Origin of the sequence: Kangiella profundi, assembly GCF_002838765.1 — a bacterium.
GTDB lineage: Bacteria > Pseudomonadota > Gammaproteobacteria > Enterobacterales > Kangiellaceae > Kangiella > Kangiella profundi.
In genome coordinates this window covers 230,686-461,371 of record NZ_CP025120.1, presented here as the reverse complement: position 1 = coordinate 461,371, position 230,686 = coordinate 230,686, and the positions used below count along the sequence as shown (strand labels likewise).

At 44.7% G+C, this 230,686-nt stretch carries 224 protein-coding genes, 8 tRNA genes, 3 rRNA genes and 2 pseudogenes (2 of these 237 running past the window's edge); 65 read left to right on the top strand and 172 right to left on the bottom strand.

Going from position 1 to position 230,686, the window contains the following annotated elements; all coding sequences use genetic code 11:
* Both CW740_RS02285 and CW740_RS02280 read left to right on the top strand, forming a co-directional pair.
* Window positions 1-643 carry the final stretch of a sigma-54 interaction domain-containing protein gene (locus CW740_RS02285; protein ID WP_106646007.1) on the top strand. It extends 704 nt beyond the left edge of the window, so only the last 643 of its 1,347 coding nucleotides appear in the window; its start codon lies beyond the left edge, outside the window; its stop codon occupies window positions 641-643.
* 165 nt (window positions 644-808) lie between these two features.
* Complete coding sequence (locus CW740_RS02280; protein WP_106646006.1) at window positions 809-2,815, top strand: Ig-like domain-containing protein; 2,007 nt, start codon at window positions 809-811, stop codon at window positions 2,813-2,815.
* Window positions 2,816-2,887: 72 nt separating this feature from the next.
* Here CW740_RS02280 and CW740_RS02275 read toward each other — a convergent pair whose 3' ends face one another.
* Both CW740_RS02275 and CW740_RS02270 read right to left on the bottom strand, forming a co-directional pair.
* Entirely contained in the window at window positions 2,888-4,615 is a 1,728-nt protein-coding gene (locus CW740_RS02275; protein ID WP_106646005.1) for a hypothetical protein, read from the bottom strand.
* A gap of 385 nt (window positions 4,616-5,000) precedes the next feature.
* Window positions 5,001-5,546, bottom strand: a complete 546-nt coding sequence (locus CW740_RS02270; protein WP_106647991.1) for a DUF937 domain-containing protein — start codon at window positions 5,544-5,546, stop codon at window positions 5,001-5,003.
* Between the two features lie 127 nt (window positions 5,547-5,673).
* Between CW740_RS02270 and CW740_RS02265 the strand changes: the two genes are divergently transcribed.
* Window positions 5,674-6,081, top strand: coding sequence for an MGMT family protein (locus CW740_RS02265; RefSeq protein ID WP_106646004.1), 408 nt, complete (start codon window positions 5,674-5,676; stop codon window positions 6,079-6,081).
* Window positions 6,082-6,105: 24 nt separating this feature from the next.
* On the opposite strand, the gene CW740_RS02260 is transcribed toward CW740_RS02265, so the two are convergent.
* From CW740_RS02260 to CW740_RS02235, 6 genes are all read right to left on the bottom strand, one after another.
* Window positions 6,106-6,477, bottom strand: a complete 372-nt coding sequence (locus CW740_RS02260; RefSeq protein ID WP_106646003.1) for a TraR/DksA family transcriptional regulator — start codon at window positions 6,475-6,477, stop codon at window positions 6,106-6,108.
* 13 nt (window positions 6,478-6,490) lie between these two features.
* Window positions 6,491-6,829, bottom strand: coding sequence for a YqcC family protein (locus CW740_RS02255; protein WP_106646002.1), 339 nt, complete (start codon window positions 6,827-6,829; stop codon window positions 6,491-6,493).
* Complete coding sequence (locus tag CW740_RS02250; RefSeq protein WP_106646001.1) at window positions 6,822-7,397, bottom strand: DUF2889 domain-containing protein; 576 nt, start codon at window positions 7,395-7,397, stop codon at window positions 6,822-6,824. Before CW740_RS02250 ends, CW740_RS02255 begins: the two co-directional genes overlap by 8 nt.
* A gap of 235 nt (window positions 7,398-7,632) precedes the next feature.
* The gene (locus CW740_RS02245; RefSeq protein WP_106646000.1) at window positions 7,633-9,855 is read right to left on the bottom strand and encodes a TonB-dependent receptor family protein; all 2,223 of its coding nucleotides are present in this window, start codon (window positions 9,853-9,855) and stop codon (window positions 7,633-7,635) included.
* Between the two features lie 79 nt (window positions 9,856-9,934).
* Complete coding sequence (locus tag CW740_RS02240; RefSeq protein ID WP_106645999.1) at window positions 9,935-10,531, bottom strand: response regulator transcription factor; 597 nt, start codon at window positions 10,529-10,531, stop codon at window positions 9,935-9,937.
* On the bottom strand, window positions 10,528-11,778 hold the full coding sequence (locus tag CW740_RS02235; RefSeq protein WP_106645998.1) for an ATP-binding protein: 1,251 nt from the start codon (window positions 11,776-11,778) through the stop codon (window positions 10,528-10,530). The genes CW740_RS02240 and CW740_RS02235 overlap by 4 nt, the downstream gene beginning before the upstream one ends.
* A gap of 143 nt (window positions 11,779-11,921) precedes the next feature.
* On the opposite strand from CW740_RS02235, the gene CW740_RS02230 reads away from it, so the two are divergent.
* Window positions 11,922-12,134 (top strand): hypothetical protein, encoded by a 213-nt coding sequence (locus CW740_RS02230; RefSeq protein WP_106645997.1) that lies wholly within the window; start codon window positions 11,922-11,924, stop codon window positions 12,132-12,134.
* A gap of 34 nt (window positions 12,135-12,168) precedes the next feature.
* The gene (gene greB, locus CW740_RS02225; RefSeq protein WP_106645996.1) at window positions 12,169-12,657 is read left to right on the top strand and encodes a transcription elongation factor GreB; all 489 of its coding nucleotides are present in this window, start codon (window positions 12,169-12,171) and stop codon (window positions 12,655-12,657) included.
* Between the two features lie 30 nt (window positions 12,658-12,687).
* On the opposite strand, the gene CW740_RS02220 is transcribed toward greB, so the two are convergent.
* From CW740_RS02220 to uup, 4 genes are read right to left on the bottom strand one after another with little or no spacing between them, the layout of a single operon-like run.
* Window positions 12,688-13,722 carry a lipid A deacylase LpxR family protein gene (locus CW740_RS02220; RefSeq protein ID WP_106645995.1) on the bottom strand — a complete coding sequence of 345 codons (1,035 nt, stop codon included), beginning with the start codon at window positions 13,720-13,722 and terminating at the stop codon, window positions 12,688-12,690.
* Between the two features lie 29 nt (window positions 13,723-13,751).
* Window positions 13,752-14,183 (bottom strand): hypothetical protein, encoded by a 432-nt coding sequence (locus CW740_RS02215; protein ID WP_106645994.1) that lies wholly within the window; start codon window positions 14,181-14,183, stop codon window positions 13,752-13,754.
* A gap of 33 nt (window positions 14,184-14,216) precedes the next feature.
* A complete protein-coding gene (gene smrA, locus CW740_RS02210; RefSeq protein WP_106645993.1) occupies window positions 14,217-14,810 on the bottom strand; it encodes a DNA endonuclease SmrA in 594 nt (197 codons plus the stop codon).
* A gap of 33 nt (window positions 14,811-14,843) precedes the next feature.
* Complete coding sequence (gene uup, locus CW740_RS02205; RefSeq protein WP_106645992.1) at window positions 14,844-16,754, bottom strand: ATP-binding cassette ATPase Uup; 1,911 nt, start codon at window positions 16,752-16,754, stop codon at window positions 14,844-14,846.
* A 49-nt stretch (window positions 16,755-16,803) separates the two neighbouring features.
* On the opposite strand from uup, the gene CW740_RS02200 reads away from it, so the two are divergent.
* Window positions 16,804-17,442, top strand: a complete 639-nt coding sequence (locus CW740_RS02200; protein WP_106645991.1) for a class I SAM-dependent methyltransferase — start codon at window positions 16,804-16,806, stop codon at window positions 17,440-17,442.
* 88 nt (window positions 17,443-17,530) lie between these two features.
* On the opposite strand, the gene CW740_RS02195 is transcribed toward CW740_RS02200, so the two are convergent.
* The 3 genes from CW740_RS02195 to CW740_RS02185 form a co-directional block, all read right to left on the bottom strand.
* A complete protein-coding gene (locus CW740_RS02195) occupies window positions 17,531-18,289 on the bottom strand; it encodes a DUF4097 family beta strand repeat-containing protein (protein WP_106645990.1) in 759 nt (252 codons plus the stop codon).
* Window positions 18,290-18,402: 113 nt separating this feature from the next.
* Window positions 18,403-20,250, bottom strand: coding sequence for an AsmA family protein (locus CW740_RS02190; protein WP_106645989.1), 1,848 nt, complete (start codon window positions 20,248-20,250; stop codon window positions 18,403-18,405).
* Between the two features lie 285 nt (window positions 20,251-20,535).
* Window positions 20,536-22,248, bottom strand: coding sequence for a glutamine--tRNA ligase/YqeY domain fusion protein (locus CW740_RS02185; RefSeq protein WP_106645988.1), 1,713 nt, complete (start codon window positions 22,246-22,248; stop codon window positions 20,536-20,538).
* A gap of 250 nt (window positions 22,249-22,498) precedes the next feature.
* On the opposite strand from CW740_RS02185, the gene CW740_RS02180 reads away from it, so the two are divergent.
* From CW740_RS02180 to dxs, 3 genes are read left to right on the top strand one after another with little or no spacing between them, the layout of a single operon-like run.
* A complete protein-coding gene (locus tag CW740_RS02180; RefSeq protein WP_106645987.1) occupies window positions 22,499-22,744 on the top strand; it encodes an exodeoxyribonuclease VII small subunit in 246 nt (81 codons plus the stop codon).
* Window positions 22,745-22,756: 12 nt separating this feature from the next.
* Window positions 22,757-23,647 (top strand): (2E,6E)-farnesyl diphosphate synthase, encoded by an 891-nt coding sequence (gene ispA / locus CW740_RS02175; protein WP_106645986.1) that lies wholly within the window; start codon window positions 22,757-22,759, stop codon window positions 23,645-23,647.
* Window positions 23,648-23,662: 15 nt separating this feature from the next.
* Window positions 23,663-25,501 (top strand): 1-deoxy-D-xylulose-5-phosphate synthase, encoded by a 1,839-nt coding sequence (dxs, locus tag CW740_RS02170; RefSeq protein WP_106645985.1) that lies wholly within the window; start codon window positions 23,663-23,665, stop codon window positions 25,499-25,501.
* Window positions 25,502-25,579: 78 nt separating this feature from the next.
* Here dxs and CW740_RS02165 read toward each other — a convergent pair whose 3' ends face one another.
* From CW740_RS02165 to ribH, 4 genes are read right to left on the bottom strand one after another with little or no spacing between them, the layout of a single operon-like run.
* On the bottom strand, window positions 25,580-26,053 hold the full coding sequence (locus CW740_RS02165; RefSeq protein ID WP_106645984.1) for a phosphatidylglycerophosphatase A family protein: 474 nt from the start codon (window positions 26,051-26,053) through the stop codon (window positions 25,580-25,582).
* Window positions 26,054-26,073: 20 nt separating this feature from the next.
* Complete coding sequence (gene thiL / locus CW740_RS02160; RefSeq protein WP_106645983.1) at window positions 26,074-27,045, bottom strand: thiamine-phosphate kinase; 972 nt, start codon at window positions 27,043-27,045, stop codon at window positions 26,074-26,076.
* Between the two features lie 20 nt (window positions 27,046-27,065).
* Window positions 27,066-27,494, bottom strand: coding sequence for a transcription antitermination factor NusB (nusB, locus tag CW740_RS02155; RefSeq protein WP_106645982.1), 429 nt, complete (start codon window positions 27,492-27,494; stop codon window positions 27,066-27,068).
* On the bottom strand, window positions 27,491-27,976 hold the full coding sequence (gene ribH, locus CW740_RS02150) for a 6,7-dimethyl-8-ribityllumazine synthase (protein ID WP_106645981.1): 486 nt from the start codon (window positions 27,974-27,976) through the stop codon (window positions 27,491-27,493). Before ribH ends, nusB begins: the two co-directional genes overlap by 4 nt.
* A 164-nt stretch (window positions 27,977-28,140) precedes the next feature.
* On the opposite strand from ribH, the gene CW740_RS02145 reads away from it, so the two are divergent.
* Window positions 28,141-29,505 (top strand): SPFH domain-containing protein, encoded by a 1,365-nt coding sequence (locus CW740_RS02145; protein ID WP_018625147.1) that lies wholly within the window; start codon window positions 28,141-28,143, stop codon window positions 29,503-29,505.
* 70 nt (window positions 29,506-29,575) lie between these two features.
* Here CW740_RS02145 and ribBA read toward each other — a convergent pair whose 3' ends face one another.
* The 6 genes from ribBA to CW740_RS02115 form a co-directional block, all read right to left on the bottom strand.
* Window positions 29,576-30,694 (bottom strand): bifunctional 3,4-dihydroxy-2-butanone-4-phosphate synthase/GTP cyclohydrolase II, encoded by a 1,119-nt coding sequence (gene ribBA / locus CW740_RS02140; protein ID WP_106645980.1) that lies wholly within the window; start codon window positions 30,692-30,694, stop codon window positions 29,576-29,578.
* Window positions 30,695-30,707: 13 nt separating this feature from the next.
* Window positions 30,708-31,316 carry a riboflavin synthase gene (locus tag CW740_RS02135; protein ID WP_106645979.1) on the bottom strand — a complete coding sequence of 203 codons (609 nt, stop codon included), beginning with the start codon at window positions 31,314-31,316 and terminating at the stop codon, window positions 30,708-30,710.
* A gap of 2 nt (window positions 31,317-31,318) precedes the next feature.
* Window positions 31,319-32,437 (bottom strand): bifunctional diaminohydroxyphosphoribosylaminopyrimidine deaminase/5-amino-6-(5-phosphoribosylamino)uracil reductase RibD, encoded by a 1,119-nt coding sequence (gene ribD / locus CW740_RS02130; protein ID WP_188459732.1) that lies wholly within the window; start codon window positions 32,435-32,437, stop codon window positions 31,319-31,321.
* A 43-nt stretch (window positions 32,438-32,480) separates the two neighbouring features.
* Window positions 32,481-32,939, bottom strand: coding sequence for a transcriptional regulator NrdR (gene nrdR / locus CW740_RS02125; protein WP_018625143.1), 459 nt, complete (start codon window positions 32,937-32,939; stop codon window positions 32,481-32,483).
* Between the two features lie 36 nt (window positions 32,940-32,975).
* Window positions 32,976-34,229, bottom strand: coding sequence for a serine hydroxymethyltransferase (gene glyA, locus CW740_RS02120; RefSeq protein WP_106645978.1), 1,254 nt, complete (start codon window positions 34,227-34,229; stop codon window positions 32,976-32,978).
* Window positions 34,230-34,355: 126 nt separating this feature from the next.
* Entirely contained in the window at window positions 34,356-34,964 is a 609-nt protein-coding gene (locus CW740_RS02115) for a transglycosylase SLT domain-containing protein (RefSeq protein WP_106645977.1), read from the bottom strand.
* 118 nt (window positions 34,965-35,082) lie between these two features.
* Between CW740_RS02115 and CW740_RS02110 the strand changes: the two genes are divergently transcribed.
* A complete protein-coding gene (locus tag CW740_RS02110) occupies window positions 35,083-35,640 on the top strand; it encodes a response regulator (protein WP_106645976.1) in 558 nt (185 codons plus the stop codon).
* A 14-nt stretch (window positions 35,641-35,654) separates the two neighbouring features.
* Here CW740_RS02110 and CW740_RS02105 read toward each other — a convergent pair whose 3' ends face one another.
* On the bottom strand, window positions 35,655-36,581 hold the full coding sequence (locus tag CW740_RS02105) for a cation diffusion facilitator family transporter (RefSeq protein WP_106645975.1): 927 nt from the start codon (window positions 36,579-36,581) through the stop codon (window positions 35,655-35,657).
* Between the two features lie 154 nt (window positions 36,582-36,735).
* Here CW740_RS02105 and CW740_RS02100 point away from each other — a divergent pair, with 154 nt between their 5' ends.
* Together CW740_RS02100 and CW740_RS02095 are read left to right on the top strand one after the other, a co-directional pair.
* Window positions 36,736-37,365, top strand: a complete 630-nt coding sequence (locus tag CW740_RS02100; RefSeq protein WP_106645974.1) for a class I SAM-dependent methyltransferase — start codon at window positions 36,736-36,738, stop codon at window positions 37,363-37,365.
* 67 nt (window positions 37,366-37,432) lie between these two features.
* On the top strand, window positions 37,433-37,822 hold the full coding sequence (locus tag CW740_RS02095) for a DUF1761 domain-containing protein (protein ID WP_106645973.1): 390 nt from the start codon (window positions 37,433-37,435) through the stop codon (window positions 37,820-37,822).
* A 75-nt stretch (window positions 37,823-37,897) separates the two neighbouring features.
* Here CW740_RS02095 and rplQ read toward each other — a convergent pair whose 3' ends face one another.
* From rplQ to murB, 50 genes and pseudogenes are all read right to left on the bottom strand, one after another.
* The gene (gene rplQ, locus CW740_RS02090) at window positions 37,898-38,302 is read right to left on the bottom strand and encodes a 50S ribosomal protein L17 (RefSeq protein WP_018625136.1); all 405 of its coding nucleotides are present in this window, start codon (window positions 38,300-38,302) and stop codon (window positions 37,898-37,900) included.
* A 251-nt stretch (window positions 38,303-38,553) separates the two neighbouring features.
* Window positions 38,554-39,534, bottom strand: a complete 981-nt coding sequence (locus tag CW740_RS02085; RefSeq protein ID WP_018625135.1) for a DNA-directed RNA polymerase subunit alpha — start codon at window positions 39,532-39,534, stop codon at window positions 38,554-38,556.
* Between the two features lie 23 nt (window positions 39,535-39,557).
* Complete coding sequence (gene rpsD, locus CW740_RS02080) at window positions 39,558-40,178, bottom strand: 30S ribosomal protein S4 (protein ID WP_106645972.1); 621 nt, start codon at window positions 40,176-40,178, stop codon at window positions 39,558-39,560.
* A gap of 20 nt (window positions 40,179-40,198) precedes the next feature.
* Entirely contained in the window at window positions 40,199-40,588 is a 390-nt protein-coding gene (gene rpsK, locus CW740_RS02075; RefSeq protein ID WP_106645971.1) for a 30S ribosomal protein S11, read from the bottom strand.
* Between the two features lie 21 nt (window positions 40,589-40,609).
* Entirely contained in the window at window positions 40,610-40,966 is a 357-nt protein-coding gene (gene rpsM / locus CW740_RS02070; RefSeq protein ID WP_018625133.1) for a 30S ribosomal protein S13, read from the bottom strand.
* An 87-nt stretch (window positions 40,967-41,053) separates the two neighbouring features.
* Window positions 41,054-41,167: a 50S ribosomal protein L36 gene (gene rpmJ, locus CW740_RS02065; protein ID WP_012800392.1), complete on the bottom strand. Its 114-nt coding sequence runs from the start codon at window positions 41,165-41,167 to the stop codon at window positions 41,054-41,056.
* Between the two features lie 18 nt (window positions 41,168-41,185).
* On the bottom strand, window positions 41,186-42,526 hold the full coding sequence (gene secY, locus CW740_RS02060; RefSeq protein WP_018625132.1) for a preprotein translocase subunit SecY: 1,341 nt from the start codon (window positions 42,524-42,526) through the stop codon (window positions 41,186-41,188).
* Entirely contained in the window at window positions 42,526-42,963 is a 438-nt protein-coding gene (gene rplO, locus CW740_RS02055; protein ID WP_106645970.1) for a 50S ribosomal protein L15, read from the bottom strand. The genes secY and rplO overlap by 1 nt, the downstream gene beginning before the upstream one ends.
* 4 nt (window positions 42,964-42,967) lie before the next feature.
* On the bottom strand, window positions 42,968-43,150 hold the full coding sequence (rpmD, locus tag CW740_RS02050; protein WP_018625130.1) for a 50S ribosomal protein L30: 183 nt from the start codon (window positions 43,148-43,150) through the stop codon (window positions 42,968-42,970).
* 4 nt (window positions 43,151-43,154) lie between these two features.
* Window positions 43,155-43,658 carry a 30S ribosomal protein S5 gene (gene rpsE / locus CW740_RS02045; RefSeq protein WP_018625129.1) on the bottom strand — a complete coding sequence of 168 codons (504 nt, stop codon included), beginning with the start codon at window positions 43,656-43,658 and terminating at the stop codon, window positions 43,155-43,157.
* A 10-nt stretch (window positions 43,659-43,668) separates the two neighbouring features.
* The gene (rplR, locus tag CW740_RS02040) at window positions 43,669-44,022 is read right to left on the bottom strand and encodes a 50S ribosomal protein L18 (RefSeq protein WP_018625128.1); all 354 of its coding nucleotides are present in this window, start codon (window positions 44,020-44,022) and stop codon (window positions 43,669-43,671) included.
* Window positions 44,023-44,034: 12 nt separating this feature from the next.
* Complete coding sequence (gene rplF, locus CW740_RS02035; RefSeq protein WP_018625127.1) at window positions 44,035-44,565, bottom strand: 50S ribosomal protein L6; 531 nt, start codon at window positions 44,563-44,565, stop codon at window positions 44,035-44,037.
* A 13-nt stretch (window positions 44,566-44,578) separates the two neighbouring features.
* Window positions 44,579-44,971: a 30S ribosomal protein S8 gene (gene rpsH, locus CW740_RS02030; protein ID WP_106645969.1), complete on the bottom strand. Its 393-nt coding sequence runs from the start codon at window positions 44,969-44,971 to the stop codon at window positions 44,579-44,581.
* A gap of 17 nt (window positions 44,972-44,988) precedes the next feature.
* Window positions 44,989-45,294 (bottom strand): 30S ribosomal protein S14, encoded by a 306-nt coding sequence (rpsN, locus tag CW740_RS02025; RefSeq protein ID WP_018625125.1) that lies wholly within the window; start codon window positions 45,292-45,294, stop codon window positions 44,989-44,991.
* Between the two features lie 10 nt (window positions 45,295-45,304).
* Window positions 45,305-45,844, bottom strand: a complete 540-nt coding sequence (gene rplE, locus CW740_RS02020) for a 50S ribosomal protein L5 (protein WP_026309343.1) — start codon at window positions 45,842-45,844, stop codon at window positions 45,305-45,307.
* Window positions 45,845-45,869: 25 nt separating this feature from the next.
* A complete protein-coding gene (gene rplX / locus CW740_RS02015; protein WP_018625123.1) occupies window positions 45,870-46,187 on the bottom strand; it encodes a 50S ribosomal protein L24 in 318 nt (105 codons plus the stop codon).
* Window positions 46,188-46,200: 13 nt separating this feature from the next.
* Window positions 46,201-46,569 (bottom strand): 50S ribosomal protein L14, encoded by a 369-nt coding sequence (gene rplN, locus CW740_RS02010; protein WP_012800381.1) that lies wholly within the window; start codon window positions 46,567-46,569, stop codon window positions 46,201-46,203.
* A 109-nt stretch (window positions 46,570-46,678) separates the two neighbouring features.
* Complete coding sequence (gene rpsQ, locus CW740_RS02005) at window positions 46,679-46,936, bottom strand: 30S ribosomal protein S17 (RefSeq protein WP_018625122.1); 258 nt, start codon at window positions 46,934-46,936, stop codon at window positions 46,679-46,681.
* A complete protein-coding gene (gene rpmC, locus CW740_RS02000) occupies window positions 46,936-47,127 on the bottom strand; it encodes a 50S ribosomal protein L29 (protein WP_106645967.1) in 192 nt (63 codons plus the stop codon). Before rpmC ends, rpsQ begins: the two co-directional genes overlap by 1 nt.
* Entirely contained in the window at window positions 47,127-47,534 is a 408-nt protein-coding gene (gene rplP / locus CW740_RS01995) for a 50S ribosomal protein L16 (protein ID WP_018625120.1), read from the bottom strand. Before rplP ends, rpmC begins: the two co-directional genes overlap by 1 nt.
* A gap of 12 nt (window positions 47,535-47,546) precedes the next feature.
* Window positions 47,547-48,248, bottom strand: a complete 702-nt coding sequence (gene rpsC / locus CW740_RS01990) for a 30S ribosomal protein S3 (RefSeq protein ID WP_018625119.1) — start codon at window positions 48,246-48,248, stop codon at window positions 47,547-47,549.
* A 9-nt stretch (window positions 48,249-48,257) separates the two neighbouring features.
* Window positions 48,258-48,590 carry a 50S ribosomal protein L22 gene (gene rplV, locus CW740_RS01985; protein WP_012800376.1) on the bottom strand — a complete coding sequence of 111 codons (333 nt, stop codon included), beginning with the start codon at window positions 48,588-48,590 and terminating at the stop codon, window positions 48,258-48,260.
* 15 nt (window positions 48,591-48,605) lie between these two features.
* Entirely contained in the window at window positions 48,606-48,887 is a 282-nt protein-coding gene (gene rpsS / locus CW740_RS01980) for a 30S ribosomal protein S19 (RefSeq protein ID WP_018625118.1), read from the bottom strand.
* A gap of 11 nt (window positions 48,888-48,898) precedes the next feature.
* Window positions 48,899-49,726 carry a 50S ribosomal protein L2 gene (rplB, locus tag CW740_RS01975; protein ID WP_106645966.1) on the bottom strand — a complete coding sequence of 276 codons (828 nt, stop codon included), beginning with the start codon at window positions 49,724-49,726 and terminating at the stop codon, window positions 48,899-48,901.
* A gap of 15 nt (window positions 49,727-49,741) precedes the next feature.
* Window positions 49,742-50,038 carry a 50S ribosomal protein L23 gene (gene rplW, locus CW740_RS01970; protein ID WP_012800373.1) on the bottom strand — a complete coding sequence of 99 codons (297 nt, stop codon included), beginning with the start codon at window positions 50,036-50,038 and terminating at the stop codon, window positions 49,742-49,744.
* Window positions 50,035-50,637, bottom strand: coding sequence for a 50S ribosomal protein L4 (gene rplD, locus CW740_RS01965; RefSeq protein ID WP_106645965.1), 603 nt, complete (start codon window positions 50,635-50,637; stop codon window positions 50,035-50,037). The genes rplW and rplD overlap by 4 nt, the downstream gene beginning before the upstream one ends.
* 17 nt (window positions 50,638-50,654) lie before the next feature.
* Window positions 50,655-51,287, bottom strand: a complete 633-nt coding sequence (gene rplC, locus CW740_RS01960) for a 50S ribosomal protein L3 (protein ID WP_106645964.1) — start codon at window positions 51,285-51,287, stop codon at window positions 50,655-50,657.
* Window positions 51,288-51,336: 49 nt separating this feature from the next.
* Window positions 51,337-51,648, bottom strand: coding sequence for a 30S ribosomal protein S10 (gene rpsJ, locus CW740_RS01955; protein ID WP_018625114.1), 312 nt, complete (start codon window positions 51,646-51,648; stop codon window positions 51,337-51,339).
* 342 nt (window positions 51,649-51,990) lie between these two features.
* Window positions 51,991-54,477, bottom strand: coding sequence for an outer membrane beta-barrel protein (locus CW740_RS01950; RefSeq protein ID WP_106645963.1), 2,487 nt, complete (start codon window positions 54,475-54,477; stop codon window positions 51,991-51,993).
* Between the two features lie 161 nt (window positions 54,478-54,638).
* Window positions 54,639-55,867: pseudogene (gene tuf, locus CW740_RS01945) on the bottom strand (elongation factor Tu).
* Between the two features lie 46 nt (window positions 55,868-55,913).
* Window positions 55,914-58,013, bottom strand: coding sequence for an elongation factor G (gene fusA, locus CW740_RS01940; RefSeq protein ID WP_106645962.1), 2,100 nt, complete (start codon window positions 58,011-58,013; stop codon window positions 55,914-55,916).
* A 15-nt stretch (window positions 58,014-58,028) separates the two neighbouring features.
* A complete protein-coding gene (rpsG, locus tag CW740_RS01935; protein ID WP_106645961.1) occupies window positions 58,029-58,502 on the bottom strand; it encodes a 30S ribosomal protein S7 in 474 nt (157 codons plus the stop codon).
* A 288-nt stretch (window positions 58,503-58,790) separates the two neighbouring features.
* Window positions 58,791-59,165: a 30S ribosomal protein S12 gene (gene rpsL, locus CW740_RS01930; RefSeq protein ID WP_018625110.1), complete on the bottom strand. Its 375-nt coding sequence runs from the start codon at window positions 59,163-59,165 to the stop codon at window positions 58,791-58,793.
* 133 nt (window positions 59,166-59,298) lie between these two features.
* Window positions 59,299-63,519 carry a DNA-directed RNA polymerase subunit beta' gene (gene rpoC, locus CW740_RS01925; RefSeq protein WP_106645960.1) on the bottom strand — a complete coding sequence of 1,407 codons (4,221 nt, stop codon included), beginning with the start codon at window positions 63,517-63,519 and terminating at the stop codon, window positions 59,299-59,301.
* Between the two features lie 78 nt (window positions 63,520-63,597).
* Complete coding sequence (gene rpoB, locus CW740_RS01920; protein WP_106645959.1) at window positions 63,598-67,665, bottom strand: DNA-directed RNA polymerase subunit beta; 4,068 nt, start codon at window positions 67,663-67,665, stop codon at window positions 63,598-63,600.
* Between the two features lie 168 nt (window positions 67,666-67,833).
* On the bottom strand, window positions 67,834-68,211 hold the full coding sequence (rplL, locus tag CW740_RS01915; RefSeq protein WP_018625107.1) for a 50S ribosomal protein L7/L12: 378 nt from the start codon (window positions 68,209-68,211) through the stop codon (window positions 67,834-67,836).
* A gap of 78 nt (window positions 68,212-68,289) precedes the next feature.
* Complete coding sequence (gene rplJ / locus CW740_RS01910; RefSeq protein WP_106645958.1) at window positions 68,290-68,817, bottom strand: 50S ribosomal protein L10; 528 nt, start codon at window positions 68,815-68,817, stop codon at window positions 68,290-68,292.
* Between the two features lie 253 nt (window positions 68,818-69,070).
* Complete coding sequence (rplA, locus tag CW740_RS01905) at window positions 69,071-69,766, bottom strand: 50S ribosomal protein L1 (protein WP_106645957.1); 696 nt, start codon at window positions 69,764-69,766, stop codon at window positions 69,071-69,073.
* 4 nt (window positions 69,767-69,770) lie between these two features.
* Window positions 69,771-70,199, bottom strand: coding sequence for a 50S ribosomal protein L11 (gene rplK / locus CW740_RS01900; RefSeq protein WP_018625104.1), 429 nt, complete (start codon window positions 70,197-70,199; stop codon window positions 69,771-69,773).
* A 137-nt stretch (window positions 70,200-70,336) separates the two neighbouring features.
* On the bottom strand, window positions 70,337-70,870 hold the full coding sequence (gene nusG / locus CW740_RS01895; protein ID WP_018625103.1) for a transcription termination/antitermination protein NusG: 534 nt from the start codon (window positions 70,868-70,870) through the stop codon (window positions 70,337-70,339).
* Between the two features lie 10 nt (window positions 70,871-70,880).
* Window positions 70,881-71,252, bottom strand: coding sequence for a preprotein translocase subunit SecE (gene secE, locus CW740_RS01890; RefSeq protein WP_018625102.1), 372 nt, complete (start codon window positions 71,250-71,252; stop codon window positions 70,881-70,883).
* A gap of 49 nt (window positions 71,253-71,301) precedes the next feature.
* A tRNA-Trp gene (locus CW740_RS01885) sits at window positions 71,302-71,377 on the bottom strand.
* A 62-nt stretch (window positions 71,378-71,439) separates the two neighbouring features.
* Window positions 71,440-72,630: an elongation factor Tu gene (gene tuf, locus CW740_RS01880; RefSeq protein WP_106645956.1), complete on the bottom strand. Its 1,191-nt coding sequence runs from the start codon at window positions 72,628-72,630 to the stop codon at window positions 71,440-71,442.
* Window positions 72,631-72,757: 127 nt separating this feature from the next.
* Window positions 72,758-72,833: transfer RNA gene (locus CW740_RS01875), tRNA-Thr, on the bottom strand.
* A 19-nt stretch (window positions 72,834-72,852) separates the two neighbouring features.
* Window positions 72,853-72,926: transfer RNA gene (locus CW740_RS01870), tRNA-Gly, on the bottom strand.
* A 98-nt stretch (window positions 72,927-73,024) separates the two neighbouring features.
* Window positions 73,025-73,108, bottom strand: a tRNA-Tyr gene (locus tag CW740_RS01865).
* Window positions 73,109-73,233: 125 nt separating this feature from the next.
* A tRNA-Thr gene (locus tag CW740_RS01860) sits at window positions 73,234-73,309 on the bottom strand.
* Between the two features lie 96 nt (window positions 73,310-73,405).
* Entirely contained in the window at window positions 73,406-74,254 is an 849-nt protein-coding gene (locus CW740_RS01855) for a type III pantothenate kinase (RefSeq protein ID WP_106645955.1), read from the bottom strand.
* 18 nt (window positions 74,255-74,272) lie between these two features.
* Window positions 74,273-75,250, bottom strand: a complete 978-nt coding sequence (gene birA, locus CW740_RS01850) for a bifunctional biotin--[acetyl-CoA-carboxylase] ligase/biotin operon repressor BirA (protein ID WP_106645954.1) — start codon at window positions 75,248-75,250, stop codon at window positions 74,273-74,275.
* A complete protein-coding gene (gene murB / locus CW740_RS01845) occupies window positions 75,251-76,282 on the bottom strand; it encodes a UDP-N-acetylmuramate dehydrogenase (protein ID WP_106645953.1) in 1,032 nt (343 codons plus the stop codon).
* Window positions 76,283-76,470: 188 nt separating this feature from the next.
* On the opposite strand from murB, the gene CW740_RS01840 reads away from it, so the two are divergent.
* Window positions 76,471-77,769 (top strand): metal-dependent hydrolase family protein, encoded by a 1,299-nt coding sequence (locus CW740_RS01840; protein ID WP_106645952.1) that lies wholly within the window; start codon window positions 76,471-76,473, stop codon window positions 77,767-77,769.
* A 61-nt stretch (window positions 77,770-77,830) separates the two neighbouring features.
* Here the strand turns inward: CW740_RS01840 and CW740_RS01835 are convergent, their stop codons facing one another.
* A complete protein-coding gene (locus tag CW740_RS01835) occupies window positions 77,831-78,322 on the bottom strand; it encodes a hypothetical protein (protein ID WP_106645951.1) in 492 nt (163 codons plus the stop codon).
* Between the two features lie 264 nt (window positions 78,323-78,586).
* Between CW740_RS01835 and CW740_RS01830 the strand changes: the two genes are divergently transcribed.
* The gene (locus CW740_RS01830; protein WP_106645950.1) at window positions 78,587-80,386 is read left to right on the top strand and encodes a DEAD/DEAH box helicase; all 1,800 of its coding nucleotides are present in this window, start codon (window positions 78,587-78,589) and stop codon (window positions 80,384-80,386) included.
* A gap of 68 nt (window positions 80,387-80,454) precedes the next feature.
* Here CW740_RS01830 and CW740_RS01825 read toward each other — a convergent pair whose 3' ends face one another.
* From CW740_RS01825 to tyrS, 8 genes are all read right to left on the bottom strand, one after another.
* Window positions 80,455-82,062, bottom strand: a complete 1,608-nt coding sequence (locus CW740_RS01825) for a tetratricopeptide repeat-containing sulfotransferase family protein (RefSeq protein ID WP_106645949.1) — start codon at window positions 82,060-82,062, stop codon at window positions 80,455-80,457.
* 332 nt (window positions 82,063-82,394) lie between these two features.
* A 5S ribosomal RNA gene (gene rrf / locus CW740_RS01820) occupies window positions 82,395-82,510 on the bottom strand.
* Between the two features lie 131 nt (window positions 82,511-82,641).
* Window positions 82,642-85,531 (bottom strand): 23S ribosomal RNA (locus CW740_RS01815).
* A 214-nt stretch (window positions 85,532-85,745) separates the two neighbouring features.
* Window positions 85,746-85,821, bottom strand: a tRNA-Ala gene (locus CW740_RS01810).
* Between the two features lie 36 nt (window positions 85,822-85,857).
* Window positions 85,858-85,934: transfer RNA gene (locus tag CW740_RS01805), tRNA-Ile, on the bottom strand.
* A gap of 110 nt (window positions 85,935-86,044) precedes the next feature.
* A 16S ribosomal RNA gene (locus tag CW740_RS01800) occupies window positions 86,045-87,583 on the bottom strand.
* Together the 16S, 23S and 5S rRNA genes with 2 tRNA genes alongside form the textbook arrangement of a ribosomal RNA operon.
* A 634-nt stretch (window positions 87,584-88,217) precedes the next feature.
* Window positions 88,218-89,591: a S8 family peptidase gene (locus CW740_RS01795; RefSeq protein ID WP_106645948.1), complete on the bottom strand. Its 1,374-nt coding sequence runs from the start codon at window positions 89,589-89,591 to the stop codon at window positions 88,218-88,220.
* A gap of 183 nt (window positions 89,592-89,774) precedes the next feature.
* Window positions 89,775-90,971 carry a tyrosine--tRNA ligase gene (tyrS, locus tag CW740_RS01790; protein WP_106645947.1) on the bottom strand — a complete coding sequence of 399 codons (1,197 nt, stop codon included), beginning with the start codon at window positions 90,969-90,971 and terminating at the stop codon, window positions 89,775-89,777.
* A 367-nt stretch (window positions 90,972-91,338) separates the two neighbouring features.
* Here tyrS and CW740_RS01785 point away from each other — a divergent pair, with 367 nt between their 5' ends.
* The 3 genes from CW740_RS01785 to CW740_RS01775 all read left to right on the top strand — a co-directional run bounded on the left by CW740_RS01785 (window position 91,339) and on the right by CW740_RS01775 (window position 95,037).
* Window positions 91,339-92,715, top strand: a complete 1,377-nt coding sequence (locus tag CW740_RS01785; protein WP_227523881.1) for a peptidoglycan DD-metalloendopeptidase family protein — start codon at window positions 91,339-91,341, stop codon at window positions 92,713-92,715.
* Window positions 92,716-92,721: 6 nt separating this feature from the next.
* Entirely contained in the window at window positions 92,722-93,828 is a 1,107-nt protein-coding gene (locus CW740_RS01780) for an anhydro-N-acetylmuramic acid kinase (RefSeq protein WP_106645946.1), read from the top strand.
* 81 nt (window positions 93,829-93,909) lie between these two features.
* Window positions 93,910-95,037 carry a GGDEF domain-containing protein gene (locus CW740_RS01775; RefSeq protein ID WP_106645945.1) on the top strand — a complete coding sequence of 376 codons (1,128 nt, stop codon included), beginning with the start codon at window positions 93,910-93,912 and terminating at the stop codon, window positions 95,035-95,037.
* Window positions 95,038-95,073: 36 nt separating this feature from the next.
* On the opposite strand, the gene erpA is transcribed toward CW740_RS01775, so the two are convergent.
* The 3 genes from erpA to CW740_RS01760 all read right to left on the bottom strand — a co-directional run bounded on the left by erpA (window position 95,074) and on the right by CW740_RS01760 (window position 96,770).
* Window positions 95,074-95,400, bottom strand: a complete 327-nt coding sequence (gene erpA / locus CW740_RS01770; RefSeq protein ID WP_018623264.1) for an iron-sulfur cluster insertion protein ErpA — start codon at window positions 95,398-95,400, stop codon at window positions 95,074-95,076.
* Window positions 95,401-95,542: 142 nt separating this feature from the next.
* On the bottom strand, window positions 95,543-96,028 hold the full coding sequence (locus CW740_RS01765; protein WP_106645944.1) for a bactofilin family protein: 486 nt from the start codon (window positions 96,026-96,028) through the stop codon (window positions 95,543-95,545).
* Entirely contained in the window at window positions 96,018-96,770 is a 753-nt protein-coding gene (locus CW740_RS01760; RefSeq protein WP_106645943.1) for a DUF6776 family protein, read from the bottom strand. The genes CW740_RS01765 and CW740_RS01760 overlap by 11 nt, the downstream gene beginning before the upstream one ends.
* A 163-nt stretch (window positions 96,771-96,933) precedes the next feature.
* Here CW740_RS01760 and CW740_RS01755 point away from each other — a divergent pair, with 163 nt between their 5' ends.
* Window positions 96,934-98,709 carry a chloride channel protein gene (locus CW740_RS01755; protein ID WP_106645942.1) on the top strand — a complete coding sequence of 592 codons (1,776 nt, stop codon included), beginning with the start codon at window positions 96,934-96,936 and terminating at the stop codon, window positions 98,707-98,709.
* Between the two features lie 10 nt (window positions 98,710-98,719).
* Window positions 98,720-99,139 (top strand): CopD family protein, encoded by a 420-nt coding sequence (locus CW740_RS01750; protein WP_106645941.1) that lies wholly within the window; start codon window positions 98,720-98,722, stop codon window positions 99,137-99,139.
* On the opposite strand, the gene CW740_RS01745 is transcribed toward CW740_RS01750, so the two are convergent.
* The 5 genes from CW740_RS01745 to CW740_RS01725 form a co-directional block, all read right to left on the bottom strand.
* On the bottom strand, window positions 99,075-99,920 hold the full coding sequence (locus CW740_RS01745; RefSeq protein WP_106645940.1) for a DUF817 domain-containing protein: 846 nt from the start codon (window positions 99,918-99,920) through the stop codon (window positions 99,075-99,077). The two genes, CW740_RS01750 and CW740_RS01745, sit on opposite strands and share 65 nt — an antisense overlap.
* 91 nt (window positions 99,921-100,011) lie before the next feature.
* Window positions 100,012-101,343, bottom strand: a complete 1,332-nt coding sequence (gene msrA, locus CW740_RS01740; RefSeq protein WP_106645939.1) for a peptide-methionine (S)-S-oxide reductase MsrA — start codon at window positions 101,341-101,343, stop codon at window positions 100,012-100,014.
* 161 nt (window positions 101,344-101,504) lie between these two features.
* Window positions 101,505-101,834 carry a YbjQ family protein gene (locus CW740_RS01735; RefSeq protein WP_106645938.1) on the bottom strand — a complete coding sequence of 110 codons (330 nt, stop codon included), beginning with the start codon at window positions 101,832-101,834 and terminating at the stop codon, window positions 101,505-101,507.
* Window positions 101,835-101,849: 15 nt separating this feature from the next.
* The gene (locus CW740_RS01730) at window positions 101,850-102,287 is read right to left on the bottom strand and encodes an anti-sigma factor family protein (protein ID WP_106645937.1); all 438 of its coding nucleotides are present in this window, start codon (window positions 102,285-102,287) and stop codon (window positions 101,850-101,852) included.
* Complete coding sequence (locus CW740_RS01725) at window positions 102,274-102,774, bottom strand: RNA polymerase sigma factor (RefSeq protein ID WP_106645936.1); 501 nt, start codon at window positions 102,772-102,774, stop codon at window positions 102,274-102,276. The genes CW740_RS01730 and CW740_RS01725 overlap by 14 nt, the downstream gene beginning before the upstream one ends.
* Window positions 102,775-102,966: 192 nt before the next feature.
* Here CW740_RS01725 and yghU point away from each other — a divergent pair, with 192 nt between their 5' ends.
* The 4 genes from yghU to CW740_RS01705 are packed head-to-tail and all read left to right on the top strand — an operon-like array spanning window position 102,967 to window position 106,084.
* A complete protein-coding gene (yghU, locus tag CW740_RS01720; protein WP_106645935.1) occupies window positions 102,967-103,836 on the top strand; it encodes a glutathione-dependent disulfide-bond oxidoreductase in 870 nt (289 codons plus the stop codon).
* A 14-nt stretch (window positions 103,837-103,850) separates the two neighbouring features.
* Window positions 103,851-104,474: a DUF2238 domain-containing protein gene (locus CW740_RS01715; RefSeq protein ID WP_106645934.1), complete on the top strand. Its 624-nt coding sequence runs from the start codon at window positions 103,851-103,853 to the stop codon at window positions 104,472-104,474.
* Window positions 104,475-104,525: 51 nt separating this feature from the next.
* Window positions 104,526-105,248: a HipA family kinase gene (locus CW740_RS01710; RefSeq protein ID WP_106645933.1), complete on the top strand. Its 723-nt coding sequence runs from the start codon at window positions 104,526-104,528 to the stop codon at window positions 105,246-105,248.
* Window positions 105,245-106,084 carry a DUF3037 domain-containing protein gene (locus CW740_RS01705; RefSeq protein ID WP_106645932.1) on the top strand — a complete coding sequence of 280 codons (840 nt, stop codon included), beginning with the start codon at window positions 105,245-105,247 and terminating at the stop codon, window positions 106,082-106,084. Before CW740_RS01710 ends, CW740_RS01705 begins: the two co-directional genes overlap by 4 nt.
* Before the next feature lie 68 nt (window positions 106,085-106,152).
* On the opposite strand, the gene CW740_RS01700 is transcribed toward CW740_RS01705, so the two are convergent.
* A complete protein-coding gene (locus tag CW740_RS01700; RefSeq protein ID WP_012800329.1) occupies window positions 106,153-106,341 on the bottom strand; it encodes a rubredoxin in 189 nt (62 codons plus the stop codon).
* Between the two features lie 124 nt (window positions 106,342-106,465).
* On the opposite strand from CW740_RS01700, the gene CW740_RS01695 reads away from it, so the two are divergent.
* A complete protein-coding gene (locus CW740_RS01695) occupies window positions 106,466-107,527 on the top strand; it encodes an aspartate carbamoyltransferase (RefSeq protein WP_106645931.1) in 1,062 nt (353 codons plus the stop codon).
* A gap of 36 nt (window positions 107,528-107,563) precedes the next feature.
* On the top strand, window positions 107,564-108,838 hold the full coding sequence (gene hemL / locus CW740_RS01690) for a glutamate-1-semialdehyde 2,1-aminomutase (protein WP_106645930.1): 1,275 nt from the start codon (window positions 107,564-107,566) through the stop codon (window positions 108,836-108,838).
* 112 nt (window positions 108,839-108,950) lie between these two features.
* Here hemL and CW740_RS01685 read toward each other — a convergent pair whose 3' ends face one another.
* The gene (locus CW740_RS01685; RefSeq protein WP_227523880.1) at window positions 108,951-109,838 is read right to left on the bottom strand and encodes a zinc ribbon domain-containing protein; all 888 of its coding nucleotides are present in this window, start codon (window positions 109,836-109,838) and stop codon (window positions 108,951-108,953) included.
* A gap of 247 nt (window positions 109,839-110,085) precedes the next feature.
* Here CW740_RS01685 and CW740_RS01680 point away from each other — a divergent pair, with 247 nt between their 5' ends.
* Together CW740_RS01680 and CW740_RS01675 are read left to right on the top strand one after the other, a co-directional pair.
* Window positions 110,086-110,877, top strand: a complete 792-nt coding sequence (locus CW740_RS01680) for an SDR family oxidoreductase (RefSeq protein ID WP_106645928.1) — start codon at window positions 110,086-110,088, stop codon at window positions 110,875-110,877.
* A 19-nt stretch (window positions 110,878-110,896) separates the two neighbouring features.
* Window positions 110,897-112,342: an aldehyde dehydrogenase gene (locus tag CW740_RS01675; RefSeq protein ID WP_106645927.1), complete on the top strand. Its 1,446-nt coding sequence runs from the start codon at window positions 110,897-110,899 to the stop codon at window positions 112,340-112,342.
* Between the two features lie 407 nt (window positions 112,343-112,749).
* Here the strand turns inward: CW740_RS01675 and CW740_RS01665 are convergent, their stop codons facing one another.
* The 3 genes from CW740_RS01665 to CW740_RS01655 all read right to left on the bottom strand — a co-directional run bounded on the left by CW740_RS01665 (window position 112,750) and on the right by CW740_RS01655 (window position 116,852).
* Window positions 112,750-113,859 (bottom strand): CARDB domain-containing protein, encoded by a 1,110-nt coding sequence (locus CW740_RS01665; RefSeq protein ID WP_106645925.1) that lies wholly within the window; start codon window positions 113,857-113,859, stop codon window positions 112,750-112,752.
* 24 nt (window positions 113,860-113,883) lie between these two features.
* Window positions 113,884-114,648 carry a hypothetical protein gene (locus tag CW740_RS01660; RefSeq protein ID WP_106645924.1) on the bottom strand — a complete coding sequence of 255 codons (765 nt, stop codon included), beginning with the start codon at window positions 114,646-114,648 and terminating at the stop codon, window positions 113,884-113,886.
* Window positions 114,649-114,935: 287 nt separating this feature from the next.
* Entirely contained in the window at window positions 114,936-116,852 is a 1,917-nt protein-coding gene (locus tag CW740_RS01655; RefSeq protein ID WP_106645923.1) for a DUF885 domain-containing protein, read from the bottom strand.
* 223 nt (window positions 116,853-117,075) lie between these two features.
* Between CW740_RS01655 and CW740_RS01650 the strand changes: the two genes are divergently transcribed.
* The 8 genes from CW740_RS01650 (at window position 117,076) to CW740_RS01615 (ending at window position 124,453) form a co-directional block, all read left to right on the top strand.
* On the top strand, window positions 117,076-117,561 hold the full coding sequence (locus CW740_RS01650) for a YajQ family cyclic di-GMP-binding protein (RefSeq protein ID WP_018623289.1): 486 nt from the start codon (window positions 117,076-117,078) through the stop codon (window positions 117,559-117,561).
* A gap of 311 nt (window positions 117,562-117,872) precedes the next feature.
* Complete coding sequence (locus tag CW740_RS01645; protein ID WP_106645922.1) at window positions 117,873-118,295, top strand: RidA family protein; 423 nt, start codon at window positions 117,873-117,875, stop codon at window positions 118,293-118,295.
* 11 nt (window positions 118,296-118,306) lie between these two features.
* Window positions 118,307-118,849, top strand: a complete 543-nt coding sequence (locus tag CW740_RS01640; protein ID WP_106645921.1) for a 3-hydroxyanthranilate 3,4-dioxygenase — start codon at window positions 118,307-118,309, stop codon at window positions 118,847-118,849.
* Window positions 118,850-118,852: 3 nt separating this feature from the next.
* Entirely contained in the window at window positions 118,853-119,872 is a 1,020-nt protein-coding gene (locus tag CW740_RS01635; RefSeq protein WP_106645920.1) for an amidohydrolase family protein, read from the top strand.
* Complete coding sequence (locus CW740_RS01630; RefSeq protein ID WP_106645919.1) at window positions 119,869-120,708, top strand: cyclase family protein; 840 nt, start codon at window positions 119,869-119,871, stop codon at window positions 120,706-120,708. Before CW740_RS01635 ends, CW740_RS01630 begins: the two co-directional genes overlap by 4 nt.
* 39 nt (window positions 120,709-120,747) lie before the next feature.
* Window positions 120,748-122,022: a kynureninase gene (kynU, locus tag CW740_RS01625; protein WP_188459667.1), complete on the top strand. Its 1,275-nt coding sequence runs from the start codon at window positions 120,748-120,750 to the stop codon at window positions 122,020-122,022.
* Between the two features lie 8 nt (window positions 122,023-122,030).
* Window positions 122,031-123,410, top strand: a complete 1,380-nt coding sequence (locus CW740_RS01620) for an FAD-dependent oxidoreductase (protein ID WP_106645917.1) — start codon at window positions 122,031-122,033, stop codon at window positions 123,408-123,410.
* Window positions 123,407-124,453 carry a M20/M25/M40 family metallo-hydrolase gene (locus CW740_RS01615; protein WP_106645916.1) on the top strand — a complete coding sequence of 349 codons (1,047 nt, stop codon included), beginning with the start codon at window positions 123,407-123,409 and terminating at the stop codon, window positions 124,451-124,453. Before CW740_RS01620 ends, CW740_RS01615 begins: the two co-directional genes overlap by 4 nt.
* 80 nt (window positions 124,454-124,533) lie before the next feature.
* Here the strand turns inward: CW740_RS01615 and CW740_RS01610 are convergent, their stop codons facing one another.
* Entirely contained in the window at window positions 124,534-124,962 is a 429-nt protein-coding gene (locus CW740_RS01610) for an HIT domain-containing protein (RefSeq protein ID WP_106645915.1), read from the bottom strand.
* Between the two features lie 9 nt (window positions 124,963-124,971).
* Entirely contained in the window at window positions 124,972-127,293 is a 2,322-nt protein-coding gene (gene mrcB, locus CW740_RS01605) for a penicillin-binding protein 1B (RefSeq protein WP_106645914.1), read from the bottom strand.
* Between the two features lie 61 nt (window positions 127,294-127,354).
* Between mrcB and thpR the strand changes: the two genes are divergently transcribed.
* A complete protein-coding gene (gene thpR / locus CW740_RS01600; protein ID WP_106645913.1) occupies window positions 127,355-127,936 on the top strand; it encodes an RNA 2',3'-cyclic phosphodiesterase in 582 nt (193 codons plus the stop codon).
* A 28-nt stretch (window positions 127,937-127,964) separates the two neighbouring features.
* Here the strand turns inward: thpR and CW740_RS01595 are convergent, their stop codons facing one another.
* Genes CW740_RS01595 through CW740_RS01580 form a run of 4 tightly spaced genes read right to left on the bottom strand, consistent with a single transcriptional unit; the run spans window position 127,965 to window position 131,242 of the window.
* Window positions 127,965-129,773: a GGDEF domain-containing protein gene (locus CW740_RS01595; RefSeq protein ID WP_106645912.1), complete on the bottom strand. Its 1,809-nt coding sequence runs from the start codon at window positions 129,771-129,773 to the stop codon at window positions 127,965-127,967.
* Entirely contained in the window at window positions 129,739-129,987 is a 249-nt protein-coding gene (locus tag CW740_RS01590; protein WP_106645911.1) for a hypothetical protein, read from the bottom strand. Before CW740_RS01590 ends, CW740_RS01595 begins: the two co-directional genes overlap by 35 nt.
* A 40-nt stretch (window positions 129,988-130,027) precedes the next feature.
* Window positions 130,028-130,765 carry an SAM-dependent methyltransferase gene (locus CW740_RS01585; protein ID WP_106645910.1) on the bottom strand — a complete coding sequence of 246 codons (738 nt, stop codon included), beginning with the start codon at window positions 130,763-130,765 and terminating at the stop codon, window positions 130,028-130,030.
* Window positions 130,766-130,768: 3 nt separating this feature from the next.
* On the bottom strand, window positions 130,769-131,242 hold the full coding sequence (locus CW740_RS01580) for a GNAT family N-acetyltransferase (RefSeq protein WP_227523905.1): 474 nt from the start codon (window positions 131,240-131,242) through the stop codon (window positions 130,769-130,771).
* Between the two features lie 269 nt (window positions 131,243-131,511).
* Here CW740_RS01580 and CW740_RS01575 point away from each other — a divergent pair, with 269 nt between their 5' ends.
* Complete coding sequence (locus CW740_RS01575) at window positions 131,512-132,075, top strand: GNAT family N-acetyltransferase (protein WP_106645908.1); 564 nt, start codon at window positions 131,512-131,514, stop codon at window positions 132,073-132,075.
* 17 nt (window positions 132,076-132,092) lie between these two features.
* Here CW740_RS01575 and CW740_RS01570 read toward each other — a convergent pair whose 3' ends face one another.
* From CW740_RS01570 to ribA, 4 genes are all read right to left on the bottom strand, one after another.
* A complete protein-coding gene (locus CW740_RS01570) occupies window positions 132,093-132,296 on the bottom strand; it encodes a hypothetical protein (protein WP_106647983.1) in 204 nt (67 codons plus the stop codon).
* A 60-nt stretch (window positions 132,297-132,356) separates the two neighbouring features.
* Complete coding sequence (locus CW740_RS01565; protein WP_106645907.1) at window positions 132,357-133,166, bottom strand: SAM-dependent methyltransferase; 810 nt, start codon at window positions 133,164-133,166, stop codon at window positions 132,357-132,359.
* A gap of 153 nt (window positions 133,167-133,319) precedes the next feature.
* On the bottom strand, window positions 133,320-134,588 hold the full coding sequence (gene pepB / locus CW740_RS01560) for an aminopeptidase PepB (RefSeq protein ID WP_106645906.1): 1,269 nt from the start codon (window positions 134,586-134,588) through the stop codon (window positions 133,320-133,322).
* Window positions 134,589-134,639: 51 nt separating this feature from the next.
* Complete coding sequence (gene ribA, locus CW740_RS01555; protein WP_106645905.1) at window positions 134,640-135,221, bottom strand: GTP cyclohydrolase II; 582 nt, start codon at window positions 135,219-135,221, stop codon at window positions 134,640-134,642.
* Window positions 135,222-135,330: 109 nt separating this feature from the next.
* On the opposite strand from ribA, the gene CW740_RS01550 reads away from it, so the two are divergent.
* Together CW740_RS01550 and CW740_RS01545 are read left to right on the top strand one after the other, a co-directional pair.
* Window positions 135,331-135,900: a DUF2059 domain-containing protein gene (locus CW740_RS01550; RefSeq protein WP_157826389.1), complete on the top strand. Its 570-nt coding sequence runs from the start codon at window positions 135,331-135,333 to the stop codon at window positions 135,898-135,900.
* Between the two features lie 44 nt (window positions 135,901-135,944).
* Complete coding sequence (locus CW740_RS01545; RefSeq protein ID WP_106645903.1) at window positions 135,945-136,478, top strand: DUF2059 domain-containing protein; 534 nt, start codon at window positions 135,945-135,947, stop codon at window positions 136,476-136,478.
* Between the two features lie 51 nt (window positions 136,479-136,529).
* Here the strand turns inward: CW740_RS01545 and CW740_RS01540 are convergent, their stop codons facing one another.
* The gene (locus CW740_RS01540) at window positions 136,530-137,342 is read right to left on the bottom strand and encodes an alpha/beta hydrolase (RefSeq protein ID WP_106645902.1); all 813 of its coding nucleotides are present in this window, start codon (window positions 137,340-137,342) and stop codon (window positions 136,530-136,532) included.
* 102 nt (window positions 137,343-137,444) lie between these two features.
* On the opposite strand from CW740_RS01540, the gene CW740_RS01535 reads away from it, so the two are divergent.
* The 11 genes from CW740_RS01535 to acs all read left to right on the top strand — a co-directional run bounded on the left by CW740_RS01535 (window position 137,445) and on the right by acs (window position 149,313).
* Window positions 137,445-137,762 (top strand): Rieske (2Fe-2S) protein, encoded by a 318-nt coding sequence (locus tag CW740_RS01535; RefSeq protein ID WP_018623314.1) that lies wholly within the window; start codon window positions 137,445-137,447, stop codon window positions 137,760-137,762.
* Between the two features lie 136 nt (window positions 137,763-137,898).
* Window positions 137,899-140,580 (top strand): sensor domain-containing phosphodiesterase, encoded by a 2,682-nt coding sequence (locus tag CW740_RS01530; protein ID WP_227523879.1) that lies wholly within the window; start codon window positions 137,899-137,901, stop codon window positions 140,578-140,580.
* Between the two features lie 10 nt (window positions 140,581-140,590).
* Window positions 140,591-141,316, top strand: a complete 726-nt coding sequence (sfsA, locus tag CW740_RS01525) for a DNA/RNA nuclease SfsA (protein ID WP_106645900.1) — start codon at window positions 140,591-140,593, stop codon at window positions 141,314-141,316.
* A 213-nt stretch (window positions 141,317-141,529) separates the two neighbouring features.
* Window positions 141,530-141,976: an RNA polymerase-binding protein DksA gene (dksA, locus tag CW740_RS01520; RefSeq protein ID WP_018623317.1), complete on the top strand. Its 447-nt coding sequence runs from the start codon at window positions 141,530-141,532 to the stop codon at window positions 141,974-141,976.
* 60 nt (window positions 141,977-142,036) lie between these two features.
* The gene (gluQRS, locus tag CW740_RS01515; RefSeq protein ID WP_106645899.1) at window positions 142,037-142,912 is read left to right on the top strand and encodes a tRNA glutamyl-Q(34) synthetase GluQRS; all 876 of its coding nucleotides are present in this window, start codon (window positions 142,037-142,039) and stop codon (window positions 142,910-142,912) included.
* 51 nt (window positions 142,913-142,963) lie between these two features.
* Complete coding sequence (gene pcnB, locus CW740_RS01510) at window positions 142,964-144,325, top strand: polynucleotide adenylyltransferase PcnB (protein WP_106645898.1); 1,362 nt, start codon at window positions 142,964-142,966, stop codon at window positions 144,323-144,325.
* An 11-nt stretch (window positions 144,326-144,336) separates the two neighbouring features.
* On the top strand, window positions 144,337-144,867 hold the full coding sequence (folK, locus tag CW740_RS01505) for a 2-amino-4-hydroxy-6-hydroxymethyldihydropteridine diphosphokinase (protein WP_106645897.1): 531 nt from the start codon (window positions 144,337-144,339) through the stop codon (window positions 144,865-144,867).
* A gap of 45 nt (window positions 144,868-144,912) precedes the next feature.
* Window positions 144,913-145,566: a deoxynucleoside kinase gene (locus tag CW740_RS01500; protein WP_106645896.1), complete on the top strand. Its 654-nt coding sequence runs from the start codon at window positions 144,913-144,915 to the stop codon at window positions 145,564-145,566.
* A gap of 13 nt (window positions 145,567-145,579) precedes the next feature.
* Window positions 145,580-146,374, top strand: a complete 795-nt coding sequence (gene panB / locus CW740_RS01495) for a 3-methyl-2-oxobutanoate hydroxymethyltransferase (RefSeq protein ID WP_106645895.1) — start codon at window positions 145,580-145,582, stop codon at window positions 146,372-146,374.
* A gap of 15 nt (window positions 146,375-146,389) precedes the next feature.
* Window positions 146,390-147,235 carry a pantoate--beta-alanine ligase gene (panC, locus tag CW740_RS01490; protein WP_106645894.1) on the top strand — a complete coding sequence of 282 codons (846 nt, stop codon included), beginning with the start codon at window positions 146,390-146,392 and terminating at the stop codon, window positions 147,233-147,235.
* Between the two features lie 143 nt (window positions 147,236-147,378).
* On the top strand, window positions 147,379-149,313 hold the full coding sequence (gene acs, locus CW740_RS01485) for an acetate--CoA ligase (protein WP_106645893.1): 1,935 nt from the start codon (window positions 147,379-147,381) through the stop codon (window positions 149,311-149,313).
* Between the two features lie 67 nt (window positions 149,314-149,380).
* On the opposite strand, the gene CW740_RS01480 is transcribed toward acs, so the two are convergent.
* Window positions 149,381-150,253: a DUF1853 family protein gene (locus CW740_RS01480; RefSeq protein ID WP_106645892.1), complete on the bottom strand. Its 873-nt coding sequence runs from the start codon at window positions 150,251-150,253 to the stop codon at window positions 149,381-149,383.
* 163 nt (window positions 150,254-150,416) lie between these two features.
* Entirely contained in the window at window positions 150,417-150,911 is a 495-nt protein-coding gene (locus CW740_RS01475; protein ID WP_106645891.1) for a Spy/CpxP family protein refolding chaperone, read from the bottom strand.
* A 222-nt stretch (window positions 150,912-151,133) separates the two neighbouring features.
* Between CW740_RS01475 and CW740_RS01470 the strand changes: the two genes are divergently transcribed.
* Window positions 151,134-151,832, top strand: coding sequence for a response regulator transcription factor (locus CW740_RS01470; RefSeq protein WP_018623327.1), 699 nt, complete (start codon window positions 151,134-151,136; stop codon window positions 151,830-151,832).
* Window positions 151,813-153,216 (top strand): ATP-binding protein, encoded by a 1,404-nt coding sequence (locus CW740_RS01465; protein WP_106645890.1) that lies wholly within the window; start codon window positions 151,813-151,815, stop codon window positions 153,214-153,216. Before CW740_RS01470 ends, CW740_RS01465 begins: the two co-directional genes overlap by 20 nt.
* On the opposite strand, the gene CW740_RS01460 is transcribed toward CW740_RS01465, so the two are convergent.
* Window positions 153,213-153,815, bottom strand: a complete 603-nt coding sequence (locus tag CW740_RS01460) for a LysE family translocator (protein ID WP_227523878.1) — start codon at window positions 153,813-153,815, stop codon at window positions 153,213-153,215. The two genes, CW740_RS01465 and CW740_RS01460, sit on opposite strands and share 4 nt — an antisense overlap.
* Window positions 153,816-153,875: 60 nt before the next feature.
* Entirely contained in the window at window positions 153,876-154,637 is a 762-nt protein-coding gene (locus tag CW740_RS01455) for a DedA family protein (protein ID WP_106645888.1), read from the bottom strand.
* A gap of 129 nt (window positions 154,638-154,766) precedes the next feature.
* Here CW740_RS01455 and CW740_RS01450 point away from each other — a divergent pair, with 129 nt between their 5' ends.
* Window positions 154,767-155,213, top strand: coding sequence for a hypothetical protein (locus CW740_RS01450; protein ID WP_106645887.1), 447 nt, complete (start codon window positions 154,767-154,769; stop codon window positions 155,211-155,213).
* A gap of 59 nt (window positions 155,214-155,272) precedes the next feature.
* Here CW740_RS01450 and CW740_RS01445 read toward each other — a convergent pair whose 3' ends face one another.
* Window positions 155,273-155,842, bottom strand: coding sequence for an ACT domain-containing protein (locus tag CW740_RS01445; RefSeq protein ID WP_106645886.1), 570 nt, complete (start codon window positions 155,840-155,842; stop codon window positions 155,273-155,275).
* A gap of 186 nt (window positions 155,843-156,028) precedes the next feature.
* Here CW740_RS01445 and CW740_RS01440 point away from each other — a divergent pair, with 186 nt between their 5' ends.
* The gene (locus CW740_RS01440) at window positions 156,029-156,829 is read left to right on the top strand and encodes a M48 family metallopeptidase (RefSeq protein WP_106645885.1); all 801 of its coding nucleotides are present in this window, start codon (window positions 156,029-156,031) and stop codon (window positions 156,827-156,829) included.
* A gap of 33 nt (window positions 156,830-156,862) precedes the next feature.
* Here CW740_RS01440 and CW740_RS01435 read toward each other — a convergent pair whose 3' ends face one another.
* The 23 genes from CW740_RS01435 to CW740_RS01320 all read right to left on the bottom strand — a co-directional run bounded on the left by CW740_RS01435 (window position 156,863) and on the right by CW740_RS01320 (window position 181,101).
* The gene (locus CW740_RS01435; protein ID WP_106645884.1) at window positions 156,863-157,525 is read right to left on the bottom strand and encodes a glutathione S-transferase family protein; all 663 of its coding nucleotides are present in this window, start codon (window positions 157,523-157,525) and stop codon (window positions 156,863-156,865) included.
* A 133-nt stretch (window positions 157,526-157,658) separates the two neighbouring features.
* Window positions 157,659-158,141 (bottom strand): FKBP-type peptidyl-prolyl cis-trans isomerase, encoded by a 483-nt coding sequence (locus tag CW740_RS01430; protein ID WP_106645883.1) that lies wholly within the window; start codon window positions 158,139-158,141, stop codon window positions 157,659-157,661.
* A gap of 335 nt (window positions 158,142-158,476) precedes the next feature.
* Complete coding sequence (lipA, locus tag CW740_RS01425) at window positions 158,477-159,397, bottom strand: lipoyl synthase (RefSeq protein WP_051082503.1); 921 nt, start codon at window positions 159,395-159,397, stop codon at window positions 158,477-158,479.
* A gap of 111 nt (window positions 159,398-159,508) precedes the next feature.
* Window positions 159,509-160,183, bottom strand: a complete 675-nt coding sequence (gene lipB / locus CW740_RS01420; protein WP_106645881.1) for a lipoyl(octanoyl) transferase LipB — start codon at window positions 160,181-160,183, stop codon at window positions 159,509-159,511.
* A gap of 15 nt (window positions 160,184-160,198) precedes the next feature.
* Complete coding sequence (locus tag CW740_RS01415) at window positions 160,199-160,468, bottom strand: YbeD family protein (RefSeq protein ID WP_106645880.1); 270 nt, start codon at window positions 160,466-160,468, stop codon at window positions 160,199-160,201.
* The gene (locus CW740_RS01410) at window positions 160,465-161,364 is read right to left on the bottom strand and encodes a D-amino acid aminotransferase (RefSeq protein WP_106645879.1); all 900 of its coding nucleotides are present in this window, start codon (window positions 161,362-161,364) and stop codon (window positions 160,465-160,467) included. Before CW740_RS01410 ends, CW740_RS01415 begins: the two co-directional genes overlap by 4 nt.
* A 35-nt stretch (window positions 161,365-161,399) precedes the next feature.
* A complete protein-coding gene (locus CW740_RS01405; RefSeq protein WP_106647979.1) occupies window positions 161,400-162,566 on the bottom strand; it encodes a D-alanyl-D-alanine carboxypeptidase family protein in 1,167 nt (388 codons plus the stop codon).
* 28 nt (window positions 162,567-162,594) lie between these two features.
* Window positions 162,595-163,509 carry a septal ring lytic transglycosylase RlpA family protein gene (locus CW740_RS01400; RefSeq protein ID WP_227523877.1) on the bottom strand — a complete coding sequence of 305 codons (915 nt, stop codon included), beginning with the start codon at window positions 163,507-163,509 and terminating at the stop codon, window positions 162,595-162,597.
* Window positions 163,510-163,540: 31 nt separating this feature from the next.
* Window positions 163,541-164,575, bottom strand: coding sequence for a lytic murein transglycosylase B (gene mltB / locus CW740_RS01395; RefSeq protein ID WP_227523876.1), 1,035 nt, complete (start codon window positions 164,573-164,575; stop codon window positions 163,541-163,543).
* 34 nt (window positions 164,576-164,609) lie between these two features.
* Window positions 164,610-165,734, bottom strand: coding sequence for a rod shape-determining protein RodA (gene rodA, locus CW740_RS01390; protein ID WP_106645877.1), 1,125 nt, complete (start codon window positions 165,732-165,734; stop codon window positions 164,610-164,612).
* Window positions 165,718-167,646, bottom strand: a complete 1,929-nt coding sequence (mrdA, locus tag CW740_RS01385; RefSeq protein ID WP_106645876.1) for a penicillin-binding protein 2 — start codon at window positions 167,644-167,646, stop codon at window positions 165,718-165,720. Before mrdA ends, rodA begins: the two co-directional genes overlap by 17 nt.
* A 167-nt stretch (window positions 167,647-167,813) precedes the next feature.
* Window positions 167,814-168,284, bottom strand: coding sequence for a 23S rRNA (pseudouridine(1915)-N(3))-methyltransferase RlmH (gene rlmH / locus CW740_RS01380; RefSeq protein WP_106645875.1), 471 nt, complete (start codon window positions 168,282-168,284; stop codon window positions 167,814-167,816).
* A 7-nt stretch (window positions 168,285-168,291) separates the two neighbouring features.
* Window positions 168,292-168,645, bottom strand: a complete 354-nt coding sequence (rsfS, locus tag CW740_RS01375; RefSeq protein WP_018623347.1) for a ribosome silencing factor — start codon at window positions 168,643-168,645, stop codon at window positions 168,292-168,294.
* Window positions 168,645-169,319 carry a nicotinate-nucleotide adenylyltransferase gene (gene nadD / locus CW740_RS01370; RefSeq protein WP_106645874.1) on the bottom strand — a complete coding sequence of 225 codons (675 nt, stop codon included), beginning with the start codon at window positions 169,317-169,319 and terminating at the stop codon, window positions 168,645-168,647. The genes rsfS and nadD overlap by 1 nt, the downstream gene beginning before the upstream one ends.
* A gap of 2 nt (window positions 169,320-169,321) precedes the next feature.
* Window positions 169,322-170,401, bottom strand: coding sequence for a DNA polymerase III subunit delta (holA, locus tag CW740_RS01365; protein ID WP_106645873.1), 1,080 nt, complete (start codon window positions 170,399-170,401; stop codon window positions 169,322-169,324).
* Between the two features lie 15 nt (window positions 170,402-170,416).
* Window positions 170,417-170,920: an LPS-assembly lipoprotein LptE gene (locus CW740_RS01360; RefSeq protein ID WP_106645872.1), complete on the bottom strand. Its 504-nt coding sequence runs from the start codon at window positions 170,918-170,920 to the stop codon at window positions 170,417-170,419.
* Between the two features lie 55 nt (window positions 170,921-170,975).
* A complete protein-coding gene (gene leuS, locus CW740_RS01355) occupies window positions 170,976-173,609 on the bottom strand; it encodes a leucine--tRNA ligase (RefSeq protein ID WP_106645871.1) in 2,634 nt (877 codons plus the stop codon).
* A gap of 481 nt (window positions 173,610-174,090) precedes the next feature.
* Window positions 174,091-175,608 carry an apolipoprotein N-acyltransferase gene (lnt, locus tag CW740_RS01345; RefSeq protein ID WP_106645869.1) on the bottom strand — a complete coding sequence of 506 codons (1,518 nt, stop codon included), beginning with the start codon at window positions 175,606-175,608 and terminating at the stop codon, window positions 174,091-174,093.
* Window positions 175,609-175,690: 82 nt separating this feature from the next.
* On the bottom strand, window positions 175,691-176,548 hold the full coding sequence (locus CW740_RS01340; protein ID WP_106645868.1) for an HlyC/CorC family transporter: 858 nt from the start codon (window positions 176,546-176,548) through the stop codon (window positions 175,691-175,693).
* Between the two features lie 53 nt (window positions 176,549-176,601).
* On the bottom strand, window positions 176,602-177,108 hold the full coding sequence (gene ybeY / locus CW740_RS01335; RefSeq protein WP_106645867.1) for an rRNA maturation RNase YbeY: 507 nt from the start codon (window positions 177,106-177,108) through the stop codon (window positions 176,602-176,604).
* A gap of 8 nt (window positions 177,109-177,116) precedes the next feature.
* Window positions 177,117-178,157 carry a PhoH family protein gene (locus CW740_RS01330; protein ID WP_106645866.1) on the bottom strand — a complete coding sequence of 347 codons (1,041 nt, stop codon included), beginning with the start codon at window positions 178,155-178,157 and terminating at the stop codon, window positions 177,117-177,119.
* A gap of 54 nt (window positions 178,158-178,211) precedes the next feature.
* Complete coding sequence (gene miaB, locus CW740_RS01325; protein WP_106645865.1) at window positions 178,212-179,552, bottom strand: tRNA (N6-isopentenyl adenosine(37)-C2)-methylthiotransferase MiaB; 1,341 nt, start codon at window positions 179,550-179,552, stop codon at window positions 178,212-178,214.
* Window positions 179,553-179,700: 148 nt separating this feature from the next.
* Window positions 179,701-181,101 (bottom strand): sodium:solute symporter family protein, encoded by a 1,401-nt coding sequence (locus CW740_RS01320; RefSeq protein ID WP_106645864.1) that lies wholly within the window; start codon window positions 181,099-181,101, stop codon window positions 179,701-179,703.
* Between the two features lie 194 nt (window positions 181,102-181,295).
* Between CW740_RS01320 and CW740_RS01315 the strand changes: the two genes are divergently transcribed.
* The 3 genes from CW740_RS01315 (at window position 181,296) to CW740_RS01305 (ending at window position 185,563) form a co-directional block, all read left to right on the top strand.
* Entirely contained in the window at window positions 181,296-181,910 is a 615-nt protein-coding gene (locus CW740_RS01315; RefSeq protein WP_106645863.1) for a YceI family protein, read from the top strand.
* Window positions 181,911-182,433: 523 nt separating this feature from the next.
* Entirely contained in the window at window positions 182,434-182,919 is a 486-nt protein-coding gene (locus CW740_RS01310) for a hypothetical protein (RefSeq protein ID WP_106645862.1), read from the top strand.
* 439 nt (window positions 182,920-183,358) lie between these two features.
* Complete coding sequence (locus tag CW740_RS01305) at window positions 183,359-185,563, top strand: M4 family metallopeptidase (protein WP_106645861.1); 2,205 nt, start codon at window positions 183,359-183,361, stop codon at window positions 185,561-185,563.
* A gap of 72 nt (window positions 185,564-185,635) precedes the next feature.
* On the opposite strand, the gene pnp is transcribed toward CW740_RS01305, so the two are convergent.
* The 23 genes and pseudogenes from pnp to ndhC all read right to left on the bottom strand — a co-directional run bounded on the left by pnp (window position 185,636) and on the right by ndhC (window position 210,184).
* The gene (pnp, locus tag CW740_RS01300; RefSeq protein ID WP_106645860.1) at window positions 185,636-187,756 is read right to left on the bottom strand and encodes a polyribonucleotide nucleotidyltransferase; all 2,121 of its coding nucleotides are present in this window, start codon (window positions 187,754-187,756) and stop codon (window positions 185,636-185,638) included.
* Between the two features lie 84 nt (window positions 187,757-187,840).
* Window positions 187,841-188,110, bottom strand: coding sequence for a 30S ribosomal protein S15 (gene rpsO, locus CW740_RS01295; RefSeq protein ID WP_018623365.1), 270 nt, complete (start codon window positions 188,108-188,110; stop codon window positions 187,841-187,843).
* A 154-nt stretch (window positions 188,111-188,264) separates the two neighbouring features.
* Complete coding sequence (locus CW740_RS01290) at window positions 188,265-188,819, bottom strand: alpha/beta hydrolase (RefSeq protein WP_106645859.1); 555 nt, start codon at window positions 188,817-188,819, stop codon at window positions 188,265-188,267.
* Between the two features lie 25 nt (window positions 188,820-188,844).
* Complete coding sequence (gene truB, locus CW740_RS01285) at window positions 188,845-189,771, bottom strand: tRNA pseudouridine(55) synthase TruB (RefSeq protein ID WP_106645858.1); 927 nt, start codon at window positions 189,769-189,771, stop codon at window positions 188,845-188,847.
* Window positions 189,772-189,793: 22 nt separating this feature from the next.
* Window positions 189,794-190,162 (bottom strand): 30S ribosome-binding factor RbfA, encoded by a 369-nt coding sequence (rbfA, locus tag CW740_RS01280; protein WP_018623368.1) that lies wholly within the window; start codon window positions 190,160-190,162, stop codon window positions 189,794-189,796.
* A 21-nt stretch (window positions 190,163-190,183) separates the two neighbouring features.
* The gene (gene infB, locus CW740_RS01275) at window positions 190,184-192,817 is read right to left on the bottom strand and encodes a translation initiation factor IF-2 (RefSeq protein WP_106645857.1); all 2,634 of its coding nucleotides are present in this window, start codon (window positions 192,815-192,817) and stop codon (window positions 190,184-190,186) included.
* 18 nt (window positions 192,818-192,835) lie between these two features.
* Window positions 192,836-194,329 carry a transcription termination factor NusA gene (gene nusA, locus CW740_RS01270; RefSeq protein WP_106645856.1) on the bottom strand — a complete coding sequence of 498 codons (1,494 nt, stop codon included), beginning with the start codon at window positions 194,327-194,329 and terminating at the stop codon, window positions 192,836-192,838.
* 43 nt (window positions 194,330-194,372) lie between these two features.
* Entirely contained in the window at window positions 194,373-194,825 is a 453-nt protein-coding gene (gene rimP, locus CW740_RS01265) for a ribosome maturation factor RimP (RefSeq protein ID WP_106645855.1), read from the bottom strand.
* A gap of 357 nt (window positions 194,826-195,182) precedes the next feature.
* Window positions 195,183-195,259: transfer RNA gene (locus CW740_RS01260), tRNA-Met, on the bottom strand.
* 325 nt (window positions 195,260-195,584) lie between these two features.
* The gene (nuoN, locus tag CW740_RS01255; RefSeq protein ID WP_106645854.1) at window positions 195,585-197,015 is read right to left on the bottom strand and encodes an NADH-quinone oxidoreductase subunit NuoN; all 1,431 of its coding nucleotides are present in this window, start codon (window positions 197,013-197,015) and stop codon (window positions 195,585-195,587) included.
* Window positions 197,012-198,529 (bottom strand): NADH-quinone oxidoreductase subunit M, encoded by a 1,518-nt coding sequence (locus CW740_RS01250; RefSeq protein WP_106645853.1) that lies wholly within the window; start codon window positions 198,527-198,529, stop codon window positions 197,012-197,014. Before CW740_RS01250 ends, nuoN begins: the two co-directional genes overlap by 4 nt.
* A 67-nt stretch (window positions 198,530-198,596) precedes the next feature.
* Window positions 198,597-200,615 (bottom strand): NADH-quinone oxidoreductase subunit L, encoded by a 2,019-nt coding sequence (gene nuoL / locus CW740_RS01245; RefSeq protein ID WP_106645852.1) that lies wholly within the window; start codon window positions 200,613-200,615, stop codon window positions 198,597-198,599.
* Window positions 200,615-200,917, bottom strand: coding sequence for an NADH-quinone oxidoreductase subunit NuoK (gene nuoK, locus CW740_RS01240; RefSeq protein WP_018623376.1), 303 nt, complete (start codon window positions 200,915-200,917; stop codon window positions 200,615-200,617). Before nuoK ends, nuoL begins: the two co-directional genes overlap by 1 nt.
* Window positions 200,914-201,594: an NADH-quinone oxidoreductase subunit J gene (locus CW740_RS01235; RefSeq protein ID WP_106645851.1), complete on the bottom strand. Its 681-nt coding sequence runs from the start codon at window positions 201,592-201,594 to the stop codon at window positions 200,914-200,916. The genes nuoK and CW740_RS01235 overlap by 4 nt, the downstream gene beginning before the upstream one ends.
* A gap of 42 nt (window positions 201,595-201,636) precedes the next feature.
* Window positions 201,637-202,128, bottom strand: coding sequence for an NADH-quinone oxidoreductase subunit NuoI (gene nuoI / locus CW740_RS01230; protein WP_106645850.1), 492 nt, complete (start codon window positions 202,126-202,128; stop codon window positions 201,637-201,639).
* Window positions 202,125-203,165, bottom strand: a complete 1,041-nt coding sequence (gene nuoH / locus CW740_RS01225; protein ID WP_106645849.1) for an NADH-quinone oxidoreductase subunit NuoH — start codon at window positions 203,163-203,165, stop codon at window positions 202,125-202,127. Before nuoH ends, nuoI begins: the two co-directional genes overlap by 4 nt.
* Window positions 203,165-205,408 (bottom strand): NADH-quinone oxidoreductase subunit NuoG, encoded by a 2,244-nt coding sequence (nuoG, locus tag CW740_RS01220; RefSeq protein ID WP_106645848.1) that lies wholly within the window; start codon window positions 205,406-205,408, stop codon window positions 203,165-203,167. Before nuoG ends, nuoH begins: the two co-directional genes overlap by 1 nt.
* 17 nt (window positions 205,409-205,425) lie before the next feature.
* The gene (nuoF, locus tag CW740_RS01215; RefSeq protein WP_106645847.1) at window positions 205,426-206,721 is read right to left on the bottom strand and encodes an NADH-quinone oxidoreductase subunit NuoF; all 1,296 of its coding nucleotides are present in this window, start codon (window positions 206,719-206,721) and stop codon (window positions 205,426-205,428) included.
* Between the two features lie 14 nt (window positions 206,722-206,735).
* Complete coding sequence (nuoE, locus tag CW740_RS01210; RefSeq protein ID WP_106645846.1) at window positions 206,736-207,230, bottom strand: NADH-quinone oxidoreductase subunit NuoE; 495 nt, start codon at window positions 207,228-207,230, stop codon at window positions 206,736-206,738.
* Between the two features lie 2 nt (window positions 207,231-207,232).
* Window positions 207,233-208,486: an NADH-quinone oxidoreductase subunit D gene (locus CW740_RS01205; RefSeq protein ID WP_106645845.1), complete on the bottom strand. Its 1,254-nt coding sequence runs from the start codon at window positions 208,484-208,486 to the stop codon at window positions 207,233-207,235.
* The gene (locus CW740_RS01200; RefSeq protein WP_227523904.1) at window positions 208,479-209,159 is read right to left on the bottom strand and encodes an NADH-quinone oxidoreductase subunit C; all 681 of its coding nucleotides are present in this window, start codon (window positions 209,157-209,159) and stop codon (window positions 208,479-208,481) included. Before CW740_RS01200 ends, CW740_RS01205 begins: the two co-directional genes overlap by 8 nt.
* A 97-nt stretch (window positions 209,160-209,256) precedes the next feature.
* Window positions 209,257-209,733: pseudogene (locus tag CW740_RS01195) on the bottom strand (NuoB/complex I 20 kDa subunit family protein); the annotation flags it as partial.
* Window positions 209,734-209,827: 94 nt separating this feature from the next.
* Window positions 209,828-210,184, bottom strand: a complete 357-nt coding sequence (ndhC, locus tag CW740_RS01190; RefSeq protein WP_106645842.1) for an NADH-quinone oxidoreductase subunit A — start codon at window positions 210,182-210,184, stop codon at window positions 209,828-209,830.
* A gap of 230 nt (window positions 210,185-210,414) precedes the next feature.
* On the opposite strand from ndhC, the gene CW740_RS01185 reads away from it, so the two are divergent.
* From CW740_RS01185 to CW740_RS01170, 4 genes are all read left to right on the top strand, one after another.
* Window positions 210,415-211,704 carry an HD-GYP domain-containing protein gene (locus CW740_RS01185; RefSeq protein WP_106645841.1) on the top strand — a complete coding sequence of 430 codons (1,290 nt, stop codon included), beginning with the start codon at window positions 210,415-210,417 and terminating at the stop codon, window positions 211,702-211,704.
* A gap of 93 nt (window positions 211,705-211,797) precedes the next feature.
* Window positions 211,798-213,156, top strand: a complete 1,359-nt coding sequence (locus CW740_RS01180; protein ID WP_106645840.1) for an HD-GYP domain-containing protein — start codon at window positions 211,798-211,800, stop codon at window positions 213,154-213,156.
* Between the two features lie 173 nt (window positions 213,157-213,329).
* Entirely contained in the window at window positions 213,330-214,643 is a 1,314-nt protein-coding gene (locus tag CW740_RS01175) for an HD-GYP domain-containing protein (RefSeq protein WP_106645839.1), read from the top strand.
* 82 nt (window positions 214,644-214,725) lie between these two features.
* Window positions 214,726-215,733, top strand: a complete 1,008-nt coding sequence (locus CW740_RS01170) for a YheT family hydrolase (protein ID WP_106645838.1) — start codon at window positions 214,726-214,728, stop codon at window positions 215,731-215,733.
* Window positions 215,734-215,795: 62 nt separating this feature from the next.
* Here the strand turns inward: CW740_RS01170 and CW740_RS01165 are convergent, their stop codons facing one another.
* The gene (locus tag CW740_RS01165) at window positions 215,796-216,635 is read right to left on the bottom strand and encodes a hypothetical protein (protein ID WP_106645837.1); all 840 of its coding nucleotides are present in this window, start codon (window positions 216,633-216,635) and stop codon (window positions 215,796-215,798) included.
* Between the two features lie 89 nt (window positions 216,636-216,724).
* Between CW740_RS01165 and CW740_RS01160 the strand changes: the two genes are divergently transcribed.
* A complete protein-coding gene (locus CW740_RS01160) occupies window positions 216,725-217,381 on the top strand; it encodes a Fe2+-dependent dioxygenase (protein WP_188459668.1) in 657 nt (218 codons plus the stop codon).
* Window positions 217,382-217,451: 70 nt separating this feature from the next.
* Here the strand turns inward: CW740_RS01160 and CW740_RS01155 are convergent, their stop codons facing one another.
* The 7 genes from CW740_RS01155 to CW740_RS01125 all read right to left on the bottom strand — a co-directional run bounded on the left by CW740_RS01155 (window position 217,452) and on the right by CW740_RS01125 (window position 225,085).
* Window positions 217,452-218,324, bottom strand: a complete 873-nt coding sequence (locus CW740_RS01155) for a cytochrome c oxidase subunit 3 (protein ID WP_106645835.1) — start codon at window positions 218,322-218,324, stop codon at window positions 217,452-217,454.
* 35 nt (window positions 218,325-218,359) lie between these two features.
* Window positions 218,360-218,929: a cytochrome c oxidase assembly protein gene (locus CW740_RS01150; protein ID WP_106645834.1), complete on the bottom strand. Its 570-nt coding sequence runs from the start codon at window positions 218,927-218,929 to the stop codon at window positions 218,360-218,362.
* Window positions 218,930-218,956: 27 nt separating this feature from the next.
* Entirely contained in the window at window positions 218,957-220,516 is a 1,560-nt protein-coding gene (gene ctaD, locus CW740_RS01145; RefSeq protein WP_106645833.1) for a cytochrome c oxidase subunit I, read from the bottom strand.
* A gap of 2 nt (window positions 220,517-220,518) precedes the next feature.
* Window positions 220,519-221,688 (bottom strand): cytochrome c oxidase subunit II, encoded by a 1,170-nt coding sequence (gene coxB, locus CW740_RS01140; protein WP_106645832.1) that lies wholly within the window; start codon window positions 221,686-221,688, stop codon window positions 220,519-220,521.
* Between the two features lie 185 nt (window positions 221,689-221,873).
* Window positions 221,874-222,623, bottom strand: coding sequence for a hypothetical protein (locus CW740_RS01135; protein ID WP_106645831.1), 750 nt, complete (start codon window positions 222,621-222,623; stop codon window positions 221,874-221,876).
* Window positions 222,620-223,243, bottom strand: coding sequence for an RNA polymerase sigma factor (locus CW740_RS01130; RefSeq protein WP_227523875.1), 624 nt, complete (start codon window positions 223,241-223,243; stop codon window positions 222,620-222,622). Before CW740_RS01130 ends, CW740_RS01135 begins: the two co-directional genes overlap by 4 nt.
* A 93-nt stretch (window positions 223,244-223,336) precedes the next feature.
* On the bottom strand, window positions 223,337-225,085 hold the full coding sequence (locus CW740_RS01125) for a vWA domain-containing protein (protein ID WP_106645829.1): 1,749 nt from the start codon (window positions 225,083-225,085) through the stop codon (window positions 223,337-223,339).
* A 146-nt stretch (window positions 225,086-225,231) separates the two neighbouring features.
* Here CW740_RS01125 and CW740_RS01120 point away from each other — a divergent pair, with 146 nt between their 5' ends.
* On the top strand, window positions 225,232-225,681 hold the full coding sequence (locus CW740_RS01120; protein ID WP_106645828.1) for a YiiD C-terminal domain-containing protein: 450 nt from the start codon (window positions 225,232-225,234) through the stop codon (window positions 225,679-225,681).
* A gap of 126 nt (window positions 225,682-225,807) precedes the next feature.
* Window positions 225,808-227,187 (top strand): substrate-binding domain-containing protein, encoded by a 1,380-nt coding sequence (locus CW740_RS01115; RefSeq protein WP_106645827.1) that lies wholly within the window; start codon window positions 225,808-225,810, stop codon window positions 227,185-227,187.
* Here the strand turns inward: CW740_RS01115 and CW740_RS01110 are convergent, their stop codons facing one another.
* The 4 genes from CW740_RS01110 to groL form a co-directional block, all read right to left on the bottom strand.
* Entirely contained in the window at window positions 227,188-228,000 is an 813-nt protein-coding gene (locus CW740_RS01110) for a hypothetical protein (RefSeq protein ID WP_106645826.1), read from the bottom strand.
* Between the two features lie 73 nt (window positions 228,001-228,073).
* Complete coding sequence (gene can / locus CW740_RS01105) at window positions 228,074-228,706, bottom strand: carbonate dehydratase (protein WP_106645825.1); 633 nt, start codon at window positions 228,704-228,706, stop codon at window positions 228,074-228,076.
* 53 nt (window positions 228,707-228,759) lie between these two features.
* Window positions 228,760-229,521, bottom strand: coding sequence for a hypothetical protein (locus CW740_RS01100; RefSeq protein WP_106645824.1), 762 nt, complete (start codon window positions 229,519-229,521; stop codon window positions 228,760-228,762).
* Between the two features lie 426 nt (window positions 229,522-229,947).
* Window positions 229,948-230,686 carry the final stretch of a chaperonin GroEL gene (gene groL, locus CW740_RS01095; protein WP_106645823.1) on the bottom strand. It continues 905 nt past the right edge of the window, so 739 of the gene's 1,644 nt are visible here — the last part of the coding sequence; its start codon lies off the right edge, out of view — the gene reads right to left on this strand; its stop codon occupies window positions 229,948-229,950.

Genomic DNA, 230,686 nt, shown 5'->3' with positions numbered 1-230,686 from the left:
GATAGAAGCAGCTGATGGCGGCACTGTGTTTCTAGATGAAATTGGTGATCTCCCGCTTAATCTTCAAGTTAATTTATTACGCTTTCTTGAGTTAAACCAAATTGAACGGTTAGGCAGCGTCACAAGCATTACCGTTGATTGCCGTATTATCGTTGCAACCAATGTTAACCTTGAGAAAGCTGTTGAAGATGGATTGTTTCGTGAGGATTTATTTCACCGTATCAATGTGCTGACTTTGCATATGCCAGCTCTTCGTCATCGTCGCCAGGATATTCCAGAACTTGCCAATCATTTCTTAAGCCAATTCTGCGAAGGCCATATGCATAAAACTTTCACACAGCGCTGTTTGAATGCCATGAATCAATACCGCTGGCCTGGCAATGTGCGGGAGTTAATGAACCGAATTCGACGGGCCGTCATTTTATCAGAAGGAAACTTGATTACCGAAAAGCACATGGATCTGTCTTTCAGCAACCATCAGAATATTGTCAGTCTGAAAGAGGCAAAAGACAAAGCAGAGAAAGAAACTCTGATTCTTTCTATTGAGAAATCTGGCTACAATCATACTTTAGCCGCTAAAAATCTAGGCATCTCAAGAACCAGCCTCTATCGGCTGTTAAATAAACACAACATCCCTATGTAACAAAATTGGGAAAAGTGTATTAACCATCACACGGCTATCTCTGGCCACCTCTCATTTTGTATAAAATTTAATCAATTGTTCGATTCTGTCATTTATTTTTACAAATGACTTTTCTATGATTGGCTCCGTGTTACACCCTTTCAAATTTTCATAAGAGGTCAAATCATGAATTATCTTTTAAAAGGCGCGTTAGCGTCTGCGGGCATCTTTGTGTCTTTATTTAGTGCAGGGAGCTTTGCAAAGGATAATGTCGTGGAAGGAACCATTACAATCAACATTGAAGATGACTTCGTGAATAAGCGAAGTGAACTGTCTTATCGACTGGTCAACAGTCAGGGAAAAGCTACCGAAGTGTTATTCGATAAAGTTCCACATTGGTTAGCCTCCAATCAAAAAGTCAGAATCTACGGTCAGTTTGACAAGGGTAAGCTAAAAGCTTCTCCTGACTCAGTAAGTCTATTACTTGATGAGTCTTCAAGCTCAACAACACAGGCTACCACTCAGGCGAGTACAGTTTCAGGTACCCATCAATTACTGGTGGCCGAAATCAACTTTGCCATAAACCCTATTGTGCGTTTTTCTTCCGCACAGCTTTATGACACTCTGTTTAATACAGCTCACCAGTATTTTCTGGAAAGTTCCTATCAGCAGTTTGGTTTAACAGGCCACGCTTTGGAACCCATTACTGTCGATGTCGATGTCAGCACCTGTGATACCTATGCGATCAGTAATGCAGCTGATGCCATCATTCGTCAAAGAGGTTATGAGCCAACAAACTATGATCACGTGATGTATGTGATCCCAACGCATCCAAACTGCACCTGGTCTGGTAAAGCCAATGTGCAAGGACCTCTGTCATGGATTAAACGTTTTGAATCTGATGTTGTTCACCATGAGCTAGGACATAACCTTGGCCTTTACCATGCACATAGCAAAGACTGCGATACCCAAGTTACCGCAGACTCTGGTTGTGTAGTTGGTGATTATGGTGACTTTATCAGTGGTATGGGTAACGCTCGTGAAACCAATCATTTTAATGCCTTTCAGAAAGAACAATTAGGCTGGATGAATGACAAAGTTGCAACCATCACGCAAAGCACTGAAGTGGTTTTATCGCCACTAGAAATCAATGATAGCAATACCAAGGTTGCTAAAATTTTTAAGCAAACAAAAGCCAGCGGTCAGAACGAATGGTATTACCTGGAGTATCGTCAGGCGATTGGCTTTAATGCGCATCTTGCTGACAGTTACCCGCAATTTTTAACCGGCGTTCGTTTGCGTGAAGGAACTGACAATGCTCCTAACGATAGTTACCTTTTAGATACTACACCAGAAACCTTGAGCTGGACTGATATCACTCTGCAGCCTGGGCAGACTTATCATGACTCTGCCAATGATGTCAGCATCACTCTGGCATCAAGCAATGCTGGCGGTGCTGTAATTCAGGTTAATTATGGCCAGGCACCCGCAATTTGTCAGAATCAGGCTCCTACTATTGAACCAATCAGCAATACATCTGTAGTAACCACTGCAGGCAGCAATCTGGAACTGGCGTACAAGGTTACAAACCGTGATAGTACTGAGTGTAGCTCTTCAACCTTTAATCTATCTTCGAGCACAGATAGCTATATCAACGGTAGTTTTAATTATTCGAATATCAGTCTGGCACCGGGTGCGAGCCAGGAAGTCAACCTATCGCTTGCGGTTGATGCTAATGCCCCATCAGGCGTATATGCTGTAACCAGCAAAGTCTCACATGGTCAGACATTACAAAGCGACCAAGATAATGCTGCAGTTACTGTCGAAGAACAGACGGTTGTCAGTAATACAGCACCGGTTGCGCTAAACGATATGGTGATATTGCCCAGCAAAACCAGCATTACCTTTTCGCCATTAACTAATGACTATGACCCTGATGGCGATAAGATTACTATCATTGGTGTTGAGCAAGGTTCAAAAGGCGATGTTATTTTAAACTCTGATAACAGCTTAACTTACATCCCCGGTAAACCGTTTAAAGACACAGATAGTTTCAGCTATACCATCAGTGATGGAAAGCTAACCACTAGTGCACTTGTTCAAATCAGTCTTGATAGCGGAACAAGTGACAATTCAGACTCCACAACTGGAGGGGGTAAAGGCGGAAATAAAGGTGGCGGTAGAAATAAATAAAGCTAACCTTTATAGAAAGGAATGTAGCAAGGAAACGGGGGCCGAAGCCCCCGTTGTGCTGCGCCTGGAATCTTACTCCTCTGGTTGAGGTAGAGGGCACAAGTCACAGGTTGCTGAATCAGAATCCTGAATCGGATTCGATGCAGAGCCGATATCACCAGGGGCCGCAACAGGTGATGTTGCAGTTACCGAAGCCTGGTTAGTAAGGTTACCATCACTACCGACAGGTAATTCTGATGGTAGGTAGGTTCCTGTTCGTGTTTCACAAACGTTACCTCCGAAGTTACCTTCAAGGAAACCGCTTGCGTCTTCACAGAAGCCACCAGCATTACAGGTATATCCTGCACCACAATCAACATCAATCAGACAGGTTTTAGGGAAATCGAGCGAGAAGCTTTCATTCAAAGCTAAATCCTTATTATCAGTTAATAACACATCAAGTGGTGTATCACCGGTGTTACAGACATCAACTGAATAGTCTTTTTGGACAGCTACCAGATTTCCAGTTTGAGTTAATGACAGATCACACTGTTTGACGATTGAGATCGCAGGAGAGAGTGATAGCGAATCACAACCTATAGTGTATTGATCTGCAGTAATACTCGAACTGCCGAAAGTTACTGAAGCGTCAACGGTATTCATGCCACCGTTAACATCAGAGACATATTGTCCTGAAACTTGCAGTACTTCATTTGGTGCCCAACCATCAGCACCACCGGTTAAGCTGCTAACTGCAGGAGTTAATTGGAATGCCGCGCCGTCACTTGGCTGGTCATCAATAGTGATGACTTCACCAGCACCAATACTACCAACGCCTGTATTGGTCAGGCTAATGGTGTAGTCAATGGTGAACTTGTTGTCGGCGGTTAAGGCAGAAGCGCTACAGGTTTTCGCCACCTCAATACTACACAATGGGAACTGACCTCCAAGGAAGTCTTTCAACTGTGCAGTCTCAGAACGAGAAGAACGTGTTTCGATCAGGAAACTACTGAAGCAAGGAACTTCACTTATCCCTGCGTTCAGCAATGTCTGAGTCACATTTAACCGTCCTTCAAAAAGAGATTCATGAGGATAGGCATCAGGGATTCCCGATTTGTTCTCATATGGCCACAAACCGTTCGCCACTCCCGCCAACTCTTGGTTGTCATTGGTAATCGCACAGGCTACACCAGCATCCGTAGCCGTATTACATTTGGAACCTGCGTCGCCTGAAGAATATAACAGTTGTAAATTATCATCGACGTCGCCTCCACTATTGACCCAGCGCATAACTTGTACAAATGGCTGAGAATTAGAGCCCTGTGGGTATTCCATCACAATAAATAAATCATTCTCTTTGTGCTCTCCGGTGAAGCGGTTGTTTCCATCAGGGCCAACTACGTCCTGGAAGAACCAGAAGCCCATAATCGCATCACCATTATTTGCGTAACGTTCCGCACCGAAGTAAAAGACCAAGTCATTGCCTCCACCCATTTTTGGAAGAAAATAAGCAGCTGCATAACCATTTCTTAAATCATCCTTATCAGGGACGGCACCATCTTTGTACCACCACTGAGTGACGTCTTCCGTATCTTTCGAGCCACCTTTCCAGAATATGGTTGCTGGTGGTAAATCGCTAACCACACCAGTGGCCACTGCGGCAGAACTTACTCCTAAATTTATGTTTTGCCAGTCATCCAGAGCTGTGTCTTTTATCGCATTACCATCCAATTCCACGCTATCAGCCGGATCCAATGCTAGAGCACTGGTTGCAGTAAATAACGCCATCGAACAGGCAAGCGTCCATCGTTTAATGTTCATAGTTAATCCTCCTTTTTGATTCTATGAATACCGACCTTCCAGTAGTCGACACTGTCGATTCCAGGTCAGACACTAGTAATACAAGCAAGGAGCGTGCCAGCACGGATAACTGCTTATAAGTAATGGAAAAGTTTGGTTATAGCGGACGAGTTGAACGGAACTATTGATGCCTATCGTTTCAAATATAGAACAGCATATTGTAAGAATTATGAAAGCTTATAAATAACAGGGAGTTAAAAGAATCTGCACTGTATCATTTTTGATGCAGTTTATATTGAAAGAAATACGTAAGTGTCACTTTATTGCAAAAAAACTAAATAAGACAAGAGGTTGCAAATTCCCAAATTTGGGAATAAATCCGTAATGAGTTTTCTACCAAAATTGACTAGTGCCCGGCTTCGTACAATTCTTTTTGCTTTTGCAGAATCATTTCTCGCAAGCTGGTGCCTTCCTCAATTTGCAAAATGTCGAGCAAAGTATCGTGCTGCTGACTACTTTCGACGTCATCAATATACAAGCCTAAACGTCCCATCAATAAAGTTGCGGTAATCGGCAAAACAATTTCTAAAGTGTCCTGTTCAATACCAGTCCTTCTGGAAACACTGGTAGCAAGATCTCGGCTCACATCTTTTTCTTTAAGAATATGCCCTAGAATATAGTTGCCGTTATCGATTGCTTTTGACTCTATGATTTGATGCGGGTACTTCAAGAACTCTGCACTTTTATTGCGTGCCAGAGCATCCATCAAAGCATCGAGACCACCATAGCGAACATTTTCCTGTAAGCCTTTGAGCATGGCGTCCAAGTATAACTCCATTACCCGATGCAACTGCTCCTGGTGCAGACTATATTGCACACCGATTTCCTGCAATGGCCTTTGGTCCATAGGCATTTCATCATTACCAAATATTAAATCCATCAATGTAACCATTGCCGCCTCCATCATTTACTTTGAGCCATCTGTACCCAATAATTTCCACTATATTCCGGTAAATCGATATAATCAAACCACTTTTAGCGGATTACACACATCTCCTGACCAGGATCAAGGTATTGAAATGTCTGACAATTCCAACGGTAACAGCAACCAGAGCAAAGCTTCTGCTTCTTCCGACAGAATGCAGCACTTTAGAAAACAGGTGTACTACTGGGTAAAGCAGATTCCTTATGGCAAAGTCAGCAGCTATGGTCGAATTGCCAAACTAGCTGGCTTTCCTCGCCATGCTCGCCATGTCAGTAAAGCCTTGGGCCTAGCTCATAGCGATCTAAAGCTGCCTTGGCATAGAGTAATTGGTTCTGATGGTCAAATCGCATTTAATGCTGATAATCCTTACTACGCAGAACAGCGACAGCGATTAAAAAAAGAAGGGGTTAGATTTATTAAGGGTAAAGTAGATGCGGGCTTCTTCTGGTCGCCCCACTCTTCAGCTGCTGGAGACATATCTGCTGAAGAGTTTTTCCGCTAGCGGGATGGCAATGAGTTAATAAATTTATGTTTCAGAGTGACGCAGTCGCTCTTCTCTGAATGACTGGCAATCAAGGCAAAGTTCTGTTTCAGGAGCTACCTCAAGCCGTTTTTCGCTAATAGGCTCATCACACTCCAGACAAAATCCATATTGCTGGTCTTCGATTCTCTTCAGTGCTTTTCTCACCGAGACCAGTCGTTGTTTATCACGCTCCACACCAGCTTCAGACATAGCCTGATCCATCATGGCTGAGCCACGCGAAACTCGGCCAAAACGCGCCTGATCGAGTTCAACTTTTTCATTGACCTCTTCGGCCAATCCTAGAACATCAACCAGTTCTTGTTCGATCTTTAATAGCTCACCTTTAAAGTGAGCAATTTTTTTGTCGCTGATCATGATATACCTTCTGTTAATGAAGATGGCTCAAGTGGGAAATTTCGTCAAACTTTCTGAGTAATTCAATCAGTGATTTGAGCTCAGGTTGGTTTTTATAAACTTCCTCAGCCATGGGAGTGATTTGAGCTGGTCCCGGCGGCAGCCGTTCTTCCTCTACATACTCACGCATTTTTGGTAGAAACACAAACTGTATCCACTCTTCCAGCTGTAAGGTGTCAACACAAAATGGCATGCTACTCTGTAGCTTATGGTGGCCAGGGTGCGACTCTGACCATAATTCCAACTCAACCATATGCTCTTCGATTCGATCAAAGATTTCGATGTACTTTGTTAGCCAGTCAGTGCTACTCATCTGCTACCTCATTTATTTCAACTGTTTTTCCAAGATATTTCTCTGGCCAGAACTGCTGGATGATTTCATTTTCATCAGAAAAACTATGACAGGAATTCAATACGTTATTACTGATTGGAAAGCGACCATCTTCTGAAAAGTTAAGATATGGATAAATCGTCTGAATTGCGGTAGTCGCCATAGGTCTTAATAATTCTATCAGGTGCGAGCAACCTTCAACACCTCCCACCAGCTCCTTAGCTTTCTGCATCCAGCCACGTCCAATCTGCAAACCTATTAGACGCTTATAGTTATCTTCAATCTGTGAGCAGATACTGAATGGCGTTATCGGCATAGCTGCTTCAACATCCTGAATGACCAGCTGATTATCAAGCGTTAAACGCAGCCATAACTCATGCACCAACTCGCCAGGCTGGAGAACACCTCGTTGCAAGGTTGGAAATGGATAACCTTTATCATCAGTCAGGTGGGCTTCAATATCCCATAAACCATCTTCTCTAAGATAGCCATTACATTGAATATGCCGATAATGGATAGGTTTGCGTTTGTTTGGTTTCGATAGAGCCATATTAGATGCCATTTAATGTTTTCATCTACAAACTATCATAACCCAGTTTATTCCTTTCATAAAAAAACCTGGTCATAAAAAGCTTAGACAAAAGTAGCCATGACATAAAAAAAGCCCGCCGAAGCGGGCCTGTATCATTTGGCTCAATTTAACCACTCTCAAGTCGTTCGAGCCCAGGGAGAGACTAACATCGTTATTATTATCATTAACTTCCAATGACTAAGACAGTAAGCGCCTAGAAGTTAAATTTCACACCAACTCGTGCCGTTCTTGGTTTATCAGGACGGGCACCATATGGCTCGCGAGCAACAATTGAATCGTCATCAAACAGGTTATCAATTGTTGCATAAATGCTAGTACTTTCATTGATATCAAACTCAGATGCTAAATCCACAATAAAGCGATCTTCTGTTTGTTGGAAAGCGCCACATGCCGGTTTTGTACAGGTTCCATCAACATAATTCAGGTTAGTGAAAATATTCCAGTCCGCATTGTCATAACCAACAGACAATTGCATCTGATTTTCAGGGATGTATGGAATTGGCTGACCAGTTTCGACGGGCCCCCAGACATTACTGTCAAAGGTTGAAGCAAACTCTGTGTCAGTGTAGGTGTAGCTGAAGCTACCCAACCAGTTTTCTGCAAACTCACCGACAACACGAAGTTCAATACCTTTAACTTCAGCAGCACCACCGTTAAATCGATCACCAATTTCATCAATGCTACAGCCACTATTTGATAAAGTACATTCGCCCAACAGGTTGTCATAATCACTATAGAAAGCAATTAATTCACTGTTATAGCTTTCACCAGCAAAACGTACACCCATTTCATAATTCCAGCTTTCTTCTGGCTTGTCAGTTGGGCTGTTTCCTGGAGGAGCAAAACCTTTATTCACACCAAATAGTAAGCTGGTGTTATCACTAAGTAACCACAAGGCACCAAAGCCAGGTAGAACCTCTGAAGCACTGTTTGTGCGAACATTTGGCGCAGCGCTGCGATCCGTTGCATTTGCCCAGTCTTCACGCTTCAGCTCAACGTCTTCATAACGTACACCCGGGGTAAATATCCAGTCGCCATATGTAATGGTGTCAACCAGGTAGTAAGAGTTTGCTTCTGCTGAAGAAACACGGTTACCAGCAGTTCCCCAGGCATCAGCTTGATCTAATACCAGTGTACCGCCCTGCTGAATGAAATAGCTGTTACGTTGGAAGCGATCTTCTTCATCTTCGTGAACACGCAAACCTAACTGTAGATCATGTTGTGCTTCGCCGACGGTGAAGTCCCACTCGAAACTGGCCTGAATGCCTTCACTCAAGTAGTTACGATTGTTGTCAGTAATTTCAATTCGATCATTAGGCGCATCAGCTCCATCCAAAATAGACTGGAAGTAAACTGCGTTAGTACCACCAGAGTTAATGGTATTGATAATGCTTGACCAGCTGTAACGAGTTGTTGTGCCCGGATTTAATGGATCTTCTATAATGAAAGCACCAGTCTTGTACCAGTTACGAGCTGTTTCATTACGATAAGCAGTCACACGCAAGTCGAAACTATTGGTTAAATCTGCATAATAACTTAGTACATATTGGTCATGCTCACCTGCGAAAGTATCCAGTGCCGAAACGCCATACATGCGGTAAGGGTCAGCGGCAAAGTCAGCATCAGTCAGGCCAAGGTATGACTGATCTGAATCTTCAGTTGAATGTTGAATTTTGATATCCAGTTGCTGGTAAACATCAGCTGAGTAATCGGAGTTGAAGCGGAATTTAGCCACATAATCATCTTTATCGAAGCCAGTCTCATCGCCATGACGGTCAATCGTTTTAAAGCCGTCGGTTACATGCTTGTTGGCTTCAATCAAATATCCAAAGTTATCGCTACTATCGCCATAATATGCGTAAGCACGACGCTCATTATTTTCACCAAGCTCAAGTTTTAGCTGCCCCTGAGCATCGACTGGAATCTGACGAGAAATCAAGTTTACTGCACCACCCACAGTAAATGGTCCGTATTTAATAGCTGCAGGACCTTTCAAAACTTCTATGCCAGTGATGCGATCAAATGTTGGGAAATAATACGCTGAAGAAGCTGAATATGGCGCTGGGGCAATCAAAACACCATCTTCCATAAGAGTAATGCGGCCTGAGCGACCTGTACCTGTACCTCGGATACCGATGTTTGGACGTAAACCTAAGCCATCTTCCAGTTGAATGTAAACACCTGGGATCTGCTGTAGTGCACGATTAACGTCAGTGTATTTGAACTCTTCCAATTCGGTTTCGGAAACAACATGTGCGGAGCCCGGTACTTTCTGAGCTGCATTGCTATCTCCAATAATTTGGATTGTTTGAACTTCCCCGCCTTTCTTAACGTCATCGGCCACGACAGATTGAGGAGCGGAAAGTGCTACAGTCATTGCGACTGTTAGTACACAAATTTTGAAACGAGGTTGCATTGTCATACCCTGTATTGTGTTTGCAAGTGAACAACTTGGGCATTATAAAACTAAATGAGAATGGTTATCAACAGCATTCCTATTTGTTTTTGGGTTTTTTTGACAATTTCCTCTGTAGTGTCCTTCTGTGCATACCTAATGCTCTAGCGGTTGCTGAAATATTACCCTGATGGTGAGCGAGAACTGACTGAATGTGTTCCCACTGTAATCGATCAACGGATAACACATCGGGCTCACTGGGTTGCTCTCTGGGTTGACCTGCGAGTTCAGCACCTGACTGTTCTATCATCTCCTGGCCAAGGTCATGAGTGGAGTTTGTCATTGGGGCTTGAGTCAGGGCAGCCATAATCTGGCTGGCATTGGCTGGCTTGGGCAGATAGTTGTCGGCACCCAACTTAATTGATTGCACGGTGGTGGCAATACTGGCATAACCGGTCAACACTAAAATACTTGCCCTTGGATAGTTTTGTCTTATCTGTGGTAACACGGTCAACCCAGAGTCACCATCAAAATACAGATCCAGCACCACATAATCAAAAGCATCCTTTTCATTAAGCTGCTCTAGCTGTTGCAAGGAGTTAAGATGCTTGCACTCCAACCCCCTCTTCTGAAGTGAGTTTTGCAGCACCTGAGCAAACACTGCATCATCCTCAATCAGTAGCAATTTCTTCTTCATTGTCTACCTCTGGGCGCTGACTGGGGTTTACTGATAAGAGGCAAACTTATAGTCACCACCGCCCCCTGTGCATGATTGTCAATATTTATGTTGCCGCCCATCAGTTCGATACTCGCATTTGAGATCAGACTGCCGGTGCCCATACCCTGCTGAGACTGTTGGCTGGGAATTAATCCATAGGATTGCATCTGCTGTTGACCCACGCCATCCCCATAATCCAATACTCTTAACAGTAACAACGGCTGCTCGCTATCAGATTTAATAATTTCGGACATTAGTTGAATACGTTGTTGAGAATTCTGTATTGAAGCTCTGGCCGCATTATCCATCAGATTCAGAATGGCGCTAATAAAGCCAAGGTGACTATCAAGACAATATTCTGCAAATTTCAAGCTGGAGTTGTCAGTATCAACCCGCTCCAGCCTAATATCAGGGTGTATCAATCGGAAACTGGAAGCAATCTGACTGAGTAACTCCTTGACGGTCAGAGTTTGATATTGACGTTGCTTGAGTTGTTCAAACTGCTGCTGAATATTTCGGGTAATATCCTTACAACGACTAACCTGCTGCTCCATTAATCTTTTATCATATGAATCAGGCATATCATCAAGCAAAACTGCCAGACTTGATAATGGGGTATTCAGCTGATGTGCAGCATCTGCTGCAGACACCCCCAGTGCCAATAAGTAATCGTCCCTGAGCTGCCTTTGTTTCTGTTGCTCCAATTGCTGTTGTTGAGCACGAGTAGCCGCTACCAGCCGCACAACCAGGTAGTAAAGCAATACAGCGCTGGCTATGAACACCAACCACATGCCAACCAGGTGTGAGTTAAAGCTTTGGTGCGCCTGATGTTCGGAAACCGGGCTCATGAGTAAGGTATATCCGGCAATTGCAATCAGTAATAGGCTCAACGCATAGCGGGGTCTTAGCATTAAAGAAGCTGTCGCCACCGGTAACAACAGTAGTGAAATCAGTGGATTAGCTATGCCTCCCGTAAGATAGACATAAGTAATCAGTAACAAAGCATCGAGTAATAGAGCAATAAATATTGCCTGCTCACTAACACTTGTGCGATAGACTACCAGAGTATGCAAGAGTATTGCTGCCTGGGCGGATAGAATGACCCAGATAACAGGTGAAGGCAGCTGTTGTAGCCAAAATAGATAAAGCACCTGTAGAAATAGAGCAGCCCCTCTTGCCCAACTAAGCGGTATCAGGATCGGCTGGTTAAAACTTGAAGTGGCCATGAGGTTTTCTGAATTTATATATTAGCAAATTATAATATAATTTAACGGAAAAACCTAATCAACAATAATTGCACCCTGTCTCAAGACTTCGACTCAGTAACTGCGCTATCATAAAGCTCATCTGATTTCTTAGGAGTTCTATTATGCAAAAGTGGCTACTATTAATTATAATCGCGCTGTCATTAAGTGCTTGCTCAAATGAAGAAAAAGAATCTGATAAACTGCTGTCAGACTATAAGCAGCAACAGCTTGATAAAGCCAAACAGGTCGAGCAGCAAATGCAGAAGCGAGTGGACAATCTTGATCAAGAATTAAAAGAAGCTACAGAAAATAAAGAAGACGACCAACCATTTTAAGATTCACTAATCATTAGGCTACTCTACACAAATTATGCAACGCTCTAATTTAATTACTGCAGCTGGCGCGGTACGCCTTCGTAATGAACTTGCCTACTTATGGAAAACACTTCGTCCTGAAGTAACTCGCGCTATCAATGCAGCGGCAGCCGAAGGCGATAGAAGTGAAAATGCGGAATATATTTATCGAAAGAAGCAGTTACGCGAGATCGATCGTAGAGTTCGATATTTACAAAAACGCACAGCTGAAATTCGAGTGATTGAACATACACCACATGAAAAAGATAAAATTTTTTTTGGTGCTCAGGTTACCCTGGAAGATGAACAAGGCAACAAAGTAACTTATCGCCTGGTGGGTTCTGACGAATTTGATCATAAACCTCATTACATCAGCATTGACTCACCCATGGCTCGAGCCCTGTTAAAAAAACAAATCGATGATGAGGTTCAACTAAAATTGCCTGACGGACAAAAACTATTCTGGATAATCAGCATCGACTATCCTTCTCCACATGAAGATTAAGAAAGGCTCAATTGAGCCTTTTTATATAGTTTAAAGACGATAACTGATACTCAAGGAACCAAAACGAGCATTACCATTTCGCTCTTCAAAGGTCGCGGTAGTTTCCGCTAATGAAAACAGCAAGCCCCAGTCTTTCCAATTCCAGACAAAGCCTGTCGAGTAAATTAATTGCTCATTTTTGAGCGTTACTGATGGACTATCACGGAAAGTATTGCCATTTACAAATATATCATTGAAAACGTAACGTGGTTGCACACCAAAAAAGATGTAATACTCTTCAGAATTTGTGCCAGCGAGCGGATTTACTCCACGTCCGGGTAACACACTAATTGCAGCATGACTACGCTCAAGGTTTAATCCCCAGCGGATCATATAGGTTCCCGCCACGTAAGAGGTATAGTTGCCGCCACTGGCCTCGAGTATGCCAATAAAATCAACGCCATGCCCATCACCATTTTCGATTTCATAACGCCAGCTGCGACGAGCCTGTAGTGCAAACACTGGTTCATTATGCAACTGATAATCCCAGCCCATTGGCTTGTCTGAACCAGTAATTTTATGCACTGTTTTTTGTGACTGTTCCGCTAACGAAGCTGGACCAACGATACCTAACACCAGGTTAAACTGATCAGCTCGCGTTTTAGTCCAGGAGTGGATGGTTCCACGCCAGCCAAGTACGCCAGCATAGGGTAAGTCGTCAGGTTCGAAGTCTGGATTGGTAATATCGGCAGGTGTTTGAATACCCTGAAAAATACTGTAGGTTGCGGCATTAAAATGCTGAGGGTCATCGTGAACACCAAAAGCATGCGCCATTGTCTGTAGCCACTCTGGACTATCGGTCTCGGCCATGGTTTGGTAAGGACCTCGCCCCCAACTATAGCCAATACCATTGGTGTAGCCTCCGTCTCGACCAGCAAACAGATCATTTTCTACGGTAATGGTGACAAAAGTATCTGGGTCTTCCAGTTCCTGTTCTGCAAAAGGGAGATCACTTGCTGCAATCGTCAGTTGACTAAAACAAAGCGCTAGACAGCCTATAACTGCTTGTCGCTTTTTAACAAACATACCATGTCCTTCTGTTGGGATTACGAATTTTAGTGGTTACCGCGGTTCTTGAACCTATCTTTAACCTTGTTAACCACCTGCTCTGAATACTCCCCATTTTTCACTTCCTTGCGTATCGTTTCTTCGACGATGTTTACAGCATCATCAATAGTCATGTAACCCTTTTTGTATGACCGTCTATGTTTAAATAGATTAATATGATGATCGCTACGTCGCCCCCAGGCCATTAGTCGATCCCAATAAGAAGGCTTAGATTTATCGCGCTCACCAAAGTCTAGAATATAACAGAAGAGAGCTACAGGGATTAACATGAAATCGCGAATAGCGTCTATACCTAATTTGACTTGCAATAGGATTAACTCTCTGGTTCTGTCCCAAGTGTCCGTTTGTTCGCCTGACTGTTCTGTTTCCTGCTCGTCATCAAGCTTTATCAATTCCTGTTTATCTTTTTGATTTTCCATCGTTTACTCCTAACCATGCTGTATGATTAAAGTTTACAGCTTCTTACCAAACCCTTTATTAAACAACTCTCGATTTATCTGCTTTTCTTCATCATTTTTCTTCAACAAAACATATACCGAGCCAAGACCTCCATGCTGCTTCTGAGCAGAATGAAATGCTAAAACCGCTTCATGTTGTTTCAACCAATGATTCACATGACTTTTTAAAACAGCCTGAGGATGGCTTCGTTCACCTTTACCATGAGTGATCAAAACCGTTCGCTTGCCTCGCTTTAAACTTCCATTAATAAAATAAAACACATCATCCCTTGCTTCGTTAACACTCCTACGGTGTAAATCGATATGGGCATCAATGGGATACTTGCCTAAACGCAGTTTTTTATAAACACCTTCCTGAACACCATCTTTCTTATATTCTAGCCAGTCATTAGGCTGAACTGGCTCAACAAAGTCAGTGCTTAAATAATTGGGATCAACATTGGGCTTACGACCTAAAGCGGCCTCGCGTCTTGCCTGCTGGGCAATATTTGGTCCCTCTTTGGATTGATGCAAGTTGACGCGATCATTTTTGAGGCGCTTAACATCAGATAACTCTTTTTTAAACAAATCAAAATCATCTTGTGACATAAAACACCTCAATACACCTTAGCAAATGTTGCTCTAAATACCGCTCTTCATCTCTTCCAACGCTTCCCAGCGCTCAAACTTCCTTTCCAGATCGGCTTCCAGCTGCTCTAAATCTTGCTTGGTTTGCGCAATCTTATCGCCATCCTGCTGATAAAATTCAGGGGCACTCATTTGAGCATGAATCACTTCAATTTTTTGTTCAAGCTCAGCAAGTAGCTCTGGTAGCTTATCCAATTCCAGTTGATCTTTATAACTTAACTTCTTCGTTTTTTTCTGACTCTTGGAGCTTACTTTAGTTGCAGGTTCTGAATCTTTCTGTTTTTCCTGAGCAAGCTTATTATTACTGGTCTGTTTTTCTGACTCAGGTTTTTGTCTTAACCAATCGTCATAACCACCAACATACTCTTTGACGATACCATTGCCTTCGAATGCAATGGTGCTGGTCACCACATTATTCAGGAAGTCTCGATCATGCGATACCAGCATTAAGGTTCCTGGATAGTTATCCAGCATCTCCTCCAGTAACTCCAGAGTCTCGATATCAAGGTCATTGGTTGGCTCATCAAGAATGAGCAAGTTTGATGGCTTTGCTAATATTTTCGCCAACAGCAATCTGTTGCGTTCACCACCCGACAAAGCTGTAATAGGAGCTCTTGCTCGCTCAGGTGTAAACAAAAAATCCTGCATGTAGCTGATTACATGTCGCGGCTGTCCATTGATGGTCATCATATCCTTTCCGCCGGAAACATTATCCATTGCCGATTGCTTTTCATCGAGCTGAGCCCGGTGCTGATCGAAATAGGCAATTTCTAATTTAGTACCAAGCTTAACTTCACCGCGGTCGGGTTTTAGTTCTCCCAGCAAAATATTGATCAGAGTGGTCTTGCCGACCCCATTAGGACCGATAATACCGATTCGGTCGCCACGCATAATAAAGGTTGAAAAGTCATCAACCAGCGTTCGGCCTTCAAAACCGTGATGAATGTTTTTTGCCTCAATGACCTTCTTTCCGGATAGCTCGACATCCTGAGCCTGCATTTTCACATTACCGATGAGATTGCGTCTTTCTGCTCTTTCTTTACGAGCTGCTTCGAGTCGTCTCACTCGCCCTTCGTTACGAGTACGGCGCGCTTTAATTCCCTGGCGGATCCAAACTTCTTCCTGAGCCAACTTTTTATCAAAATCCTGATTCTGCTTCTCTTCGGCAGCTAATTGCTCAGCTTTTCTACGAAGATAATTTTCATAATCACCAGGCCAGGACGTCAGTCGTCCACGATCAACTTCAACAATTCGAGTCGCCAGATTTTTCAGGAAGCGACGATCGTGCGTAATAAATAACAAACTGCCTTCATATGCCTTAAGAAAGTTTTCCAACCACTCAATAGACTCTACATCCAGGTGGTTTGTTGGCTCATCCAGCAACAGAATATCAGGTTGCTCAACCAGTGCCTTAGCCAGCAGGACTCTTCTTTTCATACCACCTGACAATTCATCAAATGCTTTATCCGCATCCAAACTCAATCGGTTAATGACGGTTTCGACTTTCTGATCCATCGCCCAGCCATCAATTTCCTCGATTTTTTCCTGCACTCTAGCCAGCTTCTGCATTGATGCTTCATCAGCAGATTGGGTTAAATGGTGGAATTCACGGATTAATGCACCAGCCTCACCAAGCCCTTCGGCGACTACATCAAATACACTGCCACTGGTACCTGATGGTACTTCCTGAGTCAGCTTCGCGATCTTGATTCCTTGATTGAATCGAATTTCACCATCATCCGGCACAATTTCACGGTTGATGACTTTCAAGAGAGTTGATTTGCCGACACCATTACGGCCAATAAGACAGACTCTTTCGCCTGGTTCGATAGTAAAATCGACTTTGTTGAGCAGGGCAGGACCGCCATAACTTACTTCAACTTGTTGTAGTGCTACTAATGCCATTAAAATGATACTTTTCGTGTTTTCGCTATTTTAACGTAAAAGATTGCCAATGACCTGCCCTCTTTGTCTCAACCATCAAACTTTGCACTTTCATACGGATAAGCAAAGGGATTACTTACAGTGTCAGGTCTGCGATCTGGTGTTTGTTCCCAAACAGCAACTATTAAGTCCTGAACAGGAAAAGTCGCAATATGACTTACACCAAAACTCTCCAGCAGACATTGGTTACCGTCAATTTCTAAGTCGCTTGGTAGAACCTCTTAAAGGACGGCTTTCAGCCACAGCGAAGGGACTTGATTTCGGCTGTGGTCCAGGTCCGACAATATCCATAATGATGTCAGAAGCCGGCTTTTCAATGGACAACTATGATCCTTTTTACGCTAACCATCCTGATCTACTGGAGCGTTCTTATGACTTTATTACCAGCACCGAAGTCTTTGAACATCTTCACCACCCTTCTGAAGTTATTCCTTTGTTAATTAATATGCTCAAACCTGGTGGTATTCTTGGCATCATGACCAAACGCTGGGTTGATAAAGAGGCATTCAGTCGATGGCACTATAAAAACGACCCTACCCATGTCTGTTTTTATTCGGAGCGAACCTTTGAGTGGCTTGCGGCACAATGGGACTTAAGCGTTGAAATAATTTCTGCCGATACATTATTTCTTATCAAGCACGAAGCCTAATATAAAAAAGGCGGATCCATTAATTGAATCCGCCAAGTTAGTCTTCAAGTGAGGACTAAGGGGTGTCCGACTCTTTGTAACCTACCGATTAATTCTTGCGAAGCTCGATGTCACCATTGACCGTGTCAAACGACAAGTTAGCACCACCACCGTTATATGTACCATTCATATCGGCTCCAACATACTCACCTTCATCCACTTCTATACCAAACTCATTGCTCAAGTCGCCGTTTAGAGTTTCTGAAGATAGTTTGAAAGAAGAATCGGCAGGTGCGTATAACGTAATGTCACCATTGACGCTATCGGCCTTAACTCTTTGTGAAGAACCTAAGCGGTCCATCTTAATGACTATTTGGCCATTAACCGTATCGGCAGACACATCACCAGAAGAGCCTTCAATGGTAATCTGGCCATTAACGGCATCAGCCTGAACGTCACTACGCATATTCTTAATGGTAATGGCACCATTGACTGAATCAATTGAGTTCAACTTTGCCTTGTTTGGTACTCTTAAGACAAAATCAACTTCACCGGAGCCACTACCCCAGCTGAACATACCTCTGCTTTTAAAGTCGACTTCGACATCAAAATCTTTGTCGCTATGATCAATGACGACCTCAATACGCTCCAGGTCTTTCTCATTATCAGCAGTAATTACGTACTCAAGAGCAATTTCATCTTTATCCCAACCAGAAACATCAATGCTGCCATTAATGTTTTCCACAGAAACCGAGCCTGTTGCACTAAAGTCGTAAATTTGCGAAAAGCTCTTGGTTTCTTCCGCATGGGAAACGGTCCCCATTACCGAAAAAGCCACTAAAGCACTCGTATATATTAATGTCTTCATTGTTAACCCTCATTATTTGTTAATACACCTATTGGATGCCAATAACTGGCAAAGGGTTTAGTCTCTTATTGAATGTTTGAAAAAAGCCCTCATAAGAGGGCTTTTTTTGATGACTAGTTATCCTTCTTTTTCTTTTTGAGAAAATCTCCAAGCTTATCCTCAAGCTCATCTTTCACCTTATCTTCCAGTTCCTCTTTCTTCTCATCTATTTTGCCCTGGTACTCCGCTTTGATAATTGCCTCATAATCAATATTAGCTTTTGGCTCAGCCCAGGTTCCTTTTAATTCAAAAGGTAGCTTTTTGCCAGCAAGCTTAGGATACTTGGCTTCTACCTGTTCCTTTAAAGCACCTTTTAAGACTAATTGGAAATTACCGCCGATACTTTCTTTATTGGCATCCGTTGTAGCTTTACCAACCAGATCAAATACCGGTGAATTTATCGCAAAGTTAGACAGATCAATAACACCATTATTAGCTTTCAGATCCCCTTTCATTCCTGCAAATACCGTCTTACCACTGTATGTTTCTTTATTAAGGCTCTGCAGACTCAAGCCAGAAGCAATCAGCTTTTCTATATCAATGCCCATTAAGGCACCATCGGATAAATTGATATGTCCAGTACCATTAAGGTTTTGCAGCATCTGTTTAGCATCTGAACCTTTGGTTTTCATATCAAGATCAAGTGCTCCCAAACCGGATAGGCGCTCGAAATCAAAGAAAGCAGCAAGCAGGTCACCAATTTGAATATTATTCAGATCAGGCTGTACAGCCAGTGCCAACGGTTTGCTGGCAAAATCGACACTGGCAGTGGTTGCCAGATCTCCCTGGAAAGCTTTTGCCTTGAAGGGGTCAAGATGTAAGGTTGCACCTTTATTGAACAGCTTGGCAGTAACATCAGTAAATTTGCTGTTTTTCAGGTTCAGGCTACCGATAGCCAGGTCGCCTTGAATGCGGGACTGCTTCAAGAAATCAGCGATGGGAGACAAATCAGCGGCAGGTTTAGCCTCTATCTCCTTCTTGCTACTGGTAGCCATAAACTGATCGAGAGTCAGGCTGTCAGCGGACAAACTGACTTTAATATCGTTAACCTTACCTAACCCAGCAGAAGCATTTAATTGTATTTTCTGACCATCCAGAGCCACAGTACCTTTATGCTCAATCAAAGTTGATTCACCCTGAGCTATGGAAAGCACACCCGTTAAACCGATTGACTGTATGGAAGAAGAAACATTATCGACACTGGCGTCCATCTTTTGTAAATCAATCTGTTTAAAGTCCTGACTTACTTTTAGGTCACCAGCCAGAGACCACTTCATAACCGGTTGATTAACTTCCCCGGCTATTTTACCGCTAGCGCTAACAGGTCTGAATTCACCCGGATGGAAATCTTCTATAACCAACTGCTCCAAAGTAATGCTTTGGCCCAACTTGTTATTAGAATCAAACTGATTAACAGTAAAATTTGTCAGCTCCAGCTTCTGCAAGCTCAGCTCTAAAGCTTCTTTAGTCGTAGAGGGATCTTGGGCTGTATCTGCTTCACCTTTTTTCTGCAGCGCTTCAGTAAAAGCCTGCAGGTTCGATTTACCCTGTGGCCCCTGGGTTATATTTAAAGTAGCGTCGGTTAGCGATACGGCACCCACTTCAATATCACCACTTATGAGCGGCAACAATTTGATGCTAGCCGAAACAGCACCAATTTCCAGAGCAGATTTATCCTGAGTAAAACCAGGGGGTTGGCTTAAAGCGATACCACCGGTTTCTATCGCCAGCCACGGGAAAAATGACAAGCTTAAATCTTGTTCAATTACCAGTTCTGCACCGGTTTTTTCTTTCACTTGCTTGGTGAGAGTTGTTTTTAGTTGGTCGCTATTAAAGAAAATAATCAAGGCAACGGCCGCTACTATGAACAGTGCGACGATGGCAATAATTAGTCTGAGGCTCCATTTAAATAAGGTTTTCATCACTAAATCCTGTAGAAATCAAACGGTTATCATTAGATTAACAGTTATTTATGATAGTTCCATGGATCTTTTGGCAAAAACTTTGAACTTTTTTGAAATATGAGTGACAAAACTAACAGATAAGTTGTCATTGTTAGTTCATGGAAATGTTACTTTTTTAGATAAGCTTTTAGACCTAGCTCTCAGACTTCAGAACCCTCAGAACTAGTCCCCCTAAAAGAGTTAAGGCCAATCGCAAGATTGGCCTTTTTATTTTGTGCACTGTAAGTGTCTATTTGTAAGGAATTAAGAGTTAGCTTCTTTATCCGACCAGGAATCGCGCAAGGTTACTGTTCGATTAAAGACCAGATTATCTGCTGAGAACTCATAACGATCCGCAGTGAAGTAACCTTCACGTTCAAACTGGAAACGATCTTCTGGATTAGCCTGCGCCAGACTTGGCTCAACCATAGCAGTAATCACTTCAAGAGACTCTGGATTCAATGCTTCAAGGAAGTTATCCATAGCGCCAGGGTTTGGCACATTGAACAATCGATCATACAAACGAATTGTTGCTTTTTTCGCATGCTTCGCAGAAACCCAATGAATCACACCGCGAACTTTACGACCTTCCGGGTTTTTACCCAGGGTATCAGGGTCATAAGTACAATGAAGTTCCTTAACCTCACCATTCTCATCAAGAATCGCTTCATTGGCTTTAATCACATAGGCATTACGTAGGCGAACTTCACCGTCCTTAACCAGACGCTTGTACTTTTTGTTAGCAGACTCGCGATAGTCAGAACGGTCAATGTAAACTTCTCGACTGAAAGGTAGCTCACGGGTGCCCATTTCTTCAAACTTTGGATGATTGTTTCCCGTTAGAATCTCTTCTTTGTCTTCTGGGTAGTTGGTGATGATAACCTTGATTGGATCAAGCACTGCCATACGGCGTTTGGTGGTCTTATCCAAATCATCGCGCACATTATCTTCCAGTAAAGTCATGTCAGTGACACTATTAACTTTACTGATCCCAATCGCATCGCAGAAATTACGGATCGAAGCAGGCGTGTAACCACGACGACGCATACCTGAAATAGTTGGCATACGTGGATCGTCCCAGCCATCTACACGCTTTTCAGTCACTAACTGAGTTAATTTGCGCTTCGAAGTAATGGTGTAGGCCAGATTAAGTCGTGAGAACTCGATTTGCTGTGGATGACAATCAATCGTGATGTTATCCAATACCCAGTCATACAATGGGCGGTTCACTTCAAACTCAAGCGTACACAGGGAATGAGTAATACCTTCCAACGCATCAGAAATACAGTGGGTAAAATCATACATCGGATAAATGCACCACTTATCGCCGGTGCGAATATGATGGAATCGCTTAATTCGATAGAGCACAGGATCACGCATCAGCATGTTCGGATGTGACATATCGATTTTTGCACGCAATACCATTTGTCCATCTGCAAACTCACCCGCTTTCATGCGATGAAATTTATCCAAACTCTCTTCAGCTGGACGGTCGCGATAAGGGCTTTCTTTGCCTGGAGTTTGGAAGTTGCCACGGTTTTCGGCGATCTTCTCTGCGGGCTGCTCATCAACATAAGCTTTACCATTACGAATCAACTCTTCAGCAAAAGCATACAGCTGGTCAAAATAATCCGAAGCATGGCGCACATCACCTTCCCACTCAAAGCCCAGCCAGCGCACATCTTCCTGAATTGCCTTGGCAAACTCTTCGCTTTCTTTTTCGGGGTTGGTATCATCAAAACGCAAATTACAGGGCGCGTCATAATCACGAGCAATGCCAAAATTCAAACAAATGGACTTTGCATGACCAACATGCAAGTAACCATTAGGCTCAGGCGGGAAACGGGTATGAACACGTCCGTCGTTTTTATTGTTGGCGATATCTTCGTTAATCTTGTTACGAATGAAGTTTGTCGGAGTCACTTTTTCTCCACTGTTCGTAACATTATCGGTAGTTTTATCAGTTGCTGAACTCATGAATCTGCCATTAGGCGCAAGAATGCGCAAATTTAGTAAATGTCTAGGATAGGTGGGGATTTTAGCGATATTTACAAGCTAATGCGACAATTGAACCCTAGATGCTTCAACTTTTTCGCGTAATTTCGTTAGCTTGGACAGCTTTGCCAACCAACAAGGTCTCATGCATTCCTTTGCAGCATCCTTTTCTTTTCAAGACCAATATAGGACAATAAGCCGAATTAACACATCCAAACTTCGATCACTTGCTATGCCAGAAAAGAAAGCGTCCACCAAAAAAGCCGCTAATGTCAATTTTGAGAGTCAGCTCCAGGAGCTGGAAACTATTGTTGAGCAGCTTGAAAGTGGCGAACTGCCACTGGATGAAGCCCTAAAAGTGTTTGAAAAAGGGGTTAAATTGTCCCGTCAGTGCCAACAGCTACTCGCTGATGCCGAGCAGAAAGTTACTGTACTGATGGATAATCAAGAACAGGCCTTCGAAGTCGACGAACCATAAGCTCTACCCTTCATGACGATTCAGCAGCAACTAGAACACTGGCAGGACCGGATCAGCAAGCTATTAACTAAGAGCCTGCCCAGTGACGACACTAGCCCACAAAACTTACATCAGGCCATGCGCTACGGTGCGCTTAATGGTGGCAAACGCATCCGTCCGACCCTGGTTTATATAACCGGTCAGGCGCTAGGGGCCGAACTTTCCGATCTGGACAGCCCGGCATTGGCCGTAGAATTGATTCATTGCTACTCACTGGTTCATGACGACCTGCCAGCGATGGATGATGATGATTTACGCCGCGGCAAACCTACCTGCCACATTAAATTTGATGAAGCAACAGCGATTCTGGCTGGCGATGCGCTGCATACACAGGCTTTTGAAGAACTGGCAAGCCATCCGTTTTCCGCAAAAGCCCAGCCCCAACAACTTCAAATGATCCAGCTGCTTGCGCAGGCCAGTGGCTCTCTTGGTATGGGCGGCGGTCAGGCCATTGACCTGGAATCGACATCAAAAATGATAGACTTGGCAACACTTGAACAAATGCACCGCATGAAAACCGGTGCCTTGATCAAAGCCAGTGTACTTTTGGGCGCCTTATGTGCTGGTAAGCTTAACCAGCAGGAACAGGGTGCTCTGGAGCTGTATGCAGACGCCATTGGACTTGCTTTCCAGGTCAAAGACGACATTCTGGATATCGAGTCAGACACCACCACACTTGGTAAGCCGCAGGGCTCTGATCTGGCCAAGGATAAAAACACTTATCCCGCCTTGCTGGGCCTTGATGGTTCTAAGCAAAAATTACAGGATTTATTGGATTTATCCCTACAAGCACTGGCTAAGTTGCCGTACAATACCGAGTCCCTCGCCGAGTTGGCGAATTATATAGTCAATCGTAAAGCTTAATTGCCGCAAAACCCTATGAGTTCTGAAAAATACCCATTATTAATGCACATTGACTCGCCTGTTGACCTCAGGCAGTTGGAAAAGTCGCAACTGAATGAAGTTGCCGACGAGCTACGTCAGTACCTCATAGATACCATCAGTCAGTGTGGTGGTCATTTTGCGGCAGGTTTAGGCACGGTTGAGCTCACTGTTGCCTTGCACTATATGTTTAACACCCCGGATGATCGCATTGTCTGGGATGTGGGCCATCAGGCCTATCCTCATAAAGTTCTGACCGGGCGCAGAGATCAACTGCAGACCATTCGACAAACTGACGGCCTACACCCGTTCCCGGTTCGCTCCGAATCCGAATACGATACCTTCGCCGTAGGTCATTCCAGCACCTCAATCAGTGCGGCATTAGGTATGGCTTTGGCGGCAAAACAACAGGGCGAAGATCGCCACTGTGTAGCGGTTATTGGTGATGGCGCTTTAACGGGCGGCATGGCTTTTGAAGCCATGAACCATGCTGCTGATACCGATGCCAACATTCTGGTTATTCTGAATGACAACGAGATGTCAATTTCAGAAAACGTTGGTGGCTTAAACAAGTATTTAGCTAAATTGCTGGCAGGCCGCTTTTATCAGCGCGTTCGCGAAACCGGCAAAAAAGCGCTGCACAACATCAAGCCACTATCAGATTTTGTCAGTCGCGCTGAAGAGCACATGAAGGGAATGGTTCTTCCGGGCACCTTATTCGAAGAGTTAGGCTTTAATTATAACGGCCCGATTGATGGCCATGATTTGCCAACTTTATTGAATACCCTGAATAACATTAAAGAACTGAAAGGTCCTCAGTTCCTGCACATTGTTACTCGCAAAGGCAAAGGTTACGAGCCAGCAGAAAATGATCCGATTGCCTACCACGGCGTACCAATTTTTGATCCTAAAGATACTAGCTTGCCTAAGGGTAAAAAACCTAAAACCTATTCCAACATTTTCGGTGATTTTCTATGTGATATTGCCGCCAAAGATGAGCGCGTTGTGGGCATCACACCTGCTATGCGAGAAGGTTCTGACCTGATTCGTTTCTCGCGCGAATTCCCCGAGCGTTATTATGATGTAGGTATAGCCGAGCAGCACGCGGTAACTGTATCAGCGGGCTTAGCATGCGAAGGTTTAAAACCAGTGTGCGCTATCTACTCGACCTTCTTACAACGCGGTTACGATCAACTCATCCACGACGTTGCGCTACAAAATCTTGATGTGTTATTCGCCATTGATCGCGGTGGTTTAGTAGGAGGCGATGGAGCAACACACAATGGTGCCTTTGATCTAAGCTACCTACGCTGTGTTCCAAACATGGTTATCATGACGCCAAGTGATGAAAACGAGTGTCGTCAATGCTTATATACAGGCTATTTGTATGAAGGCCCTGCAGCCGTACGTTATCCACGCGGTATGGGTAGCGGCTTAGAGCCTGAGCAAACTTTCACCCCATTCCCAATCGGTAAAGGCAGCATTAAGCGTCGTGGTGAAAAAGTTGCTATCCTTGCCTTTGGTTCAATGGTTCAAACTGCCATGGAAGCTGCTGAACAAATCCACGCAACTGTTGCCGATATGCGCTTCGTAAAACCACTCGATGAAGAGCTAATCCGACAGTTAGCCGAAACACACGAACAATTCATTACCATCGAAGAAAACGCCATCATGGGCGGCGCAGGCTCTGCTATCAACGAATTCCTACTCAACAATGGGATTAGCATCAAGGTTAAAAACTTAGGCATCCCCGATAGATTCGTAGAGCATGGCGACACTAAAGAATTGTTTAAAAGAATTGGGTTGACTGCGGACGATATTATTAAAAGTTTGTAGGTTCTTTGTCTATTGCGTACGGTACCCAAAGGGCAAGATCTGCGTCACTACACACCCTACAGCTACCTCAACCCATTATCACAATAGAATTAACGCTAACACCTGCAAAACCATCCAGGCAAATACACCCGCCAGCAAATCGTCAATCATGATTCCGAAGCCACCATGCACTTTTTTATCGAGCCACTTGATTGGCCAGGGTTTGATGATGTCGAAGATACGGAACAGGATGAAGCCAATGATAGGCCAGACCCAGCCTGTTGGTGTAGCAATCATGGTAACGAAGTAGCCGCAAAATTCATCCCAGACGATACCGGGGTGATCATGAACACCAAGCTTCTTGGCGCTGTAATGGCAAATACCTATGCCGAGCACGCTAAGCAATACCGTTGCTGCGATATACCAGGGCAAACTTAACATGGATAATCCATACCAAAGTGGAACGGCAACCAGGGTTCCCCAGGTACCGGGTGCTTTGGGTAGCAATCCTGAGCCAAAACCAAAGGCAAGAAAGTGAATAGGGTTCTTAAATACGGTTTGGCTTAATGACATGTTTGAATCACTTAGATAATTTAATTAGAAAAATGTTGCCAGCCCTGACGTTTCGGCTGATAGGGTTTACCATCTAGCACTAACTGGAGATTGCCTTTATCCCCAGTCTCAATAGTGCCAATACGATGCACGTTGACCTTAAAGTCTTCAGCGAGATTCAGAATTTTGTTGCGCATGCTGGATTTGGCGGTAAAGCATAATTCATAATCGTCGCCACCATTGAGCGCATAGTCACGAGCCATTTCCAGGCCAACACAATCAATCAACTGCTCTGAGAGTGGTAACGATGATACTTTAATTTTTGCCGAACAATGGCTCTGCTCAAGAATATGCCCCAGATCGGCTGACAGGCCATCTGAGATATCAATGGCGGCGTGTGCCAGTTTGGCTAACTTTTTGGCAAATCTAATAGGGGGAGTTGGGCGCAACAGACGCTCCCATAAATAGCCTTCTGATTCAGAGAGTGCTTGAGTCTGTGCTTTGTCATGCAGCTTTAAAGCAGCTGCCGCATCGCCCAGATAACCGGTGACCCAGATATCGTCGTCTTGTTGAGCAGCTTTTCGTAACAGGGCTTTGTCTGTTTTAACTGTTCCAAGTACATTAACCGTAATCGTCAATGGGCCCTGAGTGGTATCACCACCAATTAGCGGAATATCAAAGGCTTCGCTAGCCTGCTTTAAACCACGACTAAAAATTTCCAGCCACTTTGTATCAGCTTTTGGTAAGGAAATGGCCAAGGTAAAGCCTAGTGGCTTAGCACCCATTGCGGCCAAATCACTGACATTAACGGCTAGTGATTTATAGGCAATATCGGCAGGATCAATATCTGAAAAAAAATGAACGCCATCCACCAGGGTATCAACTGAAGTGACTAGTTGGCGATTATCAGGCACGGCAAGCACAGCACAGTCATCACCTACTCCTTCGATCACTGTGTCTGAATGAGATTGGCTAAAACTGAAATACTCCTTGATCAGTTCAAACTCTTTCATGATATGAATTTGTCAGTTAATTATTCGTGGGGGCGTAAATCTTTGCTGATCTTATCAAGCACACCATTAACGAATTTATGCCCATCAGTAGCGCCAAAGGTTTTGGCCAGCTCAATACCTTCATTGATGACAACTTTCTTGGGTACATCAATGCGCTTTTTTAATTCGAACGCTGATAAGCGAATAATCGCACGCTCAATCGGATCGATATCATCGATGTCTCTTTCCAATGCAGGAGCAAGGGCCGCATCAATTTCATCAAGGTTGGTCAGCACGCCAGAAAAAAGCTCCTGAAAATAAACCGTATCCACTTTTTTAGCATTCATGGTGGTCAGGTATTGCGCCTCAATCTCATTCAATGGATTAGAAGACATTTGCCACTGATAAATTGCCTGGATAGCGTATTCCCTTGCACGACGGCGCGCAGCGGGTTTGAAGGTTGTACTCATGAGCGTTTCTCTTTTAGTGCGCGAGTTAAATTAATCATTTCAACAGCAGTCGCTGCAGCTTCCCCACCTTTATTCATTTTTGCTGGGTTTGCGCGTTCTTCAGCCTGTTCCTTGGTATTGACAGTTAAAATGCCAAAGATGACAGGGATATCATTGTCCAGCGAGGCTCGCATCAAACCAGAACTTGACTCAGCACAGACATAATCAAAATGTGGAGTATCGCCTCGAATGACCACACCAATGGCAATCACAGCGTCAAACTGACCTGTTTTGGCAACCTGCTGTACTGCATAGGGTAATTCATAAGCACCTGCCACATCAAACAGCTCAACATTGTCACTCGGAACCTTAAGTTCATCTAAGCGCTGCTTGGCACCAGAAATCATTTGATTAATGATAGGTAGATTGAAGCGGGCATGGACTATGGCGATACGACCGCCTGTGTATTCAGTTGCAGAAAAGTCTAACTTGAAGTCGCTCATAACACTGTAAATTACAAAAAATTATCGCGTATTGTAATATGAATAGGCTCCTTTGAGTATGATTATCTTGAAGAATCCTATATATTACGGTTCGTTCTAAGCTTTATATAGCAACAAGGACACAATAAAAAATACAGCATTTAGTAATAAAAGGAATACTAATAATGAAACTTCCAAAACCAAACTTTTCCTTCGCCAGTCTTTATAAAAACAGCAAATTGCTGATTGGTGCAGGTGTCGTTTTTGTTCTTTATATTATCTTGCGTAATTCTGTGTTTTACGCAGAACCGGGGTACGTCTATCACGTCCGAACCATACTCGGCAATGAGCACGCTGTCAGTGACGTCGGGTACCAGTTCTTCTTTTTCGGTCGCTGGAATTCATGGAAGCGCGCGACGACTGTGCAGGCGGTACTTGGTGGTCATGCTAATAATGTCAGTGCAGAAAATGAGTCAAAACAGGGCGGTAGTGCCAGCCTTCCACCGCTGAATATTATGTTCCTGGATCAGGTTGATGCGGATGCACAGGCGACCGTGCGATTTTCGATACCTACCGATCAAGAAGGCTTCTTGAACCTTGCACATGAATACAGAACGCCAGACAATTTCTTGCGTACAGCATTAATACCTGCATTCAAAGAAACCCTGCAGGCTACCGCGTCATTGATGAGTGCCGAAGACTATTATTCTGGCGGACGAACAGAGTTTAATACTGAGTTCGAAAACCAGATGGCCAATGGTATCTATATCGTTCGTCGCGAAGAGCGCCGTGAAAGCGTACAAAGAGAACGTCTATCTTCTGCTAATGCTACATTGGGCAAAGAGCAAAAAGAATACGATGATGAAATCAAAATCTCGTTTGAAGTAAAAAAACGTCTTGATGAGAATGGTGTTCCATTACGCAAAAAGCAAAAATTCACTGGCTTTGGAGTGCAGGTAGTTGATGCCCGTGTCACTGATATGCGCCCTAACTCTCGTTTTATAGATCGTATGCAGTTAAAGCAAAAAGCCTCTGCCGATCGTGCAATAGCACGAGAACAACGCATTCAGGAAGAAGAGCAACGCTTGTTAGCTATTGCCCGCGGTGAGCGTGAAGTTGCCGAACGTCAGGCCGAAGCCAAGGTAAATCAGATCCAGAAAACTACAGATGCTGAAACTGAAAAGCAATTGGCTCTGACCGAAGCTCAAAAATTCAAGGAACAGGCTGAAATTCAAAAAGTCACTGCCGAAATCCAACTGGAAAAAGCTCGTATTGAAGCAGAAACTAAACGGACTCTTGCTGATGCGGAAGCCTATCAGAAAAAAGTGATTCTAGAAGCGGATAATGCTTTGGCACAAAAGCTTGAGGCCGAGATTGAAATTCAAAAGCTTTGGGCGGATGCCTTTGCAAAACGTCAGGTTCCAACCAATGTTTTCGGTAGTAATGGCAACACTCCAACTGGTTCTGACTCAGAAACCAAGGCTTTCATGCAAATGTTAACTCTGGATGCAGCGAAAAGACTAAGTTATGACAGAGATATAAAGAAATAATCCTCATTGGGTAACCTTCAAACAAAAATCCCGCCATCTGGCGGGATTTTTTTTAGTCCTAACTCTAGAATTACTGCTCTGGCGTTATGTTCTCAACTATCTCAAGGCCATAACCAGCCAGGCCGGTATATTGACTACCCGAACTGAGTAAGCGCATCTTATGAACGCCTAAATCAGCCAGAATTTGCGAGCCGATTCCGACGGTGCGTTTTTTCTGACGCTTTTGCTCCTGAGTTAAAGGTTCCCCTTTATCTTCCTGCTCAAAGCGGCGAATGCGGTTAAGCACTTCCTCGCTGGATTCTTTATTGGCAAGCACAACCACTACGCCCTCACCTTCTTTGGCAATACGCTCAATAGCTTTACTTAAACCCCAGCCAGGTTTTCTACCACGTTGAGCTTCCAACAAGTCGCCAAGGCTATCAGTTAAGTGAACACGTACTAACGTAGAAGTGTCGTTTTTTGGATTACCTTTAACTAGAGCGAAATGCACCTGGCCATCAATCGTATCGCGATAGGTGTGAAGACGAAACTCTCCATGCTCAGTTGGCCAATGACACTCACTCACCTTTTCTACCGTTTTCTCTTTGGTGGAACGGTATTCAATAAGATCCGCAATGGTTCCAATTTTCAGGTTGTGTTCCTGAGCGAATTTTTCCAGATCAGGGCGACGAGCCATGGTGCCATCTTCATTCAAGATCTCAACGATGACAGCAGCTGGTTCAAAACCTGCCAATCGAGCTAAATCACAACTGGCCTCAGTATGGCCCGCTCGATTAAGCACACCACCAGGTTTAGCCATGATTGGGAAGATGTGTCCGGGCTGAACAATATCGGTTGGCTTGGCATTCGGAGCCACCGCCATCTGCACGGTTCGCGCACGGTCAGCTGCAGAAATACCGGTAGAAACACCTTCTGCCGCTTCAATGGACACCGTAAAGTTGGTACTGAAACGCGCACCATTCTGTTGTGACATCAGCGGCAGATTCAACTGCTCACAACGCTCCCGCGTCATGGGCAAACAAATCAACCCACGGCCAAAACGCGCCATAAAATTGATATCTTCTGGACGAACCTGACTGGCCGCCATGACCAGATCACCCTCGTTTTCACGGTCTTCATCATCCATCAAAATGACCATCTTGCCCTGACGGATATCTTCAATAATTTCTTCGATGCTATTTAATTGCATATCTCTCACACATTTATTGAGGTTTAACAGCTCCGGTCTGCATCAAGCGCTCTAAATAACGAGCAATGAGGTCAATTTCCAAATTGACCTTGGTTCCCACCTGATAGCTATCTGCAATGGTTTCTTGCAGTGTATGTGGGACCAAATTGAGGAAAAAACAATCCTCATCAAGTTCATTGACGGTCAAACTAGTGCCGTCAACCGTAATTGAGCCTTTAATGGCGATATAGTGTAACACGTCTTTTGGAGCACGAATGGTGTACTGGATGGAGCGTCCGGCATCTTTAATCGCCATTACTTCGCCAATACCATCCACATGGCCGCTGACCATATGACCACCAAAACGTGTCGTTGGCAGCATGGCCTTTTCAAAATTCATCGGTTGGTGTTTTTTGTATTGTTTGAAGCAAGTGACCTTGATGGTTTCAACGGAGACATCCGCTGCAAAACCATCTTCGAACTTTTCTATAACAGTCAAGCAAACACCATTACAGGCGATGCTATCGCCTAACTCTACATCCGACAAATCCAGTTTTCCTGTTTGAAAACGATAGCGAGCATCATCTCCTTTTGGCTCTATTGCAGCGATGTAGCCTGTAGCTTCAATAATTCCAGTAAACATAACTAAGCCTTTTTAAAATAGTAATTCAAACGCAGATCATTACCTATCTGCCGAATATCGCCGAGCTTTAATTCTAAATTCTGTTGCATGGTCTCCAGCGGTAGCAGAGCCATAGGCCTTGCCGCACTGCCCATCAGTTTCGGAGCTATATAAACAACCAATTCATCCACTAGCTCCTGCTCGATAAAAGAACCCACCAGGCCACTGCCAGCCTCAATCAGCACATCATCGATCCCAGCCTCTGCCAGCATCATAAGCAATGCTTTTAAGTTAATTTTATGATGAGACATCTTATCTTTACTAGGCATCAGTTCGACTTTTTTCTGTTCAACATTATCAGGATAATCTTTTACAGATAAGTGACCGCTAACCAACCAGCAATGCCCTTCATTGCTGAATATTTTTGCATCAGGCTCAACAATGTTTTGTGAATCAATGATAACTCTGATGGGCTGTGTGAAATGAGGGTTTGTAATATAGGCCGGTTCACGAACGTTCATGGATGGGTTATCAATCACCACAGTGCCGGAACCGGTGATAACTGCGCCTGACTCAGCGCGCAAACGCTGCACATCCCGGCGGGCATCTGCTCCAGTGATCCACTGACTTTCGCCATTGGCCATTGCAGTTCTTCCATCCAGACTCATGCCAATCTTGGCAACCACTCTGGGCAACCCGGTTGTCATCCTCTTAATAAAACCCGGATTGAGTTGTTGGGCTTCAGAGCTCATTAATCCATGTTCAACTTTGATGCCGGCATTTTGTAGAATCTGCATTCCTTTTCCCGATACCAATGGGTTGGGATCCAGCATAGCGGCAACCACTTTTACTACACCTGCTTCAACCAAAGCCTCAGCGCATGGGCCGGTTTTGCCGTGGTGGGCACAAGGCTCAAGAGTCACATAGGCGGTAGCCCCACGTGCATTGTCACCAGCAACATTAAGTGCGTTGATTTCAGCGTGGGCATAACCTGGCTTTTCGTGCCAGCCCTGACCGATTATTTGTCCGTCTTTCACCAGAACACAGCCTACTCTAGGATTGGTTCTTGTGGTGAACCAACCTTTGCGTGCTAATTGAATAGCTTGCGCCATGTAGCTTGAGTCTTGTGCTGTAAAAGACATATCAGGTATGGGTTACCCTAAAGGATGCGTGTAGAAACAGTAACTACTTACTGTCGCTTTGTAGCTTGTCGATTTCTTCGCGGAAGGCATTAACATCTTTAAAGCGACGATAAACCGAAGCAAAACGAACATATGCCACTTCATCAAGACCACGAAGAGCTTCAATAACCAGCTCACCGACAACCGTAGATGGAACTTCGCGCTCACCAAGAGCGCGAATTTGTGACAAGATTTTGTTGATAGCAGCTTCCAGATCTTCAACGCTGACAGGACGCTTTTCGACCGCCTTTGCTAAGCCCATTCTTAGCTTAGCTTCATTAAAAGGCTCACGTGTTCCGTCGGTTTTAATGATCTTGGGCATTACCAATTCCGCACTTTCAAAAGTCGTATAGCGCTCGCCACAGGCAAGGCATTCTCTGCGGCGTCGAACCTGACTACCGTCGGCCACTAAACGTGAATCAATAACTTTAGTATCCGGATGGGCGCAAAATGGGCAATGCATAACAGCTCCTTATGTTGCCAATAGCGTGCTTATCAATTAACTGCGATAGACTGGAAAGCGGGCCGTTAACTCCAGCGCCTTTGCTTTCACATCCGCAATGGTTTGTTCATTGGTAATATCGTCAAGAATATCACAGATCCAGCCTGCAAGCTGAGTGGCCTCAGCCTCTTTAAAACCACGGGTAGTAATGGCAGGTGTACCCATGCGTAAACCACTGGTCACAAAAGGTGAGCGTGGCTCATTAGGCACGGTATTCTTATTTACTGTGATATTGGCCTGGCCAAGTGCTGCTTCAGCATCTTTACCAGTAATGTCTTTATCAATTAGATCTATCAGGAATAAATGATTATCAGTGCCGCCGGATACGATCTTATAGCCACGCTCCATCAGCACTTTTGTCATAGCCTGGGCATTTACTTTTACCTGCTTCTGCATGGCCTTGAACTCATCACTTAATGCTTCTTTGAAAGCTACAGCTTTAGCAGCGATTACGTGCATTAATGGGCCACCCTGACCACCTGGGAAAACCGCAGAATTTAGCTTTTTCTCAAGATCAGGATTAGAGCGGGCAATGATAATACCACCGCGAGGGCCGGCTAAAGTTTTATGTGTAGTCGAAGTCACCACATCCGCATAAGGAACTGGGTTCGGGTATTCGCCAGCTGCAATCAAACCAGCAACGTGTGCCATGTCGACAAATAAATAAGCGCCAACTTTGTCAGCAATTTCTCTGAACTTGGCCCAATCAACTACTCGGGAGTAAGCAGAGAAACCAGCCACGATCATTTTTGGCTTATGCTCAAGAGCTAGTGCTTCAACTTGCTCATAATCAATGTAGCCGTTTTCATCAACGCCATATTCAATCGAATGATAGATTTTGCCTGAAAAGTTAACTTTTGAGCCATGAGTAAGGTGACCACCGTCTGAAAGGCTCATACCGAGAATAGTATCGCCAGGCTTCACCAACGCCATGTATACGGCCGCATTTGCCTGTGAGCCTGAATGTGGTTGGACGTTGGCATAATCTGCACCGAATAACTCTTTTAAACGCTCAATAGCCAGTTTTTCGGCAATATCCACATACTCACAACCACCGTAATAGCGCTTATCCGGATAACCTTCGGCATACTTGTTAGTTAACACAGAACCTTGAGCTTCCATGACACGCTGACTGGTATAGTTTTCAGATGCAATCAGTTCAATATGCTCTTCCTGGCGCTTTTTCTCAGCTTCAATCGATGCGAAAAGTTCAGGATCAAACTCTTTTAATGGCGTGGTGTTGCCCAACATGTGCTAAACCTCAATTGTGTTAATCAAATAGAATGCTTTTTGGCATTAAGAAGTGGCGCTATTTTAACCTATCCATGGCTAAAATGTCCTACAAAAATAGATAATAAATGGTTATAACTACTATGTTTAGAACCACCCTCTGTTAGACTCCAACTCTGCCTGACACTGCTTATACTGTGCTGCGTACTTCAGCGACTGGGCCTTAACCTTATCTGCCACCTTAATCAGCCAGCCTTTTGAGTTATAGGTCCTACGCTTATAGCCGCCCCACCCTTCATGGTAGGCCAGGTACTGAGCACGTGCGTCCCACTTTGAGATACCCAATTGTTTGTGACTGTTGAATGTATACCAGCCAATGAAATCGATAGCATCATCAAAATTATCGCGTCTTGCACCATGATTATTGGTTGAAGTCCGGTAAGTATCCCAGGTTCCCTCAAGTGCCTGAGCATAGCCGTAGGCATTAGACGGTCTGAAGCCAGGAATGAAGCCCAGGTACCATTTCCTGGCGGGACGAATATCCTGCTGGAATTTAGATTCCTGATGCATGATAGCCAACTGAACATGAATAGGCGTACCCCAGCGTTCCTGAGAGTCCAAAGCAGCCTCATACCAATCTTCATCTTCCAGAATACTGCAAGCATCGTTAACATTACTTGGCTTAAATGTTGAGCAGCCCTGAGTAATTAACAGAAAAAAACTACTTGTCAGTAAAATTAACAATTTTGAACGCAAACCTGTTTCCTCTCACAAATTGTTCTTTTTTTAGTAAATTTTAATATACCTTATAAAAATCAATGATAAAATAAATCAACTAGTTATACTAACTTCCGCTAACTTGCATCAATAAATTATGAGCGCCATTCTTCTCGTCGATGACAGCCATGAAATTTTAGCGAACACTGCGCAACAGTTAACGGCTGCCGGTCACGATTATCATTATGCCGCTGATTACAAAGAAGCGTTAAATTACATTCGCCTCAATCGTCCTCAAATTAGAATCGTTGTGGTCGCGCTCAATAATGCGCTTGGCTATCCTTCATTACGTAAAATCAAAAGCGGAATGTCGGAACGCGCCACCATTATTGTCTATTCAGACAATAAAGACCAGACCATAGCCAGCTGGGTTAAGAAACTGGGAATTGAGCACTATTATGAGCACAACCGCCAGGAAATAGATCTTTTTAACCGTATTAAGCGCAGTCTATTTCAAAAAGGCATGTTCTTTACTAATCAGCAGTTAAAAGAGTTAACCAGTACCTTATCAAAGTACACATCGGATGCAGATAAGCTGGTTAAAGAAACAGCACCTCAGTCAAAAAGTTTACAGGAGTTACAGCATAAACTAGCGAGACGACTCGAAGGTATCGAAAATCAGCGTGGCTTCCTGCTTGAAGCCCAAAAGCAATGATATAGTAAATTAATCTAGCCGGCTTCGCAGGCTCCTTCTACTACCTGACAATTCTCTACTTCTACCTGAATGGTTGCATGTCCAATGCCATGCTCCTTCTTCAGTAACAACAGCATCTCTTCCAGTAAACTGTCACTATCCTTATTAGGATCGACCAGCGCGTGAAAGGTCATCATCGGCTCTGCTTCACTCAGACTCCAGGCATGCATATGGTGGATATCTTTAACTCCTTCAATAGACATCAGGTCTAAGCGTATATTGCTCATACTAATATCCAATGGAGTTCCCTCCAGTAAAATATGGGATGCGTCTTTTATTACATGATAGGCACTTCTCAAGATCAGCACCGCAACGAAGATAGACAACAATGGATCGACCCATAGCAATCCCCATATCCAAATCACTACTGCTGCTATGATAGCCCCCACCGACCCCAGTAAATCACCCAGCACATGTAATAAGGCACTCCGGATATTGATATTAGAATCACCGGCACTGTGCAAAATTTTAAATACGAGTAAATTAACGATCAAGCCGATAACAGCGACAGTAAACATACTAATACTCTGGATAGGGTTGGGTTCAATAAAGCGGTGAATAGCTTCCCAGATAATCCAGCCGGTTAGTAATATCAGGAAGACACCGTTTGTATAAGCCGCTAATACCTGTAACCGACCGTAGCCAAAAGTGCGCTTGCTATCTGCGGGTTTTGCAGCGAAGTAAAGAGCCGAGTATGCCAACAAGAGCGCTGCTGTATCGGTCAACATATGTCCGGCGTCTGCTAATAACGCAAGTGAGCCAGAAACCAGGCCGCCAATAACCTCGACAACCATGAAAGTGCCGGTTAATGACAATGCCCAGAGCAGATTTTTCTTGCTGGCTACATGTCTGCCGTGTGACTCATCATCGTTCAAATGATTATGGTTGTGGTGTGTACCCATAAGAACTTACTGTCAGAATGATATTCTGAGTGTAACAAAGTTTATAAACCATTCGAAACACAATTATGTCATAGTTACTCATAACCAGGTGACTCTTAACAATTACGATTAAAGCCCTTACACTTAGCAGTTATCTTCAATACTTGGTATCGTTATGCCTGAACTACAAGAATTACCAGAAGACAATATATTCCAAGCATATGGCATATTACTGCTGGAAAATAAGCATCGATTTGTCAAAAAGCTGAAAAAGCATTACACCCCATCAATTCATGGCCATAAAACCTGGAACAGTAGTTTTCTGTTGATGGATTACTTTCTTCATCAGCAACTGTTGCACAAATCACAACGGGTGTTAGAGCTTGGTTGTGGCTGGGGGCCAACCAGCATTTTCTGCGCGCACCATGCAGGCTGCAAAGTTACTGGAACCGACAGAGATGAAGAAGTCTTTCCGTTTATGGAATTGCAGGCAGCACTCAATCAGGTTGAAATCAAGACCGAGGCGGTAAGCTTTGAGAAACTGACCAAACAGCATCTGAGCAACTATGACCTCATTTTCGGAACAGACATTTGTTTCTGGGATGATCTGGCGAAAATTCACTACAATTTAATCAACCGCGCTAAACAAGCAGGAGTTAGGCATGTCCTACTGGCCGACCCGGGCCGACAGCCTTTCTTTGACCTGGCTGAACGAATTCTTATTAAGCACGATGCAGAACTCCTCGACTGGTACTGCACAGAGCCGGAGTATTTCGAAGGCTATATTCTGCATGTAAAGTTATAAGTCGAGTAACTTAAATAGGCTGTGCTAAGCTAAGCTTAATACAATCACAAGACACAGGGGTAATGGAATGAGTGATATCAATTATTATGCGGTATTCGTTGCAGCAATCTTATCGTTTGCTGTTGGAGGCTTATGGTACTCACCTTTGCTGTTCGGCAAGATCTGGCTTAAGGAAATGAAGATAGAAGCAGAAGATATTAAACAAAAACCCAGTGTTTTTATTCTGAGCTTTGTATTCGCGCTAGTTGCAGTCTTTGTGCTGGCGGACCTGCTTGGACCTAGTCCCGAACTCATGCATGCTGTAACAGTTTGCGCAATGGTCGGTGCCATAGTTTTCCTTGGCTTAGGTATAACCTATCAATTTAGCAACAAGTCATTAAGACACCTATTAATTGATGGCGGCTATCATCTTGTTATTTTTACCCTGTTTGGATTAATTCTCGGCAGCTGGCATTAACATGTGATATTTAGACATTTTTATTAGTTCAAAAAAAAACCCGCATAAAGCGGGTTTTTTAAGTCACTATAGAAATTACTCTTCAGTAACAACTTCGTCTAAATCGACATCGTCTTCAACCACAGGACGGTCTACTAATTCAACGTATGCCATAGGTGCATTATCGCCTGGACGATTACCACACTTAAGGATACGCAAGTAACCACCTGGGCGCTCCTGATAACGAGGACCTAGCTCAGCAAAAAGCTTAGCAACTGCTGCATTATTACGAAGACGTGCAAAAGCAAGGCGACGATTAGCAACAGAGTCTGTTTTCGAAAGAGTAATTAAAGGCTCAGCAACACGACGTAGTTCTTTTGCTTTTGGCAAAGTAGTACGAATTAACTCATGCTCGATTAATGACGCAGTCATGTTACGGAACATAGCTTTACGGTGTGAGCTGTTACGATTTAATTTACGACCTGATTTTTGATGACGCATATTGAGTTCCTCACTCTATTTAATTGTAGCCTGCTGTAGTACTACAAAAACTTACTTAGCTGTTTAATTTCTTTAAGATTTAATTATGAATCAAAGCAATTAATCAAGCTAACACTAACCAATAGATAGATAATCTATTGAGTAATCAGGTAACTGTCTGAATAAATTCAAAAAATTACCAAGGGTTTCATAGCGTGCTATGAATAAAAAGGCGCAAGACAATGCTTGCGCCTAATTCTTACTACTAAGAATTAGTCACCGATAATGCTTGATGGCGGCCAATTCTCTAAACGCATACCTAAAGACAAACCTCTCGAAGCAAGAACGTCTTTGATTTCAGTCAAAGATTTCTTACCTAGATTTGGAGTCTTTAATAACTCAACTTCAGTGCGTTGTACCAAGTCACCAATATAATGGATATTCTCAGTTTTTAAACAGTTTGCAGAACGTACTGTTAATTCAAGATCATCAACCGGACGCAATAGAATTGGGTCGATTTCTGGCTCTTCTTTTTCTGGCTCAGCTTGCTTCTCATCTTTCAAGTCTACGAATGCCGCCAATTGTTCCTGAAGAATAGTCGCACTACGACGAATAGCTTCTTCTGGGTCAATGGTGCCATTGGTTTCAAGATCAAGCACTAGCTTATCCAAATCAGTACGCTGCTCTACACGAGCCGACTCGACTGTGTAAGAAACTTTCTTCATTGGGCTGAAAGAAGCATCAACTTGCAATACACCAATTGGTTTATCTTCGCCTTCAGGCTGCTTACGAGTATTAGAAGCCTCATAACCACGACCTAAACGAACTTTGATGCGCATGTTCAAAGCTCCACCTTTATTCAAAGTAGCAATGTAGTGATCCTTATTGACCACTTCAGCACCTGATACTTCTTCAATGTCAGCAGCAGTCACGACGCCTTCACCTTTCTTTTGAAGAGTTAAAGTAGCTACTTCTTTGTCTTCAAGGCGAACAGCCAACCCTTTTAAGTTCAAAAGGATATCGATAACGTCTTCTTGAACGCCCTCAATGGCTGAGTACTCATGAAGAACACCGTCGATTTCTACTTCTGTCACTGCGGCACCTGGCATAGAAGATAGCAAGATGCGACGCAATGAGTTACCCAAAGTGTGTCCAAATCCACGTTCAAAAGGTTCAAGTACTACTCGGGCTTTTGTGCCTTCGCTTGATTCAACCTTAATTTGGCGCGGAGTCAGAAATTCAGTCGCTGACATATTATCCCTCTCAAGGATTAAAATTACTTAGAGTACAACTCTACGATTAGGTTTTCATTGATGCTGGCGTCAAGCTCAGAGCGCTCTGGAACACGCTTAAACTGACCTTCCATTTTCTTACCATCAACTTCAATCCACTCTGGCTTGTCACGCTGTGCAGCCAATTCCAATGCAGCAACGATACGTGCTTGCTTCTGTGACTTTTCACGCACAGAAACAACATCTTCAGCTTGCACTGTGTAAGAAGGAATATTGACTGTTTCGCCGTTTACCAAGATAGCCTTGTGGCTAACTAATTGACGCGCTTCGCCACGAGTAGCAGCATAACCCATACGATAAACAACATTATCCAAGCGAGATTCTAAAAGTTGTAACAAGTTGACACCTGTTGCGCCTTTTAGACGATCAGCTTCTTTGTAGTAGTTGCGGAATTGACGCTCAAGTACGCCATAAATACGACGGACTTTTTGCTTTTCACGTAACTGTAGACCATAGTCAGACAGACGGCTACGACGCGCGCCATGTTGACCAGGTGCTACTTCAATTTTACATTTAGTCTCAATTGCACGAACGCCAGACTTGTGTCCTAAATCGACACCCTCACGACGCGACAATTTGAGTTTTGGACCTAGATATCTAGCCATTTCAAACTCCCGTTAATCTCTTATACACGACGCTTTTTAGGCGGACGACAACCATTATGAGGAATAGGTGTCACGTCAGTAATGTTAGTGATCTTGAAACCAGCTGCATTCAAAGCACGAACTGCTGATTCACGACCAGGTCCAGGACCTTTAACAAAAACTTCAACGTTCTTCATACCCATTTCTTTAACTACTTGAGCGGCGCGATCAGCAGCTACCTGTGCAGCGAATGGAGTCGATTTACGTGAACCACGGAAGCCAGAACCACCAGAGGTAGCCCATGCAAGAGCATTACCCTGACGGTCTGTTATCGTTACAATGGTATTATTGAATGACGCATGAATGTGCGCCATACCATCGACAACGTGCTTTTTAACTTTCTTTTTGGTACTACGAGGTGATTTAGCCATGTGTTAATTCCACCATAACCATTATTTCTTGATTGGTTTACGAGGACCTTTACGGGTACGGGCATTAGTCTTCGTACGTTGACCGCGCAATGGCAGGTTACGACGATGACGGATACCACGGAAACAACCCAAGTCCATCAAACGTTTAATATTCATGTTGATTTCGCGACGCAAATCACCTTCAACGGTAAATTTGCTCACCTCGTTACGTAGATTCTCAATTTGGTCTTCGTTCAAATCTTTGATCTTTGCAGTAGTTTCAATTCCTGCAGCAGCACAAATTTTTTGTGCACGAGGACGACCGATACCATAGATAGCGGTCAAGGCGACATCAGCATGCTTATGTACCGGAATGTTAATACCAGCTATACGAGCCATTTAACAATTTCTCCTAAATTTAATAAGCAGGCGTGAAAGGCCGCGTATTCTAGCCACATCACGCCTAAAAATCAACCAATTAAATGACTAACCTTGACGCTGTTTATGGCGTGGGTCAGTACAGATAACGCGAACACTGCCGTGACGACGAATCACTTTGCAGTTACGGCACATTTTTTTTACAGAAGCACGAACTTTCATTTGCTACTCCAACATGCTTTAGCGACGAACACGACCCGATGGGCCCTGTTTCTTAAGATTCGCTTTCTTAAGTACTGAATCATATTGCTGCGACATAAGGTGAGCTTGCACCTGAGCCATGAAATCAATGGCAACAACAACAATGATCAGCAGTGAAGTTCCACCGAAGTAGAACGGATAATTAAAGATCAGGATCAGAAATTCTGGCATTAAACATACAGCGGTCATGTAAAGAGCACCCCAGAAAGTCAAACGAGTTGTGACTTTATCAAGGTACTGCGCTGTTTGTTGACCAGGACGAATACCTGGAATAAATGCACCTGACTTCTTTAAGTTATCAGCAGTATCTCTTGGATTCTGCGTTAATGCTGTATAGAAAAACGCAAAGAAGATAATGCCGACGGCATACAACATAATGTATACAGGTTTTCCTGGCTGTAGGTTTTGCGCCATGGTGGTTAACCAAGTAACTTCACCTGAACCGCTACCGAACCAAGACAACAAAGTGCCTGGGAACAAAACGATGCTTGAAGCAAAAATCGCCGGAATAACACCAGCCATATTAAGCTTCATTGGCAAGAAACTACTTTGCGCTGCAAAAACCTTATTGCCCTGCTGGCGTTTCGCATAGTTAATGGTAATTCTACGCTGGGCTCTTTCAAACCAAACGATAAAATACACAACTGCTAATGCGAAGATACCAAACACAAGCACGCCCAGAATGTTACGGTCCCCATCATAAGCCTGACCAAAGATCTGACTGATTGCCTGAGGAAAACCAGCAACGATACCTACTAAGATAATGATGGAAATACCATTACCAATACCGCGTTCAGTAATTTGCTCACCCAACCACATTAAGAACATGGTACCGGTAACCAAAGTTACAACCGCGATAAAGTAGAATGAAAAATCAGGGTTTGCTACTAGTCCAGGAATAATTCCAGGTAACTGAGTAGACATACCAACCGCCTGAACCGTTGCAAGAGCAACTGTTAAGTAGCGAGTATACTGATTGATTTTACGGCGACCGCTCTCGCCTTCCTTCTTGATCTCTTTCAGACGCGGATCAACAAAACTCAAGATTTGCATGATAATCGAAGCCGAAATGTACGGCATGATACCCAGTGCAAATACTGATGCGCGCTCTAGCGCACCACCTGAGAATACGTTGAACATCGTAAAGATAGTTCCACCCTGGTTTTCCAAGAAAGCTTGCAAAACAGAGCCGTCAACGCCCGGAACTGGAATAAAAGAGCCAATCCGGAAAACAATAATAGCCATGAGCACAAACAGCAAACGCTGTTTGAGCTCACTTAAACCACCGCCTTTAGCAATTTGCTGTGGTGATAATGCCATTATTCTTCAACCTTTCCACCGGCTGCTTCGATAGCAGCTTTAGCGCCTTTGGTTACACGAACGCCACCGGTTACGGTTACTGCGCGCTCAATGTTACCTGATAGCATGATTTTAACGTTTTCGATGTTGTTAGTAATAAGTCCAGCTTTTTTCAAGCTCAACATATCAACAACTTCACCTTCAACTTTAGCTAGTTCACTTAAACGAATCTCTGAAGATACTAAAGCTTTACGTGATTTAAAACCAAACTTAGGCAAACGCTGTTTCAATGGCATCTGACCGCCTTCGAAACCGATCTTGTTGAAACCACCTGAACGGGATTTCTGACCTTTATGACCACGGCCTGCAGTTTTACCATCAGTAGAACCGATACCACGACCAACACGTTTGCGATCTTTTTTACTACCAGGAGCTGGCATCAATGTATTTAAACGCATGATATTACTCCTCTACGCTAACCATGTAGTAAACTTTATTTACCATACCGCGAGTTGAAGCAGTATCTTCAACTTCTACTGTATGACCGATACGACGCAAACCCAGGCCACGCAAGCAAGCCTTATGGCTGTCCAAGCGACCGATGCTTGAACGCGTCTGCGTTACTTTCATCATTTTCTTTGCCATGGTCTTAGTCCAAAATCTCTTCTACAGTTTTACCACGCTTGGCAGCCATGTCTTCTGGCGAAGTCATTTGCTTCAAACCATTAATAGTTGCGCGAACAATATTAATTGGGTTTGTAGAGCCAATACTTTTTGCCAAAATGTTTTGGATACCTAGCACTTCAAATACCGCACGCATTGCACCACCAGCGATGATACCAGTACCTTCTGATGCTGGTTGCATGTACACTTTTGATGCACCGTGTGCTGCTTTAATAGGATGCTGTAAAGTGTGGCCGTCTTTTAATTCAACTTGAATCATATTACGACGTGCCTGCTCCATTGCTTTTTGAATTGCAACTGGAACTTCTTTAGCTTTACCACGACCAAAGCCAACTTTACCCTTGCCATCGCCAACAACAGTCAAAGCTGTGAAGCCGAAAATACGACCACCTTTAACCACCTTGGCAACGCGGTTTACGTTGACCAATTTCTCAACTAAACCTTCTTGGTTATTCATATCTTTTGCCATGCTTCACACCTTAGAATTGTAAGCCTTTCTCACGAGCCGCATCGGCTAAAGCCTGAACGCGACCATGATATTTAAAACCACTACGGTCGAAAGCAACCTGCTTTACACCCGCTTCTAAGGCACGCTCAGCAACTAGAGTACCGACATGCTTTGCAGCATCTACGTTACCCGTTGACTTTACGTCACCACGAACTGTCTTCTCAACAGTCGAAGCGCTAGCGATCACATTACCGTTCTCACCGCTGATTACTTGTGCGTAAATGTGGCGAGGGGTTCTGTTAATAACTAGACGATTTACGCCTAGTTCATGCATTTTTGCACGGCTCTTAGCCGCACGACGCAAACGTTGAATTTTCTTCTTCATAACCCTGCCCTACTATTTCTTCTTGGCTTCTTTACGAACAATACGCTCGTCAGCATAGCGAACACCTTTACCTTTGTAAGGCTCTGGTGGACGATAAGCACGAATGTTTGCCGCAACCTGACCCACGACCTGTTTGTCAGCACCTTTAACAAGTAATTCTGTCTGAGAAGGCGCTTCAATAGTGATACCTTCTGGTGCTTCAAACTCTACTGGGTGAGAGAAACCTAGGCTTAAGTTCAATTTTTTACCTTGAACCTGTGCACGATAACCAACACCTACTAGCTGAAGTTTCTTTTCGAAACCGTTAGTTACGCCAGTAATCATGTTATTAACTAGTGCACGATATGTACCAGCCATTGCCCAGCTTTCTGCGCCAGCTGAAGGTGCGAAAGTGATTTCACCGTCTTCAACTTTTAATTCAACGTCAGAATGCAAAGCCTGTTCTAGCTGACCTTTTGAACCTTTTACACTGATCACGCCATCTTTGATGTTTACTTCAACACCTGAAGGGATAGATACAGCGCTTTTTGCTACACGTGACATCTCAAATCTCCCCTTACGCTACAGTGCAAAGAACTTCACCGCCGTGGCCGTTTTTACGAGCCGCGCGGTCAGTCATAACACCTTTAGAAGTAGAAATGATCGCAACGCCTAGACCACCAATAACTTTTGGTAGCTCGTCTACTTTCTTATAGATACGTAGACCTGGACGACTTACACGTTTCAATTCCTCGATAACCGGACGACCTTGGTAGTATTTCAACTCAACAGTCATTGTCGGCTTTGAACCTTCTTCTACGCTGAAGCCAGCGATGAAACCTTCATCAACTAGTACTTGAGCAATAGCTTTCTTTAATTTTGATGCAGGGATAGCGACAGTTTTCTTCGCAGCGGTCTGGCCGTTACGAATACGAGTCAACATATCTGCAATTGGATCTTGCATACTCATTGTGATTCTCCCAAGCCTTACCAGCTAGCCTTAACCAAACCAGGAACGTCACCTTTCATAGCATGCTCACGAAGCTTATTACGGCATAGGCCGAATTTGCGTAGGTAAGCATGTGGACGTCCAGTTACACGACAACGGTTACGTTGACGCACAGGATTTGCATTACGTGGTAGCTTCTGAAGCTTCACCTGAGCTTCCCAAACTTCCTCTTCAGAAGAGTTAGGATTCTTGATGATTGCTTTAAGCTCAGCGCGTTTTGCAGCGTACTTTTCTACAGTCTTTGCACGCTTTAATTCACGCTCAATCATTGATGTTTTAGCCATAGCGTGCCCCTTATGATTTCAATGGGAAGTTAAACGCATCTAGTAATGCGCGACCTTCGTCATTGGTAGTTGCCGTGGTGGTAATAGTAATATCCATACCGCGGATTTTGTCTACTTTATCGTAGTCGATTTCAGGGAAAATAATTTGTTCCTTGATACCAACAGAGTAGTTACCGCGACCATCGAATGATTTAGGATTCAAACCACGGAAGTCACGAATACGTGGAACCGCGATAGAAATTAATCTTTCTAGGAATTCCCACATACGCTCGCCACGCAGAGTCACTTTACAGCCAATAGGATAACCGTCACGAATCTTAAAGCCTGCGATTGATTTGCGAGCTTTAGTGATGACCGGCTTTTGGCCTGAGATAGCTGTCATGTCATTGACTGCGTGCTCAAGAATTTTCTTGTCCGCAATAGCTTCACCCAGACCCATGTTTAATGTGATCTTGGTAATGCGTGGGACTTGCATAACTGATTTGTACTCAAACTTCTCTAGAAGCTGAGGTACAACAGTCTCTTTGTAAAAGTTGTGCAGTTTCGCCATCATTAATTACCTGAATATTAACAAATTAAATTGCTTCGCCAGTTTTCTTAAAGAAGCGTGATTTTTTACCTTCTTCTACTTTAAAGCCAACACGGTCAGCTTTGCCGGTAGATGGGTTATAAATCGCTACGTTAGAAATATCCAACGATGCTTCTTTATCGATAATTCCACCTTCATTGATAGAACCATCCGGATTTTGACTTGGCTTGGTGTGTTTCTTCACCAAATTGATGCCATCAACAATCACACGACCATTTGATAAAACGCGCTTAACATTGCCGCGTTTACCTTTATCTTTGCCTGCGATTACGATGACTTCGTCGCCACTTTTAATCTTTTGCATGATTCTCGTCTCTCTACAGTACTTCCGGTGCCAAAGACACGATCTTCATAAACTTGTCACCACGTAGTTCACGTGTAACAGGTCCAAAGATACGAGTACCAATCGGCTGTAAGTTATTGTTCAAAATAACAGCAGCATTACCATCAAAACGGATCAAAGAACCGTCTGGACGACGTACACCTTTACGAGTACGCACTACTACTGCGTTTAGAACGTCACCTTTTTTCACCTTACCGCGTGGGATCGCTTCTTTTACGCTCACTTTGATTACGTCACCAATGTTGGCGTAACGGCGATGCGAACCACCCAGTACTTTAATACACATTACTCGACGAGCGCCTGAGTTATCAGCTACGTCTAGCATTGATTGCATCTGGATCATGGTTTTCTCCGCTTAAACCCGCGCTAAAATGGCGCGAGAGTATACCATTAAATTACTTAAATTCCTAACCCCGAGGAAAACTAATTACCCGGGGTCGGCTTATCCTAACTTAGTTGGCGCGCTCAACTATCTCAACTAACTTAAATGACTTAGTTTTAGAGATAGGACGACACTCAACGATTCGGACTACATCACCTGCTTTACACTCATTAGATTCATCGTGTGCGTGGATCTTAGTCGAACGCTTGATGAACTTACCGTATAGCGGGTGTTTTACCTGGCGCTCAATCAGTACAGTGATAGATTTATCCATCTTGTCGCTGATGACTTTGCCCTGTAATGTGCGTTGAATAGTATCAGTGCTCATTATGAACCCGCCTTTTGGTTGATGATGGTTTTAACACGAGCAATGTCACGACGAAGCGTACGCATTTTGTGCGTTTCAGTCATTTGGCCCGTAGCCTTTTCCATACGTAACTTGAATTGATCTTGTAACAATTCGTGCAACGTTACGTTGAGCTCTTCAACGCTCTTATCTTTCAATTCTGTCGCTTTCATTACATCACCGTCCGTTTAACAAAGGTTGTTTTGAAAGGAAGTTTAGCAGCTGCTAAAGCAAATGCTTCGCGTGCCAAATCCTCAGAAACACCCTCAACTTCATACAACATACGGCCTGGCTGAATTTGTGCAACCCAGTACTCAACGCTACCTTTACCTTTACCCATACGCACTTCAAGAGGCTTTTTAGTAATTGGCTTGTCAGGAAATACACGAATGTAAACCTTACCGGCACGTTTCATATGACGGGTCATTGCACGACGAGCAGCCTCAATTTGGCGTGCTGTCATACGACCGCGACCTGTCGCTTTCAAACCGAATTCACCGAAGCTCACATCATGAGCTACTGTGCCACGGTTGCGCAGCTTGTGCTGCTTGCGATATTTAGTTCTTTTTGGCAATAACATACTTGCTCACCCCTACTTCTTAGCTTTAGGAGCAGGTTTTCTGCGGCGAGGTTTTTTATCTTCTTTTGGCTCAACTTTTTCTTGGCCAGGAAGAACTTCACCTTTGAAAATCCATACTTTAATGCCGATGATTCCGTAAGTCGTCAAAGCTTCTGAGGTTGCGTAGTCAATATCCGCACGCAATGTATGCAACGGTACTCGACCTTCACGATACCACTCAGTACGAGCGATTTCGGCACCACCTAAACGACCACTTACTTCGATTTTGATACCTTCAGCACCAAGACGCATTGCGTTCTGTACTGCGCGCTTCATAGCACGACGGAACATAACACGACGCTCAAGCTGTTGTGCTACGTTATCACCGACTAGCTGTGCATCTAGTTCTGGCTTACGTACTTGCTCAACAGATACTTGGGCTGAAACGCCAGCCATATCAGCAATCTTTGCACGTAATTTCTCAATATCTTCACCTTTCTTACCGATGACGATACCAGGACGCGCAGTGTGAATAGTCACACGAATTGCTTTAGCAGGGCGCTCAATATCAACACGTGAAACAGAGGCGCTCTTTAACTCTTTGAACAACCACTTACGGATGTTGATATCACTTTCAAGGTTATCCGCAAAATCGCCGCGCTCAGCATACCAAGTCGCAGTATGCTTCTTTACGATACCTAAGCGGATACCAGTAGGATGTACTTTTTGACCCATTACCTTCTCCTAGTTATCCGATACTTTAACGGTTACGTGGCTAGAACGCTTTAAAATACGGTCGCCACGACCTTTAGCGCGCGGACGCATACGCTTGGCAGTTGGGCCTTCATCAACGAATACAGTTGAAACTTTCAACTCGTCGATATCTGCGCCTTCATTGTGCTCAGCGTTAGCAATCGCAGACTCAAGAACTTTCTTAATTAAGCGAGCCGCCTTTTTTGGGCTAAACTCAAGAACGTTCAACGCTTTCTCTACTGGCAAGCCACGAATCTGATCGGCGACGAGACGCATTTTCTGTGCCGAGATGCTAGCATTGCGCAATTTAGCTGCTACTTCCATCTTTCACTCCTCGCCTTACTTCTTTTTCTTGGCTTTTTTGTCAACATCATGGCCATAGTAAGTACGAGTTAATACAAACTCACCTAACTTGTGACCTACCATGTCTTCATTTACGAAAACAGGTACGTGTTGACGACCATTGTGAACGGCAATCGTCAAACCAACCATTTCAGGGAAAACGGTTGAACGACGAGACCACGTTTTAATCGGTTTCTTGTTACCAGAGGCCGCAGCTTCTTCAACCTTCTTCAATAAATGAAGGTCAATGAATGGGCCTTTCTTTAACGAACGTGCCACAGTGCTATCCTCTATCGTTTGTTGCGGCGACGGACAATCAACTTGTCAGTGCGCTTATTACTACGGGTTTTCTTACCTTTGGTTGGAACACCCCATGGAGTTACAGGATGACGACCACCAGAGGTACGACCTTCACCACCACCATGTGGGTGGTCTACCGGGTTCATCGCGACGCCTCGAACTGTTGGGCGTACACCACGCCAGCGCTTAGCACCAGCTTTACCCAAGCTACGTAACATATGCTCAGAGTTACCGACTTCACCAACAGTGGCGCGACACTCTGAAAGCACTTTACGCATTTCGCCCGAACGCAAACGTAGAGTTACGTATGCACTGTCACGTGCAACGATTTGTGCATAAGCACCTGCGCTACGAACCATTTGCGCACCTTTACCAGGTTTAAGTTCGATGTTGTGAACAACAGAACCAACCGGAATGTTACGCATTGGCAATGTGTTACCTGTTTTAATAGGTGCTGCATCGCCTGAAATGATTTGATCACCAGCTTTTAAGCCTTTAGGAGCGATAATGTAACGACGCTCACCATCTGAGTAACAAACCAATGCGATATGCGCACTACGGTTTGGATCATACTCAAGACGCTCAACTTTCGCTGGGATACCATCTTTATTACGCTTAAAGTCGATAACACGGTAATGTTGCTTATGACCACCACCAACGTGACGCACTGTAATGCGACCGTTATTGTTACGACCACCATTTTTGGATTTCTTCTCCAACAAACTTGCTTCAGGTTTACCCTTATGCAAATCTGGGTTGACCACTTTTACGACAAAGCGGCGTCCAGGAGAAGTTGGTTTAGCTTTTACAATTGCCATTTACTTGTCTCCTTCTTACTCGCCGCCTGCAAAGTCAAGGTCTTGACCAGGCTTCAATGATACGTAAGCTTTTTTCCAGTTTGGACGACGGCCTTCAACTAGACCAAAACGCTTACGTTTACCTTTCATGTTCAAAGTGCGAACAGACTCCACTTCAACCTCAAACAAGGTCTCAACGGCTTTCTTGATTTCACGCTTATTTGCATCTTTGGCCACTTTAAATACAAACTGACCATCGCGCTCAGCCAAAATCGTCGCTTTCTCTGAAACGTGAGGGGCCAGAAGAACTTTTAAGATACGCTCTTGGTTCATCCTAACATCTCCTCTACTTTCTTAACCGCAGGAACGGTCATGATCACTTTGTCAAAACCGATTAGGCTGACTGGATCAAGAGCATTCACATCGCGCACGTCAACTTTGTGTAAGTTGCGAGAAGCTAAGAACAAATTCTCATCAACAGAATCTGTAATGATAAGTGCTTCTTTGGTATCCAGCTCTTTCAACTTAGCAACCAATTCTTTAGTTTTTGGCGCTGAAACTGAGAAGTCTTCAACAACGATTAAACGCTCTTGACGTACCAGCTCAGAAAGAATGCTCTGGATAGCACCGCGATACATTTTGCGGTTTACTTTTTGTGTATAGTCTTGTGGTTGTGCAGCGAAAGTTACACCACCTTTGCGCCATAATGGGCTACGGATTGTACCCGCACGGGCACGACCTGTACCTTTTTGACGCCATGGTTTTTTACCACCACCGCTAACAGCGCTACGGTTCTTTTGTGCACGAGTACCGGCACGCGCAGCCGCTAGATAAGCAACGACCACTTGGTGAACTAATGATTCGTTAAACTCACGACCAAAAGCCACTTCAGAAACCTTGATTGCGCCGCCAGATGTTAAACTAAGTTCCATAGTCAACTCCTCTTGGCCTAGGCTTTCTCAGCAGGACGTACGATAACGTCACCACCGGTAGCGCCTGGGACGGCACCTTTGATTAACAATAAATTGCGCTCAGCATCAACACGTACAACTTCAAGAGTTTGCACTGTTACACGCTCAGCACCCATGTGACCTGACATCTTTTTGCCTTTGAATACGCGACCAGGGGTCTGGTTTTGACCAATAGAGCCTGGTGCACGGTGTGACAAAGAGTTACCGTGGGTGCTATCTTGGCCGCGGAAGTTCCAACGCTTAATCGCACCGGCATAACCTTTACCTTTAGAGGTACCAGTTACGTCAACTTTTTGACCCGCTTCAAAGATATCAACTTTAACTTCGCCACCAACTTCAAAGCCGTCTAGAGAATTCACACGGAACTCCCACAAACCACGACCTGCTTCAACGCCAGCTTTCTTAAAATGACCAGCTTCCGCCTTAGTGATGCGGTTTGCTTTACGGCTTCCTGTAGTAATCTGTACCGCTTCATAACCGTCAACGTCAGTTGTTTTCAACTGCGCGATGCGGTTTGGATCGGCTTCTACTACGGTAACCGGGATAGACACGCCGTCTTCAGTGAAGACACGAGTCATTCCTCGTTTTATACCTACTATTCCGATAGCCATGTTTTAAACCTCAACCGAAATGGTTATCTACCTTGCTTCTAGTGTTGCCTTAAGAAAGGCTAATTTGAACATCAACACCAGCAGCCAAATCCAACTTCATCAAAGCATCAACTGTTTTTTCTGTTGGCTCGATGATGTCCACCAAACGCTTATGCGTACGAATTTCATACTGATCACGCGCATCTTTATTAACGTGCGGAGAAATCAGGATGGTGAAACGCTCTTTACGAGTTGGTAAAGGGATAGGACCTTTTACCTGAGCACCTGTACGTTTAGCGGTATTTACGATCTCTGAAGTCGATTGGTCAATCAACTTGTGATCAAACGCTTTCAATCTGATTCGAATACGTTGCTTTGCCATTGCAAAGAACTCCACTTTTAAAATTAAAGAACATAAAAAACCGCTCCACCCTACTGCAGCGAGGGGTGCGGTTACCAAACTTTAATCAGACTCCAATCGAGCCTGTTGTTAGCAAAATCAATAACTTACTTTGTAAAAAGTCTGAAATTGCTTCGCAAGAACAACCCTAATAGTGGCAGTTACGCCTACCAAGGTACGCGAATTATATGTTAATAAGCTCTAGATCGCAACAGTAATCAGGCTTTTTTTGGCATTAATAGTAAATCAGCTTTTTGGCTAACTTATTAAATACAAACGGCTCCAACTGGAGCCGTTTGTTACTTACGAATAGCAGCGGCTATTTTAGAAGCTGTAATTGACACTCAACCCCAATAGCTCTGTGTCTTCACTGTATTGATCATATTCTAGACGCAAATCCCAACTTTCATTTAACTCATACCCTAAACCAAAGCCAACGTAAAATGTTGTGTTTTCGTCGTTAGTCACATCCAGACCACGCCCCTTGCCGTCAACGCTTGCAGCGCCGGCACGTAGGATTAGGGACATAGGACTCTCTCCAAACTGAGTAGAATACAGTGCGCCAATTCCATAAGCATCATACTCAATGGCACCGCTCCCAAATAAATTGCTATTTAATTTTGCACTACCAAGGTCGGCCCAAAAGCCCTCAACAGCCCAGTTGTCGTTCAAATGGTAAGCACCACTCAATTTATAAGCACTGTCATTGTCGTCGGTCAGTTCATAAGCAGTATTATTGCCTGGGCTAGGGTCAAAATTGGCTTGGCCGATTGTCAATCCGAAAGACCAGGTCGTGTCATTCGCCTGGCTTGCACCGATCATTCCGAACGCTAATACCGCAACCAGGCCTGCCTTAGTCGAGCGGCGGCTGATGATTAAACCGCCAAGTAACGCTAATAAAATCAGGTCAGAAGAACCACCACCCGTGCTGGTGTGGACGGTACAGTCGTTACCACATACTGGATCCGGATCAAGCGAGTCTGGGATACCGTCACCGTCCGCGTCACCGTTACCTTCTACATCATCAGGAATTCCGTCATTGTCATCGTCGCTATCGACGGCATTACAGCTACCGTCACCGTCGGTATCCAACGGTACTGAAGCATTATCTAATGGATTAGAACCACAAGTGGTTTCAGTGACGTCGGTAAAGGCATCACCATCATCGTCATCATCCGCATTATTACCAATACCATCATTGTCGGTATCCAACCATTCCGTTTCATCCAATGGGAATGCGTCATTACCATCGTTATAGGTATCGCCGTCACTATCCGCTGTACGAGGATCGGTTTCGCCGGCATCAACTACGCCGTTCTTATTAGCATCCTCAGCACCGTCAGTTAATGTATCGCCGTCAGTGTCCATTAAGCGCGGGTCGGTTTCGCCGGCATCAACTGTACCGTCTTGGTTGGCATCTTCGATACCGTCATTGATCCCATCGCCATCACTGTCCGGATTACAAGGATCGGTTTCGCCCTCATCGACTTCGCCATTACCGTTTGCGTCTTCGACCGAGTCTAAAATACCGTCCTCATCACAATCTTTTGACTGGCTCAGCCAACTCAAAGTTGGATAGTCCGTACTAGTACCAAAGTTCCAGATGGTTTCATCCCAGTTTTCGTAGGCAATTGCACCTCCACCCACAGAGTGGTCTGGCGATGTTGGGGCCTGCATATCTATAGTCGTTAGGCCTGTGGCTCCTGTTGGTGTTGTACTCGGACCTGAGGTTGCAAGCCCTGATACGTCCACATCCCAATAAGCATTAGTCATTGCAGTACCTGAGTCAATCCCAGTCAAACCACCTCTATTAGAAGCTGTGACAGTGCCAGCTGCATAACTGTTCTCAAGCAACGTAAAGCCAGAGCCGGTCCCAACCAAGCCTCCAGCAGAACCCGTATTACCATTAACTCGCGACCATGAGTAACTGTTAGTAAGCGTGCTTCCTGAGAACGAGCCAATCAGACCTCCAGTATAAGAATTACCAGAAACATCACAGTCACCAGCCAGCTCATGACCAAATCCAGAGCCTTCAATAGCACCGACAACACAGCCAGCCCAAGCATTACCAGTTACGCTGCCCTGTACGCTGACTTTTTCAACAGTAGCATCAGTTACCGCGAGACCCAACGCGCCACTGCTTACATAATTACCAACGATATTAACATTGGTGAAAGAAATATTTCTGAAAATACCTGTTTGGTAAACATTAGAGAATAAGCCTTCAAATTTATTACTGTCAGAAGGTCGATTGATGGTTAAATTATCAATGGTGTAGAAGTTACCGTCAAAAGTACCGGTAAAGCGCTGCCCTCCAAACCAATCACCAATACGCAACCAACCGGCACCAGCGTTATAATAATCATCACCTGCGTCAACACTGCCTGAACCGTCAGTATCAAAATCCAAGTCATTCATCAGCTCATAGCCGGTACAGTTTGTTGCACCCGTATCATCGCCTAAACAACCATTTTTATTGGCAACATTAGCGCCACCATCAGAAAACGCTGAGCCGTCGAGGTGATTACGAATAGCATCCATGTCTGCCCAGGTATATATCTCAATCAGACCGTCATCATCGACATCAACATCAACACGGGATGCGCCAGAATTGTTGGACTGTTCGACTTTGTAGTTTGCTAACTCTTGGCCAGGTTGAACTAATACTTGGTTAAACATTGTTGGATTGGCTGCAGCTACTAAACGTTCTGTTTCAGCGCTCACGCCATAAGAAACAGCCCCAAGAAGCACCGCCGTTAAACAGCTTTGTGCACGTTTAGCTACTGCTAATTTTGAATATATCTTTATCATTAGTGATTCCTTTGCTTATTATTCCGTGACGAATCTTACATTCCAAGTGTGAGCTGCGTCAATTTTTGTGTATTTTAATGTATTTGTGACAATTATTGTCAGGCAAAAAAAAGCCCCGCAATTGCGAGGCTTTTTAAAGCGCTTGAACTTATTATCAAGAATTACTCGATAATTTTAGCAACAACACCCGCGCCTACTGTACGACCGCCTTCACGGATCGCAAAGCGCAAACCTTCGTCCATCGCAATCGGAGCGATCAACTCTACGTTCATTTTGATGTTATCACCTGGCATAACCATCTCTACGCCTTCTGGTAACTCTACAGCACCAGTTACGTCAGTTGTACGGAAGTAGAACTGCGGACGGTAGCCTTTGAAGAATGGAGTATGACGACCACCTTCATCTTTAGATAGTACGTATACTTCGGCTTCAAAACGAGTGTGCGGAGTGATAGTACCTACGTGTGCCAATACCTGACCACGCTCAACTTCATCACGCTTAGTACCACGTAGTAGTACACCAACGTTTCATCACGCTTAGTACCACGTAGTAGTACACCAACGTTATCACCAGCTTCACCCTGGTCTAGAAGTTTACGGAACATCTCAACGCCGGTAACCGTTGTTTTAGTCGTATCTTTGATACCAACGATTTCGATTTCTTCGCCAACTTTAACCACACCGCTCTCAACACGGCCAGTTACTACCGTACCACGACCTGAAATTGAGAATACGTCTTCGATTGGTAACAAGAATGGCTTGTCAATCGCACGCTCTGGCTCTGGGATATAAGTATCTAGAGCTTCGCCTAATGCAATGATAGCTTCCTGACCTAATGGGCCTTCGTCACCTTCCAACGCTTTCAACGCTGAACCGCGGATGATTGGAGTGTCGTCACCTGGGAATTCGTATTGGTCTAGCAATTCACGAACTTCCATCTCTACTAGCTCTAACAACTCTTCGTCGTCTACCATGTCGCATTTGTTCAAGAATACGATGATCTTCGGTACACCTACCTGACGTGACAACAGGATGTGCTCACGAGTCTGTGGCATTGGGCCATCAGCTGCTGAACATACCAAAATCGCACCGTCCATCTGAGCAGCACCCGTGATCATGTTTTTAACATAGTCAGCGTGTCCTGGGCAGTCTACGTGTGCGTAGTGACGGTTTGGAGTTTCATACTCAACGTGTGACGTAGAAATCGTGATACCACGCTCTTTTTCTTCTGGAGCGTTGTCGATGTCTGCGAATGCGCGTGCTGAACCACCATAGACTTTCGCCAATACAGTACAGATCGCTGCTGTTAGTGTCGTTTTACCGTGGTCAACGTGGCCAATTGTGCCTACGTTTACGTGCGGTTTCGTACGTTCAAATTTTTCTTTAGCCATTTTCAATTCCTCTAATTAAAGTTTGGAACTAATATTTCAATTTAAATTAAGAATTCTTGCTCATGATTGCTTCAGCAATATTCATAGGAGCTTCTGCATAATGCGAGAACTCCATGGTGAAGCTAGCACGACCTTGCGACAAGCTGCGCACGTCTGTAGCGTAACCAAACATTTCTGAAAGCGGAACTTCTGCATCAATCACTTTACCTGTTGCATTCTCACCCATACCTTTGACGAGGCCACGACGACGGTTAAGGTCACCCATAACGTCACCCATGTACTCTTCTGGAGTTACAACTTCGACTTTCATCATAGGTTCAAGCAATGCAGGGTTAGCGGTTTTTGCTGCATTTTTAACAGCCATACTACCAGCGATCTTAAACGCCATTTCTGATGAGTCGACGTCGTGGTAAGAACCATCATACAGGGTTGCTTTGACATCAAGCACTGGATAACCAGCCAAGATACCGTTCTCAAGTTGCTCTTCGATACCTTTTGAAACGGCACCAATGTATTCTTTTGGAACAACACCACCAACGATAGCGTTTTCGAATACGAAACCAGTACCAGCTTCCTGTGGCTCAAGTTTAACCCAGACGTGACCGTACTGACCTCGACCACCAGATTGACGAACGAATTTACCTTCGACTTCAACGGTGTTACGAATAGACTCACGATAAGCAACCTGAGGCGCACCGATGTTCGCTTCAACTTTAAACTCACGCTTCATACGATCAACAAGGATGTCCAAGTGAAGCTCACCCATACCCGAAATAATGGTTTGGCCTGATTCTTCATCAGTACGAACTCGGAATGAAGGATCTTCTTGTGCCAACTTACCTAGAGCAATACCCATTTTCTCTTGGTCTGCTTTAGTTTTTGGCTCTACCGCAACCGAGATTACTGGCTCAGGGAACTCCATACGCTCCAATACGATCTTGTTATCGATATCACATAGCGTGTCACCTGTAGTAACATCTTTGAAGCCTACGCCCGCAGCGATATCACCAGCGCGAACTTCTTTAATTTCTTCACGGCTGTTTGCATGCATCTGAACGATACGACCAATACGTTCTTTCTTCTGCTTTACTGAGTTATAAACGCTGTCGCCAGAATTAATAACACCAGAATAAACACGGAAGAACGTTAAAGTACCTACAAATGGGTCAGTTGCAATCTTAAATGCCAATGCTGCAAATGGTGCATCATCATCAGCTTCACGGATTTCAAACTGCTCACCTTCGTCATCAATTGTGCCTTGAATAGCTTTAACTTCTTTTGGTGATGGCATGTATTCAATAACAGCATCCAATACAGCTTGAACACCTTTGTTTTTAAATGCTGAACCACCGAATACCGGGATAATTTCGTTCGCTAGTGTACGCTTACGAATACCCATTTTGATTTCTTCTTCGGTTAGCTCACCGCCTTCCAAGTACTTTTCCATTAACTCTTCAGTGGCTTCAGCAGCTGCTTCAACCATTTCCATGCGCATAGCTTCACACTTGTCTTTCAAGTCTGCTGGAATTTCTTGGTACTCGAAAGTCATACCCATGTCTTCCTCGTTCCAGATGATCGCTTTCATCTTGACAAGGTCAACAACACCTTTGAATTCGTCTTCGCTACCAATAGTCATTTGCATTGGGATAGCAACTGCATTCAAACGCTCTTTAAGCTGGCTGACAACCATTTCATAGTTAGCGCCTGTACGGTCCATTTTATTAACGAAAACCATACGAGGAACTTCGTATTTATTTGCCTGACGCCATACAGTTTCAGTTTGAGGCTGAACACCTGACGAGCCACACAATACAACGACCGCACCATCAAGAACACGCAATGAGCGTTCTACTTCAATGGTAAAGTCAACGTGCCCAGGGGTGTCAATGATGTTGATTCGATGTTCATCGAACTGTGCATCCATACCACGCCAGAATGTCGTAGTAGCCGCAGAGGTAATAGTAATACCACGCTCCTGCTCCTGCTCCATCCAGTCCATGGTAGCTGCACCATCATGAACCTCACCGATCTTATGTGATAGACCAGTGTAGAAAAGAATACGTTCCGTAGTGGTGGTTTTACCAGCATCTACGTGCGCACAGATACCTACATTACGGTATCTGGCGATAGGGGTTTTACGTGCCACAATAAACTCCTTGGATTACCAACGGAAATGTGAGAAAGCTTTGTTTGCTTCAGCCATGCGGTGAACATCTTCACGCTTCTTAACAGCTGAGCCACGGCCTTCCAATGCATCAAGTACTTCGCCTGCTAAACGCTCACGCATTGACTTCTCGCTACGCTTACGAGCAGCATCAGTCAACCAACGCATAGCTAATGCAGTTTGACGCGCAGGGCGCACTTCAACAGGTACCTGATAAGTAGAACCACCAACACGACGAGACTTAACTTCCACCATCGGGCGAATGTTATCCAAGCCTTTCTCAAATAGTTCTAATGATTCTTCGCCTGATTTTTTCTCAGTGATAATGTCTAAAGCACCATAAACGATTTTTTCTGCAGTTGATTTTTTACCATCTTGCATCAAAACGTTGATAAACTTCGCTAACAACTCACTTCCGAATTTAGGATCAGGAAGGATTTCGCGTTTCGCGACAACACGTCTTCTTGGCATGTTAAATTTTCCTCATGCATGTGTAACTTCAGGACAATCCAGAATAAGCAGTTACATTTCTTATCTGGCCTTACTCACATAGTGAAATAGCCGACCGGACGGTCAGCTACTAGACTATTCTCTAATTGTAAGGTTTCAATATGTAAAAAATATTAAAACCAAAGTAAGTTAAACATTAACTTACTGTTAATTTTCTAGTGCAAGGCAATTGATTTTTTATAAAGCGAAGTTGGCGTTTAGTCCAACGAGTTGCTGAAATAAAAAATCAATTAACGCAGCAATAGGAAATTAACCTTTAGGTCGCTTAGCACCGTACTTAGAACGGCCCTGCTTACGATCCTTAACACCTGCAAGGTCAAGCGTACCGCGAACACAGTGGTAACGTACACCTGGCAAGTCTTTTACACGACCGCCACGGATTAGTACAACGCTGTGCTCTTGTAGGTTGTGGCCTTCACCACCGATGTATGAAGATACTTCATATCCGTTGGTTAGACGTACACGAGCTACTTTACGCAAAGCCGAGTTTGGCTTTTTAGGCGTAGTGGTGTAAACACGAGTACAAACGCCACGACGTTGCGGACAAGCTTCCAATGCAGGAACGTTTGTCTTTTTTACCTGCTTCTTGCGAGGTTTTCTTACTAGCTGATTAATTGTAGCCATTTAATAAAATCTCTATATCTAGTTCACGCCAAACTTGCGCGCCGATAACTCTAGGGCGCGCTATTCTAAAGAGGTCATGATTTAAAGTCAAGCTTGGCTAAACTTTGATCATTTTGCCAAGCTGACGGTCTAATCAGTCCTCACCCTCATTAATTGAGCTGAGCTCGTCGGACAATGCCTGCTCAACTTCGTCTGCTGATAACCCTAAGTCCTCGACCATTGACTCTGCACGTTTACGGCGACGTTCCGCATGGTAGGTTAGACCTGTACCTGCTGGAATCAGACGTCCTACGATAACGTTTTCTTTCAAACCACGTAGATCATCTGTTTTACCGTTAACTGCTGCTTCAGTAAGAACACGCGTAGTTTCCTGGAATGAAGCCGCAGAAATAAAGGACTCAGTAGCCAATGAAGCTTTGGTAATACCCATAAGTACACGTTCAAACTGCACTGGATCTTTACCTGCCTCAACTAGCTTGTCATTTTCCTCAAGTACTCGAACCACTTCCATCTGATCACCTTTCAGGAAGAGTGAGTCACCTGGATCAGTGACAATACACTTACGCAACATCTGGCGAATAATCACTTCGATGTGCTTATCGTTAATGCCTACGCCTTGCAGACGATAGACTTCTTGCACTTCGTTAACAATGTAACGAGCAAGCTCAGTAATTCCTTTCAGGCGTAAAATATCGTGCGGGTTATCTGCACCGTCAGATACCACCTCACCCTTCTCAACTTTTTCACCTTCGAAAACGTTAAGCTGGCGCCATTTAGGAATTAGCTCTTCATAGGTATCGCCACCGTCTTGGGGAGTGATGACTAAGCGACGCTTACCTTTAGTTTCTTTACCAAAGCTCACAGTACCTGAGATCTCAGCAAGAATTGCTGGCTCTTTCGGTTTACGAGCTTCAAACAGGTCTGCCACACGTGGAAGACCACCTGTAATATCTTTTGTTTTTGAGCTTTCTTGTGGAATACGTGCGATAGCGTCACCGATATTTACCTCGGCGCCATCTTCCAAGCTCACGATAGCATTAGTAGGCAAGAAGTATACCGCTGGCATTTCAGTTCCAGGGATGTATAGATCTTTACCTTTTTTATCAATCAACTTGATGGCAGGTTTAACATCTGAGCTCTTACTACCACTACGCTGCTTGTTCTCAGTAATCACAATTGAGCTCAAGCCAGTAAGTTCATCAGTTTGACGCTCGATGTTTACACCTTCAATCATGTCTACGAACTGAATTTTACCATCCAGCTCAGCAATGATTGGGTGGGTGTGCGGATCCCAGTTAGCAACAATGTCGCCACCTTTAGCCTGCTCACCTTCTTTTGCGCTTAATACCGCACCGTAAGGTACTTTATAACGCTCACGCTCACGGCCATATTCGTCAATGACATTCAACTCTGATGAACGAGAAACGATAACCAGTTTACCGTCCTGACGCTCAACAGTTTTTGCATTCTTAAGACGAATTTCACCGTCATTTTTAATTTGAACATTGTTATCAGCAGATGCACGAGATGCAGCACCACCAATGTGGAAAGTACGCATCGTTAACTGTGTACCCGGCTCACCAATCGACTGAGCAGCAATAACACCGACCGCCTCACCTTGGTTGATGATATGACCACGAGCCAAGTCACGACCATAACAAGCTGCACAAACACCGTTACGGGTTTGACAGGTAATTACCGAACGAACTTTGACCTGATCTACTGAGTTTTGCTCAAGTGTCTCAACCCACTTTTCGTCAAGTAATGTTCCAGCTTCTGCCAAGATGTCATCTGAACCAGGAACATAGACATGTTCTGCAACAACACGGCCCAGTACACGCTCACTCAATGGTTCTACAACATCACCACCTTCAATCAGCGGAGACATGTAAACACCTTCTTCGGTGCCACAGTCATGTTCTGTTATCACCATATCTTGAGCAACATCTACTAGACGACGAGTCAGGTAACCTGAGTTCGCAGTTTTCAATGCCGTATCAGCCAAACCTTTACGAGCACCGTGGGTCGAAATAAAGTACTGAGACACATCCAGACCTTCACGGAAGTTTGCGGTAATTGGCATTTCAATAATCGAGCCATCCGGCTTAGCCATCAGACCACGCATACCGGCCAACTGACGAATCTGTGCAGCACTACCACGAGCGCCTGAATCGGCCATCATAAAGATGGAGTTGAATGACGGCTGACGTACTGTATTGCCTTCTTTATCAACCACTTCTTCAGTGCCGATAAAGTCCATCATCGCTTTTGCAACTTTTTCGTTGGTATGCGACCAGATATCAACAACTTTGTTGTAACGCTCACCCTGAGTTACCAGGCCTGAGTTAAACTGCTCTTGAATTTCTGCGACTTCTTTTTCCGCTGCTTCAATGATCTCTGCTTTAGCTTCTGGAATCGACATATCTTCGATACCAACTGAAGCACCTGATCGAGTAGCATAGCCGAAACCGGTATACATCAACTGGTCAGCAAAAATTACAGTAGCTTTCAAACCACATTCGCGATAACAGGTATTCACCAATTTAGATATCGCTTTCTTAGTCATTGGCTTATTGACCAAGTCGAAGCTGATACCATCTGGCACAATACCCCACAATAAAGATCGACCTACTGTTGTTTCAGCAAGCTCGATACGGGCAGTTTTGTTCCCTTCCTCATCAATATCAACCATTGGCAGACGAACTTTTACTTTTGCATGCAAGTCAACAATGCCGTTCGCATAGGCGCGTTGAACTTCGTCCGCATCAGAGAAGATCATGCCTTCGCCTTTTGCATTAACACGATCACGTGTCAAATAGTAAAGGCCAAGAACAACGTCCTGCGTTGGAACGATGATTGGCTCACCGTTAGCAGGCGATAAGATGTTATTGGTAGACATCATCAAAGCGCGAGCTTCAAGCTGTGCTTCTATGGTCAATGGAACGTGAACCGCCATTTGGTCACCGTCAAAGTCAGCGTTGTAGGCAACACAGACCAGAGGGTGTAACTGAATCGCTTTACCTTCGATAAGCACAGGTTCAAACGCCTGAATACCCAGACGGTGAAGTGTCGGTGCACGGTTAAGCAATACAGGATGCTCACGAATTACTTCTTCTAGAATATCCCAAACCACCGGCTCTTCGCGCTCAACCATTTTCTTAGCAGCTTTAATGGTGGTAGCAAGACCACGCAATTCTAATTTGCTATAGATAAACGGTTTAAACAGCTCAAGAGCCATCTTCTTAGGAAGACCACACTGGTGTAGTTTAAGCGTAGGACCAACCACGATAACCGAACGACCAGAGTAATCAACACGCTTACCTAGAAGGTTCTGACGGAAACGACCTTGCTTACCTTTAATCATGTCAGCAAGCGATTTAAGTGGTCTTTTATTTGAACCAGTAATTGCACGACCACGACGACCATTGTCTAGCAACGCATCAACAGATTCTTGCAACATACGCTTTTCGTTACGGACAATGATGTCTGGAGCATTAAGATCCAATAGACGACGCAAACGGTTGTTACGGTTGATGACTCGACGATACAGGTCATTCAAGTCAGATGTAGCAAAACGACCGCCATCCAGAGGAACAAGTGGACGCAAATCTGGTGGAAGTACTGGTAATACAGTCATGATCATCCATTGTGGATCATTTCCTGAATCTAGGAATGCTTCTAGAAGTTTTAAGCGTTTGCTTAACTTCTTCAATTTGGTTTCAGAGTTAGTCGAAGGAATTTCTTCCTCGCGAATACGCTGAGCTTCTTCTTTTAGATCAATCAAGTCTAGAAGTGCGCTGATTGCTTCGGCACCCATTTTGGCTTCGAAGTCATCACCGAATTCTTCTAATGCATCCAGGTAGCCTTCTTCACTAAGAAGCTGTCCAGCTTCCAGTGTAGTCATGCCTGGCTCAGTCACTACGAATGCTTCAAAGTAAAGAATGCGTTCGATATCACGTAACGTCATGTCGAGCAACATACCGATACGGCTTGGTAGTGATTTCAGGAACCAAATGTGTGCGACCGGGCAAGCCAAATCAATATGACCCATACGCTCACGACGTACCTTAGTTAAGGTAACTTCTACGCCACATTTCTCACAGATAATACCGCGATGCTTTAGTCGTTTGTATTTACCACACAAACACTCGTAATCTTTTACTGGGCCAAAGATTTTGGCACAGAATAAACCGTCACGTTCCGGTTTAAAGGTACGATAGTTAATTGTCTCTGGCTTTTTTACTTCACCAAATGACCAAGAGCGGATCTGGTCCGGTGATGCCAAGCCAATACGGATCGCATCAAACTCTTCGGACTGGTTCTGCTGCTTAATAAAATTTAATAAGTCTTTCACAATCGCTCTCCTAATGGAGTTAAAACCTTTACCCTAATGGCTCCACTATTGTCGTGGAGCCGATGGAGTCGCCAGTGCTTAATCTTCGTGCTCAAGCTCAATGTTAATCGCCAATGAGCGGATTTCCTTAGTCAATACATTGAATGACTCAGGCATACCCGGCTCCATGCGATGGTCGCCATCCACAATGTTTTTGTACATGCGGGTACGGCCATTCACATCATCCGACTTAACTGTGAGCATTTCTTGCAAGGTATAAGCAGCACCGTAAGCTTCCAGTGCCCACACCTCCATCTCACCGAAACGCTGACCACCGAACTGAGCTTTACCACCCAATGGTTGCTGGGTAACCAAGCTGTACGAACCTGTTGAACGAGCGTGCATCTTGTCGTCAATCAAGTGATTCAGTTTAAGCATGTACATGTAGCCAACGGTTACCGGACGTTCAAAACGATCACCGGTACGGCCATCATATAACCAGCTTTGGCCAGTCTTAGGCAGTTCAGCCAATTCATACATGGCATGAATATCTTCTTCTGTCGCACCATCGAATACAGGTGTAGCCATTGGCACACCGGCACGTAGGTTTGCAGCCATTGCCATTACCTCGTCGTCTGTCATTTCTGACAAATCGACAGCCTTGTCATCGCGATGGTTGTAAACCTTATTGAGGAACGTACGTACAGTTTTTGGAGCTTTACCGGTATCCAGTAATTCACCAATTTTGATACCAACACCTTTTGCGGCCCACCCCAGATGCGTTTCTAGAATCTGACCAATGTTCATACGTGAAGGAACGCCCAGAGGATTCAGAACAATATCCACTGGCTCGCCGTTTTCGTCATATGGCATATCTTCAATTGGAACAATGGTTGAAATCACACCTTTGTTACCGTGACGACCAGCCATCTTATCACCAGGCTGAATTCGACGTTTAACTGCAAGATAAACCTTAACGATTTTCTGCACACCAGGAGCCAAATCATCACCTTGAGTAATTTTTAGCTTCTGTACTTCAAATTTCTTGTCGTACTCTTTACGCTGTTCGGCAAGGTAGTTAGCCAAGCTTTCCAGTGCCTGTTGTTTTTCTTCAACACGTAACTGAATTTCTAAATACTGAGCAGGTTCAAGGCTGTCTAAGTAGTCAGCAGTAATTTTGCTACCTTTCTTAAACTTGTTTGGACCTTTTTCACCAACACAACCCATAACCAGGTTACGTGCACGCTGGTAAATACTTTCAGCCAGAATACGGAACTCATCATTTAAGTCCTTCTTCGCTCTAGCTACTTCAGCATTTTCAATTTCTTTTGCACGAGCATCTTTTTCAACACCGTCACGGGTAAAGACTTGAACGTCGATAACCGTACCATGTGTAGAAGTGCCCACACGTAGTGATGTATCTTTCACATCGGAAGCTTTCTCACCAAAGATGGCACGCAACAACTTCTCCTCTGGAGTAAGTTGAGTTTCACCTTTAGGAGTAACTTTACCGACTAGAATGTCACCTGGTTTAACCTCTGCACCAATATAAACAATACCTGATTCATCAAGTTTGCTTAGCGCACTTTCACCAACATTCGGGATATCGGCGGTAATTTCTTCTGGACCAAGCTTAGTATCACGAGAAATACAGGTTAGCTCCTGAATATGGATACTGGTGAAACGATCTTCCTGTACCACTTTTTCAGAGATTAGGATCGAATCCTCGAAGTTGTAACCATTCCACGGCATGAACGCCACACGCATATTTTGACCAAGCGCTAGCTCACCAAGGTCAGTTGATGGGCCATCCGCAAGTACATCGCCACGAGCAACAATGTCGCCCTGCTTAACAATAGGACGCTGGTTAATACATGTATTCTGGTTAGAGCGCGTATATTTGGTGAAGTTATAAATATCAACACCAGAATCGTTATCGCCCACCTCATCTTCATTAACGCGGATTACAACACGGCTGGCATCAACCTGATCAACAACACCGCCACGTTTTGCTGCAACCACAACACCCGAATCAACAGCAACGGTTCTTTCCATACCAGTACCAACCAATGGCTTTTCAGCTCGTAAAGTTGGAACTGCCTGACGTTGCATGTTAGAACCCATCAATGCACGGTTCGCATCATCGTGCTCAAGGAATGGAATCATACTCGCTGCAACAGATACGATCTGCTGTGGCGATACGTCCATATATTGAACCTGTTCCGGAGTGGCTAACATGAACTCGCCCTGGAAACGCGATGGAACCAGGTCATCTGAGAATGCACCATTCTTATCAAGGTTGGCGTTAGCCTGTGCAATCACGAACTTGCCTTCGTCGATTGCAGACAAGTAATCAACTTCTGCCGTTGGCTTACCATCAGCAACACGGCGGTAAGGAGTTTCAAGGAAACCATACTGGTTTGTTCTGGCATAACACGCCAATGAGTTAATCAAACCAATGTTTGGACCTTCCGGGGTTTCAATCGGACAAACACGACCATAGTGAGTTGGGTGAACGTCTCGAACCTCGAAGCCTGCGCGTTCACGCGTCAAACCACCAGGGCCTAATGCAGAAACACGACGCTTGTGAGTAATCTCAGACAATGGATTGTTCTGATCCATAAACTGAGATAACTGGCTAGAACCAAAGAATTCTTTAACGGCAGCCGAAACCGGCTTGGCGTTAATCAAATCCTGCGGCATAAGGTTTTCACTTTCAGCCTGCGATAGGCGCTCTTTAACAGCGCGCTCAACACGAACCAAACCTACACGGAATTGGTTCTCAGCCATTTCACCAACGCAACGAATACGACGGTTACCTAAGTGGTCGATGTCATCGACTGTACCGTTACCGTTACGGATATCGATCAATGTCTTAATAACATCAATGATATCGTCGTTAGATAATGTACCTTCACCTTCAATCTCATCACGGCCAACACGACGGTTGAACTTCATACGTCCAACGCGCGACAGGTCATAACGTTCAAGATTAAAGAATAAATTTTCAAATAGTGCTTCTGCAGCATCCTGTGTCGGCGGTTCGCCTGGACGCATCATGCGATAGATTTCAACTTTCGCTTCAAGTGGTGTGCGAGTTGAATCGATACGCAAGGTATCTGACATGTAAGGACCATGGTCAAGGTCATTGGTGTAAAGAGTTGGCACCTCAGTTACACCTGCTTCGATCATTTTTTCCAAGATCTCTTCAGTAATCTCAGCGTTAGCTTCTGCTATGATTTCGCCAGATTCCTTATCGATAATGTCGGTTGCTAATGCACGGCCATAGATGTATTCAGTTGGCACATCCAACTTCTTAACACCGGCCTTTTCAAGCTGAGCAATATGTCGAGGAGTAATACGACGACCTTCTTCAACAACCACTTTGCCTTTGGCTTTAATTTCAAAAGTAGCGGTTTCACCACGCAAACGCGAAGGGATCAGTTCTAACTGAACTTCGCCTTTCTTAGTAATGTAGAAGTTGTTACGCTCAAAGAACATGTCAAGCATGTCCTGGGTATTGTAACCCAATGAACGCAAAATAATTGACGCTGGCAATTTACGGCGACGGTCGATTCGCACGTAAAGCATATCTTTTGGATCAAACTCAAAGTCTAACCATGAACCACGGTAAGGAATTACCCGTGCTTGATATAATAGTTTTCCTGAGCTGTGCGTTTTTCCTCGATCAGAATCGAAGAACACACCAGGACTACGGTGTAACTGAGAAACAATAACACGCTCAGTGCCGTTAATAACGAAAGTACCGTTTTCTGTCATCAACGGTAGTTCGCCCATAAATACTTCCTGCTCGCGAATATCCTTTACTTTTTTGGTCTTAGAGTCTTTATCATAAATGACCAGACGGATTTTAACGCGAAGCGGCGCAGCATAAGTTATGCCACGAATTTGACATTCTTTAACATTAAAGACAGGTTCGCCTAATGAATATCCAACGTATTCTAGTGCAGCGTTACCTGAATAACTTTCAATTGGGAAAATAGACCTGAACGCTGAGTCCAAACCTGAATCCTCATCGCCTCTTGGCTCAAGAAATTCACGGTATGAATCTTTTTGGATTGCCAAAAGATAAGGCACATCGAGAATATTGGAACGTCGACCAAAATCCTTGCGGATTCGCTTTTTCTCAGTGTATGAATATGCCATGCGGGTTCCTCGGCTAGCTAGCTTTTAACCAGTGATATATTGCGTAGAAATTTCTACTTAGTGTGGCTCTTAACCACTTGCCGCTAAAACGGCAAAAGGCCGGTGACTAAGTCACCAGCCATTTTGGACTGTTTGCTGTCGAATGTAGACACCAAGTAATAAAGGTTATTACTTGATTTCAACTTCTGCGCCAGCTTCTTCCAATTGCTTCTTGATGTCTTCAGCTTCTGCTTTCTCAACACCTTCTTTAACAGCAACAGGAGCGCCTTCAACCATGTCTTTAGCTTCTTTCAAGCCAAGACCAGTGATGCCGCGGATAGCTTTAATTACAGCTACTTTGTTACCGCCGAAGCTTTTCATTACTACGTCAAATTCAGTTTGCTCTGCGGCTGCAGCAGCGTCACCGCCAGCAGCTGGGCCAGCTACTGCAACAGCAGCGGCAGCAGAAACACCAAATTTTTCTTCCATTGCTTCAACAAGTTCAACAACTTCCATTACGCTCATTTCAGCAATAGCGTTCAAGATATCATCTTTAGATAGAGCCATTTCTAGTCTCCTGGGTATATAAATTTAAAATTAACAAAATGTTAAAACTACGGTTAAACAGATCTCGAACTAAGAGTCTTAAGCCGCTTGTTTTTGATCGCGAACAGCAGCAACCACACGAGTAACTTTGGCAGGTACTTCCTTGAAAGTACGTGCAAGCTTGGTGATAGGTGCGTTCATAACCATCATCAATGTAGCAAGTGCTTCGTCTCTTGTTGGCAAGGCAGCCACAGCGTCAAGACGCTCAGGACCATGTAACTCACCACCAATAGCAATACCGGTTACTTCAAGCTGTTTGTTCTCTTTCGCAAAGTCTTTGAAAAGACGAGCAGCTGCACCAGGTGCATCAATTGAGAACGCATAAACTAAAGGACCAGTTAATGCATCTTGCATACAAGCGAACTCAGTGTCTTCAACAGCGCGACGAGCAAGCGTGTTACGAATAACGCGCACATATACATTGCTTTCACGTGCTTTCACGCGAAGCGCAGTCATTTGCTCAACTGTTAAACCGCGGTACTCAGCTACTACGGCTGAAAGGGCGTCTTTTGCTACTGTATTTACTTCAGCAACAATCGCCTTTTTGCCTTCAAGTCCAAGTGCCACTAGTTCACCTCCAGTTTTTCGAACCTTTGCTTTCGCTCCGGTCGAGTTTTACGTTTGATAAGGCGAGCCTTATCCTTTGAGTTACGGTGAACGATTCCACTTAAAAAAGTTTCATCAAGGTCTCACCGTCTGCGTAGGCAATGATTAAACCAGTTTGTCGTAATCACGAGTGATAAACGATTCACCAGTACCTACGGTCTTTGACGGTTCCCTGAATTGCTTTCACACCCCAGGAAACCCAAAGCCCTTATAATCAGTCTTTAAGCGATAAGCTTGACTGATCGATTGCTAAACCAGGACCCATAGTTGAAGAAAGTGAAATTTTCTTCATATAAGTACCTTTTGATGAAGCTGGTTTAGCTTTTTTCAATGCGATTAATAAACTGGTTAAGTTTTCTAAAAGCGCATTGCTATCAAATGTTACCTTACCGATTGCAGCGTGAACGATACCGTTCTTATCTGCACGATATTGAACCTGACCAGCTTTAGCATTTTTAACAGCAGTTGCTACATCAGGAGTTACCGTTCCAACTTTTGGGTTTGGCATTAAGCCACGAGGACCTAAGATTTGACCCAATTGACCAACCACACGCATCGCGTCTGGACTAGCAATTACTACGTCAAAATCTAAGTTACCTTTTTTAACTTGCTCAGCTAAATCATCCATACCAGCGATATCAGCACCAGCTGCTTTAGCTTCATCAACATTGTTGGTGAATACTGCAACTCGAACGTCTTTACCAGTACCATTTGGAAGAACGGTAGCACCACGTACAACCTGATCAGATTTACGAGGATCAATACCTAGATTTACTGCAACTTCAACGCTTTCGTCGAACTTCACAGCAGAAACTTCTTTTAACAACTGAATTGCTTCTTCAGCTGAAAAGATTGTGCGACCAGCAACTTTCTCATTGATGGCGCGAATACGTTTTGAAATTTTAGCCATTATCTTAACCCTCTACGTCAACGCCCATTGAGCGTGCTGTGCCAGCGATTGTTTTAACGGCCGCATCCATATCCGCAGCTGTCAAATCAGGCTCTTTAGTTTTTGCAATCTCTTCCAACTGAGCACGAGTAATCTTGCCCACTTTCTTGGTGTTAGGAGTTGCACTACCAGACTTCAGGCCTAATGCTTTTAAGATAAGAACCGCTGCTGGAGGGGTTTTAGTAATAAAGGTAAAGCTACGATCATTATAAACAGTGATAACTACTGGAATAGGAAGACCTTTTTCCACTTTCTCTGTTTGTGCGTTAAAAGCTTTACAGAATTCCATGATGTTCACACCATGCTGACCCAAAGCAGGACCAACTGGTGGACTTGGATTAGCCATACCGGCTGCTACTTGTAGCTTAATATAAGCTTCGACTTTCTTAGCCATGTTTCACCTCTATGTGGGTTCAAGCGCTAGTTACCCTAGCTCCCCGGTTTAACAAAAAATGTCTTTTTTACAAAGACAATAAAGCGCTCCCCGTGTTGGTTCCCCAAACAGAGATGCGCTGAATTAATTTAAAATGCCTAGCCTTTTTCGACTTGGCTGAACTCCAATTCTACAGGAGTTGAGCGTCCAAAGATAGAGACAGACACTTGTAAACGGCTTTTCTCGTAGTTAACAGACTCTACGACACCGTTGAAGTCCGCAAACGGACCATCAGTAACCCGAACCATTTCACCGGGTTCAAACAATACTTTCGGTTTCGGTTTATCACCACTGTCTTCTATACGATTCAGGATCGCATTGGCTTCTTTCTCACTGATTGGAGCTGGTCGATCTGAAGTACCGCCAATAAAGCCCATGACACGTGGAGTATTACGAACAACCTGCCAGGATTCCTCATCCATTTCCATCTGAACAAGCACATAACCTGGGAAAAATTTACGCTCACTACGTCTTTTCTGGCCAGCTCTCATCTCCACCACTTCTTCAGTAGGGACAAGAATCTCACCAAATTTATCTTCTAAACCAGATAACTGGATACGTTCTTCCAGCATGGTTTTGACTTTGTTCTCATAGCCTGAAAAGGCCTGTACAACGTACCAACGTAGTGCCATGCAAGAACTCCTAGCCGATGATCGGACTAATTAAAAAGCTATTTATTAGCCAGTCGATTAGAGCTAAGAATAATCCAAGCAAGATCACCATGATGATAACCATAATGGTAGTTCTAACCGTCTCATTTGAGGTTGGCCAAATAACTTTACGCAACTCAGTGCGTGCTTCACGAGCAAATTTCCAAAATGCCTGCCCTTTTGCGGTAGCCATAGCAATGGCAATCGCCACAATTACGGACACTAACACAACAGCTGTGCGAATTAAAATTGACTCTTCAGACAGGTAGTTGAAGCCATAGATTCCGCCCGCGATTAATGCGAATGCTAGAAACCACTTCAATCCGTCTAATTTAGAACCTGTATTTGTCGCCTGTGCGCTCATGAAATAAACCTTTAATATCAGCCACTTAAACTTATTAATCTAAGAATAGTGGCAGGCCAGGAGGGACTCGAACCCCCAACTTTCGGTTTTGGAGACCGACGCTCTACCAATTGAACTACTGGCCTAAAACTGGTTGTCAAAAATTAAGGCAGGGAATTATACCCTGCCTTAATTGAATTGCAATTGATTATTCAATAATTTTAGCAACAACACCCGCGCCTACTGTACGACCGCCTTCACGGATCGCAAAGCGCAAACCTTCGTCCATCGCAATCGGAGCGATCAACTCTACGTTCATTTTGATGTTATCACCTGGCATAACCATCTCTACGCCTTCTGGTAACTCTACAGCACCAGTTACGTCAGTTGTACGGAAGTAGAACTGCGGACGGTAGCCTTTGAAGAATGGAGTATGACGACCACCTTCATCTTTAGATAGTACGTATACTTCAGCTTCAAAACGTGTATGTGGAGTGATAGTACCTACGTGTGCCAATACCTGACCACGCTCAACTTCATCACGCTTAGTACCACGTAGTAGTACACCAACGTTATCACCAGCTTCACCCTGGTCTAGAAGTTTACGGAACATCTCAACACCGGTAACTGTTGTTTTAGTTGTATCTTTGATACCAACGATTTCGATTTCTTCACCAACTTTAACCACACCGCTCTCAACACGGCCAGTTACTACCGTACCACGACCTGAGATTGAGAATACGTCTTCGATTGGTAACAAGAATGGCTTGTCAATCGCACGCTCTGGCTCTGGGATATAAGTATCTAGAGCTTCGCCTAATGCGATGATAGCTTCCTGACCTAATGGGCCTTCGTCACCTTCCAACGCTTTCAACGCTGAACCACGGATGATTGGAGTGTCGTCACCTGGGAATTCGTATTGATCTAGCAATTCACGAACTTCCATCTCTACTAGCTCTAACAACTCTTCGTCGTCTACCATGTCGCATTTGTTCAAGAATACGATGATTTTCGGTACACCAACCTGACGTGACAATAGGATGTGCTCACGTGTTTGTGGCATCGGGCCGTCTGCTGCTGAACATACCAAAATCGCGCCGTCCATCTGAGCAGCACCCGTGATCATGTTTTTAACATAGTCAGCGTGTCCTGGGCAGTCTACGTGTGCGTAGTGACGGTTTGGAGTTTCATACTCAACGTGTGACGTAGAAATCGTGATACCACGCTCTTTTTCTTCTGGAGCGTTGTCGATGTCTGCGAAGGCGCGTGCTGCACCACCATAGACTTTCGCCAATACGGTACAGATCGCTGCGGTTAGAGTCGTTTTACCGTGGTCAACGTGGCCAATTGTGCCCACGTTTACGTGCGGTTTCGTACGTTCAAATTTTTCTTTAGCCATTATATAGCCTCCCGGAATATCCGCGTTTTAAGTTCCAATGTTAAAACGGGTGTCTACCGGGGCATACGATCTCGTAGCTGCACCCTGCACCCTATTGTTTACCCCGATATACCTACCCGGGCAAAGCTGGTGCCGATAAGCAGATTTGAACTGCTGACCTCTCCCTTACCAAGGGAGTGCTCTACCTACTGAGCTATATCGGCAAATTGTTTGAAACAGTATTGGAGCGGGTAGCGGGAATCGAACCCGCATCATCAGCTTGGAAGGCTGAGGTTCTACCATTGAACTATACCCGCGCTTAATCCACACTGTGGTAAAGCACACGAACAGTCGTTCGCTACCCGTCAGCTCTGACTCAGTTGTCACTGATAAGAAATGCTGACTGGGTGAAAAATGGTGGAGGGGGCTGGATTCGAACCAGCGAAGCTTTCGCGTCAGATTTACAGTCTGATCCCTTTGGCCGCTCGGGAACCCCTCCAGGACTTGAGCAACATGTCTGCTCAAAAGAGCGCGCATGATGCCAATTTGTTGCAGAAATTGCAAGCAGTAATCTTTCGCTTACTGCTTTAAACTAAAGGGTTGCGTTGCAACCCTTTGGAATAATGGTGCCGGCTGCCGGAATCGAACTGGCGACCTACTGATTACAAGTCAGTTGCTCTACCTACTGAGCTAAGCCGGCTTAATCATCATGCCTTGGGCATGTCATTAAGTGGCGGGAATTTTAGCGACCTCATTTTGGTTTGGCAATGCTTTTTTATGATTTTTTTTAATTTGCCTATGAATTGGCTTTATCTGCCGTTTTTTTAAGCAAATTAGTTCGATACCAATAGAAAAGTCCCTGTAAAACCAGATCTTTTTGGTATTTTACATATTTTTTAATTGACCGGTTGAGGAGGCCACATAATTGCTCTGCATCGCCACCTGTCATAATGATCGAATTTAAACTCATATGATGGTGTAGCTTATCGATCACTGATTCCAGATAACCCACACTGGCCTGCAATGCACCAAATTCGACTGCTTGCTGAGTATTAGTTGCTAACCAGTCATTGTCACTTTTGCTGTCTGGATTATGCTGAGCACTCCATGCAATTCTTCCAGTGTCTTTAAGTAGACTGGACTGCATCAACTTCTGTCCAGGAATTATATGTCCACCGAGATGCTCTCCATTATCTCCAACCACATCCAGTGTTATCGCTGTTCCTGCATCAATAACTGCAAATGGCGGTATCGACAACTCAGTTGCTGCAACCATCGCTAACCAACGGTCTACACCTAATGCTGCAGCGACTTTATAACTGTTGACCAGTTTTGCTCCCCGCTGACTTTGATATTCGGCATCGGCCTGTGGCAGCTCGGGAGATACACCCAATGTTTCTTTTATGTGGTTGTTTAGTACTCCTCGGGTATCTTCACCAGCAACACAGCTAATTAGAACTGTATCAATGGAGTCTTTATGATCCCTCTCCACGCTATGTTTAAGTTCGTTTAGCTGCGCGCTCCATAGCTTCTGATTAAAACTTTGAATGTCCCAATAACCTGATAGCAACCAGTTAATACCGCGGGTATTATCAGTGAGTGCCCACTTGCTGCGTGTATTTCCAACATCAATTAGCAATATCATTCAGATTCATACCTTGAATTAGTGCCTGAAACGTAAGCTGACTTCACCAGCATATATTGGAACTATGCCCTTCCCCGTTTGTAGAAGGAGCGCTCCGGTTGCATCAACTCCGGCACCAATACCTTTCAGCTCCTGATTCTGCTGCAAGATGCTGACTTTTTGCCCAAAGCACTCATCAACTGCTTTCCAGTCCGCCAGGAAAGATTCAAAGCCTTTTTGCTCAAAGGTTTCTAGTGCCAGGTTAAGTTCGATAATCATTTCTGCTAACACCTGCTGGCGACTTACCTCAGGAGCTAATTCGTGCAAGTTCATCCATTCCTGTTCGATGCTCTGCGCCAGAGATGCTCCCATTTGCATATTCAGCCCAACTCCGATGACAACCTGCAATGCACCTGCCATATCACCCGATAACTCAATCAGGATCCCTCCCAGCTTTCTTCCTTGATAACGAATATCGTTTGGCCATTTCAATTGGACACCTTTAATGCCCAGCTTATTTAAAGCCTTGATGATGGCAAGGCCAACTATCAGGCTCAAGCCACCCAGCTGTTGCACTGGCATCTGAGTTTGCCAGCCCACCGACCAGTATAGATTACTGGCCAACGGTGAAACCCATTGTCGCCCTCGGCGTCCGCGACCTGCAGACTGATATTCAGCAACAAGCAGTTTCTTATGTCGAAAACCGTCACCCTTAAGCTGCTCATTGGTCGAATCTGTCAACAGCAGAACCTCACACTCCCAATCTGCCAGTCCTCGCTGCGCCATACTTTTGCTTAGATTATCTGCTTCTATGAGCTGGAGTGGCTTCAATAATCGATACCCCTTACGAGTTACCGACTCAAACTCCAAGCCTAATTCTTCAAGCTGTTGCATTAATTTCCAGATATAGGCACGGCTAACGGATAAATCTTCAGCAAGTTTCTGCCCAGAGTGAAAGTCACCATCCTTTAATAGGGATATCAGTTGCCTCAATTGCTGATCGCGATGCTCTGTCATTCAAAATATCTTCTGTTCACCAATAATCCAAACTTCCGGCTCCAGCTGAACACCAAACAGCTCAAGCACCTTATCCCGTACTTCTTTAGCAATATTAAGTATGTCCTGCCCTGTTGCCCTTCCATAATTAACCAGCACCAGAGCCTGCTTTTCATGAACACCGGCATCACCTTGCCGATAACCTTTTAAACCAGCCTGCTCAATTAGCCAACCGGCGGCTAACTTATAATGCTCATTATCGATTTGGTAAGCTACCATCTCTGGGAAGGCATTTTGTAACGTCAGGTACTGTTCTACCGTTATCACCGGATTTTTAAAAAAGGAACCAGCATTCCCTAGCTTAGCGGGGTCTGGTAGCTTGCTTCGACGAATGGCAATGACCGCCTGACTGATAATGGGGGCAGTTATTTCTGTCTTGTCTGCAAGAATCTGTTTCAATGGTGCATAGTCTATATGAGGTTGCAACTTCTTACTCAGCCGTAAAGTCACCTGCGTAATAACATAGCGGCCTTTCAAAGAGTTCTTAAAAATACTGTCTCGATAGCCAAATTGGCAATCCTCAGCCGAAAACTCCTTTACTTCTCCACTGGTCAACTCAACTGCTCGTAATGTGACAAAACAATCTTTAAGCTCAACACCATAAGCTCCAATGTTCTGAATAGGCGCCGCACCGACATTACCCGGAATAAGCGACAGGTTCTCCAGTCCACTATAGCCGTTACTTAAAGTATCCAATACCAGCTCATGCCAATTCACTCCGGCACCGGCAGTTACCAGCACTTCATCACTAGCCCCTTTTTCCTGATAAGCGATCCCCAGTATGTTGGGTTGGATAAAGGTTAGATCGATATGATCAAGCAGGAGTAAGTTACTCCCCCCACCAAGAATGAATAGAGAGTCGATATCAGGCTGGCTGTCTCTTAACCAAGATTGAATTGCCTGCTCATCATTAAAGCTAAGCAGCTCGTTACAGGTAGCCTCAATACCGAAGGTATTAAAAGGTTTTAATGAAGCAGGAACTGATTGAGCCAAGACTAATGCCTGTTAAATTAGATATATAAGTTGCCTGCATTGTATCAAAAGCTACTTGAAATACTATCGTCAGACATTCGCTGAATTAACAGTTAGTTACAGTTTTGGTAAAAAGCCTAAGTCAACTCGATTGCACTGCACCAAGAATTGAGGTATTTCTGTATGCACTATTTAAATGGGGGAACACTATGAAGATATCTAAGACAGCACTTGCACTGACAACACTTTTAGCAAGTCTACCTTTAAGTTCAAGCTTTGCTGCAGATGAAAGTGCAGCGGAGCAATGGCTCCATTGTGGCAACTTGATTGACACACAGGAAGGCGAAGTCCTGGGCCAACACTATATAAAAATTAGCGGTAACAAGATTACCGAGGTAACCACTAACAAACCTGCCAGTGCCTCATTAATAGACCTTAGTGAAAAAACCTGCCTACCAGGCTTGATGGACATGCACGTCCATCTGGATGGAGAAATGAGCCCTACGGCTTATGTTGAGGGATTTACCTTAAACCCTGCAGATCTTGCTTACCGCGCCCATGAATATGGCATGCGTACTTTACTCGCAGGCTTCACCACTGTTCGCAATCCTGGCGATAGCTACAATGTGACCATTTCACTTCGCAATGCCATTAATCAGGGCTGGGTATCTGGGCCACGTATTTATTCAGCAGGTAAGTCGATCGCTTCAACAGGAGGTCATGCGGACCCGACCAACGGCGTCAATGCCGATTTGATGGGTGACCCTGGTCCGAAACAAGGGGTGGTAAACAGTGTAGATGATGCCAAGAAAGCAGTTCGTCAGCGTTATAAGGAAGGCGCTGATTTTATCAAGGTTACTGCAACTGGCGGTGTCCTGAGTCTTGCTAAAAGTGGTCAGAATCCACAGTTTACCGTTGCAGAGCTTAAAGCCATTATTGATACCGCAAACGACTATGGTATGCATGTAGCCGCGCACGCCCACGGAAAAGAAGGCATGTTACGTGCGATTGAAGCCGGAATCACCAGTATTGAGCATGGTACCTACATGGATAAAGAAGTCATGCGAGCCATGAAAAAACACGGTACCTATTATGTGCCAACGGTTATCGCTGGTAAGTTTGTTGCCGAAAAAGCTGAAATTGATGGCTTTTTCCCAGAAATCGTTCGTCCCAAAGCGCGTGCAGTGGGCCCTCAAATACAGAATACGTTCGCAGAAGCCTACGACTATGGTGTCAAAATTGCTTTTGGTACCGACAGTGGTGTATCAGCACATGGTGATAATGCCAAAGAATTTGTCTACATGGTTGAAGCCGGCATGCCTGCCATGGCGGCCATTCAAAGCGCAACTGTAACTTCAGCTGAATTACTTGGAAATGATCAGATTGGAGTGATTGCAGAAGGTAAGTTAGCCGACATTATTGCAGTGGACGGAAATCCGGCTGAAGATATTACCCTTTTACAAAATATTCAGTTTGTAATGAAAGACGGTAAAATCTATAAACAGTAAAGCTCATCGCTCAAAATAAGCCGGCCGATTACAAATGGTGAGCAGGCCGGCTTTCTTGTAATCACAGTGAAATAGTATAACGGTCGTCCTCATTGACAGTACCAACTTCCTGTACCAGGCTTTTATTGCTGTCAAACACCGTAGCAGTATTGGCAATCGAGTAATCAAAATAAAGCTTGCGATAAACTCTTTCCTCATCGATGCGTGGTGTCAAGAACCTGATTTGTATCTCACGACCATTACGGGAGTGAATTTCATAAAAAGAAGTTTTGGTGCCAACTTTGTGTAAATTACCGCTGAGAATATAGTGCAGGTCATATGAACCATCAGAATACGACTCGCTGCTTTTCTGTATTCTCCAACCAGCCTTTCTCATCTCTTCTTCATAGCTGGCAGCTTTAGAACTCACTTCTTCTTGAGTAGTAAACTCCCAGTCTGGCATAACAATGATTGCCATTGTCGTGTCGCCATTCTTCTGGATACGTAACATTTCATCCTGTGACCAGCAACCAGCGAGTAACGCGATACTTAATATCATCCCCAAAAATTTCATTCTGATGTCCTAGCTTTGGTTTTTTCCAAAGAATGTCAGATTGTCTGGTAGAAAGCAATTGCATTTAATATTGGCCTCTTTAGCGATAGAACTAACACCCAGCTTGAATAATGTGTATAATCGCCCCCGTTAAGCAAGTGGTCAGTTCAGTACATCCTTTCTACGATTATTCCGCGATTGTTGTATCTTTTGAAATTGGGTTTTCAGGTGGCCTACGCTTATTCGAGCAAATTCGCTCTTCATGTTTTTTTATAGGTAACACTGATGACACAAAATCAAACGATCACCAGTTTTGACGAACTGGGGCTTTCTCCTGCCGTATTGAAATCCATTAAACAGGTAGGCTATGAGCAACCATCCCCAATTCAAAGCGCCAGTATTCCAGTGCTTATGTCTGGCAAAGATATTATTGGCCAGGCTCAAACAGGAACCGGTAAAACTGCCGCTTTTGCTTTACCCATGCTTTCAAAGCTAGATGCAAAAGATAGCAATACCCAATTATTAGTCCTGGCCCCTACACGAGAACTTGCCATTCAGGTTGCAGAAGCTTGTCAAAGCTATGCCAAGAATATGCCTGGAATGAATGTGTTACCAATATATGGTGGCCAACGTTACGACACTCAGCTAAGACAATTAAAACGCGGTGCACAGATTGTTGTGGGCACCCCAGGTCGAGTGATGGATCATATTCGTCGTGGCACTCTCAACTTAGATAACCTGAAAGCCTTAGTACTTGATGAAGCTGACGAAATGCTTCGAATGGGCTTTATTGAAGATGTAGAGTGGGTTCTTGGTCATACGCCTGATACTCGCCAGATCGCTCTTTTCTCGGCGACCATGCCTAAAGAAATCAAAAAGGTTGCGGAAAAATATTTGAACGAACCTGAGCATATCAAAATTCAATCCAAAACCAGCACAGCCACTACAATCGATCAGCGTTATTGGTTAGTTAGTGGACTTCATAAACTCGATGCCCTTACTCGCGTACTGGAAACCGAGGAATTTGACGGCATGATCATCTTTGTGCGCACTAAAATTGCCACGATTGAACTTGCGGACAAATTGACGGCAAGAGGTTTCAGGGCTGAAGCACTTAATGGCGATATCGCTCAGAATGCTCGCGAACGCATCGTAGAAAAATTAAAAAAGGGCCAATCAGATATTCTGATTGCAACTGATGTTGCTGCTCGAGGCCTTGACGTTGAACGTATCAGTCACGTGGTTAACTATGACATTCCTTACGACACCGAATCTTATGTACACCGTATTGGTCGTACTGGTCGTGCAGGCCGTAGTGGGCATGCTATTTTATTCGTAGCCCATCGTGAACGCCGTATGCTTAAAGCCATTGAGCGTGCCACGAACCAACCGATTACAGAAATGCAAATGCCTAGCATTGAAAATATCAATGAACAGCGCATGAGTAGATTTGAACGTAAAGTACTAAGCACGATTGAAAGCGATGATTTGAATTTCTTCAAACAGTTTGTTCAGAAGCTTGAAGCTAAAACTGATTGCGAGCCTGAAACAATTGCCGCAGCTTTGGCAAAGTTAGCTGGTGGAGATGAACTTATCCTGAAAGAGATGCCAAAAGCTAAAAAAGAACGTAGCGATAGAACTGATAGACCAGAAAGAAGCGAACGACGTGATCGTAAAAGTCGTGATGAAGGCAAACGTGGAAGTGATAGAAGCTTTTCACCCTACGCCCAACCTTTAAAAGCTCATCCTGATATTGAAATGGAGCGCTTTAAAATCGAAGCAGGCCATAACCATAATGTGAAAGTAAGCAACATTGTTGGTGCAATTGCTAATGAAGCCGAACTCGATAGTGAATATATCGGTCGTATCGATATCTTTGATGAGTTTACTACAGTTGATTTACCATCTGGTATGCCAAAAGAAGTTCTGCAAATTTTAAGCAAAGCTCATGTGGCTGGCAGACCTATGAATCTAACGGTTATTGGTGATCAGAAAAGCAATAAGTCTAGTGGTAAAGGCGACAAAAAGTTTAAAGGTAAAGACAAAGGAAAGCCTAAAGGTAAAGTAGGGAAACCTAAAAAATAAATACAAATAAAGGCCTCAATCGAGGCCTTTTTTAATAGTTTTAATTTTGAAGAGTAACTAAGAAAAGCTTAATATTCCCAGCCTTCCAAGCAACCATACGCTTCTAACTTTTCAATTAGAGGCTTTAACTCTTGTTTGTAATTCTTCCACATTCCAATTGAGCTTGAATAAACCTTTTGTCTAACCTGGCTTGCACTAGCGGTTGTTGTTGCCTGTTTATTCTTATGGAACTCTAAACAAGATTCCTCCCACTCTAAATTACAAAAGCTGATAACACTTTTTGATGTTTGCTCAAGGTCATTAACCAGATCTTCATATCGAACCGTTTTAACTACTCCTGGTAATGATTTCTTCCAATGTTCCATCAGTAGTTGATGCTCGTAATAATAATCTGCCAATTCTTCGAGATCATATGAGAAGTGGAATGCATCAGTAAATAGCTGCTTAAAGACTGAATAACACACATCAAGTGGATGTCTTTCAAGCAACAAAATTTTAGCATTTGGAAGCGCCAAATGGATTAGGCCGATGTAAAGTGAGTTCTGAGGAAGCTTATCGATAAAATGGTCTTTTTTGCCAGCTAATGTCTTTGTGGCTTCTAAATATTGTTGCCCAAGTTGGGCAAAATCTAGCTTAATAGAATCTGATACCATCTGGCTACGGGATAACTTAGGATCGAGCTTCAGCTTTTCCATACCAGCACTTATCAACCGATTAAAGTGTGTCAGCTCTCCTGCAGAAGCAACCCTGCTGTGACTACTAACAATTCTCTCTAGCAAGGTTGTTCCAGTTCTAGGTAACCCAACAACAAATATTGGTTTGTCTGATATATTATTGATAGGGTTATTCGTAGCCTTCTTTTCAAAAAGGTCGTCTGAATAGGTCTGTCTTGTTGAACGAATAAATTTAAGGTCTTCATTTATGTCGTAATTTAAATGCTTACGATAGACTTCAGCACCTGCCAACCTCACTCTGAAACTTTCTGAAAAGTTCTCACAATCTTCCAGCTCTTTCGCTAGTGAGTAAAGAACTTTTGCTTTCCTAATAGGATCCTTTATAGATATTTTAGAAAACGCTTCTAATTCCTTAATATGGTTGCTGGAGGAAGTTTGTCTTTTCAAGTGACTTCTAAAGAAGTGAATATCACAATCTAATTCAGTTCCCTTCAAAGCATTTGTTGCCAGCGAATCAGCTTCGTCTATATTTCCAAGAAATAAATTAACATTGGCTAGGCTAAATAATAATTCTTGATTGTTTGGTTCATTTACAAGTAGTTTTAGATAACACTTTTCTAAGAGCTCATATCTCTGAGTTCTATTAAAAAATGCAGCAAGGGACTTTAGCACAGCTTGCTCTATAACATTCCTATCAAGCAATTGAGCCCCTAACCGACATGCACTATCTATTTCACCACTTTGCTCTAATAGCATTATTTTATTTAGCTTGAAATTAATTTGATTTGGCGAAAGTTTAATTGCCTTATCAATAGATGTTATAGCCACCTCTAATTTCCCTACCCTCATAGCAATAAAAGAATTTGTCATCCAAGCTTCTGCAAATTTGGGATATCGCTTTAGCAACTGCTGACATTGATTCCAAGCTGATTGTAGGTGATTAGAATTAATTAACTGATGAACTTGTTGCAGCAATTTTTGTGACGGTATTTTTTCTTGCACTTGAGCTCTATGCCTATTTAAATTTTATTTATTATAACTTTAAAACCTTAATAATAATATTAAATGAAAACCTTGAGTTTAATGAATCGATCAGGTCTCATTCCATTTTAAATGTACACTTAGTTAGATGTTTTAATTAGTATTGCATGCCATACCTAAAGTAACAGTCTTGTAAGAAATATTTGCTTTTCGAATTAATATCAAAGATATGATTTAAGAAGACAGATTAAATATTGAGAGGACATGTTTTTCAATAGGACTGAATGATTTGAAGCTTTATAGAAACATAAAAAAAGCCCCAGCATTGCTGCTAGGGCTTTTTTATTATAAGCGCTTGGCGATGACCTACTCTCACATGGGGAAGCCCCACACTACCATCGGCGATGAGTCGTTTCACTTCTGAGTTCGGGATGGGATCAGGTGGTTCCAACTCTCTATTGTCGCCAAGCATAAAACGTTGAGTATTTATGCTTGCTACAAGTCTTTCAATTTGGCAGAAGAAGTTAAAATCTGTATGCAGTATTCACCAGTGTTGTGTTTTTCAGTTATTTGCTACATAACAAACCACTTGGGTGTTATATAGTCAAGCCTCTCGAGCAATTAGTATCAGTTAGCTTAACGTCTCACAACGCTTCCACACCTGACCTATCAACGTCGTAGTCTACAACGGCTCTTCAGGAGACTTAAAGTCTCAGGGAGATCTCATCTTGAGGGGGGCTTCCCGCTTAGATGCTTTCAGCGGTTATCCTGTCCGAACATAGCTACCCGGCAATGCCACTGGCGTGACAACCGGAACACCAGAGGTTCGTCCACTCCGGTCCTCTCGTACTAGGAGCAGCTCCTCTCAAATCTCCAACGCCCACGGCAGATAGGGACCGAACTGTCTCACGACGTTCTGAACCCAGCTCGCGTACCTCTTTAAATGGCGAACAGCCATACCCTTGGGACCGGCTACAGCCCCAGGATGAGATGAGCCGACATCGAGGTGCCAAACACTACCGTCGATATGAACTCTTGGGTAGTATCAGCCTGTTATCCCCGGAGTACCTTTTATCCGTTGAGCGATGGCCCTTCCATTCAGAACCACCGGATCACTATGACCTACTTTCGTACCTGCTCGACGTGTCAGTCTCGCAGTTAAGCTGGCTTGTGCCATTACACTAACCTCATGATTTCCGACCATGATTAGCCAACCTTCGTGCTCCTCCGTTACTCTTTGGGAGGAGACCGCCCCAGTCAAACTACCCACCACACACTGTCCTCGATCCGGATAACGGACCTGAGTTAGAACTCAAAACATACCAGGCTGGTATTTCAAGGTCGACTCCACACACACTGGCGTGCATGCTTCAAAGTCTCCCAGCTATCCTACACAAGCAGGTTCTAAGTCCAGTGTGAAGCTGTAGTAAAGGTTCACGGGGTCTTTCCGTCTAGCCGCGGGAACACTGCATCTTCACAGCGAGTTCAATTTCACTGAGTCTCGGGTGGAGACAGTGTGGCCGTCGTTACGCCATTCGTGCAGGTCGGAACTTACCCGACAAGGAATTTCGCTACCTTAGGACCGTTATAGTTACGGCCGCCGTTTACCGGGGCTTCGATCAAGAGCTTCTCCGAAGATAACCCCATCAATTAACCTTCCGGCACCGGGCAGGCGTCACACCCTATACGTCCACTTTCGTGTTTGCAGAGTGCTGTGTTTTTGATAAACAGTCGCAGCCACCTGGTATCTTCGACCAGTCTCAGCTCAAGGAGCAAGTCCTATCACCAAAACCGGCGCACCTTCTCCCGAAGTTACGGTGCCATTTTGCCTAGTTCCTTCACCCGAGTTCTCTCAAGCGCCTTAGTATTCTCTACCTGACCACCAGTGTTGGTTTGGGGTACGGTCGGTGTATATCTGAAGTTTAGAAGATTTTCCTGGAAGCCTGGCATCAACCACTTCAGTCCCGTAGGACCTCGTCGTCAGCTCTCGGCCTTAAGAACCCGGATTTGCCTAAGTTCTCAGCCTACCACCTTAAACGCGGACAACCGTCGCCGCGCTGGCCTAGCCTTCTCCGTCTCTCCATCACAATATACACCGGTACAGGAATATTAACCTGTTTCCCATCGACTACGCATCTCTGCCTCGCCTTAGGGGCCGACTCACCCTGCTCCGATTAACGTCGAACAGGAACCCTTGGTCTTCCGGCGTGCGGGTTTTTCACCCGCATTAACGTTACTCATGTCAGCATTCGCACTTCTGATACCTCCAGCAACCTTCTCAAGTCACCTTCAACGGCTTACAGAACGCTCCTCTACCAATATACTAAAAGTATATTCCGCAGCTTCGGTGTATCGCTTAGCCCCGTTACATCTTCCGCGCAGGCCGACTCGACTAGTGAGCTATTACGCTTTCTTTAAAGGGTGGCTGCTTCTAAGCCAACCTCCTAGCTGTCTAAGCCTTCCCACATCGTTTCCCACTTAGCGATAACTTTGGGACCTTAGCTGGCGGTCTGGGTTGTTTCCCTTTCCACGACGGACGTTAGCACCCGCCGTGTGTCTCCCACGCTGTACTCCTAGGTATTCGGAGTTTGCATCGGGTTGGTAAGTCGGGATGACCCCCTAGCCGAAACAGTGCTCTACCCCCTAGGGTAATACGTGAGGCTCTACCTAAATAGATTTCGAGGAGAACCAGCTATCTCCCGGTTTGATTAGCCTTTCACTCCGATCCACAGTTCATCCCCTCATTTTGCAACATAAGTGGGTTCGGTCCTCCAGTTGGTGTTACCCAACCTTCAACCTGACCATGGATAGATCACCGGGTTTCGGGTCTACCTCCAGCAACTAAGCGCCCTATTAAGACTCGGTTTCCCTACGGCTCCCCTATTCGGTTAACCTTGCTACTGAAGAGTAAGTCGCTGACCCATTATACAAAAGGTACGCAGTCACACGACTAAATCGTGCTTCCACTGCTTGTAAGCATGCGGTTTCAGGGTCTATTTCACTCCCCTCACTGGGGTTCTTTTCGCCTTTCCCTCACGGTACTGGTTCACTATCGGTCGACAGAGAGTATTTAGCCTTGGAGGATGGTCCCCCCATCTTCAGTCAAGATAACACGTGTCCCGACCTACTCGTTTTCACTTCCAATTCGCTTTCGTGTACGGGGCTATCACCCTGTATCGCCAGACTTTCCAGACTGTTCCACTAACTCACTAGAAACTTAAGGGCTAATCCGCGTTCGCTCGCCGCTACTAACGGAATCTCGGTTGATTTCTGTTCCTACGGGTACTTAGATGTTTCAGTTCCCCGCGTTCGCCTCTTACACCTATGAATTCAGTGCAAGATAACCAGCTTATACTGGCTGGGTTTCCCCATTCGGAAATCCTCGGATATAACGTTTGTTGTCAACTCCCCGAGGCTTATCGCAGACTACCACGTCCTTCATCGCCTTCTGTCGCCTAGGCATCCACCGCATGCTCTTAGTCACTTGACTATATAACCCCAAATAGTTTGAAGTCATACAGCACAAACAACTGTTTTTATCGTTATGCGTCCGACTTATGACACATAACGCCAACATGATGAATACAAATTTGCTTACAAATTTTTACTCGCTTCTGCCAAATTGTTAAAGAACTCGTTCTGGTCATAAATACCCAGATGAATAAGTTTTCCTATTCATCTTGATACTTAAACTTGATCGTAAATGGTGGAGCTAAGCGGGATCGAACCGCTGACCTCCTGCGTGCAAGGCAGGCGCTCTCCCAGCTGAGCTATAGCCCCATTTGATATCGGTGATTTCGGCCTCTCAGCCTAATTTGGTAGGTCTGGGCAGACTTGAACTGCCGACCTCACCCTTATCAGGGGTGCGCTCTAACCAGCTGAGCTACAGACCTATTATCTATATCTGTTTTGTTACAGACGCTACTGGCCTGCACAACCGATCAAGTTCCAGTGAAATAAGACAATTTGTGTGAACACTTATGAGACGTGTAATCTTAGTCTGTAAGGAGGTGATCCAGCCGCAGGTTCCCCTACGGCTACCTTGTTACGACTTCACCCCAGTCATTGACCACACCGTGGTAACCGCCCAATGTTAAGCTAGCTACTTCTGGTGCAAACAACTCCCATGGTGTGACGGGCGGTGTGTACAAGGCCCGGGAACGTATTCACCGCAGCATTCTGATCTGCGATTACTAGCGATTCCGACTTCATGTACTCGAGTTGCAGAGTACAATCCGGACTACGAACAGCTTTAAGAGATTAGCTCCCCCTCGCGGGTTGGCAACCCTCTGTACTGCCCATTGTAGCACGTGTGTAGCCCAGGTCGTAAGGGCCATGATGACTTGACGTCGTCCCCACCTTCCTCCGGTTTGTCACCGGCAGTCTCCTTAGAGTTCTCAACTTAATGTTAGCAACTAAGGACAAGGGTTGCGCTCGTTACGGGACTTAACCCAACATCTCACGACACGAGCTGACGACAGCCATGCAGCACCTGTCTCAGAGTTCCCGAAGGCACCAATCCATCTCTGGAAAGTTCTCTGGATGTCAAGACCTGGTAAGGTTCTTCGCGTTGCATCGAATTAAACCACATGCTCCACCGCTTGTGCGGGCCCCCGTCAATTCATTTGAGTTTTAACCTTGCGGCCGTACTCCCCAGGCGGTCTATTTATCGCGTTTGCTGCGCCACTAAGTATCTTAATATACCCAACAGCTAATAGACATCGTTTACGGCGTGGACTACCAGGGTATCTAATCCTGTTCGCTACCCACGCTTTCGCACCTCAGCGTCAGTATCAGCCCAGGGGGTCGCCTTCGCCACTGATGTTCCTCCAGATCTCTACGCATTTCACCGCTACACCTGGAATTCCACCCCCCTCTTCTGTACTCTAGACGACCAGTCTCAAATGCAGTTCCCAGGTTGAGCCCGGGGCTTTCACATCTGACTTAATCATCCGCCTACGCGCGCTTTACGCCCAGTAATTCCGATTAACGCTTGCACCCTCCGTATTACCGCGGCTGCTGGCACGGAGTTAGCCGGTGCTTCTTCTATAGGTAACGTCAATCCAAGCAGGTATTAACTACTTGGCCTTCCTCCCTATTGAAAGTGCTTTACAACCCGAAGGCCTTCTTCACACACGCGGTATTGCTGGATCAGGCTTGCGCCCATTGTCCAATATTCCCCACTGCTGCCTCCCGTAGGAGTCTGGGCCGTGTCTCAGTCCCAGTGTGGCTGATCATCCTCTCAGACCAGCTACAGATCGTTGCCTTGGTAGGCCATTACCCCACCAACAAGCTAATCTGACGCAGGCTCATCGAATAGTGAGAGCTTTCAAGAAGAGGCCCTCTTTACACCGAAGTGCACATGCGGTATTAATCCGGATTTCTCCGGGCTATCCCCCGCTACTCGGTAGATTCCTACGTGTTACTCACCCGTCCGCCACTCGTCATCAAAAAAGCAAGCTTTTTCATGTTACCGTTCGACTTGCATGTGTTAAGCATACCGCCAGCGTTCAATCTGAGCCATGATCAAACTCTTCAGTTTAAAGTTTTTCGAAGACCGAAATCTTCTAAATATCTTGACTCGATGAATCACCAACTTGAATTACATTTTGTTCTATATAGAACGAATTGTCTTTCAGGGTGTTGGTCACTCAATCGATAAATGGATTACATCATCGACATAAGTGCCCACACAAATTGTCTTATCTTCTCTGTTAAAGAACGTCTTGGCGAAGAACCTGCTCCGCTCAAGTGGGCGCACATTATATATCGCCCCAACCTCCTGTCAACATCTTTTGATAATCTTTTTTAACTTTCTGTTAAACAAACAATTATCAACCATTTCGCTCCCTTGAAATGCCTCCGAGTTTCCTCAGAGCCGGCGCGCATTATAGAGCGCCATAACTTCCTGTCAACATCTTTTCAAAAACTTTTTTTAACGCTTCTGAAACCGCCCTTCCTGGACTTTCCTTCCAAGACTTCTGCCTCGAAAGTGGTGCGCATTATAAGCACCATTTTTGACTTCGCAAGCTCTTTTTGAATGTTTTTTTAAATTTATTTTTAAACGTCTGTTTTATGTTCAAAATGTCTATAATTCAGGCTGTTATCGTATGCTTTTCATTCAATCATTAAAAAAGGCCAGCGATGTGGCCTTTCTAACTGAGTTTTTAGTTATATTAATAGCCGGATGAGGCTCTGCCATGACCAGATTGATCATCCTTCCCGGGTTGATTGATATCTGTAGCTCTTTTCATCAACTCGCGCTCTACTTCAACAGGTGACATATCACCACCATTTTCGCTGATAATTAATGCTGCTACTCCTGCAACATGTGGTGATGCCATACTGGTTCCAGCATTCCAGCCCCAGCCTGTTGGAGTTGTACTTAATACCATGTCGTAAATATAACATGGGAATCCTGGTATTACCGGCCCATTACAAGGAGCTGCTCCGTATGTGAAGGCTAAATCATAGTTCCCACCAGGGCCTGCGATATCAATGCCACTCTTTCCATAGTTAGAATAGCTGGCCATCACATCAAGATTTGTTGAAGTGTCCAAGCCCCAGCCGACTGGGCCAAGAGATGAAACTGAAATTACATGATTACCTTCTGCAGGGAATGCCTTTAATGAGGCATCGTGATTGAGATCACGAGCATCATTTCCCGCTGCCGCAATGATCACACTACCTTTCTTGTTCACATAGTGAGTAACTCGATTTAATGCTGTAAACAGTTCAGCGCAGTCTTTTGCAGGGAAATGGTCTTCACCAAAAGTACAGTTGCGAGGAATATCCGCGCCAAGGCTCATGTTAATAACATCTGCGTCAATATCAGCCGCATAGACCATACCCTGGAAGATTGAAGAGAATGGTCCACTGCCAGAAACACCAGATAGAACCTTTACCGTAACAATTTCCGCTTCAGGAGCAACCCCGATGGTACCAAATGCGTTATCAGCTGCAGCAATGGTCCCTGCCACGTGGGTTCCATGTGAACCGGCCGGACTGTTATATGCTTCACCATTAATAAAAGATGTACTTAATCCGGTATTTAGATTCGGGGCAAGATCAGGGTGAGATGACATAATCCCACTATCTAATACCGCCACTCGAACCCCTTGACCTTTGACCCCAGCTTGCCATGCTTCTGGTGCATTAACTGCATCGTGTCCCCATTGCAGGTCAAAATAAAAATCATCATCACCCGATGCTGGTGGGTTGATTGACTGCTCCTCAAAACTAATTTCCGGCATAGCCTGTTCAGAAGGACTTACAAATTGAAGTTCAATATCTGCAAAGGTACTTTGAATTTTTGCGTTACTACTGAGTCGCTCGCGGATATCTGAATTGTCACTTTCAATCATTAACATACCGACTTGAGGCAGTTGGCCGGTAACGGTTGCACCCTGCGCTTCGATTTCCTGAATCAATGCGGAATCCAGCTTATTACCTTTGGTCATTACGATGTAAGACTGAGCTAATAGAGTTGATGGTAAAGTAAGAGAGGCGCCTAACAGTGCCAGGCCAGAGAGTTTAAATTTATTTTTCATTGAATGTTCTCCAACATTATTATTTCCTATATTCCGTGTTGCCCCATGCAACTCAGCTAGCCTATAAAATACCTATGCTTTATTGAAGACTTTCTGTACCATTTTTGGGTCACTTAATGCAAAAAAGCTCGCCATTGGCGAGCTTCCTGTAAAAGTCTTTGACGAAAACGACTTAAATGTGAACTAGGTCAAAGTTACATAAGCAATCTTTTTCTTACCTGCCTGAATGAGATACTTGCCCGGCTTTAGCATTAATGATGGCTCAACCACTTCCCAGTCCACTTTAACTCGCCCATTCTTCAACATATCTTTGGCCTGTGCTGAATTTGCGGCCAGTCCAGCTCGATTGATTATGGCGCCGATAGGAAATTGTTCTGCTCCATCCATATCAACTTCAACCTCAGGCGTACCTTCCGGAACTTCACCTTCCTTAATAATGTTACCAGCAGCTTTATGAGCATTATCAGCAGCTTCTTTATCATGAAAGCGCTCAATAATTTCTTTTGCCAGTTCTATTTTAATATCACGAGGATTAGCACCCTGCTCAACCTGCTTTTTCAGCTCTTCTATCTCTGGCAGCGGACGGAATGACAATAGTTCAAAGTAGCGCCACATCATACTATCCGGAATAGAAAGTAGCTTTTGATACATAACACCAGGAGCTTCAGTGATACCTACATAGTTGCCCAGCGACTTGGACATCTTCTGTACGCCATCCAGTCCTTCTAATAATGGCATCATTAGAACCGTTTGCGGGCGTTGCCCATAATGCTTCTGTAGCTCACGCCCCATAAGTAGATTAAAACGCTGATCTGTTCCGCCTAATTCGACGTCAGACTCTAACGCAACAGAATCATAACCTTGTACTAATGGGTAAAGGAACTCATGAATGGCGATAGGCTGCTCATTACCATAACGCTTTTTGAAGTCATCTCGCTCAAGCATTCTGGCTACAGTGGTATGAGAAGCCAACTTAATCATACCGGCTGCACCCAGCTTTTCACACCATTCAGAGTTAAATGCAATGGTGGTTTTAGCTGGGTCAAGAATCTTAAACACCTGCTCCTTATAGGTCTCTGCGTTAGCAAGTACTTCTTCACGAGTAAGAGGTTTACGAGTGGCATTTTTACCGGTTGGGTCACCGATCATGCCGGTAAAATCCCCGATTAGAAAAATGACCTCATGGCCTAACTGCTGAAATTGACGCAACTTATTAATTAAGACGGTATGCCCCAAATGCAGATCAGGTGCCGTCGGATCGAATCCAGCCTTAATTTTCAATGGCTTGCCAGTCTTCAGCTTTTCAAGCAACTCGTCTTCTAACAGAATTTCTTCGGCGCCTCGCTTAATTTCAGCGAAAGCCGCTTGAACATCAGTCATTGTCTCGTATTTCCTCTATTTGCAATGGGCACAAAGATACACGAAAACCTCAAGGATGCAACGAATTTGCGCTTTCCAGAACTCGCGACCTGGTTCACAAAATATCGCCTTTTTCACAATTTTCGATCTTAGATCAAAAAAACAGGCCGTTTTTATCATTTTACATTGACCAAAACACCCATTATGGTTAAGGTTATTGCGCAAAATCTGTTCAACCAACTTCTTAACTAATGCGATGATTAACCGAGATTACAAAGGCTTTCAGAAAAGCAAACCACTCTTTTCCCGCAAAAAAACGCGTCGAAAGGGCATTTTGCTATTTTCTGCCACGTTTATCGCTCTTTTAGCAGTGACCAGCTACATTAAAATGACTCCAGGAGAAGAGTCAGAGCAACAAACCACTTCACAAGATACTGAAATCCTTCAATTAAACCTTTCATCGGATGAATTAGAAATTAAACAACCAGTAGAACTGACTTCTGCTGGCGAACAGTCTGTGGGCGAACTATCCCTAACCGAAGTAGCCCTTAAGGCCAGTCGTGAGAACCGCTCCTTAGTAGAGGAAACTCAAGAGGAAGTTGCACCTGAACCTCAGGAACCACAAATCAAGTGGGAAACTTTGACTGTAGAAAGCGGTGACAGTCTTGCCAAAATCTTTAAGCGCAAAGGCTATAGCGCCTCAGATTTGCACTATATGATGCAAAGTGACGAGCAAATTGAAATCCTAAAAAAGATTCGTCCGGGCCATACCCTCGAGTTTGCTAGCAATGATGACAACAGCTTCCTCGGACTTCGTTATCCTTATAGCGTAAGCGAAACTCTTCAGGTTACTAAGCTGGCTGACAAAGAATTTGACGTCGCGATTGACGAAAAGGAGATTGAGTTTAAAACCCGTTTTGCCACAGCTACTATAACCAGTAGTTTTTATATGGCTGGCAAAGACGCCGGATTGCCTGATGGCGTCATTATGGAACTGGCGGGCGTATTCGAATATGACATCGATTTTGCATTAGAGATCCGTAAAGACGATAGCTTCTCTGTTTTATATGAAGAGAAGTACGTGGATGGTGAGAAAGTTGGATACGGCAATATTCTTTCAGCAGAGTTTACCAATCAGGGCGACAACTTTGCAGCGGTTCGCTATACCGACTTAAATGATCGTACAGCTTATTATACTCCAGAAGGTAAAGCTCTACGTAAGTCATTCCTACGTGCTCCACTGCAGTTTAATTATGTGAGCTCGAACTTTAACCCTAATCGTTTCCATCCAATTCAAAAGCGCGTAAAGCCACACCGTGGTGTTGATTACCGCGCTCCAATTGGAACTCCTGTGCGGGCAGCTGGCGATGGTCGTGTGACCCACTCTGCTTATAACAAATACAATGGAAACTATGTGTTTGTTAAGCACGGCAACAATATTACAACTAAATACTTACACTTCTCCAAACGTGCTGTTAAGCCCGGCGAGAGAGTAAAACAGGGCCAAATTATTGGCTACGTGGGATCTACTGGTATGTCACAAGCACCACACTTGCATTATGAATTTGTGGTTAATGGTGTTCATCGTAATCCTCGTACCGTTAAGCTTCCACATGCGGCTCCCGTTCCAAGGGAAGAAATGGAACGCTTCAGAGAACAAAGCAAACCATTATTGGCGCAGCTTGAAACCGAGCGTACAACCTATTTCGCACGCTTGAATGAAGAATCAGGCGCAAGCAACAACAATGGAAAACTTCAAAAGTAATTATAAATGGCCTTATATATTGGCTTGATGTCGGGCACTAGCGTCGACGCGATTGACGCGGTGCTCTGCGATATTGATAACTCCTCAGCAAATCCGATTCAGCTTCTTCATACTAAAAGTGTCCCTTTTCCTAACGTTATTCAGCAACAGATACATTCTTTAAGTAATGCCGAATACGCCCATGACCCGATTGAAGAAATGGCCTTGCTTGATCGTGAACTGGGTGAGTTATTCGCTGAGTCTGTCGATGACCTGCTTAAAGATAGCGGTTATAAAAAAGAGGACATCATAGCAATTGGCAGTCATGGACAGACTATTCGCCACCGACCCGATGCTTATCACCCTTTTACCATTCAAATCGGAAATCCTCATACCATTGCCGCACGAACCGGCATAATGACAGTAGCTGATTTTCGTACCCGAGATATGGTGTATGGCGGTCAGGGTGCTCCCTTAGTCCCGGCTTTCCACCGGGCTATTTTTTATGACCCGGAACAGGATCGGATCATTGTTAATCTGGGTGGCATAGCAAATATTACTGTTCTACCTGCCCAGGGCCAGGTGCTTGGCTATGATACAGGCCCTGCTAACACTTTAATGGATCAGTGGATCGGACTTCATCAGAGTAAAAGTTTTGATGCAGATGGCCAGTGGGCCCAACAGGGAAAGGTAATACCTAGTCTTTTGCAGGATTTATTAAGTGACAGTTATTTTGCGCAGCCCTTCCCCAAGAGTACCGGTCGTGAGCACTTTAATCTGAATTGGCTACATCAGTTTACTTGCGATGAGTTTGTGCCACAGGATGTTCAGGCGACTTTACTAGAACTCACAGCAATAACGGTCAGTCAGGCAATCCAACAACACACCTCAAGTGCCACTGTAATTCTTTGTGGCGGCGGGGCCTATAACTCTGCTCTAAAACAAAGACTGCAACAGCATCTTGATGGCTACGACATTAAATCCTCACAGGATTTTGGGGTTGCTCCTGACTGGATAGAAGCCATGGCTTTTTCCTGGTTGGCACACCGCTGCATTAACCGGCTACCCGGCAACCTCCCAGCAGTGACTGGCGCTCGAAGCACTACAATTCTTGGTGCTATATTCGCTCCCTAAGCTATTCTCAGTAAGTTTCATTTGCCTATTTATTAGTCTTGTTGCATATTAGTTAATGCAAATTTGCATTAAGTGGCCAATATGTCAGATAAAAGCCTTTCCCCCATAGCCGTCAAGTGGCAACTGATACTCGACCAATCCATGGATCGTCTAATCGTTCTTTTGGCCTTGTGTACAGTTCCTGCGGTTGTCAGCTCTTTAGCCCGAATTCCAGAGATGGGATTTCAGCCCTCAATGCTCTTCCACATTGTGGTTGGGCTGTTGATGATTGGCGTCGCAGTGTTCCGCAACATTCTGTCATTCCACGTAAAAACCAACGTCGTTTTGACACTAAGCGTTACCATCAGCGTTGTAGGCTTATGGGACTGGGGTTTGGTGGGCAACGGTTTTGTCTGGATGTTGTTGAGTGCCAGCTTATTTGCGTTAATTTATGGCAGTCGGACCGTATTTATCTTTATCGCATTATTCATTGGTTACTCAATAGTCATAGCATATCTGTATATCAACGGAAGTTTGTCAATACCAGTATCACATAACCAGTACTCTCAATCATTAAGCGCATGGAGTACCGCTATCATTGGCGCTGCAATGCCACTGATTATTGTCAGCTATGCGATTGTCGCACTTGTCAAAAAAGCCGGTCTGCTGATTATCGCGCTAGAAGATCAAAAGCAACAGGCCACTCATCTGGCGGAGCGGGATCCCCTAACAGGCCTGTATAATTTACGTGTGCTGAATAATCGTCTGGAGCACGCAATCAATCTCGCTCAAAGACAGCCGATGCAAATTTATTTATTGAATATTGATTTGGATGACTTTAAACAGATAAATGATCAATACGGCCATGCCGCTGGTGATGTTGCGCTGGAGTATGTTGCGAAAACTCTGGTTAAAGTCACGAGAGAATCAGATACCGTTTGTCGAGTTGGCGGTGACGAGTTTTTAATACTGATTGATACTGCTTTGGAAGTCCCAATCAAACAGGTTGTATACAGAATTCGTAATGAGCTAGCGACCCGTATTACCTTTGAGGGCCATACCTTTCCAATTGAGGCCAGTATCGGAGTTGCTGAGTACAACCATAGCAGCCGTGAAGAAATCAGTAGCGACCGCATGATTCGTATGGCGGACCAGGCTATGTATAAAGAAAAAGCTTTGCGAAAACAAAAAAAGCTGACTCGAGGTAAACCCGATCCAGCTTTACAGTAATTTAACTTGGATTCAAGAAATGATGTAGCTCATGAGCTACACGGAGAATGAAGAACCGCAGCCACAAGTAGTTTTTGCCTGAGGATTGCTGATAATAAAACGAGAACCCTGCAAACCTTCTGTATAATCGACTTCTGAGCCCATAAGATACTGGAAGCTCAAAGCATCAATCAGAATTTTAACGCCATCCTGTTCGATCGCCATGTCGTTATCATTCTGTTTCTCGTCAAAAGTAAAGCCATACTGGAAGCCCGAGCAGCCACCACCGGTAACAAACACTCGCAGTTTTAACTGATCGTTCTGCTCTTCCTCGATCAACTGCTTCACTTTACGGCTTGCAGCTTCTGTAACTGTAATTGACATTCAAATCTACCTAAACACATTAATGTATCTATTATACCCGAATATGGGGGCCTTACTTCAAGATCTCAAGAGAATAGCTGTTATGTAAATAATAAGCATAAAAAAACGCTCGCCGCAGGCAAGCGCTTTATAGTTAACGAAATCAGGCTCTTACAGCTTCATTATCATCTGAATGAATTGAATCTTCAGATTTATTTTCGTCGGAGGACTCTTTGTTGACCTTCGGCTTTGAAACTACTTCGCTATGATCTGGCTTGTGCTCCAATGCATGTGGCTCACCAAGATTGACCATTTTGCCATTCACGGTAGCGCCCGCATTCATTTCCATTACCTTGTAGTACAAGTCACCATTTACTTTTGCGCCAGGTTTTAGCTCTACTTTCTGCGATACACGAACATCACCGTCTACCTGCCCAAAAATGATCACATAAGGTGACTCTATATTACCTTCAATTCTGCCATGAACCCCTACTGACAAAACTGACTGCTCGTGATTAGTACCATGAATATCACCTTCAATCACTCCATCGACAAACAAGGCACCTTCGAAAGTCAGGTCACCTTTGATGCTGGTTCCTTCCGCAATCAGTGTATCCACATTGTGTGATTTACTCTTATTACCCCACATTATTGTCTTCTACCTCATTTGGAGATTGCTGTTGAGAATCGATTTGCCATGGATAATCCTGCAATACCGTTTCACCACCTCTTCCAGAAGAAGTTACCTGCACCCGAACCAGCTCAGGTACAAAACCTTCCGGAATATTAAAGGTTCCTCTGTGGCTGGCCACATAACGGAACTTGAACTGCGTATCCTGCTGAGACAGCGCTTCCAGCTCTTTCAGGCTGTAAGTCTTTTCCTCTCCATTCTCTTTACCCACAAGGGTTATAGAGTAAGATCCGGAAACATCTCGCTGTTGCTGGCCAGACTGAATTAGCATTAATCGAAAGTTAAATTGATTAACATTTCCTGCTACAGACTCCCACACAAAGCTGGCTATTTGCAAGCCACTTTCTACAGCATTGGGATCGAATATACGTAAAAAAGCCTGCTTCTCTTTTTCCAGGTTATGGATCTGAGTATTCAGCTTCTGAATTTCTTTTTTCAGCTCTGCCGTAACCTGATGTTCAACCTGATATTGCTGTTGCCAATGTATCAGGCTATTGTTCGATTCTTCGAGCTGAGAACGCATATTTCCCAGCCGCTCATTAGCTGAGCCAAAGCCTCTGTACTGGCGTTCGCTAAGCCAGTATCCGAGACCTATGGCGCCTAACAAAATGATTAGCATAAAAGCCGACCAACTCCAGTACCAGCTGGCTTTGCGACGTTTACGAATTATATAATCTGGCTGATGGGAATCTTTAGTCATAAATCGTTGAAATCATTTGTTCTTGCGGCTGCATTTTCTTATTATGTAACTAATTGAATACAATGGCTAATTTTTTTAGCCGAAGCCGAAGCGATGATAATTTGCGATTAAAGCAAAATTATCGAGCACTGGGAATAAAACTCATCACAATTTCACAACGCCAATGACATTGATCGACCGCTTACGATTACGACTTGGGGGCTTTGACGCATTAGCCCTTATGGCGGTTATTGGTTTGATCTGCGGTCTTCTGGCTGGTGGCTCTAACATCCTGTTCCGACTCTTCACCGAGAGTTCTTTAGTTCTCTGGGCAACCGATCCCGACACTAAAACCGATTACGAAACCATGGACTGGTTATATCGACTGTTACTACCCACCATTGGTGGCCTCATCGTGGGTTTACTCCTTCAACAATTGAAGCCAGAAAATCGGCAGGTAGGTGTGTCGCACGTTCTTGAACGAATGGCTTACCACCAGGGACACCTGCCACCGAAAAATGCCTTCGTCCAATTCGCATTGGGTGGACTGACTATTGCTTCAGGCCAATCAGTTGGTCGTGAAGGCCCCGGTATTCACTTAGGGTCCGCCTCCGCCAGTTGGGTTGGGCAAAAACTCAAACTGCCTAATAACAGCACGCGTATTCTGGTTGGTTGCGGGTGCGCTGCTGCTATATCTGCAAACTTTAATACACCGCTCGCCGGGGTGATTTTCGCCATGGAAATCATCATTATGGAATACGCGGTAGCCAGCTTTATCCCCATTATTCTGGCATCAGTTGCGGGCGCGATTTTAACTCGGCTAGTATTTGGTGACGGCGCTTCGTTTGATGTACCTTCGAAGCTTGATATTCAGTCTCTGTGGGAAATGCCCTACTTCCTGTTAGTAGGTTTTGCTGGTGGCGTGTTAGCCAGCATCTTCATTATAGCCACCCGAAAAGTCAGGCAGGTATCGCGCGAATGGCCTGTTTGGCTCAAGACAACTGTCGCAGGAACCAGTGTCGGCATAATCGCAATAGGCATTCCGCAGGTCATGGGTATTGGCTATGACTCGGTAAACAGTGCCCTACAGGGTGAATTAGCGTTAACAATCCTTGTATTGGCGCTAGTAGGAAAAATCATAGCCACGATTATCTGTTCCGGGTTATCGCTACCGGGCGGTGTCATTGGCCCTGCCCTTTTCATGGGCGCCATGCTCGGCGGTGTCATGGGCAACATTGGCGGAGAATTATTCCCAGACCACGCCAGTTACACCGGCTTTTACGCCATGATCGGGATGGCTACGGTTATGGGCGCAGTTCTTCAGGCGCCACTAGCGGCCTTAATGGCATTATTGGAACTGACCAATAACCCCAACATTATTTTCCCAGGCATGTTCTCAATCGTTATCGGCAACCTGGTGGTAACGCAGCTGTTCAAGCAACAGTCATTCTGGGAAACCCAAATGACCGACCGTGGCCTCGACTTGCGCGTCAGCCCTATCAAGCAGGTATTACGCAGTATCGGTGTTGCAGGTGTAATGTCTCGCAGTATGACAACCCTTAACTTCCGTTCAACACCAGACGAAATTCAGGTAGCACTCAAAGACAAGCCACGCTGGGTTCTGGTTATGGAAGATGAACATGTGACTTCGTTGATGGTGGCCAGTGACCTGGTTCGCTATATGATGGAACGAGAAGAAAAACAGCGGGAAGAAACTCCAAAACCTGACGCAGAACAAAAACGCAAAGTAATTAATCTGTTAAAAATACCAGCCAATCGTCAGGATTTGGTTTCGGTCAACCTTCAGGCCACATTGGAGGAAGCCTTCGATAAGATGGAGCAGGCAAAAATGTCAGCCGCATATGTATACCGGATCACACACGATGGGCAAGAGCGTATTTATGGCGTTATCACTCGCGATATGATTACCGACCAATACGTTTATACACATAAACCTTAAGGCTTAACGCATGCTGTGGATTAAAACATTTCATATCTTTTTTATGGTCGCCTGGTTTGCAGGAATTTTTTATCTTCCTAGAATTTTCGTCAATCTGGCAATGACTGAAAATGATGGCGCCTTCAATCAACTCAATATCATGGCAGGCAAGCTGTATCGGTTTATTACTCCCTTCATGGTTCTAACCGTTATTTTTGGACTCTGGCTCGCTTCCTACAACTGGAGCTACTACATGAGCTCGGGCTGGTTCCATGCCAAGATGACACTGATCGTCTTATTGATCATTTATCACTTCATCTGTGGCATGTACCAAAAGCAATTTGCCGATGGCACCTGCAATAAAAGCCACACATATTTTCGCGTGTTTAACGAACTGCCGGTTCTGATTCTGCTAGGGGCTCTAATTCTGGCGATTGTGAAACCGTTTTAGATAACGATTGTTTTATACGATTCACCAAAGTCACCAAGACAAAACTCAACAGCATCAATAGATACCATGAAGACAGCTTGGCAAGTGGCACCATTTCCCAGGCTCCTTTTTGATTTGGATACAGCCAGATGTTGGCATAGGTCGCGATATTTTCAGCAAACCATATGAACAGTGCGACCAGGAACCAGCCAAATAACAGCGGCATTTTGCGATGGGTTTTAATGACTTTGAAATGGATCTGAGTCGTTAAGAAAAGATAAAAGGTCATAGCCAATATAATCCAGCGCAAGTCATACCAATAATGATGGCTAAAGAAGTTAATGTAGACTGCCGTTACCAAAATAACCGTTGTCCATTTCGGTGGATAATTAGTGTAACGAAAATCAAAGATTCGCCATACACGGGCTAGATAGCTACCCACCGCACTGTACATAAAGCCGGTAAATAGCGGCACATTGGCGATACCAAAAATAAATTCTTCAGGATAGTGCCACGATTGTATGGCATCAGAGGTTTTGAAAAGCTCCATCACCGTTGCCACCAGGTGAAAGACGATGATGACCAAGGCCTCCTTCCAGGTTTCCAGCTTAAAGGCCAGCATGAAAAGCTGAAAAGCAATAGCAGCCAGAAATATGAAGTCGTAACGATGCAGGCCTTCGATGGGATACCAGTATTTGGTCAGCAGCATTACTGCCAGTAGAAAACCGCCAAACATACAGGCATATGCCTGCTTCAAGCCAAAGACAAAGAACTCGTGTATAAAATGTTTGAACTTATTCATTTCGGTAGCTATCCCCCACGCTAATAGGATGATACTACCGAATTAATCAGACAAAATCCTGCGTAATTATGACCAAATCTGTTAACAGCTATTACAGATTAGCTCTGGGTACAAACTCAAGAACTGTGGCATTAATGCAGTAACGTGGCTTGCCATTTGGTCCATCATTAAATACATGACCCAAGTGAATGCCAGTGGATGCGGAACGAATCTCGGTTCGTTGCATACCAAAACTATTGTCTTCATGATAGGTCACAGAGCCATCAACCGGCTTGGTGAAGGATAACCAGCCCGTGCCTGAATTGAAGCGATCACGAGTATCGAAAAGCGGCTGCCCACTAAGCTTATCCACAAACACTCCATCCGGGGTGTTCTTAAAGATCTCATACTCCTTACAAAAGCGCCCATCCGTTCCTTTCTGGAATGCCACATTAAAAGCTTCCGAATCACCTAGCTTGAAATAACCAAGCGCCTTGTAGAACTCTTTAGCCGATAAATAGCCCTGGTAACCCAGCACTTCTTTACCGTTTTCCAGAAACAGAATAGTGGGCGTTGCCCAAGTTGGCGTTTTGATCTCAAGCCCATCTAATTGCGAAGCATAACGAAACGTCATCGGAATAGTGCCTTGATAATCATTGGCCACGTCTTTTTTGAACTTCTCGCAATAAGGGCAGTAATCCTGCGAATCGACAATCACAATCTGCTTACCAGTAAGTAGCGCTGAATTATCGATTTTCTCGCTTTCGGGTTTGCTATCAAATGTCACGCCCGTTGAAAAGTCCGGGCAATATCCATTGGGATTTTTCCGTAGATAATCCTGATGATAGTCTTCGGCGGGATGAAACTTATCAAGAGGTTTAATGACAGTAACGATTTTACCGTAACCTGCTTTGCTCATCAGTACTTGAAACTCATCTTTTAATCTATTGGCAATTTTTTCCTGCTCAGGACTGTTTGTTAGAATCGTAGAACGATACTGAGTCCCAACATCATTGCCCTGACGATTTAACTGAGTGGGATCATGTGATTCAAAATAATCCTTAATAATAGTCTCTAAGCTGATTTGCTGAGGATTAAACGTTACCTTCACCACTTCGGCATAATTATCGGGATTGAATTTATGTTTAGCCTTGGTGATTTCTGCATACGTTGGCTCATGACCACGACCATCTGCATAGCCAACTTCTGCATCGATCACACCCGGTAATGCTTCCAGCCGCTTCTCCGCGCCCCAGAAGCAACCTTCACCCAACACAATAGTATCCACCTGCTTGGTCGCAGGCATATCCTGCTCAAGGTTTGCAGGTTTTTCCTTATCAATAAAAGGCTGCTTGGATAAGCTTGCCGATTGAGCTCGCATCATCACAAAAGCCAGTCCAGCAACGACCAGCACCGTGATAATAAATATTAAAATATTTTTCATCTAACTCACACCATTGTTCTGGGATGGATTTAGTATGCACAACAGCTAATGAAAATTTAGTCAAAGTTCTAAGTAGCTTTTAGTACACAATGAGTTAGATGAACTTAACGCAGAAATGTTACATAGAGTTTTGTTATTGATTGATACCTTCCGGCTATAGTTTATTCCTTCTCCATCACTACCGCAGTACCAAAAGCCAACAATTCCGCGGCCATACTGGCGATCATGGAGGTTTCAAAGCGAACGCCGATTACTGCATTAGCACCCAATATCCTGGCTTCATCACACATGCGATCAATCGCCTGTTCACGGCTCTCAGCCATCAGCTTGGTATACTCCTGCACTTCACCGCCTACTAGGTTACGAAGTCCTGCCATAATGTCTTTGCCCACATGGCGAGTGCGTACTGAGTTTCCACGCGCCAAACCAATAACTTTAGTCACTTTATAGCCTGGCACCTGCTCTAGTGTATAAACGTCGATATTACTCATAGTCTTATCCTTCTTTTAAAATTTTACGTTTTTGTATTTATCTGTTTTTAATGCGATCAATCGTTGGCGCAACACACTACCTAACAGTAGCAACACGCCCGCCTCAATCAAAAAGACACCTGCTTTTAGCCAGAATGGCACTGACGGCTCAGTGTAGAAGGTAAACAACTGCCACACCATAAAACCGGCAAAGCCTAAAATTAAAATAAACCAGCCAATTATCGCCATACCATTTGCTACGGGTTCTTTCATAATTTTGTCCAATTGTGCCTCTTCGCATTCAGGGTACTGCAAGTTACCCATCTCCTGCTTAATCGCCAATAAATCGTCATAGACGGCTCGGCATTGGTCGCATGTTTCAAGATGCACGCGCACCTGTTGTCGATCCTGCTGGTTCAATTCATGATCGATATAACCGCTGATAAGTTCCTGGGTTTTATCACACAGATTCATGATTCACCTCGTTCAATTCGTTTTTCAAAAGTTCGCGTAACGCCATTCGTGCCCGATGTAATCTCGACATCACGGTGCCCGCCGGGATCGCCAGAATTTCCGCGATGTCTTCATAGCTATTGCCGTGATAATCGCGCAGTACAATTAATTCACGCTGCATGACCGGCAATGCACTGAGCGCCTGCATCAATCGGGTTTTAATTTGCAATTGCTCAAGCTGCCTTTCCGGAGATTGATTAGAAGTAATTTGTTGATCAGTATCCAGCTCATCTTCTCGCGACAGCTGTCGAATGCGATCAATCGCAGCATTACGCACGACGCGGTAAAGCCACTTCTGCAAATCGATACCGCCTTTGGGTGCTTTCGGATGAGCCAAAGCCTTTTCCACACTAGCCTGTACCACGTCCTCCGCATCGCTTTGGCTACCCAACAGCTGCACCGCAAAAATCAGGGCTTTTCGACTGTAATCAATCAATTCCTGCGACAATGACTTTACCCTCTTGTTGTAGTTCTCAATGGTTTAACGAGGAGTTAACGAATTTATTCCATAATTTTTATCTTTTATACCATGACTGACACGCATATCCATTATTTCAAGGACTTGAATGGTGTTAATGATATGAGAGTGGCATTATGCTAGCTTTACACAAATACTTATAAATATTGTCTGGAGCATACTATGAGCAATACTTCCGACTATACCCCACCCAAAGTCTGGCAATGGGAAAAAGAAAGTGGCGGCAAATTCGCCAAGATTAACCGTCCCATATCAGGCCCTACTCACGCCAAGGATTTACCCGTTGGTAAACACCCCTTGCAACTCTATTCTTTAGCCACCCCTAATGGGGTTAAAGTTACCATTATGCTTGAGGAACTCCTCGCCAAAGGCATAAAAGAAGCCGAGTATGATGCCTACTTGATCGATATCAGCGAAGGGGATCAGTTCAGCAGCGGTTTTGTGCAGGTTAACCCTAATTCCAAAATTCCGGCAATGGTCGATCACAGCACCAACCCGCCTACTCGAATTTTTGAATCAGGTGCGATTCTTTTATATCTGGCTGAAAAATTTGATGCTTTCCTACCGAGCAAACCCGAACAACGCGCTGAGCTTTTGTCATGGCTGTTCTGGCAAGTGGGTAGCGCTCCCTATCTGGGTGGCGGCTTTGGTCACTTCTATAAATACGCGCCGATTAAGATTGAATACTGTATTGACCGTTTCACTATGGAAGCTAAACGTCAGTTAGATGTGTTAGATAAACGTCTGGCTAATAATACTTACATTTGCGGTGATGAATATACTATTGCCGATATGGCGATCTGGCCCTGGTACGGTTGCCTTGTTTTGAATGAAGTCTATGAAGCTGCCGAGTTTTTGCAGGCGGATACCTACAAACACGTAATGCGCTGGGCCAAAGATATCGCTAAACGCGATGCGGTAAAGCGTGGGCGTATGGTCAATCGCACCTGGGGTGAACCGCACGAACAGCTGCATGAACGTCTTGATGCGAAAGACTTCGATACCAATACCGAAGACAAGAAAAGCGATTAAGGAAGGAACCGGCCATGCAGAAAAATAAAGTAGCGATCAGCATCTGGATTGCCATCTTCATGGCCGTTCTCATTTGGTCAGGGATAGGCCCCAAGGATCGAGTGACCTGGATGCTTGAAGTCGCGCCAGCAGTTATCGGTTTTATCGCGCTGGCTATCACCTATAAACAATTTCCGCTAACGCCTTTACTCTATGTTTTAATTTTAATTCACAGCATCATACTGATTGTCGGAGGTCACTACACCTATGCTGAAGTGCCCCTTTTCGACGATATGAAGGAATGGTTCGGCTGGGAACGCAATAACTACGATAAGCTGGGGCATTTTGTGCAAGGGTTTGTACCAGCCATGATTGCGCGAGAGCTTGTCATACGACTCAATGTCTTTAATAGCGCTAAATGGAGAAACTTTTTCATCATCAGTTTTTGTCTTGGCTTCAGTGCCTTTTACGAACTGATCGAATGGTGGGTCGCCCTGCTATCAGATCAGGCCGCCGAAGCCTTCCTCGGCACTCAAGGTTATGTCTGGGATACCCAGTCCGATATGTGGTGGTGCCTGCTCGGCGCAATAATTGCATTGGTAACTTTAAGCAAATGGCATGATAGTCAATTGGGAAGATTACTATCTTGTAAGGTTTAACTATAAGTGATAGCTTTATTTACAGTTTAATCTTTATATTAAGGATGCCCGTTGTTAGAAGTTGTTGAAATAATAAAACAAATGGAGCAGGGTTATACAAAACCTTACCTTTGCCAAGCTGACAACCAAGAAGAATATGTTGTAAAGGGAGCAAGCGCCAATGGGAAAGGTAGGATATGCGAATGGATTGCTGGTCACTTAGGAAAGAAGCTAGACCTTCCAATACCCGAATTTGAAATTATTGATGTTCCAGAATATCTCATTAGTGGTGATACTGACTTAATAATAGAAATGGGAGTTGGACCGGCGTTTGCCTCAAAATACATCCCTTTTACCCAAGAAATAAACCATACGCTTTTGGCATCAATGCGCGCTGATCAGCTTAGAGATATATTTATATTTGATTATTGGATTAAAAATGAAGACCGTAAGTTTACTAGTCACGGAGGCAACCCCAATCTTCTAGTCGACCTTTCCAATCAAAGCCTAATAGTTTTTGACCATAATCATGCCTTTGACCCAGAATTCAACCTTGAGGACTTCAAGTCCGAGCATATTGGTAGAAATCACTGGTTCCAAGAACAAATGGATTTACTTGTAATTGAAGAGTTAAAAGCTAAAATGCGTAGCGCTTTGACGCATTTAGATGATATTTTAAATAATATACCTCAGGAGTGGTTTAGTTGTAGTACTGTAACCTCCTCTTTACTTGACACGATTAGAGCAAACTTAGAATACTTTGAAGACAATCAATTTTGGGAGGCATTACAATGAGATACGCTTGCAAGTATGCCGTAATTAAATTCCAACCCTATGCAGAAACTGAAGAGTTTGCCAACGTGGGGATAGTGGTGTTTTGTCCAAAAAACAACTACTTCGACTTCAAAATAGCACCAAAGAAGTTTTCTAGGGTCACAAATTTCTTTGAAGACTTAGAAGGCAAAGTCTTCAAGTACACATTAGACATGCTAGAAACTGAATTATTGCATATTCAGAATTTCTTCTATTCTCTAGGTCAAAAGCGAAACGAGCAATTCTTTGATGAGGTTACCCGCTTACGTGAATCTGTCGTTAGATATGGCAACATAAAGATTGTTGGGACAGATAATCCGAAGTTATTACTTAATAAATTATATGATAGATATGTAGGTCGAAACTTCCTCACTAAAGAGTACCGAGAGCAAATTATGGTAAAAACCATAAAACAAGAGTTCAAATCTAAAAACATCGGTATTAATTACACTGAGAAGCTATTAACAACACAGCTACGTAATGTAAGACTACCTTTAGTTGCCGAGTTAGAAGAAAAGCATTTTAAAGCTATTAAGCCTCTTGCATTTACAGAGAAAAAAACCACTCAAATAATTGAGCATGGTGAATTATGGTTCAACAAAATAAAGTGGCTTTTGAAAGAAGATGTTTTAAAACCAGATGATATACTCTTGCCTATTGAAGGTCCTCAAGAGAAAGGCCTTACCAAAAAAGCTTTTAATGAAATCGTCCAAGAATTAAAGCAGTTAGAAATTAATATTGTTAATTACTCAGATACAACGGCTATTATTAACTTTGCGACGAACAAGCAAAGGCCGGCACCTTACATCGTTCACTAAATTTTTCACCCACAAAAAAAGCCTCACAATGGAGGCTTTTCTTACAATCTTTATCAACAAAGAATGACTTATAGACTTTTCTTAAACTCGTCGGTCATCAATTCAAAATCTTCTTTGCCTACGCCGCAATCTGGGCAGTACCAGTCTTCTGGCACATCTTCCCAACGGGTGCCAGGCGCGATGCCGTCTTCTTCCCAGCCTAACTCTTCGTCGTATACAAAATCACACACCAGGCAACGGTATTTTCTATATTCCACCAGCTAAACCTCTCGAATCTATTGTCTGTATGGGCTTTTCAGGCCCACATTGTAAGCATTTTGCGCCGAAATGCTAGCCAAGGGCTACCGAAAACGGTCAAAGATACACCAATTGGGTAACTTCATGTTAGAATTGCGCCAACTTAAAAGTCATAACAAACATTTGGGTGCACGCATGGTTTTTCAGGGACAACACATTCTCTCCATTGACCAATTAGACCGCGACGCGGTTGAGCGAATTCTTCAGGTAGCGGATTTAATGCACCCATACGTGGCACGCGAAAAGAGCTGTCGCGTTCTGGATGGTGCTGTCCTCGCTAACATGTTCTTCGAGCCTAGCACTCGTACCCGTATCAGCTTCGGTACTGCCTTTAATCTGCTGGGCGGCCATGTTCGTGAAACCGTTGGCATGTCTACCTCTTCTTTAGCCAAAGGCGAATCGTTATACGACACCGCGCAGGTACTCTCGACTTACGCTGACGTGGTAGCCATGCGCCATCCGCAGGCCGGCTCGGTAGCTGAGTTTGCAGCAGGCAGTAAAATTCCCGTGATCAATGGCGGCGACGGTCCGAATGAGCACCCGACTCAGGCGCTATTGGATATCTACACCATCTTCAATGAGCTGAACCGCATTCAAAAAGGCACCGAAAACCTGCGTATCGCCATGATGGGCGACCTGAAAAACGGCCGCACGGTTCATTCGCTGACTCAATTGCTGTGCGTCTTCCCGAATGTGGACTTTACCTTTGTCGCGCCTAATGCCTTGGCCATGCCAGATAAGGTCTTGGCAGTATGCGATAAACACAATCATCGTTTCACCATCACTGAAAGCCTTGAAGAAGGACTGCAAGGTCAGGATGTGGTGTATCAAACCCGCATTCAGGAAGAACGCTTTGAGTCACAACGTGAAGCGGATCTGTATCGCGGCAAATACCGCCTCAACCAGTCCGCCTACGAGCAGTTCTGCGATCCGAACACCATCATCATGCATCCGCTGCCGCGTGACTCGCGTCCGGAAGCCAATGAGTTGAGCGATGACATGAATGATAATCCGAATCTAGCGATTTTCCGTCAGGCCTATTTTGGCGTCAAAGTCCGCATGGCACTATTCGCATTAGTGCTGGGTGTTGAAGACAAACTCAGCCAACATGAAGCGCCGGTTACCTGGCACTCCAACAAGCTTTAATCTTTTTATTTTTATCTCTTATTTATCGGAATTTTTATGACCACATCAGATCAACTTTTTAATCGCGCCAAGCAGCACATCCCTGGTGGCGTAAACTCTCCTGTTCGTGCCTTCAACGGCGTTGGTGGCACTCCGATTTTCTTCAAATCTGCAAACGGTGCTTACTTCACTTCAGCTGAAGGTAAGCATTACGTTGATTACGTCGGCTCATGGGGCCCGATGATTCTCGGCCATAACCACCCGGCGATTTTAGAAGCGGTGATTAAAGCCGCTGAAAAAGGTTTGAGCTATGGTGCACCGACAGAAGTCGAAGCCGAAATGGCGGAGAAGATCTGCGAATTGATTCCATCCATTGAAATGGTGCGCATGGTTAACTCAGGCACCGAAGCGACCATGAGCGCCATTCGTCTGGCGCGTGGTTACACCCGTCGCGACAAAATCATCAAATTTGAAGGCTGCTATCACGGCCATGCCGACTGCCTGTTGGTTAAAGCAGGTTCGGGCGCATTAACTCTTGGTGAACCAACTTCACCGGGTGTGCCAGCGGATTTTGCCAAACACACGCTAACCGCTGAGTTTAATAATCTAGATAGCGTTAAGGCGCTACTGTCTGAATTTGGCGATGACGTGGCCTGTATTATTGTCGAACCGATTGCTGGTAACATGAACTGCATTCCGCCGGTTCCAGGTTTCCTCGAAGGCCTACGCGAACTGTGTGACCAACACGGTGCTGTGCTGATTTTCGATGAAGTGATGACCGGATTCAGAATGGGCGTGGATGGCGCGCAAGGCTATTACAATATCACACCAGACATGACCTGTTTAGGTAAGGTGATCGGCGGCGGTATGCCAGTCGGTGCCTTTGGTGGTAAACGCGAAATCTTTGAACAGCTGGCACCGCTCGGTCCTGTCTATCAGGCAGGTACCCTTTCCGGTAACCCAGTGGCCATGGCCGCAGGTCTGGCCGCTTTGAACGAATTATCAAAGCCCGGTTTCTACCAACCTCTATTCGACTACACCGAACAGCTGGTCGATGGTATGCGCTCAATTGCTCATGAAGCAGGCATCCCATTCACCACCAACCATGTTGGCTCCATGTTTGGCTTCTTCTTCAACGACGCCGAAACCGTGACCAGTTATCAGCAAGTAGCCAACGGTGATCTAGAGCGCTTTAAGAAGTTCTATCATGACATGCTAAACCAGCATATCTACCTGGCACCTTCGGCATTCGAAGCAGGTTTCGTCTCCGCCGCCCATGGCGAAAAAGAGCTCGACCTGACCTTGAGTGCCATGCGAAAAGCATTACTGTAAGCCCATTAAAAAATCCCGCAGCAATGCGGGATTTTTTTAGCTCAACAGTTATTAATAAGTAATTAATTGCAGTGTGCGTCGCGACAGAGGCTAAGTTAATTAACTTCACTAATCATAAGAGCATAAAAATTGCTATGAATAAAATTATTGTAAATACGATACTTCCATAAAGATCACTTTTATTTTTTTTCCTGTCTCCCTCTTTATTATCTTTTGAATCCAAATCTATTCTAATCCTTCCAACACTCTCTACTTCACCATCCTGAAAATTTTCTACCCAGTTTGGTTCATAATCCCCAATGACAAATCTATTTATATTTTTTATATTTGGTTTTATGCCTATGGCCACTTCTTTAAATGTCCCATTTATTTCTTCATAATTAGTCCTATACTCCCAGTTGTTATCTTCCCTTGGATCAATTGTTTTTGGCAACTTCTCCAAAGTTTCAAGAACTCTTTTCCGACTAAGGATTGGACAAAGTTCATTTTCCTTTATCGCTGACTCTAGTTCATCTTTGATTCGATCTTTATCAATATGCCAAACACCTGATTTATCAAATTCACCATAATCAAGCCACCCACCTCCCCATTCATAGACTGGCATGTTTAGTCTTTTACAGCCCCAAATATTAACCTCATAGTCCCTCTCTCCAAAACAATACTGTTGAGGATTGTAGGCCTTCAGCCTGCTTCTAAAGCATCCAACACCATAATATGTAAGATCTTTTTTAGTTGCTGTGTGTCCATTGATCAACATTTTTGATGATTTCCATCCGCCTACTAAGTCATATAAATTAATAATTAGATCCACTTCAGTTATTGGTAATACGACACTATGTGTTGCGGATTTTCCATCTCCTTTTACAGAGTAAGATGGAATATTTTTACTAATATTAACTGCCTTGCTGAAATTCTGGGATGAACTATATCCAAAAGCAATTTCAACATTTGCGATATTATTCTCTACAACTGGAATATTAACTCTGTCAGCATCAGTCACAGGGTCTCCGCACTGAGGGCAGAACTTTGAACCTTCAATTATTCCCGCACTACACTTATCACACACCAACATAAACACCCCTTAGACATTAAGTACCTGTTCCTTATATTTCATAATAATTAGCTTGCTATTAATTGCAATCTCCAATACTTGGCATTATTGAAGTTCATTTGAGTCCACCAAACCGATTAAAATCCCCGATGAAATATGCTTAAATGCTTCTTTTTACAGATTTCGATGATTTCCTATGATGAATTTAGATTTAACGGGTAAGAATGCTTTGGTCTGTGGCTCCAGTCAGGGCATGGGCAAGGCGATTGCTGAGCAGTTGGCGTCGCAGGGTGCGTCGGTGATTCTTCTGGCGCGTAATAAGGCGAAGCTTGAGGCGGTTCTCGAGGGTTTGGATAAATCCAAAGGTCAGAAGCACGTAGTTCTGGTGGCGGATTTTGCCTATCCTGAGCAGGTTAAAGCGACGGTCTTTGAATTTTTGAAAAGCGGCCGTCTGGTAGAAATTCTGGTCAATAATACTGGCGGTCCTGCGCCGGGTCCAGCTAACTCAGCTGAAACGGAAGATTTCCTGGCGGCTTTTAATCAGCATCTGATCTGTAACCATGAGCTGATGAAACTATTAACGCCGGGCATGAAAGAAGCGAATTACGGTCGTATTATTAATGTGATTTCGACTTCGGTTAAGCAACCGCTACACGGTCTTGGTGTGTCGAACACGGTACGCGGCGCGGTAGCAAACTGGGCAAAGACCTTAGCCAATGAGCTGGGTCAGTTTAATATCACGGTTAATAATGTATTGCCGGGAGCGACCAATACCGTTCGCCTGGAAGCGATTATCCAGAACAAGGCTAAGAAACAAGGCGTTTCCATCGAGGAGATGGAAGAAGAAGAAAAGTCGATTATACCAATGCGTCGTTTTGGCGAGCCGGAAGAATTCGCCAATGCAGTTGCCTTTTTAGCTTCTCCTGCAGCGGCTTATATCACCGGTATCAATTTGCCCGTTGATGGCGGACGCACCAGCTGTCTGTAATCAGCACTAGAGAACCACTATGCAAATCATCAAGAACTACGTTAATGGCCAACTGCTCGATCCGTTTGCCGGTCAATACATTGATAATGTCGAACCGGCCACTGGTCAGGTCTATAGCAAAATCCCTAACTCGGATGAGCATGATTTAGAACAGGCAGTGGTTGCCGCTGAACATGCGCAGAAAGGCTGGGCCAATACGTCACCAGAAAAGCGCGCGAAGATTCTGTGTCGTCTTGCTGACATCATCGATGCCAATGCCGATATGCTGGCGGAAGCGGAAGCGATTGATAACGGCAAGCCGATTACTTTGGCCAAGAATGTTGATATTTATCGAGCCTCGGCCAACATCCGTTTCTTCGCCCAGGCCATTACTCAGTTCGCCAGCGAAAGTCACGCCATGGAAGATGTCGCCATCAACTATACGCTGCGTGATCCGATTGGTGTGGTAGGTTGTATTTCTCCTTGGAACTTACCACTGTATCTTTTCACTTGGAAAATTGCGCCAGCGTTAGCCAGCGGTAACGCGGTTATTGCCAAGCCTTCGGAAATTACTCCGATGACAGCTTTCCTGTTTTCCAAATTGTGCATCGAGGCAGGTTTGCCGGATGGTGTTTTGAATATTCTGCATGGTACTGGCCCAAGCATTGGCGGCCCGTTGACCACACATCCGAAAATCAAAGCCATCAGCTTTACCGGCGGTACCGCAACCGGTGCCCAGATTACCAAGGTGACTGCGGGCATGTTCAAGAAACTATCGCTGGAACTGGGTGGTAAAAATCCGACCTTGGTGTTTGCCGATTGTGATTTTGAAGATACAGTCAACAATGTCGTTCGTGCCGCATTCTCGAATCAGGGTCAGATTTGTTTGTGTGGTTCTCGAATTTATATTGAACGCCCTATTTACGATAAGTTTAAGCAGGCTTTTGTCGAGAAAGTGAAGCAGATTAAGATTGGTGATCCATTGGATGCCGACACTCAGCACGGTGCGCTTGTCTCTAAGCCACACATGGATAAAGTATTGTCCTACATAGAATTGGCACAGGAAGAAGGCGGTACCGTTTTAACGGGTGGTAATCAGGTCACTATCGAAGGTCGTTGCGAAAATGGATACTTTGTTGAGCCTACCGTGATTGAAGGCCTGACCAACCACTGTCGTACCAATCAGGAAGAAATTTTTGGCCCTATCTGTACCATCATGCCATTTGATACTGACGATGAAGCAATCATGCTCGCCAATGGCACTGAGTACGGTTTAGCGTCCAGTGTCTGGACCAATGATCTGAAACGTGCCCATCGAGTGGCCAAAGAAATTGAAGCAGGCATTGTTTGGATTAACTGCTGGTTACTGCGCGATTTGCGTACCCCCTTCGGTGGCGTCAAAAGTTCAGGAGTCGGACGCGAAGGTGGGTTGGAAGCATTACGCTTTTTTACCGAAGCTAAGAATGTCTGTGTGAAGTACGGGTAGTTAATACTTTTCCTTTTAGCTAATTAACTATCCCTTTTTAAAAGTCACTGGATCCCGCAGTCAAAGCCGCGGGATGACGAAATCTGTAGATAACTCATTACCCAAAAGCTTGTCACTCCAGCCTCCAAGCGGAGACAAAATCGTCTGGAACGATTTTGAATGGCGAAGCCAGCCCCAAGGGCAAAATACTGGGATGTATTTTGTAATCCAGGGTCTTTTCTTTTTAGTGGGCCTAGGCCCACCCTACAACCAAAAGCAGATTCCGGCTCGAAGGCCGGAATGACAAAATATTGAGGTGAAATTAATCCTGTTAAGGATCTTTTTGGTAGGGGCAGATCTATGTGTCTGCCCTTTTTTACATAAAAAGGACGGCCACATTGGGCCGCCCTTTATTATTTAACCACCTATCAATTCACGCGAATCGGAATGTAGGTTGCGTTATTGCTTTCTTCGACTTCCGCGATGGTGTTATTCGGATCTAACAGAGCACCTAAGAAGTAGTTTTGACCAGAGTTCAACGTTGAAGGAATGGTTACCGTTCTAGTTGAAGTATAGACACTACCTTCTGGTTGAAGCGCGAATGACGTACTGGCAATCAGAGTGTCAGCGGTACTAATGAAGTTATTGGTTGAAACATAATAGTAAATTGTTGGTGCCTGACCGGATTCACCATTATTTTCATAGGTTAACTCCATACGAACCTGCTGTCCTTTGCTGACATTGTAACGACGCTCGCCATTGACGGTTGTGTAGGGCAGTTCAACACCGGAAGTGTTATACAACTTAGTGCGGATGTGTGAGCTATATGCACCACTGGCACCACTGTATTTCCAGTGAACCACACCGACGTCCTGAACGTTACCTGCATTGTTGCCATACAACTGACGTAGACCATAGTTAGCATCTTCGCCCATGTAAGCTAAGGCATACACATAGTTACGATGAATGTGATCCCAGTCCTGCCCCATGATGCTGTAACGACCATTTTCATGACCTAAGCCAGCGCCATGGCCAAACTCATGTAACGCAGTGGTTTTGAAGGGGCGCGAAGAGCCACCATAAGGAATCAGGTTTTCAGCTCGTGCTCGAATACCGTACTCTACACCAGGAATATAATTTACGGTGTTTTTGAACACTATGTCTGCTTCCGTAATTTTATTGGTCCAGCCAAAGAACCAGCTGCACGAACTCCAGGTATAAGCCACTGCCGGTGCGCTGATACTGCTTGACCACCAGACTTCATTCTGACCATTGTTCATGCCCACAGAAGGATCATCATACTGCATCGAAAAGCGGATCTTACTTGGGTTCTTATTGAACTGAGTAATGACATGACCTAACGCTGTACGGTAGTCATTGCCTGCTGGAAAGCCCACTGAGCTGGCGCGAAATGTTACGTTGTTAGTGTTCCATTTTTTATATACACCATTACATGAGGTGTCTAAAGTTGCTGCTTCAGCTTTCATACCTAGAAATGACGCAGCGATTACGCTAGAGATTAAAATTAATTTCTTCATTGTACTTCCTCCGTGAAGTCAAAATTATTGGTGGTCAACATCGTCAATGATGACTTGGTCAGACTGCTTAGCTCGCGCAGGAACAGCCGGTGCCGGCATTGCAACTGGCATTGCAGCCGAGAATCGTTGAGCAATATTTGCGCTCTTGATTTCTTTAGCTGGCTTACCTTTCATCGCAGACTGAACAGCTTTCTTAAATTGCTGAACTGAAGCGCCTTTTGCTTGAGCTTGCGCTGGCAATGTTTTACCGGCAATCTCGCCTTGCTCATCATCCATCATAACTGGACGTTGCGCTTTTTCAGCAGCCTTGCCGATCTGTACAGGTTTACCGCTTTCAGTAAAGACTTCTCCACTTTTCACTTTAAAGAAGCCTTCTGAACAGCGAACCAATGGACATTGACCATCATCTTTTTCAGCTAGCATCAAAATATTCTCTTCACCAAGATTGAACTCAGGAACATTCGATACTTCTAGTACATCATATTGAGTATCGCTGACTTTTTTGATGCCACCGATAAAGCGTAAGGTGACCTGGCGACCGTTTTGGCGCCCCTGGAAATCATCCTCGATTTGATAAGTCACGAAGGTGTGAGGAATACCTTCCACAGAGTCCTTGTAGTCAATGTTGACCACTTTTCCTTGAACAATGTGTTGAGCTTCTTTTGCGAGTGACTCAATTCCTTTTGAATCATTCATTGATGCTATGGTGGGTAGTGATGCAAATGTTAGAGCAGAAAGAACTGCGCCCAGCACTGCACTTTTTTTTGTCATTAAGTGGTTTTGTTTCATAAAACTTACTCCTTGTTGATTGATCGCTTATTCCATATAAGCAGGAGTTATATTATGAATTTTGCAGGTCTTGACAATATACCAAAATCTGTAACTTATTGATTTTCATATTTGCATTGGATTTTTGATATGTTTTCAGCGATTGCGGGTGCAATTGTGAGAAATTGCTTACAGCAGAACGGCTGATTTGCTCTGAGTTTATCGCTCATGAATTTTCTTGAAATAATTTTAGAACAAAAAAAGGCGAGCACATTGGCTCGCCCCTACCTATTTTAGCAACACTAATATCAATACTTCGATTTCTTACTTTCAATCCATGCATCAATTTTATCATTGAGCACCGACATGGGAACTGCGCCACCTAGTAATACCAGATCATGGAACTCTTTGATGTCGAATGCTTCGCCAAGTTCTTCCTTCGCTCTTTCACGCTGGTCTACAATGTTCAGCATACCCAGTTTGTAACCCAATGCCTGACCGGGCCAAACCATGTAGCGTTCAATTTCTGAAATTACGCTCGATTGAGCTGTGCCCGTTTTCTCAGCCATGTATTGAATGGCCTGTTCACGAGTCCACTTTTTGTGGTGTAGACCTGTATCAACAACCAGTCTTACCGCACGGAAAAGCTCAGCTTTCAAGCGCCCCAGATCACCATATGGGTCATCTTTATACATGCCCATTTCCCAAGCCACTAACTCTGAGTACAAAGCCCAACCTTCTACATATGCATTGTATGGAGCGATTCGGCGAATGAGCGGCAAACTTTCTTGCGCCATGTTCAGCGCTATCTGCCAATGATGCCCTGGATTGGCTTCATGGTAAGTCAGTGTCTTTAAATCAAACTTAGGATTGGCCTTCATATCTTTAAGGTTAATCCAATAAATCCCAGGCTCAGAACCATCTAACGGCGGCGGGGTATATTGGCCTCCTGGGGCACCATCCTGTCGCTCAACGGGGATACGACGAATTTCTACATCATAGGGAGGTATGGTTGCGAAACGCGTTGGCATCACTTCATTAATATCAGCAAGCATACCATTGAGATCATCCAACAGCTTCTGGCGGCCCTCGTCTGAATCTTCATAAATGAAACGCTCCTCTTCATTAAGCGCAGCCATCCGTTCGCCAACCGTGCCCTTGTCGTATCCTTCTGATTTAAGGATTGCATCCATTTCAGCAGTAATTCGTTCAACCTCATCAAGACCAATCTGATGCACTTGCTCAGGTGTCAGATCCGTGTTACCCAGCTCACTGACTGCATAACGATAAAACTCCGCACCGTTAGGTTGCGCCCAAATACCTGACTCTTCAGGTGCCTTTTCCAGCAAGTCTTCCATAACCATGGCAAGATTTTTGTAAGCAGGGTAAATTGTCGTTTTAGTGATGCTGACCGCATCAAACATCATCTTTTCTTTTTGCTCAGCTGTGAGATCAAGCTTATCCAACTTGTTCTGCAAGTTAGTCACCAGTGCATGTTGCTCCGGTTCAACAGCAATGAACCCATTAAGAAAGTTCAGCGCTCCTTTGATGATGACTTTAGGTGGAATCCAGCCTTTATCTGCGTCAGCCAGCACCTTAGATTTTACACTTTCTATCATGTCACCAAATTGCGCCATTCTGGCAATATAGTCTTTTGCATTCTGCTCATTCTTAATGGGGTGATTGTTTTGCAACAGATTGGGAACATCAATTGCCGGCCCATTAATCTGGCTGACAATAAAGGGAGAGTGCCCCATCCAGCCATCAATAAAGCCAATATCAAACTGCTTTTCGCCTGAATAATAATGAGCCAGATCGATAACAACTTTTCGGTTCTCTTCGCCCTGGATGGTGTCTGACTTTAACTCTGAAAGCTGATCTGCGTAATGGCGCAAGCTCTGGCGTAATGCCTTTTCAGCCGCCGGAGAATAATCTGGTAACTTGTCCTGATAGTAACCACCAGCAACCTCCTGACTAACACCATACATGGTTGCATCCATAGGTCGCGCAGCAAATAGAGTGGTGGTGATATTGTCAAACAGCATCTCTGGAGATGCTTCAGCCTGATCATGGGCCTGGTCTTTGGAAACGGCTGTTTTAACCTGCTGCTGTTGGTTTGCCTGCTCCTGCTGCTCTTCTTCCTGTTGGCAACCACTACTCAACAGAGCTGCGCTAACCAACAGGCTAACCATAGTTTTACGATTTATGTGTTTTATGAAAGACATGACCTACACCCTTTATATTGTTTGTGTGTGACGATTATTAACAATAATCGGACAAATGTCACATGCGCTGGTTCAAGGTAAACGAAGAAGCTTATTTGTTGTTGTAGAGCCGATCACAAATCCATGCATACATTCATTCAAAGCTGAACCGGATCAAAACTGGATTGGGGATATTTTTCGCTTATAATAGCCGCTATTCTTTATTTCATAGACAGGATTACTCATGCCTTCCTTTGACATTGTTTCTGAAGTGGATAAACACGAGATTACCAATACCGTCGATAATGCCAATCGTGAGCTTTCGACCCGCTTTGATTTTCGAGGTGTTGACGCTAGCTTTGAGCAAACAGGTGATAGCATCAAGATTACTGCAGAAGCTGAATTCCAGGTCGAGCAGATGATCGATATTTTGTATAAGGCTTGCGTCAAGCGCGATATTGATACCAATGCACTGGATATTAGCGAAGATGCCACTCACTCTGGTAAAACTTTCTATAAAACAGCCAGCTTCAAACAGGGCATCGAGAAAGATGTGGCCAAGAAAATTGTTAAGCTGATCAAAGACTCTAAGTTAAAAGTCCAAGCAGCAATTCAGGGTGAAGAGTTGCGTGTCACCGGGAAAAAACGTGATGACCTACAACAAGTTATGGCCCTGGTCAGACAGGCTGAATTAGGCCAGCCCTTTCAGTTTAAGAATTTTAGAGATTAGAAGGCCTGCGGGGCAGGTACAATCACCTGCCCAATGCCTTGCCTATTAAGGCCTTTTCGGCTATAAAAGAGCCCATGCATTATTTCCCTCACCAAAAAACATCAGGATTTATCTTTGCCCACCAAGGTGGCTGCAAATGGATCCTCGATTGAATACGCATTCCTTTCTTGCGCAGATTGCGCGCACCTGTTTTTCCTAGTATTTTCGTTTAATAACATCATTATTTTTTTCTAGCTATATCGTTGCACGTATGATGTAACCTATTGAAAATTAGTATAAGTCTAGCTAGCTAATATTAAGTTGAGGTTTTTATGAGTCAGAAAATTGTATCTTCGTCAGCTCCGGAGCCTGTTGGTCTCTACCCCCATGCACGTCGCGTTGGCCATCTACTATTTTTGTCAGGTGTTGGCCCACGTAAAAAAGACAGCAAAGATATCCCCGGTGTCACACTGGATGATGACGGTAATATTGTTGATTACTGTATCGAAACTCAGTGTCGTAGCGTGTTTGAAAATGTTCGAACTATTTTGCAGGAGTCTGGTTCAGGCTGGGATCAACTGGTTGACGTTCAGGTCTTTCTCACCAACATGAAAGATGACTTTAAAACCTATAACAAAGTCTATGCTGAATATTTTGCTGATAACCAGCCTTGCCGCACCACCATCGAAATCAGCTCCCTGCCCACTCCGATTGCGATTGAATTGAAATGCATCGCGACTATTTACGATGATTAAGGAGAATCGCCATGAGTGACCAAACTTTAACTCCGGTTCCGCCATTTAACTTTCAGAAATGGATAGATGAGAACCGTCATTTATTACAACCACCGGTTTGCAATAAGCAGGTTTTTGAGCAGGATGATTTTATTGTCATGGTCGTAGGCGGACCAAATGGCCGTCGCGATTATCACTATGATGAAGGGCCAGAGTTTTTCTACCAATTAGAGGGCGAGATGGAATTGCGCACCATTCAAAATGGTGAGCGTGTTAATTATCCAATCAAGGCCGGAGAAATCTTTTTGTTGCCACCGAAAGTTCCTCATTCACCAGTTCGTTTTGAAAACTCTATTGGCCTGGTTGTAGAACGCAAACGTCTCGAGCATGAAAACGATGGCTTAATGTGGTTTTGCGAGAACTGCGATACCAAGTTATATGAGGAATATTTTCACCTAACCAATGTTGAAAAAGATTTCATTCCTGTCTTTGAGCGTTTCTTAGAAAGTGAAGAGCATCGTACCTGCAGTAACTGTGGTACGGTCATGCCCAAACAAAATAAACTGGATCTTTAGTGTATGTCTGATTTAAAGATTGATATCCATACTCACATCCTTCCAAAAAATTGGCCGGACTTAAAAGAACGATACGGTTACGGCGGTTTTGTACAACTGGAGCATCATAAGTGCGACTGCGCTCGGATGATGGTTGATGGAAAATTTTTCCGCGAGGTTCAGGAAAACTGTTGGTCACCTGAAGTTCGTATGAAGGATTGCGATCATCACGGTGTGCATGTTCAGGTACTCTCTACTGTACCGATCATGTTTAACTACTGGGCCAAGCCAGAAGACACTCTGGATTTATCACGTTTTCTCAATGACCACATTGCTGAAGTGGTTGAGCGTTACCCTACCCGTTTTGTCGGCCTTGGCACTCTGCCAATGCAGTCGCCTAAATTGGCGATTCAGGAATTAGAGCGCTGTGTTAAGGAGCTTGGTCTGGCTGGCGTGCAAATCGGATCACACATCAATGACTGGAATTTGAGCGACGAGAATCTGTTTGATGTTTTCGCTGCAGCAGAAGAATTAGGTGCGGCGGTGTTTGTTCACCCATGGGATATGGTCGGCAAAGAGAAAATGCAGAAATATTGGATGCCATGGTTAGTCGGCATGCCTGCAGAGAGCTCACTCGCCATCTGTTCTATGATTTTTGGCGGTGTATTAGAGCGCCTTCCAAACCTGCGTATCGCTTTTGCGCATGGCGGCGGCAGTTTCCCTGCGACTCTGGGTCGCATTGAGCATGCCTATGAAGTTCGCCCTGATTTGATGCGCGTTGATAACCCTCACCACCCTCGTAAATACCTGGAACAAATCTATCTCGATACTCTGGTGCATGATCAAAAAATGCTTGAATACCTTGTCGATTTGATGGGTCCTCATAAATTGGCCTTGGGCACCGACTATCCATTCCCATTAGGTGAACTGGAACCCGGAAAACTGATCGAGTCAATGAATTATGATAAATCGATTTCTGCTCGCTTACTTCACGGTACTGCTCTTGAGTGGCTAAATCTTGAGAAGGGGCGTTTCGTTAAATGAGCAAGTTCAATTTAACCACTGAGTTTATGGGTAAACGCTATACAGTGGATACTGAACATCCGTACTCGATAGCAATTGCTTTGGACTTCGATGGTAAGCAGCCAAACCACTTTGGCGCAGAATCAGCTACACGACAACCGTTACAGGCGGGAAGCTTTGTTGGTGACACCACGCAAGGTGGCAGTTGCAATGTAGACTCAATTCAATTGGTACCGCATTGTAATGGCACGCATACAGAATCGGTTCACCATATCTGCGACCAGACAGTTTCAGTAGGTACTATTTTCAACAACAGTTTAAGTATCGCCTGTCTGATCAGCATCGAACCCAAATTGGCAGAGGAAACTAATGATAGCTATCGACCTTCACTTGAAGGAACCGACAAAGTTATCGACAAGTCATTGCTGCAATCAGCTCTCAGCAACGAGACCCTAAACAATATTGAAAGTCTCGTTGTGCGCTGTGTTCCGAATCATGCAGTTAAAAAATCCTGTCGTTATGATGAAACAAACCAGCCTCCATTTTTTACTCGAGAAGCAATGGAGTTATTGGCAGCAAGCAATATTAAACACTTGCTGGTGGACTTTCCTTCGGTCGATAAGATGTATGATGATGGCCATTTAACCAACCATCATATTTATTGGAACCTTGAAGCTGACAGCCATCAATTAACAGAACAAGCCCGTTGCGACAGAACGATTACCGAAATGGTATTTGTACCTGATGAAATAAACGACGGTATTTACTGCCTTAATCTGCAAATACCAGCATTTGAGTTGGACGCTGCTCCCAGCCGCCCTATTCTTTACCCCTTAATTGATTGTTCAGACCAGTAAGGTTGTGAGCAAAACAAAAGTATTAAGAAGACAAAAATTATGAACATTTATTCAATCGATTATGCACGCCAGCTGGATCAGCAGGATCCTCTCAATAGAATGCGTGAACAGTTTCATATCCCAAAACAAGACAATGGCGATGATGAAATTTATTTGTGTGGTAATTCATTGGGTTTGCAGCCTAAGCGTACTCAGGAATACCTCAACTATGAATTAAGCCAATGGCAAAAGCTGGGGGTTAAAGGTCACTTTTCCGGTGATTTTCCCTGGATGCCTTATCACGAGTTTCTGACCGAAGAGTCAGCAAAACTGGTCGGTGCCAAGAACTCGGAAGTGGTTTGCATGAACTCGCTGACGGCTAACCTGCATTTCATGATGGTCAGCTTTTATCGCCCCACTAAAACTCGTAATAAAATTCTAATCGAAGACCATGCGTTTCCTTCTGATCATTATGCGGTTGAGTCACAAGTTCGCTTTCATGGCTTTGATCCAGACCAAGCAATGCTGTTAGCTAAACCACGCGAGGGTGAAGAAACATTACGCACGGAAGATCTCTTAAACCTGATCGAACTGCATGGTGAAGAAATCGCGCTAATCATGCTGCCCGGCGTTCAGTATTACACTGGACAGGTTCTCGATATGAAGGCCATTACCGAAGCAGGTCATGCCAAAGGCTGCATGGTTGGTTTTGATCTGGCCCATGCCGCAGGTAACATTCCGATGCAACTGCATGACTGGGAAGTTGATTTTGCTGCCTGGTGTTCATACAAGTATTTAAATTCCGGACCGGGTTCCGTAGCAGGTTGCTTTGTTCATGAAAAACATCATACCAACCTGGAACTGCCACGGTTTGCGGGTTGGTGGGGGCATGACAAAGACTCTCGCTTTAAAATGGAAAACCACTTTATCCCAATGCAAAGCGCAGAAGCCTGGCAGCTTTCGAATCCACCGATTCTATCATTAGCTGCCATTCGCGCATCTTTAGATACCATCAAAGATGCCGGCGGTATCCATGCATTGCGCGACAAGTCATTAAAGTTAACTCGTTATCTGCGTGATCTTTTGGAGCAGGAGTTAGCAGATGAAATCAATATTCTAACGCCAGCTGATCTACAGGCATCGGGCTGCCAGTTATCTTTAACGGTAAACCTGCATGGTCTAGATGGAAAAACTGTTTTCGATCGAATTGAAGCAGCCGGGGTAACCTGTGACTTTAGACATCCCAACGTCATTCGTGTAGCGCCGGTACCTTTGTACAATTCTTTTGAAGATGCCTATCGTTTCGTTACCATTTTAAAAGACAGTTTGCAGTGAGGCCTGCCATGAGTTCTAAACAAGATAAACATATAACGTTAATTGGTGCAGGTCTGGTTGGCTCACTGGCCAGTATTTATCTGGGGCTGCGTGGCTATAAAGTCGATGTTTATGAGAAGCTACCGGACATCCGTCTTGAAGATATTCCAGCCGGTCGCTCAATTAACCTGGCATTAGCTAACCGAGGGATACGCCCTTTGCAGCAAGTTGGCATCATGGACAAGGTCGAAAAGCTTTTAATTCCAATGAAAGGCCGTATGCTGCATGATGAAAAAGGTGAACTGCAATTTCAGTCCTATGGTCAAAAGCCAGAAGAAGTGATTTATTCCGTTTCACGAGCGGGCCTGGTTAGCTTGTTACGTGATGAAGCTGAAGCCACTAGCAATGTGACTTTCCACTTTAAACATCCGCTTGTTGATATCGATTTTAATCAGCAGACCTTTATCGTTGAAGACGCCATGACTGGCCAACAACAAACTTTGAATTATGACGTTCTGTTAGCAACTGACGGGGCTGGCTCACCGGTTCGTCAATTCATGGAAGCGGCTAAAGTTGGTCATTTCAGTTCAGAATTACTTGAGCATAACTACAAAGAGTTAACCATCCCTTCGGATCAGGCCGGCAATTTTCAAATTGAAGAAGAAGCATTGCATATCTGGCCTCGCGGAGGCTATATGGTTATCGCGCTACCGAATCTTGATGGCTCATTTACCGTTACTCTGTTTATGCCAACCAACAATGGCGAAGCTAGCTTTGCTAATTTAAATACCCCAGAAAAGGTTGATAACTTCTTCAAGCAATACTTCAAAGATGCCTATGATCTCATTCCCAATTTAACCGAGTTGTTTTTTGAAAATCCAACCGGCGTGCTGGGTACGGTACGCAGCGAAAAATGGTTCCACGGTAATGCGCTGATCTTTGGCGACGCAGCTCATGCAATTGTGCCTTTCCACGGCCAAGGAATGAACTGTGGTTTTGAAGATTGCGCTGAGCTCAATTCATTGTTAAATCAGTTTGATGATGACTGGCAGCAAGTTTTCCCAGCCTTTAATGAAGCGCGTCGTGATAATGCCAATGCAATTGCAGATATGGCGCTGGATAATTACATTGAAATGCGTGACTCGGTACGTGACCCCAAGTTCCATCTTAAGAAGTCTATTGCTTTTGAACTTGAGAAACGCTTCCCGGAACAGTTCATCCCACGTTACTCGATGGTAATGTTCCATCATATTCCTTATGCTCAGGCACAAAGTCGCGGCGTTATTCAGGCAAACATTTTGCAACAACTTGCTAAAGAAATTGATAGCCTTGATCAGGTAGACTGGCAACTAGCAACTCAGCTGGTCCAAGACCAGTTAACCGTATTACCGAAGGATTACTTACAATGAAATCATTTCTAATACCTGGCCTATTGGTCCTATCAGGTTTATCACTTTCTACTGATGTTGCTGCCAACAATGTCCCTCAGTCGGCTGAGGAAGCACGCGTTGAGCATGCTCAGGAGTGGATAAACTTTCTTGCCAGCGACGAGCTAAAAGGCCGTAAAACCGGTACCCCCGAAATGAAAATGGTACATGCCTGGCTTGAACAACGCTTCACAGCGATTGGCTTGCAACCTCTACCAGACGCTGAGTCATACCGCCAGGAGTTTTCGTTTGAGGTAAAAGGCGAGTCTATTGATGGCGTTAATTACATCGGCTACCTGGACTGTCAGTGCGATAATGACAAGTACATCATGATTGGTGCGCATTATGACCACGTCGGCCAGAATCCTGCTCTGGAAGGTGATATTACCTTTAATGGTGCGGACGACGATGCCAGTGGCGTTGTTGCCAGCCTGGTAATTGCTGAATTGCTTTCACAAGAAAAATCTCTGCCATTTAATATCATCATCGCAGCTTGGGATGCAGAAGAAATGGGCCTTTTGGGGTCAAAGCATTTTGCCCAGAACCCTTTAGTTCCACTTGAACAAATTGAAACCGGCATCATGTTTGAACTGGTAGGAACTCCAGTAGAAGAGCATCCAAAAAGTGCCTGGATGACAGGTAACCAATATTCGAATCTACTGGAATTATTGCAGGATGATTTTGCTAAAGCTGGTTGGTCACTGGATGCTGACCCATTTGCTCAGATGGGTTTATTCATGCGCTCCGACAACGCCCCTTTTGCATTAATGAATTTAGATCGACAAAAGGCTGAGCAGGTATTTAAGCACGGACAGCAGGTGGATATTACTGGTATTCCGATGCATGCTATTTCAGTTTGGAGAGGTCAGGATCATTATCATCAGGTACATGATGAAGCTGAAATTATTGATGTACCGAACCTGGTGGCTCTATCAGAAGTGATTGCAGAAGCGATTGCCAATTTGCCAACGGACACCAAAGTTGTCTGGAAAGAAAATCCTCACTTTAAGTTTTCTCGTCCTTAATTCTTTAACGCTTACAGGTTGGGTTAGAGATTCCATCTCATAACCCAACACCTGGCTCCGATCTTTTCGCTTCACTTGATCTAAATTTCTTTAAATCCAAAGTTGCCCTTCAATTCCGCTAGTAGAGGGCTGACTTCTTTAATCAGCTCATTTTCACCATAATGAATGGGCTTCTTTACTCCCCAAATTGGCCCCGGCCATGCTGGGTCATCTTGATATCGTGCGATGTGATGAATATGCAATTGAGGAACCATGTTTCCCAGAGCCGCCACATTCATTTTATCCGCCTTGAAAACCCTGGCCATAGTTTCGAGTAAGAAGTTTGACTCCTCCATGGCGTTAATTTGTTGCGCAACTGACAGCTGGTATAACTCACGAATATCATTGACTCGGGGTACCAGCACCGCCCACGGATACTGCTTATCATTCATCCATAATAATTTGCATAAATTGAAATTGCCCAGCTCAACAGTGTCTCTGGCTAATGTGTCATTTAAAATAAAACTCATTAAAATTCCTTATTGTTGCGACAAAGTGGGCTGACAGTCGGCAGTTGCCTTTGGTGCTGTACCACGAAGATACGGTACGCTGACCGAGTTTTGGCACTCATCCGTTGCCAATAAGCCACTGCGATAATCCACCAGTTTCCATTCGATATTGTCATGATAGCCGATATCAATTGGCGCAGTGTTGATGCCGGCAAACAGGTCTGTGAACACTGGTAGCGCAGCAGTTGAACCTGTGATATTGGCATCCTTGTTATCATCTCGACCGACCCAGACGACCGCCAAATGCTCTCCTGACAGACCGACAAACCATGAATCTTTCAAATCATTAGTGGTGCCAGTTTTGCCTGCAAACGATGTGAATGGGTTAGAACGATGCAGGTACTTTGCCGTGCCCTCTTCAACTGCTAGTTGCATGGCAGCCTTTACTAAATAGACATTGATCTCACTGGCAACTCGCTCGGCGGTAACTGGGTAGCGCTCCAGCAATTGTCCGCTATTATCGGTTACAGCGATAATTGATGAAGGCTTGATTCTAAGTCCATTGCTGGCTATTGATTGGTACAGTTGTAACAGCTCAAGAGGGGTTAGTTCAAGGACGCCAAGTGGTAATGCATCCAGAGGGCGCACTTCTTTTTCAACTCCGGATTTCTCTACAAAGTCAGCCAGTCTTTGAATCCCAACTTCCTGACCTAAACGCGCCATTGCCACATTATAGGATTCACTCAGTGCACGATAGAGCGGTACCATGCCATGGAAATTACGATCAAAGTTTTGTGGCTCCCACATGGTTCCGTCCCGTTGCTCCAGTGACAATGGGAAGTCACTGATATTCGAGGAAAGGTTGTAGTCAGGATTCTGCTCAAGAGCCGCTAACATTACAAAAGGCTTAATTACAGAACCTATTTGTCTTCTGGCATCTATCGCTCGGTTGTAACCTGCAAAGCCTGCTTTCCGGTCACCAATCACTGCCAGAATATGACCACTTTGGCTATCACTGATAATCGCGGCCGCCTGCAAAGTTCCCTCTTCCTGTTGTCTTTGCTTTTCAACTTGAGCAATAGACTCTTCAACCGTTTTCTCGCTATACATCTGAATTACAGGATCTAGCGTGGTAAAAACATTAAGCCCTTCTGAATTGAGTTCCTGCTCGGAATATGAGTCTTGCAATTGACGACGAACCAGATCCATAAAGGCAGGCACATTGGATAGATGAATGCTTGGCTTTCTGACCAGCGATAAGGTTGTCTGCTTTTCCTGCTTAAGCTCGCGCTCCGTTAAGGTGCCTGATTGATGCATTAATTCCAGCACCAGGTTGCGACGCTTCATAGCGTTCTCAGGATGACGTCTTGGGTCATATACTGAAGGGCCTTTAAGTATTGCGACAAGTAAGGCCGATTGGGCAGGCGTTAAGTTCTCGACGTCTTTATCGAAAAAGAAACGACTGGCAAGGCCGACACCATGAATGGCTCGTGGCCCATCCTGGCCAAAATAAACTTCATTAAAATAGGCCTCTAGAATTTCATCTTTCTCATAATGAACTTCCAGCAACACCGACATGACTGCTTCTCTAAATTTGCGCCATAAACTGCGCTCATTTGTCAGGAAGTAGTTTTTCACCAGCTGCTGAGTCAAGGTGCTACCACCCTGTGTTCCACCATCCGAAGTTACGTTATGCCACAAGGCTCTGGCAATCGCTTTGGGAGAAACTCCACTATGCTCATAAAAGTCACGATCTTCAGTAATAATCAAAGCCTTTATCAGGTGTTCTGGGATTTGCTCCAGTTTGACCAGAATACGGTCTTCCAGTCGGTTCGGGTAAATCTGACCGATTAAAAGAGGATCGAGCCTTGCCATCTGCAACGGCTCACCCAGAACATGGTCTTTCAACTGGCTAACACGACCATTACGTAAACTAAATGCAATCTGGCGCGAGGCTTGAGTTTCATCCCAGAAGGTAAAGGGACGAACATGGATATAGTAATAATCACCATACTTCTCATAATCGCCTGCACGGGTTGCCTTGACGGCCTTACGGTAGCCCAACAGCTCCAATTCCTGTTCGAGACGAGTTGGCGTTAATGCTTTGCCATTCATCAGCTCCAGTGGCTGAGCATAAACTTTAGCCGGTAATTGCCAGCGATTGTCCTTAAATTGGCGCTGGATCACCATGTCGCAGTAAATCACGAAGGCAATGAACAAAGCCGTGAATATCAAGCCTCCACGCCAAAACACCTTTTTCCAAGGTATTTTGCGCCAGAATGTTTGTTTTACTTGCTTTGATTGCTTCTTTTTAGAGGATTTTGCGCTTTTCTTTACAGGTTTTTTAGCCATTTCACTTTATCGGTATCAATCTCATGACTATGATAGTAGCAAATTAAAGCCTACTAATGTTATGCCATCTATAGCAAAATCTGACAAAAATATGGCTCGACTATTCTTTGCCATAGACTTACCACAGGAGCTGAAGAACCAGCTTGAGTTATTGCAGAAGTTGTGTCCTTTTGCCGGACGCCCCGTCAGTCCTCATAATTTTCATATAACGCTGCTTTTCCTGGGCGAGGTTTCACGGAACCAGTTGGATGATATTCTAGAAGCCATAGAAATACCCGCCATCAAACCTTTTGAGATTGAATTCAGACAATTTGCCTACTTCCCTAAAGCAGAAGTGGGATGTCTTGAAATTGAAGCCAGCGAACAGCTTATACAATTACATCAACATATTAATCGCAACCTGAAACAGTCTGGCATTCATATTAAGCAATCAAGCAAGCCTTTCAGGCCTCATATCACACTATTCCGAGATGCTACTGTTCAGTCAGAAATTACGCAGACTGTAGATTTTGAGCTTAAAGTGGAACACTTCTGTCTAATGGAGTCGCAATTTAATCAGAAGGGGGTTTACTATGAAGTGATTGAAGAGTGGCCCACTTATGAGCCGACCATCAAAGAACAATTTTTTGGCATTAAAGATTAAGCTGCTTTACTCTGACTAAGTTGGTGCGTCAGGATATCAGCTGCTCAAATTCTTTTACAAAGCTATCCACCACAACTATCTGGTTGCGCCCTTTACTCTTAGCGCTGTACATAGCCTTGTCTGCATCGGCAATCAAGTCCATTAAATCGTAACCGGAAAGCTCGGTGCTGGTGACACCAAAGCTGGCTGATATATCAAAGCGATACCCGGTCTCGGTTGTATCTACCTGTGAGATGGCTTTGCGGCAGATTTCGGCAAGTTGTTGTGCTTTTTTAAGATTACAGGCTGGCAGGAAAATCGCAAACTCTTCACCTCCCAGACGGCCAGCAAGATCATTTTGGCGACAACTGGTTTTGACCACTTCAGCAGTATTCTGCAATACCCAATCACCGATAAGGTGACCGTACTTATCATTTATCGACTTGAAGTGATCCATGTCGAATAAAATGAAACCTACATCCTGCTGTTCAGACTCACTTCTCTGCAATATAGCTTTTGCAGTTTCGTAGAAGTGATGGCGGGAACTTAATCCAGTTAACTGATCAGTTTGTGACTGTTTACGCAAACGAATTTGATGTCTCTTTATTCGATAGGACCAAAATGCCAAGGTACCAAGTAGAACCAGAGCTAACGCCAAGACTAAACGATTATTAACAGCTTCTTTCTTGGCCAGATCTTGCTCTAACTTAAGTAAAAGATTTTGTTGATTTAATTGCTCAATTTTCTGCTGCTTGCTTTCTGTCTCATGCTCCACTAATTGATAGGCTAACTGTTTCGATGATTCATCATTTTTGTATCGGTTTATTTTAACCAGATACTCTTCCAGAAACTCTAATGCCAGCTCCATTTCACCTTTTTCTTTTAATAGCTGAGAATTTAAATAGTAAGCTTCTAATAACCAGGTAGTTACCGTGTCTCTGTTATTTTTTTCTGCGGTTTCAATTGCCTTGTCAGCATATAGTTGAGCTGAAGACTGGTCACCAATTCCACTCAAACTTAAAGCGTTTAAGGTATAGTATCCTGCGGTTAGATAACTGTAGCCAAGCTCCTCGACAATTTTTAGCTGATTGCTAATTTCTGAGCTAGCTTCTTTATAACGACCACTTCTGATCATATCCGCTAACCCGTAAAATTTTGCAGAGAGGGCGTAAACAGGCTCCTTTTCAGAACAGTTTTGGTAGGAAGTATCAATAAAGGCAGCTTCTTCTGTATTTATTTTTGAAAGCTCATACCAGGTTTGAGCCTTTACGGCAGCAAGCAGGCATTTGTCTTTTAAACCTGCCACAGTATTATCAATCTGAGTTAAATTACTTAAAGTCTGCTCTGCTAGCTCGTACTGACCTACTTCATTATAAACAATGGCTGCCACCTGATAGATATGATTACGTAGTGAGTCTTCTTGACCATGAGCGCTAGCCAGCACATTTTTTATAAGTTCAAGCGCCGCAGCATAGTCCTTGTTTAGCACTTGCAAGTTAGCCAAGGCTAACTTGGTTCTAATTATTAAGGGGTTATGGGCTCTACTGGCAATGACCTTATGATAATATCCAATTGCCTGTTCTGAGTTTCCTTTTAATGCAGCCGCATATCCCAATAAATAATTTCGTAATGCTTCATTCTCTTCATCGGGCAACTGAAGGTCTGCGACATAATCTATCTGCTCGAGAAACTGCTGAGGATTTGTAGTTCGTAAGTGGTTGGCAATTTTCAGTTCTTCAATATAAGTAATCTCAGTGGCCTTTAATAAGCCACCGAGAATACCGACAAGAATTATGGAAAACTTTGAAATCGAACGTGTGATACTACGCGATTTTAATTTCTTCTTCCCTGGAGTCATCCTCTGAAGCGTCCTCATCATCTTCTGCAGGTGCTAAAATTACTGAAACATTAGTATTAGCCCCTAATAAACTTTCCAATTTAGTAATATCTCTTTGTGCAATTGCTTCTGCTAGTTCTTGCTCAAAGCCCAATGCTGTTAATTCAGAAACTGATTGTGACTGCTCTGAAGTAAGGTTTGCAATAGTTTCGATAAGTTGTAAATTTTGGCTCATAGTAATCTCCTTTAAGTGTTGATAAGACCATTAGTTACAATCATTTATTCCTTACAGGTGGTATTACAAGTGTTGTTTCCAGGCTGGTCTCAACATCTGCTAATTGTTGTAATTCTATTTTTTCTATTCTTGATTGTTTAAATAAAACTGTCGAAGACTCATAAAGAATAACTTCATGGCTTTCAGGGTATAATGTAGTTAGTTTCTCTCTAAGTGCTTCTAGCTTTTCTTCTGTTGTATTAAATTGAGTGAGTTCCTGATCCCCCGCAATCCCTATTTGCCAAAGTATTAAATACGCACTTGGCTCAATATTCTTATTATGAATCATATACTGAGTTGTTTCATAATGCTGACAGCCGAACTTGCCTGGGTCAATAGCTAAATCAGCATATAAGCAGTCTTCTGCCGAAATGCCTGGCTCCATATGCGCTTCATAGCCTTCTTTTCTGGCTATTTCTATGACTCTATGCGGGGCAAGAGCAAATACTCCTGGGTGCCCGTAGAAAGCCGCACACACATTTTTCCCAGCTCTCACTTCTTGCATAATTGCGGCAATCATTTCTTTATAGGTTTCAAGTCGTGATTTACCTGGCTGATAATATTGGCCTAAATCATGAATATTGGGATTAAGCTCCTTTATCCAGCTTCCCATCAAGCTACTTGCAACGGCTATGAATACAATATCAGCCTGTTCAATTTGCTGTTTCGATATGGGGGTCATGTGCACCATGAGCTTTATCCCCGTTCCTACACAGACCAGCCTACCTTTCTTATTCAAAACTCATCCCCAATTCTTTCTTTCATACACCCAATAACCATAGCCATCATCATTCTTATAATTCTCAAACCCCATACTTTTGACCATGTTGATACTAATATCGTTTTTATGATTTATACGGCCATATAATTTGTCGATTTGTAGCTGGCTCAAAATGTCTTTTGTTAAACTTTTAATGGCTTCTTTGGCAATTCCCTGGGCAACAGCCTGTTTTGCTAAAACAACTCCCAGTTCCCAGTTATCATTGAATATGCTTCTTTGACTAATCCCTATTAAACCCAGTTTTTTATTTTCTGCTTTGTTTATGATAATCCACAACATGCTTTTTGATGGATTCTGACCTGTAGCTGTTAGTTCTTTTTTAAATCTTTCCACAGCCTGATTATCACTCAAAGTCTCTCCAATATGTTGCATAGTACTATGGTCAGTAAACAGCGAGACATAAAACTGCTGATCAGACTCAGTGACTAACTTCATACATAAATGGATGCTTTCAAATGATGCAATGCTGCTTTCGCTAATAACCATTTGCTACTTGTGTAGTTCTTATTTCCCCAAACACCCCTGATAATACCCATCAACTGATTGAATAACCACCACTTTATTGCTGTTTATACAACCACTATTCGAACATAACCCTAGATATCTTATATAAGCAATAATGGCTACAGAATAACTATTTACATTCTTATGAGAGTGCCTTAATGTTTGTAGCCTTCAATTTAATAAGTTAATCATCCACCTACATGAGCTTACAATTCGAGAGTGCACATTTTGTCTATAAGCCAACATCTACTGAAGATGAGGATTTATTTTTAGAAATATACACTAACTCTGAAATTATGAAATTCGTCGCTACCCCTCTTTCTTTCGATGATGCCACAAAACTATACGAGTCAAGCCTCTTAGAATGGGACTTCCAATCGGGGAAGCTTCTCACATTTGTTATCCGTTGCAAGAAAACAGACGGCAAGATTGGTCTTTGCGGGGTAAAAACCTCAGACATTTTTACTAAGCAAGGACATATAGGTGTTATGTTATTAAGCAAGTACCAATCGATGGGCTTCGGAACAGAAATACTTATTGCCTTAAGTGCTTTTTGTTTTAACTCACTGGGTTATCATAAGCTTCTAGGCCCTCCAGTTCCTGGAAATACTAAATCAATAAAAATGCTGTTAAATGCAGGTTATCAGAAGGAAGCAGTTTTAAGAGATAATTGGATTATAGATGGGCAGTATATAGATACGCCACTATATACATTAATTGAAACAGATTTCAGGAAACAGTTTACCTCTGAGCTATTTAAATAACTAAGAGGTAAATATTATCAGGCTTCAGGTGTAAGCAGTAAAAGCTTATGATCTTGACCATTTGTTGGCTCTAATAGTAATAACTTAGAGCAGTTTGTAGACTCTTGTTGTTTAGTAACTCCATATAACTCAAGTACTGCTTCTGGGTTATCTTTATAGACCCTTTTTAACTCAGAGTTTGTCGCTAAGTCAGTTAACATCTTTACAATTTTAGTATCCATATTACCCTCTTTGTTTTTTTTACCAGACATTAATACTATATAGAAGTAACAGGTTGTCAACTAACCCTCTGTAGTATTTTTGTAGCTATCCACCGTTAATCCAAAGTGCTTTAAGCCCTCTTCATCAAGCTCTAGCTCGTATAGTGGAGGTATAACCATAGTGCTACTCATATTTAATTCTTTATCTGGCAAACTACTTAGCGGGAACCGTTCAATTCTGGCTTCTTGCGTTGGTAAAAACGGTGCCTCATATATAATCACTTCATGTGATAATGGATACCAGCGAGTCAAATAGGACACTGTTTTTTCAAGGTTACTTCTTGATGTGCTGAATGATTGTAGTGTCCACTCACCTGCAAGACCTATCTGCCATAAAATCACATATGAATATAAATCTAAGCTATGCTTATAAAAAAGAAGTTGAGTGGCCTCATAACCCTGACAACCTCTCGCTCCAGGGTCTATCCCTAAGTCAGCAAATAAACAGTCTTCTGCTGAGATACCAGGTTCCATAAAGGCCTCATAACCAAGTGCACGTAACTGTCTTATCGCTTCGTGAGGAGCCCAAGCAAATACACCTGGATGTCCGTAAAAAGCACCAACAACTTTTTTCCCTGACTTTACCTCCTTGACGATGGTCGAAACCATATCCTTATATGTCTCTTTCCTTGATCTATCTTCTGAGTACAAGTTTTGCAAACTCACAAAGTTGGAGTTCAGCTCACTAATCCAACTCTCTGCAACTGGATCTGGTAAAACACCGAATACAATATCAGCCTCTTCAATGTAGCTTTTTGCTATAAGCGTAATTTGCCCCGCCAATTGGATACCTGTTCCCACGCAAACCAACGAGCCTTTATTATTTAACATTTATTATCCTCTCCCAGATATACCGCCCTCAATTCAAACGTAAAGCTTTTAGGGCTGCAAAGTAATTCGCTATTATCAATAGCTGATTAGGAAGCAAAATCCTAGCATAAAGAAGGGAGCCATAGGCTCCCTTCTGATATAGTTTGCTGTAATTTACTTCAACAATTTAGCGGCGATTGTTCTGAAACCATGACCGGTTCCGCCTGCTGAGAAATAGGCAGTTGGGTTGTCATTGTAGGCTCCGGCGAGGTCAACGTGAATCCAACCTTTACCATCATTTGGTACAAAGCGCGACAAGAAACCTGCTGCATTACTGGCACCACCGGGTCCACCACCTTTTACAACACGGCTATTGGCGGTATCAGCAAAGTTGGATGGGCACTTAGCGGCATGGAATGGTTCCAGTGGTAATGGCCAGTGGCGCTCATTCTCACTTTTCGCGACTTCCAGATAATCATTACGCTGAGCATCGTCTAGAGCAAATACAGCGTTATAGTCTTCACCTACGGCGGTCACTGCGGCACCGGTCAGAGTTGCGGCATCAATAATCAGAGGCGCTCCAGTTTGACCTGCCAACAGTAAACCATCAGCCAGAACCAGACGACCTTCTGCATCAGTGTTATGAATCTCAACCGAAATTCCGTTAGGGTAAGTAATGATATCGCCTAGCTTATACGCATGACCACTGATCAGGTTTTCCGCACAGCATAGGTAAAGATGAACCGGCTTATCAAGACCACGCAATATGGCTAATGCCAGGCCAGCAGTAACTGTCGCTGCACCACCCATATCCGCTTTCATGTGCAACATGCCTGCACTTTGCTTGATACTGTAGCCACCACTGTCAAAGGTTATGCCTTTACCGACCAATGCAGCGACCGGAGCCGAACTATCATTCTTCGGATCAAACTCAAGCTTTAGAATTGCTGGTGGTCTGGTACTGCCACGACCTACTTCCCAGGTGCCGACATGACCCTGCTTTTCAAGATCCTGACCAGAAACGATTTGATAGCGCACATTGTCAGGCGCCAAACTTTGAATAAAGTCGGCAGCTTCCTGAGCCAGAACCTGAGGAGCTAGCACTTCTGGCGTCTCATTAACCATTGAGCGCATCCAGCGGCTGACCTGCATACGGGCTTCGAGTTCTTTATTGTCATCATCAGACAGCTCTGCAAAATCGATCTGAACATCTATCTTTGGATCGTATGCACCTTGGAAAAAGGCCCATTGCTGCTCAAGCTCCCATTCGCCTTGAAGAGCGAAAAAAGACAGTCCCTGGCTAACCAATTTACGGGCTGCCATTTGCACCAGATCGGAGCCATCGGCGTGAATGGTTACTGCATCTTCTTTGTAGCTTAATAATGCACCTTCGCCCCATTGCGCCGGTGCGCTATCTGTCGATAACAATACTTTTAATGTCATACCAATCCTTAATTAAGTTGTTTGTCTATAGACCGCACTTAGATAACGCGTCTAGAACAAATGCCCCAGTTTCGATTGTTTAGTTGAAAGGTAGTCTTCGTTATGAGGGTTATGACCATATTTGAGAGGAACCCGCTCCACAACATCAATGCCAGCATCAATCATCGAGCTGACTTTACGCGGGTTATTGGTCATCAAACGAATTTTCTGAATACCCAGCTTATCCAGTGCATCTGATGCAACTTTAAAATCGCGTTCATCAGCACCAAAGCCTAAATGCTCATTAGCCTGAACTGTATCCATTCCCTGATCTTGTAAGGAATAGGCTCTAATTTTATTGGTCAAGCCAATACCACGACCTTCCTGACGCAAATATAACAAAACACCAGCGCCCTCTTCAGCGATTTTCTGCAATGCCGCTTTTAACTGAAAACCACAGTCACAGCGCAGGCTGAACAAAGCGTCACCGGTTAAACACTCGGAGTGAATACGCGCCAACACCGGCTGCTTGGTGTCCCATTCGCCAAATGTCAGAGCAACATGCTCTTTTCCATCTTCAGCCTCAAGCGCATGGATCGTGAAATCTCCCCAAGGGGTGGGTAAGCGTGCGCTCAGGCTATCTTTATGCGTCATTAAACCGTCTTCCGGGGTATTTAATTGAATGAAACCGCCATTTTACACCATGTTCAAAGCAGAAACAGCATGATAATATGTTATGTCGACTATAAAGGAAGAAAATACAGTGAAATTAAAATATTTATTTTTGGTCAGCTTTTTTCTGACTGCCTGCGCTACCACTCAAAACCAGAGCGATACCAATTTATCAAACTCATATAATAAAGATGTAGAACTTCCTGAAGATCCACACTCTCAGGCCATTATAGATATTCTGAAGGTTATGAGTATTCCTCAGATTGCCCGAGTCGCCATGAACAAAAAACTGGCTGAAGATGAAACTCAAAACCTATCTCCAGAATACATTCAATGCATTAATGAACAATTAACGGACAATCAAGTATATGCTTTGATGCTCCCCGTATATAAAAATAACATTGACCAGGAAAGCGCCTTGAAGCTAGCAGAGTTTTATACTGGACCTACTGGTCAGAAAATATCAACGATTCTCAAGATCAAGCTTGGCGAGCCATTAGCTCAACCAAACATTACCCAAGAAGATGTACAAGCGATGGCGAAATACCGCCCTCTTCTGCAAGAGCTCAAAAAACCTGAGCTAAAGGAGCAGGCTCAAGTTGCCGGTTACAACCTTGGTATCAGAATGGGAATGCAATGTGCCGCCACAGGCTCAATCTAGTTTTCTGCACTATTAAATATTAATACCTTTACAGGGGACATCTTATGAAATTTACTCAAGCTCTGGCTTTGCTTCTATTTTCAATTCTAACTTCGACGGCATCATTGGCAAATGACCAAGGTCAATCCGATGATGCTCATACTCAGGCCGTTATCGATATTCTTGATGCGATTGATACACCCAATATTACACGCAGAGCCATGATGTCCTCATTTGCGCAGGATACATCAGGCGATATCACCGATGAATTCGCTAACTGCGTCAATGATAATCTGACTGATGAAATGTTGTATGACATGTTTATTCCAGTCTATACATCAAATCTCGATCATAATACAGCGGTCAGACTGAGCGAGTTTTTCAAAACTGAAACAGGCAGAAAATTCGGTATCATTGTTCGCATTCAGACAGGTGAAGACCTACCGATGCCAAACATGACTGCTGAAGATATGAAAATTTATTCTCAGTACGAAAACGATATTCTAAGCCTAGGCAATGAGCAACTGGTCGCGGATGCGGAAGCAGCCGGTATGGAGATGGGCATGCAGCTTGGTCTTGATTGCGCTATGGGACAGTAGCCCTCATCGCAACGTTTCAAAAGCCGGGATTACCCGGCTTTTTTTTTATTCTTAAAAAACTACTGGTCTTAAGAACTGCTCTAACTCCTTCCAGAACTCACCCCAATCACCCGGTGTATCTGCATGCGCAGTTTCATACACTTTATGTGTTGCGTCTTCCTTAACCGTTAACAATTTATTTAGCGCATCAATGGGTACCGTTTTGTCAGCTTTTCCATGGATCAGGTAAACAGCTCCTTCATAAGCAGATAAAGCTTTAACATTGTCAAACGGATGCTGAACCAGAAAAGCCGGTAGCAGTCGCTTATAGGCAAGATCAACTATGCTCGAATAAGTCGACATCAACACAATTGCAATCGGGTTGTGTCTGGGTACCAATGTTAATACCGCGCCGCCTCCCATCGAACGTCCCAACAGCACAACTCTGTTCTTATCAAGCTGTTCCTGCTCCTCAACCCATTCATAAGCCAGGTTCATTGTTTCTGAAATACTGTCAAAACTGGGGCTACCATCACAGCGCCCATAGCCAGGATACTCCACCAGCACAACGGCATAACCATGTTCTCTCATGTAATCCACGCGTGGTGCCCAATCGTCGATAATATTGCCATTACCATGGGCAACCATAAGCACTGGAAAAGGTTGCTTAAAATTTTGTAGAGGCGGCAGATAAGCCACCTCAAATTCTCCCTGAGAAAACCCAAGACGATGAATCTCACCACCCGCATCTTCTATTAAAGCAGGATCGGAAGGTGGTAGTTCATGAACTGGGAATAACATCCTATGCTGAATAAAGTAGAAAGCAATCAGATACAGAAGATAGGCAGCGAGAGGAATTGTAATAAACCAGAGTAAGGTTGTCATAGAGCTCCAATAAGCTTTTTATTGCGTCTGTTTTTTATACTGTTAGAATCAAATTATTCTAACAGAGCCCAATCAATTTTTAACACTTCGAGTAGTATTAGTATGTCACACATTTGTTTAGTAACCGATATCAAAGACGGCCAGGCCAAGGCTTTCCCATACAAAGATCGCGATCTGATCGTGGTGCGTCGAGGACTGAATGTTTACGGTTACGTGAATCGCTGCCCGCATGCTGGCACTGATTTGAACTGGCAGGATGATCAGTTTATGACAGATGATGAACAATATTTGATGTGTTTTACTCACGGCGCATTATTTGAACCTGAGACTGGCAAGTGCGTAGCAGGCCCCTGTGCTGGCGCCCATCTTGGCGAAGTTCCGCTGGAAGTAGAAAACGGTAAAGTCTATCTGGCAGAGTAAATGCAGACCAATTATTTCCAGCGCTGTTGATAACTGTTTTGGTGAAAATTGTTGCATTCCTATTGCAATATTAAGAAATATTCTTAATACTGTTTTTTTGTGAATCAATTCACAAAAGCATTGCTGGGGAAAAATATTGAGCTCTCTCACGCTATTTGCCTTTACAACTGGCTTATCTTCTTCATGGCTACCACTCATATTAATCATGATGCTGGCAGCAGGCTTGGTAATATCCATTTTCTTATGGCGCAAAGCAAGTGATGAAACCATAGCAACAAAGAATCTACTCAATGCCCAATATCGAACTCTAAACTCTGTTGTTAAGTTTAAATCGCTTGAAGATAAACTAGACGATATCTGTTCGCTAATAGAGAGCCAGATTGAGGATGCACTATGCTCGGTGATGCTGGCTGATGAGCAGGGTGAAACTCTAAACCCAGTAGCTTCACCACAGCTTCCCCAGAGTTTTTTACAAGCTTTAAAAGACTTTCCAATTTCTGATAATTTAGGTGCCTGTGGAACAGCAGCAGCTACGGGCAAAGCTGTTATTGTTAGAGACATGCTGGAAGATAGCCGCTTTGAGCCGTTCCATGATCTAATCCATGGTTATGACTTAAGAGCTTGTTGGTCACACCCTATTTTTATCAGTGACAACAAAAAACCTGTAGGCACTTTTGCACTGTACTTCAGGAAACCCCGCTCTCCGAAGGAAGGAGAACTTGACCTGATTCTGCGGGGACGTGATTTAGCTGCACTCATCATCGAACAACACCAGCAGAGATTAAAAAGAGAACAATTTGAGCAGCATAACCGTTCCCTTTTCACTCACAACCCTGAGGCTGTGTTTACCTTTGATTTTGAAGGACACTTTACCAGCGTAAATAGGGCAGCCTGCGTTCTAATGAAATGTGGCGAGTCCGACTTGCTAGGACAACACTACAGCATTGCAGTTGCTGAAGATGATCTCGCCAGAACCAACGAACATTTTTATGCTGCCAGACGCGGCATTCCACAACGCTACGAAATTCACACCCCGGACATGCAGGGCAATATCCACTATCTGCATATCACAAATATGCCCATTATTGTGGATGGCGAAGTTACTGGTGTACATGGAATTGCGCTAGATTTAACTCGCGAGAAACAGCATGAAGAGCGAGCCAAAATTCTGGAGCGTAGCGTCGAATCCAGCACTCATGGTCTTCTGATAAGTGATGCAAGAGATAAAGACTATCCAGTTATCTATGCAAACCCTGCTTTTGAACGCATAACTGGCTACACCAAGCAGGAGATTCTTGGTCAAAATTGTCGAATATTACAAGGGCCCGACACTGATCAAAAAGCCCGACAGGATATTAGAGAAGCCCTAAAGAACAACCAGCAGATCTCCACCATTATCAAGAATTATAAAAAAGATGGTACGCCCTTCTGGAATGAGTTACTGATTTCACCAGTGAAAGATGCACGTGGCAAGGTAACTCACTTTATTGGCCTGCAAAATGATATTACCGAGCGAATTCAGCGCCAAGAAACCCTGGAATTTCATGCTTCACATGACCCCTTAACTCATCTAAAGAACCGCTCTGCTCTCGAGCGATATTTGATGGAGTGGGTAAAGAACAACGGCCACAGTCATAATATTTATATTCTCTTCATTGACCTTGATGGCTTCAAGCCAATCAATGATAGCTTAGGTCATGAATTTGGGGATCAGGTATTGGTCGAAACTGCTCAACGTCTCAATGATGAAATTGTTGAACCAAATATGCTAGCAAGGTTTGGTGGTGATGAGTTTGTGGCAGTTATTCAGAATATGACCGACCGAGAACAGGTCGAGGTACTGGCGCGTAGACTGCTAACAAAAATTGGTGAGTCTTATAAAGTGGACGACATAGAAGTCTCGCTCTCTGCGGCCATTGGTATTGCATCCAGCGAAGAAAGCTTCAAGCATCCAATGGAACTGATTCAACGTGCTGACATTGCGATGTACGAAGCAAAGAAGCGCGGTGGTAGTTATATCTATTGGCATAGTGCTGAACTGAATACCAATATCGATCAGCAGGTGGCAATTCGAGCACAACTGCAAGATGCCATCCAAAACAATCAATTTGAATTATTTTATCAACCGATCATGAGCCATGATAATCGAATTGGCGGGGTTGAAGCTCTAATTCGTTGGAAGCATCCGATAAAAGGCTATATATCTCCAGCAGAGTTTATTCCTGTCGCAGAAAGAACAGGACAAATTATCCCTATCAGCGAGTGGGTTCTTAATCAGGCTTGCAAAGACGTTAAGGACTTGAAAACTCTGGGGGTAAACTCAGTCTCTGTAAACTTTTCACCGATCCAATTCTATCGTGAAGACTTCATTGAGAAGATTGCAGAGACACTGGAAACACACTCCATACAGCCTGGTGACATCACGGTGGAAATTACCGAAAACGTATTAGTCCATGATACAGCTCATATCACAGAATTATTGCAGGAACTGCGCCAGCTTGGACTGGATGTAGCAATTGATGATTTCGGTAGCGGTTTTGCCAGTTTGCGTTATCTCAATATGCTGCCCGTCAATAAACTCAAGATTGATCGCTCCTTTACCGGCAACATTCACCAGAATGCTCATAACGCCGCAATTACTCGAGGCATCTTAGGCATGACCACTGAAATGAAGATCGAAGTGGTCGCCGAAGGCGTTGAAACTGACGAAGAGTATCAATACCTTCGCGAGCATAAATGTGACTTTATGCAGGGCTATTTATTCTGTCGCCCCATCCCAATTAAAGAGCTGATAGAATGGGTGCAAAATCGTCACTAATACTATTGTAATGAAATTCTCACCACCGCTTGAAAAAGCAACTCTAAAAAAGCGCTATAAGCGATTCCTGGCTGACGTTCACAATACCAAACTGGGCGACTTTACAGCCCACTGTCCGAATACCGGTTCAATGAAAAACTGTTGGCGGGAAGGTGATACCGTCTGGTTACTCGATTCAGAAAATCCCAAACGTAAATACCGCTATACCTGGGTGTTGGATGAAACAACAGATGGAGATTTGATTTGTATTAACACTCACCTTGCCAATCAAATCGTGATGGAAGGCATTGCCAAAAACAAAATCAAGCAACTTAAAGGCTATGGCTCTGTCAGACAGGAAGTGAAGTATGGGGATGAGAACAGTCGCATTGACCTCTTACTCGAGGATAGTAAGAAAGCTGACTGCTATGTTGAAATCAAAACGGTCACCCTTCTGGAGCAGGGTAAGGAGTATAAGTCAGGCGCTGGTTTCTTTCCTGATGCAGTGAGTACCCGTGGGCAAAAGCACCTGCGTGAACTAATGGCAATGGCTGAGCAAGGACATCGTGCAGTGCTGTTCTTTCTGGTCCAGCATACAGGCATCAGGACAGTCAGCCCAGCAGCGCATATTGACCCGCAATATGCTAAGTTATTAGATCAAGCTGCCACTGCAGGGGTTGAAATTATTGCCTATAACACCCATATCAGCCCCGCTGAAATATATTTAGGTAACGAACTACCCGTTATTATTCCCTGAATTTTCAGTCAGTTAAGTAGCAAGTTAGGCTGTAGAAGCTTATTTTTTGCACTTTTTTAACGTAATTTGTACAGATTAGGCTTTTCAATTGCCAATCATAGGGATAATATCCCTGTTTCACTTTTTCAAAGTGAGCCCTTTAAAAGCTTGCTTTTTTTGCCAAGTGCGCGCCGTGAGGCGCCTGGTTTTAATACGAAATGGAGCGTTGCTTAGATGCCACGTAAACAATCAGCTACAAATAGCACCCTCGAGAAATTAGGCCTCAAGCCTTATAAAGAGAAAAAAGGCGAAGAGTATATGAATGATGCTCAGTATGAGCATTTTCGTAACATTCTGACGGCATGGAAAAAACAATTGATGGAAGAAGTTGATCGTACTGTGCACCATATGCAAGACGAGGCAGCAAACTTCCCGGATCCGGTTGACCGCGCAGCTCAGGAAGAAGAGTTCTCTCTTGAATTGCGTACCCGCGACCGCGAGCGTAAGTTGTTGAAGAAAATTATACAGTCATTAAACAAGATTGATGATGAAGAATACGGTTACTGCGAGTCTTGCGGGATCGAAATTGGTATTCGACGTCTTGAAGCTCGTCCTACTGCTGAACTTTGCATTGATTGCAAAACTCTGGCAGAAATCAAAGAAAAACAATACGGTAGTTAATTGGTCGGGGCAGACACAGAGTCTGCCCTTTTCATATCTATCAATTCCTTGTCTCATTCTATGGCAGGACGTTTTGCTCCCTCTCCTTCAGGCCCACTTCACTTCGGCTCGCTGATAGCAGCTGTCGGCAGTTATCTGATTGCAAAGTCACGTTCCAGCAAATGGCTGGTCCGAATAGAAGATATTGATCCACCGCGCGAAGTACCGGGTGCCAGCGATATGATTTTGCGTCAGCTTGAGGCATTTGGTTTACACTGGGACGGAGAAGTTAGTTATCAAAGTCAGCATCTGGATCGTTATATCCACATAATCGACCAACTTAAATCCAGAGATTTAGTCTACGCCTGCAACTGTACCCGCAAGAAAATCAAATCCATCAGCCATAATGGGCTGTATCCTAATATCTGTGCCAACAAACACCTCAGCTTCGCTGGTGAGGTAGCAATAAAATTACGCCATGGCCATGGGGACTACAGTTTTATCGATAAAATTCAGGGTCAATGTCGCTTTTCGCCTGAAATTGACCAGGAAGACTTCACTATTCGCCGTAAAGATGGTTTGATTGCCTATCAATTAGCGGTTGTAGTCGATGATATTGAACAGGGCATTGATCATGTGGTGCGCGGCTGTGACTTGCTGGATTCAACCCCTCGTCAGCTGCGACTGTATGAAGTATTGAATAGTGCGCCCCCTGACTGGTATCACTTGCCACTGGCAATTAATGCTGATGGCAATAAGTTATCCAAACAAAACCATGCACCAGCCATTGATAGCCAGCAAGCCTCTCGCCTGCTGTGTCGTGCGTTAGAATTCCTAGGACATCCTATTGCAAAAGAGCTGCAGGGTGACTCCCCAGCGAATATCCTCAAGCTTGCCGTTAATCACTTCCGACTTAGCCAAATACCGGCGGAGCAACAAATCCTTTATTTAGATTAATTAGATAGGCGCTTGTGCTATGATCGCCCCATACTGTCAAATTCACACTTTATGAGTTCAATAATTAAGTCCGTTAAACATTGGTTTGCAAGCCCAGCTACAGAAGCGCCGGGCGCAGGTAACCACACCCAAATCATCTCACGCGATCAACACTCGATCTCACGTAAAGATATTAGCGAGAATGCCCTAAAAGTTCTTTATCGGCTGAGTAATGCTGGATATGAGTCCTTTCTGGTAGGCGGCGGCGTGCGTGACTTATTACTGGGACTGCATCCCAAAGACTTTGATATCGCGACCAATGCGACGCCGGAACAAGTCAAAGAACTGTTCCGTAACTGTCGGATTGTTGGTCGTCGTTTTAGATTAGCTCATATCTTATTTGGTCGCGATGTGATCGAAGTGGCTACCTTCCGGGCGCACTGTGATGACAACATCCAGCAAGCTAAAGAAGGCATGATTCTGCGCGATAATGTTTATGGTGATATTGAAGAGGATGCCATCCGCCGTGACTTCACCATCAATGCGCTTTACTACAACATCAAAGATTTCTCGGTACACGACTTCTGTGATGGCCTATCGGATCTAAGAAAGCGTCAGTTACGCATGATTGGCGATCCTGAAACTCGCTACCGCGAAGATCCGGTTCGCATGTTGCGGGTGGTTCGCCTGGCCTGCAAACTCGATTTATCGATTGAAGCCACAACACTTGAACCGGTTTCGGAACTGTCTTATTTGCTTGAGCAGGTTCCAGCAGCCCGACTATGGGAAGAATACCGCAAACTGTTTCTGGCTGGTGCTGGCAAGTTGACTTTCGTGAAGCTACGCGAATACGGCCTGTTCCACGCGTTATTCCCGGCTACTGACAGAGCGCTTAAGCACGATGATACAGAGCAGACGGAACAGCTAATTTTGGATGCACTGGAAAACACAGACTCTCGAATCGCTACCGAGCAAACGGTCAACCCTGCGTTCCTGATGGCGGTCATGTTATGGCAACCTTTGCTGGAGAGCACCGAAGCTCTGCAACAGAAAGGCAATAACTTTAATGATGCTTTTTTCAAAAGCATGGCTCGTGTTCTCAATGCACAGAGTCAGCATATCTCAATCCCTCGCCGATACGCTCTGGTGATTCGTGATATCTGGAGCATGCAATTGCGCCTACCTGCACATCATGGCAAAAAGGCATGGAGTATTTTTGAACATCCACGTTTTCGTGCGGCATATGATTTTTTATTGCTGCGCTCACAATCCGATCCGCGTCAAAAGGAACTTGCTGACTGGTGGACAAAATTCCAAGATGCTGACGCCAATGCTCGTCGCCAGATGTTGCAGCACACCGGTGGTGGCAATAAACGTCGCCGTCGCAAGCCGCGCAATCAGAAGCGCCAGCAAGCTAACAAAAATCGTCATTAATCGGGACAGTCATGGCAAGTCACTCTAATACCAAGCGATCCATTGCATACATTGGTCTTGGAAGTAATTTGCAGCAACCCGTTGAGCAAATTGAGCGCGCTTTGCTGGCTCTGGATCAGCTTCCGAATAGCTACCTTTTGAGTTACTCCAGCCTGTATCGAAGTGCCCCTATGGGCCCGCAGGATCAGCCGCCTTTTATCAATGCGGTGGCCAAACTGACCACTCAATTTACCCCATTGGAATTGCTCGATCAGCTGCAAGCGATTGAAAATCAACAGGGAAGAATTCGGGAGCAACGCTGGGGGGCACGCACATTAGATTTGGATCTGCTGCTCTACGATCATACAATCATGCAAACGGATCGCTTAACCCTGCCTCACTACGGTATCAAGGACAGGGATTTCGTACTAAAGCCATTAGCAGAAATAAGTCCTGAAATGTCGCTTCCTGATGGTAGCCTGATAAAAGACCTGCTAAAGCATTGTCCACAGTATGATTTGGTGACCTTAAAATATGACAAGAACTATCATTGGCATTTCTGAGTTAGGCGTCTCTGAATTAGGCATCTCTGAGTTAGGAGTATTTGAGTGAGTGTAAATTTATCCATTCCACATAATTTTATCGCCGTCGAAGGCCCGATTGGGGTGGGCAAAACCACTCTTGCTCGCAAACTGTCCGAGGTGTTGAGTAGCGACCTGATTCTTGAGGAAGCCGAAGAAAATCCGTTTCTTGAGCGGTTTTATCAGGACCCTAAATCGGGCGCTCTGCCAACTCAGCTTTACTTCTTATTTCAGCGCGTGCGCCAACTACAGGATGTGCGTCAATCCGATATGTTCAGTCCAGTTAGAGTCGCTGACTATTTGATGGAAAAAGATCGCCTGTTTGCCCGCTCGACACTCGACCAGGATGAGTTGCGCTTATATGAACAGGTGTACCAGAATCTAACCATTGATGCGCCTAAGCCTGATCTCGTAATTTATCTACAGGCATCCGTACCGGTACTGCTGGATCGTATCAAAAAGCGTGGCCGTGCAGCTGAAAGTCCTGTAACCAAAGAATACCTGCAGACAATCTGTGATGCCTATACCGATTTCTTTTATTATTATGATGAGTCACCTTTATTGATAGTTAATGCTTCCGGTATTGATCTAGTGGAAAACGAAGCAGACTTTAATATGCTGCTCGATCAGATCAAAAGCACAACCACCGGACGTAACTACTTTAATCCTCATCCCGCGTAAACCGAGACTAAACATGAAAACTCTTACCATTAGTGATATCGAACAACTGAAGCAGCAAGGTAAAAAATTCAGCTGCATAACCGCCTATGATGCCACTTTTGCCGGTGTTATTTCGGATGCTGGTGTTGATATGATTCTGGTCGGAGACTCACTGGGGAATGTCATTCAGGGGCAGAAGACTACCGTGCCGGTCACCATTGAAGACATGGAATACCATATTACCTGTGTTGCGCGTGGTAACAAACGCTGTCTGATAGTTGGTGATATGCCCTACATGAGCTACGCCACACCAGAGCAGGCCTACCATACGGCAGCACTGATCATGCAGGCTGGTGCGCATATGGTTAAACTGGAAGGTGGCGATTGGTTACACGACACTATTGAAGGCCTAACACAGCGCGGCATCCCGGTTTGTGCTCACCTTGGGCTAACACCCCAGTCTGTGGATGCGCTGGGTGGTTTCAAAGTGCAAGGGCGTGACTCAAAACAGGCCAAGCAGATGCTGGCTGATGCCAAAGCTTTAGAACAGGCTGGCGCTCGCATGCTAGTTCTTGAATGTGTGCCGCAAGCACTGGCCAAACAGATCGCAGAAAGTCTAACCATTCCTGTGATGGGCATTGGCGCAGGTGTTGATGTTGATGGTCAGGTACTGGTACTGCATGACATGCTCGGTATTTCGCCATTTCAGGCCAAATTTGTACGTAACTTCATGGCTGACGCCAAAGGCGATATCAAAGCTGCCTTCGAGCTGTACCACAGCGAAGTTCGTGCTAAAAACTTTCCTGCAGCTGAGCACTCATTCGACTAAAGGCTGGCTTCAATAATGATCGTTGTAAACTCTGTTAAAACCCTGCGCCGTCTTATCCAAACCCACCGAGATATGGGGCATAAGATTGGCTTTGTGCCAACCATGGGCAACTTGCATTCCGGCCATTTAAGTCTTGTTAAAACTGCCAAGACACATGCTGATATTGTGGTGGTTAGTATCTTTGTTAATCCCACTCAGTTTGGTCCAAATGAAGACTTCGATTCTTATCCGCGTACTTTTGAGCAGGATCAGGCTTTGCTGGAACAGGAAGGTGCAGATATTATTTTTGCTCCAGAGGTTTCAGAGGTCTACCCCAACTGGCCCAACTTGACCAAAGTTCATGTAGCCGAGCTTGGCAATAATCATTGCGGTGCATCGCGTCCTGGTCATTTTGATGGTGTTACCACGGTAGTCAGCAAACTGTTTAATATGGTGCAGCCCGACTGCGCTGTTTTTGGCCAGAAAGACTTTCAACAACTGGCCATTATTCGACGCATGACCAGTGACCTCAACTTTGACATTGAAATCGTTGGTGCGCCAATTGTGCGGGAAGACAATGGACTTGCCATGAGTTCACGCAATGGCTACTTAAGTAGCGAACAAAAAGAACACGCCTCTTTTATCTACCAGACCCTAAATTGGCTCAAGCAACAGATTGAGAATGGCGAGCACGACTATCGTGCACTAGAGAACGCAGCTGCACAACGATTAGCAGAGCAGAACTTCAAACCTGATTATGTACATATTGCACGCCAGGATAATCTTGAACTAGCCGAGAATGACAATAGGGAGCTGGTCATATTGATAGCAGCATTTATGGGTAAGGTGAGATTGATTGATAACGTTACTGTATCGCTCTAAGATTCTAAATTTCTCATATAAAAGCTCATAATTTCAAATGGTTATCAGCAATTACCACAACTGATAACCACTATTCCGGTCTAACTCTTTAACGCTTTCGATTTTTGTTTTATGCTGGTCTGATAAATGATTAGGAGCCAGTTATGTCTGATTCAAAAACCTATCCAATAAAACAATTCAGCACACATACCCCACACATAGATGAAGAAAAATATTTGCGCATGTACCAGCAATCTGTGCAGGAACCCGACAAGTTCTGGTCGCGTATGGCGCACGAGTTTATCGACTGGTTTGAACCTTGGAAAACGGTAAAAAACGTTGATTATAAAAATGCTTCGATTAAATGGTTTGAAGGCGGCAAATTAAACGTCAGCTATAACTGCATTGATCGCCACTTAAAGGATAAAGCCGATCATACCGCCATCATCTGGGAAGGCGATGAGCCAGATCAGCAGCGTTACATCAGTTATCAGGAGCTTCATGACGAAGTCTGTAAAATGGCTAACGCGCTGAAAAGTCGCGGTGTTAAAAAAGGTGACCGTGTCTGCATCTACATGCCCATGATTCCTGAAGTGGGTTTTGCCATGCTGGCCTGTGCCCGCATTGGTGCCGTTCACTCAGTAGTATTTGGTGGTTTCTCACCTGAAGCCCTGAAAAGTCGTATTCTGGATAGTGACTGCCGCGTAGTCATCACAGCTGATGCAGGTGTGCGTGGCGGTAAAACGGTTCCTCTTAAAGCAAATACCGATAAAGCGCTTAAGGATTGTCCCAACGTACACAGCGTTTTTGTTGTTAAGCATCGCCTGGCCGATATTGATTGGCATGCGGAGCGCGACATTGACTACAACGAACTCAAAACAGAGATGGAGCCAGAGTGTCCGGTGGAAACCATGGACGCGGAAGATCCACTCTTTATTCTTTATACCTCCGGATCGACCGGTAAACCTAAAGGGGTGCTGCACACCAGCGGTGGCTATTTATTGCATGTAGCTATGACCCACAAGTATATTTTTGATTATCACGATGGTGATATTTACTGGTGTACTGCCGATGCCGGCTGGATTACTGGTCACTCCTATATTTTCTATGGCCCATTAGCCAATGGCGCAACCACATTAGTTTTCGAGGGTGTGCCCAGCTACCCGACACCGTCTCGCTTCTGGCAGGTGGTCGACAAGCACAAGGTCAATATCTTCTACACCGCACCAACAGCCATACGCGCATTGATGGCCGTCGGTGATGATGCCGTTAAGTCCACATCACGCAAGTCACTGCGTCTGCTGGGTTCGGTTGGTGAGCCGATCAATGTCGAAGCCTGGGAGTGGTATTACAAAGTTGTCGGTGACGAGCGATGCCCTATCGTTGATACCTGGTGGCAAACAGAAACAGGCGGCATTCTGATTTCACCATTGCCTGGAGCAACACCCTTAAAACCAGGTTCTGCCACTCGTCCTTTCTTTGGTGTTCAACCGGCAATCCTTGATCAGGACGGCAATGAACTTGATGGTAAAGCGAGCGGCTACCTGGTGATGAAAGATTCATGGCCAGGCCAGATGCGTTCAGTCTACGGTGATCATGATCGCTTCTTCCAGACCTATTTCTCACAATATTCAGGCTATTACTTCACAGGGGATGGTGCCAATCGAGATGAGGATGGTTATTACTGGATCACCGGTCGTGTGGATGATGTTTTGAATGTTTCAGGCCACCGTATGGGAACGGCTGAAGTTGAAAATGCATTAGATCTGCACCCTCTAGTGGCGGAGTCTGCAGTCGTTGGCTATCCTCACGATATAAAAGGACAAGGAATTTATGCTTTTGTCATCTTCAAAAATGGCGTCGAGTTTAATGATGAAATCAAGCAGCAGCTGATTGATATCATTACTGAAGAGATAGGTCCGATTGCAAAGCCCGATAAAATTCAATGGGCTCCAGATCTACCCAAGACCCGCTCGGGAAAAATTATGCGCCGTATCCTGCGCAAAATCGCCGAGAATCAGGTCGAAAGTATTGGGGATACTTCTACTCTCGCCGACCCATCAGTGGTGCAGCATTTGATTGATAATCGACTGCACTAGTAATTCAATTCTAAAAGCCCTGATGCTTCATCGGGGCTCTTATTTTCCGCTTTTGTTACTGTTAGTCTTAGTCTCGAGTTAACACTCTTTGTCTGGCCCTTTTCAACCACTCATCGGTAACAACAAAGCCTCGTACCACCTCTTTTCCATTTTGCATGCCCACAATGGTAGCCAGCTGATCTTGATGGAGATCTCCGAGCTGCTTTACCTGCGAATAATCATTAGTGGTCAACTCCGAGAGCCAGTACATTCGTGGCAACTGATACCATTCATAATTTGTCTGTTCTCGATAATGGTTAAACTCTTCATGGGTCGCCCAGAATCCCTTCAAATGATTATCCACGACTTCTTCTGGATGGATGAAGGTTTGATTGAAGAAATTTTGTATTGCATAGAATAAGCGTCCACGAGTTAGTAGCGCTGACTGGTCTATAACCAGCTGCTGCTGTTCCAACCATTCTTTAACTTCTGCTTTGCTAGAGAGGGCAAGCTGATGACTGAGCAAGCGCTTAAATTTTCTATCAAAACGATCACGCAGGTTAGGACCAACCCAATTGGCCATCTTTTCACCGCTGCCTATTTGTAGATAGAACTTTACTGCCAGCTCGCAATGAAAGTTTAGTTTTGTTTTATTGCTCTGGATAATTGAATCGAATTCTCCCAGCGTTTGTTTATCGATAATTACCTGCTGGTTTGAGCGTAACAGCTCATAGGATGGATTGGAGCGAATCAGATGATGCCAAAGCTGCTCGAAATAGACGCCTAGCCTGTGCGTGGGTTCAAATCGAAAAGAATCGCTGTCACTCACTGAATTCTCGAGCAGCTGATCAGCATTCAGCAGGTTGCGTCTATGCAATTCATTGACTGATGCAACTGACAAAAAATCAGGACTGTTAATCAGCCAATCTAAATCTGCCTGAATTCGATTTTTATCCTGCATTGGATGAGACCTTCACGAAATAGCTTTTATGATAACAAAAAAAAGCCACCCGAAGGTGGCTAACATTTCAGAGAGGTTCTGAAATAACGTTAGTGTCGAAAAGCTGGTAATTTTTGAGGGGCTTAATACCAGCCTGTAACACTAAGGGGGAGTCGTTTAGCGATTACTTTTTATTGTCCTGTTTCCGCTCTTTAGCCTGATCATGCATATCCTCACGCATTTCTTGGCGCATCTCATACATTTCCTTACGCAGCTCCTTCATTTTTGCGCGCTGTTCTTCATTAAGAAGTTTTTGCACTTCCATATAATGCTGATGCCTTCCTGCCATCATTTCGGCTCTGATATCGGCCTGCTTACGCAAATTGCTTTGTAACTTGCCTTTATCCAAAGTATCTTGCTGCATCATATGACGCTGTTGCTGCATTAATTCCATCATCTGTTCCTGATGAGCTTTAACAGCTTCCTTTCGCTGCTCGTACAGCTTGTCCATTTTCGCTCGTTGCTCATCATTAACACCTAATTTCTCCATCATCATTTGATGCTGTTGCATGGAATGTTCTTTATGCATTCCACCATGATTCCGAGCATCTGCACTAACACTCAGCACCAAGGCTGATGTTGCCAGTACTAATGCCATTAATGATTTATTCAATAACATAGTCTACTCCTAACTCACTTCCTGATTTGCTGTTAGTTAAATCCTTCCTAGGAAGAATGCTTTTGCAAATTTAGATTACTCACTATAGACTTCTTTTAACTTCAAAAGTTTGAATTAATAACGGTTTTTGCGTAAAGCTTATGTAAAAGCCACTGACCAAACTTTACACTTTCTTTATTTTTGCGTGCTAAAATCCATACACGCCAATAGGTTAGGTTAGCTATGCCAAAATTATTACTAGCAGATGATGACATTGAACTGTGTCAACTCCTTCAGGAATACCTGACTCAGGAAGGCTTTGATATTGCTCTCGCGCATGACGGTGCCACTGCTGCCAAATTAATTCTTGATCACAGCTTTGATCTAATGGTGCTTGATGTGATGTTGCCTAATATGAATGGGTTTGATGTTTTAAAAACCGTTCGCAAAGAATCTCAGGTACCGATTCTGATGTTAACAGCGCGTGGCGATGAAATAGACAGGATTGTTGGTTTGGAATTAGGTGCCGATGATTATATTGCTAAGCCTTGTAACCCACGCGAACTGACTGCTCGAATCCGAACCATTCTTAGACGAACCGAAAATGTCTACAGCACTAAACAAAAGAAGCTGCAATCTGTTCACCTTGGTGATGTTTATATTAACCCTGCTTCGCGTGAAGTATTATTGAACAATGAAGTCGTCAAGCTAACTGCAACCGAATTCGATATCCTTTATTTGTTGATGAACAATGCTGGTACTTTAGTGAGCCGTGATGATTTGTCCGAGAGTTGTCTTGGCCGGACATTAGAAGCCTATGATCGTAGTATCGACATGCACATTAGTAATTTACGTCGTAAACTCGGCCCAGATTCAAAAGGCGATGAACGCATCAAAACAGTTCGCGGTGTAGGCTATCAGTATGTTGCCCTGGATTCGTAATCTCGTTCGTCCCAGTCTGTTCTGGAAAATTTTTCTCTGGTTCTGGCTGGCAACACTAATCACACTAACCAGTGTAATATTCTTATATAGTCTTACCGGTCACGACAATAAACTGGTTCCTGCTTCTGATGAAGAAGCCAAGCAGTTGCGTCAGGCAGCCATCAATATTCAATTACGCAAAATCATTGATGAATATCAGACTGGCCGACTACTTACGCTTAACCGTGTCCCGGATGATCTCAACAATACCTTTATTATTGATAAAAATGGCGAAGACCTAACTGGCAAAGAAGTTCCTGACGTTCTCTATCATTTAAGTTCTTTTTATCGCAATCGAAATACACCAGCTATGGTAATTGTCGATAATGAAGCTTTTATTGGGCCAGAGGTAGTTTTCAATCGCGGCAATTATTACTTGCTGTTTCTGCGTGAAAAAAGTCCCCATCAATTTACCACGGTGGTCTCATACCTCTATCACTCCGTTTCAACCTGGCATCTACTTTTAGCTCTAGGCATCAGTGCACTGGTTTGTATTGCCCTAACCTGGTACCTGACTCGCCCTATCCATCAATTGCAAAGAACGACACAGGCTTTTGCTCGCGGTGATCTGAGCGCACGTGCTGAGCGTTATCTTGGCAAACGTCAGGACGAGTTTGCAGATCTGGCAGAAGACTTTGACTTAATGGCTGAGCGTATTGAACGAATTATCCATTCCCAAAAACGATTGCTCAGTGATGTCTCACATGAGCTACGCTCACCATTGACTCGTATGCAGATTGCCGCCAGTCTTGCTCAGAAAAGCGCCAACCCCGAGTCTCGCAGCCACATCGATCGCATCGAACTTGAAGTTGAGCGACTCGACGAGATGATTGGTGAACTGCTGCAGATGGCCGCTCTGGAAAGAGGCCATGTCAATGAAGATCGCGCCAATTTCATGCTCAATGACCTGCTTGATGTCATCGTTGAAGATGCAAAGTTTGAGGCAGAGGCACATAACAAAACTGTTGATTACCAACCTGACGGTGATATTGCTTTTAACGGTTATTACAGCCTGCTCGCACGCGCCATTGAGAATGTTCTAAGGAATGCTATTAGACACACTCCTGACGATACCTGCGTCACTGTCGCAACTTCAGAATCACAGCTCGGTGTTGAAATTATAATTTGTGACTCCGGCCACGGCGTCAATGAAGAGCACCTAAAAAAGATTTTTGATGCTTTTTATCGGCCAACAGATGCCAGAGAAAGAACCTCAGGAGGAGCTGGCCTTGGCTTGGCAATTGCCAAAAGAGGTGTTGAAGCCAATGGAGGAACTATTACTGCTTACAACCAGAAAGATTCTGGATTGTGTGTTGTTATACAGCTTCCAAAAGCTCGCATCTAATTTACCGTTGAAAACAGCAACAGAATTGCCAGAATTATAAGGAATGCTCCAAGAATTCTATCTATCCAATGACCAAAGTTAGCAAAGAACTGGCGTACCTTCTGCTGCGTTAGCATGAGCGATAGGAAGACAAACCATGCTCCTGTCATAACAGACATCCAGATCCCGTAAAGAGCCTGTATTGCCATTGGAGTTTCTGCACTGACGATTGTGGTAAATAAAGACAGGAAGAACAGAGTAGCTTTAGGATTCAGCACATTAGTTATAAAACCCTGTCTAAATGCCTTGGTGCTGGTCATAGTATCGCGACTGACCGGCTTAAAATCCTTGATCTCAGCTTTTTGTACTCTAATTGCCTGCCAGCCTATGTAAAGCAGGTAAGCCGCTCCAGCTACCTTGATGCTAGTGAATAGCCACAGTGTATCTCGAATTAATAAACCTATCCCTAGTACTGCATAAGTCACATGTACTAATATCGCCAAGCCAATGCCAATACTGGTCAAAATTGCAAAGCGACGACCAAAGACCAGGCTTTGGCGCATCACAATGGCGAAATCGGGGCCAGGGCTGGCAACCGCCAAAGCATGGGCGGATGCCATTAACAAAAATTCCTGCCAGTAGTTTGTGGTTAATTCGTTTAGCATTTTTAATGGTAGAAATTAAATGATGAGGTTCCAGATCTTACTGCCCAACTGTAACATCAGGCTGCCGTAACTCGATATCACAAGAAAGACAATCACACCGGAAAAAATTCCTAGCGCCAAAAGGTTGTTGATATGTCGTTTCAGGGGCAGAGTCGTGTGATGCTTTCTAGCGCGATGATGGTCAATCATAAAACGTCCCAGTAGCCACAGACAAATTGCCATGATGACAAGACTGCCCACCAGAACCCAGACCTGAGTTTTCTCAAAAGTCAGCGCAGCTCCCAGAACGACTCCCGGCATCAAATATACTGGTGCCCAGATGATAGTCGCAATCACAATGGCGATGATGAATTTTTTCGGCGGCATGTCGAGCACACCAGCAATCAGTGCAATCACTGCTCGTATCGGACCTATAAACTGACCAACAAGCACTCCCGCAAAGCCATGGCGTTGGAAGAAGTCTTCTGCGGTATGCAACATTTTCTGGTGACGCTGTATCCATCCCCAATGATGGACTTTGTCCTGAAAGTGGTAACCAAACCAATAGGATACGATCTGTCCACTGGCAGCGCCCAGGAAGCTGCAAAAGGCTACCAGCCAGAAGTTTAATGTCCCACCGCCAATTAAGCTGCCAACCCCAACTAAAAGTAACCATCCAGGCACAGCAAGGCCGACTATGGCTAAAGATTCTAAAAAGGCAATTAGAAAAACAGCCGCGCCAGCCAGGTGTGGGTGATTGGAAATCCAATCTAATATGTCATTTACAATTGCTTCCATCGGCGCTAATGATGACGAATGTTCTTATAAATGTCGATAATTAATCATACCTAAGCTGCGTCTAATTGCACTTGCTTGTTATCTACAGGTCGTTTATCTTCAACAAACACTCAAAAACTTCTCACTATTATGAGCAGCCCTTACCAAACTATCATCCAACAACGTCAACCAAGTGACGTTGAAATTTTTCATAACGTTCATCCCGACGTAAAACCCCCATGCCTAACAGTTGAGGAAATGGGTCTTTCTCATCAAGATGTTAACGATTACCGTTCTGCTGGAGAGCTCATAAAGAGCCTTGCGAAAACCATCCATACCTGGCGTCAACACATGCCTAAAGATGCGGAACCAACAATTGTAGCTATGCTTAATGGCGGTTTACAGATTCATGTTACCCGACTGGTACAGGAATCTTTCAATGGGATTAGAATTGAAGGAACTGCCGGCGGTAATCCGTGTATGGTCCTAACCCACCAGAATAATGTCGAGTTGCTTTGTTATGTACAAAAGGTACCCGAAGAAGAACCTAAGAGAAGTATTGGTTTTATTATTGATGGTCACGAAATAGAAGAGTAAGTACTCTGAATAGAACAAAAAAAATAGCGCCTGATGGCGCTATTTTTTTGTTCTTAAAATTAAATTGCTTCTTTAATATCTTCTTCTTCATCAAGCATATTGAGATAGAAACCCTCTGCTTCAGCAACAGCCAATAACTCCCTCTCAACCATTTCAACATCTATCACATGGTCGGTAGAAACTTTCATCTGTACGGCATAGCCCTGTCGATTCGGCATTGCATCAGTAGCAATACTATCTACACGCAAGTGATTACGAGAAAGAATTCGAAGTAACTCTATACTGGCAGCCTGATGTTTAATGCCCCAGGCATCAATTTCAAACACAATATTTTCTGGATCAAATGGATAAGATGACTGGCAATTCTCCATGCTATGAAACTCAAATCTTAGCTTTGCTGACTCAAGACTTTCAAGACAGGCAACAAAAGGTTTTAAATACATGCCATTCAGTGAAATCGCAAACAGGCCGGTGAAATGGTCTTTAACTCGATTGAAACGAGAGACTTCGACTGAGCCTTTGAAACGATGAAGAATTTCGGTAACAGTGGTGATTATTTCAGGGTGATCGGAACCGGCCACCTTTAAGATTAGCTTCTTATCCAACTTTAATTTGTTTTGCGCATTCATCAAAATGCTCCATATATTGCGTTAGCGCTTATAAAAAACTACTACAACTGCTAAATTCTGACAAGATGAGCTGGTCAAAATTCACACAATTCTGCCGGTTTTGTTAAACAGTGCATATTTGTACAATACTTTACATATAGCTTTATATTAGAATGCAGCTAACTAACTGTATTAAAAGGAGTTTGCATGAAACCTCTTATCTCAGCCTGCCTTATCTTAGCTTTATTCGCCTGCGCGACGTCTCCAACCGGTAGAAGTCAGCTGACCCTATTTCCAGAGTCTCAAATGGCGCAAATGGGTGCTTCTACATTTACCTCAATGCAGCAAAGTCAAAAAATGGATACTAATCCAGGTAACGCGCGCTATGTAAACTGTGTTGTTGACGCCTTAATCCCTGAACTTAATGCGCTTGCTCCGGGCATGCGCTCTACCCAATGGGAAGTTAAAGTGTTTGCCGACGATGCTCCCAACGCTTTCGCACTGCCAGGTGGGAAAATAGGAGTTCATACGGGTATGTTAAAAGTTGCGGAGAATCAACATCAGCTGGCATCAGTCATAGGACATGAAGTGGGTCATGTCTGGGCTAAGCACAGTAATGAACGTGTCTCTCAGGGTTTTCTGACTCAGACAGGTATGCAGTTGGCTGCAGTAGCCGCAGGAGATATGACCTCTGAAAAGCAGCAACTCCTTGGCCTTCTCGGTGTTGGTGCTCAAGTAGGTGTTATTCTTCCGTTCAGTCGTAAACATGAATCGGAAGCTGATGAAATTGGTCTTGAGCTAATGGCTCGCGCAGGCTTCGACCCACGTCAAAGCGTTGAGCTGTGGAAAAATATGCAGAAAGCTGGAAGCGGCTCCACACCTGAGTTTTTATCGACCCACCCAGGTGTCGATACTCGCATTCGTGATCTTAATTCAAGAATGGATCGTGCCATCAAGATTTATCAGCAGGCACAGGCCTCGGGCAAACGACCTAACTGTCGCCTTTAAAACCAGAGTATTCCGGGCAAAAAAAAGCGGACCTTATTGGTCCGCTAGATATCCGCCTCTTTCGTATATGGACTCCATATACAAATCTTCAAAATCTTTGACCACCGATTTTTTTACTTCCGGCAATAACAATAGATTTTCACGCCACTTTTGAATTTTCTTATAATCGCTGACCGTATCAACGCCAGTATTATCGGCAAGAATTTTCGAACGCATCAGAAATGGAGCAAAAGAACTGTCAACCAGGCTGAAATCTTTACCATCAAAGAAGCCTTGGTTACCAATTCGTTTTTCCAGATGAGCCAATTTCTTATTCAAGTCTTCTTCAATTTTAACAAAAGTTTCTTCTCGACGTGCCTGGGTGAGTTGATACTGAATGTTATTAATGCTGCTGCTGAATTCAATCCAGGCTCTATGCTCTGCTTTCTCCAGTGGGTCGGTTGGCAGCATTGGCTTGCCATGAGTCTCATCAAGATATTCGTTGATGACCGAGGACTCAAACAGAACCGTATCCTTGATACGCAACAAAGGTACCTTGCCTAACGGTGATATTTCAAGAAACCAGTCAGGCTTTCGTTCCAGAGAAATATATTCAATGGTGAAATCGATTTTTTTGTGCAGCAATGTGATAACCGAACGCTGCACGAACGGGCACAATTTGTGGCTGACTAATATTGGTTGTTCTAGAGCACTCATATTGTCCACTCAGACTTGATAACTAGTCGTAATGTAAATCGTTCTTTTTAGAAAAGCAACAACAAGGTCGTCACAAAATCACATCTCTTTGAGATACAAAAAAGGCCTTCAATAGAAGGCCTTCTCAAGTGTATTAGTGGTTATGGCCACCAGGTCCATGTACATGACCATGCGACAACTCTTCTTCGCTCGCATCACGCACTTCAATAACCTTTACGTCAAATACTAAAGGCACGCCTGCTAACGGGTGATTACCATCAACAGTTACCGTCTCGCCTTCAACCTTAGTTACTGTGATAAGTTGCGGGCCTTGTGGAGACTCAGCATGAAACTGCATGCCTGGTTCAATTTTATCAACACCCTGGAAAGCCTGTGCTGGGACTTCCTTGATTAAATCATCATGACGTTGACCATAAGCATCTTCTGGTTGAACATTAACTGATAGCTCGTCATCAATTTTTTTACCAGCTAAGGCATTTTCAAGGCCAGGAATAATGTTGCGATGACCATGCAGATAAGCTAATGGCTCATTTCCTTCTGATGTATCGACTAATACACCCTCTTCTGTTTTTACTGTGTATTCAATCAATACGACTTTGTTCTCTTCAATTTGCATAATCATCTCTCTTACTTTCTAGGTACATTGATGAAGCCAAAATAACGGCTTCAAACTTTCAAAACTATTAAGATGTACTCCCACTAACTTGGGAGTCTACTCTAAAAAAAGAGCTTTTATGGATTCCCGCCTTCGCGGGAATGACAAAGGTTATATGTTTTCGCTAATTAATCTCTTAACAAATTCCTTAAACCTTAATTTTATATTCCTCCACTTAAAGTGAGGATTTTTGCTCTAGAGCAAGGCATGTGAATTTTGGGCTTTAGGGAGCGTATATAAAATACGTGACCGAGTCCAAAATTCAAATAACACAGCTATAGAGCAAAAAGACCACTTTAAGAGACTTTCTCGCCTGCCGCCTGCATATCCGCGTGGTATGACGATCTCACCATAGGACCACTCGCCACATTCGTGAAACCCATCTCTTCTGCAATTTTGCCGAGCTCATCGAACTCTTTTGGCGGCATGAATCGCATGACAGGGTGATGGTATTTACTAGGCTGTAGATACTGACCAAGGGTCAACATCTCAACGCCATGTGCGCGAAGATCTTTCATCACTTCAATAATTTCTTCGTTGGTCTCACCCAGACCAATCATTAAGCCTGACTTGGTTGGGATTCCCGGATAGCGTTCCTTAAATTGCTTCAATAAGTCCAGTGACCATTGGTAGTCAGCACCAGGGCGAGCCTGTTTATACAATCGCGGTACGGTTTCCAGATTGTGGTTAAACACATCAGGAAGACCATCTGCCATCAAATCCAAGGCAACTTCCATACGACCTCTAAAGTCAGGCACCAATACCTCAACTTTAAGTCCAGGATTCTGTTCTTTGGCCACACGAACACACTCAGTGATATGTGCAGAGCCACCATCACGCAGATCGTCACGATCGACGGATGTAATCACCACATATTTTAAGCCCATCGATTTTACTGAGTCGGCCAAGTTTTGCGGCTCTTCTGGGTCAAGCGCCAATGGACGACCATGCGCCACATCGCAGAACGGACAACGACGCGTGCAGATATCACCCATGATCATGAAGGTTGCAGTTCCGTGGCCAAAACACTCTGGTAGATTCGGACATGAAGCTTCTTCACAGACGGTGTGAAGCTTGTTGTTGCGTAGCATGTCCTTAATCTTGGTGATTTGATTACCATTAGGCAGGCGCACACGAATCCAATCTGGCTTACGCGGCATCTCTTCAGTTGGCATGATTTTTACCGGAATACGTGCCATTTTATCTTCGGCACGCATTTTTTGGCCGGGCACGACCTTTTTCGCCTTAGCAGCAACCTTACCTGTAACATTGCTACTAACTGATTGATTCAATTGATTTTTTACCGGTTCAGAATTTGACATTCACTATTACTCAATGGATTCGCTGATTGGCTCAGGTAATCCGGTCATTTCCAGGCGCTTAGTATAGCCCAATTTGTCGCATAATTGATCGATCAGATCGGGTTTAACTCGCTCCAGATTGTCCGGACCACCTTTCTCGACTATCTGGGTCATCTGCATGCCCTGATAACCGCAAGGGTTGATGCGGGAAAATGGCTCCAGGTCCATATTCACATTCAAGGCCAGCCCATGAAAGGACTTTCCTTTTCGAATTCGTAAGCCCAGCGAGCAGATTTTCTGGTCATCAGTATAGACTCCCGGAGCATCAGAACGCGGATAAGCTTCGATGCCGTAGAGTGCCAACATGTCTACGATGGCATTTTCGATGCCAGAAACCAAATCTCTGGGCCCCATATTTTTACGCCGCAAATCGATCATAAAATAAGCAACTTGCTGGCCGGGGCCATGGTAAGTAACTTGTCCGCCGCGGTCAACCTGAACAACCGGAATTTCTCCAGGAAATAGCAGATGCTCAGCCTTACCTGCCTGGCCTTGGGTAAATACCGGATCATGCTCTACCAGCCAAATTTCATCGGTCGTAGTATCATCACGGTTATCGGTAAACTGCTGCATCCGCTTCCAGACTGGAACATAGGTTTCATGCCCCAGTTCACGGATGATTACTGTGGATTGGTCACTCATTATCTGTTTGATGCCTTATAGAGTCATTTTTACGCCTTCAACAGTGAAGACTTCGCGATACATGGCATCAACTTGCTCTTTGCTCTCAACCACCACCATAAATGACAGAGAAACATAATTGCCGTCTCGGCTGAGTTTGCTAGCGGGAGAATAATCATTGGGCGCATGACGGTTTACAACTTCCGCAACTTCCATATCGACGCCGTCACGGTTTACAGCCATGACTTTAAAACAAATTTCACAGGGAAATTGCCATAACTCATCACGATCATAATTTTGCGTCATAACGCTATTTCACCTTCGGTATTACTATCAATTTCGCCACGGTACAGCTGTACTTTAAGTTGCTGATAGTGGTCATACATTTGCCGCCAGACAGGGCCTGCAGTGCCATTACCAATGGTAACATCATTTAGCCGGGTAACTGGGCGGATTTCTTTGGTGGAGCTGGTTAACCAAATTTCATCAGCCTGCAACAGCTCATGCTCGGGAATCAGCCTCTGTTCGGTTAGTATACCGTGCTGTTCTGCTAGCCATAACAAGAAATCTCTTGTTATTCCTGGTAGTAGGTGCTCACTTAATGGCGGTGTGATAATGACGCCATCACGAACAATAAACAGATTACTTGAGGTTGCCTCGAAGGCTACTCCACCTCGTACCAATATGGTGTCATTCGCGCCACATTCAAGGGCCTGCTGCTTTAGCATGCAGTTGGCCAACAAGGTAATCGCTTTAATATCGCACCGTTGCCAGCGAATATCTTCCGCAGTTATCACTGAAATCCCCTGCAAGTCCCTGTCACTCGGTACTGCCTGCACTTCCGGCAAAGCCGTGATCATGGCAAAAATGGTTGGGCTTGGATTGGCCGGGAAATCATGGTTGCGTTCGGGATATGCACCGCGAGTGATCTGCAGATAAATGGAGGCATTATTCAATGAATTCTGTTCGATCAGCTGGTGGCAAATATTAGCCCAGTCCTGCAAGGTCTGCTCCATCGGCAAACGTATTCCTTGCAAACTGTTTTCCAACCGAGCAATGTGCTGCTTAAATCGAAATAACCTACCTGCATAGACAGGGATTACTTCATATACCCCGTCACCAAATAAAAAGCCCCGGTCAAGTGCCGGGACTTTTGCTTCTTCAATAGGTAATAACTGTCCGTTCAAATAGGCGATGGACACATCTAACTCCCTGAATTAGAACTAATAATATAAGCCTAGTGGAACCATAATTTCATCGAATCCCACATACGGCCAAAAAAGCCAGCCTCTTCAACATTATCCAGAGCTACCAGTGGCATCCGCTTAATCTCTTCATCACCAACCTTGAAGAAAACTTCACCGACCACCTGACCGCGTCGAATAGGTGCTATCAGTTGCGATTGGATGGTGTAATTGGCCTGAATCTGATCTTTCTGGCTTTTTAACAAGGTCAGTGCCGCATCTTGAGCCAAACCAACCTTAACTTCTTCTTCCTCACCTTTCCAGACACGGGCTGTGCGCAAGCTCTGACCAGCTTTGAATGGCTTAATGTTGGTGTAAAAGCGGAAACCATAATTAAGTAGTTTGCGAGTTTCGCTGGCTCGTTCCGCCTCACTATCAGTGCCCATGACCACAGAAATCAGGCGCATACCCTCTTTTTCTGCTGATGAAACCAGACAATAACCAGCTTCTTCGGTATGGCCTGTTTTAAGACCATCAACATTTAAAGTTGGGTCACTTAGTAATTCATTACGATTTCTCTGCTTAATGCCGTTATAAGTAAACTCCTGCTCGGCATAGATGGCATAGTCTTCAGGGAAGTCTCTGATCAGGGCTCGCGCCAGAATAGCCAGATCTCGTGCAGTGGTAACATGGCCTTCAGCCGGCCAACCAGTACTGTTCTCAAAGTGAGTATCTTTCATGCCAAGTTTTGCAGCATATTGATTCATCAAATCTGCAAAGGCTTCTTCGGTCCCGGCAATATGTTCTGCCATAGCAATGCTGGCATCGTTACCAGACTGAATAATGATTCCGCGATAAAGGTCTTCGACGGTGACGTATTTATTGACCTCAATAAACATCAAAGAACCGCCTTTAAGTTTTGGGTTCTGCGCCCAGGCGTTCTCACTGATCAATACTTTATCGTCTAGCTTTAAATTTCCATTGTGTAGCTCATCACCAATGATATAGCTGGTCATCATTTTGGTTAAGCTGGCAGGAGGCAATTTCTGATCAGCATTGTCCTGCATAATGATTTGCCCAGTGTCATAATCCATCAATAAATATGAACGAGCATCTACATTTGGCTTACCCGGCTGAATGGCAGCCATTGCAGAATTGGTAGCAAAGAAAATGAATACAACAGCAAATAGTAATTTTAGTGTTTTTTCTTGAAAAGACATTGGCTTAACAATCCCAGAATTTTTAAGTTTATTCAGTAACAACTTTAGGAGTACCAAAATTGTACTCATTCAATTGGCGTAAAATATTTTCAGCAGTACGAGCATCTCGTAAAGGCCCAATGCGAACTCTCTGCAACGTCTGGCCATTGACATCGACACCGCTAATCGAAATTGGCTGACCAAAATGATCACGCAGACGAGCTGCCAAGGTATCCGCTCTTAGAGGATCAGCAAAGGCACCCACTTGCACAAACAACTGAGCATTGTCTTTCTGCTCATCCATCGGTGGCAATTCTAATTCACCCGCCTGAGCCAACTGCGATGCATTGACTTGACCGGCATTTCGAGGGGAAGCCAAAACCTCAACTTCTACTCGTGCCGTACCCTGGTCCATATAGCCCAGCTTTTTAGCTGCAGCATAAGACAGGTCAATAATGCGGTTTTTCTTGAATGGGCCACGGTCATTGATTTTAACGATAACCGACTGACCATTATCCAGATTGGTTACCCGCGCGTAGCTGGGTAGAGGCAGAGTTTTATGAGCAGCGGTAAATTGGTACATATCGTAGACTTCACCAGATGAAGTTCGACGACCATGAAATTTCTGACCATACCAGCTGGCAACACCTGCATCCTTATAGCCATTACCAGAATCCATCACATGATAGACCACACCATCCACTTCGTAATAAGGTGGATTACCTAAGCCACTCTTTTCTTCAACTCTCGGCGTCGGCTCGGCGATTGGTCCGTTGGTGAAAGGTCTCTTTGTCCCATCCGGAGCATAGTCTGGACGCAGTCGATCAGCTGGGCTGCCATATTCATACTCATACTCTTCTGCTGGTGGCGTGGTGGTACATGCCGAAACCAACAGCAGTCCCAATCCGGCCAGCATCACTTTGCTTGAAGTTATTACAGTATTTGAGGTCATTTTAACTTTCACGCGATTTCTCAATTTTCATTAATTCAACAGACTACTTTTCTTCGACCGACGTTTGCTTGGCATGTTCCACAGCATCTTTTATTTCGAGGCTCAACTGGTGAACGGCCATGGCATACAGAGGGCTACGATTATAACGGGTGATGACATAAAAGTTGTGAAAACCTAGCCAATAATCTTCTTTGCTTTCCTGCTTGAACGCATAAATTCCTGCAATATCGTTTTCAGCCAAAGGACCATCATATTCAAGACCAGCCAACTTCATCTCGCCAATGGTAAACTGCGGTTTCAGCGAGTCATTACGGAATTGTTCTACAAGTTTTTGCTCAGGCGTCGACAAATATTCTGCTACAGGCTCACCCATTCGCCAGCCATGGACATGGAAATAATTGGCAACACTGCCAATTGCATCTTCAACATTGTCAAACAGGTTGATATTACCGTCGCCGTCAAAATCGACTGCGTAATGACGATAAGAGGTAGGAATAAACTGCCCCATTCCCATAGCGCCGGCGTATGAACCTTTGGGCTCAGCCAGATCCCAGCCCTGCTCACGAGCCAGTACAAAATACTCTTCTAACTCACCAGCAAAGAAAGCACCACGTTTGGGATAATGGAACGCCAAAGTTGAGATGGCATCAATCACAGGGAAACTGCCCATCACTCTGCCGTAGCGAGTTTCTACGCCAATAATCGCAGCAATGATTTCTGCAGGTACCTGATACTTTTCCTGCGCACGCATCAGAATATCTTCATGCTCTAGCCAAAACTGGACACCTTGCTTGATACGTTTCTGTTCAATAAAGATTGGGCGATACTCATACCAATCCTTGCTTTCTGCTGGCCGGCTTATGGCGTCCAAAATGGACTGCCGAACTTCGACCTTATCCAGAATCATCTGCACATAGTCTTCAGTAAAACCATGCTTCTTATGCATATAGCTGGCAAATGCTTTTGCATCAGTTGGGGCTTTATCCAGCTCCGAATTGGCTTGCACCGTCATGCCTGAAAGCGCACAGGAGCAAGCTAAAACTAATGTTCCGATTGTCTTTTTTATATTTGTTGTCATAAAGCCTCGCTTTATTTGCAATTTAATTCGCTATTTATGTTGAATGCAGTCGTCGATGAGTTTGAATCGACATCAGAATACCAAAGGCGGCCATCAGGGTAACAATTGAAGTACCGCCATAACTGATTAACGGTAATGGTAGCCCGACCACAGGTAACAAACCACTGACCATGCCTATATTTACAAAAATATAGATAAAGAAAGTTAAAATAAGCGCTGCGCCCAATAGTCGGCTAAAAGTTTCCTGTCCTTGCAAACTGATATAAATACCTCGGACAATCACAAACGCATAAAGTGCCAATAAAAGCATAATTCCAACCAGGCCAAATTCTTCACCTATAACGGCAAAAATAAAATCAGTATGCCGCTCCGGTAGAAACTCAAGCTGAGACTGAGTTCCGTTTAGCCAACCTTTGCCATAAATACCACCTGATCCAATAGCTATCTGGGATTGAATGATGTGATAACCCGCACCTAGTGGATCGCGTTCGGGATTGAGGAATGTCAGCACTCGACCTTTTTGATAGTCGTGCATGACAAAGAACCACATGATGGGAATTAGAACACCAGCCAATAAAATGGCACCGAGGATATATCGCCAGCGGATTCCGGCAAAGAACACCACAAATAGACCAGATGCACCGATCAATAACGAAGTGCCCAGATCAGGCTGTAGCATGATCAGAACCACAGGCGTAAAGACCAGCACCAGACTTCCCACCGTTTGCAGGAACGAAGGTGGTAGCGCCTTTTCAGCAAAATACCATGCAACCATTAACGGCACAGCCAGTTTCATGATTTCTGAAGGCTGAAAACGAATTCCAATATCAATCCAACGTTGTGCGCCCTTGCTTGTTTCACCAAACAAAAGAACCGCTATCAAAAACAGGACACCAACGGCATACAACGCGGGAGCCCATTGGCGAAAAGTTCTTGGCTCAAACTGCGCCAACACAAACATCACAACCAGTCCCGCAGCGAAACGTACTGCCTGACGTTTTACCAATCCAATACTCTCACCACCGGCGCTATAAACGGCCAGCAAACTGAAACACATCAACGCGATAATGCCTAACAACAGTGGTGCATCTATGTGCCAGCGCCACAGCAAACTGTAACGCTCTTTATGGCTGTTTGCGGTACTACTGAGCAGAGCCATTATTCACCACCTCGGTTTCAGTTGTTGGTTCACTTTCCTGATGTTGCTCGATTAAATACTGATCTATCAAGTAATAGTCCATCAGCTTGCGCGCAATTGGTGCTGCGTTACTACCGCCACCCCCAGCATTTTCCATCACCACCGCTATTGCAATTTTAGGGTTTTCATATGGAGCATATCCGATAAAGAGCGCGTTATCGTGGAATTTTTCAGCCAGTGTTTCAGCATCATACTCTTCTTCTTCCCCAAGACTTTTAACCTGCGCGGTTCCGGTTTTTCCTGCAGCAATATATTCTGCTCCCTGAAAAGCTGTGCGTGCGGTACCCTTTGTTCCGGTAATCACTTCACGCATACTTTCCTTAACCAGATCGAGCCAGCGTCCATCACCAGTATCAATCTGATGGTAGGCCATTACAGGCACATTCTGCTCATGGATATTTCCCTCAACGAATTCCCTCACCAGCTGAAGCTGATAGCGAATACCATCATTGGCAATCACCGCTGTTGAATTGGCAAGCTGCAATGGCGTTACCGTCCAGTAACCCTGACCAATACCAATATTTACGGTATCGCCGTTATACCAAGGTTCTTTACGAGCAGTGCGTTTCCATTCTCGTGATGGCAGAATACCGACTTTTTCTTCTTCCATATCAATACCAGTTTTTTGGCCAAAACCAAACTGCGTCATGCCTTCATGAATACGGTCAATACCGATTCTGACAGCAAGGTCATAGAAGAAGGTGTCACAGGACTCGATGATAGAGTCGACAACATCCATATAAGGTGCATGTCCCCAGCGTTTCCAGTCTCGATAACGGCGGTCATTATTGGGTAACGAAAACCAGCCAGGATCACGAATCTTGGTTTCTGGAGTAATGACGCCTTCCTTCAATCCTAGCCAAGCCAGGTGTGGCTTAATGGTTGATGCAGGAGAATAAGTACCCTGCACTGCTCTATTGTAAAGAGGTCTCTCAGGCGTTAGCAGTTTCCTGTACTCTTCAGCAGAAATGCCGCCTGTAAACAAATTTGGGTCATAACCAGGTTGACTAACCATGGCCAGTACCCCACCCGTTGATGGTTCAATCGCGACAATCGCCCCGCGAGCACCGACTTCTTTCATCAGCTCAGTAGCTCTGCGTTGTAAACCTAAATCGAGGTGGAGATGTATATCCATTCCAGCAACTGGCTCATCGCGTTCTAGTACGCGAATGATACGCCCTCGTACATCAGTCTCAACGCGCTGACTGCCCACTTCGCCATGCAATATACTTTCGTAATAACGCTCAAGACCAAGCTTGCCAATTTTGGAGGTGGCTGCGTAACGTAGGCGAGTTTCCTCATCCATCGCTTCTAATTCTTCGACGTTGATGGCCCCCATACGGCCAAGGACATGAACCAGATCGCCTTTGTAGGGGTAATAGCGTTCCAGACGAGCTTCGAGGCTTGCTCCAGGATACATGTGCTGCACCACCGAAAACTTAGCGACTTCCTCTTCGGTGAGGTTAGATTTAAGAACGTAGGAATTAAATTTGGGTCGGAACTTGATCTGCTCTAGAAACTTTAAAACCTGCTCATCGCTAATAGTTAAAACATTTCGCAGTTCTTGAACCAGTTTAGGTAGATCCCTGGTTTGCTCAGGAGTAATTTCGAGAGTGAAAATCGAACGGTTCTGCGCCAGTAATTTTCCATCACGATCATAGATAAGGCCACGAACCGGAGCGACAGATTGAATACTGATACGATTGTTTTCGGATTGGGTCTGGTACTTCTGATAGTCCAGAACCTGAAGTTTGAACTGACGGCTGATGAGAACCACCATCAGAATAAATACGATAAACAACGCCACAATACAGCGCGCGAAAAACATGGACGTTTCGCGACCAACATCTTTTATGGCTTGTCGTTTATACATACCTTATGGACTGACACCCATTGAAATAATTTCATAGTCCCTGCATTTAATTCAGATTGAAGGTTCCATTCAATCTGAATTGTATACCTGATCTATTACTGGCTTACTCTCTACGAGGCTTACTCTCTACGAGGCTTACTCCCTATGCCACTTGTTCTCTGTGAGACTTATTCCCTATGATAAGGATGATTCACCGTCACAGACCAGGCGCGGTAAAGCGACTCGGCGACGATAATCCTGACTAAAGGATGTGGGAAAGTCAAAGCCGATAAAGACCATTTCTGATTGGCGCGCGCCAGACACTCTTCGGACAGACCTTCCGGCCCGCCGACCAATAAAACCAGGTTTGGATAATGTTGCTGCCAATGCTCTATCTGTTGCGCAAGCTGCGCGGTCGAAAAACTTTTACCTTTAACATCCAAAGCAACCACCCAATCACTGGACTGGATCTGTGCCAAGAGTGCTTTGCCTTCTTTTTCGGTAATGCGGCTGATATCGGCATTTTTGCCACGTTTCTCAGCGGCAACTTCGACCAACTCCAATTTGAAGTCGTTAGGGAATCGTTTGGCATATTCCTGAAAGCCCTGCTCGACCCAGGCTGGCATTTTCTGGCCAACCGTCAATAAACGAACCTGCATGATTTCATTAGCTGGTGGCTGTTGTGCGGGCTTCTTTCCAATTAGGATCCCACAGCTTTTCCAACTGATAAAAATCTCGCGTTTGCGGCATCATTATGTGCGCTACAACATCGCCCAGATCGACTAGCACCCATTCAGCCACATCATCACCTTCAACTCCAAGCGGTTGAACACCTTCATCTTTAACACTTGATACGAGATTATGGGCGACGGATTTGACGTGACGGCTAGATGTGCCGCTGGCAATGATCATGTAATCGGTCACTGAACTGAGACCTTTTACATTGAGAACTTTAATATCTTTGGCTTTGCTGTCTTCTAACTGGTCAACTACCAGATCTTTCAATTGCTCCGCTTGCATTAATTACCTTTGGGTGAATGTGCTTGATAGCCATAGAGGCCATGCCGTTGAATATAGTCTAGTATAACATCAGGTAACAGAAAACGTGGCGAAAATCCGCTTTTTATTTGTTCGCGGATATAGGTTGAGGAAATATCCAGTTGGGGCATTTCGCAAAAACCAATTTTACCGCGAGCAAAATGTGCTAACTCTTCTGGCTTACTGACTCTTTGCTGTTGATAAAGTTCGGCCACTGGCCCTTGTTGTGGCAGCTCACTACTGGGACGCCCCACCACCAGAATATTGCATAAATCCAGCAGTTCCTGCCAATGATACCAACTATCCAGTTTTGCAAAGGCATCAGTACCCATCAAGAAAATCAATGGGTTATCGCCAATTTCTAAACGTAAATGGCGCAAAGTCACGACGCTGTAACTTGGCTCTTCTCGCTCAAGCTCACGGGTATCCAGAGCCAGGTGAGGTGTGGTTTCCAGTACTAGATTGAGCATCTCAATACGTTGCTCAGTAGTTGCGCCAGGGGTTGGTCGATGTGGCGGATAGGCTGCGGGCATCAAGGAAACCTGCGCCTCGGGAAAACGATTGAGCATTTCCTGGGCCATGCGTAAATGACCAAGATGAACCGGATCGAATGTGCCACCAAGAATGATATGAACCATACCGCAACTGGTGTTCATAACTAATTCATTCCTAATGATTTTTTCAGGTCTGATAGACCCTGTTCAGGACTTACCTTTGGCTTGGCTGGCGGCACTCCACTGCCACGAAGCGGATTACAATTGGTCATCAGACAAACCACATGCGCCAGCTCCTGCCAGACATCTGCATCAGCCTGTCCTTTAGCGGACTTATCAAGATAAGTCAGACGCTGCACCAGCGCATACCATTTTTTAACGCTGCCCTTACTCATGGCAGCCTGTAATAATTTCTGTCGCTTGGGCCAGACTCGCTGGCTCTGCATGATATTGACCAATGTTTCACCCTGTGCCATCTGCTCAGCCCAGTCGGCCAGTAACTGACACTCGCGTAACAACTGATTTATCGGCACCAGTGGATAGACGCCTTCAGCCTGCAATGTTGCTAACATGCGAAGAGCCCGATCGGTCTGGCCTGCAAGACAAGCATCAGATAACTCATAGACGGAGTAGCGGGCACTGTCACCGACATATTCTTTAATGTTGTCTGAGCTAATCGGTTGTCCATCAGATAGCAGTGACAACATTTGCAAATCCTGCTGCGCGGCCAATAGATTGCCTTCACAGCGCTCAATCAAGGTTGCCAAAGCATCAGGCTCTAACATGACTCCAAGTTTGCGGGCACGAGTTGATAACCAGTTGCCCAGACGCTCAGCTGGTACCGGCCAGGCTTCAATCACCAGACCTTTCTGCTCAACAGTTTTATACCAGGCCAGACGTTTTTCAGAGGAAAGTTTTGGCGCAGTGATCAGCAACACATCCTGCGGCTCACTGTTAATGAAGGATTGGATAAATTCGCCATGGGCTTTTTTAATGCTTTTATCAAAGCGCCATTCGAGCAGTCGGCTCTCAGCAAACAATGACATGGTGCCAGCCTGATCGTTTAGCGGATTACTACTACCCGCTTCTTCAATAATTTGTCGTTCGAGCAAACCCTGTTGTTTGCAATAAGCACGAATGGCATCGACCGCCTCCATTTTCTGCAATGGTTCGTCCCCAGCAACCAGATAAACCGGATACAGTGTATTAAGGTTTTTTTCCAGCTGTTCGGGATAGATTTTCACGCTTAACGACTTCTCCTAAGGGCTAACGGTGCCAGCAATCTGCAGCAATAGTCGACCAATGATTTCTTCCTGCATATCCGCGATCAGTCTCTGCTGCTCGCGTTCCTGACCAGACTCCAGATTACGCTCATAGGCAAACTCACGACGACTGGTCATACGCTGTGTTTCTGGCTCCTGCTCGGAGACCATTTCTGGCGTCAACATCTGGTATTCCAAAGTGAAAATTAATTCGAGCTCAGCAGCACGCCCCAAGCTATCGCGCGCTACTGTACGTCTTTCAACGCCATAATTCACGATCGCCAATTGCAACTCAGATAATTCAGGTTGCTCCACCAACTCAGCGCCTTGATAGGCAAGACGCTGCTGAAGACGACGCTCAAAGTCAGCATTCATATCCTGACTAATCAGCCACACTTTGGTGTTGGATAGTTCTGCACCCTGGCCACGCAATTGGAAACCGCAGGCACTCAGACCAATGATGGCTATCATGAGTATCAAACAGAGATTCAAACGCTTCATCAATATCTTCCTTTGGTTTCCTGATTCACTGACTATCTTTTAGTTAGCTACCCTACTAATTGGCAACTATATTTACCAGTTTACCCGGCACCACAATCACTTTGCGAACCGTGTTATCGGCAATAAATTTCTGCACATGCTCATCAGCCATCGCCAGTTTTTCAACTTCCTCTTTACTGGCATCAGCGGCAACCGTGATCTTGGCACGAACCTTGCCATTGACCTGCACAATGATCAGCTTTTCATCCTGCACCATGGCAGATTTATCAGCCGTTGGCCATTGTGCATCAACCACATCAACTCGCTCTTCGCCAACCAGTGAACCGAGCGCCTGCCACAAGATGGTACAGATATGCGGAACAATAGGTGTAAGCATCAGAACTGCGGCATCCAATGCTTCCTGCACTACTGCACGGTCCTGCTCGCTCGACTCTTCAGCCTTGCTAACATGATTGAGTAATTCCATCACCGCGGCAATAGCCGTATTAAAAGTATAACGACGAGCATAGTCATCAGTGACTTTGGCAATGGTTTCGTGTGTTTTACGACGCAATGCTTTCTGATCATTGTTTAGACTTGCCGCATCAAGTTTTGTAACCGGGCCTTTTTGCTGATGGCTTTGCACCAGTTTCCATAAACGGCGCAAGAAGCGCAACGAACCTTCAACTGCAGAATCCTGCCATTCAAGTGCCTGATCCGGTGGTGAAGCAAACATGGTGTACAAGCGCATAGTATCGGCGCCATACTCATCGACCATCGACTGCGGGTCGATACCGTTATTTTTCGACTTGGACATTTTGGTCATGCCGGCATGAATCACCTCACGACCTTCGCTGTCCACAGCCTTAATAATTCGTCCTTTATCATCACGCTCGACCACTTCTACTTCAAGCGGCGATACCCAATGACGAGCACCTTTGTCATCGGTGTAATAGAAAGCATCCGCCAAAACCATGCCCTGACATAATAGCTGCTTGGCTGGTTCATCAGAATTCACAAGGCCTGCATCACGCAATAATTTGTGGAAGAAACGGAAATACATCAGGTGCATGGTGGCGTGTTCGATACCGCCAATATATTGATCCACTGGCAACCAGTAATTGGCCTGCTCAGGATTCAACATGCCATCTTCGTAACCGGTACTGGTGTAACGCGCATAGTACCAGCTTGATTCCATGAAAGTATCAAAGGTATCGGTCTCGCGAACACCTTCCACGCCATCAACGATGGCTTTTTTCCACTCTTCGTCAGTATTTAATGGGCTGGTCACGCCATCCATTACCACATCTTCAGGCAAGCGAACCGGTAACTGATCTTCCGGTGCAGGAACCACCGAACCATCCGGCATATTGATCATCGGGATTGGAGCACCCCAATAACGCTGACGGGAAACACCCCAATCGCGCAGACGGTAATTGACGGTCTTCTTGCCTTTACTTTCTGCTTCTAATTTGGCGGTAATCGCAGCAAATGCTTTGTCAAAATCCAGGCCATCAAATTCACCTGAATTGAATAGAATGCCTTTCTCGGTATGAGCCTGTTCGCTAATGTCCAACTCAGAACCATCAGCAGGTTTGACGACAGGGGCAATATCAATGCCGTATTTAGTCGCGAATTCATAATCGCGCTGGTCATGACCCGGAACCGCCATCACGGCACCCGTGCCATAATCCATCAATACAAAGTTAGCCACCCACACTGGTACTTTCTTGCCGCTTAGCGGATGCACTGCGTAGATACCCGTTGGCATACCCTTCTTTTCCATGGTCGCCATTTCTGCTTCGGATACCTTGCTGTGTTTGCACTCATCAACGAATGCTGCCAGCTCAGGATTATTTTTTGCAGCTTTAGTCGCTAACGGATGAGCGGCCGCCACTGCCAGGTAGGTAACACCGTAAAGCGTGTCCGGACGCGTGGTGTAAACATGCAGAGGCTCAACGCCATCGCCGTTGCCATTCTCTACTGAGAATTCAACTTCCACACCTTCCGAGCGACCAATCCAGTTACGCTGCATGGTCTTAACCATCTCAGGCCAACCATCCAGCTTATCCAAATCATTCAACAACTCTTCAGCGTAGGCAGTGATCTTAATAAACCACTGTGGAATTTCTTTCTGCTCAACCGGCGTATCACAACGCCAACAGGCACCATCAACCACCTGCTCATTAGCAAGAACCGTCTGGTCATTCGGGCACCAGTTGACCGAAGAAGTCTTTTTGTAGACCAGACCTTTCTCATACAACTTGGTGAAGAACCATTGCTCCCAGCGATAATATTCCGGCTTACAGGTCGCCAGCTCGCGATCCCAGTCGTAAGCAAAGCCCAGCATTTTCAGCTGACCTTTCATGTATTCGATATTTTCATAAGTCCAGGGCGCTGGCGATGCCTTGTTCTTTACCGCCGCATTTTCCGCAGGCAAACCAAAAGCATCCCAACCAATCGGCTGCAACACATTCTTGCCCTGCATGCGCTGGAAACGCGAAATCACATCACCGATGGTGTAGTTGCGCACGTGACCCATGTGCAATCGGCCACTCGGATAGGGAAACATGCTCAGGCAGTAATACTTCTCTCGGGAAGCATCTTCCACCGCTTTGAAAGTCTTGTTCTGTTGCCACTTTTGCTGGATTTTTCCTTCAATTTCAGAAGGTTGATAATGTTCTGGTAGAGATTGTTCTGATAGTTGCATTGCTTGCAGATTCTTGAATTAATGACTCGTTACAGGCCCATCGTTACGGCCCACCGACACAAGCCTCTAAGGATACCTGAGTGACCCAATCGCAACAAGCGCAAATCCTAGCAAAATAAAGGTTTTATGGGGAGTATAGGGGAGTAAAGAAAAAAGAAGCCGATTGAGGTCGGCTTTTGATTTTAACATTTGAGAACATTCTATAAGAGTGGACAATGGTATTACTTGAGCATCATAACTTACCAAAACTATATAAAGTCTCAATTCAACGTTTCGCTCTCATTAACTTTACAAATAGTATGATAAAAATAAACGATAACAACCAAAAAATGGTGGCTCTGAACTCCCAAGGCAAATAATCCCTCAAATAGCTGATCCCCATCGCTATAAATGCTGTACAAAACATAAAAAACTTAATCGTATCTTTTTTCATAATTTTACATGTCGCAAACTTAAATGGGCGCTTCCTAAACCACATTCATTATTTTTTCCTCAACCAAAAACCTAACCCCAACAGCCCCAATACCATTATTAGCAAACTCCAGTACCCATACTCTCTAAACCATGTGTTTCGGTTTTCAAGCAGGAAGGCGCCGGCAAGCTCGTTGCTTTGGAAGCGGTCGATTTGGTTGATGACGCGGCCTTTATCATCAATGATTGCGGTAATACCGTTATTGGTGCCGCGAATGACTGGCAGGCCGGTTTCGATGGCGCGCATTTTGGCAATTTGGAAGTGTTGAATAGGTCCCCAGGACTCACCAAACCAGGTGTCGTTACTGATGGTAACGATGGCTTTGAACTGATTTTTGTCGGTGCTGGTGGCGAGCTGTTGCATCAATCCCGAGAAGGCAATTTCATAACAAATCGCTGGAATGTAATCTGCTTTTTCTGTTTTCAATGCTGTTTGCTGGCTGCTACCTGGCGTGAAGCTGGACATAGGTAAATCAAAGAAATCTATCATGCCGCGAATCCACGAACCTAATGGAACATATTCGCCAAAGGGAACCAGTTGTTGCTTATGATAGTCGCCTTGCTCATTGCCGAGCATTTTGATTCCCGCGTAATATTCATCGCGGGTTTCGAGCATTGGAATTCCGGTTATAAACTGACTACCGCTACTTTTAGCTAGCTCATCCAATTCATATAAAATACCCGGCACTTGCGTATCAAATGCTGGAATAGCCGCTTCTGGCCAGACAATTAAATCGGCTCCCCAGTAATGCTCGGTTTGATCAAATAGCCCTTTTACGATTGGCGTAAAGTAGTTGCTGTCCCATTTTTTATGCTGATCAATGTTGGGCTGAATTAATGCAATGGTCAGTGTTTTTTGTTGAGTGGTTTCTTTCTTAACTTCATATAGGCTGGCGGTGGTTCCTATCATCATAAGAATAACCAAAGCCATTAACGAATTGGTTCGATGTCTTTTGCTGGAGTGCGTCAATGTAACGGCGACCAGGCAGGAAATGACTACTAATAATAACGTCACCCCATGTACACCCAGGAAACTGGCAACTCCCAACAATGGACCTGATGTCTGAGTGTAACCTAGATATAACCATGGGAAACTAACAAAGCCTGAGCCACGAGCTATATCCAGTACGAACCAGGCAGTAGCAAAAAAGATAATCTGAGAAAACAGATTGAAACGATTGATAAAACGCGCATTGAGCCAGGCCAGCAATACAAAAAATAGTGACAAAATAGCAACAAATAAAATGGTCAGAAAAACCGCTAAAGGCAGCGGGGCATTACCAAAGGTATTGATCGATACATAGACCCAGGATACACCAACACCAAAGTACCCAAGCCCATAGCTAAAGCCCAATGCCATCGAATATTTACGGCTTTGTCCGTTCAGCAGCCACCAGATTGCCGACACTGAAAATATCGAGATGGGCCACCATTCCAACGGTGCAAAACCTAGTGGATAAAGTGCTCCTGCGATAAGTGCCAGCGTTAGCCCCAGCCAGCCGGTTGGACTTTTAACCATGGTTATCATTGTTTGTCTCTTTGTTGTTATGGTGCTTGTTGGGCCACATTATAACCACAAATAAAGAGCCCCTGAATGTCAGGGGCTTTTTTTATGCTTCAACCGGTGCTTCTACCAGAGGCTTGACCCTCAGCAAATGCACTCGCCGCTGATCGGCATTGAGAACGGTAAATTCAAAGCTTCCCATTTCAATGGTTTCATTGCGCTCTGGCATATGACCAAATTTATTAACCAGTAATCCACCAATAGTATCGAATTCCTGGTCTGGGAACTCGGCTCCTAAACGCTCGTTAAAGTCACTGATTTCAGTTTGTGCTTTAACCGTGTATTCGCCGTTAGTATGCAGTTTAATGTTGGTTTCCTCTTCATCCACATCAAACTCATCCTCGATGTCCCCTACAATCTGTTCCAGTACGTCTTCAATCGTGACCAGTCCAGACACACAGCCATACTCATCAACCACGATGGCCATGTGGTTTCGCTTGGAGCGGAACTCGGTTAGTAGCACATCTAGGCGTTTACTTTCAGGAATGATATAAGCAGGACGCAAGATGTCCTTAATATCAAAAGCTGCGCGCTCGCCGTTATCAGCAAAAGCGTAACTCAAGAGCTCTTTCGCTAGCATGATGCCTTCAATATCATCACGATTTTCACCGACCACAGGATAGCGAGAATGGCGCGAATCCTTAACGATAGGAATAATTTCATCCAAGCTCATGTCTTCTTGAATGACGGCCATTTGCGAACGAGGAATCATGATGTCGCGCACTTGCATCTCTGCAACCTGCAACACCCCTTCCATCATGGATAAAGAATCGGGTTTGATCAGCTTATCGTCTTTCGCAGTTCTTAACAGATCCACCAACTGCTGACGATCTTGTGGTTCAGATGTGAAAATATCGGTTAATCGTTGAAGTAAGCTTCTCGACGGAGGTTTGTCGTCGCTCATAGCGTTTTATCTTGTCCTCATATTGCCCAAAAAAATACGTTTTAGCGGAATTGCTAATCACGCACCTGATAGGGGTCTTCAACCCCCAATTGCGCCAGAATGTCGACTTCCAAAGCCTCCATTTCCTGCGCCTCAAACTCTTTTATATGATCGTAACCTAGCAAATGCAAGCCCCCATGAACCACCATATGTGCCCAATGTGAACCGAGTGTTTTTTTCTGCTCGGTGGCCTCTTTTGCTACTACGTCCGCGCAGATCACCAGATCGCCTAAAATAGACAGTTCCAGCCCTTCGATACCTTCCGGCATTTCGAAGGGGAACGACAACACGTTAGTGGGTTTATTCTTACCACGATAATCGTTGTTAAGCGCCTGGCTTTCCGCTAGTTCGACGATACGAACCGTTATGTCAAAAGGCTGAGCCAACGCTTTGGCACGACCGTTGGTTTCCGATTCGACGGTAAAAGCTGCTGTTAACCAATGTTGAAAATCACTTTCGGCCGGAAGATTCGGTGCTTCGCAGGCAACCTGTAGATCCAGGTTAAATAAAGGCGTGTCCATTTTAATTCTTAATCGTTACCGTCTTGTGAATGTTGCTTATCAGCCTGCTTTTGTTCTGCTTTGGCGCGTTTAGCTTCTTCGCTGACATCAAAACTTTCGTATGCCTGTACTATCCGTTGCACCACCGGATGACGCACCACGTCTTTCGATTGGAAGAAGGTAAAACTGATTCCATCTACTTTTTGCAGAATATCGATCACATGACGCAATCCTGAGCGCTGTCCGCGCGGCAAATCCACCTGAGTAATATCACCAGTAATAACTGCTTTTGAGTTGAAGCCAATACGAGTCAGGAACATTTTCATCTGTTCGGGCGTGGTGTTCTGACTTTCGTCGAGGATGATAAAAGCATCGTTCAAAGTTCGGCCACGCATGTAAGCCAGTGGTGCCACTTCAATCACACTTCGCTCCATTAGTTTGGCCACTTTTTCAAAACCAAACATTTCATAAAGTGCGTCATAAAGTGGACGTAAATAGGGGTCGACTTTCTGCGCCAGATCACCGGGCAGGAATCCTAGACGTTCGCCGGCTTCTACCGCCGGGCGAGTTAACAAAATACGGCGAACCTGCTGCTTTTCCCAGGCATCAACGGCGCTGGCAACTGCCAGATAGGTTTTACCGGTACCAGCTGGGCCGATACCAAAACTGATGTCATGATGTTTGATGGCCTGAATATATTGCTTCTGATTCGGGCTGCGCGGCTTAATTAATCCACGCTTGGTCATCAACTTAACATCCTCTCCCTGCACTTTATTGCTTTCCAACGATTCAATATCAGCCGAAGCTTCCTGAATCGCCAGATGAACATCTGCGCTATCGACACTGCGTTTCTTTTCAGTATCTTTGTACACTGACTCAATCACCTGACGAGCTGCCACCACATGAACCCCTTCGCCAATCACGTTAACCTGATTGCCGCGAATGTTCACTTCTACGCCAAGGCGTCTTTCAATGTGTTTGAGGTGTTCATCCAGATAACCGCACAAGGCTGACAAGCGATTGTTGTCAGCTGGCAGTAATTCAAAAGTTTGATTGGTTAGTTGTGACAAGTACTATCCTTTGATATTGAGGTGTGTGTGTTGATGCGGTTACTAATGGGCCAATTAGTGAATCAGCCCATCTGCTACAAAATCACCACGCAATGAATTTGGGAATGCGTCAGTGATGGTCACTTCTGCAAATTTTCCGATTAGACTGTGTGGGCCAACAAAGTTGACGATACGATTATTCTCGGTGCGACCACGAAGCTCCATCGGATCTTTCTTGGATGGACCTTCAACCAGAACTTTCTGCTTAGTGCCGATCATATTACGGCTGATTGAAAACGCCTGCTGATTGATGCGCTGCTGCAAAATAGACAGACGCTGTTTCTTCACTTCCATCGGCGTATCATCAACGATATCCGCGGCTGGTGTTCCAGGGCGTGCGCTGTAGATAAAGCTGAAGGAATGATCGTAGCCAATATCTGCAATCAGATTCATGGTATCTTCGAAATCCTGATCGGATTCGCCCGGGAAGCCAATAATAAAGTCCGACGACATGGAAATATCAGGACGAACCTGGCGCAGCTTACGAATCTTTGATTTGTACTCAAGCGCTGTGTGGCCACGTTTCATCATGGCCAATATGCGATCTGAACCACTTTGCACCGGCAGGTGTAAATGACTCACCAGCTCTGGTACTTCAGCATAAACCTGAATCAAACGGTCAGAGAATTCCACTGGATGCGAGGTGGTATAACGGATGCGATCAATACCATCGATTGCTGCAACATAGGTGATCAACTCTGCTAAATCGGCAGTATGACCTTCGTGGGTCACACCGCGATAGGCGTTGACGTTTTGCCCCAGAAGATTAATCTCACGCACACCCTGCTCTGCAAGCTGAGCACACTCCGCCAGTACATCATCAAAAGGACGGCTGACTTCTTCGCCACGGGTATATGGCACAACACAAAACGAGCAATATTTTGAACAGCCTTCCATTACAGACACAAACGCGGTTGGCCCTTCTGCACGTGGCTCAGGGAGGCGATCGAATTTTTCAATTTCCGGGAAGCTAACATCAACCACTGCTTTTTTCTGGCCACTGGCTTCCTTAATCATTTCAGGCAAACGGTGCAATGTTTGTGGTCCAAAAATCACGTCCACATATGGCGCACGCTGACGAATCGCTTCACCTTCCTGCGATGCAACACAACCGCCGACCCCGATGATTAGATCAGGATTCGTATCTTTTAGATTTTTCCACTGACCCAGCTGAGAAAAGACTTTCTCCTGAGCTTTTTCACGGATCGAGCAGGTATTGAGTAGCACCACATCTGCTTCTTCAGCAGAAGCTGCCGCTTCCAAACCATGAGTTTTATTCAGCAGATCCGACATACGCGACGAATCGTACTCGTTCATCTGACAACCCCAGGTTTTGATAAATAACTTCTTGCTCATGCTCTCAATCACCGCTGTTTGGCTCAAAGGCCTTAAAATCAATAAGATAGAACAGGATGCCAGACCTAAACGTCTAGCACCCTCTATAAAATGGGCGCGAATTATACCATTAGCAAAAGGGCATTAGCCAGTGTCGACTGGCTATTTTTTAGGCAGTTTGAAAACCCTTTGCCGGTCCTGAAAAGTGCCTCTCTATTAAGGCTGCGATGATGTAGACACCGAAGCCGGTTAATAGCGAGATAAAGAACGGAGTCGCCCAGCCAAAGACGAATTCTCCCAAAATCCAGATAGTTGCTGCGCTGACCAAGGTCAAGCCAGCAGTGATCTCACCGCCGAAGCGGGTGAATAGTCCAAACGTACCCACCACAAACACTCCGGCACTACCAAATGCTGAAGCAGTCACCACTAGGTCATAAACGCCTTTGGCATGTAAAGCAATGTAGTAAGCAAGTGCTCCCAACACGACGATACCAATGCGTGCAAACAATACTTTTTGTCTTTCGCTGACTTCGTGATTGCGCTTAGTTAATGGCACAACGATGTTATGCGATAGCAATGAGCTGGACGCCAGTAACGCACTATCGACCGTGGAAAGAATTGCCGAAACTAAAGCGCCGGCAAACAAAATGTAGAAGATTGTTGGCAAGTAAGATTTGGCAAGCTCTGGTAGAAGCTGCTCTGAGTCTGCCAAGTTAGGCATCAAATTCAAACCCACCAGACCTAGATAAACAGGAATGAGGCCAACCACTAAATAAAGACTGGCGCCTTTTAGAGTTGAGCTTCGCGCTTCTTCCGCGCTTCGGCAAGCAAGCACTCGAGTGATCAACTCCTGCGTCAACACCGAACCAAATATCGGAATGGCCCAGGCTTCAAATTTTTGCAGCAAGGTCGAGTCTTCAGAGACAAAGCTGAAACGCGCCGGATCAACGCTGGTTAAACTGGCATTGGGGTCGCCACTGGCAAAGACAAATACACCGAGTAACACGAGGCCCAAAATCAAGAAGCCCGCCTGAATCACGTCTGTCACGGCAACCGCCAGCAAACCACCAAGCATGGTATAAATGATCACGACAGAAGCTGCGATGGTAATCGCATATTCGACCTGCAAACCTGACAGCGACGACAGGATCTGTCCAAAGGCTCGAATCTGAGCAGCCGCCCACAGCATTGAAGCAGGCACCAGAATGATGACAACTAACTTCTCAATGCGTACCGAGTAGCGTTGGCGGAACAAATCAGCGAAGGTAATAAATTTTCGTTTCCACAGAGGCATGGCAAACACAATACCCATCAGGAAAAGGCACAGCGAGAAACCAAAAGGATCGGCAGTACCGCCTGACAAGCCGTTCTCATAGATAGATGATGCAGCCCCGATACAGGTTTCCGCGCCAAACCAGGTAGCAAAAATAGTAAACACGGCCAGACCGGGGTTTAAACGTCGCCCCGCCAACAGAAAATCCGTTTCATTCTTGGGCTTACGCGAAGCCCACAAGCCCACTGCAAACTGTACAAGAACAAAAAAGATTACCCCGAGAACTACTATATTCATCGTCTGTCTAGTCTACCTATGTAAGAAGTTGGCTAACTGTCTAAAAGTTAGGCACTAAAGTTCGCAAAATTAATCCTTTTTTAGTGAAAACTCCAGATTTTTTTCACATCCTGTTTGCTAGAGTTTGTCGGTTACCCTACCATTGTGAAACTTTGGTATTAAAACTCGATACTCTACAGAATAGGAGAAACCTTATGTCTAAGGCTTTATTAACTAAAGCAGTGATTACTTTGGGAGCTATTTTTGCCTTACAGAGCTCTCCATCCACAGCATCTGAAGGTCAGGAATGGGTTGTAGATAATGAAACCTCACACCTTCACTTTGTGTCTGTCAAAAATAACACCATCGGTGAAGTCAGTACTTTTGAAACCCTAAAAGGACACCTTAGCGGTAATGGCCAATTTGCGTTAGAAATTCTGCTAGACAGTGTTAACACCGGCATCGAGATTCGCGACCAGCGCATGAAGGAGCACTTGTTTAACAGTAAAACGAATATAGCCTTTATTGTTAATGGTCAGTTCAATCTGGATAAGATTAAGGGACAGGCTTTAGGTCAAAGTTCGCACCATACGCTACAAGCCACCATACAGCTAGGCAATGATACCGTCGATATTCAAGCACCGGTAACGATTCAGACCTTGGCAGATGAGCAGTTACGAGTCACCTCAGTTAAACCTGTCGTAATTGCTACCAGTAGTCTTAAGCTAGACGGTGGTGTCGATAAATTAAAATCTCTGGCAGGCTTGCGCAGCATCGACCGCGTTGTCCCGGTGACTTTTGATTTGTATTTAAAACCGAAGAGTGAGTAGGTTCTGTCATATCACTTGCTAGCAAGTATCATTGTAATTATGTCATTCACCACGGGCACTTCCTGCGGTCGCCCGCGAAAGCGGGTGACTGCAAGGAATGCCCTCGGGTAAATCCATACTCTCATTAATTCCATTCCTTGACTTACTATTTCGCCACTCGGCGAGCCCCTAAGCAATAATCTATTGTATAGTTGTTCTGCACAAAAAAATGCTAGTCATACATTTTTGTCATCCTGACGAAAGTCAGGATCTGCTCTAATTAAACAATAATCCCAACTTAGCTTTTTAAAAGCAGATTCTGAATCAAGTTCAGAATGACAAGTTAATGGTAGGTGCAGTCCAATTTTAGTGTGAGCGTACTCCAGTCCAAGACTTTAACAATATACTTTCACCCCTGCCTTTTTTCTGCCAGATTTATCCATAACCGGCCTTTTTCAACTTCTTTTCTCTCCACACTGTTGCGCTTTAATAACACCATCGAAAGACAGAACTTAAATAAATTTTAATTTGATGGAGAAGCAACATGAAAACTATTTCCCTTAAACGTATTTTGGTCGCAACACTGATCGTTTCAGTTTTTTCTGCAGCGGCTGCTGTTGAAGCCAGTGATTTAGAAGAGTCACCAACGGGTGTTGTTAATTACACCATTAATGACGAATCTTTTTACTTAGTAGCGGACTCTTCTGAACAGCAGGTAACAACGGATGGTGAGTTAACTCAAATTACATTAACTGAAACTTTCAGCAATCAAACCGAGCAGATGATTATTGCAGAATACCAGCCAGCGTTACCGAACCCCGCGGCCTTGGTGAATTACGAAGTAACGGTTGATTCTGACCTGGGATGCGAACCAGCAAGTGCTGACAACCTGGTTATTGTTCCTGGACAATCGGTAACCGTCACTGTGACCTACAATCTGGTTGAAACTCAGCTTGTCAGTTTCCACAGCACGTTACCGACCCTGTATGCAGAAGAAGTTGTAGCGCCCCAGGTAGCAGCGATGCACTAATCTAACACCTTAATAGTCATAAGCCTAACCCCCAACCACATATGGAGCTTTAACAATGGGCCAGGAAGCCCACCCCCACAGCTAGAAACGACTCCTACTCTCTCCTCCGAAGCTGTGATTAGCGCCGAAAGGCGCTTTTTTTTCATATTGACTTAAAGCAAATAAAACTAATGCATATTTGGGAAGGTTAGTCGATTAGATCGCATACAGATGCAACCCCTCATCACATCAATTATTAACAACTCATCACAAGAATACATAAGTCTACATTGTACGTCATATTTGCAATTGCTCAGTTAGTAGTCACTTGCTAGCTTGCTCCTCGCTGCTGAAAAAATATTCACACACTAAGGGGAATAGATTGTCTTATTACAACAATGATAAGCAGCAGTATTCATAATTTTTTCTTATTCTAAATAGTTATATCTAAGGAGATTCAATGAACAAGATCCATAAGTTCACGCTGAGTGCTTTATCACTTTGCGTAATGGCTTCCGTTGGTCAGGCCGCGGAGCGAAAGTCGTTGCGTGATAATTCCAACCTACAAAGCGCTATTGCTCAGCAACAGAGCGTTCCGGTCAGCTTAGCTGCCAACGTCTCACAGTTAGTTGGTCTTTCCAGCGAAGAATCGCTAAAGCCACGCAAAACCTATACCAATGACAATGGCACTGTAACCACTCGCTATCAGCAATTCTTTAAGGGCATTCCTGTCATTGGCGACGATATCATTATCACTAGCAATGCTGGCGGTGTTTCAAATTTTGCTCATGGTGCAGTTTTACAGAATATCGCACTGGATATTAATGACGTAACACCCAAAATTTCAGGTAAGCGCGCCTTGTCCATTGCCAAAGGTCATCAACAGATGTCGCTGGTTTCTAGTCAAGCTCCTGTTTATGAGAATGAAACCTCTGAACTGGCAATCTGGCAGGATCCTGATGGCATTGCCCGCCTGGTTTACTCAGTAAGTTTTGTTGCTCACGCTGATCAGCCCTCGCGCCCGCAAATGTTTATTGACGCCAAGACTGGGGAAGTCATTCATTCCTATGACAACCTGCAAACTGCCAATGGTACCGGCCCTGGCGGCAACCAGAAAACTGGCCGCTATGTCTATGGCACTGATTTTGGTTATCTGGATGTGGCTCAATCAGGCAGCACCTGTAGCATGACCAGCAGTAATGTCGATACCATCAATATGAATAATTCGACGTCTGGTGACAGCATTCACAGTTTTACTTGCCCGGAAAATACGGTTAAAGAAATAAACGGTGCCTACTCGCCATTAAATGATGGTCATTATTTCGGTAATGTTGTCTTCAATATGTTCAGCGACTGGTTTAACGCAGCGCCATTGACTCAGAAGCTTCGTGTGCGTGTTCACTATGGCAACAACTACGAAAATGCTTTCTGGGATGGTCAGCAAATGACCTTTGGTGATGGAGCCTCGACATTTTACCCTTTGGTATCCCTCGACGTTATGGCCCACGAAGTCAGTCACGGTTTTACTCAACAAAATTCCAATCTGGTTTACAGCGGTAAATCTGGTGGCCTGAATGAGTCTTACTCGGATATGTCAGGTGAAGCTGCCGAATATTACATGAATGGTTCGAACGATTTCTTGGTTGGCGAACAGATCTTCAAAGGCAACGGTGCCCTGCGTTACATGAACAATCCGCCGCAAGATAATAAATCCATTGATCATCAATCAGACTTTTCATCAGGCATGGATGTTCACCACAGCTCCGGTGTTTACAATAAAGCATTCTATTTATTGGCAACCACATCCGGCTGGGATACCAAAAAGGCATTCGAAGTTTACACCCAGGCTAACCGTAATTACTGGACATCGAATACCAACTGGAATGATGCTGGTGATGGTGTTCTCGACGCGGCCTGTGACTTGGGCTATGAAGTCAACGATGTTCAGGCGACTTTAGTTGCGGTTGGCGTTAACAGTAATGTTAGCCCGGGCCGAGAGTGTGGACAGGATGACGACCCAACCGATCCTGGCGATAATGACCTGGAAAATGGCGTACCTATGACAGGCCTTGCAGCTTCAACAGGCAGTGACCTTGGATTTGTGATGGCAGTACCTGATGGCGCTTCCAATATCCAATTTGCCATCAGTGGTGGTTCTGGTGATGCTGATCTATACGTTAAGAAAGGCAGTATGCCAACGGACTCCAGCTATGATTGTCGCCCATACCGTAATGGTAACAACGAAAGCTGTACTGGTAATGGTGGTGGTACCTATTATGTACGCCTCAAAGCCTACTCAAGCTTCTCAAACGTCACTTTAGTGGGTAGCTATGATGATAGTAGCGATCCTGTTCCACAGCCTATTGACCGCACAATCAGCAATATTTCTGTCGCGCAAAACAGCTGGGCTAACTACACCCAGGTTCTGGGCGAAGGCTACAGTAACCTGACAGTGACCATTACCGGAGGTTCTGGTGATGCAGACCTTTATGTTCGCCGTGGCTCTGCACCGACATCCTCAAGCTATGACTGCCGCCCTTATAAATGGGGCAATGAGGAAGTCTGTACCTTCAGTGCACCTCAATCAGGCACATGGTATATCGGTATTCGTGGTTACAATGCTTCGTCTGGAGTTACTTTACGAATCGAAGCAACGCCTCAATAAACTTATATTTCAAGCAACAAAAAAGGGAGCCAAGGCTCCCTTTTTTTATCAGCTTAACTGATTTGGCAAAAGTTACTCTGCGTTTGCAGGAGCTTCTTCTTGCGCAGGTGGATCAATTAAAGCTTTCATACTTAGACGGATACGATTCTGACGATCCACTTCCAGTACTTTAACTTTAACGACATCACCTTCTTTCAAGTAGTCAGTGACTTTATTCACACGCTCATGAGCGATTTGTGAAATATGAACCAGACCATCGCGTCCAGGAGTGATTTCTACGAAAGCACCGAAGTCCGCTAGACGAACCACTTTACCTTCAAACTCCATGCCCGCTTCAATTGGCATAGTCATCAACTTGATACGACGTACTGCTTCTGCAGCACCATCAGCATCAGATGAAGCGACTTTTACCGTACCGTCATCTTCGATTTCGATAGTAGCGCCAGTTTCTTCAGTAAGGGCACGGATGGTTGAACCACCTTTACCAATCACTTCTGAAATTTTGTCTACTGGAATCTTGATGGCAGTAATACGTGGTGCATATTGAGAAATATCATCACGTGGCTTGTCGATTGCCTGGTTCATCACGCTCAAGATATGAAGACGGCCGCCTTTTGCTTGATGCAGCGCCTGTTCCATAATTTCCTGAGTAATACCTTCAATCTTGATATCCATCTGAAGCGCAGTGATACCGTCTTGAGTACCAGCTACCTTAAAGTCCATGTCACCCAAGTGATCTTCATCACCCAGGATGTCTGACAATACAACAAAGTTGTCAGCTTCTTTAACCAGACCCATTGCGATACCAGCTACAGGAGCTTTCATCGGTACACCGGCATCCATCAATGCCAATGAAGTACCACAAACAGAAGCCATTGAGCTTGAGCCGTTAGATTCAGTAATTTCTGAAACGACGCGTATGGTGTATGGGAATTCAGCGATGCTTGGAACCATTGCTGCAACACCGCGTTTCGCTAGACGGCCATGACCGATTTCGCGACGCTTTGGCGAGCCCATAAAGCCAGTCTCACCCACACAGTATGGAGGGAAGTTATAGTGCAACATGAAGTGGTCTTTAGACTCACCCATGATACTGTCTTTAATCTGTGCATCACGCTCAGTACCCAAAGTTGCAAAAACCATGGCCTGAGTTTCGCCGCGCGTAAAGATTGCTGAACCGTGTGTGCGAGGGAAAACGCCAGTACGGATATCCAATGCACGAACCATATCTGGGTCACGACCATCGATACGAGGTTTACCAGAAATAATACGTGTACGAACCACTTCTTTCTCAATTGAGTGGAACACATCTTTAACTTCGTCGGCTGAAGGCTGACCTTCTTCGTCGCCCGCTAACGCTTCTACACACGCATCGGTTAATTCACCGATCTTGGCATAACGCTCAGCTTTATCAGCAATCTGATATGCTTCTTCGATTGCAGCAAAAGAATGATTTTTTACAGCATCGTGTAGAGAAACATTTTTCTCTGGAGCTGACCATTCCCACTTAGGCTTTGCAGCTTCTGCAGCAAATTCTTTAATCGCCTTAATGGCAACTTGAGATTCCTGGTGACCATACATTACAGCACCAAGCATTACACTTTCAGGTAATTCATCAGCTTCTGACTCAACCATCAACACAGCACTTTCTGTACCGGCAACCATCAAGTCTAATTTTGAATTTTTTAGTTGAGTTACTGACGGGTTTAATACGTATTCGCCATCAATGTAACCCACTTGCGCAGCACCAACAGGACCATTAAACGGAATGCCTGAAATTTCTAATGCCGCTGAAGCACCTAACATGGCAACCACTTCGGTAGGTACATCCTGATTAATCGAAACAATCGTAATGACGATTTGAACTTCGTTCACAAAACCCTCTGGGAATAGAGGACGTAAAGGACGGTCAATAAGACGTGCGATTAACGTTTCTTCGTCTGATGGGCGCGCTTCGCGCTTTAAGAAACCGCCTGGGATTTTACCCGCAGCATATGTTTTCTCTGTGTAGTTTACTGTTAAAGGGAAGAAATCCTGACCTTCTTTGGCTTCTTTCTTACCAGTTACAGCTACAAACGCAGTTGTTCCTTCGCAGTCAATAACTACTGCACCAGTCGCTTGACGAGCAACACGACCCGTTTCCATCGTGACCGTACGGCCACCGTATTCAAAAGATTTTTTTGTATATTCCACAGTATTTTCCTATTTAAGTTTCAACACTTTCAGAACCCACATCGTCTGAAAGCAAAAAGGGGCCTAAAGGCCCCTTTATTCTTTTTAGCGACGCAGACCTAATTTCTTAATGAGGTCAGAGTAGCGGTCTTGATCTTTGCGTTTCAAATAATCAAGCAACTTACGACGCTGGCTAACCATACGCAACAAGCCACGACGCGAGTGGTGGTCATGCTTATGCACTTTAAAGTGATCTTGCAAATGGTTAATTTGCGCAGTCAATAACGCTACTTGTACTTCAGGAGAACCAGTATCGCCTTCACCGCGTGCGTGTTCTTTTACAATCTCAGCTTTCGCTTCAGGACTTAGTGACATATTTTTTACTCCAAATTTCAGGGACTTGCCCAAGTTTTTAAACAAGACCGGCCAATCACTAATTCAGCCAGTCAAATGAATGCGGGATTTTACCTTAGTCACTCACCATTCAGCAAGCGATAAAGCGCCAAATAGCCCGTTTTTATTGAGATTTTTACTGATTTACCGCATCTTTTAGCGGCAAATCAATTGTGGATTCGATGAAGCATTGCCTAAGAAACTGCTCAAAGCAGGACTCTGTTTCTGGGAGCTTTTCGCGCAAGCGGTGTCCGCCATCGAAAATATGCAGATTTGCGCCGGCTGCGTGGGCAAATTTAATGACATTTGCTACGGGTACAATGTCATCTTTCCAACCATGAACAATGGTTACCGGGCATTTTACCTTTTCAAGCTCTGCTTCCGCATAGCCGTCCAGGTAAATAGCAGGCGATATCAAAAACATGCCCAACGGATGATTTTCAATACCGGCTACAGCAGAAACATAGCCACCCATACTGGTTCCTACCAAAACATAAGGGCGTTGAAGGTTAGCCAAATGATTATTCAGCTTAACTACTCGTTCGTTTGTAGGTAAGCGCCGATAATCCAATGATTCGACCTCAAACCCCATACGTTCAGCAATTTTCGACAATGCCTGGATACGACTTCCTTTCGGACCACTAACTTTACCGTGAGAGAAAATTACCAGTGGCTTTTCAATTTCAGTCATTACCCTTAATCCTTATCTTTCATTTTTATACACTCGCCTCATCGGTTCTGATCAGGCGGCTTGGTGCAACTTTGCCATCATCATTGATAACACCCACACCAATAAATTGATTATCATGGAGTAGACCAACACTACCGTCTACTGGCACTCCGGCAATCTGAACAGCCTGCCCAAGCCTGATATAGTAGGCTTCATCATCCGTTAACTGGACGAGGGGCATATGGCTCAGGGCCTGCTCAACGGGAACTAGCAGTTCATCCATTTCCAATTTGGCATCTGCTTGTTTTAATTCTTCAAGGTGTGCCATTGAAACGGTCTGCTCAAGAGTAAAACCCCCAACTGCAGTGCGGCGTAATTCTAACACATGTGCACCACAACCCAGCTCATCACCAATATCTTCGACCAGATTTCGTACATAAGTTCCCTTTGAACAATGTACATCCAGAACAAATTCGTCGCCGCTAAAAGCCACCAGCTCAAGTGAGTAAATGTCCACTTCGCGTGCGTCCCTTTCAACCTCAATACCTTTGCGCGCCAACTTATAAAGAGGCACGCCATCTTTCTTTAAGGCTGAGTACATCGATGGAACCTGGCTGATAGTACCTTTAAATTGTTGCAGTAATTTGACAAGTTGTTCTTCCGTTACATCAACTGGCTTACTTTCGATCACTTCACCTTCGCGATCAGCTGTGGTGGTCTTTTCACCCAGCTTTGCTGTTACACGATATTTCTTATCGGCATTGAGCAGATATTGCGAAAACTTGGTAGCCTCGCCAAAGCAAATGGGTAACACACCGGTTGCAATCGGATCCAATGCACCTGTGTGGCCTGCTTTTGCGGCAAAATACAAAAACTTGGCTTGTTGCAGCGCTTTATTGGAAGTAATGTCGGTGGGTTTATCCAATAGCAGGATGCCCGTAATATCGCGACCGCGTTTACGACGTCTGCCCATGGTCTTTCTCCGGAAATCTAAACTATGATTTTTTCGACTCGTCTTCTGAAATGGCCTTTTCAATCAAGGATGACATTCTTTGGCCTTCAACAATCGACTTATCAAATAAAAAGCGCAGGCTTGGAACACTACGCATACGAATGGATTTTGCTAATTGAGAGCGCAGAAAACCAGCTGCGCCAGAAAGAACTTCCAGCGCTTGCTTAATTTCCTGCTCATCGTCTTTACCTAAAAAAGTCACAAACACTTTCGCATTCTGAAGATCACTGGTGACCTCTACAGCAGAGACAGTGACAATTCCCAATCGAGGGTCTTTCACTTCTCGTTGTAGCAATACCGCCAACTCACGTTGGATTTGATCTGCAACTCTTTGTGCGCGTGCTTGTGACATTTTTATCTACCCAATTACAAATTATAGAGTACGTTGAACTTCAACAATCTGGAACACCTCGATCTTGTCTCCAGGCTTCACATCATTGTAGTTCTTAACACCGATACCACATTCCATGCCATTACGAACTTCGTTCACGTCATCTTTGAAACGGCGCAGCGATTCCAGCTCACCTTCATAGATAACAACATCATCACGTAATACACGGATTGGATTATGACGCTTAACAACGCCTTCAACTACCATACAGCCAGCAATTGCGCCTAACTTAGGCGACTTAAAGACATCACGAACTTCTGCCAAGCCAATAATTTCCTGACGCGATTCTGGTGATAACATACCACCAAGTGCCGCCTTAACTTCTTCAATTGCTTCATAAATAACACTGTAATAACGGATTTCAACAGCTTCTTTTTCCGCCAACTTACGAGATGCCGAATCTGCACGAACGTTAAAGCCGATAATGATCGCATTTGAAGCTGCAGCTAGAGAAACGTCGGTTTCTTTAATGCCGCCAACACCACTGGAAATCACTTTGACTTCAACTTCTTCAGTCGCCAAGTCAACTAATGACTTATTCAAAGCTTCAACCGAACCCTGTACGTCTGCCTTGATAATAACGTTGAGCTGTTGTGTTTCCTCATCGTTACCCATGTTGGCAAACATATTTTCAAGCTTGGCTTTCTGCTGACGCGCCTGGAATTCTTCACGCTGTTTTTGCTCACGACGATCTGCAATTTCACGTGCCGTACGCTCGTCCGCAACTACAGTCGCTTCATCACCAGCCACCGGAACTCCTGATAAACCTAAGACTTCTACCGGAATTGATGGACCGGCTGATTCAATCGACTCACCGTTTTCATCCAGCAAGGCGCGAACACGACCATAATGGGTGCCGGCCAGTAAGATATCGCCTTTGCGTAATTGACCTTTCTGAACCAGGACAGATGCAACCGCACCACGCCCTTTGTCAAGACGCGCTTCAATAACGAAACCTTTTGCTGCACCTTCATCTGTCGCTTTCAATTCCAATACTTCTGACTGCAGCAGAATTGAATCAAGAAGCTCATCAACGCCCTGACCACTTTTCGCAGAAACGTGAACAAACTGCACATCACCACCCCAGTCTTCTGGGATAACATCATGTTGTGATAGTTCGTTCTTAACGCGATCAGGATCAGCTTCTTCCTTATCAATCTTGTTCACCGCAACAATCATCGGTACGCCAGCTGCTTTAGCGTGCTGAACTGCTTCTACAGTCTGTGGCATTACGCCATCATCGGCCGCAACAATTAGAACTACAATGTCAGTAACTTCCGCTCCACGTGCACGCATTGCTGTAAACGCTGCGTGACCTGGGGTATCCAGGAAAGTGATCATGCCCTTATCAGTTTCAACATGATAAGCACCGATGTGCTGGGTAATACCACCCGCTTCGCCTGATGCTACGTGACTGGCACGAATGTAATCCAGTAGCGATGTTTTACCGTGGTCAACGTGACCCATGATGGTTACCACAGGAGCGCGAGGTTTTGTTTCACCTGTTTCATCATGCGCTTCTGATAAGGCTTTTTCTTCCATCTCATTCTCATTGACGAGTACCGGCTTGTGGCCCATCTCTTCAACGATCAAGCTGGCAGTTTCCTGATCAAGCGATTGGTTGATAGTGGCCATAACGCCCACTTTCATCATTGCTTTCATGAGTTCCGGTGCTTTAACCGTCATGGCTTTAGCAAGCTCACCGACCGTAATGGCTTCCGGGATCTCTACTTCATGAATAATAGTATCTGTTGGTTTCTTGAAACCGTGTTTTTTCATAGCTTCTGGTGCCTGATATACTTTCTGTTCAATCACTACACCGCGCTTACTGTCTTCAATTGCACCTGCAACCAGGTCCACATCTGAAGTTTTCTTTTTACCTTTCTTACGTTTCTTTTTGCGATGCCCGCTCTTCTCTTCAAAGTCAGCTATAGACATTGGCTTAACTGGACCTTTAGGCTTGCTAGGCTTTTTAACAACAACATCTTCATCGTCATCATCGTCAAAGCGTGACTTTGATTTTGGCTTAGCCTTAGAAGGCTTGCCTTTCTTATCGTCCTTTTTCTCTTCACGTGCCGGCTCAGCTTTTTTCGCTGGCTTTTCTTCTGGCTCGTTGTCCTCTTCGTCCTGCTTAGATTCTTGAGCTTTCTTTTTAGCCTCTTCTTCGGCTTTACGCTTGGCTTCTTCTTCAGCCTGACGCTTAGCTTCTTCTTCGGCTTTACGCTTGGCTTCCTCTTCAGCCTGACGCTTAGCTTCTTCTTGCGCTTTACGCTCAGCTTCTTCTTCCGCCGCTAACTTAGCTAACTCTTCGCTAGAACGTTTTACGTAAGTGCGTTTTTTCTTTACCGCAACCTGTACTGATTTTTTCTTACCTTCAGCACTCGTCACACTTAAAGTACTCTTTTGCGTACGGTTAAGAGTAATTTTCTTCGGACCAGTACTTTCAGAACCACCATGGCTTTTTTGCAAATAAGCCAATAAAGACTTTTTCTGCTCATCCGTAATGGCATCTTCGGGACCTTTAACTTTTATTCCAGCTGCCGACAATTGCTCCATTAGTTTTTCAACTGGAGTTTTGACGGTTTCAGCCAGATCTTTTACTGTAATTTTCGACATTCGCTATCCCCCGCTATATTATTCCTGCTCCTCGAACCAAGGAGCACGCGCGGTCATAATCAACTTCGCGGCACGCTCTTCATCAAGTTCATCGATTTCTACAAGCTCATCCACTGATTGCTCTGCTAAATCTTCCATCGTTACAATGCCTTTGCTCGCTAGAACAAACGCCAGGTGACGATCCATACCTTCCATATTTAATAAGTCTTCTGCTGGCTCTGATTCTTCCAGCTGTTCTTCACTTGCAATCGCTTTTGTTAATAGCACGTCTTTAGCACGTGATTTCAAGGCTTCCACTAGGTCTTCATCGAAACCTTCAATTTCAAGCATTTCAGATTGTGGTACATAGGCTACTTCTTCAAGAGTGGTGAAACCTTCTTGAACCAGTATGTCTGCCAAATCTTCATCCACACCCAAGTCCGCCACAAACATTGACACGATTGACTCAGTTTCTGACTGATTCTTAGTGGCGAAATCTTCTTCAGTCATCACATTCAATTCCCAACCAGTTAACTCACTGGCTAAACGAATGTTTTGACCATTTCGACCAATCGCCTGCGCTAACTGATCTTCACTGACCGCAATATCCATGCTGCGTGAATCTTCATCAACAACGATTGAAACTACTTCAGCAGGTGCCATAGCGTTAATCACATATTGCGCTGGATTGTCATCATAAAGCACGATATCGATTCGCTCACCATTTAACTCGCCAGTAACGGCCTGTACACGAGCACCACGCATGCCGACACAGGCACCTACCGGGTCAATACGTTTATCATTGGTTTTAACTGCAACTTTAGCGCGTGAACCTGGGTCACGAGCTGCGCCTTTAATTTCAATAACTTCTTCGCCAATTTCCGGTACTTCAATTCGGAAAAGCTCTTCCAGCATTTCTGGACGAGTACGGCTTACAAATAGTTGTGGGCCACGGTTTTCAGTACTGATGGCATATAACAAACCACGTACACGATCACCAGCTCGAACTGTTTCACGAGGCATCATTTCTTCTCGCTGGATTACCGCTTCAGCGTTATTACCCAAATCGATAAAGATATAGTCACGAGTTACTTTCTTCACAACGCCAGTTACCAGCTCGCCTACTTTGTCGCGGAAAGCCTCAACAGTTTTTGCGCGCTCAGCTTCACGAACTTTCTGTACGATAACCTGCTTTGCAGTTTGTGCAGCAATCCGACCGAATTCAATAGATTCAATCTGCTCTTCAACGTAATCACCTAACTGTATCTCAGGATCTTCAACCTGAGCAGCTGACAATGTTGTTTCAGTCAAAGGATCTTCAACCGCATCATCGGCTACCACTGTCCAACGACGGTATGTATCGTAATCACCGGTTTGACGATCAATATCAACACGTACGTCAATATCAACGCCATGCTTTTTCTTTGTGGCAGTGGCCAGGGCAGCTTCAATAGCGCCAAAAATAACTTCAGGCTGTACATCCTTCTCATTCGATACAGCTTCAACCACTAACAAGATTTCTTTATTGCTCATACGTGTTAACCTTTAATCAATACCTGATATTCATCAATTAAGACTAAAACTTAGGGATCAAATGCGCTTTATCAACTTGCTGGCAATTGATCTCATAAACTTCACCATCGACTCGAAGCGTCAAAATTCCCGCCTCAACCTGCTCGATAGTCCCTTTAAACTTGCGTCGGCCATTTAATGGCACTGACAGTTTCACTTCAGTGTCTTCACCCACATAGCGGGCAAATTGCTGCTCATTAAACAATGGACGATCCATTCCTGGTGATGAAATCTCCAGGTTGTACAGTCCCTTAATAGGGTCTTCTACATCGAGTACGCCACTCACCTGATGGCTAACTTCAGCACAGTCATCCACTGAAATACCATTTTCGTGATCAATAAACACCCTCAGTATCGAGTGCTTGCCTTGAGAAAGGTACTCTAAACCCCAGAACTCAAAGCCAGCTGCTTCAACTGCCGGGCGAATAATATTTTCTAAATCAGCATTTCTAGCCATCAGTAACTCTATAACTCTTTGCTTTAACAAGCTTTTTTTACATACAAAAATGGGCCTAAAAAGGCCCATCAGCAAAATGATTCATGTGATGGGTCAAAGGCAGCGCCATTGCCCACTTGAGCTTCAATCTAAAAAACAGCTCAGAAAAAATAAGGCCCCTATGAAGGGGCCTTATTATTATATTCATCAATAAAGCTCAGTCAATTTATATTCTCTGAGCAAATTAAGGAACTTATGTCCTTAACTTAAAAGTGGTAGCGGGATTGGGTTTTAACCAACGACCTTCAGCGGCTGCGCCGAGTGAAAAGCTGAGACCGACATCGTCGGGCATCCTACCAATAGCTTCTCACTTAAATTTGGTAGCGGGGGCTGGATTTGAACCAACGACCTTCGGGTTATGAGCCCGACGAGCTACCAGGCTGCTCCACCCCGCATCAATTCTTTCTAGAGAACTAACTTATAAGCTTCTGGTAATGCTCATAAGCCTCAGGCCGTTCGACCTTCGCCTCTCTCGGTTTGGAGCCCTTCAGTTACTTAGCCACTCCATCCCGTATCAATTCTTTTCGATACTTATAAACATCTGGTCTTATTTATAAGTTGGGATTTTCTTGAAAATTTCAAGCTAGCTCCCAATCGACAGAGCGGCATTATACGCATTTATAATGTTTTGACAAGGGGGGTTAAGATTTATATTCAGTATCTTTTTTATAGCACCCAAGTTTTAGTCAAGTTGCTTTTATGATTTCGAACGCTTTTACTCTAGAGGTACTGAAAAGCTTGGCGGCAAACTTCCAGAAGCTGTGCCGGGAATAAACCAAGTGCAACTACCGCAACGGCTGTAATACCCAAGGCTAAACGTAGCTCACGCTCTGCTTTAACTTTGATTTCACTGTCCGGGCTATCAAAAAATATCACTTTAACCACCTTAAGGTAATAGAAAAGCCCCACCACTGACATAAGCGCTGCCAATACAGCAAGCCAGACTAAATCGGCTTCCAATATTGCTCGAATGACTTCCAGTTTCGCCCAGAACCCAACAAACGGTGGAATACCTGCCATCGACAGAAATAGGGAACTTATTAACAGGCCTCCCCAGGGATTACGTTGCCCGAGTCCTTTTAGCTCACTGATTAAATGAACCTCGCTCTTTCCTTTGGCCAGGTAAATCAAACAACCAAAGCCTCCTAACGACATAATGGCATAGGTAATGATGTAAAAGAATGAAGCAGAATAACCGGCACCTGTTCCAGCAATTATTCCAAGCAGGAAATAACCCACATGAGCAATCGCCGAATAGGCTAGCAGTCGTTTGATGTTATCCTGAGCCAGCGCCACCAGATTACCTATTACTATCGACAATGTGGCCATGATGATCAGCATTCCTTGCCAGTCCAGCAATACCTGCTCAAAGCCATATCCTAAGATTCGAATAATCAATGCAAAAGCTGCAATTTTGGGCGCTGAGGCAATAAAGGCAGTCACCGATGTTGGCGCACCATGATATACATCTGGTACCCACATCTGGAACGGCACAGCTCCAAATTTAAAAGCCATCGCAACCACCATAAAGACCAGACCAAAGCGTAACGTCAGGCTGGCCTGATTAGTTTCTAAATAGAGCGCAATATCAGTGATGTGTATTTTGCCCGTAACCCCGTAGACCATAGACATTCCATACAGCAGGAAGCCGCTGGCAATTGCTCCCATCACGAAATATTTGACTGCAGCTTCAGAGGCAAGAGTTGAGTGTCTGTGCATAGCAACTAATGCGTATAAACTGAGCGATAACAACTCAAGCCCAAGGTAAAGAGTCAGCAGGCTGCCACCCCCCGCCAGTACCATCATGCCAAGAACGGCAAATAGATGGAGTATAAAATATTCGCCACGCAAGATTGGTCGTTGCAAAATATAAGGGCGCGCAAACATCATGCCAACCATGCTTAAAGCAATTACGCTGACTTTAACAATACCCGCCATGGGGTCGAGAATAAAATGGCGTTGATAGAGGTGGTACTGCAAGTCAGGAAACTGCGCAATGACCATAACACCAGTGATCATCAGGCTAAGTTGCGCCAGTCGATAAGTTTGCAAACGATCCAAGTCTTTTGAAAAGACATCTATCAGCAACACAATACAGGTTGCTGTTAATAAAAACAGTTCCGGCAACATCGGCATCAAATCAATGTTCATCCAAGCCCCCCGATTTTAGTCAATGTTGCTGATTCAATAATTTTTTCAAGGCTTGGCTGCATAATTTCAATCAATGGTTGCGGATAGACGCCCAGGGCAATAATCAGAATCGCCAAAGTAAACAGAACTAAACGTTCACGCTTAGTTACATCCTCAAGTCGGGCAACGGCTTCACTGGCTGTCTTGCCAAAAATGACACGCTTATAAACCCACAGGCTGTAGGCCGCCGCAAGAATTAGTGTCAGGGCTGCCACCATCGCAATTCGCCAGTCCGCCTGGAACGAAGCAATAATGACAAAGAATTCTCCCACAAAACCTGATGTGCCAGGTAGTCCCGCATTTGCCAGAATAAATAACATTAACAGCGAGGCAAAAATAGGCATCGAGTTTACGACGCCACCATAATCAGCAATCTCACGACTGTGCATGCGGTCATACAACACGCCAATCGAAAAGAATAGAGCTCCTGAAACTAACCCATGCGAAATCATTTGTACCATAGCTCCCTGCAGAGCCATCGACTGTGCCTGGCTGGCTGTCAAATATACAATAATGAAGGTACCGAGCGTAACAAATCCCATATGCGCTATCGACGAATAGGCGATTAGCTTTTTCATATCTTTTTGCGCCAAGGCAACTAGGCCGATATACACAATTGCAATAAGGGAAAACAAAATAATCCAGTATGCATATTCCGCCACAGCGTCGGGAGTCACAGGCAAACTGAATCTTAAAAAACCATAACCGCCCATTTTCAGCATTATTGCTGCCAGGATCACTGAACCGCCAGTTGGTGCTTCAACGTGAGCATCCGGCAGCCAGGTATGCACCGGGAACATCGGAATTTTTACAGCAAAGGCCACCAGAAAAGCAAAGAAAATCCATTTCTGCTCGGTTAATGATAAGGGTAGCTTCTGCAAGTCACTAATGGCAAAGCTATCAGCCTCGCGGCCCATATAGATCAGTGCCACCAGCATGAAAATTGAACCGAAGAAAGTGAACAGGAAAAATTTAACGGTGGCATAAACCCGGTTGGGACCACCCCAGATTCCGATCAACAGAAACATCGGAATCAACATTGCTTCCCAGAAAACATAGAACAGAATGGCGTCTTGCGCGGCAAACACCCCATTCATAAGACCAGTCAACATCAGCACGGCGGCAAAGTATTGCGACTGACGCTTTTTGATTGCAGCTGTTGCACTTATAAGTACCAAAAGGCCAATCAGACTGGTCAAAATAATCAGCGGCAGCGATATGCCATCAATCGCCAGGGCATAGTGAATATTTAGCGAAGGAATCCAACGGCTGCTTTCTAGGAACTGCATCTGCGCGGTATCAGTAGCAAATGCCCAGGCTAGCCAACAGCTTAAAAATAACGTGAGGATGCCGAGTAAAAGACCTAGGCGCTGGCTAACCGCCAGTAGTCGGTCACCCGGCCCAAACATAATCACCAGTCCACCAATCACGGGGATCCAGATCAACAAACTGAGGATGGGGAGTTGTTCTAACATAGTGTATTACTCTTCATCCTTTTGTTTTGTTGGTTTGAAAATTGATGATGCATCACAATATCCCACATTAATTTCGCAGCATCAGCCACAATAGAAGCGCTATTAGTCCGAGCACCATGACCAGTGCATAATGATACAAATAACCTGTTTGCAGCTTGCGCAATTTTTTGCCGATCCGGCCTACCGTCTGAGCACCACTGTTAACGATTCCATCATCGATGACAGCCTTATCGCCGTATTGCCAAAGCATATCGCCCAGCGAGTAAGTCCCTTTGGCGAAAACTTTCTGATTGATTTCGTCAAAATAATATTTTTTCTGTAACAGCTGATTCATTGGACTGAGGATCTTTCCAGCAGCGGTTCCCCACCCCGGTTTCAACCAGATAAATATCACGGAAATAATGACACCAAGTAGCATCAACCAGAAAACCGGTGTCATGAAGCCATGTATGGCAAAACTCATGGCACCTGTAAACTCCTCACGAAAAGCCTGCATGGTATCGTGACTCGCCAGCACCGTTATTGACTCAGCAAAATAATTACCATCCAGCATTGGTTGAGTCATAATCCAGCCAATCACCAGTGATGGAACCGCTAACGCTATTAATGGCCAGGTGATGACTCGTGGCGACTCGGTTATCTGGTTTAAATGCTCGTCATCCAGTGCACTTTTGCCATGGAACACCACCAGCAACATACGAATACTGTAAAGCGCTGTGACCACCACTCCAGCCATTACTGCAAAATAGGCAAAACTGGCGGCTGGTCCCTGCGCCACAGCAGTTGCCATAATAATGGCATCCTTTGAATAGAACCCGGCGAAAAATGGTGTACCAATCAAAGCCAGAGTTCCTATCAAGGTGGTCCAGTAGGTCAATGGTAAGCGCTTATAGAGGCCTCCCATTTTTCGAATATTCTGTTCGTGATGCAGGGCTACAATAACGGAACCGGCTCCGAGGAAAAGCAGTGCCTTGAAAAAGGCGTGCGTGAATAGATGGAAGATTGCTGCGGAATAGGCGGAAACCCCAAGCGCCACAACCATGTAACCCAATTGAGATAAAGTGGAATAGGCGATAATTCGCTTAATATCGTTCTGTACAATCGCTACCAGCCCCATGAATAAAGCTGTGATGGCACCGATAATGGTTACTACCATTAAAGCGGTTTCCGAAAACTCGAACAATGGAGACATACGCGCCACCATGAAGACGCCAGCGGTAACCATTGTCGCCGCATGAATCAAGGCAGAAATTGGAGTTGGGCCTTCCATCGAGTCAGGTAGCCATACATGCAGCGGCACCTGTGCCGATTTACCCATGGCACCGATAAACAGGCAGATACATATAAACGTAATAATTGGCCAACTGGTATCACCCCAGGCCACAAAACTTCCATCAAGACTCATCAGGCCCAGCACATTTTCAGCACTACGTTCACTGATTTGCATAATCTCTTCGGCCTGCCCCATGGTTTTAAAAATAGGAGCATAATCAAAAGTACCAAAGAGCAGGAAAATCGCCCCAATGCCCAGGATAAACCCAAAGTCACCGACACGATTGACAAGAAAAGCCTTCATATTGGCGAAAATGGCTGTTTCTTTCTGATACCAAAAGCCAATTAGAAGATAAGAAACCAGACCAACCGCTTCCCAGCCAAAGAATAATTGCAGGAAGTTATTGGCCATTACCAGCATCAGCATCGAGAAAGTAAACAGTGAGATATAACTAAAGAAGCGCTGATAACCATCGTCATCATGCATGTAGCCAATCGAATAGATGTGCACCATCAGACTGACGAAAGTAACCACCACCATCATTAGTGCACTTAAGCTATCAATCATAAAGCCAATCTGTATGGATAACTCCGAGAAACTGGCCCAATGATAAACCGTTAAATCAACTGGCTCTGCGTTACCGTAGAGATAACCCCAGAAGACTCTGAGTGATAGAATGAATGATACAGCCACACCAAGAATTGTTAATCGATGCGTTAAACGCTTACCCAGCCGCTTGCCTAACAGGCCTGCCAGTATGGCCCCTAACAATGGAGCCAGCACAATCAATAATAGCTGGGTCTGCATGCTCATTAGCCTTTCAACTCCCTAAGCTCTTCGACATCGATATCTTTGTTACTGCGGAACAGTACAACCAGAATAGCTAGACCGATCGCTGCCTCAGCTGCAGCTACTGTCAAAATGAAGAACACAAAAATTTGGCCAACTTCATCATTTAAGTAGCGGGAGAAAGCAATAAAGTTGGTGTTTACCGCCAGTAACATCAGTTCGATGCACATCAACAGAGTGATGACATTCTTCCTATTAATCACGATCCCAATCACGCTGATTGAGAACAAAATGGCGCTGACCATCAGGTAATGCGTCAAACTCATGAAGATTCTCCCTTTGTCCGGCCACTATTTTTATCCACTGCTTTTTCCGAATCATCCGTTTCCGACTCATCATCCTGCGCCACCTCTGCATCCATCTTGATGATGTGCAGACGCTCATCCTTGCTGGCTCTGTGCTGGCTAGGCACGCTTTGGCCGCGGCGCTCGCGACGTCCACGGAAGGTTAATGAAATGGCAGCGACGATGGAAACCAGAAGAATTACACCGGCAATCTCAAATGCATAAAAGTAGTCGGTGTAGAGCAACAAACCTAGACTTTCCACGTTACTATGATCCGCAGCATGTTTGGCTGGCTCTGGCATTGCCTCTAATCCAAATACTTCGCCGCGTAGCACCCAGTAAAGTCCAATCAACAAGCCAATGGCAATTAGAATGCCCAGAGGAACATAGCGCGTGAAGCCCTGTTTTAAACTGGCAAAGTCTACATCCAGCATCATGACCACAAACAGGAACAGCACCATCACGGCACCCACATACACCAGCACCAGAGCTACAGCCAGAAACTCAGCTTCCAGCAACATCCACAGTACAGCCGCCGAGAAAAAAGTCAGCACCAGGCATAACACCGCCTGCACCGAATTGCGTACAGTCACAACGCCAAGCGCTGACACTATGGTCAGCGTGGCGAAGACATAAAATACAATTTGCTCAACGGTCATAGCTGCTCTTTTTTCTCTACTTTTCTTTTGGTTCGGCTTTGCTTAACGGTATTTAGCATCTTTTGCCCGGTCCTCAGCAATCATGACTTCATAGCGATCACCAATCGCCAGTAATTGCTCTTTGGTCAGTATATTGTCGCCACGTTTTTCAAAGTGGTAATCAAAAATTCGTGTTTCTACGATGGAATCTACCGGACAGGACTCTTCACAAAAGCCACAGTAGATGCACTTAAACATATCGATTTCGTAGCGCGTTGTGCGACGAGTACCATCCTTCTCCCGTGGACCGGCCTCTATCGTAATCGCTGCCGCAGGACAGACTGCCTCGCATAACTTACAGGCAATGCAACGCTCTTCTCCATTTGGGTAACGACGCAATGCATGCAGACCTCTGAAACGCGGCGATTGTGGTGTTTTTTCTTCCGGATACTGCACCGTCACTTTGCGCTTACGCAAATGTGCCCAAGTGATTCTCAGGCCACGAATCAGCTCAATCAGGAAGTAGCTACGGAACCAGCGACGCATTCGACTCATAGGACACCTCGCCCAGTGAACCATGGGCCGACGCCAGCCTTAATCATAAAGGTCAGAATAATCAGCCACACCACCGTGACCGGAATAAACACCTTCCAGCCAAGGCGCATCACCTGGTCATATCGATAGCGTGGGAAGGTTGCGCGCAACCAGATCATCATAAACAGGAACCAGGCCGCCTTAAGCAGTAACCAGACAGTGCCTGGAATCCAGTCGGTTGCCGCTTCCAGATAAGGTATGCCCATAAAAGGATTGAGCCAGCCGCCAAAAAAGAACAAGGCGGTCAGCACAGAAATAAGGATCATATTGGCGTATTCCGCGAGGAAGAACAGGGCAAAACCGATCCCCGCATATTCCACATGAAAGCCAGCAACAATTTCCGACTCGCCTTCTGGTAGATCAAATGGTGCGCGATTGGTTTCAGCCACACCGGATATCCAGTACACCGCCAAAATTGGCAGCAATGGAATCCAGTACCAGTGCCAGAACGGCCCTTCCTGAGCTTTGACAATCTCACCGAGATTCATCGAACCCGATGCCATCAGCACCGCTACAAGAGCAAAACCCATAGCAATTTCATAGGACACAATTTGCGAGGCGGAGCGTAATGAACCTAACAGCGCATATTTCGAATTTGAAGCCCAGCCTGCGATGATCACCCCATAAACCGCAATAGAAGTCATCGCCAGAATGTATAGCAGGCCCACATTAATATCGGCCAGCACCAACTCAGCGTTAAACGGAATAACTGCCCAGGCAGCAAATGATGGAGCGATGAATAGAACGGGGGCAATCAGGAATAATAGTTTATTAGCACCGGAAGGAATGACAATTTCCTTCATCAATAACTTTATGACATCAGCTATCGGCTGTAGCCAGCCCTTAGGCCCAACGCGATTTGGCCCGAGCCGTAACTGCATATAGCCAATCAGCTTTCTTTCAGCGAAGGTGGTGTAGGCCACCGCCAAAATCAACGGCAATAAAATCAGACTGATCTTAAAACCAATCCAGAGTCCGTCTACAATCATATCGATCATTAGACGCCCCCCAGAATATTATGGAATGGACTGAGTTTAGGTCGTTTTAATCCTTCTTTGCCTTCGGCAAGAGCTGACTTTTGCAACGCTTTGGCGCGTCTAGTCCAGCAGTCCACCTGATAGATATTTAGTGGTTCAGGACATTGTCCATCGGTTGGCAAGCTCTCGGGACATTGCCAGCGTGCTTTAATTCGATCACCAACGGCCCCCATACGCCCCTTCACTTCCTGCATCACATCCTGCGCTGACACATAGTCAAAATTCTTTAATTCGAGCAGATTGCCCATGACACGCAATACTTTCCAGGCGGGTTTTGCCTGACCCGGCGCCTGAACGCAGGCATTAAAGTCCTGCCAATGACCATTAACATTGACGTACGAGCCGGGGCTTTCAAGATAGGTCGCAATTGGCAGGATCACATCGGCATACTCAAACGCTTCGTCATCCGTATAACTGGTTAAAGCAACCACAAATTCACTAGCCTGCAGGCTTGCTTTAGCCTGCTCCGCATTAACGGCTTCTTTACCAATTTCAGTCTTAAGTAAAATGAAGGCTTTCTTACCTTCGGCAAGCATCTGCTGAGCAGTTTGGCCGCCTTCCTCAACATCTGCACCACCCGGGCCACGATGCGGAATAGCACCGGCAAGATAGGCACCGGCACTGTTACCGCCATGCGTCATGATGCCGAAAGTTGCGCCTGATAGCCCGGCAATGGCACGACACAGCATTCGTAGAGTGGCCGCATGACTGAACTCTAATGCCGCTAATCCTAACACCACACCGGAACTCTCAGCTTTCTGTAGCATTTTGGCGATATTAATATGGGACTGCTCGACCTTAATCTCAGCCAATAACTCGTCTAATCCCTCATAACCCAGGCCATCTGCAGAGATGTCCTCAGACGCCATCGCTTCATCCAGTAGATACTTGGCTACACCAGCCACCTGCTGAAGCCAGTCTTCTGGAGTAGCTTCTATTTCATGTAACACGTTAAAGTTATTGTAGACTTTACGCGCATTGATGATGGCAATCTGCCCATGTCGGGTTGCTTTTCGCACTCGTAGCGCAGCCAGTGGCTGGTCCTTTCGCAAATCACTTCCCACCAACAGGCAGGCATCCAATGCTTCTAGCTCTGAAAGCTCAATGCTCAGTTCTGGGAACAACGACTCGTTATCCTGCATTGAGTAATCGCTGATGCGGATACGGTGATCAATATTGTTAGAGCCGAGGCCACGAATCAGCTTCTGTAGCAGGTACATTTCCTCGGTTGTAGCACTCGGGCTGGAGATGGCTCCGATATGCTCTGCGCCATCAGTCTGCGCAATCATATTCAGCTTACTGGCAACTTTGTCCAGTGCCGTTTCCCAGTCAGTGGCCTGCCACTCGCCATTAACTTTCAGCATTGGTTCCTGCAGTCGGCGATTATCATTGTCGCGCATGGTCACCGCTTCGTAGGAGTAACGGTCGCGATCTGACAACCAGACTTCATTAACAGCTTCGTTTTCTTTTGGTACAACCCGAATAACCATGTTGCGATGGGTATGCACATGCAGGTTCGCGCCAATACAGTCATGCGGTGACACTGAATCATACTGGGTCATTTCCCAGGCACGCGCACGATAGCGCGATGGCTTAGCGGTCAATGCGCCGACAGGACATAAATCAATAATATTGCCCGATACTTCGGAGTCCACAGATTTTTCGATGAAAGTGGTGATTTCCATATGCTCACCACGTCCAGTAGCACCCATTTCACGGATGCCTGCAATTTCACGGCCAAAGCGAACACAGCGGGTGCAATGAATACAACGCGTCATTTCCGTTTCAATCAAAGGCCCTATGTCCTTGTCGACAACGGCACGCTTCCCTTCACAGAAACGTGATACATCGCGTCCATATCCCATCGCCAGGTCCTGCAGCTCACACTCACCGCCCTGATCGCAGATAGGACAATCCAGCGGATGGTTAATCAGTAAAAACTCCATCACCGACTTCTGACCCCCCTCAGCCAAATCAGACTGGGTCTTTACAACCATTCCGTCTGATATCGGAGTTGCACAGGCTGGCAATGGTTTTTTGACGCCTTCAACTTCAACCAGGCACATCCGGCAGTTGGCGGCTATTGATAATTTTTTGTGGTAACAAAAACGAGGAATGGTGATGCCATTGGCATCCGCCACTTCGATAATCATTGAGCCTTCTTCGGCTTCAATTTTTCGACCATCGACTTCAATCGAAATCATAAAATCATCGTGCCTCGTTATTCATTAACAGCGTGTTTTGCGGTTTGCTCTTGAGTAGCAACCGCTTGCTTAATCTTCGCTTCAAATTCATCTTTGAAGTGTTTTATAAAACTTTGTACTGGCATGGCTGCAGCATCACCTAGCGCACAAATAGTTCGCCCCATAATATTGCCGGCAATTTCATCCAGATCTTTCAGATCACTCTCTTTACCCTGCCCATTGGCGATACGATGAATCATGCGTGACATCCAGCCAGTGCCTTCGCGACAAGGTGTGCATTGCCCGCAGGACTCTTCGTAATAGAAATGAGCAATTCGACCAAGCACCTCAACCATATCCGTATCTTCATCCATGATGATTACGGCACCTGAACCGAGCATTGAACCTGCTTTGCCAATCGCGTCATAATCCATGGTGATATCCATCATCACATCCGCTGGCAACACCGGAGCACTAGAGCCTCCCGGAATAACCGCCTTAAGTTTCTTGCCATCCTTCATGCCGCCAGCCATTTCCAGCAAATCTTTGAAGGGTGTACCTAGTCCAATTTCATAATTGCCCGGTTTGTTAACATGGCCTGACACGGAGAAGATTTTAGTACCACCATTATTCTCTTTGCCCAGTTCCAAGAACCACTTACCACCCTTCTCGAGGATGACAGGCACCGATGCAAAACTTTCAGTGTTGTTGACATTAGTTGGGCGACCAAACAAACCGTAATTGGCCGGAAATGGAGGCTTAAATCGAGGCTGACCTTTTTTGCCTTCGAGTGATTCCAGTAATGCAGTTTCTTCACCACAGATATAGGCACCGGCACCAATGTGACTATGCAAATCAAAGTCCACTCCAGAGCCTAAGATATCCTTGCCTAGCAGGCCCTCTTTATAAGCTTCTTCCAGTGCCTGCTCAAAGCGTTCAATTGGCTCGTAGAATTCACCGCGCATATAGTTATAGCCAACGGTTGCGCCCATGACATAACCACCAATTGCCATCCCCTCTATCAGCTGATGAGGATTAAAACGCAGAATATCACGGTCCTTGAATGTGCCTGGCTCACCTTCATCAGAATTACAGACCACATACTTTTGACCCGGCGCGTGTCGCGGCATAAAACTCCATTTCAGTCCGGTTGGGAATCCAGCACCACCACGGCCGCGCAGAGCAGAAAGTTTTAATTCTTCAATAATCTCTTCCGGTGACGTTTTCTCTGCCAGAATTTTTCGCCATACACGATAGCCCCCCGCTGACTCATAAGTCTTAAGCGTCCAGGGCTTATCCAGGTGCAATGTTCTAAAACAGACTTCGTTTGCCATTAATTGACTAACCTCTAACTCAGATCGCGGATCAGATCCGCCATCTTTTCTACGGTTAAATTTTCGTGATACTGCTTATCGACTTCCAGCATTGGTGCACCACCACAGGCAGCCATGCATTCGACTTCTTTTAAAGTGATTCGGCCATCTTTAGTGGTCTGGCCCGGCTCAATACCGAGTTCATCTTTGAACCATTGCTTCAAGTCGCCACTTCCAGCGAGCATACAGGACACATTGGTGCATAATGAAACCACGTGCTTTCCACCTGGCTCCAACCGAAACATCGAATAAAAGGTCGCCACTTCATAGGCACCAATATGAGGTATTTCCAGATAGTCAGCTACCGCATCCATCGCTTCGCGACTTAAGTAACCCAACTCTTCCTGTACTATGCTAAACACAGGAATGATCGCTGAACGCTTTCGTTCAGTGGGGTACTTCGCTATCCAACGGTCAATTTGCTTGATTGACTCAGCGGATACCATTTCTGTTAAGTCATTAGCGCTCATGGTTATCGATCAATCTCTCCGAATACGATGTCCTGTGTACCGATTATCGCTACCACATCCGCCAGCATGTGCCCCGAAGCCATTTCATTCATGGCACTCAAGTGAGCAAAGCCTGCGGCGCGAATTTTGACGCGATAAGGTTTGTTTGCACCATCAGACACCAGATAGACCCCGAACTCGCCCTTCGGATGTTCTACGGCAGCGTAAGCCTCACCTTCAGGAACACAATATCCTTCGGTAAATAATTTAAAGTGATGAATCAGCGACTCCATATCATGCTTCATGGTCTCACGATCCGGTGGAGTCACTTTATGATTTTCTAACATGACTGGCCCGGAATTTTCACGCAACCACTGCACACACTGACGAATAATCTGGTTCGACTGTCGCATTTCTTCGATCCGCACCAGATAGCGGTCATAACAGTCGCCAGTTTTGCCAATGGGAATATCGAAATCCATCCGGTCATAAACTTCATAAGGCTGCTTTTTACGCAGGTCCCAGGCAATTCCAGAACCGCGCAGCATAGGGCCGCTGAAACCTAATTGCAGAGCACGCTCAGGACTTACTACACCAATTCCTACAGTACGCTGTTTCCAGATTCGGTTTTCAGTCAGCAGCGCCTCATATTCATCGACACGATCCGGGAAGGTTTCTGTAAAGTCCCAGATGAAATCCAGCAGAGAACCCTGTCTATTTGCATTAAGCTCTTCAGCTTTCCGCTCACTGGTAAATGGCGATACCTTGTACTGAGGCATTTCATCAGGCAGATCCCGGTACACACCACCCGGACGGAAATAAGTCGCATGCATGCGTGCGCCACTGACAGCTTCATAACAGTCCATCAATGTTTCACGCTCTCGGAATGCATATAAAAATACCGTCATGGCACCGATATCCAGCGCATGAGCACCCAGCCACATCAGGTGATTCAATATGCGGGTAATTTCAGAGAACATGACACGAATATATTGCGCTCTTTCTGGCGGCTTAATGCCCATTAATTTTTCAATCGCCAGCACATAAGAATGTTCATTGCACATCATGGATACATAATCGAGTCGATCCATGTAGCCGATGCTTTGATTGAAAGGTTTGCTCTCAGCCAGTTTTTCGGTAGCTCGGTGCAACAATCCCACATGTGGGTCTGCGCGAACGACTGTTTCGCCATCCATTTCCAGAATCAGACGCAATACGCCATGGGCCGCTGGGTGCTGCGGGCCAAAGTTAATGGTGTAATTACGAATTTCAGCCACGCTTGCCTCCCTGTTCAGGACTGCTCACATAGATAGTGGGATCCTTTTCTTTGCGGATTACCCGCGGCACCAGTACACGCGGCTCAATGGAAACAGGCTCATAAACACAACGCTTCTGTTTAGCATCATAGCGGAGTTCAACATTGCCGATTAAAGGGAAGTCCTTGCGGAAAGGATGGCCGATAAAACCATAGTCAGTCAAAATTCTTCGTAAGTCTGGATGGCCTTCAAATAAGATGCCGAACAGATCAAACGCCTCGCGCTCATACCAGTTTGCACTGTTCCAGACAGTCACCACCGAAGGCAACATGGGACGATTATCCTGCACAAAGCATTTCACTCTTAATCGGCGGTTATGAATAATAGATAGCAAATGATAAACCACTGCAAAACGTTCACGCTGCCATTCTTGATGAACCGCTGAACTGGTCGCTTCACGCGCGCGCCCAAAGCCGGTCCCGGTAGCTTCAGTAGTAGCCCACTCGTCCTGACCGTAAGTCAGATAATCCACAGCGCTCAGATCAATCAGCTGTTCGAATTTCAGGTCGTCATGGTCACGTAGTTCCTTGGCTACCTCGATCAGATCATCTTTAGCAACCTCAATGGTGACTTCGCCAAAGGCTTTATCACAGGCTATCAGCCTGTCACCAAAAATCTCACCCAGAGTGTTCATTAATGATTTAGCCAAGCGACACCCCTTCATTGTTTTTTGATTGAGTTAGCTCGGCAACATCATCTGATTGCTCGCCATTTGTTGAATTTGCCATTGAACGAGGGATTACTTTCTGGCGACGAATCTTGTTCTGTAATTGAATAACTCCATAGAGCAGTGCTTCAGCGCTCGGTGGACAACCGGGCACATAGATATCAACAGGAATGATGCGATCACAACCGCGCACAACAGAATAGGAATAATGATAATAGCCGCCACCGTTAGCACAGGACCCCATTGAAATCACCCACTTGGGATCAGGCATCTGGTCATAAACTCTGCGTAGGGCTGGCGCCATTTTATTGGTCAAAGTACCGGCCACAATCATGACATCGGACTGGCGTGGGCTGGGTCTGAAAACCATCCCAAAACGGTCCATGTCATAACGTGCCGCGCCCGCATGCATCATCTCAACTGCACAGCAGGCGAGACCAAAAGTTACTGGCCACATGGATCCGGTACGCGCCCAGTCAAAGAGTTCTTTGATACTGGTCGTTACAAATCCGTCACCCTGTAATTGTTTCTCCAGTCCCATTGCAGTACCTATTCGCCCAATCGCTAACGATTAGAAAAAGGATGAACCAAGCAGCCGTTTGCCTCAATCTTAAAGCTGCTGATTAAGTCAAAAATCATTCCCACTCCAGGGCTCCTTTCTTCCATTCGTAGGCAAATCCAATCAATAACAATAATAAAAAAACGCCCATGCTGATAACCCCGAACCAGCCCAAGTCATCAAACACCACCGCCCATGGAAATAGGAAAGCAATTTCCAGATCAAAAATAATGAATAAAATAGCGACAAGATAAAATCGCACATCAAATTTCATTCGCGAATCTTCAAAGGCATCAAAGCCACATTCAAAGGCTGTTTCTTTTGCGGGATCAGGATTGGTTGGGCTGGCGAAATATCCGACTAGTAGCAGACCTGCGCCGAATAACAGCCCAATGATGATAAAAACGAGGATTGGTGCATATTGTTCAATCATAAATTTATGAGTCTCATGCGCGCCCTGTTTCCTTATTTATCAATAAGTTTTTACTTATTTTCGGAATACCTTACCAGCAGTTCAGGGATTTGGCTAGCCCCTCAATCCCCACCAATCTGGTACGCTTATATGCATTACAACACAAACTTACAAAAATGCGCTATAGAACGCTTTGCTATTTACAGGAATTATTTTAGTATGGATTCATATGACTCAAGTAATGTATCTCGATGATTTTTAAACGAAGCAAAAAAGAGCAAGACGATACTTCCAAGGTGCGGGATACGGGCATTCAAAAGAAAAAACGTACCCACCTGGTAAAAATCAAGATCCCTGTTGACGAACTTACCCTTGGCATGCAGATTGCTGAGTTGGATCGTCCTTGGACTGAAGTGCCGGTATTGTTTCAAGGTTTTCCGCTGCAGAATCAGGAAGATCTGGATACGCTTGCAGTGTACTGTAATCATGTTTATGTCGAGCTAGATGAAGACTACTGGGAAACCATTAAGCATGACTATCCAAATGCTGAATACAAGCAATCCCGTTCAGAAGCTGAGGAAGCTCGCCAAAGTTTGCAAGATGAGCTACCAAGAGCTGAACGTATTTTCAAAGCTTCAAAAGAAAGCATTAAGAACTTACTGGATGCCGTAAAGAATAATAAAGCTATCGATATTGAAGAATCGAAACAGCTGGTTTCGGAATGCGTCACCAGTATCTTAGCCAACCCAAATGCCATGTTCTGGTTGTCACGCATTAAAGACAGTGATGAATATACTTCCGAACACTGTCTGCGCGTCAGTATTATGGCTATTGCTTTCGGTCAGATGCTTGGCTTCAGTCACCAGGAACTCGAATCAATCGGTATGTGTGGTTTATTGCACGATGTCGGTAAAATGAAAATTCCTCCGGAAATTCTCAATAAGCCTGGTCCTTTAACCGATGATGAATTCAAGGTCATGAAGGAGCACACGGTACTTGGCTATATCTTCCTCAAGCAACATGGTGGCTTTGATGAAATCGTTGCCGACGTTGCCCACGCTCATCACGAACGTGTAGACGGCAAAGGTTATCCGCAGCGCCTTGAAAGTGAACGCATTGGCATGTACGCCAAAATTATCGGCATTATTGATGCCTATGATGCCATAACAAGCGATCGCTCTTTCCGTGATGGTCTGGCTCCATTGGAAGCTCTTGGCATTCTGTTCAAAGAAAGAGGCACTCACTTTGATACGGAGCTTGTTGAGAAGTTTATTCAAATGGTTGGCATTTACCCTCCAGGAAGTCTGGTGGAGATGACCAATGGCGAAACCGGAATTGTACTTGCGGCCAACCCAGACCAGAAACTGAAGCCAAAAATTGAAATCATTCTTGATCCTGAAGGCAAGTTCAGACGCCCTATCGTTATCGATCTCACCAAAGAGCAATACGATAAAGACAATAAGCTTTATGCCATTAAAAAGCCTCTGCGTGACAGTGCAAGAGAAATCAATCTCGAGGACTTTATTAGAGGTAACGGCTAAGTCTTTATTCTGACAGGAATAATTCCCTCTAAAATATCGCTTGCACCCTCCCTTATAACGGAATAGTATAAAAATTCGACACAAGGAGGTTGCATGAAATTCTTTGCTCGATTGACCCATTGGATGGGAAAAGACAAAAACAGCAAATTCAGCGATAGTCACACAGTTAAAGAATCGTCACATCCATCAGGCTATGTTCCTGGTGACTCTTTGCAAAAGCTGGAAAAAAAGAAACTTAAAGTTACCGATTTACAAATTGGTATGACCGTCGTCGAGCTGGATAGGCCTTGGACGGATATCCCCGTCGATTTTCAAGAGGTAACCATTCATACCCACAGAGACATAGCGCTGTTGCAACAATACTGTAACGAGGTCTATGTAGATTACATTTCCTACACCAGTGTCACCTCCGATAATCTGTTCCACAAAAAAACCAATAAATCGTCCACCCGCAAAGCTACGGATGCCGAGCAAACCAGCAGAGCATTACGAGCGGAGCTGCCTAAGGCCCAGAAGGCTTTTGACAGAAGCCTTAGTCACATCCATCAGGTGCTGGACGATGTTGCAAACTCTAGTAGCATTGATGTTCAGGCAGCTAGAGAAATCGTTGCTGACTGTGTCGATAGTATATTGCGCAACGATACCGCCATGTTCTGGCTGACCAAAATCAAAAATCAGGATGACTATACCGCAGAGCACTGTCTCAGGGTCGGAATCCTCGCGATAACCTTTGGCAAATACCTCCAACTCGACCGTGAGCAGCTAGAGTTACTAGGTTTGTGTGGTATGTTGCATGATGTCGGTAAAATGCAAATTCCCAGTGAGGTTCTTAATAAAACCACCCCTCTAACTCAGGACGAGTTCGATACCATTAAACAGCACACCAGGCTTGGTTATCAGTATCTGTCCTCTCATGGTGATATAGCTCCTGAAGTCCAACAGGTTGCACACAATCATCATGAACAAATTGATGGTAAAGGCTACCCACGCCAGATTTCAGACCAGGAACTTTCACTATTTGACCGAATCATTGCCATCGTTGACAGTTATGATGCCATGACCAGTGACCGCTGTTACCGTCTCGGCATGCCCGCATCACAAGCCGTTTCGATTCTCTACAATGAACAGCATCAACATTATGACAGTCAGCTGGTGCAGCTGTTTATTCAAATGGTCGGCATATATCCTGTAGGCAGTCTGGTTAAAATGAATAATGGTCAAATTGCTGTGGTTCTTTCGACCAATGAAGATCATAAACTTGAACCCGTTGTTGAGTTACTAACAGACCCTTACCGCAAGCTCATTCAGCCTGTGGCCGTTGATTTGTCCAAGCATGTGACTGACTCTTTCGGCAATTATTTAAGAATAAAACGATCGCTGGCGGATCATGAGGTTCACTTTGATCTAAAAGCCGTTTTGCTACGTTCAACCCCCTCCTTTCAGGTCGCCTGAATTACCTAAATCGGCTTGCTAGCGTTAAAGTTAGAACATAATCACAGGTAATCGCTGCCCAAATAGTTACCTGCCGCTCTTCTGCATACAAATTCGCTGTTTATTTATTACTCATTTTTGCTTGTCATTTCCTTGCTTTCAGTACTATTATGTGGGGATAGGGAGTAGAAAATATGAACATATTAGGGTTGTTCGGTAACAAGTCTTCTCGCTTAAAAAGAGAAGAAAATCAAAGGCCTACCTCGACAAAAAACAAGGTTGTTACTGAAAAAGTCATTGAAAAGCGCAAGATTCCTGCTTCTCGTCTTCGAGTGGGCATGACAGTAATTGAGCTTGATCGCCCCTGGACAGATGTTCCAGTCATGTTTCAGGAGCTCAAGATTTCATCGCAGAACGAAGTCAATCTACTGCAAAAATACTGCCAACATGTCTATATTGACGCAGAATCCTACCGCACTTATTACAAAACCATCGTAGATTTTGATAATCGCAAGGTTATCTATCCCAAGCTTGATTTGCGCCCCAATGAAGCCAGTCAGAATCTTCGTCAGGAGCTAAAAAAAGTTAAATCCACCTTTGACCGCTCCTATACCCATATTAACCAATTGATGCGCGATGTTCAGCGGGACAGTCAGATCGATATTGAAGCTTCCAAAGAACTTGTGTCACAAACCGTAGATAGTATTCTGCGCAATGAGACGGCAATGTTCTGGCTTTCAAAAATTAAGCATCAGGACGAATATACCTCAGAACACTGCGTTCGGGTCGGCATACTGGCCATTGCTTTTGGCAAGTATCTGCAGCTTCCTCGAGAGAGTCTAGAGGTTCTTGGTATGTGCGGCATGTTACATGATGTCGGCAAGATGAAAGTACCGCAAGAAATTCTAAACAAGCCTGCCTCATTAAGCCCTGAGGAATTTGATGAAGTTAAAAAGCATACTATCCTTGGTTATGACTTTCTAAAAAAACACGGCGGAATTGATGAGCAAATCTGTGCTGTTGCAATGAATCATCACGAACGCATGAACGGCGAAGGCTATCCTCACCATGCCGAATCTCAACGACTATCACTTTATGATCGCATTATTGCCATTGTCGATAGTTATGATGCCATGACCAGCGATCGCTGCTATCACAAAGGCATTCCTGCGAGTCAGGCGTTGTCTGTTTTATATAAAGAGCAAACCAACCACTATGATGCAGAGTTGGTGCAACAATTCATCCAAATGGTCGGTATTTACCCAGTTGGTAGTCTAGTTCAAATGAATAATGGTCAACTTGGAATTATTCTTTCAATTAACGAAGATCACAAACTTGAGCCAGTTGTAGAGTTGCTTACTGATACTCATGGAAACCGTATTCAGCCAGTGGCTACAGATTTATCACGTCACCCGGCTGATTCTGATGGCAATATTCTTCGTATTCAACGCTCATTATCTGACTCAGATGTCGATTTCTGTTACGAGTCGTATTTAAAAGCCATTTGATAGTTTATCCCTATGAGTGTGTCCATGACTTTTGTTCATTTTTTTCATATCCTAGCCGCTATCCTAACAACAACACACTGTCATGCAAGCAGAAGAATCTCACCAAAAGATTAACCCAAAAGACGTTGACTATACTGCCCCTAACTGGGCTCGTAATCAGCACATCCAATCACTTCTTGCTACTGTTAAACTCCGGCGCGGCTTCGTACAGCAACGAGCACAGGCGATGATAGAAGCCTCCAGGGAAGTCATCATAGAATGCGATGATGGCATTAAATTACAAAGCTTCTATGCTGAAGCAGCACAGGATGCCCCATTGGTTGTCTTGATTCATGGCTGGGAAGGCAGCCATCAGTCGTTATACCTTCTGTCCTGTGCCAATACTTTGTTTGAAAATGGTTATAATGTCATTCGACTCAACTTGCGCGATCACGGTGATAGCCATCACCTTAACCCGGAACTCTTTCACTCCAACCGACTTGATGAAGTTATCAGTGCAGTTAAGCAAATCCAGGAACGATTCCAACCAGTCAAGCTGTTTCTTGCCGGTTTTTCTCTAGGAGGTAATTTCGCATTGCGTGTTGCCAATAAATCTAAAGAACATGACATACGCCTGACCAAGACTGTTGCTGTATGCCCGGCGCTTGATCCAAAAGACATTCTCGAAAAACTTGAGAATGGCCTTTCTGTCTATATCAAATACTTTATGTACAAATGGAAACGCTCCTTACGAAAAAAGCAGGAACTTTTCCCACATCTGTATGATATTGAAGAATCACTGCAAACTGACTCAATGCGCAAGCTCACCGAAGAGTTGGTTAACTATTATGGTGATTACGACAGCATTAACTCCTATTTCGATGGGTATGACATTACAGGTAATTACCTGAAGGATTTAGATGTTGATACGACTATTTTGCTGGCAAAAGATGATCCGATAATTGATTATCGAGCCATTTATCAGTTACCAGATAAGAGTAATATCGAGTATTTCCTTTCTGATCATGGCGGTCATTGTGGTTTTATCAAAAACTACAAACTACACAGCTGGCTGGATGAATTTCTTCTTGAACAATTATCGGACTCTTAACGAAACTTTCAGCCCATATAGCAAAAAGCCGCTGAACTAGCGGCTTTTTCTTTGCTTATTTTTTAGTTATTCATGGCGGCCAATTCTATCCTGGCTGCTGCACCATATAAGTGACTGGCGTCCCCTTCAAGTTTTCCTTGCGGATCTACTGTTGGCCACAAGTCCCTTAGTTCCAGCAACCACTGTCTGGTGTTCTCAATGTCTTTTGCCGCTAGCTGCTGCTGTTCACTATTTATTGAGTCTAATCGCTCAATGGCAATTTCCGTGAAACCATAGGCATCCTGATATTCATGCACATTCACAACATCGCCGTTTTTTACCCCTATCGCATACTCGTCTGCGGCTGTTCTAACCATCAAACTGATACTGATTAACACATCACGTGCTGATTTTTCTTCAATGCGCTCGCTTTTTGCAATCTGATTTTGTAACGACTGATAGGCTTTCTTGACAGCTGCATCGCCCTTCTCGCCATTCACTGCGTCAGCAAGAACCTGTAACTCTTTGGCAAAGCCGTCTACTTGTCGAGCTTTAAACACCGGTTCCATGCCAGCATACAACTCATCTTCTGGATGTTTCATATGAGTCTTGGCCATATCAATATGCCCTTCCTGATATAACTTATAACCGACCCACAAATGGCCCCTTATTAAGCCAAGTTGTGCGAGATAGGCAGCATTATCCTTTGCTAAATCTATATTGGCACCACCTTCGCCACCTTCTCCTTCTCCGCCTTCACCTTCACCGCCCTCGCCAGCACTTAGCAAGGCAACGCTGCTGATTCCTGCGTTGAATTGTGCATTAACAGTAATGTCGCTTTTCGCTTCTACTTCTGTGGAGGCAACAGTTGTTGCCAATAAGGCTGAGCTAACACCTAGCCAGATTTTACGTTTCTCGTACATGGTTTTACCTTTGGAGTATCTTTTCTATCAAACTTTGCTTTATACTGGCTATCATTCCATAGATGCAATTGATTCTCAATAACATATTTATGATACTGCAACTTTCTCACTTTATTGAGCCAGCAACCCTGGATGTCCTTTGTGAAGATGTCTCCAAACTGGATTTTAACTCAGGTCAGCAAACAGCCGGACATGCTGTGCGTTCACTCAAAAATAATGAACAGATTATATTAGACAATGAAAAGCCTGCTGCTTTAGCCATGTTACTCAAGCAGCTACAACAAAATTCTTTGTTTCAAGCAGCCTGCTTACCTCGCCAGTTTGCCCGTGTCATGCTGAATCGTTATCAGGAAGGGATGCAATATGGCGATCATGTTGATGATGCCTTTATTGCCGGCGTTAGAACTGATGTTTCATTTACTTTATGCCTAACTTCCAAAGACAGCTATGAAGGGGGGGAGCTGGTGTTATGCGACTCTAGTGGCGAACGTTCATGGAAGCTCGATAAAGGTGAAGCTTTAGTCTATCCATCAACCTATCTGCATCGTGTTAATCCGGTGTCAGGTGGTACAAGAACTGCCATGGTCGGCTGGTTACAAAGCAAAGTCCGTCACCCACATCAGCGTGAAATATTGTTTGAGCTTAAACAATCTTCGACGCATGAATTTAATACTCAGGGTAAAAGCGAACAGTATGATCGCCTCAGCAAGTCTTACAGTAACCTGCTTCGCCAATGGGCGGATTAAGCTATAAGCTAATTATTACTTGCATAAAAAACCGCCAACTAAGGCGGTTTTTTCAAGGTCTGCTTATTGCTTACAGGATGTAAACAAAGATAAACAGGAATACCCAGACCACGTCAACAAAGTGCCAGTACCAGGCCCCTGCTTCATAAGCAAAGTGATCTTGTGGGGTAAAGTGGCCTTTCGCACAACGAATGGTCAGGATAATCAAGAAGATTGTACCTACCGTTACGTGCAAGCCGTGGAAACCGGTCAACATAAAGAAGGTTGAACCATAAATGCCACTACCTAGCGTTAAGCCCATTTCGGTGTATGCATGGATGTACTCCCAAATTTGAAGACCCATGAAGATAACACCTAAAGCTGCCGTTATTGCCGTGAACTGAATTAATGTTGCACGATTCTTTTCAATCAATGCGTGGTGAGCAATGGTCAATGTAAATGACGAGAACAATAGAATCGCCGTATTGATTGCTGGCAAGCCCCAAGCACCCATTCCAGTAGTCGTTTCGCCACCAGGAGTTTTTTCCATTGGCCAGTTAGGAATAAACTCAGGCCACAAGAACTCGTGAGTTGCTGCGTTGTTGCTTGAACCACCCAACCATTCCATAACCAGTACACGAACGTAGAATAATGCGCCAAAGAAGGCAGCAAAGAACATCACTTCTGAAGTAATGAACCACATCATACCTTGACGGAACGAACGGCTCATTTGTGCGCTGTATAATCCATTCATAGACTCACGGATAGTGGCAGCCCACCAGGTTGATAGCATATAAACGAGTACTGCTAAGCCGATCCATAATACCCAAGATAACGAGCCACCTTGAACCATGTGGCCTGCACCAAAAGCAGTTAAAAACAAGCCAACAGAACCGATAAACGGCAGCTTGCTCTGCTCTGGTACATAATACTTTTCGTATTCTGTATTTGTTTGTTCACTCATCGTATGTCTCCGTTAAAGACCGTAGCGCTGACGTCTTAGTCAGCAGCCTGTGTTTGTTGTTCGGCAGGTGTCACATTGTGTAGTGTGTAAGCCAAAGTAATGGTGTCATACTTTTCCGGTAAGTCTTTGTCCACAAAGAAACGCATTGGCATTTCTTCGGTCGCTCCAGCGGCCAGTGTTTGCTGATTAAAACAGAAGCACTCTGTTTTATTGAAATACTGACTGACAAGGTTGGGCGAAAAACTCGGAATTGCCTGACCTACAATGGCTTTACCCGCACGATTTTTAACTCTGAAAGCAACTTCATATTCCTTGCCAGGATAGACCTTGATCTGTGTTTGCACCGGTTCAAAATCCCAAGGCATGTCGTTCTTGGTAATTGTCATGAACTGGACTGTGATTTCACGGCTGGTATCCGGCTCTTGCTGTTCGTAAACAGCAAGACCGTTTGATTTACCATTTAAACCAGTGATCTCACAGAACACATCATATAAAGGAATCATGGCAAAACCAAAAGCCAACATAATCAAGGTAACCATGACCAGTTTTCTGGTCATGACCTTGTTTTTATCTTGTTGCTCTGACTGTTGGTTACTATTACTCATAATCAGTTACTTTATCAGTTGAATTGATTAGTCCACTTTTGGTGGTGTATCAAACGAGTGATACGGCGCTGGTGAAGGTAAGTGAGTAAACTCAAGACCTTCTGCACCTTCCCAAACCTGATCAGTGGCTTTTTCACCTTTCTTCAACATGCAGGTTTTAATCAGGATCCACAAGAATAGGAACTGAGTCAAACCTAGGCCGAATGCACCAATACTTGACCACATATTGAAGTCAGAGAACATGATGTTGTAGTCAGGAACACGACGCTGCATACCCGCCAAACCTGAGAAGTGCATTGGGAAGAAGGTTAAGTTAACAAACACGATTGATAACCAGAAGTGGATTTTCGCCAACTTCTCGTCATACATACGGCCTGTCCATTTTGGCATCCAGTAATAAACTGCAGCCATGGTACCGAAAATCGCACCAGGGAATAGTACATAGTGGAAGTGCGCTACCACGAAGTAAGTATCATGATACTGCCAGTCAACTGGAGTAAGCGCTAGCATCACACCAGAGAAACCACCGATTGTGAACAGGATTACGAAAGCAATCGCGTACAACATAGGAGTTTCATAGGTGATGGAACCTTGCCACATAGTAGCGATCCAGTTAAATACCTTCACACCTGTTGGAACCGCAATCAACATGGTTGCAACCATGAAGAACAATTCACCTTTAACCGGCATACCCACGGTAAACATGTGGTGCGCCCATACGATGAACGAAAGGAATGCAATCGATGCAGTTGCATAAACCATTGAAGAATAACCGAACAACTTCTTGCGTGAGAATGTTGGGATAATCGCAGAAGCGATACCAAACGCAGGAAGAATCATGATGTAAACTTCAGGGTGACCGAAGAACCAGAAAATGTGCTGGAACATTACTGGGTCACCACCACCGGCAGCATCAAAGAACGAAGTACCGAAGTGACGGTCAGTCAACATCATAGTTACCGCACCTGCAAGTACTGGCATTACCATCACTAGCAAGAATGCTGTAATCAACCATGTCCATACGAACAATGGCATTTTCATCAATGTCATGCCAGGAGCACGCATGTTGAATACAGTAACGATAACGTTGATAGCACCCATGATGGAAGAGATACCCATCAAGTGAACACCAAAGATAAAGAAGTCAGTCGATGGAGGACCATAAGTGGTCGACAATGGTGCATAGAAAGTCCAACCGAAGTTAGGCGCACCACCTTCCATGAACAATGATGATAACAACAGGATGAATGCTGCTGGAAGAATCCAGAAGCTCCAGTTGTTCATACGTGGTAGTGCCATATCAGGCGCACCAATCATCATAGGAATCAACCAGTTAGCAAGACCTACCGTTGCTGGCATCACGGCACCGAATACCATGATCAAGCCGTGCAGGGTTGTCATCTGATTGAAGAAGTTAGGTTCAACAAACTGTAGACCTGGTTGGAAAAGCTCGGCACGGATAACCATAGCCATAGCACCACCAATCAGGAACATGATGAACGAGAACACCAGGTACATAGTACCGATGTCTTTGTGGTTGGTCGTAAACAACCAGCGAGAAATACCTTTTGGTTTATGGTCAGCCATGATTACTCCCCTCCACCATTTTTAATATCGTAAATGTCTTGAGGCTGAACTTTATCGCCAGTGTCATTACCCCAAGCGTTACGCTCATAAGTAATAATCGCTGCAATTTCAGCTTCCGTTAACTGAGCACCAAACGCCTGCATTGCAGTACCTGGTACACCGTTCAATACGATATCAATGTGTTTACCAACGCTGCCTTCGCCAGTCACGACTTCTGTTCCAATCAATGATGGGAATGGACCGTTACCTTGACCATTTGGCATATGACACGCTGCGCAATACTTGTTATAGGCTGCTTCACCTTCAGTCATTAACTGAGCCATGGTGCGCTCATTCAAGTCAGGACCAGATTTAGCGGCTTCAACCTGCTCTGCCAACCAGGCATCATATTCTGCCTGCTCAAGCACTTTAACCACGATAGGCATAAAGCCGTGGTCTTTACCACAAAGCTCAGCACATACGCCACGGTAAATGCCTGGCTCGTCAACTTTGGTCCAAACTTCATTAATGAAGCCAGGAATCGCATCTTTCTTCACAGAGAAATCAGGTACCCAGAAAGAGTGGATAACGTCTTCAGCAGTAACCAGGAAACGAACTTTCTGGCCAGCTGGAATGACTAGAGGGTTATCAACTTCAAGAAGGTAGTTTTCGTCTTCGATCTTAGTGCCAGAGAAATATTTACCTGCATTTTGAGCTTGCTGACGCGAAGCATCGTCAAGGTTTGAGAAGAAGCTAACATCGTTACTTGGGTCGTTATCACCATCGATGTATTTATATTCCCATTTCCACTGCCAGCCTTTTACCATAACGGTCATGTCTGGATTGCTGGAGTCTTCCATTTTAATCAACAACTTAACAGCAGGAACTGCTAATGCGATTAGAATGATGAAAGGAATGACGGTCCAAATGATCTCAACGGTGGTGCTGTGAGAAAACTTGGCTGGGTTTGGGTTTTTGCTCTTACGATGCGCAAACATCGAGTAAAACATTGCGCCAAAGGTTAAGACTCCGATCACTACACAGACCCAAATTACGATCATGTGCAGGCTGTAAACTTCTTTACTGATCTCAGTCACACCTTCACGCATGTTATACGCTTGATCACTACAACCGGTTAGCACTAAAACACCTAACGCGGCTACAGCGAGAGCGACTTTGCGGAACAATGACATGCTCTTCTCTCCACTAACGTTAACCCGCAATATGCGGAAATTGTTATAAATTAGATTAAGAATTCCTGTCTGCCCTAGCAGGAATTTGGCCAATCAACCTTGATCCGAATCAAGATTTAAGGGCGGCCATTTTATCTGAGAAGATAGGGAAAAACTAGACAGATCTGTAATAAAACCTGACTAAGCTAGGGGTTTTCTTGCAGTTTTTGCAGTGTTTTTATGCGGTTAAGCAGCTTTTCATCCACTTCAAACTCTGGATAGGTGCGTTTAAACTGGTTCCATTGGTCCAAGGCGGTTATCTCATCGCCTTCGTCCAGCGCCTGTTCGATTTCTTCGACCCACACTTCAGGCAATGGGTAACCCAACACCGCCTCATCGAGCACTCCATGCTCCTCAAAGCCTGCTGTTTCTTGCTGATCAGACTCAGAATTTTGTGCTACCAGTTCAGCAGATTCTAAGTCTACTGCATGAATTCTAGAACCAGTGACAACAATACTCTCTTCCTGATCACGACTCGCCACAGATAACTTTGGCTCCTCTGGCGCGGCAGGTGGCGCCAGCATTTTCTGTTCGGCCAGTCTGGCTCGGTCCGCCATTTCCTTCTTCTCAGCCAGTTCCTGTCTTGCTGAGTCCGCGGCCATTTCAATAGCATAACGCTCTTCCATCTGCTCCGAGCTAGCTATCTGCGCCATACTGTTCATATCTTCGCCAGTTAAATTTACCATCAGACGGGCAATACCTAGAGTCACAACCAGACCAGCAGCAACCGAAACAGGCACACGCAAACGATGCCACCAGCTACCGCCACCGGCCTTGCGTTCTTTTTGCTTCAAATGCTGTTCAGCCATGGCAAGGATATTCTGATCGAGTTCCGGACTGGTTTCCTCCTCACCCTGCCATTGATTCAATTGCTCTAACTCTTTGTCTTTACTCATAATTCCACCTCAAGCTTTGCTTCACTGATCAATTGCTTGAGTTTCTGTACCGCATAACGGAGGCGGCTTTTCACCGCCTCGGCATTATCCTGTATGGTTTCTGCAATTTCCTGCACCGTCATGGCGCTTTCTATTTTCAATACCAGCACTTCGCGCTGCGCTGGTGGTAGCTGGCCTAATGCCCACAAATACTGCTGTTTCGATTGAGCATCATTCAGCTGTTGCTCGGGTTCATCCACGGAATGAGCGGCTGGCTGTATTTCAACCTGCTCATCAAGCGACAACTCTTCCCCTCTGCCCTGCTTGCGATAATGGTCAATAAGTTTGTTGCGGGCCATGTGGTATAACCAGGTAGTAAACTTGGCGCTGGCCTGATAGTTATCACTAGACTTTATGACGCTCTGCCAAGTTTCCTGAAACAACTCTTCAGCTGTAGCGCGACTATCCACCTGACGCAAAAAATAGCGCAGCAATGGATTCTTATGCCGCTGATAGAGCTGTTCAAAAGCACGCATATTACCTTTGGCATAACCAAGCATTAAAGCCTCATCACTCAGTTGATCCGAGTGAGAGGCCTGGCGCTGTTGGTTACTATCTAAGGTTTCGTTACTTCTGGACACACCCGTTCTCTTTTGAAACACATCCCCAGCGCCATAATGGCTTGTTAGCTTCAGGCTTTCAAGCATATTGTTATCTCAACCAGGCGGTTGCCACTACTCGCCATCAGCCCGAGCTTGCGAGCCTGCGTTCTGCTCATCCAGCAGCTTGGCCATCTTCATCAGTTGAATCATTTCACCACGATAGCCATCCTTGTCTGCACCTTTACTGTTTTGCGCCAGCTCAATGGCCTGTTGCCAGTCCCAGCCGTTAAGATAACGTCCACCACGTAGCAACTGAGCAAAACCTGCAACACTGGCCGCGAACTGGCTATCGCCTGCAACGGTTTTTACTGCATCGAATTGCTGGCGCTCAATCACATGGCTAATGAGTTTACTGTTATCTTCATCCGGCATCTTGTATCGCAATTTGACCAACGCAGCCTCATCGGCCAGCTTTTGCTTGTCTGATTGCTTCTCGGCATAGCGGAGTTCATCCACCCGACGACCTTCGGATCCCACCAGCACCACTTCATATAGCGCAGTCACAGTATGTCCTGCACCGATTTCACCGGCATCTACTTTGTCATTATTGAAGTCTTCGCGATTCAAAGCGCGGTTTTCATAACCCAGCAAACGATATTCAGCGACCACCTGCGGATTAAATTCCACCTGAATTTTGACGTCCTTGGCAATGGTCATCAGGGTTCCCGCGCGCTGCTCAACCAGCAGTTTGCGAGCCTCCTGTAGACTATCGATATACCCATAGTTACCGTTCCCTTTGTCAGCCAGCTGCTCCATCAGATGCTCATTGTAGTTGCCACTACCAAAGCCCAGCGTAGTAAATGAGATGCCGCTTTCGCGCTTCCTCTCGACCAAATCAATCAGCTGTTCGCGGTTTACGGTACCCACATTAAAATCACCATCGGTCGCCAGAATCACTCGATTGATGCCATCCTTGATATAAGCCTGTTCAGCCAATTTATAAGCCAGCTCAATGCCTGCACCGCCATTGGTTGAGCCGCCAGCGCTTAAGCGATCCAGCGCCTGCTCAATGGCCATCCGGTCATTGCCTTTGGTTGGCTCCAGCACTACACCACTGGCACCGGCATAAACGACAATTGATATTCTGTCCTGATCGCTACTTTCCTGCGCCAGCAGTTTCAACGATTTCTTGACCAGACCAAGCTTATCCTCGCTATTCATCGAGCCTGAAACATCGATTAGATAGACCAAGTTTGAAGGTGGCAATTCCTCCTGCTCTGGCTCAAAACCTTTGATGCCAATCTGCATCAGGTAAGCATTAGAATTCCAGGGCGCAGAAAATACCTCGGTATTGACCGCAAATGGCTGATTGCTGGTTTCGGGTCCTTGATAATCGTAATTAAAGTAATTCACAAACTCCTCTAAACGCACTGCATCGTGTGGCGGCAAGTAGCCGTCATTCAGCATGCGACGAACATTGGAGTAGGAACCGGTATCTACATCAATACTGAAAGTTGAAACCGGCTGTTCCTTGGCCAGAAAAATACCCGACTCATCAAAGTGCTGGTACTGTTCGCGATTGACTTCCAGTTGTTGCCACTTTGCAGGTGACTGCGGCGCAGGCATCGCTGCGTCGTATAAACTTACACTTCTTTCTTTGGCTTCGGCACTGATACGCGATCCAGTCACCACAATCATTTCCTGTTCCTGCCTGGCCCGTTTTAGCTCTTCAGCTTTAACCGCTGCAACCTGCTTATCGCGTTCAGCCTGTTTGTTAGAAGTGTCAGTGTTCTGACAGCCGGCTATTGCCATAGCAACCATTGTCGCCAATAGGCTGACTTTTAACCCGGACCTTGTGCTATTCATTGTTTTTGAGTTCATGGCTCTACTCCCTATATCTTGATAAACGTCTTATTCAATAATGTGTTAATTTCATTGCTATAAACGCTGACCAGTTGGAAAAGGGTTAACTTTTTTAAAAAAATTGTTAGAGTAGGTTCTTATTGCTTGTCACTTACTGTGTATTCATGAATCCCGCTGAACTTCAACAACTGCTGTATAAAGAAATTCCAATCACCAAGGCCCTGCAGGTTCAGGTCGATAACCTGACCAGTAACAGTATTCAGTTGTCTGCTCCATTTGAGGCCAATAAGAATATTCATAACACAGCGTTTGCTGGCAGCATCTACACCACCGCAACTCTTGCGGGCTGGTCATTGGTTACCCATCTCGTTCAACAACATCAGCGCCAAGGCTCGGTGGTATTGGCCAGTGCAACTATTCGCTATAGCAAACCGATCGAGGGCGACATTGTGGCCAGTTGTCAGGTATCCGATCCTGATACCATCGAACGCTTTCTTAAACGTTTTGATTCACGAGGTCGTGGCAGACTATCGCTGGAAATTGATGTGATTGAGGCAGGTGAAAGCAAAGCCACCATGCAGGCAGACTTTGCTGTCATTAAAAAAGAGTCGTAACTTTTGTCATAAAGACTCCGTTCGTCATATTACAATGTCATAAAACTGTCATTTTGAACTCCTAGTAACATCTTATAATCCTGCGAACTTGTTTCTAACGCATGATTAACACGACCAGGAGTGATCATGACATCACTTGCGCGCACATTTATTTTCCCCTTGTTGCTCGGCAGTCTATTCTTGCTGCCTGTTTCTGCCATGGCTGAAGAAAGCAGCACTAAGACTTTTTCAGCTGACGACATCAATAGAGCTACTATTCTGTTTGAAATGAAAGGCTCTAACACTATTGGTGAATCATTGGCCCCGGGACTGGCTGAAGAATTCTTGAAAGCTGAGGGCGCCATCCGTACAGGTGTTGTGGAAACTCATTCGGTTGAGAAAACAGTGCTTGGCCAATTTCCTGATGGAACTTTGAAGGCTGTTGATATTAAAGCTCACGGTTCCAGTACTGGCTTTAAGGCACTTGCAGCAGAAGATACTGATATCGCCATGTCTTCGCGACGTATCAAGGAAAAAGAGCGTGAGCAAATGCGTGGACTCTACGGTGATCTGAAATCTGTGGATAGTGAATTAACGATTGCAGTTGATGGTCTGGCAGTGATTGTCCACCCACAGCTTGCAGTTAACACCCTGGACACGGAAACACTGGCTCGCATTTTCGCAGGAGAGATTCGCAACTGGCAGGAAATTGGTGGCCCGGATCAGAAAATCAGTCTGTTCGCCCGTGATGATAATTCGGGGACTTTTGATACCTTCAAATCACTTGTGCTATCACGTCACAATGTAAAACTTTCAGAGTACGCCAAGCGCTATGAGTCATCCGGTGAATTATCAGACATGGTGTTTAATACTCCAGGTGCAATTGGTTTTATAGGTCTTTCCTATGTCAATCAAACAAAACCACTGGCTTTGTCAGAGTCTGGCGTAGCGCTATCCTTTAAGCCAAATTTATTTACCGTCAGTACTGAGGATTATGTGCTGAGTCGTCGCCTCTATATGTACTACCCAGCAAATAATCAGAATCCTCACGCGCATCGTTTTATGCAGTTTGTGCAACAGGATCAGGCGCAAACCGTGGTTGAAGAAACAGGGTTGATATCGTTGAAAGTTAATGATGCGACTATTCGTTTCAATCGCAATTATCCACCGCGCTATCTCAACATGATCACTGACTCAAAACGCCTCTCAATCACTTTCCATTTTGATGAAGGAACTGATCAGCTCGATAACAAGGCCAAGCTGGATATCCAGCGTCTTGTGAACTATGTAAATCAGCATCAGCTGGAAGATTTGTTCCTGTTTGGCTTTAGTTACGAATCAGGCAATGAAGACGATGACAAGGATGACTCAAAACGATTGGCAAGAATCATTGCCAATGAATTGGAGAAAGCAGGCGTTAAACCCTTCTATGTTCAGGGCTATGGAAGCAAAGGAGCTATAGCTTCTAACGGCACAGAAAATGGCCGTAATAAAAATCGTCGTGTAGAAGTCTGGGTGGGTCGCTAATTAACCTGCAGATTTGAGTAAGTACCTGGTTAACACATGGCAGAGTGCATCAAAAGCTTTGTGATAATCCAGTGGCGTCATTGACTCCGCCAGTTGGTACTTAGCAATTAAAGCATCGCTTTTATTATCACCCAGCTGTGCGAGCAGAGTTTGTAGCCTGGAGCTGTCAATTTTGGCACTGCCCATAAAATCTTCGAGCAGTATCAAGGCATCCAGCAAAAAAAGAACTGCCTGTTGGCTAAATTGAAAATGACAGCTGTTCTGATTGCTCATCAACATGCTTTTGCATAATAGATTGAAGTGACCATCTTTCTTCTGATACAGAATATCGGACAGAAGATTAAACTGATACGTATCAATCAGCCCCTCGAAAGTGCTGTAAAGAGTACCTCCCAGAATGATTGGCAATGAAGCACCCTTGGCATTCTGATAAAGATCAAATTCAGGAATTGTTTCGCCACTTTGACGGTACTGGTCTGACAGTTTTTGCTTGATATCCTGGTGCAGTTTCTGTGCTGAAATCTGATAACTGGCTGAATCATAGAAGTGTTTATAGGGGAAAGGATACAGCTTTAGAAAGCCCTTATCATCATTAACCGACAAAAGCATTGCCAGCATGAATTTCAGATCATATGCCTGCCGATTATCTTTAAAAGCCAGGGCTATAAAATTTTTCTCGACAATCAGCTGGCCCAGAGGAGAACTTAAGCTTTGAGCTGGATATGCTCCCAGAGGTGAAAAAATCCTATAGGTATAATGTTGCACATTCGATTGCGAAATTTCGGCAACCTTTTGCTCCTCATCACTGCGCATGTCCCCTCCTTTTTGTAAGCTTTCTTCTAATTACCATGCTTCCCCAAAAGCACAGTTAACAACAGCTTACCGTTTATTCATGATAATTGAAAATTTCAGGTACCTGTTTTTTACTGCTGACCGAGACTTTCAAATCTTTTAATAATCCATTATTTAAACTGTAACACCAGCCATGCACACTCAAAGCCTGATCGCGTGACCAAGCATCCTGAACCACAGTAGTTCTGCAAACGTTACCAACCTGTTCTATAACATTAAGTTCACATAGTAGATTTGAACATTCTTCTTCACTCTTAATCAGCTTAAATTCTGGCTCATGCTTTAGATAAATTTCCTTGATATTGCTTAGCCAATTGTCAATTAGCCCATGCTTTTTATGGGACAACGCAACATTAACCCCGCCACAACCATAATGCCCGCACACCACGATATGTCTGACTTTAAGTACCTCAACTGCGTACTGAATAACGGATAAACAGTTCAAATCACTGTTAGAAACAATATTGGCAACGTTACGATGAACAAAGACTTCCCCGGGCATCAAACCCGTAATTTGATTCGCTGGAACCCTGCTATCAGAACAACCGATCCATAAATACCTCGGAGACTGCTGCTCCGATAACGTCTTAAAATAGCCAGGAGAATTACGCTCAGCCTGCTCTGCCCACGCCTTATTATTCTTGAATAATTTTTTTATGCCTTCCATTATTTTGTTCTCGTCTTTGCTAAAGTGTTTCCGGTAACAAATCGTCCGGTTATTTATATTGTCCCAGTTTTATTCCGTCGTAATAGGGTTACGAATATGTGATTTCCCACATCATCGATTGAGCTAGAGGTATGTGTGCCAGTGAATTCCCACCAGGCCTGGTTTCGCATCTGACCAGAAACTTCTGCCCAAATATCCTCTTCAGAGGGATACTTTGTACCTATTATTTCACACAAGGTACTTCTGCATACTACACGATGAACTACATACTTAGAGCTGTCTTTATGAGTATTCAAGTAATGGTTTATCTGTTGTTCCTTCATGGTAGCCCAACTCACATCCTCCTCTTCCCCCACTAGTTCATCGTGAAGTTCATAGGTACTCTTCGGCATACTTGCTGGGCGACTTAACAATGAATGATGCGACGCTGGAACGCCTTCTAGTCTATCAGGACTTTGCTTCGATTTTGTTTGTGCTGGTTCTGAACCGTTGTTAATTGGTTTTGTACTTTGATTATTCAGCACTTGCTTTAGTCGTTGATTTTCTACTGAGACGGCCGTCAGCTCTTGTTCCTTTAACTCTATCTCTTGTCTTAACGACTCAACTTCACTCTCTAACTCAGTTCGGCTACCTTTCTCTGTTCTACTTGAGTTAGTAAGATCATCGGCATTTATTACTTCTACCTGCTTTTCAACTTTCTTCTCAACCACTAACGGCTTCTCAGCATCATGGCCAGAAGAGCTATAATTATTCACTAGCCAATACCCTACCACCCCAATGGCTACACCAATTATGACCTTAATCAATGAATTCATATGTTTTCTCTAAGAATAAGCTAATCTGGAATAATACCCTGAAAATATTTGCACTGCTAACCACTTTATTGACCACAAAAAAAAAGACCCCGCTTTCGCGAGGCCTTTAAAGTATCAGTAATTTTGATTTGCACGGATTAAACGCAGATGTTTTGCTTAGTAACGCGGCGCAGGTCGTAATGAGAAGCCCTGTTTTTACAAGAGCTAGGCTATAGGCCAATAGAGCATCGTAACTTTAACTCTAACAAAAAGCCCCGCATTCGCGAGGCCTTTAAAGTATCAGTAGTTTTGATTAGCACTGATTTAACGCAGATGTTTTGCTTTGTAACGAGGCGCAGGTCGTAATGAGAAGCCGAGTTGGCATATTGCCAATGAGCATCGCAATTAGACCTGCAACAAAGTTACAAATCAAAACAGCAAGTTAAATTACATCATGCCAGGCATACCGCCCATACCACCCATACCACCCATATCAGGTGCACCACCTTCTTCCTTCGGTAGCTCAGTTACCATTGCTTCTGTGGTAATCATTAGAGCTGCGATTGAAGCGGCGTTTTGTAGGGCGCTACGTGTTACTTTAGCAGGGTCTAGGATACCCATTTCTACGACGTCACCGAATTCGCCAGTTGCTGCGTTGTAACCGAAGTTACCTTCGCCAGCTTTAACTTTATCGACGATCACTGCTGGCTCTGCACCGGCATTCGATACGATTTGACGTAGTGGTGATTCCATGGCGCGAAGTGCAATTTTGATACCCACGTTTTGCTCTTCGTTGTCACCACGTAGGTCTGCCAATTTAGACAGTACGCGTACCAATGCTGTACCACCACCTGCTACTACGCCTTCTTCTACTGCGGCGCGAGTTGCGTGTAGTGCATCGTCGACACGGTCTTTCTTTTCTTTCATTTCAACTTCTGTTGCTGCGCCAACTTTGATTACTGCAACACCGCCTGCCAATTTAGCAACGCGCTCCTGTAGTTTCTCACGGTCGTAGTCAGAAGAAGTTTCTTCGATTTGCGCACGAATTTGTTTAACGCGGCCTTCGATTTGCGCTTTGTCACCGGCACCATCAATGATGGTTGTGTTTTCTTTTGTGATTTGAACGCTTTTCGCTGTACCTAATTGCTCAAGCGTTGTGTTCTCAAGACTCATGCCGATATCTTCA

Coding starts and splice junctions, on each gene's coding strand:
- CW740_RS02280 (WP_106646006.1), top strand. CDS start 809: ATGAATTATCTTTTAAAAGGCGCGTTAGCGTCTGCGGGCATCTTTGTG.
- CW740_RS02275 (WP_106646005.1), bottom strand. CDS start 4,615: ATGAACATTAAACGATGGACGCTTGCCTGTTCGATGGCGTTATTTACT.
- CW740_RS02270 (WP_106647991.1), bottom strand. CDS start 5,546: ATGGTTACATTGATGGATTTAATATTTGGTAATGATGAAATGCCTATG.
- CW740_RS02265 (WP_106646004.1), top strand. CDS start 5,674: ATGTCTGACAATTCCAACGGTAACAGCAACCAGAGCAAAGCTTCTGCT.
- CW740_RS02260 (WP_106646003.1), bottom strand. CDS start 6,477: ATGATCAGCGACAAAAAAATTGCTCACTTTAAAGGTGAGCTATTAAAG.
- CW740_RS02255 (WP_106646002.1), bottom strand. CDS start 6,829: ATGAGTAGCACTGACTGGCTAACAAAGTACATCGAAATCTTTGATCGA.
- CW740_RS02250 (WP_106646001.1), bottom strand. CDS start 7,397: ATGGCTCTATCGAAACCAAACAAACGCAAACCTATCCATTATCGGCAT.
- CW740_RS02245 (WP_106646000.1), bottom strand. CDS start 9,855: ATGCAACCTCGTTTCAAAATTTGTGTACTAACAGTCGCAATGACTGTA.
- CW740_RS02240 (WP_106645999.1), bottom strand. CDS start 10,531: ATGAAGAAGAAATTGCTACTGATTGAGGATGATGCAGTGTTTGCTCAG.
- CW740_RS02235 (WP_106645998.1), bottom strand. CDS start 11,778: ATGGCCACTTCAAGTTTTAACCAGCCGATCCTGATACCGCTTAGTTGG.
- CW740_RS02230 (WP_106645997.1), top strand. CDS start 11,922: ATGCAAAAGTGGCTACTATTAATTATAATCGCGCTGTCATTAAGTGCT.
- greB (WP_106645996.1), top strand. CDS start 12,169: ATGCAACGCTCTAATTTAATTACTGCAGCTGGCGCGGTACGCCTTCGT.
- CW740_RS02220 (WP_106645995.1), bottom strand. CDS start 13,722: ATGTTTGTTAAAAAGCGACAAGCAGTTATAGGCTGTCTAGCGCTTTGT.
- CW740_RS02215 (WP_106645994.1), bottom strand. CDS start 14,183: ATGGAAAATCAAAAAGATAAACAGGAATTGATAAAGCTTGATGACGAG.
- smrA (WP_106645993.1), bottom strand. CDS start 14,810: ATGTCACAAGATGATTTTGATTTGTTTAAAAAAGAGTTATCTGATGTT.
- uup (WP_106645992.1), bottom strand. CDS start 16,754: ATGGCATTAGTAGCACTACAACAAGTTGAAGTAAGTTATGGCGGTCCT.
- CW740_RS02200 (WP_106645991.1), top strand. CDS start 16,804: ATGACCTGCCCTCTTTGTCTCAACCATCAAACTTTGCACTTTCATACG.
- CW740_RS02195 (WP_106645990.1), bottom strand. CDS start 18,289: ATGAAGACATTAATATATACGAGTGCTTTAGTGGCTTTTTCGGTAATG.
- CW740_RS02190 (WP_106645989.1), bottom strand. CDS start 20,250: ATGAAAACCTTATTTAAATGGAGCCTCAGACTAATTATTGCCATCGTC.
- CW740_RS02185 (WP_106645988.1), bottom strand. CDS start 22,248: ATGAGTTCAGCAACTGATAAAACTACCGATAATGTTACGAACAGTGGA.
- CW740_RS02180 (WP_106645987.1), top strand. CDS start 22,499: ATGCCAGAAAAGAAAGCGTCCACCAAAAAAGCCGCTAATGTCAATTTT.
- ispA (WP_106645986.1), top strand. CDS start 22,757: ATGACGATTCAGCAGCAACTAGAACACTGGCAGGACCGGATCAGCAAG.
- dxs (WP_106645985.1), top strand. CDS start 23,663: ATGAGTTCTGAAAAATACCCATTATTAATGCACATTGACTCGCCTGTT.
- CW740_RS02165 (WP_106645984.1), bottom strand. CDS start 26,053: ATGTCATTAAGCCAAACCGTATTTAAGAACCCTATTCACTTTCTTGCC.
- thiL (WP_106645983.1), bottom strand. CDS start 27,045: ATGAAAGAGTTTGAACTGATCAAGGAGTATTTCAGTTTTAGCCAATCT.
- nusB (WP_106645982.1), bottom strand. CDS start 27,494: ATGAGTACAACCTTCAAACCCGCTGCGCGCCGTCGTGCAAGGGAATAC.
- ribH (WP_106645981.1), bottom strand. CDS start 27,976: ATGAGCGACTTCAAGTTAGACTTTTCTGCAACTGAATACACAGGCGGT.
- CW740_RS02145 (WP_018625147.1), top strand. CDS start 28,141: ATGAAACTTCCAAAACCAAACTTTTCCTTCGCCAGTCTTTATAAAAAC.
- ribBA (WP_106645980.1), bottom strand. CDS start 30,694: ATGCAATTAAATAGCATCGAAGAAATTATTGAAGATATCCGTCAGGGC.
- CW740_RS02135 (WP_106645979.1), bottom strand. CDS start 31,316: ATGTTTACTGGAATTATTGAAGCTACAGGCTACATCGCTGCAATAGAG.
- ribD (WP_188459732.1), bottom strand. CDS start 32,437: ATGTCTTTTACAGCACAAGACTCAAGCTACATGGCGCAAGCTATTCAA.
- nrdR (WP_018625143.1), bottom strand. CDS start 32,939: ATGCATTGCCCATTTTGCGCCCATCCGGATACTAAAGTTATTGATTCA.
- glyA (WP_106645978.1), bottom strand. CDS start 34,229: ATGTTGGGCAACACCACGCCATTAAAAGAGTTTGATCCTGAACTTTTC.
- CW740_RS02110 (WP_106645976.1), top strand. CDS start 35,083: ATGAGCGCCATTCTTCTCGTCGATGACAGCCATGAAATTTTAGCGAAC.
- CW740_RS02105 (WP_106645975.1), bottom strand. CDS start 36,581: ATGGGTACACACCACAACCATAATCATTTGAACGATGATGAGTCACAC.
- CW740_RS02100 (WP_106645974.1), top strand. CDS start 36,736: ATGCCTGAACTACAAGAATTACCAGAAGACAATATATTCCAAGCATAT.
- CW740_RS02095 (WP_106645973.1), top strand. CDS start 37,433: ATGAGTGATATCAATTATTATGCGGTATTCGTTGCAGCAATCTTATCG.
- rplQ (WP_018625136.1), bottom strand. CDS start 38,302: ATGCGTCATCAAAAATCAGGTCGTAAATTAAATCGTAACAGCTCACAC.
- CW740_RS02085 (WP_018625135.1), bottom strand. CDS start 39,534: ATGTCAGCGACTGAATTTCTGACTCCGCGCCAAATTAAGGTTGAATCA.
- rpsD (WP_106645972.1), bottom strand. CDS start 40,178: ATGGCTAGATATCTAGGTCCAAAACTCAAATTGTCGCGTCGTGAGGGT.
- rpsK (WP_106645971.1), bottom strand. CDS start 40,588: ATGGCTAAATCACCTCGTAGTACCAAAAAGAAAGTTAAAAAGCACGTT.
- rpsM (WP_018625133.1), bottom strand. CDS start 40,966: ATGGCTCGTATAGCTGGTATTAACATTCCGGTACATAAGCATGCTGAT.
- rpmJ (WP_012800392.1), bottom strand. CDS start 41,167: ATGAAAGTTCGTGCTTCTGTAAAAAAAATGTGCCGTAACTGCAAAGTG.
- secY (WP_018625132.1), bottom strand. CDS start 42,526: ATGGCATTATCACCACAGCAAATTGCTAAAGGCGGTGGTTTAAGTGAG.
- rplO (WP_106645970.1), bottom strand. CDS start 42,963: ATGCGTTTAAATACATTGATGCCAGCTCCTGGTAGTAAAAAAGATCGC.
- rpmD (WP_018625130.1), bottom strand. CDS start 43,150: ATGGCAAAGAAAATGATGAAAGTAACGCAGACGCGTTCAAGCATCGGT.
- rpsE (WP_018625129.1), bottom strand. CDS start 43,658: ATGGCAAAAGATATGAATAACCAAGAAGGTTTAGTTGAGAAATTGGTC.
- rplR (WP_018625128.1), bottom strand. CDS start 44,022: ATGAAGAAGAAAATTCAACGTTTGCGTCGTGCGGCTAAGAGCCGTGCA.
- rplF (WP_018625127.1), bottom strand. CDS start 44,565: ATGTCACGTGTAGCAAAAAGCGCTGTATCTATCCCTTCAGGTGTTGAA.
- rpsH (WP_106645969.1), bottom strand. CDS start 44,971: ATGAGTATGCAAGATCCAATTGCAGATATGTTGACTCGTATTCGTAAC.
- rpsN (WP_018625125.1), bottom strand. CDS start 45,294: ATGGCTAAAACATCAATGATTGAGCGTGAATTAAAGCGTGCAAAGACT.
- rplE (WP_026309343.1), bottom strand. CDS start 45,844: ATGGCGAAACTGCACAACTTTTACAAAGAGACTGTTGTACCTCAGCTT.
- rplX (WP_018625123.1), bottom strand. CDS start 46,187: ATGCAAAAGATTAAAAGTGGCGACGAAGTCATCGTAATCGCAGGCAAA.
- rplN (WP_012800381.1), bottom strand. CDS start 46,569: ATGATCCAGATGCAATCAATGCTAGACGTAGCTGATAACTCAGGCGCT.
- rpsQ (WP_018625122.1), bottom strand. CDS start 46,936: ATGAGCACTGATACTATTCAACGCACATTACAGGGCAAAGTCATCAGC.
- rpmC (WP_106645967.1), bottom strand. CDS start 47,127: ATGAAAGCGACAGAATTGAAAGATAAGAGCGTTGAAGAGCTCAACGTA.
- rplP (WP_018625120.1), bottom strand. CDS start 47,534: ATGTTATTGCCAAAAAGAACTAAATATCGCAAGCAGCACAAGCTGCGC.
- rpsC (WP_018625119.1), bottom strand. CDS start 48,248: ATGGGTCAAAAAGTACATCCTACTGGTATCCGCTTAGGTATCGTAAAG.
- rplV (WP_012800376.1), bottom strand. CDS start 48,590: ATGGAAGTAGCAGCTAAATTGCGCAATGCTAGCATCTCGGCACAGAAA.
- rplB (WP_106645966.1), bottom strand. CDS start 49,726: ATGGCAATTGTAAAAGCTAAACCAACTTCTCCTGGACGCCGCTTTGTC.
- rplW (WP_012800373.1), bottom strand. CDS start 50,038: ATGAACCAAGAGCGTATCTTAAAAGTTCTTCTGGCCCCTCACGTTTCA.
- rplD (WP_106645965.1), bottom strand. CDS start 50,637: ATGGAACTTAGTTTAACATCTGGCGGCGCAATCAAGGTTTCTGAAGTG.
- rplC (WP_106645964.1), bottom strand. CDS start 51,287: ATGGCTATCGGAATAGTAGGTATAAAACGAGGAATGACTCGTGTCTTC.
- rpsJ (WP_018625114.1), bottom strand. CDS start 51,648: ATGGCAAAGCAACGTATTCGAATCAGATTGAAAGCGTTTGATCACAAG.
- CW740_RS01950 (WP_106645963.1), bottom strand. CDS start 54,477: ATGATAAAGATATATTCAAAATTAGCAGTAGCTAAACGTGCACAAAGC.
- rpsG (WP_106645961.1), bottom strand. CDS start 58,502: ATGCCAAGAAGACGTGTTGTCGCGAAACGCGAAATCCTTCCTGATCCT.
- rpsL (WP_018625110.1), bottom strand. CDS start 59,165: ATGGCTACAATTAATCAGCTAGTAAGAAAACCTCGCAAGAAGCAGGTA.
- rpoB (WP_106645959.1), bottom strand. CDS start 67,665: ATGGCATATTCATACACTGAGAAAAAGCGAATCCGCAAGGATTTTGGT.
- rplL (WP_018625107.1), bottom strand. CDS start 68,211: ATGGCTCTATCTAAAGATGATATCTTGAACGCTATTGCTGAAATGAGC.
- rplA (WP_106645957.1), bottom strand. CDS start 69,766: ATGGCTAAAATTTCAAAACGTATTCGCGCCATCAATGAGAAAGTTGCT.
- rplK (WP_018625104.1), bottom strand. CDS start 70,199: ATGGCTAAGAAAGTCGAAGCTTATATTAAGCTACAAGTAGCAGCCGGT.
- nusG (WP_018625103.1), bottom strand. CDS start 70,870: ATGGCACTACGTTGGTACGTTGTACAGGCCTTTTCAGGCTATGAGAAC.
- secE (WP_018625102.1), bottom strand. CDS start 71,252: ATGAGCGCACAGGCGACAAATACAGGTTCTAAATTAGACGGATTGAAG.
- tuf (WP_106645956.1), bottom strand. CDS start 72,630: ATGGCTAAAGAAAAATTTGAACGTACGAAACCGCACGTAAACGTGGGC.
- CW740_RS01855 (WP_106645955.1), bottom strand. CDS start 74,254: ATGATATTGCTAATTGATGTTGGAAATACACGCAGCAAGTGGGCACTC.
- birA (WP_106645954.1), bottom strand. CDS start 75,250: ATGACAGAGCATCGCGATCAGCAATTGAGGCAACTGATATCCCTATTA.
- CW740_RS01840 (WP_106645952.1), top strand. CDS start 76,471: ATGAAGATATCTAAGACAGCACTTGCACTGACAACACTTTTAGCAAGT.
- CW740_RS01835 (WP_106645951.1), bottom strand. CDS start 78,322: ATGAAATTTTTGGGGATGATATTAAGTATCGCGTTACTCGCTGGTTGC.
- CW740_RS01830 (WP_106645950.1), top strand. CDS start 78,587: ATGACACAAAATCAAACGATCACCAGTTTTGACGAACTGGGGCTTTCT.
- CW740_RS01795 (WP_106645948.1), bottom strand. CDS start 89,591: ATGAAAAATAAATTTAAACTCTCTGGCCTGGCACTGTTAGGCGCCTCT.
- tyrS (WP_106645947.1), bottom strand. CDS start 90,971: ATGACTGATGTTCAAGCGGCTTTCGCTGAAATTAAGCGAGGCGCCGAA.
- CW740_RS01785 (WP_227523881.1), top strand. CDS start 91,339: ATGACTCCAGGAGAAGAGTCAGAGCAACAAACCACTTCACAAGATACT.
- CW740_RS01780 (WP_106645946.1), top strand. CDS start 92,722: ATGGCCTTATATATTGGCTTGATGTCGGGCACTAGCGTCGACGCGATT.
- CW740_RS01775 (WP_106645945.1), top strand. CDS start 93,910: ATGTCAGATAAAAGCCTTTCCCCCATAGCCGTCAAGTGGCAACTGATA.
- erpA (WP_018623264.1), bottom strand. CDS start 95,400: ATGTCAATTACAGTTACAGAAGCTGCAAGCCGTAAAGTGAAGCAGTTG.
- CW740_RS01765 (WP_106645944.1), bottom strand. CDS start 96,028: ATGTGGGGTAATAAGAGTAAATCACACAATGTGGATACACTGATTGCG.
- CW740_RS01760 (WP_106645943.1), bottom strand. CDS start 96,770: ATGACTAAAGATTCCCATCAGCCAGATTATATAATTCGTAAACGTCGC.
- CW740_RS01755 (WP_106645942.1), top strand. CDS start 96,934: ATGACATTGATCGACCGCTTACGATTACGACTTGGGGGCTTTGACGCA.
- CW740_RS01750 (WP_106645941.1), top strand. CDS start 98,720: ATGCTGTGGATTAAAACATTTCATATCTTTTTTATGGTCGCCTGGTTT.
- CW740_RS01745 (WP_106645940.1), bottom strand. CDS start 99,920: ATGAATAAGTTCAAACATTTTATACACGAGTTCTTTGTCTTTGGCTTG.
- msrA (WP_106645939.1), bottom strand. CDS start 101,343: ATGAAAAATATTTTAATATTTATTATCACGGTGCTGGTCGTTGCTGGA.
- CW740_RS01735 (WP_106645938.1), bottom strand. CDS start 101,834: ATGAGTAATATCGACGTTTATACACTAGAGCAGGTGCCAGGCTATAAA.
- CW740_RS01730 (WP_106645937.1), bottom strand. CDS start 102,287: ATGAATCTGTGTGATAAAACCCAGGAACTTATCAGCGGTTATATCGAT.
- yghU (WP_106645935.1), top strand. CDS start 102,967: ATGAGCAATACTTCCGACTATACCCCACCCAAAGTCTGGCAATGGGAA.
- CW740_RS01715 (WP_106645934.1), top strand. CDS start 103,851: ATGCAGAAAAATAAAGTAGCGATCAGCATCTGGATTGCCATCTTCATG.
- CW740_RS01705 (WP_106645932.1), top strand. CDS start 105,245: ATGAGATACGCTTGCAAGTATGCCGTAATTAAATTCCAACCCTATGCA.
- CW740_RS01695 (WP_106645931.1), top strand. CDS start 106,466: ATGTTAGAATTGCGCCAACTTAAAAGTCATAACAAACATTTGGGTGCA.
- hemL (WP_106645930.1), top strand. CDS start 107,564: ATGACCACATCAGATCAACTTTTTAATCGCGCCAAGCAGCACATCCCT.
- CW740_RS01680 (WP_106645928.1), top strand. CDS start 110,086: ATGATGAATTTAGATTTAACGGGTAAGAATGCTTTGGTCTGTGGCTCC.
- CW740_RS01675 (WP_106645927.1), top strand. CDS start 110,897: ATGCAAATCATCAAGAACTACGTTAATGGCCAACTGCTCGATCCGTTT.
- CW740_RS01665 (WP_106645925.1), bottom strand. CDS start 113,859: ATGAAGAAATTAATTTTAATCTCTAGCGTAATCGCTGCGTCATTTCTA.
- CW740_RS01660 (WP_106645924.1), bottom strand. CDS start 114,648: ATGAAACAAAACCACTTAATGACAAAAAAAAGTGCAGTGCTGGGCGCA.
- CW740_RS01655 (WP_106645923.1), bottom strand. CDS start 116,852: ATGTCTTTCATAAAACACATAAATCGTAAAACTATGGTTAGCCTGTTG.
- CW740_RS01650 (WP_018623289.1), top strand. CDS start 117,076: ATGCCTTCCTTTGACATTGTTTCTGAAGTGGATAAACACGAGATTACC.
- CW740_RS01645 (WP_106645922.1), top strand. CDS start 117,873: ATGAGTCAGAAAATTGTATCTTCGTCAGCTCCGGAGCCTGTTGGTCTC.
- CW740_RS01640 (WP_106645921.1), top strand. CDS start 118,307: ATGAGTGACCAAACTTTAACTCCGGTTCCGCCATTTAACTTTCAGAAA.
- CW740_RS01635 (WP_106645920.1), top strand. CDS start 118,853: ATGTCTGATTTAAAGATTGATATCCATACTCACATCCTTCCAAAAAAT.
- CW740_RS01630 (WP_106645919.1), top strand. CDS start 119,869: ATGAGCAAGTTCAATTTAACCACTGAGTTTATGGGTAAACGCTATACA.
- kynU (WP_188459667.1), top strand. CDS start 120,748: ATGAACATTTATTCAATCGATTATGCACGCCAGCTGGATCAGCAGGAT.
- CW740_RS01620 (WP_106645917.1), top strand. CDS start 122,031: ATGAGTTCTAAACAAGATAAACATATAACGTTAATTGGTGCAGGTCTG.
- CW740_RS01615 (WP_106645916.1), top strand. CDS start 123,407: ATGAAATCATTTCTAATACCTGGCCTATTGGTCCTATCAGGTTTATCA.
- CW740_RS01610 (WP_106645915.1), bottom strand. CDS start 124,962: ATGAGTTTTATTTTAAATGACACATTAGCCAGAGACACTGTTGAGCTG.
- mrcB (WP_106645914.1), bottom strand. CDS start 127,293: ATGGCTAAAAAACCTGTAAAGAAAAGCGCAAAATCCTCTAAAAAGAAG.
- thpR (WP_106645913.1), top strand. CDS start 127,355: ATGCCATCTATAGCAAAATCTGACAAAAATATGGCTCGACTATTCTTT.
- CW740_RS01595 (WP_106645912.1), bottom strand. CDS start 129,773: ATGACTCCAGGGAAGAAGAAATTAAAATCGCGTAGTATCACACGTTCG.
- CW740_RS01590 (WP_106645911.1), bottom strand. CDS start 129,987: ATGAGCCAAAATTTACAACTTATCGAAACTATTGCAAACCTTACTTCA.
- CW740_RS01580 (WP_227523905.1), bottom strand. CDS start 131,242: ATGAAGTTAGTCACTGAGTCTGATCAGCAGTTTTATGTCTCGCTGTTT.
- CW740_RS01575 (WP_106645908.1), top strand. CDS start 131,512: ATGAGCTTACAATTCGAGAGTGCACATTTTGTCTATAAGCCAACATCT.
- CW740_RS01570 (WP_106647983.1), bottom strand. CDS start 132,296: ATGGATACTAAAATTGTAAAGATGTTAACTGACTTAGCGACAAACTCT.
- CW740_RS01565 (WP_106645907.1), bottom strand. CDS start 133,166: ATGTTAAATAATAAAGGCTCGTTGGTTTGCGTGGGAACAGGTATCCAA.
- pepB (WP_106645906.1), bottom strand. CDS start 134,588: ATGACATTAAAAGTATTGTTATCGACAGATAGCGCACCGGCGCAATGG.
- ribA (WP_106645905.1), bottom strand. CDS start 135,221: ATGACGCATAAAGATAGCCTGAGCGCACGCTTACCCACCCCTTGGGGA.
- CW740_RS01545 (WP_106645903.1), top strand. CDS start 135,945: ATGAAATTTACTCAAGCTCTGGCTTTGCTTCTATTTTCAATTCTAACT.
- CW740_RS01540 (WP_106645902.1), bottom strand. CDS start 137,342: ATGACAACCTTACTCTGGTTTATTACAATTCCTCTCGCTGCCTATCTT.
- CW740_RS01535 (WP_018623314.1), top strand. CDS start 137,445: ATGTCACACATTTGTTTAGTAACCGATATCAAAGACGGCCAGGCCAAG.
- sfsA (WP_106645900.1), top strand. CDS start 140,591: ATGAAATTCTCACCACCGCTTGAAAAAGCAACTCTAAAAAAGCGCTAT.
- dksA (WP_018623317.1), top strand. CDS start 141,530: ATGCCACGTAAACAATCAGCTACAAATAGCACCCTCGAGAAATTAGGC.
- gluQRS (WP_106645899.1), top strand. CDS start 142,037: ATGGCAGGACGTTTTGCTCCCTCTCCTTCAGGCCCACTTCACTTCGGC.
- pcnB (WP_106645898.1), top strand. CDS start 142,964: ATGAGTTCAATAATTAAGTCCGTTAAACATTGGTTTGCAAGCCCAGCT.
- folK (WP_106645897.1), top strand. CDS start 144,337: ATGGCAAGTCACTCTAATACCAAGCGATCCATTGCATACATTGGTCTT.
- panB (WP_106645895.1), top strand. CDS start 145,580: ATGAAAACTCTTACCATTAGTGATATCGAACAACTGAAGCAGCAAGGT.
- panC (WP_106645894.1), top strand. CDS start 146,390: ATGATCGTTGTAAACTCTGTTAAAACCCTGCGCCGTCTTATCCAAACC.
- acs (WP_106645893.1), top strand. CDS start 147,379: ATGTCTGATTCAAAAACCTATCCAATAAAACAATTCAGCACACATACC.
- CW740_RS01480 (WP_106645892.1), bottom strand. CDS start 150,253: ATGCAGGATAAAAATCGAATTCAGGCAGATTTAGATTGGCTGATTAAC.
- CW740_RS01475 (WP_106645891.1), bottom strand. CDS start 150,911: ATGTTATTGAATAAATCATTAATGGCATTAGTACTGGCAACATCAGCC.
- CW740_RS01470 (WP_018623327.1), top strand. CDS start 151,134: ATGCCAAAATTATTACTAGCAGATGATGACATTGAACTGTGTCAACTC.
- CW740_RS01465 (WP_106645890.1), top strand. CDS start 151,813: ATGTTGCCCTGGATTCGTAATCTCGTTCGTCCCAGTCTGTTCTGGAAA.
- CW740_RS01460 (WP_227523878.1), bottom strand. CDS start 153,815: ATGGCATCCGCCCATGCTTTGGCGGTTGCCAGCCCTGGCCCCGATTTC.
- CW740_RS01455 (WP_106645888.1), bottom strand. CDS start 154,637: ATGGAAGCAATTGTAAATGACATATTAGATTGGATTTCCAATCACCCA.
- CW740_RS01450 (WP_106645887.1), top strand. CDS start 154,767: ATGAGCAGCCCTTACCAAACTATCATCCAACAACGTCAACCAAGTGAC.
- CW740_RS01445 (WP_106645886.1), bottom strand. CDS start 155,842: ATGAATGCGCAAAACAAATTAAAGTTGGATAAGAAGCTAATCTTAAAG.
- CW740_RS01440 (WP_106645885.1), top strand. CDS start 156,029: ATGAAACCTCTTATCTCAGCCTGCCTTATCTTAGCTTTATTCGCCTGC.
- CW740_RS01435 (WP_106645884.1), bottom strand. CDS start 157,525: ATGAGTGCTCTAGAACAACCAATATTAGTCAGCCACAAATTGTGCCCG.
- CW740_RS01430 (WP_106645883.1), bottom strand. CDS start 158,141: ATGCAAATTGAAGAGAACAAAGTCGTATTGATTGAATACACAGTAAAA.
- lipA (WP_051082503.1), bottom strand. CDS start 159,397: ATGCGTGCCGAAGATAAAATGGCACGTATTCCGGTAAAAATCATGCCA.
- lipB (WP_106645881.1), bottom strand. CDS start 160,183: ATGAGTGACCAATCCACAGTAATCATCCGTGAACTGGGGCATGAAACC.
- CW740_RS01415 (WP_106645880.1), bottom strand. CDS start 160,468: ATGACGCAAAATTATGATCGTGATGAGTTATGGCAATTTCCCTGTGAA.
- CW740_RS01405 (WP_106647979.1), bottom strand. CDS start 162,566: ATGTCTTTTCAAGAAAAAACACTAAAATTACTATTTGCTGTTGTATTC.
- mltB (WP_227523876.1), bottom strand. CDS start 164,575: ATGACAACAAATATAAAAAAGACAATCGGAACATTAGTTTTAGCTTGC.
- rodA (WP_106645877.1), bottom strand. CDS start 165,734: ATGGCTCTGCTCAGTAGTACCGCAAACAGCCATAAAGAGCGTTACAGT.
- mrdA (WP_106645876.1), bottom strand. CDS start 167,646: ATGTATAAACGACAAGCCATAAAAGATGTTGGTCGCGAAACGTCCATG.
- rlmH (WP_106645875.1), bottom strand. CDS start 168,284: ATGCAGGTTCGTTTATTGACGGTTGGCCAGAAAATGCCAGCCTGGGTC.
- rsfS (WP_018623347.1), bottom strand. CDS start 168,645: ATGCAAGCGGAGCAATTGAAAGATCTGGTAGTTGACCAGTTAGAAGAC.
- nadD (WP_106645874.1), bottom strand. CDS start 169,319: ATGAACACCAGTTGCGGTATGGTTCATATCATTCTTGGTGGCACATTC.
- CW740_RS01360 (WP_106645872.1), bottom strand. CDS start 170,920: ATGAAGCGTTTGAATCTCTGTTTGATACTCATGATAGCCATCATTGGT.
- leuS (WP_106645871.1), bottom strand. CDS start 173,609: ATGCAACTATCAGAACAATCTCTACCAGAACATTATCAACCTTCTGAA.
- lnt (WP_106645869.1), bottom strand. CDS start 175,608: ATGATAACCATGGTTAAAAGTCCAACCGGCTGGCTGGGGCTAACGCTG.
- CW740_RS01340 (WP_106645868.1), bottom strand. CDS start 176,548: ATGAGCGACGACAAACCTCCGTCGAGAAGCTTACTTCAACGATTAACC.
- ybeY (WP_106645867.1), bottom strand. CDS start 177,108: ATGGACACGCCTTTATTTAACCTGGATCTACAGGTTGCCTGCGAAGCA.
- miaB (WP_106645865.1), bottom strand. CDS start 179,552: ATGAGCAAGAAGTTATTTATCAAAACCTGGGGTTGTCAGATGAACGAG.
- CW740_RS01320 (WP_106645864.1), bottom strand. CDS start 181,101: ATGAATATAGTAGTTCTCGGGGTAATCTTTTTTGTTCTTGTACAGTTT.
- CW740_RS01315 (WP_106645863.1), top strand. CDS start 181,296: ATGTCTAAGGCTTTATTAACTAAAGCAGTGATTACTTTGGGAGCTATT.
- CW740_RS01310 (WP_106645862.1), top strand. CDS start 182,434: ATGAAAACTATTTCCCTTAAACGTATTTTGGTCGCAACACTGATCGTT.
- CW740_RS01305 (WP_106645861.1), top strand. CDS start 183,359: ATGAACAAGATCCATAAGTTCACGCTGAGTGCTTTATCACTTTGCGTA.
- rpsO (WP_018623365.1), bottom strand. CDS start 188,110: ATGTCACTAAGTCCTGAAGCGAAAGCTGAGATTGTAAAAGAACACGCA.
- CW740_RS01290 (WP_106645859.1), bottom strand. CDS start 188,819: ATGACTGAAATTGAAAAGCCACTGGTAATTTTCTCTCACGGTAAAGTT.
- truB (WP_106645858.1), bottom strand. CDS start 189,771: ATGGGCAGACGTCGTAAACGCGGTCGCGATATTACGGGCATCCTGCTA.
- rbfA (WP_018623368.1), bottom strand. CDS start 190,162: ATGTCACAAGCACGCGCACAAAGAGTTGCAGATCAAATCCAACGTGAG.
- infB (WP_106645857.1), bottom strand. CDS start 192,817: ATGTCGAAAATTACAGTAAAAGATCTGGCTGAAACCGTCAAAACTCCA.
- nusA (WP_106645856.1), bottom strand. CDS start 194,329: ATGAGCAATAAAGAAATCTTGTTAGTGGTTGAAGCTGTATCGAATGAG.
- rimP (WP_106645855.1), bottom strand. CDS start 194,825: ATGGCTAGAAATGCTGATTTAGAAAATATTATTCGCCCGGCAGTTGAA.
- nuoN (WP_106645854.1), bottom strand. CDS start 197,015: ATGAACATTGATTTGATGCCGATGTTGCCGGAACTGTTTTTATTAACA.
- CW740_RS01250 (WP_106645853.1), bottom strand. CDS start 198,529: ATGTTAGAACAACTCCCCATCCTCAGTTTGTTGATCTGGATCCCCGTG.
- nuoL (WP_106645852.1), bottom strand. CDS start 200,615: ATGAGCATGCAGACCCAGCTATTATTGATTGTGCTGGCTCCATTGTTA.
- nuoK (WP_018623376.1), bottom strand. CDS start 200,917: ATGAGTTTGACGCATTACCTGATGGTCAGCGCCATTTTGTTCTCAATC.
- CW740_RS01235 (WP_106645851.1), bottom strand. CDS start 201,594: ATGACCGTTGAGCAAATTGTATTTTATGTCTTCGCCACGCTGACCATA.
- nuoI (WP_106645850.1), bottom strand. CDS start 202,128: ATGAGTCGAATGCGTCGCTGGTTCCGTAGCTACTTCCTGATTGAGCTG.
- nuoH (WP_106645849.1), bottom strand. CDS start 203,165: ATGATCGATATGATTGTAGACGGACTCTGGATTGGTTTTAAGATCAGT.
- nuoG (WP_106645848.1), bottom strand. CDS start 205,408: ATGATTTCGATTGAAGTCGATGGTCGAAAAATTGAAGCCGAAGAAGGC.
- nuoF (WP_106645847.1), bottom strand. CDS start 206,721: ATGGCAAACGAAGTCTGTTTTAGAACATTGCACCTGGATAAGCCCTGG.
- nuoE (WP_106645846.1), bottom strand. CDS start 207,230: ATGAGCGCTAATGACTTAACAGAAATGGTATCCGCTGAGTCAATCAAG.
- CW740_RS01200 (WP_227523904.1), bottom strand. CDS start 209,159: ATGAACACTCTGGGTGAGATTTTTGGTGACAGGCTGATAGCCTGTGAT.
- ndhC (WP_106645842.1), bottom strand. CDS start 210,184: ATGATTGAACAATATGCACCAATCCTCGTTTTTATCATCATTGGGCTG.
- CW740_RS01185 (WP_106645841.1), top strand. CDS start 210,415: ATGATTTTTAAACGAAGCAAAAAAGAGCAAGACGATACTTCCAAGGTG.
- CW740_RS01180 (WP_106645840.1), top strand. CDS start 211,798: ATGAAATTCTTTGCTCGATTGACCCATTGGATGGGAAAAGACAAAAAC.
- CW740_RS01175 (WP_106645839.1), top strand. CDS start 213,330: ATGAACATATTAGGGTTGTTCGGTAACAAGTCTTCTCGCTTAAAAAGA.
- CW740_RS01170 (WP_106645838.1), top strand. CDS start 214,726: ATGCAAGCAGAAGAATCTCACCAAAAGATTAACCCAAAAGACGTTGAC.
- CW740_RS01165 (WP_106645837.1), bottom strand. CDS start 216,635: ATGTACGAGAAACGTAAAATCTGGCTAGGTGTTAGCTCAGCCTTATTG.
- CW740_RS01160 (WP_188459668.1), top strand. CDS start 216,725: ATGATACTGCAACTTTCTCACTTTATTGAGCCAGCAACCCTGGATGTC.
- CW740_RS01155 (WP_106645835.1), bottom strand. CDS start 218,324: ATGAGTGAACAAACAAATACAGAATACGAAAAGTATTATGTACCAGAG.
- CW740_RS01150 (WP_106645834.1), bottom strand. CDS start 218,929: ATGAGTAATAGTAACCAACAGTCAGAGCAACAAGATAAAAACAAGGTC.
- ctaD (WP_106645833.1), bottom strand. CDS start 220,516: ATGGCTGACCATAAACCAAAAGGTATTTCTCGCTGGTTGTTTACGACC.
- coxB (WP_106645832.1), bottom strand. CDS start 221,688: ATGTCATTGTTCCGCAAAGTCGCTCTCGCTGTAGCCGCGTTAGGTGTT.
- CW740_RS01135 (WP_106645831.1), bottom strand. CDS start 222,623: ATGAGTAAAGACAAAGAGTTAGAGCAATTGAATCAATGGCAGGGTGAG.
- CW740_RS01125 (WP_106645829.1), bottom strand. CDS start 225,085: ATGAACTCAAAAACAATGAATAGCACAAGGTCCGGGTTAAAAGTCAGC.
- CW740_RS01120 (WP_106645828.1), top strand. CDS start 225,232: ATGAATCCCGCTGAACTTCAACAACTGCTGTATAAAGAAATTCCAATC.
- CW740_RS01115 (WP_106645827.1), top strand. CDS start 225,808: ATGACATCACTTGCGCGCACATTTATTTTCCCCTTGTTGCTCGGCAGT.
- CW740_RS01110 (WP_106645826.1), bottom strand. CDS start 228,000: ATGCGCAGTGATGAGGAGCAAAAGGTTGCCGAAATTTCGCAATCGAAT.
- can (WP_106645825.1), bottom strand. CDS start 228,706: ATGGAAGGCATAAAAAAATTATTCAAGAATAATAAGGCGTGGGCAGAG.
- CW740_RS01100 (WP_106645824.1), bottom strand. CDS start 229,521: ATGAATTCATTGATTAAGGTCATAATTGGTGTAGCCATTGGGGTGGTA.